The 230,686-nt window shown below is 51.2% G+C and carries 217 protein-coding genes, 4 tRNA genes, 1 other RNA gene, 4 pseudogenes and 1 riboswitch (2 of these 227 running past the window's edge); of the genes and pseudogenes, 122 read left to right on the top strand and 104 right to left on the bottom strand.

The window, feature by feature from the left end; all coding sequences use genetic code 11:
- The 6 genes from ftsH to QUF14_RS19875 form a co-directional block, all read left to right on the top strand.
- A protein-coding gene (gene ftsH, locus QUF14_RS19900; protein ID WP_001107467.1) for an ATP-dependent zinc metalloprotease FtsH crosses the window boundary here: on the top strand, positions 1-674 show its 3' portion. It extends 1,261 nt beyond the left edge of the window; the window shows 674 of its 1,935 coding nt (coding positions 1,262-1,935); the start codon falls outside the window, past its left edge; the stop codon is at positions 672-674.
- Positions 675-763: 89 nt separating this feature from the next.
- On the top strand, positions 764-1,612 hold the full coding sequence (folP, locus tag QUF14_RS19895) for a dihydropteroate synthase (protein ID WP_000764731.1): 849 nt from the start codon (positions 764-766) through the stop codon (positions 1,610-1,612).
- Complete coding sequence (gene glmM, locus QUF14_RS19890; RefSeq protein ID WP_000071137.1) at positions 1,605-2,942, top strand: phosphoglucosamine mutase; 1,338 nt, start codon at positions 1,605-1,607, stop codon at positions 2,940-2,942. Before folP ends, glmM begins: the two co-directional genes overlap by 8 nt.
- Positions 2,943-3,169: 227 nt before the next feature.
- Positions 3,170-3,502, top strand: coding sequence for a preprotein translocase subunit SecG (secG, locus tag QUF14_RS19885; protein ID WP_001295556.1), 333 nt, complete (start codon positions 3,170-3,172; stop codon positions 3,500-3,502).
- A gap of 14 nt (positions 3,503-3,516) precedes the next feature.
- Positions 3,517-3,603, top strand: a tRNA-Leu gene (locus tag QUF14_RS19880).
- 456 nt (positions 3,604-4,059) lie between these two features.
- Entirely contained in the window at positions 4,060-5,685 is a 1,626-nt protein-coding gene (locus QUF14_RS19875; RefSeq protein WP_100733915.1) for a phosphoethanolamine transferase family protein, read from the top strand.
- Positions 5,686-5,692: 7 nt separating this feature from the next.
- Here the strand turns inward: QUF14_RS19875 and argG are convergent, their stop codons facing one another.
- Entirely contained in the window at positions 5,693-7,036 is a 1,344-nt protein-coding gene (gene argG, locus QUF14_RS19870) for an argininosuccinate synthase (RefSeq protein ID WP_000207675.1), read from the bottom strand.
- A 347-nt stretch (positions 7,037-7,383) separates the two neighbouring features.
- Here argG and QUF14_RS19865 point away from each other — a divergent pair.
- The 12 genes from QUF14_RS19865 (at position 7,384) to mtr (ending at position 21,096) form a co-directional block, all read left to right on the top strand.
- Positions 7,384-7,460, top strand: a tRNA-Met gene (locus tag QUF14_RS19865).
- A 206-nt stretch (positions 7,461-7,666) separates the two neighbouring features.
- On the top strand, positions 7,667-8,119 hold the full coding sequence (gene rimP, locus QUF14_RS19860; RefSeq protein WP_001300397.1) for a ribosome maturation factor RimP: 453 nt from the start codon (positions 7,667-7,669) through the stop codon (positions 8,117-8,119).
- 27 nt (positions 8,120-8,146) lie between these two features.
- Positions 8,147-9,634 carry a transcription termination factor NusA gene (gene nusA / locus QUF14_RS19855; RefSeq protein ID WP_100733916.1) on the top strand — a complete coding sequence of 496 codons (1,488 nt, stop codon included), beginning with the start codon at positions 8,147-8,149 and terminating at the stop codon, positions 9,632-9,634.
- A gap of 24 nt (positions 9,635-9,658) precedes the next feature.
- Positions 9,659-12,331: a translation initiation factor IF-2 gene (gene infB / locus QUF14_RS19850; RefSeq protein ID WP_000133052.1), complete on the top strand. Its 2,673-nt coding sequence runs from the start codon at positions 9,659-9,661 to the stop codon at positions 12,329-12,331.
- 162 nt (positions 12,332-12,493) lie between these two features.
- A complete protein-coding gene (rbfA, locus tag QUF14_RS19845; RefSeq protein WP_001040205.1) occupies positions 12,494-12,895 on the top strand; it encodes a 30S ribosome-binding factor RbfA in 402 nt (133 codons plus the stop codon).
- Complete coding sequence (gene truB, locus QUF14_RS19840) at positions 12,895-13,839, top strand: tRNA pseudouridine(55) synthase TruB (RefSeq protein WP_000089701.1); 945 nt, start codon at positions 12,895-12,897, stop codon at positions 13,837-13,839. Before rbfA ends, truB begins: the two co-directional genes overlap by 1 nt.
- A gap of 148 nt (positions 13,840-13,987) precedes the next feature.
- Positions 13,988-14,257, top strand: coding sequence for a 30S ribosomal protein S15 (gene rpsO, locus QUF14_RS19835; protein WP_000059466.1), 270 nt, complete (start codon positions 13,988-13,990; stop codon positions 14,255-14,257).
- 245 nt (positions 14,258-14,502) lie between these two features.
- Positions 14,503-16,638 carry a polyribonucleotide nucleotidyltransferase gene (gene pnp, locus QUF14_RS19830; RefSeq protein WP_001298330.1) on the top strand — a complete coding sequence of 712 codons (2,136 nt, stop codon included), beginning with the start codon at positions 14,503-14,505 and terminating at the stop codon, positions 16,636-16,638.
- Positions 16,639-16,746: 108 nt separating this feature from the next.
- Positions 16,747-17,631, top strand: a complete 885-nt coding sequence (gene nlpI, locus QUF14_RS19825) for a lipoprotein NlpI (protein ID WP_000802080.1) — start codon at positions 16,747-16,749, stop codon at positions 17,629-17,631.
- Between the two features lie 106 nt (positions 17,632-17,737).
- Positions 17,738-17,818 carry a protein YrbN gene (gene yrbN / locus QUF14_RS19820; protein WP_010723222.1) on the top strand — a complete coding sequence of 27 codons (81 nt, stop codon included), beginning with the start codon at positions 17,738-17,740 and terminating at the stop codon, positions 17,816-17,818.
- Complete coding sequence (deaD, locus tag QUF14_RS19815) at positions 17,811-19,700, top strand: ATP-dependent RNA helicase DeaD (RefSeq protein WP_024212165.1); 1,890 nt, start codon at positions 17,811-17,813, stop codon at positions 19,698-19,700. Before yrbN ends, deaD begins: the two co-directional genes overlap by 8 nt.
- 151 nt (positions 19,701-19,851) lie before the next feature.
- A complete protein-coding gene (gene mtr, locus QUF14_RS19810) occupies positions 19,852-21,096 on the top strand; it encodes a tryptophan permease (RefSeq protein WP_000224337.1) in 1,245 nt (414 codons plus the stop codon).
- A gap of 117 nt (positions 21,097-21,213) precedes the next feature.
- Here the strand turns inward: mtr and QUF14_RS19805 are convergent, their stop codons facing one another.
- The 3 genes from QUF14_RS19805 to ubiU all read right to left on the bottom strand — a co-directional run bounded on the left by QUF14_RS19805 (position 21,214) and on the right by ubiU (position 24,184).
- Positions 21,214-22,221 (bottom strand): luciferase-like monooxygenase, encoded by a 1,008-nt coding sequence (locus QUF14_RS19805; protein ID WP_100733917.1) that lies wholly within the window; start codon positions 22,219-22,221, stop codon positions 21,214-21,216.
- A gap of 80 nt (positions 22,222-22,301) precedes the next feature.
- Positions 22,302-23,180 (bottom strand): U32 family peptidase, encoded by an 879-nt coding sequence (locus tag QUF14_RS19800; RefSeq protein WP_001296442.1) that lies wholly within the window; start codon positions 23,178-23,180, stop codon positions 22,302-22,304.
- A gap of 8 nt (positions 23,181-23,188) precedes the next feature.
- Positions 23,189-24,184 carry a ubiquinone anaerobic biosynthesis protein UbiU gene (gene ubiU, locus QUF14_RS19795; protein WP_001354986.1) on the bottom strand — a complete coding sequence of 332 codons (996 nt, stop codon included), beginning with the start codon at positions 24,182-24,184 and terminating at the stop codon, positions 23,189-23,191.
- A 208-nt stretch (positions 24,185-24,392) separates the two neighbouring features.
- Here ubiU and ubiT point away from each other — a divergent pair, with 208 nt between their 5' ends.
- Entirely contained in the window at positions 24,393-24,917 is a 525-nt protein-coding gene (gene ubiT, locus QUF14_RS19790; RefSeq protein ID WP_001295552.1) for a ubiquinone anaerobic biosynthesis accessory factor UbiT, read from the top strand.
- Complete coding sequence (locus QUF14_RS19785; RefSeq protein WP_000908554.1) at positions 24,911-25,414, top strand: GNAT family N-acetyltransferase; 504 nt, start codon at positions 24,911-24,913, stop codon at positions 25,412-25,414. The genes ubiT and QUF14_RS19785 overlap by 7 nt, the downstream gene beginning before the upstream one ends.
- Here the strand turns inward: QUF14_RS19785 and yhbQ are convergent.
- Positions 25,401-25,704: pseudogene (yhbQ, locus tag QUF14_RS19780) on the bottom strand (DNA damage response exodeoxyribonuclease YhbQ). The gene QUF14_RS19785 and the pseudogene yhbQ overlap by 14 nt on opposite strands.
- A 50-nt stretch (positions 25,705-25,754) precedes the next feature.
- Here yhbQ and QUF14_RS19775 point away from each other — a divergent pair.
- Positions 25,755-26,198 (top strand): YhbP family protein, encoded by a 444-nt coding sequence (locus QUF14_RS19775; protein ID WP_000449454.1) that lies wholly within the window; start codon positions 25,755-25,757, stop codon positions 26,196-26,198.
- On the opposite strand, the gene yhbO is transcribed toward QUF14_RS19775, so the two are convergent.
- Positions 26,178-26,696: a protein/nucleic acid deglycase gene (gene yhbO, locus QUF14_RS19770; protein ID WP_000037614.1), complete on the bottom strand. Its 519-nt coding sequence runs from the start codon at positions 26,694-26,696 to the stop codon at positions 26,178-26,180. The two genes, QUF14_RS19775 and yhbO, sit on opposite strands and share 21 nt — an antisense overlap.
- A gap of 127 nt (positions 26,697-26,823) precedes the next feature.
- On the opposite strand from yhbO, the gene QUF14_RS19765 reads away from it, so the two are divergent.
- Together QUF14_RS19765 and QUF14_RS19760 are read left to right on the top strand one after the other, a co-directional pair.
- Entirely contained in the window at positions 26,824-27,459 is a 636-nt protein-coding gene (locus QUF14_RS19765) for an NAD(P)H-binding protein (protein ID WP_001352912.1), read from the top strand.
- Between the two features lie 72 nt (positions 27,460-27,531).
- Positions 27,532-28,572, top strand: coding sequence for a permease (locus tag QUF14_RS19760; protein ID WP_000147589.1), 1,041 nt, complete (start codon positions 27,532-27,534; stop codon positions 28,570-28,572).
- 203 nt (positions 28,573-28,775) lie between these two features.
- Here the strand turns inward: QUF14_RS19760 and dolP are convergent, their stop codons facing one another.
- From dolP to lpoA, 4 genes are read right to left on the bottom strand one after another with little or no spacing between them, the layout of a single operon-like run.
- Entirely contained in the window at positions 28,776-29,351 is a 576-nt protein-coding gene (gene dolP, locus QUF14_RS19755) for a division/outer membrane stress-associated lipid-binding lipoprotein (RefSeq protein ID WP_000646033.1), read from the bottom strand.
- A gap of 9 nt (positions 29,352-29,360) precedes the next feature.
- Entirely contained in the window at positions 29,361-29,951 is a 591-nt protein-coding gene (gene diaA / locus QUF14_RS19750) for a DnaA initiator-associating protein DiaA (protein WP_001158035.1), read from the bottom strand.
- A 19-nt stretch (positions 29,952-29,970) separates the two neighbouring features.
- Positions 29,971-30,366: a YraN family protein gene (locus QUF14_RS19745; protein WP_000246843.1), complete on the bottom strand. Its 396-nt coding sequence runs from the start codon at positions 30,364-30,366 to the stop codon at positions 29,971-29,973.
- Positions 30,324-32,360 (bottom strand): penicillin-binding protein activator LpoA, encoded by a 2,037-nt coding sequence (gene lpoA, locus QUF14_RS19740; RefSeq protein WP_100733918.1) that lies wholly within the window; start codon positions 32,358-32,360, stop codon positions 30,324-30,326. Before lpoA ends, QUF14_RS19745 begins: the two co-directional genes overlap by 43 nt.
- Before the next feature lie 64 nt (positions 32,361-32,424).
- Here lpoA and rsmI point away from each other — a divergent pair, with 64 nt between their 5' ends.
- Positions 32,425-33,288 carry a 16S rRNA (cytidine(1402)-2'-O)-methyltransferase gene (rsmI, locus tag QUF14_RS19735; protein ID WP_000809263.1) on the top strand — a complete coding sequence of 288 codons (864 nt, stop codon included), beginning with the start codon at positions 32,425-32,427 and terminating at the stop codon, positions 33,286-33,288.
- A 109-nt stretch (positions 33,289-33,397) separates the two neighbouring features.
- On the opposite strand, the gene QUF14_RS19730 is transcribed toward rsmI, so the two are convergent.
- Positions 33,398-34,354, bottom strand: a complete 957-nt coding sequence (locus tag QUF14_RS19730; RefSeq protein ID WP_000771489.1) for an MBL fold metallo-hydrolase — start codon at positions 34,352-34,354, stop codon at positions 33,398-33,400.
- 81 nt (positions 34,355-34,435) lie between these two features.
- Between QUF14_RS19730 and QUF14_RS19725 the strand changes: the two genes are divergently transcribed.
- Complete coding sequence (locus QUF14_RS19725) at positions 34,436-35,380, top strand: LysR family transcriptional regulator (RefSeq protein WP_038813085.1); 945 nt, start codon at positions 34,436-34,438, stop codon at positions 35,378-35,380.
- Positions 35,381-35,423: 43 nt separating this feature from the next.
- On the opposite strand, the pseudogene QUF14_RS19720 reads toward QUF14_RS19725, so the two are convergent.
- The 11 genes and pseudogenes from QUF14_RS19720 to kbaZ all read right to left on the bottom strand — a co-directional run.
- A pseudogene (locus QUF14_RS19720) lies at positions 35,424-35,571 on the bottom strand (PTS sugar transporter subunit IIB); the annotation flags it as partial.
- A gap of 91 nt (positions 35,572-35,662) precedes the next feature.
- Positions 35,663-36,835 (bottom strand): MalY/PatB family protein, encoded by a 1,173-nt coding sequence (locus QUF14_RS19715; RefSeq protein ID WP_000459222.1) that lies wholly within the window; start codon positions 36,833-36,835, stop codon positions 35,663-35,665.
- Between the two features lie 12 nt (positions 36,836-36,847).
- Positions 36,848-38,419: a maltose/glucose-specific PTS transporter subunit IIBC gene (gene malX, locus QUF14_RS19710; protein ID WP_024212024.1), complete on the bottom strand. Its 1,572-nt coding sequence runs from the start codon at positions 38,417-38,419 to the stop codon at positions 36,848-36,850.
- Between the two features lie 137 nt (positions 38,420-38,556).
- Positions 38,557-39,414: a tagatose-bisphosphate aldolase subunit KbaY gene (gene kbaY, locus QUF14_RS19705; protein WP_000022768.1), complete on the bottom strand. Its 858-nt coding sequence runs from the start codon at positions 39,412-39,414 to the stop codon at positions 38,557-38,559.
- 12 nt (positions 39,415-39,426) lie between these two features.
- The gene (locus QUF14_RS19700) at positions 39,427-40,581 is read right to left on the bottom strand and encodes an AgaS family sugar isomerase (RefSeq protein ID WP_001114898.1); all 1,155 of its coding nucleotides are present in this window, start codon (positions 40,579-40,581) and stop codon (positions 39,427-39,429) included.
- 350 nt (positions 40,582-40,931) lie between these two features.
- The gene (nagA, locus tag QUF14_RS19695) at positions 40,932-42,065 is read right to left on the bottom strand and encodes an N-acetylglucosamine-6-phosphate deacetylase (RefSeq protein WP_001360988.1); all 1,134 of its coding nucleotides are present in this window, start codon (positions 42,063-42,065) and stop codon (positions 40,932-40,934) included.
- Complete coding sequence (agaF, locus tag QUF14_RS19690) at positions 42,062-42,496, bottom strand: PTS galactosamine/N-acetylgalactosamine transporter subunit IIA (protein ID WP_000948819.1); 435 nt, start codon at positions 42,494-42,496, stop codon at positions 42,062-42,064. The genes nagA and agaF overlap by 4 nt, the downstream gene beginning before the upstream one ends.
- A 17-nt stretch (positions 42,497-42,513) precedes the next feature.
- Positions 42,514-43,392, bottom strand: coding sequence for a PTS N-acetylgalactosamine transporter subunit IID (gene agaE / locus QUF14_RS19685; protein ID WP_001295548.1), 879 nt, complete (start codon positions 43,390-43,392; stop codon positions 42,514-42,516).
- Positions 43,382-44,161, bottom strand: coding sequence for a PTS N-acetylgalactosamine transporter subunit IIC (gene agaW, locus QUF14_RS19680; protein WP_000406214.1), 780 nt, complete (start codon positions 44,159-44,161; stop codon positions 43,382-43,384). Before agaW ends, agaE begins: the two co-directional genes overlap by 11 nt.
- 10 nt (positions 44,162-44,171) lie before the next feature.
- Positions 44,172-44,645 (bottom strand): PTS N-acetylgalactosamine transporter subunit IIB, encoded by a 474-nt coding sequence (gene agaV, locus QUF14_RS19675; protein ID WP_024212023.1) that lies wholly within the window; start codon positions 44,643-44,645, stop codon positions 44,172-44,174.
- A gap of 22 nt (positions 44,646-44,667) precedes the next feature.
- Entirely contained in the window at positions 44,668-45,948 is a 1,281-nt protein-coding gene (kbaZ, locus tag QUF14_RS19670) for a tagatose-bisphosphate aldolase subunit KbaZ (protein ID WP_024212022.1), read from the bottom strand.
- Positions 45,949-46,196: 248 nt separating this feature from the next.
- Between kbaZ and agaR the strand changes: the two genes are divergently transcribed.
- Positions 46,197-47,006, top strand: coding sequence for an aga operon transcriptional regulator AgaR (agaR, locus tag QUF14_RS19665; protein ID WP_000072187.1), 810 nt, complete (start codon positions 46,197-46,199; stop codon positions 47,004-47,006).
- A gap of 54 nt (positions 47,007-47,060) precedes the next feature.
- On the opposite strand, the gene yhaV is transcribed toward agaR, so the two are convergent.
- The 3 genes from yhaV to garD form a co-directional block, all read right to left on the bottom strand.
- Positions 47,061-47,525 (bottom strand): type II toxin-antitoxin system ribonuclease toxin YhaV, encoded by a 465-nt coding sequence (gene yhaV / locus QUF14_RS19660; RefSeq protein ID WP_000347256.1) that lies wholly within the window; start codon positions 47,523-47,525, stop codon positions 47,061-47,063.
- Positions 47,525-47,860 (bottom strand): type II toxin-antitoxin system antitoxin PrlF, encoded by a 336-nt coding sequence (prlF, locus tag QUF14_RS19655; RefSeq protein ID WP_001296435.1) that lies wholly within the window; start codon positions 47,858-47,860, stop codon positions 47,525-47,527. Before prlF ends, yhaV begins: the two co-directional genes overlap by 1 nt.
- Positions 47,861-48,008: 148 nt before the next feature.
- Positions 48,009-49,580, bottom strand: coding sequence for a galactarate dehydratase (garD, locus tag QUF14_RS19650; protein WP_001273739.1), 1,572 nt, complete (start codon positions 49,578-49,580; stop codon positions 48,009-48,011).
- A gap of 375 nt (positions 49,581-49,955) precedes the next feature.
- Between garD and garP the strand changes: the two genes are divergently transcribed.
- From garP to rnpB, 5 genes are all read left to right on the top strand, one after another.
- The gene (garP, locus tag QUF14_RS19645) at positions 49,956-51,290 is read left to right on the top strand and encodes a galactarate/glucarate/glycerate transporter GarP (RefSeq protein WP_000599650.1); all 1,335 of its coding nucleotides are present in this window, start codon (positions 49,956-49,958) and stop codon (positions 51,288-51,290) included.
- 15 nt (positions 51,291-51,305) lie between these two features.
- Positions 51,306-52,076 (top strand): 2-dehydro-3-deoxyglucarate aldolase, encoded by a 771-nt coding sequence (gene garL, locus QUF14_RS19640; protein ID WP_001058227.1) that lies wholly within the window; start codon positions 51,306-51,308, stop codon positions 52,074-52,076.
- A gap of 29 nt (positions 52,077-52,105) precedes the next feature.
- Positions 52,106-52,996 carry a 2-hydroxy-3-oxopropionate reductase gene (garR, locus tag QUF14_RS19635; RefSeq protein ID WP_001303675.1) on the top strand — a complete coding sequence of 297 codons (891 nt, stop codon included), beginning with the start codon at positions 52,106-52,108 and terminating at the stop codon, positions 52,994-52,996.
- Between the two features lie 96 nt (positions 52,997-53,092).
- A complete protein-coding gene (gene garK, locus QUF14_RS19630; protein ID WP_024212021.1) occupies positions 53,093-54,238 on the top strand; it encodes a glycerate 2-kinase in 1,146 nt (381 codons plus the stop codon).
- A gap of 32 nt (positions 54,239-54,270) precedes the next feature.
- An RNA gene (gene rnpB, locus QUF14_RS19625) (RNase P RNA component class A) lies at positions 54,271-54,647 on the top strand.
- Positions 54,648-54,919: 272 nt separating this feature from the next.
- Here the strand turns inward: rnpB and QUF14_RS19620 are convergent.
- The 3 genes from QUF14_RS19620 to tdcR form a co-directional block, all read right to left on the bottom strand.
- Positions 54,920-56,089, bottom strand: coding sequence for a hypothetical protein (locus QUF14_RS19620; RefSeq protein WP_286333076.1), 1,170 nt, complete (start codon positions 56,087-56,089; stop codon positions 54,920-54,922).
- Positions 56,090-56,110: 21 nt separating this feature from the next.
- Positions 56,111-56,650: a hypothetical protein gene (locus QUF14_RS19615; protein ID WP_024212005.1), complete on the bottom strand. Its 540-nt coding sequence runs from the start codon at positions 56,648-56,650 to the stop codon at positions 56,111-56,113.
- 238 nt (positions 56,651-56,888) lie between these two features.
- Positions 56,889-57,125: a transcriptional activator TdcR gene (gene tdcR / locus QUF14_RS19610; protein ID WP_286333540.1), complete on the bottom strand. Its 237-nt coding sequence runs from the start codon at positions 57,123-57,125 to the stop codon at positions 56,889-56,891.
- Between the two features lie 314 nt (positions 57,126-57,439).
- On the opposite strand from tdcR, the gene tdcA reads away from it, so the two are divergent.
- The 9 genes from tdcA (at position 57,440) to cyuA (ending at position 69,164) form a co-directional block, all read left to right on the top strand.
- The gene (gene tdcA / locus QUF14_RS19605; protein ID WP_104772188.1) at positions 57,440-58,378 is read left to right on the top strand and encodes a transcriptional regulator TdcA; all 939 of its coding nucleotides are present in this window, start codon (positions 57,440-57,442) and stop codon (positions 58,376-58,378) included.
- A gap of 98 nt (positions 58,379-58,476) precedes the next feature.
- Complete coding sequence (gene tdcB, locus QUF14_RS19600) at positions 58,477-59,466, top strand: bifunctional threonine ammonia-lyase/L-serine ammonia-lyase TdcB (protein WP_000548353.1); 990 nt, start codon at positions 58,477-58,479, stop codon at positions 59,464-59,466.
- 21 nt (positions 59,467-59,487) lie between these two features.
- Positions 59,488-60,819, top strand: coding sequence for a threonine/serine transporter TdcC (tdcC, locus tag QUF14_RS19595; RefSeq protein ID WP_000107721.1), 1,332 nt, complete (start codon positions 59,488-59,490; stop codon positions 60,817-60,819).
- Between the two features lie 25 nt (positions 60,820-60,844).
- On the top strand, positions 60,845-62,053 hold the full coding sequence (tdcD, locus tag QUF14_RS19590; RefSeq protein WP_001354981.1) for a propionate kinase: 1,209 nt from the start codon (positions 60,845-60,847) through the stop codon (positions 62,051-62,053).
- 33 nt (positions 62,054-62,086) lie between these two features.
- The gene (gene tdcE, locus QUF14_RS19585; protein WP_100733921.1) at positions 62,087-64,381 is read left to right on the top strand and encodes a 2-ketobutyrate formate-lyase/pyruvate formate-lyase; all 2,295 of its coding nucleotides are present in this window, start codon (positions 62,087-62,089) and stop codon (positions 64,379-64,381) included.
- Between the two features lie 13 nt (positions 64,382-64,394).
- Positions 64,395-64,784 (top strand): enamine/imine deaminase, encoded by a 390-nt coding sequence (locus QUF14_RS19580; protein WP_000719990.1) that lies wholly within the window; start codon positions 64,395-64,397, stop codon positions 64,782-64,784.
- A 71-nt stretch (positions 64,785-64,855) separates the two neighbouring features.
- Positions 64,856-66,220, top strand: coding sequence for an L-serine ammonia-lyase (gene tdcG / locus QUF14_RS19575; RefSeq protein WP_000622095.1), 1,365 nt, complete (start codon positions 64,856-64,858; stop codon positions 66,218-66,220).
- A gap of 274 nt (positions 66,221-66,494) precedes the next feature.
- Positions 66,495-67,826: an SLC5/6 family protein gene (locus QUF14_RS19570; RefSeq protein ID WP_000401598.1), complete on the top strand. Its 1,332-nt coding sequence runs from the start codon at positions 66,495-66,497 to the stop codon at positions 67,824-67,826.
- A gap of 27 nt (positions 67,827-67,853) precedes the next feature.
- Positions 67,854-69,164: a cysteine desulfidase gene (gene cyuA / locus QUF14_RS19565; RefSeq protein ID WP_100733922.1), complete on the top strand. Its 1,311-nt coding sequence runs from the start codon at positions 67,854-67,856 to the stop codon at positions 69,162-69,164.
- A gap of 132 nt (positions 69,165-69,296) precedes the next feature.
- Here the strand turns inward: cyuA and QUF14_RS19560 are convergent, their stop codons facing one another.
- Together QUF14_RS19560 and QUF14_RS19555 are read right to left on the bottom strand one after the other, a co-directional pair.
- The gene (locus QUF14_RS19560; protein WP_038813158.1) at positions 69,297-69,461 is read right to left on the bottom strand and encodes a protein YhaL; all 165 of its coding nucleotides are present in this window, start codon (positions 69,459-69,461) and stop codon (positions 69,297-69,299) included.
- A 22-nt stretch (positions 69,462-69,483) separates the two neighbouring features.
- Positions 69,484-70,185, bottom strand: coding sequence for a pirin family protein (locus QUF14_RS19555; protein WP_000633564.1), 702 nt, complete (start codon positions 70,183-70,185; stop codon positions 69,484-69,486).
- Positions 70,186-70,289: 104 nt separating this feature from the next.
- Between QUF14_RS19555 and yhaJ the strand changes: the two genes are divergently transcribed.
- A complete protein-coding gene (yhaJ, locus tag QUF14_RS19550) occupies positions 70,290-71,186 on the top strand; it encodes a DNA-binding transcriptional regulator YhaJ (RefSeq protein WP_001041010.1) in 897 nt (298 codons plus the stop codon).
- Between the two features lie 50 nt (positions 71,187-71,236).
- On the opposite strand, the gene QUF14_RS19545 is transcribed toward yhaJ, so the two are convergent.
- The 13 genes from QUF14_RS19545 to exuT form a co-directional block, all read right to left on the bottom strand.
- Positions 71,237-71,593 (bottom strand): DUF805 domain-containing protein, encoded by a 357-nt coding sequence (locus QUF14_RS19545; protein WP_001198783.1) that lies wholly within the window; start codon positions 71,591-71,593, stop codon positions 71,237-71,239.
- 241 nt (positions 71,594-71,834) lie between these two features.
- Positions 71,835-72,200, bottom strand: a complete 366-nt coding sequence (locus QUF14_RS19540; RefSeq protein ID WP_000384145.1) for a DUF805 domain-containing protein — start codon at positions 72,198-72,200, stop codon at positions 71,835-71,837.
- A gap of 292 nt (positions 72,201-72,492) precedes the next feature.
- Complete coding sequence (gene yqjG / locus QUF14_RS19535; RefSeq protein WP_000531185.1) at positions 72,493-73,479, bottom strand: glutathionyl-hydroquinone reductase YqjG; 987 nt, start codon at positions 73,477-73,479, stop codon at positions 72,493-72,495.
- 424 nt (positions 73,480-73,903) lie between these two features.
- On the bottom strand, positions 73,904-74,296 hold the full coding sequence (locus tag QUF14_RS19530; RefSeq protein ID WP_000732238.1) for a DoxX family protein: 393 nt from the start codon (positions 74,294-74,296) through the stop codon (positions 73,904-73,906).
- A gap of 186 nt (positions 74,297-74,482) precedes the next feature.
- Complete coding sequence (locus QUF14_RS19525; protein ID WP_000096086.1) at positions 74,483-74,782, bottom strand: YqjK-like family protein; 300 nt, start codon at positions 74,780-74,782, stop codon at positions 74,483-74,485.
- Complete coding sequence (locus QUF14_RS19520) at positions 74,772-75,176, bottom strand: phage holin family protein (RefSeq protein WP_000785722.1); 405 nt, start codon at positions 75,174-75,176, stop codon at positions 74,772-74,774. Before QUF14_RS19520 ends, QUF14_RS19525 begins: the two co-directional genes overlap by 11 nt.
- Positions 75,177-75,178: 2 nt before the next feature.
- Complete coding sequence (locus QUF14_RS19515) at positions 75,179-75,484, bottom strand: ElaB/YgaM/YqjD family protein (RefSeq protein ID WP_000031415.1); 306 nt, start codon at positions 75,482-75,484, stop codon at positions 75,179-75,181.
- Positions 75,485-75,521: 37 nt separating this feature from the next.
- Positions 75,522-75,890, bottom strand: a complete 369-nt coding sequence (yqjC, locus tag QUF14_RS19510) for a DUF1090 family protein YqjC (RefSeq protein WP_001352920.1) — start codon at positions 75,888-75,890, stop codon at positions 75,522-75,524.
- A 146-nt stretch (positions 75,891-76,036) separates the two neighbouring features.
- Positions 76,037-76,420: an EnvZ/OmpR regulon moderator MzrA gene (mzrA, locus tag QUF14_RS19505; protein WP_001166773.1), complete on the bottom strand. Its 384-nt coding sequence runs from the start codon at positions 76,418-76,420 to the stop codon at positions 76,037-76,039.
- 3 nt (positions 76,421-76,423) lie between these two features.
- Positions 76,424-77,086 carry a DedA family general envelope maintenance protein YqjA gene (gene yqjA / locus QUF14_RS19500; protein ID WP_000422149.1) on the bottom strand — a complete coding sequence of 221 codons (663 nt, stop codon included), beginning with the start codon at positions 77,084-77,086 and terminating at the stop codon, positions 76,424-76,426.
- A 21-nt stretch (positions 77,087-77,107) separates the two neighbouring features.
- On the bottom strand, positions 77,108-77,191 hold the full coding sequence (yqiM, locus tag QUF14_RS19495) for a protein YqiM (RefSeq protein WP_211180508.1): 84 nt from the start codon (positions 77,189-77,191) through the stop codon (positions 77,108-77,110).
- A gap of 239 nt (positions 77,192-77,430) precedes the next feature.
- Positions 77,431-78,207, bottom strand: coding sequence for a transcriptional regulator ExuR (gene exuR / locus QUF14_RS19490; RefSeq protein WP_000406496.1), 777 nt, complete (start codon positions 78,205-78,207; stop codon positions 77,431-77,433).
- A gap of 129 nt (positions 78,208-78,336) precedes the next feature.
- Positions 78,337-79,635 (bottom strand): hexuronate transporter ExuT, encoded by a 1,299-nt coding sequence (exuT, locus tag QUF14_RS19485; protein ID WP_001298326.1) that lies wholly within the window; start codon positions 79,633-79,635, stop codon positions 78,337-78,339.
- A gap of 482 nt (positions 79,636-80,117) precedes the next feature.
- Between exuT and uxaC the strand changes: the two genes are divergently transcribed.
- The 3 genes from uxaC to QUF14_RS19470 all read left to right on the top strand — a co-directional run bounded on the left by uxaC (position 80,118) and on the right by QUF14_RS19470 (position 83,666).
- The gene (uxaC, locus tag QUF14_RS19480; RefSeq protein ID WP_100733923.1) at positions 80,118-81,530 is read left to right on the top strand and encodes a glucuronate isomerase; all 1,413 of its coding nucleotides are present in this window, start codon (positions 80,118-80,120) and stop codon (positions 81,528-81,530) included.
- A 14-nt stretch (positions 81,531-81,544) separates the two neighbouring features.
- Positions 81,545-83,032, top strand: coding sequence for an altronate dehydratase (gene uxaA, locus QUF14_RS19475; RefSeq protein WP_001199369.1), 1,488 nt, complete (start codon positions 81,545-81,547; stop codon positions 83,030-83,032).
- 82 nt (positions 83,033-83,114) lie between these two features.
- On the top strand, positions 83,115-83,666 hold the full coding sequence (locus QUF14_RS19470) for a YgjV family protein (RefSeq protein ID WP_000128132.1): 552 nt from the start codon (positions 83,115-83,117) through the stop codon (positions 83,664-83,666).
- Between the two features lie 3 nt (positions 83,667-83,669).
- On the opposite strand, the gene sstT is transcribed toward QUF14_RS19470, so the two are convergent.
- The 5 genes from sstT to QUF14_RS19445 form a co-directional block, all read right to left on the bottom strand.
- Positions 83,670-84,914, bottom strand: coding sequence for a serine/threonine transporter SstT (gene sstT / locus QUF14_RS19465; protein WP_000211649.1), 1,245 nt, complete (start codon positions 84,912-84,914; stop codon positions 83,670-83,672).
- Positions 84,915-85,383: 469 nt separating this feature from the next.
- Positions 85,384-86,349 (bottom strand): TerC family membrane protein Alx, encoded by a 966-nt coding sequence (gene alx, locus QUF14_RS19460; protein WP_001098830.1) that lies wholly within the window; start codon positions 86,347-86,349, stop codon positions 85,384-85,386.
- Positions 86,350-86,631: 282 nt separating this feature from the next.
- Positions 86,632-87,618 (bottom strand): Gfo/Idh/MocA family protein, encoded by a 987-nt coding sequence (locus QUF14_RS19455; protein WP_100733925.1) that lies wholly within the window; start codon positions 87,616-87,618, stop codon positions 86,632-86,634.
- Between the two features lie 78 nt (positions 87,619-87,696).
- Positions 87,697-88,389, bottom strand: coding sequence for a SanA/YdcF family protein (locus tag QUF14_RS19450; RefSeq protein WP_000942563.1), 693 nt, complete (start codon positions 88,387-88,389; stop codon positions 87,697-87,699).
- A 76-nt stretch (positions 88,390-88,465) separates the two neighbouring features.
- On the bottom strand, positions 88,466-88,969 hold the full coding sequence (locus QUF14_RS19445; protein WP_024212170.1) for a M48 metallopeptidase family protein: 504 nt from the start codon (positions 88,967-88,969) through the stop codon (positions 88,466-88,468).
- A gap of 84 nt (positions 88,970-89,053) precedes the next feature.
- Between QUF14_RS19445 and rlmG the strand changes: the two genes are divergently transcribed.
- The 3 genes from rlmG to higA all read left to right on the top strand — a co-directional run bounded on the left by rlmG (position 89,054) and on the right by higA (position 91,145).
- Positions 89,054-90,190, top strand: a complete 1,137-nt coding sequence (rlmG, locus tag QUF14_RS19440) for a 23S rRNA (guanine(1835)-N(2))-methyltransferase RlmG (RefSeq protein WP_000018674.1) — start codon at positions 89,054-89,056, stop codon at positions 90,188-90,190.
- Positions 90,191-90,417: 227 nt separating this feature from the next.
- Positions 90,418-90,732 (top strand): type II toxin-antitoxin system toxin HigB, encoded by a 315-nt coding sequence (gene higB, locus QUF14_RS19435; protein ID WP_000550189.1) that lies wholly within the window; start codon positions 90,418-90,420, stop codon positions 90,730-90,732.
- Complete coding sequence (higA, locus tag QUF14_RS19430) at positions 90,729-91,145, top strand: type II toxin-antitoxin system antitoxin HigA (protein ID WP_000560267.1); 417 nt, start codon at positions 90,729-90,731, stop codon at positions 91,143-91,145. Before higB ends, higA begins: the two co-directional genes overlap by 4 nt.
- A 44-nt stretch (positions 91,146-91,189) precedes the next feature.
- On the opposite strand, the gene fadH is transcribed toward higA, so the two are convergent.
- The 7 genes from fadH to ebgR all read right to left on the bottom strand — a co-directional run bounded on the left by fadH (position 91,190) and on the right by ebgR (position 103,305).
- The gene (gene fadH / locus QUF14_RS19425; RefSeq protein WP_100733924.1) at positions 91,190-93,208 is read right to left on the bottom strand and encodes an NADPH-dependent 2,4-dienoyl-CoA reductase; all 2,019 of its coding nucleotides are present in this window, start codon (positions 93,206-93,208) and stop codon (positions 91,190-91,192) included.
- 323 nt (positions 93,209-93,531) lie between these two features.
- Positions 93,532-95,883 carry an alpha-glucosidase gene (gene ygjK, locus QUF14_RS19420; RefSeq protein WP_000695523.1) on the bottom strand — a complete coding sequence of 784 codons (2,352 nt, stop codon included), beginning with the start codon at positions 95,881-95,883 and terminating at the stop codon, positions 93,532-93,534.
- 16 nt (positions 95,884-95,899) lie between these two features.
- Positions 95,900-96,970: a protein YgjJ gene (gene ygjJ, locus QUF14_RS19415; RefSeq protein ID WP_000767639.1), complete on the bottom strand. Its 1,071-nt coding sequence runs from the start codon at positions 96,968-96,970 to the stop codon at positions 95,900-95,902.
- 133 nt (positions 96,971-97,103) lie between these two features.
- The gene (locus tag QUF14_RS19410) at positions 97,104-98,537 is read right to left on the bottom strand and encodes an amino acid permease (RefSeq protein ID WP_001285446.1); all 1,434 of its coding nucleotides are present in this window, start codon (positions 98,535-98,537) and stop codon (positions 97,104-97,106) included.
- A 62-nt stretch (positions 98,538-98,599) separates the two neighbouring features.
- Positions 98,600-99,049: a beta-galactosidase subunit beta gene (locus QUF14_RS19405; protein WP_001219950.1), complete on the bottom strand. Its 450-nt coding sequence runs from the start codon at positions 99,047-99,049 to the stop codon at positions 98,600-98,602.
- The gene (gene ebgA, locus QUF14_RS19400; protein WP_001082913.1) at positions 99,046-102,138 is read right to left on the bottom strand and encodes a beta-galactosidase subunit alpha; all 3,093 of its coding nucleotides are present in this window, start codon (positions 102,136-102,138) and stop codon (positions 99,046-99,048) included. Before ebgA ends, QUF14_RS19405 begins: the two co-directional genes overlap by 4 nt.
- 183 nt (positions 102,139-102,321) lie before the next feature.
- A complete protein-coding gene (ebgR, locus tag QUF14_RS19395) occupies positions 102,322-103,305 on the bottom strand; it encodes a transcriptional regulator EbgR (RefSeq protein ID WP_000212435.1) in 984 nt (327 codons plus the stop codon).
- A 218-nt stretch (positions 103,306-103,523) separates the two neighbouring features.
- On the opposite strand from ebgR, the gene QUF14_RS19390 reads away from it, so the two are divergent.
- Complete coding sequence (locus tag QUF14_RS19390; RefSeq protein WP_000450597.1) at positions 103,524-103,856, top strand: tRNA-binding protein; 333 nt, start codon at positions 103,524-103,526, stop codon at positions 103,854-103,856.
- A gap of 41 nt (positions 103,857-103,897) precedes the next feature.
- Here the strand turns inward: QUF14_RS19390 and ygjG are convergent, their stop codons facing one another.
- A complete protein-coding gene (gene ygjG, locus QUF14_RS19385) occupies positions 103,898-105,277 on the bottom strand; it encodes a putrescine aminotransferase (protein WP_001297164.1) in 1,380 nt (459 codons plus the stop codon).
- A 417-nt stretch (positions 105,278-105,694) separates the two neighbouring features.
- On the opposite strand from ygjG, the gene aer reads away from it, so the two are divergent.
- Positions 105,695-107,215: an aerotaxis sensor receptor Aer gene (aer, locus tag QUF14_RS19380; protein WP_000094709.1), complete on the top strand. Its 1,521-nt coding sequence runs from the start codon at positions 105,695-105,697 to the stop codon at positions 107,213-107,215.
- A gap of 105 nt (positions 107,216-107,320) precedes the next feature.
- On the opposite strand, the gene nfeR is transcribed toward aer, so the two are convergent.
- Positions 107,321-107,944: a DNA-binding transcriptional regulator NfeR gene (gene nfeR, locus QUF14_RS19375; protein ID WP_000018005.1), complete on the bottom strand. Its 624-nt coding sequence runs from the start codon at positions 107,942-107,944 to the stop codon at positions 107,321-107,323.
- A 287-nt stretch (positions 107,945-108,231) separates the two neighbouring features.
- On the opposite strand from nfeR, the gene nfeF reads away from it, so the two are divergent.
- Positions 108,232-108,996 carry an NADPH-dependent ferric chelate reductase NfeF gene (gene nfeF / locus QUF14_RS19370; RefSeq protein WP_001065913.1) on the top strand — a complete coding sequence of 255 codons (765 nt, stop codon included), beginning with the start codon at positions 108,232-108,234 and terminating at the stop codon, positions 108,994-108,996.
- A gap of 53 nt (positions 108,997-109,049) precedes the next feature.
- Here the strand turns inward: nfeF and QUF14_RS19365 are convergent.
- Positions 109,050-109,125, bottom strand: a tRNA-Ile gene (locus tag QUF14_RS19365).
- Positions 109,126-109,249: 124 nt separating this feature from the next.
- Here QUF14_RS19365 and mug point away from each other — a divergent pair.
- A complete protein-coding gene (mug, locus tag QUF14_RS19360) occupies positions 109,250-109,756 on the top strand; it encodes a G/U mismatch-specific DNA glycosylase (protein WP_000228932.1) in 507 nt (168 codons plus the stop codon).
- A gap of 78 nt (positions 109,757-109,834) precedes the next feature.
- Here mug and rpoD read toward each other — a convergent pair whose 3' ends face one another.
- The 3 genes from rpoD to rpsU form a co-directional block, all read right to left on the bottom strand.
- Positions 109,835-111,676, bottom strand: a complete 1,842-nt coding sequence (gene rpoD, locus QUF14_RS19355; protein WP_000437371.1) for an RNA polymerase sigma factor RpoD — start codon at positions 111,674-111,676, stop codon at positions 109,835-109,837.
- Positions 111,677-111,870: 194 nt separating this feature from the next.
- The gene (dnaG, locus tag QUF14_RS19350) at positions 111,871-113,616 is read right to left on the bottom strand and encodes a DNA primase (RefSeq protein WP_000918850.1); all 1,746 of its coding nucleotides are present in this window, start codon (positions 113,614-113,616) and stop codon (positions 111,871-111,873) included.
- 110 nt (positions 113,617-113,726) lie between these two features.
- A complete protein-coding gene (gene rpsU / locus QUF14_RS19345; protein WP_001144069.1) occupies positions 113,727-113,942 on the bottom strand; it encodes a 30S ribosomal protein S21 in 216 nt (71 codons plus the stop codon).
- A gap of 237 nt (positions 113,943-114,179) precedes the next feature.
- Here rpsU and tsaD point away from each other — a divergent pair, with 237 nt between their 5' ends.
- Positions 114,180-115,193, top strand: a complete 1,014-nt coding sequence (gene tsaD, locus QUF14_RS19340) for a tRNA (adenosine(37)-N6)-threonylcarbamoyltransferase complex transferase subunit TsaD (protein WP_001264365.1) — start codon at positions 114,180-114,182, stop codon at positions 115,191-115,193.
- Between the two features lie 42 nt (positions 115,194-115,235).
- Here tsaD and ttdT read toward each other — a convergent pair whose 3' ends face one another.
- Genes ttdT through ttdA form a run of 3 tightly spaced genes read right to left on the bottom strand, consistent with a single transcriptional unit; the run spans position 115,236 to position 118,261 of the window.
- Complete coding sequence (ttdT, locus tag QUF14_RS19335) at positions 115,236-116,699, bottom strand: L-tartrate/succinate antiporter (protein ID WP_000804924.1); 1,464 nt, start codon at positions 116,697-116,699, stop codon at positions 115,236-115,238.
- Positions 116,700-116,747: 48 nt separating this feature from the next.
- Positions 116,748-117,353 carry a L(+)-tartrate dehydratase subunit beta gene (gene ttdB / locus QUF14_RS19330; protein WP_000722957.1) on the bottom strand — a complete coding sequence of 202 codons (606 nt, stop codon included), beginning with the start codon at positions 117,351-117,353 and terminating at the stop codon, positions 116,748-116,750.
- Positions 117,350-118,261 carry a L(+)-tartrate dehydratase subunit alpha gene (gene ttdA / locus QUF14_RS19325; protein ID WP_000986806.1) on the bottom strand — a complete coding sequence of 304 codons (912 nt, stop codon included), beginning with the start codon at positions 118,259-118,261 and terminating at the stop codon, positions 117,350-117,352. Before ttdA ends, ttdB begins: the two co-directional genes overlap by 4 nt.
- A 206-nt stretch (positions 118,262-118,467) precedes the next feature.
- Here ttdA and ttdR point away from each other — a divergent pair, with 206 nt between their 5' ends.
- Complete coding sequence (ttdR, locus tag QUF14_RS19320) at positions 118,468-119,400, top strand: L-tartrate utilization transcriptional activator TtdR (RefSeq protein ID WP_000935203.1); 933 nt, start codon at positions 118,468-118,470, stop codon at positions 119,398-119,400.
- A 12-nt stretch (positions 119,401-119,412) separates the two neighbouring features.
- On the opposite strand, the gene plsY is transcribed toward ttdR, so the two are convergent.
- Positions 119,413-120,030, bottom strand: coding sequence for a glycerol-3-phosphate 1-O-acyltransferase PlsY (gene plsY, locus QUF14_RS19315; RefSeq protein WP_001272796.1), 618 nt, complete (start codon positions 120,028-120,030; stop codon positions 119,413-119,415).
- A gap of 104 nt (positions 120,031-120,134) precedes the next feature.
- On the opposite strand from plsY, the gene folB reads away from it, so the two are divergent.
- Both folB and bacA read left to right on the top strand, forming a co-directional pair.
- Positions 120,135-120,503: a bifunctional dihydroneopterin aldolase/7,8-dihydroneopterin epimerase gene (folB, locus tag QUF14_RS19310; protein WP_001295541.1), complete on the top strand. Its 369-nt coding sequence runs from the start codon at positions 120,135-120,137 to the stop codon at positions 120,501-120,503.
- 90 nt (positions 120,504-120,593) lie between these two features.
- Positions 120,594-121,415, top strand: a complete 822-nt coding sequence (gene bacA / locus QUF14_RS19305) for an undecaprenyl-diphosphate phosphatase (RefSeq protein ID WP_001305111.1) — start codon at positions 120,594-120,596, stop codon at positions 121,413-121,415.
- Between the two features lie 80 nt (positions 121,416-121,495).
- Here bacA and cca read toward each other — a convergent pair whose 3' ends face one another.
- The 3 genes from cca to QUF14_RS19290 form a co-directional block, all read right to left on the bottom strand.
- On the bottom strand, positions 121,496-122,734 hold the full coding sequence (gene cca, locus QUF14_RS19300) for a fused tRNA nucleotidyltransferase/2',3'-cyclic phosphodiesterase/2' nucleotidase/phosphatase Cca (RefSeq protein ID WP_000708518.1): 1,239 nt from the start codon (positions 122,732-122,734) through the stop codon (positions 121,496-121,498).
- Positions 122,735-122,797: 63 nt separating this feature from the next.
- The gene (locus QUF14_RS19295) at positions 122,798-123,418 is read right to left on the bottom strand and encodes a TIGR04211 family SH3 domain-containing protein (RefSeq protein WP_001125332.1); all 621 of its coding nucleotides are present in this window, start codon (positions 123,416-123,418) and stop codon (positions 122,798-122,800) included.
- A gap of 342 nt (positions 123,419-123,760) precedes the next feature.
- On the bottom strand, positions 123,761-124,966 hold the full coding sequence (locus QUF14_RS19290) for an RNA-guided endonuclease InsQ/TnpB family protein (protein ID WP_024212162.1): 1,206 nt from the start codon (positions 124,964-124,966) through the stop codon (positions 123,761-123,763).
- Between the two features lie 12 nt (positions 124,967-124,978).
- On the opposite strand from QUF14_RS19290, the gene tnpA reads away from it, so the two are divergent.
- The 4 genes from tnpA (at position 124,979) to hldE (ending at position 131,147) form a co-directional block, all read left to right on the top strand.
- On the top strand, positions 124,979-125,431 hold the full coding sequence (gene tnpA, locus QUF14_RS19285; RefSeq protein WP_000266196.1) for an IS200/IS605-like element ISEc41 family transposase: 453 nt from the start codon (positions 124,979-124,981) through the stop codon (positions 125,429-125,431).
- Between the two features lie 70 nt (positions 125,432-125,501).
- Entirely contained in the window at positions 125,502-126,803 is a 1,302-nt protein-coding gene (gene ygiF / locus QUF14_RS19280; protein ID WP_000046244.1) for an inorganic triphosphatase, read from the top strand.
- 22 nt (positions 126,804-126,825) lie between these two features.
- On the top strand, positions 126,826-129,666 hold the full coding sequence (gene glnE / locus QUF14_RS19275) for a bifunctional [glutamate--ammonia ligase]-adenylyl-L-tyrosine phosphorylase/[glutamate--ammonia-ligase] adenylyltransferase (protein ID WP_001354977.1): 2,841 nt from the start codon (positions 126,826-126,828) through the stop codon (positions 129,664-129,666).
- A gap of 47 nt (positions 129,667-129,713) precedes the next feature.
- Positions 129,714-131,147 carry a bifunctional D-glycero-beta-D-manno-heptose-7-phosphate kinase/D-glycero-beta-D-manno-heptose 1-phosphate adenylyltransferase HldE gene (gene hldE / locus QUF14_RS19270; RefSeq protein WP_000869186.1) on the top strand — a complete coding sequence of 478 codons (1,434 nt, stop codon included), beginning with the start codon at positions 129,714-129,716 and terminating at the stop codon, positions 131,145-131,147.
- 119 nt (positions 131,148-131,266) lie between these two features.
- Here the strand turns inward: hldE and ibsE are convergent, their stop codons facing one another.
- From ibsE to QUF14_RS19250, 4 genes are all read right to left on the bottom strand, one after another.
- Entirely contained in the window at positions 131,267-131,326 is a 60-nt protein-coding gene (gene ibsE, locus QUF14_RS19265; protein WP_001387082.1) for a type I toxin-antitoxin system Ibs family toxin, read from the bottom strand.
- Between the two features lie 316 nt (positions 131,327-131,642).
- On the bottom strand, positions 131,643-131,702 hold the full coding sequence (locus QUF14_RS19260) for a type I toxin-antitoxin system Ibs family toxin (RefSeq protein WP_100733770.1): 60 nt from the start codon (positions 131,700-131,702) through the stop codon (positions 131,643-131,645).
- Between the two features lie 238 nt (positions 131,703-131,940).
- The gene (locus tag QUF14_RS19255) at positions 131,941-133,602 is read right to left on the bottom strand and encodes a flotillin family protein (protein ID WP_100733765.1); all 1,662 of its coding nucleotides are present in this window, start codon (positions 133,600-133,602) and stop codon (positions 131,941-131,943) included.
- A 26-nt stretch (positions 133,603-133,628) separates the two neighbouring features.
- Positions 133,629-134,258: an OB-fold-containig protein gene (locus tag QUF14_RS19250; RefSeq protein ID WP_000051387.1), complete on the bottom strand. Its 630-nt coding sequence runs from the start codon at positions 134,256-134,258 to the stop codon at positions 133,629-133,631.
- 268 nt (positions 134,259-134,526) lie between these two features.
- Here QUF14_RS19250 and glgS point away from each other — a divergent pair, with 268 nt between their 5' ends.
- Positions 134,527-134,727 (top strand): cell surface composition regulator GlgS, encoded by a 201-nt coding sequence (gene glgS / locus QUF14_RS19245; protein WP_001296424.1) that lies wholly within the window; start codon positions 134,527-134,529, stop codon positions 134,725-134,727.
- 34 nt (positions 134,728-134,761) lie between these two features.
- On the opposite strand, the gene ubiK is transcribed toward glgS, so the two are convergent.
- Positions 134,762-135,061 carry a ubiquinone biosynthesis accessory factor UbiK gene (ubiK, locus tag QUF14_RS19240; protein ID WP_000566827.1) on the bottom strand — a complete coding sequence of 100 codons (300 nt, stop codon included), beginning with the start codon at positions 135,059-135,061 and terminating at the stop codon, positions 134,762-134,764.
- Positions 135,062-135,182: 121 nt separating this feature from the next.
- Positions 135,183-135,331, top strand: a riboswitch (FMN riboswitch).
- 103 nt (positions 135,332-135,434) lie between these two features.
- On the opposite strand from ubiK, the gene ribB reads away from it, so the two are divergent.
- A complete protein-coding gene (gene ribB, locus QUF14_RS19235; RefSeq protein WP_001076992.1) occupies positions 135,435-136,088 on the top strand; it encodes a 3,4-dihydroxy-2-butanone-4-phosphate synthase in 654 nt (217 codons plus the stop codon).
- 53 nt (positions 136,089-136,141) lie between these two features.
- On the opposite strand, the gene QUF14_RS19230 is transcribed toward ribB, so the two are convergent.
- The 4 genes from QUF14_RS19230 to QUF14_RS19215 form a co-directional block, all read right to left on the bottom strand.
- Positions 136,142-137,185 (bottom strand): hypothetical protein, encoded by a 1,044-nt coding sequence (locus QUF14_RS19230; RefSeq protein ID WP_000605601.1) that lies wholly within the window; start codon positions 137,183-137,185, stop codon positions 136,142-136,144.
- Entirely contained in the window at positions 137,182-137,922 is a 741-nt protein-coding gene (locus QUF14_RS19225) for a fimbrial biogenesis chaperone (protein ID WP_001360978.1), read from the bottom strand. Before QUF14_RS19225 ends, QUF14_RS19230 begins: the two co-directional genes overlap by 4 nt.
- A 15-nt stretch (positions 137,923-137,937) precedes the next feature.
- Positions 137,938-140,460 (bottom strand): fimbria/pilus outer membrane usher protein, encoded by a 2,523-nt coding sequence (locus QUF14_RS19220; protein ID WP_001060688.1) that lies wholly within the window; start codon positions 140,458-140,460, stop codon positions 137,938-137,940.
- A gap of 86 nt (positions 140,461-140,546) precedes the next feature.
- Positions 140,547-141,110 (bottom strand): fimbrial-like protein, encoded by a 564-nt coding sequence (locus tag QUF14_RS19215; RefSeq protein ID WP_000915005.1) that lies wholly within the window; start codon positions 141,108-141,110, stop codon positions 140,547-140,549.
- Positions 141,111-141,683: 573 nt separating this feature from the next.
- Between QUF14_RS19215 and QUF14_RS19210 the strand changes: the two genes are divergently transcribed.
- Complete coding sequence (locus QUF14_RS19210; protein WP_001354975.1) at positions 141,684-141,854, top strand: hypothetical protein; 171 nt, start codon at positions 141,684-141,686, stop codon at positions 141,852-141,854.
- A 61-nt stretch (positions 141,855-141,915) separates the two neighbouring features.
- Here QUF14_RS19210 and zupT read toward each other — a convergent pair.
- Positions 141,916-142,678: pseudogene (gene zupT, locus QUF14_RS19205) on the bottom strand (zinc transporter ZupT).
- A 142-nt stretch (positions 142,679-142,820) separates the two neighbouring features.
- Between zupT and ygiD the strand changes: the two are divergent.
- Entirely contained in the window at positions 142,821-143,609 is a 789-nt protein-coding gene (gene ygiD, locus QUF14_RS19200) for a 4,5-DOPA-extradiol-dioxygenase (RefSeq protein WP_001364330.1), read from the top strand.
- Positions 143,610-143,646: 37 nt separating this feature from the next.
- On the opposite strand, the gene QUF14_RS19195 is transcribed toward ygiD, so the two are convergent.
- The 3 genes from QUF14_RS19195 to tolC form a co-directional block, all read right to left on the bottom strand.
- Entirely contained in the window at positions 143,647-144,807 is a 1,161-nt protein-coding gene (locus QUF14_RS19195; protein ID WP_100733764.1) for a glutathionylspermidine synthase family protein, read from the bottom strand.
- 5 nt (positions 144,808-144,812) lie between these two features.
- Complete coding sequence (locus QUF14_RS19190) at positions 144,813-145,484, bottom strand: DUF1190 family protein (RefSeq protein WP_000831543.1); 672 nt, start codon at positions 145,482-145,484, stop codon at positions 144,813-144,815.
- 147 nt (positions 145,485-145,631) lie between these two features.
- Positions 145,632-147,113, bottom strand: coding sequence for an outer membrane channel protein TolC (gene tolC, locus QUF14_RS19185; RefSeq protein ID WP_000735299.1), 1,482 nt, complete (start codon positions 147,111-147,113; stop codon positions 145,632-145,634).
- A gap of 204 nt (positions 147,114-147,317) precedes the next feature.
- Between tolC and nudF the strand changes: the two genes are divergently transcribed.
- The 5 genes from nudF to parE are packed head-to-tail and all read left to right on the top strand — an operon-like array spanning position 147,318 to position 151,724.
- Complete coding sequence (gene nudF, locus QUF14_RS19180) at positions 147,318-147,947, top strand: ADP-ribose diphosphatase (RefSeq protein ID WP_100733763.1); 630 nt, start codon at positions 147,318-147,320, stop codon at positions 147,945-147,947.
- A complete protein-coding gene (locus tag QUF14_RS19175) occupies positions 147,948-148,370 on the top strand; it encodes a DUF1249 family protein (RefSeq protein ID WP_000833393.1) in 423 nt (140 codons plus the stop codon).
- Positions 148,371-148,394: 24 nt separating this feature from the next.
- Positions 148,395-149,222: a 3',5'-cyclic-AMP phosphodiesterase gene (gene cpdA, locus QUF14_RS19170; protein ID WP_000444741.1), complete on the top strand. Its 828-nt coding sequence runs from the start codon at positions 148,395-148,397 to the stop codon at positions 149,220-149,222.
- Entirely contained in the window at positions 149,222-149,803 is a 582-nt protein-coding gene (gene yqiA / locus QUF14_RS19165; protein WP_000105733.1) for an esterase YqiA, read from the top strand. The genes cpdA and yqiA overlap by 1 nt, the downstream gene beginning before the upstream one ends.
- A 28-nt stretch (positions 149,804-149,831) precedes the next feature.
- Positions 149,832-151,724, top strand: coding sequence for a DNA topoisomerase IV subunit B (parE, locus tag QUF14_RS19160; RefSeq protein WP_100733762.1), 1,893 nt, complete (start codon positions 149,832-149,834; stop codon positions 151,722-151,724).
- Positions 151,725-151,771: 47 nt separating this feature from the next.
- On the opposite strand, the gene QUF14_RS19155 is transcribed toward parE, so the two are convergent.
- Complete coding sequence (locus QUF14_RS19155; RefSeq protein WP_000633740.1) at positions 151,772-152,086, bottom strand: putative quinol monooxygenase; 315 nt, start codon at positions 152,084-152,086, stop codon at positions 151,772-151,774.
- Between the two features lie 30 nt (positions 152,087-152,116).
- On the bottom strand, positions 152,117-152,698 hold the full coding sequence (gene mdaB / locus QUF14_RS19150; RefSeq protein ID WP_000065430.1) for an NADPH:quinone oxidoreductase MdaB: 582 nt from the start codon (positions 152,696-152,698) through the stop codon (positions 152,117-152,119).
- A gap of 316 nt (positions 152,699-153,014) precedes the next feature.
- Between mdaB and QUF14_RS19145 the strand changes: the two genes are divergently transcribed.
- On the top strand, positions 153,015-153,347 hold the full coding sequence (locus QUF14_RS19145; RefSeq protein ID WP_000912125.1) for a DUF2645 family protein: 333 nt from the start codon (positions 153,015-153,017) through the stop codon (positions 153,345-153,347).
- 45 nt (positions 153,348-153,392) lie between these two features.
- On the opposite strand, the gene qseC is transcribed toward QUF14_RS19145, so the two are convergent.
- Both qseC and qseB read right to left on the bottom strand, forming a co-directional pair.
- On the bottom strand, positions 153,393-154,742 hold the full coding sequence (gene qseC, locus QUF14_RS19140; RefSeq protein ID WP_000673345.1) for a quorum sensing histidine kinase QseC: 1,350 nt from the start codon (positions 154,740-154,742) through the stop codon (positions 153,393-153,395).
- Positions 154,739-155,398, bottom strand: a complete 660-nt coding sequence (gene qseB / locus QUF14_RS19135) for a quorum sensing response regulator transcription factor QseB (RefSeq protein WP_001221493.1) — start codon at positions 155,396-155,398, stop codon at positions 154,739-154,741. The genes qseC and qseB overlap by 4 nt, the downstream gene beginning before the upstream one ends.
- Positions 155,399-155,549: 151 nt before the next feature.
- Here qseB and ygiW point away from each other — a divergent pair, with 151 nt between their 5' ends.
- The 7 genes and pseudogenes from ygiW to QUF14_RS19105 all read left to right on the top strand — a co-directional run bounded on the left by ygiW (position 155,550) and on the right by QUF14_RS19105 (position 163,860).
- Positions 155,550-155,942, top strand: a complete 393-nt coding sequence (ygiW, locus tag QUF14_RS19130; protein WP_000712658.1) for an OB fold stress tolerance protein YgiW — start codon at positions 155,550-155,552, stop codon at positions 155,940-155,942.
- Between the two features lie 52 nt (positions 155,943-155,994).
- Entirely contained in the window at positions 155,995-156,477 is a 483-nt protein-coding gene (locus QUF14_RS19125) for an AraC family transcriptional regulator (protein WP_000793821.1), read from the top strand.
- 128 nt (positions 156,478-156,605) lie between these two features.
- Positions 156,606-156,674, top strand: a pseudogene (locus tag QUF14_RS29085) (hypothetical protein); the annotation flags it as partial.
- A 140-nt stretch (positions 156,675-156,814) separates the two neighbouring features.
- Positions 156,815-159,073 (top strand): DNA topoisomerase IV subunit A, encoded by a 2,259-nt coding sequence (gene parC, locus QUF14_RS19120; protein ID WP_001281881.1) that lies wholly within the window; start codon positions 156,815-156,817, stop codon positions 159,071-159,073.
- A gap of 233 nt (positions 159,074-159,306) precedes the next feature.
- A complete protein-coding gene (plsC, locus tag QUF14_RS19115) occupies positions 159,307-160,044 on the top strand; it encodes a 1-acylglycerol-3-phosphate O-acyltransferase (protein WP_000965712.1) in 738 nt (245 codons plus the stop codon).
- 74 nt (positions 160,045-160,118) lie between these two features.
- Positions 160,119-161,531, top strand: coding sequence for a cell division protein FtsP (ftsP, locus tag QUF14_RS19110; protein ID WP_000059405.1), 1,413 nt, complete (start codon positions 160,119-160,121; stop codon positions 161,529-161,531).
- Positions 161,532-161,640: 109 nt separating this feature from the next.
- Positions 161,641-163,860, top strand: coding sequence for a YgiQ family radical SAM protein (locus tag QUF14_RS19105; protein WP_000095176.1), 2,220 nt, complete (start codon positions 161,641-161,643; stop codon positions 163,858-163,860).
- Positions 163,861-163,898: 38 nt separating this feature from the next.
- On the opposite strand, the gene QUF14_RS19100 is transcribed toward QUF14_RS19105, so the two are convergent.
- From QUF14_RS19100 to yqhD, 5 genes are all read right to left on the bottom strand, one after another.
- Positions 163,899-164,129: an LPP leucine zipper domain-containing protein gene (locus QUF14_RS19100; protein WP_001037461.1), complete on the bottom strand. Its 231-nt coding sequence runs from the start codon at positions 164,127-164,129 to the stop codon at positions 163,899-163,901.
- Between the two features lie 17 nt (positions 164,130-164,146).
- Positions 164,147-164,404, bottom strand: a complete 258-nt coding sequence (gene yqhH, locus QUF14_RS19095) for a lipoprotein YqhH (protein ID WP_000848528.1) — start codon at positions 164,402-164,404, stop codon at positions 164,147-164,149.
- 49 nt (positions 164,405-164,453) lie between these two features.
- The gene (locus tag QUF14_RS19090; protein ID WP_000691637.1) at positions 164,454-165,380 is read right to left on the bottom strand and encodes a YqhG/Tai3 family protein; all 927 of its coding nucleotides are present in this window, start codon (positions 165,378-165,380) and stop codon (positions 164,454-164,456) included.
- A 199-nt stretch (positions 165,381-165,579) separates the two neighbouring features.
- Complete coding sequence (dkgA, locus tag QUF14_RS19085; protein WP_000013132.1) at positions 165,580-166,407, bottom strand: 2,5-didehydrogluconate reductase DkgA; 828 nt, start codon at positions 166,405-166,407, stop codon at positions 165,580-165,582.
- A gap of 104 nt (positions 166,408-166,511) precedes the next feature.
- A complete protein-coding gene (gene yqhD, locus QUF14_RS19080) occupies positions 166,512-167,675 on the bottom strand; it encodes an alcohol dehydrogenase (protein ID WP_001058802.1) in 1,164 nt (387 codons plus the stop codon).
- Positions 167,676-167,868: 193 nt separating this feature from the next.
- On the opposite strand from yqhD, the gene yqhC reads away from it, so the two are divergent.
- Positions 167,869-168,768, top strand: a complete 900-nt coding sequence (yqhC, locus tag QUF14_RS19075) for a DNA-binding transcriptional regulator YqhC (RefSeq protein ID WP_001332907.1) — start codon at positions 167,869-167,871, stop codon at positions 168,766-168,768.
- 39 nt (positions 168,769-168,807) lie between these two features.
- Here the strand turns inward: yqhC and yghB are convergent, their stop codons facing one another.
- Both yghB and metC read right to left on the bottom strand, forming a co-directional pair.
- Positions 168,808-169,467 (bottom strand): DedA family general envelope maintenance protein YghB, encoded by a 660-nt coding sequence (gene yghB / locus QUF14_RS19070; protein ID WP_000268419.1) that lies wholly within the window; start codon positions 169,465-169,467, stop codon positions 168,808-168,810.
- Between the two features lie 138 nt (positions 169,468-169,605).
- Positions 169,606-170,793 (bottom strand): cystathionine beta-lyase, encoded by a 1,188-nt coding sequence (metC, locus tag QUF14_RS19065; RefSeq protein WP_001354971.1) that lies wholly within the window; start codon positions 170,791-170,793, stop codon positions 169,606-169,608.
- A 251-nt stretch (positions 170,794-171,044) separates the two neighbouring features.
- On the opposite strand from metC, the gene exbB reads away from it, so the two are divergent.
- The gene (gene exbB / locus QUF14_RS19060; RefSeq protein ID WP_000527851.1) at positions 171,045-171,779 is read left to right on the top strand and encodes a tol-pal system-associated acyl-CoA thioesterase; all 735 of its coding nucleotides are present in this window, start codon (positions 171,045-171,047) and stop codon (positions 171,777-171,779) included.
- A 6-nt stretch (positions 171,780-171,785) separates the two neighbouring features.
- Positions 171,786-172,211, top strand: a complete 426-nt coding sequence (gene exbD, locus QUF14_RS19055) for a TonB system transport protein ExbD (protein ID WP_001240716.1) — start codon at positions 171,786-171,788, stop codon at positions 172,209-172,211.
- A 271-nt stretch (positions 172,212-172,482) separates the two neighbouring features.
- Here exbD and yghA read toward each other — a convergent pair whose 3' ends face one another.
- The gene (gene yghA, locus QUF14_RS19050) at positions 172,483-173,367 is read right to left on the bottom strand and encodes an NADP(+)-dependent aldehyde reductase (RefSeq protein ID WP_100733761.1); all 885 of its coding nucleotides are present in this window, start codon (positions 173,365-173,367) and stop codon (positions 172,483-172,485) included.
- Positions 173,368-173,557: 190 nt separating this feature from the next.
- Between yghA and QUF14_RS19045 the strand changes: the two genes are divergently transcribed.
- Positions 173,558-174,052, top strand: a complete 495-nt coding sequence (locus QUF14_RS19045) for a TIGR00645 family protein (protein WP_001332910.1) — start codon at positions 173,558-173,560, stop codon at positions 174,050-174,052.
- A gap of 39 nt (positions 174,053-174,091) precedes the next feature.
- Here the strand turns inward: QUF14_RS19045 and gpr are convergent, their stop codons facing one another.
- Positions 174,092-175,132, bottom strand: a complete 1,041-nt coding sequence (gene gpr, locus QUF14_RS19040) for an L-glyceraldehyde 3-phosphate reductase (RefSeq protein WP_000262163.1) — start codon at positions 175,130-175,132, stop codon at positions 174,092-174,094.
- Positions 175,133-175,288: 156 nt separating this feature from the next.
- Between gpr and yghX the strand changes: the two genes are divergently transcribed.
- From yghX to hybG, 10 genes are all read left to right on the top strand, one after another.
- Positions 175,289-176,176 (top strand): YghX family hydrolase, encoded by an 888-nt coding sequence (gene yghX, locus QUF14_RS19035; protein ID WP_024212052.1) that lies wholly within the window; start codon positions 175,289-175,291, stop codon positions 176,174-176,176.
- Positions 176,177-176,294: 118 nt separating this feature from the next.
- Entirely contained in the window at positions 176,295-176,582 is a 288-nt protein-coding gene (gene yghW, locus QUF14_RS19030) for a DUF2623 family protein YghW (protein WP_001059139.1), read from the top strand.
- Between the two features lie 188 nt (positions 176,583-176,770).
- Complete coding sequence (hybO, locus tag QUF14_RS19025) at positions 176,771-177,889, top strand: hydrogenase 2 small subunit (protein ID WP_000145410.1); 1,119 nt, start codon at positions 176,771-176,773, stop codon at positions 177,887-177,889.
- A 2-nt stretch (positions 177,890-177,891) separates the two neighbouring features.
- Positions 177,892-178,878, top strand: coding sequence for a hydrogenase 2 operon protein HybA (gene hybA, locus QUF14_RS19020; protein WP_001081867.1), 987 nt, complete (start codon positions 177,892-177,894; stop codon positions 178,876-178,878).
- Positions 178,868-180,046 (top strand): Ni/Fe-hydrogenase cytochrome b subunit, encoded by a 1,179-nt coding sequence (gene hybB, locus QUF14_RS19015; protein WP_000017694.1) that lies wholly within the window; start codon positions 178,868-178,870, stop codon positions 180,044-180,046. The genes hybA and hybB overlap by 11 nt, the downstream gene beginning before the upstream one ends.
- Entirely contained in the window at positions 180,043-181,746 is a 1,704-nt protein-coding gene (gene hybC / locus QUF14_RS19010) for a hydrogenase 2 large subunit (RefSeq protein WP_000083074.1), read from the top strand. The genes hybB and hybC overlap by 4 nt, the downstream gene beginning before the upstream one ends.
- Positions 181,746-182,240, top strand: a complete 495-nt coding sequence (locus QUF14_RS19005; RefSeq protein WP_001221942.1) for a HyaD/HybD family hydrogenase maturation endopeptidase — start codon at positions 181,746-181,748, stop codon at positions 182,238-182,240. Before hybC ends, QUF14_RS19005 begins: the two co-directional genes overlap by 1 nt.
- Positions 182,233-182,721 carry a hydrogenase-2 assembly chaperone gene (gene hybE / locus QUF14_RS19000; RefSeq protein WP_001001337.1) on the top strand — a complete coding sequence of 163 codons (489 nt, stop codon included), beginning with the start codon at positions 182,233-182,235 and terminating at the stop codon, positions 182,719-182,721. Before QUF14_RS19005 ends, hybE begins: the two co-directional genes overlap by 8 nt.
- Complete coding sequence (gene hypA, locus QUF14_RS18995; RefSeq protein WP_000544953.1) at positions 182,714-183,055, top strand: hydrogenase maturation nickel metallochaperone HypA; 342 nt, start codon at positions 182,714-182,716, stop codon at positions 183,053-183,055. The genes hybE and hypA overlap by 8 nt, the downstream gene beginning before the upstream one ends.
- Before the next feature lie 12 nt (positions 183,056-183,067).
- Positions 183,068-183,316, top strand: coding sequence for a hydrogenase maturation factor HybG (hybG, locus tag QUF14_RS18990; protein WP_000334896.1), 249 nt, complete (start codon positions 183,068-183,070; stop codon positions 183,314-183,316).
- Between the two features lie 121 nt (positions 183,317-183,437).
- Here hybG and QUF14_RS18985 read toward each other — a convergent pair whose 3' ends face one another.
- Both QUF14_RS18985 and yghU read right to left on the bottom strand, forming a co-directional pair.
- Complete coding sequence (locus QUF14_RS18985; RefSeq protein WP_000399629.1) at positions 183,438-184,418, bottom strand: IS110-like element IS621 family transposase; 981 nt, start codon at positions 184,416-184,418, stop codon at positions 183,438-183,440.
- A gap of 300 nt (positions 184,419-184,718) precedes the next feature.
- Positions 184,719-185,585: a glutathione-dependent disulfide-bond oxidoreductase gene (gene yghU, locus QUF14_RS18980; RefSeq protein ID WP_024212306.1), complete on the bottom strand. Its 867-nt coding sequence runs from the start codon at positions 185,583-185,585 to the stop codon at positions 184,719-184,721.
- A gap of 204 nt (positions 185,586-185,789) precedes the next feature.
- On the opposite strand from yghU, the gene gss reads away from it, so the two are divergent.
- Together gss and pitB are read left to right on the top strand one after the other, a co-directional pair.
- Positions 185,790-187,649, top strand: a complete 1,860-nt coding sequence (gene gss / locus QUF14_RS18975) for a bifunctional glutathionylspermidine amidase/synthase (protein WP_001352937.1) — start codon at positions 185,790-185,792, stop codon at positions 187,647-187,649.
- A gap of 291 nt (positions 187,650-187,940) precedes the next feature.
- Positions 187,941-189,440, top strand: a complete 1,500-nt coding sequence (gene pitB, locus QUF14_RS18970; RefSeq protein WP_000933296.1) for an inorganic phosphate transporter PitB — start codon at positions 187,941-187,943, stop codon at positions 189,438-189,440.
- A gap of 48 nt (positions 189,441-189,488) precedes the next feature.
- Here pitB and QUF14_RS18965 read toward each other — a convergent pair whose 3' ends face one another.
- Entirely contained in the window at positions 189,489-190,181 is a 693-nt protein-coding gene (locus QUF14_RS18965) for a dTMP kinase (RefSeq protein ID WP_001190762.1), read from the bottom strand.
- 173 nt (positions 190,182-190,354) lie between these two features.
- Here QUF14_RS18965 and QUF14_RS18960 point away from each other — a divergent pair, with 173 nt between their 5' ends.
- From QUF14_RS18960 to lptG, 7 genes are read left to right on the top strand one after another with little or no spacing between them, the layout of a single operon-like run.
- Positions 190,355-191,068 (top strand): dTMP kinase, encoded by a 714-nt coding sequence (locus QUF14_RS18960; protein WP_001076267.1) that lies wholly within the window; start codon positions 190,355-190,357, stop codon positions 191,066-191,068.
- Between the two features lie 30 nt (positions 191,069-191,098).
- Positions 191,099-191,857 (top strand): nucleoside/nucleotide kinase family protein, encoded by a 759-nt coding sequence (locus tag QUF14_RS18955; RefSeq protein ID WP_000339526.1) that lies wholly within the window; start codon positions 191,099-191,101, stop codon positions 191,855-191,857.
- 45 nt (positions 191,858-191,902) lie between these two features.
- A complete protein-coding gene (locus QUF14_RS18950; protein WP_000896868.1) occupies positions 191,903-193,252 on the top strand; it encodes a lipopolysaccharide biosynthesis protein in 1,350 nt (449 codons plus the stop codon).
- Positions 193,252-194,076, top strand: a complete 825-nt coding sequence (locus QUF14_RS18945; RefSeq protein ID WP_000984955.1) for a hypothetical protein — start codon at positions 193,252-193,254, stop codon at positions 194,074-194,076. Before QUF14_RS18950 ends, QUF14_RS18945 begins: the two co-directional genes overlap by 1 nt.
- An 11-nt stretch (positions 194,077-194,087) precedes the next feature.
- Positions 194,088-194,648 (top strand): YtfJ family protein, encoded by a 561-nt coding sequence (locus tag QUF14_RS18940; RefSeq protein WP_024212140.1) that lies wholly within the window; start codon positions 194,088-194,090, stop codon positions 194,646-194,648.
- A 29-nt stretch (positions 194,649-194,677) separates the two neighbouring features.
- Positions 194,678-195,748 (top strand): LPS export ABC transporter permease LptF, encoded by a 1,071-nt coding sequence (gene lptF, locus QUF14_RS18935; RefSeq protein ID WP_000779655.1) that lies wholly within the window; start codon positions 194,678-194,680, stop codon positions 195,746-195,748.
- The gene (gene lptG, locus QUF14_RS18930; protein WP_100733939.1) at positions 195,745-196,824 is read left to right on the top strand and encodes an LPS export ABC transporter permease LptG; all 1,080 of its coding nucleotides are present in this window, start codon (positions 195,745-195,747) and stop codon (positions 196,822-196,824) included. The genes lptF and lptG overlap by 4 nt, the downstream gene beginning before the upstream one ends.
- 34 nt (positions 196,825-196,858) lie before the next feature.
- Here the strand turns inward: lptG and spt are convergent, their stop codons facing one another.
- From spt to QUF14_RS18910, 4 genes are read right to left on the bottom strand one after another with little or no spacing between them, the layout of a single operon-like run.
- Positions 196,859-198,031 (bottom strand): serine palmitoyltransferase, encoded by a 1,173-nt coding sequence (spt, locus tag QUF14_RS18925; RefSeq protein ID WP_000524931.1) that lies wholly within the window; start codon positions 198,029-198,031, stop codon positions 196,859-196,861.
- Positions 198,031-198,279: an acyl carrier protein gene (locus QUF14_RS18920; protein ID WP_000248100.1), complete on the bottom strand. Its 249-nt coding sequence runs from the start codon at positions 198,277-198,279 to the stop codon at positions 198,031-198,033. Before QUF14_RS18920 ends, spt begins: the two co-directional genes overlap by 1 nt.
- 31 nt (positions 198,280-198,310) lie before the next feature.
- Positions 198,311-199,225: an NAD-dependent epimerase/dehydratase family protein gene (locus QUF14_RS18915; RefSeq protein WP_001077116.1), complete on the bottom strand. Its 915-nt coding sequence runs from the start codon at positions 199,223-199,225 to the stop codon at positions 198,311-198,313.
- Complete coding sequence (locus tag QUF14_RS18910; protein WP_071533191.1) at positions 199,222-200,931, bottom strand: fatty acyl-AMP ligase; 1,710 nt, start codon at positions 200,929-200,931, stop codon at positions 199,222-199,224. The genes QUF14_RS18915 and QUF14_RS18910 overlap by 4 nt, the downstream gene beginning before the upstream one ends.
- A 371-nt stretch (positions 200,932-201,302) precedes the next feature.
- Between QUF14_RS18910 and yghO the strand changes: the two genes are divergently transcribed.
- Positions 201,303-202,445 (top strand): protein YghO, encoded by a 1,143-nt coding sequence (gene yghO, locus QUF14_RS18905; protein ID WP_024212138.1) that lies wholly within the window; start codon positions 201,303-201,305, stop codon positions 202,443-202,445.
- A gap of 6 nt (positions 202,446-202,451) precedes the next feature.
- Here yghO and glcC read toward each other — a convergent pair whose 3' ends face one another.
- Positions 202,452-203,216, bottom strand: coding sequence for a transcriptional regulator GlcC (gene glcC / locus QUF14_RS18900; RefSeq protein ID WP_001332920.1), 765 nt, complete (start codon positions 203,214-203,216; stop codon positions 202,452-202,454).
- 250 nt (positions 203,217-203,466) lie between these two features.
- On the opposite strand from glcC, the gene glcD reads away from it, so the two are divergent.
- The 20 genes from glcD (at position 203,467) to yghD (ending at position 228,849) form a co-directional block, all read left to right on the top strand.
- Positions 203,467-204,966, top strand: a complete 1,500-nt coding sequence (glcD, locus tag QUF14_RS18895) for a glycolate oxidase subunit GlcD (protein WP_000026096.1) — start codon at positions 203,467-203,469, stop codon at positions 204,964-204,966.
- The gene (gene glcE / locus QUF14_RS18890; RefSeq protein WP_000943109.1) at positions 204,966-206,018 is read left to right on the top strand and encodes a glycolate oxidase subunit GlcE; all 1,053 of its coding nucleotides are present in this window, start codon (positions 204,966-204,968) and stop codon (positions 206,016-206,018) included. The genes glcD and glcE overlap by 1 nt, the downstream gene beginning before the upstream one ends.
- A 10-nt stretch (positions 206,019-206,028) precedes the next feature.
- A complete protein-coding gene (gene glcF, locus QUF14_RS18885) occupies positions 206,029-207,252 on the top strand; it encodes a glycolate oxidase subunit GlcF (RefSeq protein WP_001194808.1) in 1,224 nt (407 codons plus the stop codon).
- A 4-nt stretch (positions 207,253-207,256) separates the two neighbouring features.
- Entirely contained in the window at positions 207,257-207,661 is a 405-nt protein-coding gene (locus QUF14_RS18880; RefSeq protein ID WP_001352944.1) for a GlcG family protein, read from the top strand.
- 21 nt (positions 207,662-207,682) lie between these two features.
- Positions 207,683-209,854: a malate synthase G gene (glcB, locus tag QUF14_RS18875; RefSeq protein WP_000084048.1), complete on the top strand. Its 2,172-nt coding sequence runs from the start codon at positions 207,683-207,685 to the stop codon at positions 209,852-209,854.
- Positions 209,855-210,209: 355 nt separating this feature from the next.
- Positions 210,210-211,892 (top strand): glycolate permease GlcA, encoded by a 1,683-nt coding sequence (gene glcA / locus QUF14_RS18870; RefSeq protein WP_000259279.1) that lies wholly within the window; start codon positions 210,210-210,212, stop codon positions 211,890-211,892.
- A gap of 494 nt (positions 211,893-212,386) precedes the next feature.
- Positions 212,387-216,946 carry a lipoprotein metalloprotease SslE gene (gene sslE / locus QUF14_RS18865; RefSeq protein WP_286333075.1) on the top strand — a complete coding sequence of 1,520 codons (4,560 nt, stop codon included), beginning with the start codon at positions 212,387-212,389 and terminating at the stop codon, positions 216,944-216,946.
- Positions 216,947-217,075: 129 nt separating this feature from the next.
- A complete protein-coding gene (gene pppA, locus QUF14_RS18860; protein ID WP_000464640.1) occupies positions 217,076-217,885 on the top strand; it encodes a prepilin peptidase PppA in 810 nt (269 codons plus the stop codon).
- A gap of 65 nt (positions 217,886-217,950) precedes the next feature.
- Positions 217,951-218,361, top strand: a complete 411-nt coding sequence (gene gspS2, locus QUF14_RS18855; RefSeq protein ID WP_024212136.1) for a type II secretion system pilot lipoprotein GspS-beta — start codon at positions 217,951-217,953, stop codon at positions 218,359-218,361.
- Between the two features lie 17 nt (positions 218,362-218,378).
- On the top strand, positions 218,379-219,332 hold the full coding sequence (gspC, locus tag QUF14_RS18850) for a type II secretion system protein GspC (RefSeq protein ID WP_000135095.1): 954 nt from the start codon (positions 218,379-218,381) through the stop codon (positions 219,330-219,332).
- 29 nt (positions 219,333-219,361) lie between these two features.
- The gene (gene gspD, locus QUF14_RS18845) at positions 219,362-221,422 is read left to right on the top strand and encodes a type II secretion system secretin GspD (RefSeq protein ID WP_100733888.1); all 2,061 of its coding nucleotides are present in this window, start codon (positions 219,362-219,364) and stop codon (positions 221,420-221,422) included.
- Positions 221,422-222,915 (top strand): type II secretion system ATPase GspE, encoded by a 1,494-nt coding sequence (gspE, locus tag QUF14_RS18840; RefSeq protein ID WP_000249352.1) that lies wholly within the window; start codon positions 221,422-221,424, stop codon positions 222,913-222,915. The genes gspD and gspE overlap by 1 nt, the downstream gene beginning before the upstream one ends.
- The gene (gene gspF, locus QUF14_RS18835) at positions 222,915-224,138 is read left to right on the top strand and encodes a type II secretion system inner membrane protein GspF (RefSeq protein WP_024212135.1); all 1,224 of its coding nucleotides are present in this window, start codon (positions 222,915-222,917) and stop codon (positions 224,136-224,138) included. The genes gspE and gspF overlap by 1 nt, the downstream gene beginning before the upstream one ends.
- 16 nt (positions 224,139-224,154) lie before the next feature.
- On the top strand, positions 224,155-224,610 hold the full coding sequence (gspG, locus tag QUF14_RS18830; RefSeq protein WP_145960287.1) for a type II secretion system major pseudopilin GspG: 456 nt from the start codon (positions 224,155-224,157) through the stop codon (positions 224,608-224,610).
- Positions 224,611-224,613: 3 nt separating this feature from the next.
- Positions 224,614-225,177: a type II secretion system minor pseudopilin GspH gene (gspH, locus tag QUF14_RS18825; RefSeq protein ID WP_001126081.1), complete on the top strand. Its 564-nt coding sequence runs from the start codon at positions 224,614-224,616 to the stop codon at positions 225,175-225,177.
- On the top strand, positions 225,174-225,545 hold the full coding sequence (gene gspI, locus QUF14_RS18820; RefSeq protein ID WP_000820097.1) for a type II secretion system minor pseudopilin GspI: 372 nt from the start codon (positions 225,174-225,176) through the stop codon (positions 225,543-225,545). The genes gspH and gspI overlap by 4 nt, the downstream gene beginning before the upstream one ends.
- Complete coding sequence (gene gspJ, locus QUF14_RS18815; protein ID WP_001255038.1) at positions 225,542-226,147, top strand: type II secretion system minor pseudopilin GspJ; 606 nt, start codon at positions 225,542-225,544, stop codon at positions 226,145-226,147. The genes gspI and gspJ overlap by 4 nt, the downstream gene beginning before the upstream one ends.
- Entirely contained in the window at positions 226,144-227,121 is a 978-nt protein-coding gene (gene gspK / locus QUF14_RS18810; RefSeq protein ID WP_000633229.1) for a type II secretion system minor pseudopilin GspK, read from the top strand. The genes gspJ and gspK overlap by 4 nt, the downstream gene beginning before the upstream one ends.
- Positions 227,118-228,296 carry a type II secretion system protein GspL gene (gene gspL / locus QUF14_RS18805; protein ID WP_000095008.1) on the top strand — a complete coding sequence of 393 codons (1,179 nt, stop codon included), beginning with the start codon at positions 227,118-227,120 and terminating at the stop codon, positions 228,294-228,296. The genes gspK and gspL overlap by 4 nt, the downstream gene beginning before the upstream one ends.
- A gap of 1 nt (position 228,297) precedes the next feature.
- Positions 228,298-228,849: a GspM family type II secretion system protein YghD gene (gene yghD / locus QUF14_RS18800; protein WP_000942820.1), complete on the top strand. Its 552-nt coding sequence runs from the start codon at positions 228,298-228,300 to the stop codon at positions 228,847-228,849.
- Between the two features lie 131 nt (positions 228,850-228,980).
- Here yghD and QUF14_RS18795 read toward each other — a convergent pair.
- Positions 228,981-229,056: transfer RNA gene (locus QUF14_RS18795), tRNA-Phe, on the bottom strand.
- A 105-nt stretch (positions 229,057-229,161) separates the two neighbouring features.
- On the bottom strand, positions 229,162-229,869 hold the full coding sequence (locus QUF14_RS18790) for a DUF554 domain-containing protein (RefSeq protein ID WP_000234499.1): 708 nt from the start codon (positions 229,867-229,869) through the stop codon (positions 229,162-229,164).
- A gap of 152 nt (positions 229,870-230,021) precedes the next feature.
- On the opposite strand from QUF14_RS18790, the gene QUF14_RS18785 reads away from it, so the two are divergent.
- Both QUF14_RS18785 and speC read left to right on the top strand, forming a co-directional pair.
- Positions 230,022-230,099 carry a hypothetical protein gene (locus tag QUF14_RS18785; RefSeq protein WP_212734103.1) on the top strand — a complete coding sequence of 26 codons (78 nt, stop codon included), beginning with the start codon at positions 230,022-230,024 and terminating at the stop codon, positions 230,097-230,099.
- A gap of 162 nt (positions 230,100-230,261) precedes the next feature.
- On the top strand, positions 230,262-230,686 hold the beginning of the coding sequence (gene speC, locus QUF14_RS18780) for an ornithine decarboxylase (RefSeq protein WP_024212221.1). 1,711 nt of this gene lie beyond the right edge of the window; 425 of the gene's 2,136 nt are visible here — the first part of the coding sequence; the start codon lies at positions 230,262-230,264; its stop codon lies off the right edge, out of view.

Below are 230,686 nucleotides of genomic sequence, written 5' to 3'. Positions count from 1 at the left end.
TCGGTCGCCTGGTGCCGGAACACGATCCGGTGCACAAAGTAACGATTATCCCGCGCGGTCGTGCGCTGGGTGTGACCTTCTTCTTGCCTGAGGGCGACGCAATCAGCGCCAGCCGTCAGAAACTGGAAAGCCAGATTTCTACGCTGTACGGCGGTCGTCTGGCTGAAGAGATCATCTACGGGCCGGAACATGTTTCTACCGGGGCGTCCAACGATATTAAAGTTGCGACCAACCTGGCGCGTAACATGGTTACCCAGTGGGGCTTCTCTGAGAAACTCGGTCCGCTGCTGTATGCGGAAGAAGAAGGTGAAGTGTTCCTCGGTCGTAGCGTAGCGAAAGCGAAACATATGTCCGATGAAACGGCACGCATCATCGACCAGGAAGTGAAAGCACTGATCGAGCGTAACTATAATCGTGCGCGTCAGCTTCTGACCGACAACATGGATATTCTGCATGCGATGAAAGATGCTCTCATGAAATATGAGACTATCGACGCACCGCAGATTGATGACCTGATGGCACGTCGCGATGTACGTCCGCCAGCGGGCTGGGAAGAACCAGGCGCTTCTAACAATTCTGGCGACAATGGTAGTCCAAAGGCTCCGCGTCCGGTTGATGAACCGCGTACGCCGAACCCGGGTAACACCATGTCAGAGCAGTTAGGCGACAAGTAAGTTCCCGCATTAGATGACTGTATTTGTACTGAAAACCCCGGGGCGTGCTCCGGGGTTTTTTCTTATCAATTCATACCAGGGATAACATCATGAAACTCTTTGCCCAGGGCACTTCACTGGACCTTAGCCATCCTCACGTAATGGGGATCCTCAACGTTACGCCTGATTCCTTTTCGGATGGCGGCACGCATAACTCGCTGATAGATGCGGTGAAACATGCGAATCTGATGATTAACGCTGGCGCGACGATCATTGACGTTGGTGGCGAGTCCACGCGCCCAGGGGCGGCGGAAGTTAGCGTTGAAGAAGAGTTGCAACGTGTTATTCCTGTGGTTGAGGCAATTGCTCAACGCTTCGAAGTCTGGATCTCGGTAGATACTTCCAAACCAGAAGTCATCCGTGAGTCAGCGAAAGTTGGTGCTCACATTATTAACGATATTCGCTCCCTTTCCGAACCTGGCGCTCTGGAAGCTGCTGCAGAAACCGGTTTGCCAGTTTGCCTGATGCATATGCAGGGAAATCCAAAAACCATGCAGGAAGCCCCGAAGTATGACGATGTCTTTGCGGAAGTGAATCGCTACTTTATTGAGCAAATAGCACGTTGCGAGCAGGCGGGTATCGCAAAAGAGAAATTGTTGCTCGACCCCGGATTCGGTTTCGGTAAAAATCTCTCCCATAACTATTCATTACTGGCGCGCCTGGCTGAATTTCACCATTTCAACCTGCCGCTGTTGGTGGGTATGTCACGAAAATCGATGATTGGGCAATTGCTGAACGTGGGGCCGTCCGAGCGCCTGAGCGGTAGTTTGGCCTGTGCGGTCATTGCCGCAATGCAAGGTGCGCACATCATTCGTGTTCATGACGTCAAAGAAACCGTAGAAGCGATGCGGGTGGTGGAAGCCACTCTGTCTGCAAAGGAAAACAAACGCTATGAGTAATCGTAAATATTTCGGTACCGATGGGATTCGTGGTCGTGTAGGGGATGCGCCGATCACCCCTGATTTTGTACTTAAGTTGGGTTGGGCCGCCGGTAAAGTGCTGGCGCGCCACGGCTCGCGTAAGATCATTATTGGTAAAGACACGCGTATTTCTGGCTATATGCTGGAGTCAGCACTGGAAGCGGGTCTGGCGGCTGCGGGCCTTTCCGCACTCTTTACAGGCCCGATGCCTACACCTGCCGTGGCTTATCTGACGCGTACCTTCCGCGCAGAGGCCGGGATTGTAATTTCTGCATCGCATAACCCATTCTACGATAACGGCATTAAATTCTTTTCTATTGACGGTACTAAGCTGCCGGATGCAGTTGAAGAAGCCATCGAAGCGGAAATGGAAAAAGAGATCAGCTGTGTTGATTCGGCAGAACTGGGTAAAGCCAGCCGTATCGTTGATGCTGCGGGTCGCTATATCGAGTTTTGCAAAGCCACGTTCCCGAACGAACTTAGCCTCAGTGAACTGAAGATTGTGGTGGATTGCGCAAATGGCGCGACTTATCACATCGCGCCGAACGTGCTGCGTGAACTGGGGGCGAACGTTATCGCTATCGGTTGTGAGCCGAACGGCGTAAACATCAATGCCGAAGTGGGGGCAACTGATGTTCGTGCGTTACAGGCGCGCGTACTGGCTGAAAAAGCAGATCTTGGTATCGCCTTTGACGGTGACGGCGACCGTGTGATTATGGTTGACCATGAAGGCAATAAAGTCGATGGCGACCAGATTATGTATATCATCGCGCGCGAAGGTCTGCGTCAGGGCCAACTGCGTGGTGGCGCGGTGGGTACATTGATGAGCAACATGGGGCTGGAACTGGCGCTGAAACAGTTAGGAATTCCATTTGCGCGCGCGAAAGTGGGTGACCGCTACGTACTGGAAAAAATGCAGGAGAAAGGCTGGCGTATCGGTGCAGAGAACTCTGGTCATGTGATCCTGCTGGATAAAACCACAACCGGTGACGGCATCGTTGCTGGTTTGCAGGTGCTGGCGGCGATGGCGCGTAACCATATGAGCCTGCACGATCTTTGCAGCGGCATGAAAATGTTCCCGCAGATTCTGGTTAACGTGCGTTACACCGCAGGTAGTGGCGATCCGCTGGAGCATGAATCAGTCAAAGCCGTGACCGCAGAAGTTGAAGCGGCGCTGGGCAGCCGCGGACGTGTGCTGTTGCGTAAATCCGGCACCGAGCCATTAATTCGCGTGATGGTGGAAGGCGAAGACGAAGCGCAGGTGACTGAATTTGCACACCGCATCGCTGATGCAGTAAAAGCCGTTTAAAACAGTAGAAGGCTGGCTAAAAAGGCGGCGATTGTCGCCTTTTTTCTCAGCGAACACATCGGTTTTGCTGTTTTTTTCCGCAGTTGATACAATGCGATAAAATTGCCCTTGCGAAGGTCATTCGCTTTGGTTAGTATTCACACCCGCTTCAGTGGGAAAGATTAAAAACTCCCGCTTTATTGGTTGAAGCATTGGTACGCGGCAACTCCGCAAGGAACAGGTTGATTATGTACGAAGCTCTTTTAGTAGTTTTCCTTATTGTGGCAATTGGCCTTGTTGGTCTGATCATGCTGCAGCAAGGTAAAGGCGCTGATATGGGAGCCTCCTTCGGAGCAGGCGCTTCCGCTACGCTGTTTGGTTCAAGTGGTTCTGGTAACTTCATGACCCGCATGACGGCGCTGCTGGCAACGTTATTCTTCATCATCAGTCTGGTGCTGGGTAACATCAATAGCAACAAAACCAATAAAGGTAGTGAATGGGAAAACCTGAGTGCGCCGGCCAAAACCGAACAAACTCAGCCAGCTGCTCCGGCTAAGCCGACCAGCGATATCCCGAACTAAAAAGTAGTATCCGTGCCGAGGTGGTGGAATTGGTAGACACGCTACCTTGAGGTGGTAGTGCCCAATAGGGCTTACGGGTTCAAGTCCCGTCCTCGGTACCAAATTCCAGAAAAGAGACGCTGAAAAGCGTCTTTTTTCGTTTTGGTCCTGGTCTGAGGAATGGTTGTCAGGTATCTGTATCTCGTCCAGTTGCTTTACTCGTAGCTGGTTCTTTGAAACGATGGTGCCGGTACGCCTTAGTTATAAACTTTTCCCTACTGCTGACATAATTGGCACTTTATTGTGTCAACTCCAGTTCCGGTACGAATACGGATATGTTTACTTCTCGATAAACCATCCTGCTCCTGTCAGTATAACTACTGATGGCTACGTTCTGCGTAATGTTTAGAGACGCATTGATAATGTTATTTAATTACTGAGAACAATGGCCGCATCATTTAAAAAGAAAAAACTAACAGTGTTTCGGTCTGATATGGATCAGCGTTGAAAAACATGTCTGATATAAAATTGAACATTGTTGATAATTGTTTATATTGGTTGTGAACTTGGATTTCTGGATGACAGTATTCAACAAATTTGTTAGAAGTTTTAAATCTCATTGGTTGTTGTATCTTTGTGTTATTGTTTTTGGTATTACGAACTTAGTCGCCTCTTCCGGAGCGCATATGGTTCAGCGATTGCTGTTCTTCGTTCTGACCATCCTGGTTGTTAAACGTATATCATCCCTTCCGCTTCGCCTGCTTGTTGCCGCACCATTTGTGTTACTGACAGCGGCAGACATGAGTATTAGCCTCTATTCATGGTGTACCTTTGGTACAACTTTCAATGATGGATTTGCGATTAGTGTGCTGCAGAGTGATCCGGATGAAGTTGTCAAAATGCTGGGGATGTATATCCCTTATCTATGTTCTTTTGCCTTTTTATCCCTTCTTTTTTTGGCAGTAATAATAAAATATGATGTTTCCTTGCCGACGAAAAAAGTGACAGGAATATTATTGCTGATTGTCATTTCGGGCAGTTTATTTTCCGCTTGTCAATTTGCTTATAAAGATGCAAAAAATAAAAAAGCGTTCAGTCCATATATACTAGCGTCGCGATTTGCTACCTATACACCGTTTTTCAATCTCAATTATTTTGCTTTAGCAGCGAAAGAGCATCAAAGATTACTCTCAATTGCAAACACGGTGCCGAATTTTCAATTATCAGTCAGGGATACAGGTATTGATACCTACGTGTTGATTGTGGGGGAGTCTGTACGTGTCGACAATATGTCTTTGTATGGATATACACGCTCTACGACACCGCAAGTCGAAGCACAAAGAAAACAGATCAAACTGTTTAATCAAGCAATAAGCGGTGCACCTTACACTGCGCTGTCGGTTCCCCTTTCTTTAACTGCTGATTCTGTTTTGAGTCATGACATTCATAATTACCCGGACAACATTATTAATATGGCTAATCAAGCAGGATTTCAGACTTTCTGGCTAAGCTCGCAATCCGCTTTTCGGCAGAATGGTACAGCAGTTACCAGTATCGCCATGCGCGCCATGGAAACAGTCTATGTCAGAGGATTTGATGAATTGTTGTTGCCGCATTTATCGCAAGCGTTACAGCAAAAGACGCAGCAAAAGAAACTGATTGTTCTTCATTTAAATGGAAGCCATGAACCGGCTTGTAGCGCCTATCCGCAATCCAGCGCCGTGTTTCAACCACAGGACGATCAGGATGCCTGCTATGACAACTCCATTCATTACACAGATAGTTTGCTAGGTCAGGTTTTTGAATTATTAAAAGATCGCCGAGCCTCGGTCATGTATTTTGCCGACCATGGCCTGGAACGCGACCCGACGAAGAAGAACATTTATTTTCATGGAGGCAGGGAGGCCAGCCAGCAGGCATATCATGTTCCGATGTTTATCTGGTATAGCCCCGTTCTTGGGGATGGCGTGGATCGCACAACGGAAAACGATATCTTTTCCACTGCTTACAATAATTACCTTATTAATGCGTGGATGGGGGTAACAAAGCCGGAACAGCCGCAAACGCTGGAGGAAGTGATTGCACACTATAAAGGAGACTCACGGGTTGTAGATGCAAACCATGATGTTTTCGATTTTGTGATGCTAAGAAAGGAGTTTACTGAGGATAAGCAAGGTAACCCCACCCCTGAAGGGCAGGGTTGATGTCGAATTACTGGCCTTTATTTTCCAGATTCTCCACCTGCGGCACGCCCGAAGCGGCAGAGGAGGAGAGCAGGCCAGTTTTGGCATAACCGAAAAGTTTCTCGCGGGTATCGGTGATATCCAGGTTGCGCATGGTCAGTTGACCGATACGATCATCTGGCGAGAACACCGAGTCGCCTTTTTCCATCGTCAGACGCTCTGGCTTGTAGGTCAGATTGTCAGAGACGGTATTAAGGATGGAGTAATCGTTCCCGCGGCGCAGTTCCAGGGTAACTTCACCAGTGATCTGGCTGGCAACCCAGCGTTGCAGGGAGTCACGCAGCATCAGCGCCTGGGAGTCAAACCAACGTCCCTGGTACAGCAGACGGCCCAACTGACGACCATGTGCATGATACTGCTCAATGGTGTCTTCGTTGTGAATACCAGTAAGCAGACGTTCATACGCAATGTGCAGCAGCGCCATCCCCGGAGCCTCGTAAATACCACGGCTTTTCGCTTCGATGATACGGTTTTCAATCTGGTCGCTCATGCCCAGGCCGTGACGACCGCCGATGCGGTTAGCTTCCAGCATCATTTCTACGTCGTCGCTAAAGGTTTTACCGTTCAGCGCCACTGGATGACCTTGCTCAAAGCGTACTGTGACTTCTTCTGCCGGGATCTTCACGCTCTCATCCCAGAACTTCACGCCCATAATCGGGTTGACGATTTTGACGCTGGAGTTGAGGTATTCCAGATCCTTCGCTTCATGCGTTGCACCAAGCATGTTGGAGTCCGTGGAGTAGGCTTTTTCGACAGACATTTTGTAGTCGAAACCGCAGGCAATCATAAATTCAGACATTTCATGACGGCCGCCCAGTTCATCAATAAAATCAGTATCAAGCCACGGTTTGTAAATCTGAAGTTCAGCATTGGTCAGCAGACCGTAACGATAGAAACGTTCGATATCGTTTCCTTTATAGGTACTGCCGTCCCCCCAGATATTCACGCCATCTTCTTTCATGGCGGCAACCAGCATGGTGCCGGTCACGGCGCGGCCCAGCGGCGTCGTGTTGAAATAGGTCAGGCCGCCGGTGGTGTTATGAAATGCGCCACACTGAATAGCGGCAATACCTTCGGCAACCAGTTGTTTGCGGCAGTCGATCAGACGTGCGTTCTCCGCGCCGTATTCCATGGCACGACGAGGGATTGCATCATAATCCTCTTCGTCTGGCTGGCCCAGGTTTGCAGTATATGCATAAGGAACCGCTCCCTTTTGTCGCATCCACAGCAGTGCGGCACTGGTGTCCAGACCGCCGGAAAAAGCGATACCAATACGTTGACCTACCGGGAGATGCTTGAGAATCGTCGTCATAAAATAACACCCTGCTTAATTAACTGATGATGAGCCTGGATTTCCGCTCTCACTGAATTTTTATGCAAAATAAATGAGTTTTCATTTAATCATCTTTTATCGGTGACAGGAAGAGTTTAGTGTGTTTTTTGTAAAATAATGCGCTTAAGGAGGAGCAGTAGAGGGCAAAAGTATTCGACAAACGAAAGTGAACTGGATATTCATTCACGCGATTAGCAATAAATGTTGACAAAATGTGGCGTGGATCACTATAATGCCTGCAGATTTTACGTCCCGTCTCGGTACACCAAATCCCAGCAGTGTTTGCATTTTTTACCCAAAACGAGTAGAATTTGCCACGTTTCAGGCGCGGGGTGGAGCAGCCTGGTAGCTCGTCGGGCTCATAACCCGAAGGTCGTCGGTTCAAATCCGGCCCCCGCAACCACTTTCCCTTAGAGTCCTTTTTCAAATATACTGTGAAGACTTCGGCCTTCGTAGTGGGATTTGAAAAAATCCTTCTGGAAAGTGCTCCAGACCGCAGTTGCGGTTATAGGGTTCAGTTATATAAAGCCCCGATTTATCGGGGTTTTTTGTTATCTGACTACAGAATAACTGGGCTTTAGGCCCTTTTTTTATGTCTTGGGGGTGGGCTTGTCCACATTAGAGCAAAAATTAACAGAGATGATTACTGCGCCAGTTGAGGCCCTGGGTTTTGAACTGGTTGGCATCGAGTTTATTCGCGGTCGCACATCCACACTGCGCATCTATATTGATAGTGAAGATGGCATCAATGTTGATGATTGTGCTGATGTGAGCCACCAGGTAAGTGCTGTGCTGGATGTCGAAGATCCCATCACCGTTGCTTATAACCTGGAAGTCTCCTCACCGGGTCTCGATCGCCCACTGTTCACGGCTGAACACTACGCCCGTTTCGTCGGAGAAGAGGTGACTCTGGTTCTCCGTATGGCGGTACAAAACCGTCGTAAATGGCAGGGCGTTATCAAAGCGGTAGACGGTGAAATGATCACAGTTACCGTCGAAGGTAAAGATGAAGTGTTCGCGCTGAGTAATATCCAGAAGGCGAACCTGGTTCCCCACTTTTAATAGTCTGGATGAGGTGAAAAGCCCGCGATGAACAAAGAAATTTTGGCTGTAGTTGAAGCCGTCTCCAATGAAAAGGCGCTGCCTCGCGAGAAAATTTTCGAAGCGTTGGAAAGCGCGCTGGCTACAGCAACCAAGAAAAAATACGAACAAGAGATCGACGTTCGCGTACAAATCGATCGCAAAAGCGGTGATTTTGACACCTTCCGTCGCTGGCTGGTAGTTGATGAAGTCACCCAGCCAACGAAAGAAATCACTCTTGAAGCTGCGCGCTTTGAAGATGAAAGCCTGAATCTGGGCGATTACGTTGAAGATCAGATTGAGTCTGTTACCTTTGACCGTATCACCACCCAGACGGCAAAACAGGTTATTGTGCAGAAAGTGCGTGAAGCCGAACGTGCGATGGTGGTTGATCAGTTCCGTGAACACGAAGGTGAAATCATCACCGGCGTGGTGAAAAAAGTAAACCGCGACAACATCTCTCTGGATCTGGGCAACAACGCTGAAGCCGTGATCCTGCGTGAAGATATGCTGCCGCGTGAAAACTTCCGCCCTGGCGACCGCGTTCGTGGTGTGCTCTATTCCGTTCGCCCGGAAGCGCGTGGCGCACAACTGTTCGTCACCCGTTCCAAGCCGGAAATGCTGATCGAACTGTTCCGCATTGAAGTGCCGGAAATCGGCGAAGAAGTGATTGAAATTAAAGCAGCGGCTCGCGACCCGGGTTCTCGTGCGAAAATCGCGGTGAAAACCAACGATAAACGTATCGATCCGGTAGGTGCTTGCGTAGGTATGCGTGGCGCGCGTGTTCAGGCAGTTTCTACTGAACTGGGCGGCGAACGTATCGATATCGTCCTGTGGGATGATAACCCGGCGCAGTTCGTGATTAACGCAATGGCACCGGCAGATGTTGCTTCTATCGTGGTGGATGAAGATAAACACACCATGGATATCGCCGTTGAAGCCGGTAATCTGGCGCAGGCGATTGGCCGTAACGGTCAGAACGTGCGTCTGGCTTCGCAACTGAGCGGTTGGGAACTCAACGTGATGACCGTTGACGACCTGCAGGCTAAGCATCAGGCAGAAGCGCACGCAGCGATCGACACCTTCACCAAATATCTCGACATCGACGAAGACTTTGCGACTGTCCTGGTAGAAGAAGGCTTCTCGACGCTGGAAGAACTGGCCTATGTGCCGATGAAAGAGCTGTTGGAAATCGAAGGCCTTGATGAGCCGACCGTTGAAGCACTGCGCGAGCGTGCTAAAAATGCACTGGCCACCATTGCACAGGTCCAGGAAGAAAGCCTCGGTGATAACAAACCGGCTGACGATCTGCTGAACCTTGAAGGGATAGATCGTGATTTGGCATTCAAACTGGCCGCCCGTGGCGTTTGTACGCTGGAAGATCTCGCCGAACAGGGCATTGATGATCTGGCTGATATCGAAGGGTTGACCGACGAAAAAGCCGGAGCACTGATTATGGCTGCCCGTAATATTTGCTGGTTCGGTGACGAAGCGTAATAAACTGTAGCAGGAAGGAACAGCATGACAGATGTAACGATTAAAACGCTGGCCGCAGAGCGACAGACCTCCGTGGAACGCCTGGTACAGCAATTTGCTGATGCAGGTATCCGGAAGTCTGCTGACGACTCTGTGTCCGCACAAGAGAAACAGACTTTAATTGACCACCTGAATCAGAAAAATTCAGGCCCGGACAAATTAACGCTGCAACGTAAAACCCGCAGCACCCTTAACATTCCTGGTACCGGTGGAAAAAGCAAATCGGTACAAATCGAAGTCCGCAAGAAACGCACCTTTGTGAAACGCGATCCGCAAGAGGCTGAACGCCTTGCTGCGGAAGAGCAGGCGCAGCGTGAAGCGGAAGAGCAAGCCCGTCGTGAGGCAGAAGAATCGGCCAAACGCGAGGCGCAACAAAAAGCTGAACGTGAGGCCGCAGAACAAGCTAAGCGTGAAGCCGCTGAACAAGCGAAACGTGAAGCTGCGGAAAAAGACAAAGTGAGCAATCAACAAGACGATATGACTAAAAACGCCCAGGCTGAAAAAGCCCGCCGTGAGCAGGAAGCTGCAGAGCTCAAGCGTAAAGCTGAAGAAGAAGCGCGTCGTAAACTCGAAGAAGAAGCACGTCGCGTTGCTGAAGAAGCACGTCGTATGGCGGAAGAAAACAAATGGACTGATAACGCGGAACCGACTGAAGATTCCAGCGATTATCACGTTACTACTTCTCAACATGCTCGCCAGGCAGAAGACGAAAGCGATCGTGAAGTCGAAGGCGGCCGTGGCCGTGGTCGTAACGCGAAAGCAGCGCGTCCGAAGAAAGGCAACAAACACTCTGAATCAAAAGCTGATCGTGAAGAAGCACGCGCAGCAGTACGTGGCGGTAAAGGCGGAAAACGTAAAGGTTCTTCGCTGCAGCAAGGCTTCCAGAAGCCAGCTCAGGCCGTTAACCGTGACGTTGTGATTGGCGAAACCATCACCGTTGGTGAACTGGCGAACAAGATGGCGGTTAAAGGTTCTCAGGTCATCAAAGCGATGATGAAACTGGGCGCAATGGCAACCATCAACCAGGTTATCGATCAGGAAACCGCACAGCTGGTTGCTGAAGAGATGGGCCACAAGGTTATCCTGCGTCGTGAAAACGAGCTGGAAGAAGCGGTAATGAGCGACCGTGACACAGGTGCTGCGGCTGAACCGCGCGCGCCGGTTGTGACCATCATGGGTCACGTTGACCACGGTAAAACCTCTTTGCTGGACTACATTCGTTCAACGAAAGTGGCCTCTGGCGAAGCGGGCGGCATTACCCAGCACATTGGTGCATACCACGTTGAAACTGAAAACGGCATGATCACCTTCCTGGACACCCCGGGGCACGCCGCGTTTACTTCAATGCGTGCACGTGGTGCGCAGGCAACGGACATCGTAGTCCTGGTTGTTGCTGCCGACGACGGCGTAATGCCGCAGACCATCGAAGCAATTCAGCACGCGAAAGCGGCAGGCGTGCCGGTTGTGGTTGCAGTGAACAAGATCGACAAACCAGAAGCCGATCCAGATCGCGTTAAGAACGAACTCTCCCAGTACGGCATCCTGCCGGAAGAGTGGGGCGGTGAAAGCCAGTTCGTACACGTGTCTGCGAAAGCAGGTACCGGTATCGATGAACTGCTGGACGCTATCCTGTTGCAGGCAGAAGTTCTGGAACTGAAAGCGGTACGTAAAGGTATGGCGAGCGGTGCGGTTATCGAATCCTTCCTCGATAAAGGTCGTGGTCCGGTTGCTACCGTTCTGGTACGTGAAGGTACTCTGCACAAGGGCGACATCGTTCTGTGTGGTTTCGAATACGGTCGTGTTCGCGCAATGCGTAACGAAATGGGTCAGGAAGTGCTGGAAGCAGGTCCGTCCATTCCAGTTGAAATCCTTGGCTTGTCCGGTGTTCCGGCAGCGGGTGACGAAGTTACCGTAGTGCGTGACGAGAAGAAAGCACGTGAAGTTGCACTGTATCGTCAGGGCAAATTCCGTGAAGTTAAACTGGCACGTCAGCAGAAATCGAAACTCGAGAACATGTTCGCTAACATGACCGAAGGCGAAGTTCACGAAGTGAACATCGTTCTGAAGGCAGACGTTCAGGGTTCCGTGGAAGCGATCTCCGACTCCTTGCTGAAACTGTCTACTGACGAAGTTAAAGTGAAGATCATCGGTTCTGGCGTAGGTGGTATCACCGAAACCGACGCTACCCTGGCTGCGGCGTCCAACGCCATCCTGGTTGGCTTCAACGTACGTGCTGATGCCTCTGCACGTAAAGTGATTGAAGCGGAAAGCCTGGATCTGCGTTACTACTCCGTCATCTATAACCTGATCGACGAAGTGAAAGCGGCGATGAGCGGTATGCTGTCTCCGGAACTGAAACAGCAGATTATCGGTCTGGCGGAAGTTCGTGATGTGTTCAAATCACCGAAATTTGGTGCCATCGCAGGTTGTATGGTTACTGAAGGTGTGGTTAAACGTCACAATCCGATCCGCGTTCTGCGCGACAACGTGGTTATCTACGAAGGCGAGCTGGAGTCCCTGCGCCGCTTCAAAGATGACGTTAACGAAGTCCGTAACGGTATGGAATGTGGTATCGGCGTTAAGAACTACAACGACGTCCGCACTGGCGATGTGATCGAAGTATTCGAAATCATCGAGATCCAACGTACCATCGCTTAAGGTTTTTAGGGTTCTATGCGGGATAAGGCGTTTACGCCGCATCCGGCATGGATTGCCTGATGCGACGCTGGCGCGTCTTATCAGGCTACGTGAACAGCCCTTCTAACTGAAATTAATTTTAAAAAGGGGCTAACAGCCCCTTTTTTGTCAGGAGAATTTATTATGGCGAAAGAATTTGGTCGCCCGCAGCGCGTAGCGCAGGAAATGCAAAAAGAGATCGCTCTCATCCTGCAACGCGAAATTAAAGATCCTCGTCTGGGCATGATGACCACCGTTTCCGGTGTCGAAATGTCTCGTGACCTGGCGTATGCAAAAGTATATGTGACGTTCCTTAACGACAAAGATGAAGACGCGGTTAAAGCGGGCATCAAAGCGTTGCAGGAAGCTTCTGGTTTCATCCGCAGCCTGCTGGGGAAAGCGATGCGCCTGCGTATCGTGCCGGAACTGACCTTCTTCTACGACAACTCTCTGGTTGAAGGGATGCGCATGTCAAACCTGGTGACCAGCGTGGTCAAACATGACGAAGAACGTCGTGTTAACCCGGACGACAGCAAGGAGGACTAATGAGTCGTCCTCGTCGTCGCGGTCGCGACATTAACGGCGTTTTGTTGCTGGATAAACCGCAGGGGATGTCCAGCAACGATGCGCTACAAAAAGTGAAACGGATTTATAACGCCAACCGTGCCGGGCATACCGGTGCGCTGGACCCGCTGGCGACCGGCATGCTGCCGATTTGCCTCGGGGAAGCCACCAAGTTTTCCCAGTATCTGCTGGACTCTGACAAACGCTATCGGGTGATTGCGCGTCTTGGACAGCGTACCGATACTTCTGATGCCGACGGACAAATCGTTGAAGAACGTCCGGTAACCTTTAGTGCAGAGCAACTGGCGGCGGCACTGGATACTTTCCGTGGTGATATCGAACAGATCCCATCGATGTATTCAGCACTGAAATACCAGGGCAAAAAACTGTACGAATATGCGCGTCAGGGAATTGAAGTCCCGCGTGAAGCACGCCCGATTACCGTTTATGAATTGCTGTTTATTCGCCACGAAGGCAATGAACTGGAGCTGGAAATTCACTGCTCAAAAGGCACCTATATCCGCACTATCATTGACGATCTCGGCGAAAAACTCGGCTGTGGCGCGCATGTTATTTACCTGCGTCGCCTGGCTGTAAGTAAATATCCGGTTGAACGGATGGTGACTCTGGAACATCTGCGTGAACTGGTTGAGCAAGCCGAGCAGCAGGATATTCCGGCAGCGAAGTTACTTGATCCATTACTGATGCCAATGGACAGTCCAGCTTCGGACTATCCGGTGGTGAATCTTCCGTTAACGTCTTCTGTTTACTTCAAAAATGGTAACCCGGTTCGTACATCCGGTGCGCCGCTGGAAGGACTGGTTCGCGTTACAGAAGGTGAGAATGGCAAGTTTATCGGTATGGGCGAAATTGACGATGAAGGCCGCGTTGCGCCTCGTCGCCTGGTGGTTGAATACCCGGCGTAATATTAACCGTCTTGCGATAACAAGTCGCTACGAGTAGAATACTGCCGCTTAACGTCGCGTAAATTGTTTAACACTTTGCGTAACGTACACTGGGATCGCTGAATTAGAGATCGGCGTCCTTTCATTCTATATACTTTGGAGTTTTAAAATGTCTCTAAGTACTGAAGCAACAGCTAAAATCGTTTCTGAGTTTGGTCGTGACGCAAACGACACCGGTTCTACTGAAGTTCAGGTAGCACTGCTGACTGCACAGATCAACCACCTGCAGGGCCACTTTGCAGAGCACAAAAAAGATCACCACAGCCGTCGTGGTCTGCTGCGCATGGTTTCTCAGCGTCGTAAACTGCTCGACTACCTGAAACGTAAAGACGTAGCACGTTACACCCAGCTCATCGAGCGCCTGGGTCTGCGTCGCTAATTCTTGCGAGTTTCAGAAAAGGGGCCTGAGTGGCCCCTTTTTTCAAACTGACGGCAGCAATTCACTGGAAACTAATGTATTGTTGCTATGAATGATCTTCCGTTGCAGAGGTTCGCGCGGCTAATGAGAGGCTTTACCCACATTGGGCTGGGTTAGGGTTGTCATTAGTCGCGAGGATGCGCAGAAGATCGGGTATTAACACCAGTGCCGTAAGGTGCTGTCTAAGAAAGAGAAAGGATATTACATTGCTTAATCCGATCGTTCGTAAATTCCAGTACGGCCAACACACCGTGACTCTGGAAACCGGCATGATGGCTCGTCAGGCTACTGCCGCTGTTATGGTTAGCATGGATGACACCGCGGTATTTGTTACCGTTGTCGGCCAGAAAAAAGCCAAACCAGGTCAGGACTTCTTCCCGCTGACCGTTAACTATCAGGAGCGTACCTACGCTGCTGGTCGTATCCCGGGTAGCTTCTTCCGTCGTGAAGGCCGCCCAAGCGAAGGCGAAACCTTGATTGCGCGTCTGATTGACCGCCCGATTCGCCCGCTGTTTCCGGAAGGTTTCGTCAACGAAGTTCAGGTTATCGCCACCGTGGTTTCTGTTAACCCGCAGGTTAACCCGGATATCGTCGCGATGATTGGTGCTTCTGCGGCGCTGTCTCTGTCTGGTATTCCGTTCAATGGTCCGATTGGTGCTGCCCGCGTAGGTTACATCAATGACCAGTACGTACTGAACCCGACTCAGGACGAGCTGAAAGAGAGCAAACTGGACCTGGTTGTTGCCGGTACGGAAGCTGCTGTGCTGATGGTTGAATCTGAAGCTGAACTGCTGAGCGAAGACCAGATGCTGGGCGCAGTGGTGTTCGGTCATGAACAACAGCAAGTTGTTATTCAGAACATCAATGAACTGGTGAAAGAAGCTGGTAAACCGCGTTGGGATTGGCAGCCTGAGCCGGTAAACGAAGCGCTGAACGCGCGCGTTGCTGCACTGGCTGAAGCTCGTCTGAGCGATGCTTATCGCATCACCGACAAACAAGAGCGTTATGCGCAGGTTGATGTCATCAAATCTGAAACCATCGCGACGCTGCTTGCTGAAGACGAAACCCTGGACGAAAACGAACTGGGTGAAATTCTGCACGCTATCGAGAAAAATGTTGTTCGTAGCCGCGTACTGGCAGGCGAACCGCGTATCGACGGTCGTGAAAAAGATATGATCCGTGGTCTGGATGTGCGTACTGGCGTGCTGCCGCGTACTCACGGTTCTGCGTTGTTCACCCGTGGTGAAACGCAGGCACTGGTTACCGCAACGCTGGGTACTGCACGTGACGCACAGGTTCTTGATGAACTGATGGGCGAACGTACTGACACCTTCCTGTTCCACTACAACTTCCCTCCGTATTCCGTAGGTGAAACTGGCATGGTCGGTTCTCCGAAGCGTCGTGAAATTGGTCACGGTCGTCTGGCGAAGCGCGGCGTGCTGGCAGTAATGCCGGATATGGACAAATTCCCGTACACCGTACGTGTAGTGTCTGAAATTACCGAATCCAACGGTTCTTCTTCTATGGCTTCCGTGTGCGGTGCGTCTCTGGCGCTGATGGACGCAGGTGTGCCAATCAAAGCTGCTGTTGCGGGTATCGCAATGGGTCTGGTGAAAGAAGGCGACAACTACGTTGTACTGTCTGACATTTTGGGCGACGAAGATCACCTGGGCGATATGGACTTCAAAGTTGCGGGTTCCCGCGACGGTATCTCTGCACTGCAGATGGATATCAAAATTGAAGGTATCACCAAAGAGATCATGCAGGTTGCGCTGAATCAAGCTAAAGGTGCGCGTCTGCATATCCTGGGCGTCATGGAGCAGGCGATCAACGCGCCGCGTGGTGATATCTCTGAGTTTGCACCGCGTATCCATACCATCAAGATCAATCCGGACAAGATCAAAGACGTTATCGGTAAAGGCGGTTCTGTTATCCGTGCCCTGACCGAAGAAACTGGCACCACCATCGAAATCGAAGATGACGGTACTGTGAAGATCGCAGCGACCGACGGCGAGAAAGCGAAACACGCTATTCGTCGTATCGAAGAAATCACCGCAGAAATCGAAGTGGGTCGCGTCTACAATGGTAAAGTGACCCGTATCGTTGACTTTGGCGCGTTTGTTGCCATCGGCGGCGGTAAAGAAGGTCTGGTCCACATCTCTCAAATCGCCGACAAGCGTGTTGAGAAAGTGACCGACTACCTGCAGATGGGTCAGGAAGTACCGGTGAAAGTTCTGGAAGTCGATCGCCAGGGCCGTATCCGTCTGAGCATTAAAGAAGCGACTGAGCAGTCTCAACCTGCTGCAGCACCGGAAGCTCCGGCTGCTGAACAGGGCGAGTAAGGTTGCCATTTGCCCTCCGCTGCGGCGGGGGGCTTTTAACCGGGCAGGACGCCTTGTTAGCAACCGGGAACAGGACGTTCATTCAACCGTGGTCTTCGGGAGTGGGAAATGAAGCCTTTTTTGCGCTGGTGTTTCGTTGCGACAGCACTTACGCTTGCAGGATGCAGTAATACTTCCTGGCGTAAAAGTGAAGTCCTCGCGGTACCATTGCAACCGACTTTGCAGCAGGAAGTGATTCTGGCACGTATGGAACAAATCCTTGCCAGTCGGGCTTTAACCGATGACGAACGCGCACAGCTTTTATATGAGCGCGGAGTGTTGTATGATAGTCTCGGTCTGAGGGCATTAGCGCGTAACGATTTTTCGCAAGCGCTGGCAATCCGACCGGATATGCCTGAAGTATTCAATTACTTAGGCATATATTTAACGCAGGCAGGCAATTTTGATGCTGCCTATGAAGCGTTTGATTCTGTACTTGAGCTTGATCCAACTTACAACTACGCGCACTTGAATCGCGGGATCGCATTATATTACGGCGGTCGTGACAAGTTAGCGCAAGATGATCTGCTGGCGTTTTATCAAGACGATCCCAATGATCCTTTCCGTAGTCTGTGGCTTTATCTCGCCGAGCAGAAGCTCGATGAGAAGCAGGCTAAAGAAGTGTTAAAACAGCACTTCGAAAAATCGGATAAGGAGCAGTGGGGATGGAACATTGTCGAGTTCTACCTGGGCAACATTAGCGAACAAACGTTAATGGAAAGGCTCAAGGCGGACGCAACGGATAACACCTCGCTCGCTGAGCATCTCAGTGAAACCAACTTCTATTTAGGTAAGTACTACCTAAGTCTGGGGGATTTGGACAGCGCCACGGCACTGTTCAAACTGGCGGTTGCCAACAACGTTCATAACTTTGTTGAGCACCGATACGCATTGTTGGAATTATCGCTCCTGGGCCAGGACCAAGATGACCTGGCAGAATCGGACCAGCAATAGCTGACGTACACATCAGCCCGTAATCTTTTTTGATTGCCATCACCTTAACGGGTGAGGGCGTTGTTGTTCGTTAATACACCTACTTTGAGCCGGTTCACACTTTTCAATGAAAATTGCTGATCAATTTCATGATGAGTTATGTAGACTGGCCGCCATTAATTTTGAGGCACACGTACTACATGGCTGAATTCGAAACCACTTTTGCAGATCTGGGCCTGAAGGCTCCTATCCTTGAAGCCCTTAACGATCTGGGTTACGAAAAACCATCTCCAATTCAGGCAGAGTGTATTCCACATCTGCTGAATGGCCGCGACGTTCTGGGTATGGCCCAGACGGGGAGCGGAAAAACTGCAGCATTCTCTTTACCTCTGCTGCAAAATCTTGATCCTGAGCTGAAAGCACCACAGATTCTGGTGCTGGCACCGACCCGCGAACTGGCGGTACAGGTTGCTGAGGCAATGACGGATTTCTCTAAACACATGCGCGGCGTAAACGTGGTTGCCCTGTACGGCGGCCAGCGTTATGACGTGCAATTACGCGCCCTGCGTCAGGGGCCGCAGATCGTTGTCGGTACTCCTGGCCGTCTGCTGGATCACCTGAAACGTGGCACTCTGGACCTCTCTAAACTGAGCGGTCTGGTTCTGGATGAAGCTGACGAAATGCTGCGCATGGGCTTCATCGAAGACGTTGAAACCATTATGGCGCAGATCCCGGAAGGTCATCAGACCGCTCTGTTCTCTGCAACTATGCCGGAAGCGATTCGTCGCATTACCCGCCGCTTTATGAAAGAGCCGCAGGAAGTACGCATTCAGTCCAGCGTGACTACCCGTCCTGACATCAGCCAGAGCTACTGGACTGTGTGGGGGATGCGTAAAAACGAAGCGCTGGTACGTTTCCTGGAAGCGGAAGATTTTGATGCGGCGATTATCTTCGTTCGTACTAAAAACGCGACTTTGGAAGTGGCAGAAGCTCTTGAGCGTAACGGCTACAACAGCGCTGCACTGAACGGTGACATGAACCAGGCGCTGCGTGAGCAGACTCTGGAACGCCTGAAAGATGGTCGTCTGGATATCCTGATTGCGACCGACGTTGCGGCCCGTGGCCTGGACGTTGAGCGTATCAGCCTGGTAGTTAACTACGATATCCCGATGGATTCTGAGTCTTACGTTCACCGTATTGGTCGTACCGGCCGTGCGGGGCGTGCTGGTCGCGCACTGCTGTTCGTTGAGAACCGCGAGCGTCGTCTGCTGCGCAACATTGAACGCACTATGAAGCTGACCATTCCGGAAGTAGAACTGCCGAACGCAGAGCTGCTGGGCAAACGCCGTCTGGAAAAATTCGCCGCTAAAGTACAGCAGCAGCTGGAAAGCAGCGATCTGGATCAATACCGTGCACTGCTGAACAAAATTCAGCCGACTGCAGAAGGTGAAGAGCTGGATCTCGAAACTCTGGCAGCCGCACTGCTGAAAATGGCACAGGGTGAACGTACTCTGATCGTGCCGCCAGATGCGCCGATGCGTCCGAAACGTGAATTCCGTGACCGTGATGACCGTGGTCCGCGCGATCGTAACGACCGTGGCCCGCGTGGCGACCGTGAAGATCGTCCGCGTCGTGAACGTCGTGATGTTGGCGATATGCAGCTGTACCGTATTGAAGTGGGCCGCGATGATGGTGTTGAAGTTCGTCATATCGTTGGCGCGATTGCTAACGAAGGCGACATCAGCAGCCGTTACATCGGTAACATCAAGCTGTTTGCTTCTCACTCCACCATCGAACTGCCGAAAGGTATGCCGGGTGAAGTGCTGCAACACTTTACGCGTACTCGCATTCTCAACAAGCCGATGAACATGCAGCTGCTGGGCGATGCACAGCCGCATACTGGTGGTGAGCGTCGTGGTGGTGGTCGTGGTTTCGGTGGCGAACGTCGTGAAGGCGGTCGTAACTTCAGCGGTGAGCGCCGTGAAGGTGGTCGTGGTGATGGTCGTCGTTTCAGCGGCGAACGTCGTGAAGGCCGCACGCCGCGTCGTGATGACTCTACTGGTCGTCGTCGTTTCGGTGGTGATGCGTAATTCGCTGACCCGCAGAACTCTGCCGTAAAGTAAAATATACAGCCCCGATTTTAACAATCGGGGCTTTTTTTCTGTCTTTTGTACTCGTGTACTGGTACAGTGCAATGCATAACAACGCAGTCGCACTATTTTTCACTGGAGAGAAGCCCTCATGGCAACACTAACCACCACCCAAACGTCACCGTCGCTGCTTGGCGGCGTGGTGATTATCGGCGGCACCATTATTGGCGCAGGGATGTTTTCTCTGCCTGTGGTCATGTCCGGGGCGTGGTTCTTCTGGTCAATGGCGGCGCTGATCTTTACCTGGTTCTGTATGCTGCATTCCGGCTTGATGATTCTGGAAGCTAACCTGAATTATCGAATCGGTTCGAGTTTTGACACCATAACCAAAGATTTGCTAGGCAAAGGCTGGAACGTGGTCAACGGCATTTCCATTGCCTTTGTGCTCTACATCCTGACTTACGCCTATATTTCTGCCAGCGGTTCGATTCTGCATCACACCTTCGCGGAGATGTCGCTGAATGTTCCGGCACGAGCTGCAGGTTTTGGTTTTGCGCTACTGGTGGCATTTGTGGTGTGGTTGAGCACCAAAGCCGTCAGCCGGATGACGGCGATTGTGCTGGGGGCGAAAGTTATTACCTTCTTCCTCACTTTCGGCAGTTTGCTGGGGCATGTGCAGCCTGCGACATTGTTTAACGTCGCGGAAAGCAATGCGTCTTATGCACCGTATCTGTTGATGACCCTGCCGTTCTGTCTGGCCTCATTTGGTTATCACGGTAACGTGCCGAGCCTGATGAAGTATTATGGCAAAGATCCGAAAACTATCGTGAAATGCCTGGTCTACGGTACGCTGATGGCGCTGGCGCTGTATACCATCTGGTTGCTGGCGACGATGGGCAACATCCCTCGTCCGGAGTTTATCGGCATCGCCGAGAAGGGCGGTAATATTGATGTGCTGGTACAGGCGTTAAGCGGCGTGCTGAACAGTCGTAGTCTGGATCTGCTACTGGTCGTGTTCTCAAACTTTGCGGTAGCGAGTTCGTTCCTCGGCGTAACGCTGGGTTTGTTTGACTATCTGGCAGATCTGTTTGGTTTTGACGACTCTGCCCTGGGCCGCTTTAAAACGGCGTTGCTGACCTTTGCACCGCCTGTCGTGGGTGGCCTGCTGTTCCCGAACGGATTCCTGTACGCTATTGGTTATGCTGGCTTAGCGGCTACCATCTGGGCGGCAATTGTTCCGGCGCTGTTGGCCCGCGCATCGCGTAAACGCTTTGGCAGCCCGAAATTCCGTGTCTGGGGCGGCAAGCCGATGATTGCACTGATTCTGGTGTTTGGCGTTGGCAACGCACTGGTGCATATTTTATCGAGCTTTAATTTGCTGCCGGTGTATCAGTAATCAGCGGTGCCTTATCCGACATTTCTGCTGCCTACACAATGCCTGATGTGCTTCGCTTATCAGGCCTAGGTAGGACAGCGTTGCCAGCTCGGATAAGGCTTCCCACGTTAAAACACACTATCCCAGTAACTCTTCCTTAACATCCATCGCCAGCTCAAACGAATGCAGGCGCGCCTGGTGATCGAAAATCTGCCCGTTAACCATAATCTCATCCGCGTCGGTTTCGCGCAGGATCGACTGCAAACCATGACGCACTTTCGCTTTATCACCCACCAGCGACATACTCAGCGCCTGCTGCACGCCATACTGCTCAGACGGTGACCAGAACTGATCCATATTTTGAATCGGTGGCGGCAGTTGCCCGGTTTCACCGCGGCGCAGCTTCACAAAGGCTTGCTGCATTGAGGTAAACAGAAATTCAGCGTCGCGGTTGCTGTCGGCGGCGATAATATTGATGCACACCATCGCATACGGTTTTTCCAGTCGTGCCGACGGTTTGAAGTTGCTGCGATAAAGATGCAGCGCCTGGAACAGCATATCCGGCGCGAAGTGTGAGGCAAACGCAAACGGCAGACCAAGCTGCGCCGCCAGTTGCGCACTGTAAAGGCTGGAGCCTAACAACCACACGGGGATTTTCTCGCCATAGCCCGGTACAGGGCGCACATGCGGATTGGGATCACGGGCGTCAAACCAGTCCACCAGCTCCGCGACATCGCGGAGGAAATTATCAATATCGCCGCTCATATGGCGACGTAGTGCCATCATGGTTCGCTGGTCACTACCCGGAGCACGGCCCAGCCCCAAATCGATTCGCCCCGGATAGAGAGTATTGAGCGTACCGAACTGTTCGGCAATGACCAACGGTGAGTGGTTAGGCAACATCACGCCGCCAGAACCCAGATGCAGCGTGGTGGTATTCGCCGCCAGATAGCCAATCAATACCGATGTTGCAGCACTGGCAATGCCGGTCATATTGTGGTGTTCTGCCAGCCAGTAGCGATGATAGCCGCGCTTTTCAGCCAGACGGGCGAGGTCGAGAGAGTGGTAGAACGCTTCTCGCGCTGAAGAACCTTCGGGGATGGGGGCCAGATCGAGTAGCGAAAACGCAATGGTTTTATCAGTCATAACAGCTCACTTTGTTACCGATTAATCTTTAATACTGCATTAAAGGGTAGTTAAAGTTGTTAACAAAGTGAGCTATTTGCTTAGGCTTGCAGTTCCAGCCCAGCCAGCCGTCTCCAGTAGCCGTTACAGTCGCTGTTTGCCGTCAACGGGAGTGGTGCAGCACCATTTTCATTAGCGCGGAAGGCGTCGAGCATAGCGAAAGTGTCAGTACCCTGCGGTGACAGGCGGACCACATCAACCAGCCCCTGCATGGATGCCAGCTCGTTACCGAGGTTGTACACGTAGCCGCTCATGGTCTGAATGCCATTGAGCACAAACACTTGTTGGTTTTCCTGCGACAGCACGTTGCGCCCGTTCGGATACTTAATGCAGCAGGTTTCACACTCATCTTTTGGGCGGTCTTCCGAACGCGCGGTAAAGCAGCGGGCGGAGTAGGCCAGCGGCAGATGACCGTAGCTCAAGACTTCCACTTCAAACTGGTTGCGAATGCCCAGCTCATCGCACTGATTAAGCAGATTCACCAGCCAGTCGCGGGAAAGTTCCACCGGCATACACCAGCGCATCATGCCCTGTTTGAGCAATATTTTCAGCGTCACCGCGTTGTAGCAGTTCAGCGCGTGTCCGGCGACGAACGGCAGTTTGCGCTCAGCGCACATATTCACCACGCCAAGATCGCTGGCTTCAATCAGAAACTCACCGTTCTCAACATAGCGTTTCAGTTCGCCCAGTTCGGAGGATGCCTGCACCAGCGCCAGCGTGGAGAGCACAATCTGCTTGCCACTTCCGGCGAGCGATTTTGCCATCTCCAGCCAGTCGCCAACTTTGGTTGCCCGGCGTTTGCTACAGACCGCTTCACCGAGATAAATCACGTCTGCGCTGCTGGCGGCGGCCTGCTGATAAAAATCTTCCAGCGTCTCTTTTGGCCAGTACCACAGCACCGGCCCTAAGGAATATTTCATTGCTTTTCTCACTGCCATTTACGGTGATACGCGCCAAGAGTGGTTTGTGTGCCTTCGGACATCGACCCGAGCGTCTCCATCCACGCGCTTTGCGGCACGAAGTTTTGCGGATCGGCCTTACAACGGTCGATAGCCTGACGCCAGACTTTCGCTACCTGGCTGACATACGCAGGGCTACGCTGGCGGCCTTCAATTTTCACCGAAGCGATATTCGCCGCCATTAACTCCGGCAGTAGCTCAAGGGTATTGAGACTGGTTGGTTCTTCCAGCGCATGATAGCGCTCGCCGTCCACCAGATAACGCCCTTTACACAGCGTCGGATAACCTGCGTTTTCGCCGTCCTGATAACGGTCGATCAGCACTTCGTTCAGGCGGGATTCCAGCCCCTGCGGCGTTTGCTGCCAGCGCACGAAACGGGCCGGAGAACATGCCCCCACGGTGTTGGGCGACTCACCCGTCAGATACGACGACAGATAGCAACGACCTTCCGACATAATGCACAGACTGCCGAAAGCGAACACTTCTAGTGGTACAGGCGTGACCCGCGCCAGTTGTTTCACCTGATGAATCGATAACACGCGCGGCAACACGACGCGGGCAACGTCAAAATGACGATGATAAAAGTGAATCGCCTCTTCATTGGTTGCTGAAGCCTGCACTGACACATGACGTTCAATATGCGGGTATCGCTGGGCGGCGTACTCCAGCATGGCGAGGTCGGCGAGGATCAGCGCGTCGGCACCCAGCTGCGCCGCCATATCCACGGCGCGCTGCCAGCGGGCGTAACCGTCCGGATGCGCAAAAGTGTTAATCGCGATGTGAAGTTTGCGGCGATGTTGATGGACAAAACTCACCGCTTCCTGCAATTTTTTCTCGGTAAAGTTAAGGCCGGCGAAGTGACGGGCATTGGTATCATCTTTTAGCCCGATATAAACAGCATCTGCGCCGTTTTCTATGGCCGCCTTAAGCGCCGGGAGATTTCCGGCAGGGCAGAGCAGCTCCATAATTTTTCCTGAAGGGTGCGCTATCAAAACGCAAAAATGTTAACGAACTGGGATTTTAGTTAACCTTGCAGCGACAATTTTTGATTTAAGGCAGTTAAAGTTGTATTGGTGGTAGCAGCAATTTCATATGGAATTGTTGATTTATACCGCTATGTTATTTTTCTGATATGGCAAAATAGGATGATTGTTGAAACAGGGAGTAAAACTCGTGTTGGATAAACTGCGTTCCCGTATTGTGCATTTGGGGCCATCTCTGTTGAGTGTACCGGTAAAACTGACGCCATTTGCGCTAAAACGCCAGGTTCTTGAGCAGGTCTTAAGCTGGCAATTCCGCCAGGCGCTGGATGATGGCGAGCTGGAGTTTCTTGAAGGCCGCTGGTTAAGTATTCATGTGCGTGATATTGACCTGCAATGGTTTACCTCGGTGGTGAATGGCAAACTGGTCGTTAGCCAGAACGCGCAAGCTGATGTGAGTTTTAGTGCCGACGCCAGCGATCTGCTGATGATTGCGGCGCGTAAACAAGATCCGGACACGCTCTTCTTCCAACGTCGGCTGGTGATTGAAGGCGATACGGAGCTGGGGTTATATGTGAAAAACCTGATGGACGCCATTGAATTGGAGCAAATGCCGAAAGCCTTACGCATGATGCTGCTGCAACTGGCGGATTTTGTTGAGGCGGGAATGAAAACCGCGCCTGAAACCAAACAGACATCGGTAGGTGAACCATGCTAATTCGAGTAGAAATTCCCATTGATGCGCCGGGTATTGATGCCCTGCTGCGTCGTTCATTCGAAAGCGATGCGGAAGCGAAGCTGGTTCACGATCTGCGTGAAGATGGCTTTCTGACGCTGGGGCTGGTGGCGACAGATGACGAAGGTCAGGTCATTGGCTATGTGGCATTTAGTCCGGTTGATGTGCAGGGCGAAGATCTACAATGGGTCGGCATGGCACCGCTGGCGGTAGATGAAAAATACCGTGGACAGGGGCTGGCACGCCAACTGGTCTATGAAGGACTCGATTCGCTTAATGAGTTCGGCTATGCCGCAGTGGTGACGCTGGGCGATCCGGCGCTGTACAGCCGTTTCGGCTTTGAACTGGCGGCGCATCACGATCTGCGTTGTCGCTGGCCGGGCACTGAAAGCGCCTTCCAGGTACATCGTTTAGCGGATGACGCGCTGAACGGCGTAACCGGTCTGGTTGAGTATCACGAGCACTTCAATCGCTTTTAATCTTTGGGGGGTTGCAGGCTGCTCAACAGTTCTGCAAACCCTGCGCCTTCCGCTACCAGACGTTCTTTTTGCCGTTTGGTCAGTTGTTTAACGCGATATTCCGCCCGTAGTGCCAGCGAACGGTCGCCCACTGGCGCGGAAAATGCCAGCGTCAGTTCACCTTTCCCACGCAGTGCTTTCGCCCCTTTTCCGCTTTGGTGCTGCTGATAGCGGCGTTCAACATCCGTAGTGATCCCGGTATAAAGCTTATTGTCGGCGGTACGGATCAAGTAAAGAAACCAGGGTGTCATCGTCTGCGTCACATGTTAAGGTCAGGCCCACAGTATAAAAGAGAACAGCTATGGAAACACTCACCGCCATCAGCCGTTGGCTGGCAAAACAACATGTTGTCACCTGGTGTGTGCAGCAGGAAGGGGAATTGTGGTGCGCCAATGCCTTTTATCTTTTTGATGCACAGAAAGTTGCCTTCTACATTTTGACGGAGGAAAAAACGCGTCACGCGCAGATGAGTGGGCCGCAGGCGGCAGTTGCTGGAACGGTAAACGGTCAGCCGAAAACGGTAGCGTTAATTCGCGGCGTGCAGTTTAAAGGTGAGATCCGCAGACTGGAAGGTGAGGAAAGCGACCTTGCGCGCAAGGCGTATAATCGTCGCTTTCCGGTTGCCAGAATGCTGTCGGCGCCGGTGTGGGAAATCCGGCTTGATGAAATCAAATTCACTGACAACACGCTGGGCTTTGGTAAAAAAATGATTTGGCTACGTAGCTCAGGCACCGAGCAGGCGTAACGCCTCGCGGTTAAACGCGGGCAAATCGTCCGGTGTCCGACTGGTAACCAGCTGATCTTTATCGACCACGACTTCCTGATCGTAAAATTCCGCGCCCGCGTTTTTAACATCAATCACAATCGGTTTAACCGCGGTCAGTTTGCGTCCCCGAATCACATCGGCGCTGATCAGCAGCTGCGGACCGTGGCAAATGGCAAACACCGGTTTGCCGCTATTCACAAAATCACGGGTAAAGGTGACAAAACGGTTGTCGCCACGCAGATAATCCGGTGAATGGCCGCCCGGTAGCAGCAGGGCATCAAACTCGGCTGGCGTCACTTCATCGATGGATTTATCGATGGTCACGCTGGCTTCTCCTTTTTTCCCTTTCACCGTTTTACCCGCTTGTTTTTCAATGGTAATCACTTCGTGTCCGGCTTTACGGAACTCGTCTGCGGGTGAAGTAAATTCTGAATCCTCAAATTCATCAGTGATTAAAACGGCAATTTTCTTACTCATGCTTCCTCCGCGTTGTTGCATTGGATGAGGCGAATTTCTCACAATCGGGGATAATTACCTCATGGTCTATTAAGCCTGGTGCATGAGCCGGGGAGCGCAAGGCAGACAATTCTGTAAAGGAGCGAAGATGAGTCAGGTACTGATTACAGGCGCAACGGGGCTGGTGGGCGGTCACCTGCTGCGGATGTTGATTAACGAACCGAAAGTTAACGCTATTGCTGCACCGACGCGACGTCCGTTGGGAGATATGCCAGGAGTGTTCAATCCCCATGATCCGCAACTGACCGACGCGCTGGCGCAGGTCACTGATCCCATCGACATTGTGTTTTGTTGTCTCGGCACCACGCGGCGGGAAGCAGGGAGCAAAGAAGCGTTTATTCATGCCGATTACACACTGGTAGTGGATACCGCATTAACCGGGCGGCGACTAGGTGCTCAGCATATGCTGGTAGTCAGTGCTATGGGTGCCAACCCCCACTCGCCGTTTTTCTATAACCGCGTCAAAGGGGAGATGGAAGAAGCGTTAATCGCCCAGAACTGGCCGAAACTGACCATTGCCCGTCCGTCGATGTTGCTGGGCGATCGCAGCAAGCAGCGGATGAACGAAACGCTTTTTGCACCGTTGTTTCGTCTGCTACCGGGTAACTGGAAATCCATTGATGCGCGAGACGTGGCGCGGGTCATGCTGGCAGAGGCGATGCGGCCTGAGCATGAAGGTGTGACTATTTTAAGCTCTTCAGAATTACGCAAAAGAGCTGAATAATTATTCCCAAGAATTGATAGTGAGCGTAATATTCACGCGCTCAATTATCATAACTAATTCCTGGGGAATGCTATGACTGGTCAGTCTTCATCTCAGGCGGCAACGCCCATTCAGTGGTGGAAACCCGCGCTTTTCTTTCTCGTTGTCATTGCTGGTCTCTGGTATGTGAAATGGCAACCTTACTACGGCAAAGCGTTTACCGCCGCCGAAACTCACAACATCGGTAAATCAATACTCTCACAGGCGGATGCTAATCCGTGGCAGGCGGCGTTGGATTACGCGATGGTCTATTTCCTCGCGGTATGGAAAGCGGCGGTGCTGGGAGTGCTCCTCGGGTCGTTGATTCAGGTGCTGATCCCTCGTGACTGGTTGCTGCGTACGCTTGGGCAATCGCGCTTTCGCGGCACGCTGCTGGGGACGCTGTTTTCGCTGCCGGGTATGATGTGTACCTGCTGTGCGGCACCGGTCGCGGCGGGGATGCGTCGCCAACAGGTATCGATGGGGGGCGCGCTGGCATTCTGGATGGGGAATCCGTTGTTAAACCCGGCGACGCTGGTATTCATGGGATTTGTCCTTGGCTGGGGCTTTGCCGCGATTCGTCTGGTGGCGGGGCTGGTGATGGTGTTGTTGATTGCGACACTGGTGCAAAAATGGGTACGTGAGACACCGCAAACGCAGGCGCCAGTCGAAATTGACATGCCGGAAGTGCAGGGCGGATTCTTTAGCCGCTGGGGTAGGGCGCTATGGACGCTTTTCTGGAGTACGATCCCGGTATATATCCTTGCCGTACTGGCGTTGGGGGCCGCTCGCGTCTGGTTATTCCCCCATGCCGATGGTGCTGTCGATAACAGCCTGATGTGGGTGATTGCGATGGCGGTAGCGGGATGCTTGTTTGTCATTCCCACGGCAGCAGAAATTCCGATTGTACAAACGATGATGCTGGCAGGTATGGGAACCGCTCCGGCGCTGGCATTGTTGATGACGCTTCCTGCTGTAAGTTTGCCGTCGCTGATAATGTTGCGTAAAGCGTTCCCGGCGAAAGCCTTATGGCTGACGGGTGCGATGGTGGCGGTGTCTGGTGTGATTGTCGGCGGGCTGGCGCTGTTGTTCTGATTTGAGGGAAAACATGTCGGATGCGGCGTAAACGCCTTATCCGACCTACGGTTTGCATCGTTGCAGGCCTGATAAGACGCGGCAAGCGTCGCATCAGGCAACGGCAGTCGGATGCGGCGCAGGCGCCTTATCCGACCTACGGTTTGTGTCGTGTAGGCCTGATAAGACGCGGCAAGCGTCGCATCAGGCATTACAAGGCGTTGTTATTTAATGAACGTAAACGCCGTGGTTACACGTTTTACGCCGCTCACCCGACTGGCAATATCTGCCGCCGCTTTCGCTTCACGTTCAGTCACCAGCCCCATCAGGAACACTTCACCGTTTTCGGTGGTCACTTTCACGTTGGACGATTTCACCAGGTCGCTGGTTAAGAGCTGCGAACGCACTTTGGTGGTGATCCACGTATCGTTAGACGCTTCGCCCAGACCAATCGGCTGGCCCTGACGAATCTCGTTATACACTTCGTTGGCACCGTCTACGCCCATAGCAATCTGTTTGGCGCGAGCCGAAAGTTCAGCATTTGGTGACTGCCCAACCAGCAGCACTTTGCCCTGATAGGCCGTTACATTAATGCGTGCTTCTTTCTTGATTTGTTCGTCTTTCGACAATGCGCTGTTCACGCGCACTTCCAGGGTTCCATCATCCACCTGGGTGCCGACACTGCGTGGGTCAGTTGCGGCTTTTGTACCCACAGCCGCGGTGCCCACTACGGCGGCAGCAACGCAACCTTGCAACAGCAGTGCGGAAATAAGGACTGCGATTGGCGATAATGCCTTCATGTATTCTCCTTAAACATCCTGGTGAGGGAAAAGCGTGTTATCGATCAGATCGCACAAGCAATTTACCGTCAGCATATGCATTTCCTGAATGCGAGCACTACGATGCGAAGGAATGCGGATCTCCACATCCTGTGGCCCTAACAACCCTGCAAGTTCACCGCCGTCATAGCCAGTCAATGCCACAATGGTCATATCACGCGTAACAGCAGCTTCTACTGCTTTTACGATATCGCGGCTGTTGCCACGGGTGGAAATGGCTAACAACACATCTCCCGCATGCCCCAGCGCCCGCACTTGTTTAGCATACACTTCATCATGTAAGCGATCGTTGGCAATCGCCGTTAAGACAACATTATCAGTATTTAGTGCAATGGCAGGTAAGCTGGGCCGCTCCGTTTCGAATCGGTTGATCATGCTGGCAGCAAAATGCTGTGCATTGGCAGCGGAAGTTCCATTACCACAACAGAGGATTTTGTTGCCATTGAGCAGAGACTGAACCAGCGTCATGGCTGCACGGGAGATGGCATCCGGAAGCGCCTCTGCTGCCGCAATTTGAGTTTGAATGCTTTCAGTGAAGCAAGCTTTAATTCGTTCTTGCACGCTAATCCTTAAACCTTAATTATGAGTGGTCATTAAAGGCATCCTTAATCCACTCAACTTCATTCCCGGTGAAGGCTACCACATCGAACCGGCAATCCACAGTATCAAAACTCCCATTATGACGCGCGAGCCACAAGCGGGCAGTCTGTAATAATTTGTGTTGTTTGCTGTGGGTCACACTGGCTGCCGCACCACCGTAAAGGGCTGAGCGGCGGTAACGCACCTCGACAAAAACAGTGGTCCTGCCTTCACGCATTATCAGATCGATCTCGCCGCCACGCTCGTTCACGTTAGCGGCGACAAACCGCAGTCCTTTGCTCTCCAGCCAGCGACGCGCTTGTGCTTCCCACGCATCGCCGGTCTGTTTAGTGGTTAACTGGCGGGGACTACCTGACCTTGTTGGTACTGTAGCCATGATAACTTCCTGTTAATTACGCAATCCGGGTTAGCCGTCAGACTTCCGGTATTACCGTTGATTTCGAAACCCTGAACCTGGCGCATTTGTGAGAAATGATTTGCCAACGACCAGGCATCAACGCCCATCGCATACATGCGAGCCAGCGAATAATCGTTATTCACCGCACTGAGCGCCTGCTGCATTAATGGCAGATTACCGCCTGCCAGCATCGGGATTTCGCTATATTGCAAACCTTCCATTTCCAGACGGAAATCCGGACCCGCGGTGCCTTGTGCGCTTCGGGAGCTTGCGTACAGCGTTGCACCACTCTGGCTACCGTTACGCATGGCGATCATCGGTTTGATAAAAGCGATTTCGCCCGGCGTTGCCACAATGTACACCGCATCGACACGGCCGCCATTATTGGTGAACTGGTCATCGGTTGGCGTGGTTTGCAGCGTTGGATTGTTGGTCGTCATGCCGGAGTCGGTTGTTTCTCTGGGAGTAATCGGGCTACCGGTTAAAGCGATACCAGAACCACCGTTAACTCCCGCGCGTAATTCGCTGGTGGAACCAAATTTTTGTTGCAGAACGGTGCCGCCGCCCAGCTTCTGCCACTCTTGCGCAAACGCATTGGCTACGCGATCGCCCAGCGAACTGCGAGGGATCAGCACCAGTGGCGCTTGTTTACCCTGGTTACGAATATGACGCGCTGCATCGCGCGCTTCGTCTTCCGGTGAAAGCGCGAAGTAACAAATATTGACGCGGTTTTCGATATTTTCTGGCTGGTTCAGTGCCAGCACGTTCAGCGGGGTGTTGCTTTTCAGTAACTCTTCAACGTTATTTTTCAGCAACGGACCGACCACAATACTCGCGCCATCCTGCTGAACCTGGTTGAGGATCTGGCTAAGCGGTTGTGATGAGGTATCATAAATTTTCAGCTCTGCGGATGGATTCGCGGGGGCGCTTACCGCCGCAGTGTTTGCCGCCGGGGCGCTTACAGGCACTGGTTGAGCCGCGGTTTCTTCGCCTGTCAGATCGCTAACCGAGGCTTGTGCCGGGCTGGCAACGCCGTCAACAGTTTGCTGCTGGGGTTGTTCTGCAACGTCTGCGATTGGTGCGGCAGTTGCCTGTGCCGCCACTGGCTGAGTGCCGATATTTTTCGCCGCTTCAAAGCCTTGCTGAATAGTGCGGCCAAATACTGCGGCCTGACCATTCAACGGCAATAACAGGGCTATTTTGTTGGTTGACGCTGGTTTAAATGCTTTTACGTTTACCAACTGCGTAGGCAGCATTTTCGCGCCCGGGTTGTTCGGATAACGTTTCTGCCAGTCGGCGATCCCAGCTTTCATCATGTCGGGATCGTTACGGTTATCAAACCAGACGCGCTGCAGATCAAGCCAGCCTTGCAGAATATTTTCGTCGGCGTTGATCACCAGCGTATTCGCCTGGTCCTGAGTCATGGAGGAGAGTGCCTGCCATGTAGCATCAATATTCTGTTGCTTTTCTTTCGCGCCGAGCAGGGGTTCCTGAGCAATTAAGGCGCGCAGTAAATCAATGGAAGGACGCCCCTGACTGGCATCGATTTTTGCCTGCCAGTAACGCGCCTGCTGGTTTTGATCTAAATCGGCAGGTGTGATTTTCGCCAGCAGGGTTTGTGCGCCAGCAAAATCTTTCTGCGCCAGCTTAATCTCTACTGCCAGAAGAGTTTTCTCGCGACGCTGGTAATCGTTCAGTTCCTGCGGCAGTTGGTTAAACAGCTCCACCGCCTGCCCGGTTTTACCTTCTTTCACCAGTGCACGAATGGCGAGTAATTGCCAGTTGATCCTGGTATCATCAGCGCTTTGCTGCATCTGCTGAAGATAAAAGGCAGAATCAGCCTGCGCCGTGCCCTGCATATAGGCAGTGGACTGATCGGGAGTATGGGTGCCACAACCGGCGAAAATCAGGGCTGCCAGAACAACAGGCAGACAACGCGCGGCTTTCAAACGAGAAAATGTTGAGGGTACCATAATGTATCCAGTGATATTTTTTTTACGCAATGCTCAATATTAAATCGGCAATACGGACGACACAATGAAACAACACCAATCGGCGGATAATTCTCAGGGCCAGCTTTACATTGTACCGACGCCAATCGGCAATCTGGCAGATATCACCCAGCGTGCGTTGGAGGTTTTACAGGCCGTTGATCTGATTGCCGCCGAGGATACTCGTCACACTGGTTTATTGCTGCAACATTTTGGGATTAATGCCCGGTTGTTTGCGCTGCACGACCATAACGAACAACAGAAAGCCGAAACGTTACTGGCGAAGCTGCAGGAAGGGCAAAACATTGCGCTGGTGTCCGATGCCGGAACGCCACTGATTAACGATCCCGGCTATCATCTGGTGCGTACCTGCCGAGAAGCGGGGATTCGCGTGGTGCCACTACCGGGGCCGTGTGCTGCTATCACTGCATTAAGTGCTGCGGGTTTACCATCCGATCGTTTTTGTTATGAAGGTTTCCTGCCTGCCAAATCAAAAGGCCGCCGTGATGCGCTAAAAGCCATTGAAGCGGAGCCGCGCACGCTGATTTTTTATGAATCCACCCACCGTCTGTTAGATAGCCTGGAAGATATCGTTGCGGTATTAGGCGAATCCCGCTACGTCGTTCTGGCGCGTGAGCTCACCAAAACCTGGGAAACCATTCACGGCGCGCCCGTTGGCGAGCTGCTGGCGTGGGTAAAAGAAGATGAAAACCGTCGCAAAGGCGAAATGGTGCTGATTGTTGAAGGCCATAAAGCGCAGGAAGAAGACTTACCCGCCGATGCCCTGCGCACGCTGGCGTTGTTACAGGCTGAGCTTCCGCTGAAGAAAGCGGCGGCGCTGGCGGCAGAGATTCACGGCGTGAAAAAAAACGCGCTGTATAAGTATGCGCTGGAACAGCAGGGGGAGTGATATCTCTCCCTGGCCCCGTTTGAAGAATCCAGGGGCCGCCTGCTAAACAATCAGTCTTTTTAGTGAATACCGCCGTAAATCCTCGCTCTGTGCGGACTGACCTCTTAAATCAGGGGGCTAGTTGCGTGGTATAGTTGGCAGCGACCCAACGATAACCCTTGCTGTCGCTTTTAACATGTCCCAGGCCAGGGAATGAGATATGGGCAGCTGCCACCCAGTAACCACCCTGAGCCGCATGTTTTAATACTCGCTCACGGGTTTTTACCGCTTGCTGTTGATCCACATCGAAATGTATCGCCACGTGAGGATCCGGCATCTGCACTGCTTTGGCATGAATAATATCGCCCCACAACACTAGCGTTTGGCCTTCACTCTCCACTGTGTACATCACGCTACCAGGTGTATGGCCGGCCGTTGAGGTGGCTGCAATGCCTGCAAATACCGTTGCCGGTGCGATAAAGGTCTTCAGCTGACCTGCGTTGATCACTGGGCGGATGGTCTGCTCCGATTCGACAAAGGTGTGCTTCTGACTATCTTCTACTTTCGAGGCATTCGCCGGATTAAGCCAGAAATCCGCATCTTTCTGCTCAACGAATACCTGGGCGTTAGGGAAAGCTGGTTTTCCCTGACGGGAGATGCCACCAGAGTGGTCGGCATGAATATGCGTCAGCAGCACGGCATCAATGGTTTCAGCCGGATAGCCAGCAGCTGCCAGGTTCTCAAGCAGTTGGCCTCCATTGTTGCCAAACAGATCGCCCGCACCGGCATCAACCAACACGCGTTGCTGGCCATTATCAATAACAAATGCATTGATTGAAGTCTCCGTATGGGGTGTCAGAGAATCCTTTGCCAGTTGCTGGCGCAGTTTATCGGCAGAAATGTGGGTGAGTAATTTATCTAGCGGAATTGTCACCGTGCCGTCGGAGACGGCGGTAATACGTAGTTTGCCCAATATCATGCGGTAATAGCCCGGTGCTTGTGTATCAGGAGGGGGCACAGGTATAGGCGTTGCTAACGCATTTACGGAGAGTACCAATGAGGTCATAAGAGTCAGCAAAAGTTTCATTCTATCCTCGATAAGTTCTGTTATTACAGTACGGGCACCAGTATCCTTTTGCGAATAACATCATTCAAATTGATTAATATAATGAACTCTATCAGAGAAAATGATTTAAACCGGGTCGACCTCAACCTGCTAATCGTGCTCCTGGTGCTACATCGAGAGGGGAGCGTTTCACGTGCAGCCAACAAGTTACACTTGGGGCAGCCAGCAGTCAGTGGCGCGCTGGCACGGCTGAGAGAAATGTTTAACGACCCGTTATTTGTGCGCACGGCAAAGGGGATGGCACCGACACCACGTGCACAAGATCTGGTTACGGCACTACTGCCGGTGATGGATCAAATGCAGCAGGTGATTTTTCAAAGGCCAGTTTTTACCCCAGAACAGGATCAGCATACGTTTCGCCTGGGGATGAGTGACTGGGTCGAACGCTGGCTGATGCCTGGAATGATGGCAGATATAGCCCAAATGGCACCCGGGATTCGCTTACAAGTCACGGCATCCGATCCTTTCCAGGATGGCGAAAAAGTGCAACAGGATAAGGTGGACGTAGCAATCTCCGTCGTGGAGCAGGTGCCCGCCGGAGTGGAACGAGAAGTGATCACTCAAATGGGGTTTTGCACGATGTGGCATCCGCTACAGTTATCCCTCACTTCACCGTTAAGCCTTGATGTATATACTGAAACCGATCATCTTTTGGTCTCTTATCGCGGTGTCAGTACTAGCTCTATCGATCTGATTTTGGCTGACTGCGGGCGTAAAAGGGAAGTGCGTTACGTCACGCCAAATTTCTCATCGTTACCGTTGATGTTGAGACAGATACCGGCTTTAGCGACCGTACCGCAGGGGCTGGCAGAAGGCTGGGTAGCCGATTATGGGTTGCAATTTGCCGATGTCCCACTCGAAGTTCCTGCTTTTACGCTCTCTCTACTCTGGAATAAGCGGCGTAATAATGATGAGGCGCTGCGCTGGTTACTGGAGAAATTACGCGCACGAATGCAGGGCTGGGAGATGTTTTCAGAATGCGTTTGAAAACGTAAAAATGTGAACAGGAAATAAGGGCTTTCTAAATTAAATAATTCCTGTTGAATATTATCGTCAGCGACAACATCATCCACGACTACCAGCAGATTCGCACCGATGGTGGAAGTTCAGCTCACACCAACCTGGTCATGAACCAGACGGTTATCAATACGGGTTAAGAGAATATTGAGTAATGTCATAGTATTATCTCCTGTTATCCTTGTCGCCTTTCATTTTTCGGTCCTTCGGCGGCAATAAAAAAGGCAGATAATTAATTATCTGCCCTGTGGTTTATGCGATTTTTTGCATCCTTTCTAATGCTTGTTCAAGCCAGTATCTTTGGGTGCCGAAGTTTAAACGTAAGTAGTTTTCACCGTTTTGCACATAATGGCTGCCATCTTCAATAATGACTCCAGCGTTGCGGGCAAAATGATTGACCCATTCGGTCGCGGAGCGTCCACTTTCACTGACATCAACCCATGCCAGATATGACGATTCTGGTGTCATCATTTTCCATTCAGGAAAATGCGTCTTGAGGGCATCATTAAGCCAGTGGGAGTTATTGCGTAAATAGATATTTAATGCATCCAGCCACGGTCTTGCATGCTGATAAGCCAGTGTAATTCCCCAAACGCCAAAAATATTCGGCGAAGTGATTGAGTTCATTTCCAGTCTCTGGCGAAAACGCTGCCTCAATCCTTTATTCGGAATGACTGAGTAAGATGTTTTCAGTCCCCCCAGGTTAAAGGCTTTATTTGGTGATGTTAGCAGGACCAGATTATCGTGATCGGCACATCCGGGAGCCAGGCAACTGGCAAACTCACCTTCGAGCAGATGCTCGGCATGGACTTCATCCACGACCAGAATGACGCCGTAACGTTTACATAAGTCCGAAACCTGGCGAATCTCGTCTGCCGTCCAGATTCGCCCGGAAGGGTTATGTGGAGAGCAGAAAAACCATAGTTTGGGTTTATGAAGTTTAAGCTGATCTTCAACTAGCGAAAAATCCAGTTGATAACGGTTATCCACAACGCTTAACGGATTTGCCAGCACTTTAACCCCCTGGCGCTCTGTTGCCATTGCAAAAGGGTCATAGACTGGCGTACTCATCATGACGCTATCGCCCGACTGGCAGAACGCCTGAACCATATAGTGCAGTGTGGAGACCGTACCATAGTTCAGAGTGATCCAATCCCGCTCGATACTTACGTGGTGACGATCGCGCTGGAAGCCTATCACGGCGTCATAAAACTCATTAAAGGCGTAGGTGTAGCCAAACGTTCCGTGCTCAACAATCCTTTGAAAACCGTCAATTACCGCTGGTGGCGAAGTAAAATCCATATCAGCAATCCAAAGAGGGATGAAATCTTCTGCAACCGCACCGAAGCGTGAGCAGACAAACTGATGATCCCATTTGCGGCATTTGTCGCTTTTACGCTCGATAATTTTATCGAAATCGAACATTTTCAACTCCTGTTAAATTAAAGCTTCAATGCCCGTTTTCACACTTTGAACTTGCGGGCCAATAATTACCTGCACACTGTGAGCATCCAGTACAACCACCGACAGGGCACCTGCATTCTTTAATGCGGCTTGATCCACTTTCGACATATCTTTCACCACCAAACGCAAACGAGTAATACAGTTATCAAGTGAATCAATATTTTCTTTTCCGCCAAGTGCACTCAAAATCACAGCATGATCGTATTTAGATTTACCTCGTGCTTTTGAATTTGCTGCAACAGCCTGCGCTGCATCATCAGATGAGTCTTCACGGCCCGGGGTTTTAATATCATGCTTAAGGATGTACCAACGGAAAACAAAGAAATAAACAGCAAACCAAACAATACCCACCGGAAGTATTAAATACCATTTAGTAGAAGTACCCTGCATAATACCAAATATTAATAGGTCCAAAATCCCGCCATCAGTATTACCGATAGTCACGCCCAGGATTGCCATAACCATTAAGGCCAGACCGGACATGATAATATGGAATATATATAACGCAGGAGCAATAAAGAGGAATAAAAACTCAATTGGTTCAGAAATGCCAGTAACAACAGATACTAATACGCCTGAAAGCAGTAAGCCTTTAATTACAGGACGATTTTCTGGTTTGGCTGTACGATAAATTGCGTAAGCCACAGCAGGCAAACCAAACATAAAGGTTGGCATAAAGCCTTGGGATAAAAACGCAGTAACATGTGGGCTAAAGGGAAGACCGGCTTTTAATTCTGCATAGAAAATATTGAGTGCTCCGGCGACTTCATGACCGTCGACAATTTCTGTACCACCCGCAGGTGTGAAGCGAACCATTGCCAGCAAGATATGATGTAGCCCGAAAGGCTTAAGCAAAAGCACACCAACGCCATAAAGGAACGGGCCGAATACGCTGGTACTTTGAATAATGTGGCCAATACCCGCAATACCCATTGCAACATAGGTCCAGAGCAAAGGAATGGCCAGGCCGACTAATGATAATGTTAGCGAAGTGATGATGGGTACGAAGCGGATACCGCTAAAGAAGGCAAAGGCATCATGTAATACAGTATCCTGAAAACGTTCGTGGAGAAAATAAGTTATTACCCCGGCGATGATGCCACCTAAAACGCCCATCTCTAAGGTTTGAATACCTAATACTACAGATTGACCAACCTGCTTCATCGTTGCGGCATCGGCAAGTTGATGGGTAACAGTGAGATAATAATTAATACTCATGTTCATTAGCATATAGCCAACAAAACCTGAATATGCGCCTACTGCTTTATTTCTCTTTGCCATTCCTAATGGAATTGCAATAGCAAACATAATAGGTAGATAAGTAAATGCAAAGCCACCTACCATTGCAATAAAGCCAAATGTAAGTTGGGTAAGCTCACCACCTAAAAAGGGGAAGTTATTAATTGTTGAGGGGCTGGTTACTGAACTACCTATACCTAACAGAAGACCCATAAAAGCGAGTAATGATACTGGGAACATAAATGTTTTCCCTAAACTTTGGAAAAACTCCCAGACCCGTGACTTTATAGACTTTTCCTGTGTCATTTAATAGACTCCTTGATTTTTATAAGCATAATTTCAAGGTCATGAAAAAGTAATCATGACCTTTGATATTTGTGAGGTAAGTTGTTTTTTATTGTCTGAATACAGCTGCTAAGAAACTGTTATTCACATATTTTTAATTACCGTAACCTTTTGTAGGAACCACAGACATTAATTTTATTTCTGACAACTTCTTTCATCGCATCCATACCGACGCGCATATAATAACGAGGATCATTACCCTGCGGATTTTCCGCAAACCAGGCTTTAACCGCGCCAGCGAAAGCTATTTTTAATTCTGTGGCAACGTTTACTTTTGTGACGCCAAGTTCAATAGTGCGGCGGACAAATTCATCTGGAACATCGCTGGCACCATGCAGCACCAGAGGAACATCCACCACTTCACGAATTTCCGCCAGCCGCTGGAAATCAATCTTCGGCGTTTTGCTGTATAAGCCGTGCGCCGTACCAATCGCTACCGCCAGGCTGTCGACGCCAGTCAGTTCGACAAAGCGTTTAGCTTCTTGTGGATCGGTCAGAAATGCACTTTCGGCGTCAACGCTCATGTCATCTTCAACACCGCCCAGGCGGCCCAGTTCTGCTTCCACGCTGCAATCCTGTGAGTGGCAGAAGTCGACAACCGATTTCACCAGCTTCACGTTCTCAGCAAACGGGAAGTGACTGCCGTCGATCATCGCACTGCGCACGCCTGCGTGGACTTTACGGCGAATATCATCGAGTGATTCGTGGTGGTCGAGATGCAGCGCCAGTGGCATGTTGTAGGTTGTGGAATAGGCGCTACACAGGGCGTAGATCTCTTCCAGCGCGATATGTTTAAAGGTCCCCGGCGTTCCGGCGAGGATCACCGGCGATCGCATTTCACTGCACACTTCGAGGATCGCCTGGATCGTCTCGGCGTTATGAATGTTAAAAGCAGGCACCGCGTAGCCATTGGCCTGGGCGTCCTGTAACAGATATTTGGTGGAGATAATACTCATAATGCGATCCTCTTATGCCTGCCACGGATGAATGATTACGCCTTGCACCACGCGGTTAACGGTGCCGCTGGCTGATGGGGTATCCGGCGTATTGCCCATGTGCAGCGACTGCATCAGTGCAAACGTCTGGGCGTACATCAGGAAGCAAAATGCCTGCTCAACGTCGATAAAGTGACGTGACGGCGGCAGGATGATATGTGGACCGGCGGTAATAACGTCGTTGCCTTCCGCGGCGATGGCGATTACGCGCATTGCCTGGTTGTCACGGCGGAGTTCTGCCAGCAGATCAAGATCATACTGACGCGTATAGGGGTGGCTGGAGACAAACACCACCACCAGCGTTTCGTCATCGACCAGTGATTTAGGCCCATGACGGAATCCGGTCGGGGAATCATAAAAGGCCGCCAGTTTACCCGCCGTTAGTTCAAGCACTTTCAGCGCTGACTCGCGTGCTGCACCCTGTAATCCACCACTGCCGAGATAAACGATCCGTTTCCACGGTGCGTAACCAAACACACCTTCGCTGAAATCGCCCAGTGAGGTCAGGATTGCCTGGCAACGATCCGCTACGTCGCGGAAGGTCTGGCTATTGATTGTCTCAGGTGCGAAAACCGCGAGGCAGCTGGCCATCATAGTGGTAATGCTGCTTGTCATTGCAAAGCCGCGATCGTGCGTTTCTGCGGGCATCAGCAGGGCAAACGCGTTGTCGCTGTTGATCGCGTTTTGGTAAAGAGCGCCCGCTTCGTTGCAGGTGATCGGCAGGTGATAGCATTCCGGTACAAACTGATTCGCCAGTTCCACGGCGGCGACGCTTTCCGGGCTGTTGCCAGATCGACCGAAGGAGATCAACAGCAGTGGATGCGCTGGGTTCAGGTATTCCATTGGATTGGTGACCAGATCGGTGGTCGGTACGGCGCTGACGTTTTTGCCGGTATGGCTGGCAAGCCACGGCGCGATGATGTCACCGATAAATGCCGAGGTTCCGGCTCCGGTCAGGATGATCCGCAGATTCTCTTTGCGCAGTAACGGTTCAAGGAAGTTATTGAGCGCTGTACGTAACGCGTCGATGTTGGTGAGTGAACGGATCCATGCGCGAGGCTGATGGCGGATCTCTTCTTCAGTCCATGTGCCGGTGGTGGCGGCCGCTGGGGTGTAATTTTCTGGCATAACTCAATCCTTAGTCTGATGAACTTGACTTCCGGCATTGCAGGCTTTGCTTGCCTTTCGTTTCATTTCACTTGGTGATTCGTTTCGTTGATTAAAATCTATAGAAAAGAAATCGAAAGTTCAATGGAGAAAAAAGAAATAAAACGAAATTTGTGATCATTGAAAGAAAAGACAAGGGAAGATTAAAGGATTGCATGATGACGTCGCTATGTGTACCGATTGCTGGAAGCGGCGTACCGTAGAGCGGATAAGACGCGCCAGCGTCGCATTCGACACCACTGCACAGATTAAAACGAAAGAAAAAGAAAGGCCTTACGGGGGAAGTGAAGGCCCAATAAAGGAGCAAACCATCAAAACGAAGCTAATTGACCCTGAATCCAGATTTGTTGCACATGCAGTCCGCTATCCAGCGCAACGACGCTGGCGCGTTTGCCCGGTTTAAGTGATCCCAAAACACCATCAACACCCAGCATTCGCGCCGGATGCAGCGACGCCATATGGATGGCTTCCGCTGGCGTTACGCCCGTCAGCTCGACCATATTGCGAACAGCCGCATCAACAGACAGCGTACTGCCCGCCAGTCCACCGGACGCGGTACGGACAACGCCGTCGTGCATCTGCACCTCTTCACCACATAACGTATAGCGACCATCCGGCATCCCGGCTGCCTGCATCGCGTCGGTGATGAGCACGATTCTCTCTTTCGCACAGCAACAACACAGCGACATCGCCGCCGGATGTACATGATGACCATCGGCTATCAGTTCCAGCCAGGCGCGCTTGTCCGTTAATCCTGCGCCAACCATTCCCGGTTCGCGGTGATGTAAACCTGTCATCCCGTTATAGCAATGCACCAGGCCGTCGGCACCAGCGTCAAACGCGGCGCGGGTTTGTTGCCAGGTTGCTGCGCTATGTCCCAGCATTACCCGCACGTTCTGCTGTTTAAGATGACGAATGGCTTGTAACGCGCCCGTTTTTTCCGGTGCCAGCGCCACCACGCGCAAGGTATGCCGTGAAACAGCAATCAATTGATCCAGCTCGGCAATTTCCAGCTCGCGAAACAGCTCCGGCGGATGTGCGCCTTTATTCTGCGGCGTGAAGTACGGTCCTTCGAGATAACTCCCCAGCACTTGCGCACCAGGTCCACCGCGCTGGCAGCGTAGAGCAATACGTTCCAGCGCCGCATGAATGGTATTAAGCGGCGCGGTTACGGTAGTCGGCAACCAACTGCCGACACCTTCCCGTGCCTTGTGCATTGCCAGCTTGTCGAGCACATCCGGCGCGTCATCCATAACATCAACGCCCGCACCACCGTGTACATGGGTATCGATATAAGCGGGGCAGAGCAGTTCCGCATCGCGTTCAGCCACGCCCACTGGAATCGGTTCGATTGCTGCAATTACACCGTCAGCAATATGCAACTGATGATCATCAAGCCAGCCCTCCTCAGTCAGCAGCCTTCTGGCGCGCAGAACGTGTGTCATATTCCTTCCTCGACCGGACATTCTTCATGGCAGCGGCCTAACTCGTCCACCAGACTGGTCAGCCCACGGTGTCCACACTCCAGCGCCTGTACACGGAATTCTTCACCGCTTAACCCTTCGCGCTCCAGCACCATTTCCAGTAACAGTTGCAAATTGGTGCCGGTGATCACTTCATAGCCCGGTTTTTGCATCGCCAGCGTTGAAGCCACGCGAAACGGTGTGCCGCCCAGCAAATCTGTCAGAAAAACAATGCCGTCTTCACAATCCAGTTTGGCAATGGCTTCTTCAAGCTGCGATGTAAGCAGCGCAGTGCTTGAGGTTTCCGGAAAATCAATGGCGATAAACTGCGACTGCTCGCCGAGGATTTGCTTCATTGCTTTTTCCATGCCGCTGGCAAATCCGCCATGCCCTGTCAAAATAATACTTAACATCTAATACCTCATTGTATTTAAAGGAAATGACAGAATTTACCGACGATGCCAAGAACCACGGTAACCGCAATCAGGCGCAGCGGACTCCAGCCGCGGCGTACCAGCCAGAACATGGTCAGGGTGTAGACCAGCGGTAAGAAGGCAGGCATCAGTTTGTCGATAACGTCAGCCTGCAGCTTAACCACTGCGTCGCCCGCCGTGATTTCCAGCGTGGTGCTTAAACGAACATAGGTTGCCACCAGCGCGCCGATCACCGTCATCCCAACGATAGACGCTGCATGGCCGACTTTTTTGGTATTCGCTTTAATGAGTGGGATCGCCGCCACGCCCATGCGGTAAGCATAATGCGCCAGACCAAAACGCAGCCCCAGGTGTACCACGTTGAACAGCACAATAAAGACGACTGCGCCAAGAATAGAGCCTTGCAATGCCAGACTGGCACCAATCCCGCCACAAATCGGCAGTAACGTTAGCCAGAACATGGCATCGCCAATCCCGCCGAGCGGCGCACCGACGGCAATTTTGGTGCTCTGAATACTGTTAACGTCCTGCTTAGAACGCTCCATCGCGAGGATAATGCCAATAACAAACGTCACCAGAAATGGATGGGTATTGAAGAAACCCATATGTCCCTTCATGGCGCGCGCCAGGTCGCGTTTATTAGTGTGGATCTTTTTCAGAGCAGGCAGCAGACCGTACAACCAGCCGGAAGCCTGCATACGCTCGTAGTTAAAAGACGCTTGTAACAGCATGGAACGCCAGGCGACGCGGTTGATATCTTTTTTTGTTAGCTCCGCGCCAATGCTCTGATCTTCGTATACGTTTTCATTGACGCCTGTCAGTAGTGTCTCTTCATTTTCGCTGACGTTCGGCAGGGTGGTTTGATTAGATGCCATCTTCAAATTCCTCTTTCTGTGCCGCAGGTTGAGTCGGTTCAGGAGATTTACGCAGCAGGTCGATCAGCGCCATCGCCAGCGCGGCGGCAGCAATAGCCAGCACCGGTAACTTGAGCCAGGCGGCGGCAACGAAGCCCAGGATGAAGTAGGGGATATAGACGTTTTTCATCATGATTTTCAGCAGCACGGCAAAACCGATTGCTGGCATGATGCCGCCCGCGACGCCAAGGCCGTCGATTAACCGTTGCGGCAGGACATCAATGATGGTTTTTGCATGCTCCGCGCCGAAGTAGATAGGCAGGAAAGCGCAGAGAAAATAGAACGTGCCGAGTGCCAGCAATGCCAGATAGTTCACGCGTTCAATGCCGCGAGTATCGGCGTTCTCCGCCATCCGGTCGCAGCGGGACATCACGCCAGACATCACCGAGAACAGGAAGGTAATCCCCATCTGTACTGCGACAGCGAAAGGTACGGCGACACCGACCGCGACATCCGGTTTCACGCCAGTAGTAATGGCAAACGCCGTGCCGACGATAGTTCCGATAATCACGTTAGGCGGCTGTGCGCCCGCCAGCGGTGCCAGCCCCATCCACACCAGTTCCAGCGTACCGCCGGTTAAAATACCGGTATGCAGATCGCCAAGCACCAACCCAACTAACGGGCCGAGGACCACCGGGCGGTGCATATGGGTCAAGCCGTTAAACATATCCAGGCCAGCGATAAAGGCGATAATGCCCAACGCAAATGCCTGCAACAGACTGATTTCCATAATGAATCCCTCAAAGTAATTTAAAGAGGTCCACAGCAGGTTCTGTCGGAACGCCCTGAACGAAGCATTCCACCCCAGCGGCTTTCAGGTCGTTAAATGCCGCGATATCGCTCGCATCCACAGAAACCGTTTTGGCAATTTGCTGCTTGCCATTGGCATAGTGCATGTTGCCAACGTTAATGCGACTCACCGGGACCCCACCTTTAACCAGCGTCAGGAAATCGGCAGGTGTTTTACAAACCAGCAGAATTTTCTGCCGATCGGCGGCGCGGTGGATGTTGTCGATCACTTTTTGCAGCGTCCAGAAACGTACGGCGATCCCTTCTGCCAGTACCATTTCCATCAGGTTTTGTTGTACCGGATCTTCGGCAACCTCGTCATTGGCTACCAGCACCAGATTTGCCCCCGCAAATCCGACCCACTGAACGCCGACCTGACCGTGAATCAAGCGTTCATCAATCCGGCATAAAACAATATTTGGCATAGCGTGTTCCTCTTTGTTTTGCTTATTGGCCTTCACAGGCTGTGTGGTACTGCGCCAGGATGTCCTGAATATGGTTGATAATGAGTTCCCGTGGCGTTGGCTGCAGCTCGCCGGAGCGAACTTTCACGTACTGCAGCGGCAGATACTGACTGATGAGCGGTAGCGGAATCGGTGAATCCGCCAGATTACGAACCAGATGGGCGAAAGCGTCATCAATCTGGCTGTCCGGCCAGTAATAGCGCACGCGATCCGAGTAGCTATAACCACGCGCCAGACGACGCGCGTTGCCATCACCGTGGTAGTGGCTTTGCCAGTATTCCGGGCGGTCGAGCATCACGTTTTCCAGCACCTGACGCAGACCGGAACAGGCTTTTGCTGGCACCAGTTCTTCTTCAATCGCCGCCAGAGAGAACAGAGCTTCACGCAGGGCGAAGGTGAGCGCCGGACCAACTTTCAGAATGGCAAAGTGGTCAATCACCAGCTGGCGCAGCGATTGCGGCGTTTGATAATCGGTAGAGTGCGCTTCGAAAATCAGCGTTTCGTAGTTTTCGACCATCTGGCTTAAGGCGGTCGCTTTAGCGGGCTGATAATCAATAACGTTGGTGTGATCGAATTCGACGCCTGGCTGAACTACCAGCGCAATGATGCGCGGCCAGATGGCGTTCAGACCTTGCTTTTCAAAGGCGTGACGATGGGCTTCCAGCGTGGCGCGGGCAGCATCCGGCGTAGTGACCGCCAGTTCGCTTAAGGTTTCATGTGCGCCGCCAGGCACCGGCACTTCGGTACCAATGACATAGACCAGATCGGCTTCGCCAAAGTGTTCACGACAGGTTTCTTCCGCGACTTTAGCCAGTCGGGCGGCGCGTTCAGCCACGATGTCATCGGTTAAGGGAACCGGATCGTCCTGACAGGACATGCTGCAATCAAGGTGAATTTTTTTGAATCCTGCCGCCACGTAGCTTTTAATCAAATCATCGGCATTGGCCATCGCCTGAGCTGCAGGCAGGTTTTGCCAGCGGTTTGGCCCCAGATGATCACCACCCAGAATCAACGCGTCTTGTGGGAAATTCAATGAGTCGGCGAGCTGACAAACAAAGCCGCGAAAATCGGCGGGTGTCATTCCGGTATAACCGCCGAACTGGTCCACCTGATTGGATGTCGCTTCAATCAGTAACGGTGTTTGGTTTGCACTGGCGTAGCGGATTGCAGCTTCCAGCACCAGCGGGTGTGCGGAACAAACGGCATAAATCCCATTTGTTTTGCCCTCTTTGTGCTGCCTCACCATTTCTGTCAGATGTTTCACTTTCCTCTCCAGTTCAGATTGCTGCGATATTAATCTTTCGTTTTGTTTCAGTTGATACTGCGTCATGGTGAGATAAAAATAAAACGAAAGATAATAGTTTTCTGATCTGATTCACAAAAGAAACATAATGAAAGTCACTGAAACGAGAGTAGCTTGCGTCAATGGGCAAGGTGGGCTTGCATTTGCTCAATAGAAAGGCGTTAATAGGCAAAACGAAATGAAACGAAAGTTTTACGAAAGGACTTACTATGAGTAATACCGACGCTTCAGGCGAGAAGCGAGTGACAGGCACCAGCGAGCGACGAGAACAAATCATTCAGCGCCTGCGACAGCAAGGGAGTGTGCAGGTTAACGATCTGTCGGCATTGTATGGCGTATCTACTGTGACGATCCGCAACGATCTGGCGTTTCTGGAAAAGCAGGGGATCGCTGTGCGGGCCTATGGCGGCGCGTTGATCTGCGATAGCACGACGCCGTCAGTCGAGCCATCAGTGGAAGATAAAAGCGCGCTGAACACTGCGATGAAACGCAGCGTTGCGAAAGCTGCCGTTGAGTTGATTCAGCCAGGTCATCGGGTGATCCTCGATTCCGGGACCACCACTTTTGAGATTGCTCGTCTGATGCGCAAGCACACTGACGTAATTGCGATGACCAATGGTATGAACGTAGCCAATGCACTGCTGGAAGCAGAAGGCGTTGAACTTCTTATGACCGGCGGGCATCTGCGGCGTCAGTCGCAATCTTTTTACGGCGATCAGGCTGAACAATCGCTACAAAATTACCACTTTGATATGCTTTTTCTCGGCGTAGATGCGATCGATCTGGAGCGCGGCGTCAGCACGCATAATGAAGATGAAGCCCGTTTAAACCGTCGGATGTGCGAAGTTGCGGAACGGATCATTGTGGTCACCGATTCCAGTAAGTTCAACCGTTCCAGTTTACATAAGATCATTGATACTCAACGTATCGACATGATCATTGTTGATGAAGGCATTCCTGCGGATAGTCTGGAAGGACTGCGAAAGGCTGGGGTTGAAGTGATTCTGGTCGGGGAGTGAGAAAGGGGGCCCGCTGGTCAACACCAATGTGTTCGGCGGGCATTGTGAACACCATCAATGGTTTTCTTCTGTCTCTTGGGTGAGGCTTTCCCAGCCGGCAGGAGGATGTCCTCTTTTTAACATTTTACTGAATACGGTATAGGCATCTGTTTTTTTACCGTAGGTGCGCAGCGTGTTTTCATCGTTCATCCATCCCAGAATGATGACTTTCTCTTTTTCACTGTAACGAAAGAAGAGACGATAGCGACCAGCACCAAATTTTACCCGTGACCAGTCTTTATTTTTCCCAGAGCCTAACGACTTGCCATGACGGAATGCCGGTGATGATGGATTGACCGTGATATGCTCCTCAATCACTTTATGGACCACCGCCAATAACTTTGTGGCAGCTTTTCTCTGATAATTTTCAGGATCTTTTCCCTTTAATGCCTCGACTTCGGCAACTAAAGCATCGTAGGTTTCCTGAAAACAGGGATGAGCATATAGCGCCCAACCATTAACCCTTTGTGGAAAATCCATTATTCGTCGTCGCCAATCTCATCGTCAATGTTGACGTCCATGCCAGCGACAAGTTTCTTTCCTTGTTGAATGTCGAATGGACGAGTTTTTTGCGGGTTGTTCTGGATATCTGCATCCAGAAAACGCAAAAATGCATTCATAGTATGATCCTCCTGTTCATCTCCCAGTCGGCACATAAATACTTGCCCACCAGGCAGAATTTCGTAATGAATGCTGTCCAGGCCTGGCTTCAGTTTTAAGGCCTCACGCACTGGCGCGGGGATAGTTGTTTGTCCGCGTATCGTGACCTTTGATTCAGTGGTCAGTACAGCGTTAGAGCGAGCATTAGCGGGCATTATTTACTGTCCTTTTACAGCCTGTTTTCTGCTCAAATTATAAGCTTGAACTAAGGTAATGCAAATGCATTATTAATGGATGTGTGGACTTTAAACAATAAAAACATGGCACTAAGGCCATGTTTTGCGAGGGACGTTCCAAAAGAAATCAAGTCACCGGTGCCGGGTTAAACACCGCCAGCTGGTTATGCAGTCCCCATTGATCTGAGAAGGTTTTCTTCTTCCCGCTGGCGACGTCGAGAATAAAATGGAACAATTTCCAGCCCACCTCTTCAATAGTTTCTTCGCCGGTAGCGATGGTGCCCGCATTAATATCCATTAAATCAAACCAGCGGTTCGCCAGCTCGGTGCGGGTCGCCATTTTAATGACGGGTACCGCCATCAGGCCGTACGGCGTACCACGGCCGGTCGTAAACACTTGCACGGTAATCCCCGAAGCCACCTGTTGCGTGCCACAGACAAAATCGCTGGCTGGCGTCGCAGCGTAAATTAATCCGCGTTTAGTCGGGCGTTGACCGGGCGACAGCACTTCAACAATTGCACTTTTACCCGATTTAGCAATGGAGCCGAGCGCTTTCTCCACCACATTTGCCAGACCGCCTTTCTTGTTGCCCGGCGAAGGGTTGGCGCTGCGGTCGGTTTTTCCCATATTGAGATAGTTATCGTACCACTCCATCTCCTCCAGCAGCCGTTTGCCGACCTCTTCGTTCACTGCGCGCGGCGTCAGCAGATGGATCGCGTCACGCACTTCTGTGACTTCCGAGAACATCACCGTTGCACCGCAGCGCACCAGTAGATCAGATGCATAACCCACGGCTGGATTTGCCGTTACGCCAGAAAACGCATCGCTGCCACCGCACTGCATGCCGACAACCAGTTCTGAAGCCGGACAGGTTTCTCGCTGACGTTGATTCAGTTTTTGTAGATGGCGTTCGGCGACCTGCAAAATATCCTCGACCATGGACTGAAAACCGACATGCTTTTCATCCTGCAAACTGACAATGCTGGCGCTTTCTACTGGAATAGCTTGCACATCATCCGTTCCAGTCAGCAGGCGTTCAGGCTGCAACTTTTCACAACCCAGACCAATCACCATTACTTCGCCGCCAAAGTTAGGGTTCAGCGAAATATTGTGAATGGTACGAATAGGCACAACTGCCGCCGGTGCGTTAATCGCCACGCCACAACCGTACAAATGATTCAGCCCCACCACGCCATCGACATTCGGGTATTTCGGTAGTAGATCGCGTTCAATGATTTTTACTACATAGTCCACCACGCCTGCCACACAGTGGACGCTGGTGGTGATGCCGAGCAGGTTTTTGGTGCCCACGCTGCCATCGGCATTGCGATAGCCCTCAAAGGTGTATCCTTCCAGTGGCGGTAAGGGGGCCGGGACTTTAGTTGCCAGTGGCAGCGTGTGTAACGGTGGCGCTTCCGGTAGTACAACCATTGATTCGTCGATCCAGCTTCCGCGTGGGATTGCGCGCACGGCGTAACCAATCACTTCGCCATAACGAATAATTTCACCATTAGCCGGAATGTCCAGCAATGCGACTTTATGCCCCTGGGGAATATGTTCAATTAATTCCAGCCCATCCGGAAAACGCGTTCCTGCTTTCAGGCCATTATCATTAACAATAATTGCCACATTATCTGTGTCGTGAACTTTTATATAAAACGCAGTTGGCGTTTCTTGTCTGATTTCGATGTTGGCCATTGTGCAATATTCTCCAGCCAGGGGTTATTAAAATGAGGACCTGGTCTCATTTAAAAAATAAATGACTTCATTCGGTGAAATAAGAATGTCAGGAGTTTAAACGCAGAAATGTGATCAATGTCAATCATTTCAGGGATTGCAGTGCCGCCCGGCGAGGTAAAGCGCAAATCTGTGCTTTAGCGCGCAACCTTATGTGCATATGCTCAAAATAATATTTAAATAGTAATAATTAAATTAGCATTTGCACAATGATTATTATTCTCTCGCTGCTTATACTAATTCCTGAGTTCATTGTCGTAACGGCATAAATAAAACTCATAAATAACACCTTCCCCATAATAATAAAAATCAGCATAAATACCCGAGGTAAATAAAATGATTCTGGACACCGTTGACGTAAAAAAGAAAGGCGTGCATACCCGCTATTTAATATTACTGATTATTTTTATTGTTACCGCCGTTAACTACGCCGATCGTGCAACGCTGTCTATTGCTGGTACCGAAGTGGCAAAAGAGTTGCAGTTAAGTGCGGTTTCGATGGGTTACATCTTTTCTGCTTTTGGCTGGGCCTACTTGCTGATGCAAATCCCCGGCGGCTGGCTGCTTGATAAGTTTGGCTCGAAAAAAGTTTACACCTACAGCCTCTTTTTCTGGTCGCTATTCACCTTCCTGCAAGGCTTTGTTGATATGTTCCCGCTGGCCTGGGCAGGGATCTCCATGTTCTTTATGCGCTTTATGCTCGGCTTCTCGGAAGCGCCATCATTCCCGGCGAACGCCCGTATTGTCGCCGCCTGGTTCCCGACGAAAGAACGTGGTACTGCCTCCGCCATCTTTAACTCGGCGCAATATTTCTCGCTGGCGCTCTTTTCGCCTCTGCTTGGCTGGCTGACTTTCGCCTGGGGATGGGAGCACGTCTTTACCGTTATGGGGGTGATTGGTTTTGTGCTGACGGCGCTGTGGATCAAGTTGATTCATAACCCGACAGATCACCCACGTATGTCTGCGGAAGAGCTGAAGTTTATATCTGAAAATGGCGCGGTGGTCGATATGGACCACAAAAAGCCGGGCAGCGCGGCAGCAAGCGGTCCCAAACTGCATTACATCAAGCAATTGCTCTCTAACCGCATGATGTTGGGCGTATTTTTCGGACAATATTTTATCAACACCATCACCTGGTTCTTCCTCACCTGGTTCCCGATTTATCTGGTGCAGGAAAAAGGCATGTCGATTCTGAAAGTGGGTCTGGTCGCCTCGATTCCGGCACTGTGTGGTTTTGCGGGCGGCGTGCTGGGAGGTATCTTCTCGGATTATCTGATCAAACGCGGTTTGTCCCTGACCCTGGCACGTAAGCTACCGATTGTGCTGGGAATGTTGCTGGCTTCCACCATCATCTTATGTAACTACACCAATAACACCACGCTGGTGGTCATGCTGATGGCGCTGGCCTTCTTTGGCAAAGGATTTGGCGCGCTGGGCTGGCCGGTGATTTCTGACACCGCGCCGAAAGAGATAGTTGGCCTCTGCGGCGGCGTCTTTAACGTCTTTGGAAATGTTGCCTCCATTGTCACTCCACTGGTGATTGGCTACCTGGTAAGTGAACTGAACTCCTTCAATGCAGCACTGGTTTTCGTGGGATGTTCAGCGCTGATGGCGATGGTCTGCTACCTCTTCGTAGTTGGCGACATTAAACGTATGGAATTGCAGAAATAAGCAAAGGTATAAGCGATGAATAACGATGTTTTCCCGAATAAATTCAAAGCCGCACTGGCTGCGAAACAGGTACAAATTGGTTGCTGGTCAGCACTCTCTAACCCGATTAGCACTGAAGTTCTTGGTTTGGCTGGGTTTGACTGGCTGGTGCTGGATGGCGAACATGCGCCAAACGATATCTCCACGTTTATTCCGCAGTTAATGGCCCTGAAAGGCAGCGCCAGCGCGCCAGTAGTGCGAGTGCCGACCAACGAGCCGGTAATTATAAAGCGTCTTCTGGATATCGGTTTCTATAACTTCCTGATTCCTTTTGTAGAAACAAAAGAGGAAGCAGAGCAGGCGGTGGCATCAACCCGTTATCCACCGGAAGGCATTCGCGGCGTCTCCGTTTCTCACCGCGCCAATATGTTTGGCACCGTGGCGGATTATTTCGCTCAGTCGAACAAGAACATCACCATTCTGGTCCAGATAGAAAGTCAGCAGGGCGTAGATAACGTCGATGCCATTGCCGCTACCGAAGGTGTAGACGGTATCTTCGTCGGCCCCAGCGATCTGGCTGCGGCATTAGGCCATCTCGGCAATGCCTCGCACCCGGATGTACAAAAAGCAATCCAGCATATTTTTAACCGTGCCAGTGCGCACGGCAAACCCAGCGGTATCCTCGCGCCGGTCGAAGCCGATGCGCGTCGTTATCTGGAATGGGGCGCGACGTTTGTGGCTGTCGGCAGCGATCTCGGCGTCTTCCGCTCTGCCACTCAGAAACTGGCTGATACCTTTAAAAAATAACCACCACCGCAACAAGAGAGATGATTGATATGACTATGAAAGTTGGTTTTATTGGCCTGGGGATTATGGGTAAACCAATGAGTAAAAACCTTCTGAAAGCAGGTTACTCGCTGGTGGTTGCTGACCGTAACCCAGAAGCTATTGCTGACGTGATTGCAGCAGGTGCAGAAACAGCTTCTACGGCTAAAGCGATCGCTGAACAGTGCGACGTCATCATAACCATGCTGCCAAACTCCCCTCATGTGAAAGAGGTGGCGCTGGGTGAGAATGGCATTATTGAAGGCGCGAAGCCAGGTACGGTATTGATCGATATGAGTTCTATTGCACCGCTGGCAAGCCGTGAAATAAGCGAAGCGCTGAAAGCGAAAGGCATTGATATGCTGGACGCCCCGGTGAGCGGCGGTGAACCGAAAGCCATCGACGGTACGCTGTCAGTGATGGTGGGCGGCGACAAGGCTATTTTCGACAAATACTATGATTTGATGAAAGCGATGGCGGGTTCCGTGGTGCATACCGGGGAAATCGGTGCAGGTAACGTCACCAAACTGGCAAATCAGGTCATTGTGGCGCTGAATATTGCCGCGATGTCAGAAGCGTTAACGCTGGCAACCAAAGCGGGCGTTAACCCGGATCTGGTGTATCAGGCAATTCGCGGTGGACTGGCGGGCAGTACCGTGCTGGATGCCAAAGCGCCGATGGTGATGGACCGCAACTTCAAGCCGGGCTTCCGTATTGATCTGCATATTAAGGATCTGGCAAATGCGCTGGATACTTCCCACGGCGTCGGCGCGCAACTGCCGCTCACAGCTGCGGTTATGGAGATGATGCAGGCACTGCGTGCCGATGGTTTAGGAACGGCGGATCATAGCGCCCTGGCGTGCTACTACGAAAAACTGGCGAAAGTCGAAGTTACTCGCTAATGACGTCGTGCCCGGATGGCGTATTGCAATCCGGGCCTGGAATCCAGGCCGAATAAGAGAAACGCCCTCCGGCGTCATGTGGTAACAGGCATAGGTATGAAAATCGTAATCGCCCCAGACTCTTATAAAGAAAGTTTATCTGCCAGCGAGGTTGCGCAGGCCATAGAAAAAGGATTTCGGGAAATTTTTCCTGATGCACAGTATGTTTCCGTTCCGGTTGCCGACGGTGGTGAAGGAACGGTGGAAGCCATGATTGCAGCCACCCAGGGGGCTGAACGTCACGCCTGGGTTACAGGGCCGCTGGGCGAGAAAGTGAATGCCAGTTGGGGGATCTCCGGCGATGGCAAAACCGCGTTTATCGAAATGGCGGCGGCCAGTGGGCTGGAACTGGTACCTGCGGAAAAACGCGATCCACTTGTGACTACTTCACGCGGTACTGGCGAGTTAATCCTGCAGGCGCTGGAGAGCGGCGCGACAAACATTATTATCGGCATTGGCGGCAGCGCCACCAACGACGGCGGCGCAGGCATGGTGCAGGCGCTGGGGGCGAAATTATGCGATGCCAACGGCAATGAAATTGGTTTTGGCGGCGGTAGCCTTAATACTCTGAATGATATTGATATTTCCGGCCTCGATCCGCGCTTAAAAGATTGTGCTATTCGCGTCGCTTGTGATGTCACCAATCCGCTGGTGGGCGATAACGGCGCATCGCGCATCTTTGGCCCACAAAAGGGAGCCAGTGAGGCGATGATTGTCGAGCTGGACAATAACCTCTCTCACTATGCCGATATCATTAAAAAAGCGCTGCATGTTGATGTGAAAGATGTCCCCGGCGCAGGAGCTGCGGGCGGTATGGGCGCGGCGCTGATGGCGTTTCTTGGTGCGGAACTGAAAAGTGGTATTGAAATCGTCACGACGGCGCTGAATCTGGAGGAACATATTCACGATTGTACGCTGGTGATCACCGGTGAAGGGCGTATTGACAGCCAGAGTATACACGGCAAGGTTCCGATTGGCGTCGCAAACGTGGCGAAAAAGTACCATAAACCGGTGATTGGCATTGCGGGTAGCCTGACCAATGATGTTGGCGTTGTACATCAGCATGGCATTGATGCGGTCTTCAGCGTATTGACCAGTATTGGTACGTTGGACGAAGCATTCCGCGGGGCTTATGACAATATTTACCGTGCTTCACGTAATATCGCCGCGACACTGGCGATTGGAATGCGCAACGCGGGGTGACAAGGGCACGCAAACCCTCTATACTGCGCGCCGAAGCTGACCAGACAGTCGCCGCTTCGTCGTCGTCCTCTTCGGGGGAGACGGGCGGAGGGGAGGAAAGTCCGGGCTCCATAGGGCAGGGTGCCAGGTAACGCCTGGGGGGGAAACCCACGACCAGTGCAACAGAGAGCAAACCGCCGATGGCCCGTGCAAGCGGGATCAGGTAAGGGTGAAAGGGTGCGGTAAGAGCGCACCGCGCGGCTGGTAACAGTCCGTGGCACGGTAAACTCCACCCGGAGCAAGGCCAAATAGGGGTTCATAAGGTACGGCCCGTACTGAACCCGGGTAGGCTGCTTGAGCCAGTGAGCGATTGCTGGCCTAGATGAATGACTGTCCACGACAGAACCCGGCTTATCGGTCAGTTTCACCTATTTTAACCAAAACCCGCCAGCGTAAACTGGCGGGTTTTTGCTTTTGAGGAGGGTGGTCGGAAAGATGAACGTCTTATCTGGCCTACAAAACAACGAAAATTCAATATATTGCACAGAGGCAATGTAGGCCTGATAAGCGTAGCGCCTCAGGCAATTTTGTGTTTATCATCAGTCTCGAACCTGCTTCGGCAAGCTTTTACTTTTGGTGCAGACGGAAAGATGAACGAATATCTAAGCTATTAATAATAGACTTTGTAAGAAATCATTACATTTATATTTCATTTAAAAGATCGTAATCATACGTATATTCTTTGCTAATAAAACGACACTCGTTGAAGCTAAATTCATCGTCCGAAAAGGAATTGTCAACAGAATCTCTCTCTTCCTCCAGGCTATTATCTGAAAGCAAGTCGTTTGAGTTAGTGTAATCTAGGTTGTAATCGACAGTATAATTAATTTCTGGATCGGTTTGGTAATCATTTTTTTTGACGCAATCATATTCTTCAATAATTTTGTCGATGTAATCATATGCTTTTTCTAAGGAGAAGTTTTTCATCTCTGGTAATTTAACTTTGCTCAAATAATTATTAATTTTTGAGGAGTTTTTATATATGCTTTTTGTTAATTCTTTTTCTAATTTGTCTGTTATATTTGCTGTTGGTATGGATTTTATAATAGCATATCTCATGATTTTTAATTGATCTTCGGTTAAATCTCCAAGCTCATTTAAACAACTTTCGACAAAGTCGATTTTTTCTCTGGAATAATCATCGCTGATACTTGTTAACGCTGGGGTGATTTTTAATAAAGAATTCCATGAGATAGTACCATTGTGTGTCGAACGCATAAAATTTATATTGTACATATTGGTTTTAGTAAACTTTGTTGCAAACAATGTAAAGGGATCTAAAGTCGCGTAAGCCATATGTTTATTTGAAAAATCATAACCAGTTAAATCGACGTTATGCAAGTCCAGATAGGATAAATCTATTACGTCGCCTGCTCCAGAGCTAAAGATTACATTTAATTTTCTGATTTCATTGTAAATTTCCTCTAATGAACAATTTGTGTTCATGATGTCTGCTGAAATTTTTATGTTATTTAACGGTTCACAAATTATAAGCTTGCAGGTATTGTCTGATCGTTGCGTTATTTGGGCATTATAACCTAAAAAGTCTATGCGAAGAGACGAGTTATTATAAAGTATTACATTTTTTAAGTATGCTAATTCTTGTTGAAAATCACCATCGATAATACATGTTCCACCAGGTTGCAACGCGCAGATTAACGTGAGCATTTGATTAGAAGTCTGTTTTAGTTTTACTACACCTGGTGCTAGTGCTTTGAGGTCATTTATTATGGGGGTTTCAGGAATGTCATTCATTTTTATACGTACTAAATCATTACCTAAGTCATTACCTATTGATGAAACCGGGAACATTATTTTATCCTTTTTAAATAATCAATGAGAATCATGATTAAAATGATCTGGTGAAAAAAAGAGAATTTGCCAACAATCTGAAACATTGTCAGTTTTATTAAAATGATTAAATTCCGTTAAGATAACTTCTTTTTGCGTGAACTTTGCGCAAAACTTAAAAATTGTCTCCTTGATACACTCCAGATCTTTTCTATTGATGGCTGAACAAGTACATTTTTCGCCAAAAGGTGAAAATGTGCCTACATCTAAAGTTTGTATTATATAATCATCATTTACTCCTGTAGAAATATCTATGATGAATGGACTTCTATTTTCCGGTTGGATTCGGATCATTACAGAAGAAACATCACCTTTATAGACATTCAATGCAGTAATCGCAGATAATATTCTCCGCAATTCATTGCTTATGCTGTAAATTTCATTAACGTCATTTGTCGATATAATCTCGGCAAATTTTATTTTTACCTTCCAATAATCAATGTTTCTATTATAAGTGTTAACAGTTTCGTACATTGGTGGTATCGAAGGGGGTAAAAAATGTGAAATCGAATAACCTTTCATTGATGCCTGCCTTGTCATCATGACAAACAATAATCAATGCTTATTTTCCTTGCACGGTTCGCTCACAACTATCAAAAAACGCTCAATTACCCGGCATTACAGTCAACGAAGCAAAATTCTGTGGTCTACAACGATGTAAAGCACAACGAAAATCCTCCTTGTTCTCTTATTCTGATCGTATAGCGATGAACATCAATTATTCGTTTTGTGATCCTCAACACAAAATGCTATTTAGTAACTATGGTGGCAGTAGAAACGATGGGAAACGATTGCATTCACAAAATGACGTCCTGTAAGAAGGGTGAAAGTTGATGTTAATCAATTGTTCGAGATGATCAATATCTGTATTCGAAATTTTAAAACATTGATAAAATAAATGTTTGCCCTCCAACAAATAGCGAGAAAAAATGTGACGTGCCGCATTATTTATCGCTGAAAATGATTTATTTATAATAAAATTTGATAACTTGCTCATAAAATTTAACTCAAAATTTGCCTGGTAATTATCCGCTAATTGCTTGAAATATGGTCGCGGCTGCTTTTTTTTATTAACCACATAACGAATGATGTTATCGCCATAAAATATGGTTATCCCTGTCATTTTTTTTGACAAAAATCAGGGTTTATGCTGATTTATATACTTTAACTTATTGATATATAAAAGAATTTAATTGATACAGTGATATCCAGAAAAGTATTGAAAGTTAATTTGTGAGTGGTCGCACATATCCTGTTCATTTCATTTTGATACACTTCATGCCGTCAATGAGGTTATTAACGTAGGTAGTTATGAGCACTATTCTTCTTCCGAAAACGCAGCATCTGGTAGTCTTTCAGGAAGTCATTAGAAGTGGCTCTATCGGCTCGGCTGCAAAAGAATTAGGGTTAACTCAACCCGCCGTCAGTAAAATCATTAACGATATTGAAGACTATTTTTGTGTGGAATTAGTGGTGCGGAAAAATACCGGTGTAACATTAACACCTGCCGGTCAATTGTTACTCTCCCGTTCCGAATCCATTACCCGTGAAATGAAAAATATGGTTAATGAGATAAGCGGTATGTCTTCTGAGGCGGTGGTGGAAGTCTCATTCGGTTTTCCTTCATTGATTGGTTTTACTTTTATGTCCGGGATGATCAACAAGTTCAAAGAGGTGTTTCCGAAAGCGCAGGTTTCTATGTATGAAGCGCAACTGTCTTCGTTCTTACCGGCAATCCGCGACGGTCGACTGGATTTTGCGATTGGTACGTTAAGCGCAGAAATGAAGCTTCAGGATTTACATGTTGAGCCGCTGTTCGAGTCCGAGTTTGTGTTGGTAGCCAGTAAGTCCCGAACATGCACCGGCACCACCACGCTGGAGTCGTTGAAGAACGAACAGTGGGTGTTGCCACAAACCAATATGGGGTACTACAGCGAGCTGCTCACCACGTTACAAAGAAATGGCATCAGTATTGAAAACATCGTTAAAACCGACTCAGTTGTGACAATTTATAATCTTGTTCTCAATGCTGATTTCTTAACTGTAATTCCTTGTGATATGACATCACCTTTTGGTTCAAATCAATTTATTACTATTCCGGTTGAAGAAACATTACCTGTGGCACAATATGCCGCGGTATGGTCGAAAAATTATCGTATTAAAAAAGCAGCATCGGTTTTGGTGGAATTAGCCAAAGAGTATTCATCTTATAATGGGTGTAGACGAAGGCAATTAATTGAAGTTGGTTAGTTATTTGTTTTTATTTAAACATAAATAATCCACCTGTCTGTTTTGCAGGTGTCGGTTACGGTTACCTACATATTTAATTCAGGCTAAGAGGTTTTATAATGCATATTACATACGATCTCCCGGTTGCTATTGATGACATCATTGAAGCAAAACAACGACTGGCTGGGCGAATTTATAAAACAGGCATGCCTCGCTCCAACTATTTTAGTGAACGTTGCAAAGGTGAAATATTCCTCAAATTCGAAAACATGCAGCGTACCGGTTCATTTAAAATTCGTGGCGCATTTAATAAATTAAGTTCACTGACCGATGCGGAAAAACGTAAAGGTGTAGTGGCCTGCTCTGCGGGCAACCATGCGCAAGGGGTCTCGCTCTCCTGCGCGATGCTGGGTATCGACGGTAAAGTGGTGATGCCAAAAGGCGCGCCGAAATCCAAAGTAGCGGCAACGTGCGACTACTCCGCTGAAGTTGTTCTGCACGGCGACAACTTTAACGACACTATCGCTAAAGTGAGCGAAATTGTCGAAACGGAAGGCCGTATTTTTATCCCACCTTATGATGATCCGAAAGTGATTGCCGGTCAGGGAACGATTGGCCTGGAAATTATGGAAGATCTCTATGATGTCGATAATGTGATTGTGCCAATTGGCGGTGGCGGTTTAATTGCTGGTATTGCGGTAGCGATTAAATCAATTAACCCGACTATTCGTGTTATTGGCGTACAGTCAGAAAACGTTCACGGCATGGCGGCTTCTTTCCACTCCGGAGAAATAACCACGCACCGAACTACCGGCACCCTGGCGGATGGTTGTGATGTCGCCCGCCCGGGTAATTTAACTTACGAAATCGTTCGTGAATTAGTCGATGACATCGTGCTGGTCAGCGAAGACGAAATCAGAAACAGTATGATTGCCTTAATTCAGCGCAATAAAGTCGTCACCGAAGGCGCAGGCGCTCTGGCATGTGCTGCATTATTAAGCGGTAAATTAGACCAATATATTCAAAACAGAAAAACCGTCAGTATTATTTCCGGCGGCAATATCGATCTTTCTCGCGTCTCTCAAATCACCGGTTTCGTTGACGCTTAATTAATTCGTTGAGGATAGGATATGAGTACTTCAGATAGCATTGTATCCAGCCAGACAAAACAATCGTCCTGGCGTAAATCAGATACCACATGGACGTTAGGCTTGTTTGGTACGGCAATCGGCGCCGGGGTGCTGTTCTTCCCTATCCGCGCAGGTTTTGGCGGACTGATCCCGATTCTTCTGATGTTGGTATTGGCATACCCCATCGCATTTTATTGCCACCGGGCGCTGGCGCGTCTGTGTCTTTCTGGCTCTAACCCTTCCGGCAACATTACGGAAACGGTGGAAGAGCATTTTGGTAAAACTGGCGGCGTGGTTATCACGTTCCTGTACTTCTTCGCGATTTGCCCACTGCTGTGGATTTATGGCGTTACTATTACCAATACCTTTATGACGTTCTGGGAAAACCAGCTCGGCTTTGCACCGCTGAATCGCGGCTTTGTGGCGCTGTTCCTGTTGCTGCTGATGGCTTTCGTCATCTGGTTTGGTAAGGATCTGATGGTTAAAGTGATGAGCTACCTGGTATGGCCGTTTATCGCCAGCCTGGTGCTGATTTCTCTATCGCTGATCCCTTACTGGAACTCTGCAGTTATCGACCAGGTTGACCTCGGTTCGCTGTCGTTAACCGGCCATGACGGTATCCTGATCACTGTCTGGCTGGGGATTTCCATCATGGTTTTCTCCTTTAACTTCTCGCCAATCGTCTCTTCCTTCGTGGTTTCTAAACGTGAAGAGTATGAGAAAGATTTTGGTCGCGATTTCACCGAGCGTAAATGTTCACAAATCATCTCTCGCGCCAGTATGCTGATGGTTGCAGTGGTGATGTTCTTTGCCTTTAGCTGCCTGTTTACGCTGTCTCCGGCGAATATGGCTGAAGCGAAAGCGCAGAATATTCCAGTGCTTTCTTATCTGGCTAACCACTTTGCGTCCATGACCGGTACCAAAACAACGTTTGCAATTACACTGGAATATGCAGCTTCCATTATCGCACTCGTGGCTATTTTCAAATCTTTCTTCGGTCACTATCTGGGGACGCTGGAAGGTCTGAATGGTTTGATTCTGAAGTTCGGTTATAAAGGTGACAAAACCAAAGTGTCGCTGGGTAAACTGAATACTCTCAGCATGATTTTCATCATGGGCTCCACCTGGGTTGTTGCCTACGCCAACCCGAACATCCTCGACCTGATTGAAGCTATGGGCGCGCCGATTATCGCATCCCTGTTGTGCCTGTTGCCGATGTATGCCATCCGTAAAGCGCCGTCTCTGGCGAAATACCGTGGTCGTCTGGATAACGTGTTTGTTACCGTGATTGGTCTGCTGACCATCCTGAACATCGTATACAAACTGTTTTAATCCGTAACTCAGGATGAGAAAAGAGATGAATGAATTTCCGGTTGTTTTGGTTATTAACTGTGGTTCGTCTTCGATTAAGTTTTCCGTGCTCGATGCCAGCGACTGTGAAGTATTAATGTCAGGTATTGCCGACGGTATTAACTCGGAAAATGCATTCTTATCCGTAAATGGGGGAGAGCCAGCACCGCTGGCTCACCACAGCTACGAAGGTGCATTGAAGGCAATTGCATTTGAACTGGAAAAACGGAATTTAAATGACAGTGTGGCCTTAATCGGCCACCGTATCGCCCACGGCGGCAGTATTTTTACCGAGTCTGCCATTATCACCGATGAAGTCATTAATAATATCCGTCGCGTTTCTCCACTGGCACCCCTGCATAATTACGCCAATTTAAGTGGTATTGAATCGGCGCAGCAATTATTCCCGGGCGTAACTCAGGTGGCGGTATTTGATACCAGTTTCCACCAGACGATGGCGCCGGAAGCTTATTTATACGGCCTGCCGTGGAAATATTATGAAGAGTTAGGTGTACGCCGTTATGGTTTCCACGGCACGTCGCACCGCTACGTTTCCCAGCGCGCGCATTCTTTGCTGAATCTGGCGGAAGATGACTCCGGCCTGGTCGTGGCGCATCTTGGCAATGGCGCGTCAATCTGCGCAGTTCGCAACGGTCAGAGTGTTGACACTTCAATGGGAATGACGCCGCTGGAAGGCTTGATGATGGGTACCCGCAGTGGTGATGTCGACTTCGGGGCGATGTCCTGGGTCGCCAGCCAAACCAACCAGAGCCTGGGTGACCTGGAACGCGTAGTGAATAAAGAGTCGGGATTATTAGGTATTTCCGGTCTTTCTTCGGATTTACGTGTTCTGGAAAAAGCCTGGCATGAAGGTCACGAACGCGCGCAACTGGCAATTAAAACCTTTGTTCACCGAATTGCCCGTCATATTGCCGGACACGCAGCCTCATTACGTCGCCTGGATGGAATTATATTCACCGGCGGAATAGGAGAAAATTCAAGTTTAATTCGTCGTTTGGTCATGGAGCATTTGGCTGTATTAGGCGTAGAGATTGATACAGAAATGAATAACCGCTCTAACTCCTTTGGAGAGCGAATTGTTTCCAGTGAAAATGCGCGTGTCATTTGCGCCGTTATTCCGACTAACGAAGAAAAAATGATTGCTTTGGATGCCATTCATTTAGGCAAAGTTAACGCGCCCGCAGAATTTGCATAATTTAGTTGAAGTATTGTAGAGAGATTATTTTTCATGAAGGTAGATATTGATACCAGCGATAAGCTGTACGCCGACGCATGGCTTGGCTTTAAAGGTACGGACTGGAAAAACGAAATTAATGTCCGCGATTTTATTCAACATAACTATACACCGTATGAAGGTGATGAATCTTTTCTCGCCGAAGCGACGCCAGCCACCACGGAATTGTGGGAAAAAGTAATGGAAGGCATCCGTATCGAAAACGCGACTCACGCGCCGGTTGATTTCGATACTAATATTGCCACCACCATTACCGCTCATGATGCGGGATATATTAACCAGCCGCTGGAAAAAATTGTTGGCCTGCAAACAGATGCACCATTAAAGCGCGCGCTGCATCCGTTCGGCGGTATTAATATGATTAAAAGCTCATTCCACGCATATGGCCGTGAAATGGACAGTGAATTTGAGTACATCTTTACCGATCTGCGTAAAACCCATAATCAGGGCGTATTTGATGCGTACTCACCGGATATGCTGCGCTGCCGTAAATCGGGTGTACTGACTGGTTTGCCAGACGGTTATGGTCGTGGGCGTATTATCGGTGACTACCGCCGCGTAGCGCTTTACGGCATCAGTTATCTGGTACGTGAACGCGAACTGCAATTTGCCTTTCTCCAGTCTCGCCTGGAGAAAGGCGAAGATCTCGAAGCCACTATCCGTCTGCGTGAGGAGCTGGCGGAACATCGTCGTGCGCTGTTGCAGATTCAGGAAATGGCGGCGAAATACGGTTTTGATATCTCCCGTCCGGCGCAGAATGCGCAGGAAGCGGTGCAGTGGCTCTACTTCGCTTACTTGGCGGCAGTGAAATCACAGAACGGCGGCGCAATGTCTCTTGGCCGTACGGCATCGTTCCTCGATATCTACATTGAGCGCGACTTTAAAGCTGGCGTGCTCAATGAGCAGCAGGCACAAGAACTGATCGACCACTTCATTATGAAGATCCGTATGGTGCGCTTCCTGCGTACGCCGGAATTTGATTCGCTGTTCTCTGGCGACCCGATCTGGGCGACGGAAGTGATCGGTGGGATGGGGCTGGACGGTCGTACGCTGGTGACCAAAAACTCTTTCCGTTATCTGCACACCCTGCACACTATGGGGCCAGCACCGGAACCAAACCTGACCATTCTGTGGTCGGAAGAATTACCGATCGCCTTCAAAAAATATGCCGCACAGGTGTCTATCGTCACCTCTTCCTTGCAGTATGAAAACGACGATCTGATGCGTACTGACTTCAACAGCGACGATTACGCGATTGCCTGCTGCGTTAGCCCGATGGTGATTGGTAAGCAAATGCAGTTCTTTGGTGCACGCGCTAACCTGGCGAAAACGCTGCTCTACGCAATTAACGGCGGGGTGGACGAGAAGCTGAAGATTCAGGTCGGCCCAAAAACAGCACCGCTGATGGACGACGTGTTGGACTACGACAAAGTGATGGACAGCCTCGACCACTTTATGGACTGGCTGGCGGTGCAGTACATCAGCGCGCTGAACATCATCCACTACATGCACGACAAGTACAGCTACGAAGCCTCGCTGATGGCGCTGCATGATCGTGATGTCTATCGCACTATGGCGTGTGGCATCGCGGGCCTGTCAGTGGCGACGGACTCCCTGTCTGCCATCAAATATGCCCGCGTGAAACCAATCCGTGACGAAAACGGCCTGGCGGTGGATTTCGAAATCGACGGTGAATATCCGCAGTACGGCAACAACGACGAGCGCGTAGACAGTATTGCCTGCGACCTGGTTGAACGCTTTATGAAGAAAATTAAAGCGCTGCCAACCTATCGCAACGCCGTCCCTACCCAGTCGATTCTGACTATCACTTCTAACGTGGTGTACGGGCAGAAAACCGGTAACACGCCGGACGGTCGTCGCGCCGGAACACCGTTCGCACCGGGCGCTAACCCGATGCACGGTCGTGACCGTAAAGGTGCCGTGGCCTCGCTGACGTCGGTGGCGAAACTGCCGTTCACTTACGCCAAAGACGGTATCTCGTACACCTTCTCAATTGTCCCGGCGGCGTTGGGCAAAGAAGATCCAGTACGTAAAACCAACCTTGTCGGCCTGCTGGATGGGTATTTCCACCACGAAGCGGATGTCGAAGGCGGTCAACACCTCAACGTCAACGTAATGAATCGGGAAATGCTGCTGGATGCCATCGAGCACCCGGAAAAATATCCTAACCTGACAATCCGTGTCTCTGGCTACGCCGTGCGCTTCAACGCACTGACCCGTGAACAGCAACAGGATGTTATTTCACGTACTTTTACCCAGGCGCTCTGACGCCGGAGGATGTATGAAAAAGATTATCGAAACGCAACGTGCCCCAGGCGCAATCGGCCCTTATGTTCAGGGTGTTGATTTAGGCAGCATGGTCTTCACCTCCGGGCAAATTCCGGTTTGCCCGCAGACAGGTGAGATCCCGGCAGATGTGCAAGATCAGGCGCGTTTAAGCCTCGAAAACGTCAAAGCGATCGTGGTTGCTGCCGGGCTGAGCGTGGGTGATATCATCAAGATGACCGTGTTCATCACCGATCTGAATGATTTTGCCACCATCAATGAAGTCTATAAGCAGTTCTTCGATGAGCATCAGGCGACCTACCCGACCCGGAGCTGTGTGCAGGTCGCGCGTTTGCCGAAAGATGTGAAGCTGGAAATTGAAGCCATCGCAGTACGTAGTGCGTAAAGCCTCGTGAGCGGGACGGTCGCAAGGTCGTTCCGCTCCACTTCACTGAACGGCAATCCGAGGGTGTGGATATGATTAGTGCATTCGATATTTTCAAAATTGGGATTGGACCCTCCAGTTCGCATACCGTGGGGCCGATGAATGCCGGGAAAAGTTTTATTGATCGGCTGGAAAATAGCGGCTTATTAACCGCGACGAGCCATATTATGGTCGATCTGTACGGGTCGTTGTCACTGACGGGCAAAGGCCATGCCACGGATGTCGCCATCATCATGGGACTAGCAGGAAACAGTCCGCAGGATGTTGTTATTGATGAGATCCCTGCATTTATTGAGTTAGTGACGCGCAGCGGGCGGTTGCCGGTGGCTTCTGGGGCGCATGTTGTTGATTTTCCTGTAGCAAAGAACATTGTTTTCCATCCTGAAATGTTGCCTCGTCATGAGAACGGGATGCGGATTACTGCCTGGAATGGGCAGAAAGAGCTATTAAGCAAAACTTACTACTCAGTCGGTGGCGGATTTATCGTTGAAGAAGAACACTTCGGTCTGTCGCACGATGTCGAAACCCTCGTACCTTACGATTTTCACTCAGCAGGTGAACTGCTGAAAATGTGTGATTACAACGGCCTGTCTATTTCTGGCCTAATGATGCACAACGAGCTGGCGCTGCGCAGCAAAGCGGAAATTGATGCCGGGTTTGCCCGTATCTGGCAAGTGATGCACGACGGCATTGAACGCGGGATGAATACCGAAGGCGTGCTGCCAGGACCGCTTAATGTGCCTCGTCGTGCCGTTGCGTTGCGTCGCCAGCTGGTTTCCAGCGATAACATCTCTAACGATCCGATGAACGTCATCGACTGGATCAACATGTACGCGCTGGCAGTGAGTGAAGAAAACGCAGCCGGTGGGCGCGTAGTAACAGCGCCGACCAATGGGGCGTGCGGCATTATTCCGGCTGTGCTGGCTTATTATGATAAGTTCCGTCGCCCAGTAAATGAGCGGTCGATTGCCCGCTATCTACTGGCAGCGGGGGCTATTGGCGCGCTGTATAAAATGAACGCTTCCATCTCTGGCGCGGAAGTCGGCTGTCAGGGGGAAATTGGCGTGGCCTGTTCAATGGCGGCGGCAGGGTTAACTGAACTACTGGGCGGCAGTCCTGCGCAGGTATGCAATGCGGCGGAAATTGCGATGGAGCATAACCTTGGGCTGACCTGCGATCCGGTTGCCGGACAGGTACAAATCCCGTGCATTGAACGTAATGCCATTAATGCCGTGAAAGCAGTAAACGCTGCGCGGATGGCGATGCGCCGCACCTCGGCACCGCGTGTTTCACTCGATAAAGTGATCGAGACGATGTATGAAACCGGCAAAGATATGAACGATAAATACCGCGAAACATCACGCGGAGGACTGGCCATTAAAGTGGTCTGCGGTTGACATTGCTGTCAGCTTTCATCCTTGGGTGCACAAATGTGCACCTTTTTTTTGTGATCTGCCGCAAATAGAGAATGAATATTCTCTTGCGGTTAATTTAGTAGAAAATTCTTATCCATCTCCGTTATTTCAAAGTCTTGATTGTGAAGATTTTCTCTGACCTCGCGCGTATCATTTCCTTATTCTAATAACTCGCCTGCAAAAATGTAGACCGCATATCGCCTTGATGCGGCTCGGAAAAAAATAATAAGCCCTACAAAATATTGAGCGAGAAATTATGGAAATTGCATCGAATAAAGGCGTCATTGCAGACGCTTCGACCCCGGCAGGTCGTGCTGGAATGAGTGAGAGCGAGTGGCGAGAAGCGATCAAATTCGACAGTACTGACACCGGCTGGGTGATTATGAGTATCGGGATGGCGATTGGCGCAGGGATTGTTTTTCTCCCGGTGCAGGTCGGTTTGATGGGATTGTGGGTATTTTTGCTCTCATCGGTGATTGGTTACCCGGCAATGTATCTGTTTCAGCGGTTGTTTATTAATACGCTGGCAGAATCACCAGAATGTAAAGATTACCCGAGCGTGATTAGCGGTTATTTAGGTAAAAACTGGGGCATCCTGTTAGGTGCACTCTATTTCGTAATGCTGGTGATTTGGATGTTCGTCTATTCCACTGCCATCACCAACGATAGTGCTTCCTACCTGCATACCTTCGGTGTGACGGAAGGGTTGCTGTCAGACAGTCCCTTTTATGGTCTGGTACTGATTTGCATTCTGGTGGCGATCTCCTCACGCGGCGAGAAATTGTTATTCAAAATTTCGACGGGGATGGTGCTGACCAAGCTGCTGGTGGTTGCGGCGCTGGGCGTGTCGATGGTCGGAATGTGGCATCTGTACAACGTCGGTTCGCTGCCGCCGCTGGGGCTGCTGGTGAAAAACGCCATTATTACGCTGCCGTTTACCCTGACGTCGATTCTGTTTATCCAGACGTTAAGCCCGATGGTGATCTCTTATCGCTCACGGGAAAAATCCATTGAAGTGGCGCGGCATAAAGCATTGCGGGCAATGAATATCGCGTTTGGCATTTTGTTTGTCACCGTCTTTTTCTACGCCGTGTCGTTCACGCTGGCGATGGGACATGACGAAGCGGTAAAAGCCTACGAGCAGAATATTTCCGCGCTGGCAATTGCCGCACAGTTTATTAGCGGTGACGGCGCAGCGTGGGTGAAAGTGGTCAGCGTCATTCTTAATATTTTTGCCGTAATGACTGCATTCTTTGGTGTCTATTTAGGTTTTCGCGAAGCAACGCAAGGGATCGTAATGAACATCCTGCGTCGTAAGATGCCCGCCGAGAAGATTAACGAAAATCTCGTTCAGCGCGGCATCATGATTTTCGCCATTTTGCTGGCCTGGAGCGCCATCGTACTGAACGCACCGGTGTTGAGCTTCACCTCTATCTGTAGCCCGATTTTCGGCATGGTAGGGTGCCTGATCCCGGCGTGGCTGGTTTACAAAGTACCGGCATTGCACAAATACAAAGGGATGTCTCTGTACCTGATTATCGTCACTGGTTTGTTGCTTTGTGTATCTCCGTTCCTGGCATTTTCTTGATTTACCTGAAATTTTAAGGTTTTTATTATGTTTGATTCGACTTTAAATCCGTTATGGCAGCGTTACATCCTCGCCGTTCAGGAGGAAGTAAAACCGGCGCTGGGATGTACTGAACCAATTTCACTGGCGCTGGCGGCGGCAGTTGCTGCAGCAGAACTGGAAGGTCCGGTTGAACGAGTAGAAGCCTGGGTTTCGCCAAATCTGATGAAGAACGGTCTGGGCGTCACCGTTCCTGGCACGGGAATGGTGGGACTGCCGATTGCGGCGGCGCTGGGCGCGTTAGGTGGGAATGCCAATGCCGGGCTGGAAGTGCTGAAAGACGCAACTGCGCAGGCAATTGCCGATGCCAAAGCACTGCTGGCGGCGGGGAAAGTCTCAGTTAAGATCCAGGAACCTTGCGATGAAATCCTCTTCTCACGCGCCAAAGTCTGGAACGGTGAGAAGTGGGCGTGTGTCACCATCGTCGGTGGGCATACCAACATTGTGCATATTGAGACGCACAATGGCGTGGTGTTTACCCAGCAGGCCAGTGTAGCAGAGGGCGAGCAAGAGTCGCCACTGACGGTGCTCTCCAGAACGACGCTGGCTGAGATCCTGAAGTTCGTCAATGAAGTGCCGTTTGCGGCGATCCGCTTTATTCTCGATTCTGCGAAGTTAAATTGTGCGTTATCGCAGGAAGGCTTGAGCGGTAACTGGGGGCTGCATATTGGCGCGACGCTGGAGAAACAGTGTGCACGCGGTTTGCTGGCGAAAGATCTCTCTTCATCCATTGTGATTCGTACCAGCGCGGCATCCGATGCGCGTATGGGCGGCGCTACGCTTCCGGCAATGAGTAACTCCGGCTCGGGTAACCAGGGGATCACTGCAACAATGCCTGTGGTGGTGGTAGCAGAACACTTCGGGGCCGATGATGAACGGCTGGCGCGTGCGCTGATGCTTTCGCATTTGAGCGCGATTTACATCCATAACCAGTTACCGCGTTTGTCTGCGCTTTGTGCCGCAACGACCGCAGCAATGGGGGCCGCCGCCGGGATGGCATGGCTGGTGGATGGGCGTTATGAAACCATCTCGATGGCGATCAGCAGTATGATCGGCGATGTCAGCGGCATGATTTGCGATGGTGCGTCCAACAGCTGCGCGATGAAGGTTTCGACCAGTGCTTCGGCTGCGTGGAAAGCAGTGTTAATGGCGCTGGATGATACCGCTGTGACCGGTAATGAAGGTATTGTGGCGCATGATGTTGAGCAGTCGATTGCCAACCTGTGTGCGCTGGCAAGCCATTCGATGCAGCAAACGGATCGGCAGATTATCGAGATTATAGCGAGCAAGGCCAGATAAACACCTGGTTTTGGGTATCGTGTCGGATGCGATGCTGGTGCATCTTATTTGGCCTACGAGTTGTGCAATTTGTTGATGTTGCTGGTTTTGTAGGCCGGATAAGGCGTTTACGCCGCATCCGGCAACCTGTCTTTACGCGGTAGCTTCATCCTCGGCTAAACGCGTTTCAGCATCCGCGACAATGGCTTCCAGTTCGCTCAACATCTCTTCATAGCCAAAATTATTGCCGGTGCGAGCCGGTTCCTTCGCCACCACGGGCTTCACCGGCTGACGCTTTTTGGCCGATTTTTTACTCATCTTCATCTCCCTGTAAAAACAACTAGACAGGCAAATCTATCAGCAAAGCGCGCAGTGGGGAATCGGCAACCAGCGTAATGTTAGCCTCGTCACGAATAAACGCCCCATCACCGCAGGTCAGCACCGCTTTCTCTTCATGATGCGTAAGCGCATGAAATTGCCCGTGAATCGATTGCAAATACGCGCGTGGCCCATGCAACTGGAAATTCGCACTTTCGCCTTTGTCTAGCACGATATGATGCAGCCACACTTGCTGGCGCAACTGCAGGCTTCCCATCGCCCCCTCTGGCGAGGCGATTAATTGCTGCTTGCCCATATCAAGCGCCAGTTTTTGAATCAGCGGATTCTCTCGCTGCGGGCAGGCATCCAGCCAAAGCTGCATCCGTGTTAACGGTTTGTCTTTGCTGAGATTGTGTTCGCTATAGCTGATACCCGGCTGGGTAGAGAGCAGCAACGCTTCACCTGCGTAGGCCTGAATATGATTGCCTTCGCTGTCGCGATACTCAGCTTCTCCATCCAGAATCACATTTAAAATATCGACTTTGGGATAGGTTCGTGGCTGAAAGGCGGCACCTGGGGCCAGAACTTCCTGGTTAAGCACACGCAGGGAGGCATAACCTAACAATTTCGGGTCGAAGTAGTGTCCAAAGGAAAAAGTATACCGGGCCTGCAACCATCCGTAGTCTGCTTGTCCACACTGCCTGGCAGTTCGGGTAGTAATCATAATTCTTGACCTCTCTTTACTTCCTTTTATGGTAAGGGGCTGGACGCTACATTGTTAGCCAGATATTCTGCCCGGTATGTTCAAATTTCCTGAATGAGAACGAAATGGCCAAAGAAAGGGCATTAACGCTGGAAGCACTACGGGTTATGGATGCGATCGATCGCCGGGGCAGTTTTGCGGCGGCGGCGGATGAGCTGGGACGCGTGCCTTCCGCACTTAGCTACACCATGCAAAAACTGGAAGAAGAGCTGGATGTGGTGTTGTTTGACCGCTCGGGCCATCGCACCAAATTCACCAATGTCGGGCGAATGTTGCTGGAGCGAGGGCGCGTTTTGCTGGAAGCCGCAGATAAACTGACTACCGATGCGGAAGCCCTCGCGCGCGGTTGGGAAACGCATCTCACCATTGTGACTGAGGCGCTGGTACCGACACCCGCCTTTTTCCCGTTAATCGACAAATTGGCGGCAAAAGCCAATACCCAACTGGCAATCATCACTGAAGTGCTGGCAGGGGCGTGGGAACGGCTGGAGCAGGGGCGGGCGGATATTGTTATCGCGCCGGATATGCATTTTCGCTCCTCGTCGGAGATCAACTCGCGCAAACTCTATACCTTAATGAACGTCTATGTTGCCGCGCCAGATCACCCGATTCATCAAGAGCCAGAACCGCTCTCTGAAGTGACGCGTGTGAAATATCGTGGTATTGCGGTGGCGGATACCGCTCGTGAGCGCCCGGTATTGACCGTACAGCTGCTGGACAAACAGCCGCGCTTAACGGTGAGTACAATTGAAGATAAACGTCAGGCGTTACTGGCGGGGCTTGGCGTGGCGACGATGCCGTATCCGATGGTTGAAAAAGATATTGCGGAAGGACGGTTGCGTGTCGTCAGCCCGGAATCGACCAGCGAGATCGATATTATTATGGCCTGGCGTCGTGACAGTATGGGGGAAGCGAAATCCTGGTGTCTGCGGGAAATACCCAAACTTTTTAGCGGAAAATAATATTTGTTATTTTTAATAAAAAGGGGCGAAATATCGCCCCAATTCTAAGATTAATTTGAACCAAACTTCGGATCGTTTCCGTAACGATTGCTGCCAGAATTGCCTTCTAAACAGGCAAATACAAACAGAACTAACCAGCCAATGACCGGTACCAGATAGAGAAGCGCCCACGCACCTGAACGGTCAGTATCGTGCAGACGACGAACGCACAGAGCAATGACCGGAATGATTGTTGCTGCCAGGTAAATGAGAGAAAGGAATGGAAACTCTAAACCTAAAATCAATTGAATGACATTGATAATAGCGCCGACGATGGCGTTAATCAGAGTAAACATCCAGTACTCTTTACGACGTGCACGACCAGAGAAACCAACATAATTTTTTAATACGGCTAAATACCACTGCATAAAAACATCCCTTTAATTAAAAGTTGCGAAAGTCTATTCCGGGGATGGAGTAAATGCTATTCGTATCTTTCTTTTTCGGATGTTATAAAGGTTTTGATATTTAAGATAAATACATGGTCGTTTTTTATATGTAATTTATATAACGACATTGAAATAATTTAAATAAACATTAGTAGATTATTTATTCATCAACATGATGATAAAAGCCGGATGAGTCAGACATCCGGCGAGGAGATTTGTTTTAAGGTTCCAGTTTCGGATCTGGTCCAAAGCGGTTTTCGCCTGGCGTACCTGCCTGGCAGTTAAAGACGATGATAATCAGCCAGCCGATAAACGGGATTAAGAACAACAGTGCCCACCACGCCGAGCGGTCGGTGTCGTGCAGGCGGCGGAACTGAACTGCCCACCATGGTAAAAACACCAGAATACCGTAGATTGTCGTCAGGATGCCTTCGCCACCGGCACGTTGCCAGCCTAACATTTTATCCAGTAGCCCCAGCACGAACGTAAAGATGATGTTGACCAGAATAAACATCCAGTACTCTTTGCGCCGCGCACGGCCCCGGAAACCGACATAATTTTTTAGTACTTTCAGATACCAGTCCATTTTTGCCTCAATTTTACTCAATCACTTGTTTTTAAAGCAGCAAATTAAGAATAGACGTGAATGAAATGGCAGTAAATATTCGTTTAATGAATTAATAAGGTACGCTGAAGGAGCGCTAAGACTGATGACAAGCGCAAAATTGCCAGATGCGCTACGCTTATCTGGCCTGCGCGGTCATTGCAACATATTGAATATAAATGTTTTGTAGGTTTGATAAGGCGTTTACGCCACATCCGACATGAACAACACGCACTTAGCTAATTATCAGAGGCACCTCGTAAGGTGCCTTTTTTTAACCGAAGCGAACATCTCGTCCATGCGGTTCATCGAGATCCTGCCACGGACCAATTGAAATAATCCCCGTAGGGTTGATGGTCTTATGGCTGCGGAAGTAATGATTACGGATGTGATCGAAATTGACTGTTTCGGCAATTCCCGGCATCTGGTAGATATCGCGCAGGAAGCCATACAGATTCAGGTAATCGCTGATGCGGTGCTTATCACACTTAAAGTGGGTCACATACACTGGATCAAAACGCACCAGCGTGGTCCACAGGCGAATATCGGCTTCGGTTAGCTGGTTGCCGGTCAGGTAACGATGCTGACCTAAAATCTGTTCCAGCCGCGCCAGCGATTCAAACACTTTCACCACTGCCTCGTCGTAGGCTTCCTGGCTGGTGGCAAAACCGGCTTTATACACGCCATTGTTAACGGTGTCGTAAATCCAGCCATTAAGTTCGTCAATTTTCGTTTGCAGGGCTGAAGGGTAGTAATCTCCAGCTTTCGCACCCAGCGCATCAAACGCGGTATTGAACATGCGGATGATTTCCGCTGATTCGTTGCTGACAATGGTGTGGTTCTTCTTGTCCCAGAGTACGGGAACAGTGACACGTCCGCTGTAGTGTGGATCGGCGTGGAGATAAAGCTGATACAGAAACTCATGTTGATAGAGTGTATCGCCGGTTGCTCCCGGAAAACTGTCATCAAAGGTCCAGCCGTTTTCCAGCATTAACGGGTTCACTACGGAAACGGAAATAAACGGTTCCAGTCCTTTGAGTTTACGCATGATCAGCGTGCGGTGCGCCCACGGGCAGGCGAGTGAAACATAGAGATGATAACGATCTTTCTCTGCGGCAAAACCGCCTTTGCCAGTGGGGCCTGGCGCGCCATCGGCAGTGAGCCAGTTACGAAATGCGGAAGCTGAACGTTGAAATTTACCGCCGGTGGATTTGGTGTCGTACCAGGTGTCATGCCAGACGCCGTCAATCAGTTGACCCATTTTTCTCTCCTCCAATAGCAAAAACGAGGAGCGTTTCTCCTCGTTTGAGACTGATGGCAAACGCAAAACTGCCTGATGCGCTATGCTTATCAGGCCTACGAGGTTTCTGCAATGTATTGAATTTGCATGTTTTTGTAGGCCGGATAAGGCGTTCACGCCGCATCCGGCATGAACAACGTGCACTTTGTCAACAATCTGAAACGAGGAGCGTTTCTCCTCGTTTGAGACTGATGGCAAACGCAAAACTGCCTGATGCGCTATGCTTATCAGGCCTACGAGGTTTCTGCAATGTATTGAATTTGCATGTTTTTGTAGGCCGGATAAGGCGTTCACGCCGCATCCGGCATGAACAACGCGCACTTTGTCAACAATCTGAAACGAGGAGTGTTCCCCCTCGTTTTTTATCGTTAAGTATAGCGCGTACTTACCACTTTTTATTCAACAGACGGTCGATGCTATACGCGCCCGGACCGGTAATCGCCAGCAGCAGGAATCCGCCAGAAATAGTCAGGTTTTTCATAAACATCAGCGAGTTCATGCCTTCTGCAAAATTGCTGTGAAATAAAAATGCCGTCAGCAGCGTAAAGCCCGCAGTAAACAGGGCAGTGGTACGTGTCAGGAAACCGAACAGGATTGCCAGACCACCACCAAACTCAAGCAGAATCACCAGTGGCAACATAAAGCCAGGGACACCCATCGCTTCCATATATTGTTGCGTACCCGCGTAGCCAGTAATTTTTCCCCAACCTGCCGTAATAAACAGAATCGGCATTAAAATGCGTGCGACCAGTACCCCAACATCTTCTAATTTTTTCATCTTACTCTCCACTGCGCCGCTCAGGCTGCTGATTGTTTTTTTGTGCAAGGGCGCGGTATTAGCGTCCTTGCTTTCGATGGAGAGAATCATAAACGTGGCGAAGCGTGATTGTTAGCAAGGAAAACTGTCAAAATTTTTCAAAAAATTTGAGGGATAAGGCCGGAATGTCTCCGGCCAGAGAGGAAGTTAACCGCGAAGCTGTTGTTGCTTGAGGGTTGTTTTCACCAGACGCCAGGCGCTCCATACACCAAAACCGCGTCTGGCCCAGCGGACCAGCATATTGGGATGACGAATCGTCCAGATAGCCATCACACTACTGCCAACCAGCGCCCAGGAGCGCAGACTCAGCAGCATATTCCAGCGACGATCATAAGCGCCTGTCGCCTCCAGCCATTCACGACGACTGGCGGAAAGATCCAGCCGTTGTTGCTGGATCTGGCTAAGCAGTTGCGCCTTACGTCGTTCACGTTCGACTTTACTGCTCACGGGACTCCTCCTCGAGCAGTTGCCGATCGTTTGCCAGCTCATGGCGCGTATGGCGCAGTAAGGTGGATTTACGCGATTTACGTAACGTCCAGATACCGCCAATGAGTGCCAGTAGCAGCAACACCACGGTGGTGGCAATCATCGCATTCAGGCGATATTGCGGATCAACCGCCCAGATAATCAGCACCATCAGGCTCATAAGACCAAATGCAGCGAAAAGCATCGTCAGGCCCAGCATCAGTAAAAGCTGAAAGAGATTGGCTTTTTCCTCTTCCAGCTCCACCACCGCCAGCCGCAGACGTGTCTCCACCATTTCAACCATGATGGAAACAATTCGCTGCCCGATGCCCAGAACGCTTTTACCGGGCCCTTGCGCGTGATGAGTGTCCGCCATAATTAACGACGCGACAGCAGAACGCCGAGCACTACACCGATTGCAGCGCCAATGCCCACGCCCGTCCATGGATTTTCACGCACATACTCATCGGCACGCGCCGCCGCGACACGGGTTTGTTTGGCAATGGCATCACCGGTTTCACCCAGGCGATAACGGCTCTGTTTCAGTGCCTGCTCCGCTTTGCTACGAATCTTACTCAACTCTTCTTTCGACTTCTCGCCAGATGAGCTAAGCACCTCTTCCAGCGTATCGGAAAGGGATTTCAACTCAGCACGCAGATGTTCCGTAGTGTGTTCTTTCGACATAGTTTTCTCCAGGTGAGTAAGTAGTGACTATTGTGAGTTAGTAGTCGCGCGCTTCCAGCTTTTTCAGCTCTTCCTGCGCTTCTGCCAGTTTCCGTTCGCGTTTGGCAATCTTATCGGCATCGCCTTTTTGCTTCGCCTCGGCTAAATCTTGCTGGCGTTCCGCCACCTCATCTTTCTGCTTTGCGATTTTCTTCTGATGATCGGCACGCAGCTGGCTATCTGAACAGTTGGCCCGGACTTCACTCAGGGCTTTATTCAGACCGTCAATACGATTCTGGTTTTGGTGTTTTTCGGCATAGCTGATCTCCTTAAGGATATTTTGCTCCTTTTCCTGACACAGGGTAGTGGCATAACTACCGGTACTAAGAGCAAAAAGAGAAACAGCTAAAGCGATGCGGTATTTCATTCTTGAACCTTCCATTGTGATTCGGACCTATTACAAAGGAACGATTGTCCAGACAACGAAGCGGTAGTGTTAACCACCGCCTCATTAATCATAGACAGTTACGGTGAAATCACCAAAGTGAGTGATCTGTTTCGGATAACAGGAAGTTATCCGAAGCGATGAGAGTTATCCCGCAATCGGGTTAGCCATTGCATAGCCTGACTATTATTGTCCTGCTGCGCAATGATGTAGCCATGGGGCAATGTTCTGTCGAGAACCGCTTTTGCTGCGGCACTCTGGTCGCTGGAGTCAAACGTAATTAACAGAGTGTCGTTTTTAGGGGTGATGCTTTTGAAGGGGATGCCGTGAGCGTCAAGGTGATGCCAGATTGAAAAACCGTCTGGCATCGTTGTGCCTTGATGAACGGCACGAATCGCCAGCGTAGACTCTTGCTGGCGAACCGCGGACCAGGCCAGCAACAGCGTGCCGACCAGAAGTAAAACAGCGCCGGACCAGGTTAGCTGGCGAAGCGACATGCGAGGTATTTGCATCCCTTACCCCCGATTTCCATATTTCTTTTTCCATAACACGACCAGAGAACCTGCCAGGCCAAACACCAGCAGCACCACCGGGAGCAGCATCAGGCATGACATCAGCTGGTCCTCGTACTTTAAAAATACCGGCGTTTTGCCGAGCATGTAACCCAGAGTTGTCAGGATTAATACCCACAGCAGACCGCTCATCCAGTTGAAGAACTGAAAGCGCGCGTTATTCAGCCCTGATAACCCGGCAATCGTCGGCAGCAGTGTTCTGACAAACGCAATAAAGCGACCAATTAACAGCGCCGATAAACCGTGTTTATGAAAAAGATGGTGTGCGCGTTGATGATAATGCGCGGGTAAATGAGATAGCCAGTTTTGTACGGTGCGGGTATTGCCCAGCCATCGCCCCTGAATATAGCTGACCCAGCAGCCGAGGCTGGCGGCAACGGTCAGTAGCAGAATCGTTTGCGGATAGCCCATCGCGCCTTTCGCAATCAATACGCCGACCAACACCAGTAAACTGTCGCCCGGTAAAAAGGCCGCCGGAAGCAAGCCGTTTTCAAGGAACAAAATTACAAATAAAACAAAATAGAGCATGCCAATCATCGACGGATTGGCCAGGGTTTCAAAATCCTGCGCCCACAGGGCTTGCAGCAATTGGGTCAAAAGTTCCATTCATTATTCCTGGTGAATCGGTTAACGCCACGCTGGTTTTAAAAGATGCACTACCGCAATGTTATTGCTGTTTTGGTATGTTCTGCGGGTTTGATACATCAACACAGCCTGAACTATTCCCTGTTAAATCGTGAGATAAGAAAGCATTCAAAAGCATAAATTCAAATTGAATCTAATTGTAACAAAGGTCAACGTTGTTCGTTATCAAAATTACATGTCCGTGGAGTCTGATTTTGCTGAATGCAGGGGAGGGTGGCGAGAGGATTTACACAGGCTGACACTTTATACTTTTCGCTTACCGACGAGGCAAACAGGCGCGTCGTTGCGCCTGCCGAATGGGGATTTCATTTGCTGCCGCTGGTGGCCGTATCAAGATGCACAACGGGATTTTCGGCGAACAGATAGCGGTCGGCATTGAACTCGAAATCGTCGCTGGTTTCGTTAAATAACATGATCTTGGTGTTTTCCAGATGCTGCCACATTGCCAGCTTCGCGGCATGGGGATCTTTACGAATTAACGCTTTGAGGATCTGATCGTGGTCATCGCACCAGTTATCGACAGTACGGGCATCAATATGCTCGTGCAGTTTTTTCCAGTATGGGTTATGGCTACGTTGGGTCCACATTTTTTCAACGATGGCTGCCAGGGCGGAGTTCTGCGTCGCCAGGGCAACCTGAATATGGAACTGCAAATCCCATTCGGAATCACGGAAGCATTGTTCGCCGCGCGCCTGCTCCTGGATGGCCATCAGTTTCATGATGTCCTGTTTAGTTACCTGGGTCGCTGCGAACTCGGCAATATTACTTTCGATGAGCTGACGTGCCTGAAGCAGCTCAAACGGACCGTAATTGGCGAATTCCATATTAGTGTCAGCTGACTGCTGATGGCGCGGCTGGTTGGAAACCACATGAATACCCGAGCCTTTACGCACCTCTACATAGCCTTCAACTTCAAGCATGATGATGGCTTCACGAACCACGGTGCGACTGACGTTTTTTTCATCGGCAATAAAGCGCTCAGCAGGCAGTTTATCACCCACCAGATAGACGCCCTGTTCGATGCGCTCTTTCAGATCAGCGGCAAGTTGTTGATACAAACGGCGTGGTTCAGTGATTTCCATATGCGCTCCAGGCATGATACGGCAGACTATATTTGTTATACCACTTTTGCGAGTTTAGCTCTACTCGCAGTGATGAAAAAGCCGCCTGAGAAGGCGGCTTTGAAGGGAAACTAAAACTTACACGAAGCCTTAATGTTGCGGTGCGGGATCGTTATGTGATTCCTGCGCCACCTCAATCGCCGGTTTGTTCTGCAACACAGTCCAGATAACCAGCGCACCCAGCAGGTCGAATACTGCCAGAACTGCGAACAGCGGGCTGAAGCCGATGGTGTCAGCCAGTGCACCGACTACCAGTGCAAACAGCGTACTTGCCAGCCATGCGGACATCCCGGTTAAACCGTTCGCCGTCGCCACTTCGTTACGACCGAACACGTCAGAAGAGAGCGTAATCAGTGCGCCAGACAGGGCCTGGTGAGCAAAACCACCGATACACAGCAGCATAATCGCGACATACGGGTTAGTGAACAGACCGATCATACCTGGGCCAATCATCAGCACCGCACCCAGCGTTACTACCATCTTACGGGAAACGATCAGGTTCACGCCAAACCAACGCTGGAACAGCGGCGGCAGGTAACCACCGAGGATACAACCAAGGTCAGCAAACAGCATCGGCATCCAGGCGAACATCGCGATCTCTTTCAGGTTAAAGCCGTAAACTTTAAACATGAACAGCGGGATCCACGCGTTAAAAGTACCCCAGGCCGGTTCAGCCAGGAAACGCGGTAGCGCGATACCCCAGAACTGACGGTTACGCAGGATCTGACCAACGGACATTTTCTTCGCTGTGTCAACCTGGTGCTGGGCTTCCTGACCATTAATAATGTAGTCACGTTCTTCATCGGTCAGATGTTTCTGGTCGCGCGGATGCTTGTAGAAAATCAGCCATGCCATCGCCCAGATAAAGCTCAACGCACCGGAGATGATAAATGCCATCTGCCAGCTGTGCATCACGATTGCCCATACCACCAGCGGCGGCGCAATCATGGCACCAATCGAAGAACCTACGTTAAAGTAGCCGACCGCGATGGAACGCTCTTTTGCCGGGAACCATTCGGAACTGGCTTTCAGACCCGCCGGGATCATCGCCGCCTCTGCAGCACCTACCGCACCACGAGCAACCGCCAGGCCACCCCAGCTACCTGCCAGCGCGGTTGCGCCACAGAACACAGCCCACAGTACAGCAAACATTGCGTAACCGATTTTCGTACCCAGCACATCCAGTACATAACCTGCTACCGGTTGCATGACCGTATAAGCAGCAGAATAGGCTGCGATGATATAGGAATACTGTTGGGTGGAGATGTTTAACTCTTCCATCAGAGTTGGCGCAGCTGCCGCCACAGTGTTACGCGTCAGGTAACCAAGCACGGTGCCGAGCGTCACCAGTGCGATCATATACCAACGTAACCCTTTAATTTTACGCATGTAAAACCTCATCGTTTTGTTATAGCCGCAGGAAGCGCGGCCATCATCCCGCCAGAGGCTGAAGATGTTAGTTACGACCGGGTAACCGAAAAAAAACCGGCACGCCCCGAACGTTGCCATGAAAGTTTCGTGCTAATTCGGCTTCCGTACCGGTTAACCCGATTCATCTAACAAATGAATGAATCGGCAATTTGCATTCCGTCGACTTATGATTTGCGACGGCAGAAAGATAACTTGTCATACAACTTTAAAAGGTGAGAGCCATCACAAATGTGGGAATATTTGTAGGGACATTACCTGATGACAGCGAGGCCAGTACTGGCGCGGCTTGCAGCGAGATTTACCACTTTGAGAGTAATTTTTTTAACTACGTTTATTGATCTATCTCACGAAAATATCTTCGGACTCTGGAAATTGGTGTGATAACTTTGTCAGCATCGCACCATAAGCAAGCTAGCTCACTCGTTGAGAGGAAGACGAAAATGACTCCGTTTATGACTGAAGATTTCCTGTTAGATACCGAATTTGCCCGCCGTCTGTATCACGACTACGCAAAAGACCAGCCGATTTTCGATTACCATTGCCATTTGCCGCCGCAGCAAATCGCAGAAGACTACCGCTTTAAAAATCTGTATGACATCTGGCTGAAAGGTGATCACTACAAATGGCGTGCTATGCGCACTAATGGCGTGGCTGAGCGTCTGTGTACCGGTGATGCATCTGACCGAGAAAAATTTGACGCCTGGGCGGCGACCGTTCCGCACACTATCGGCAACCCGTTATACCACTGGACGCACCTCGAACTGCGTCGTCCATTTGGTATTACCGGCAAATTGCTTTCCCCGTCTACCGCTGACGAAATCTGGAACGAATGTAACGAACTGCTGGCGCAGGATAATTTCTCTGCGCGCGGCATCATGCAGCAGATGAACGTGAAAATGGTCGGCACCACCGACGATCCGATCGATTCTCTGGAGCATCACGCAGAGATCGCCAAAGACGGCTCTTTCACCATTAGAGTGCTGCCGAGCTGGCGTCCTGATAAAGCCTTCAACATCGAACAGGCGACCTTTAACGACTACATGGCGAAGCTGGGCGAAGTTTCCGATACCGACATTCGCCGCTTTGCTGACCTGCAAACTGCCCTGACTAAACGTCTGGATCACTTCGCCGCTCACGGCTGTAAAGTGTCTGACCACGCGCTGGACGTGGTGATGTTTGCTGAAGCGAACGAAGCGGAACTGGACAGCATTCTGGAGCGCCGTCTGGCAGGCGAAACCCTGAGCGAGCACGAAGTGGCACAGTTCAAAACTGCGGTGCTGGTGTTCCTTGGTGCCGAATACGCACGTCGCGGCTGGGTACAGCAGTACCACATCGGCGCACTGCGTAATAACAACCTGCGTCAGTTCAAACTGCTGGGGCCGGATGTAGGTTTTGATTCCATCAACGACCGTCCGATGGCAGAAGAGCTGTCTAAGTTGCTGAGCAAGCAGAACGAAGAAAACCTGCTGCCGAAAACCATTCTCTACTGCCTGAACCCGCGCGATAACGAAGTGCTGGGCACCATGATCGGTAACTTCCAGGGCGAAGGTATGCCGGGCAAAATGCAGTTCGGTTCCGGCTGGTGGTTTAACGATCAGAAAGACGGTATGGAACGTCAGATGACCCAACTGGCGCAGCTCGGTCTGCTGAGCCGCTTTGTCGGTATGCTGACTGACAGCCGTAGCTTCCTGTCATACACCCGTCACGAATACTTCCGCCGCATTCTGTGCCAGATGATTGGCCGCTGGGTGGAAGCGGGCGAAGCACCGGCGGACATCAACCTGCTGGGCGAGATGGTGAAAAATATTTGCTTTAACAATGCGCGTGACTACTTCGCCATTGAACTGAACTAAGGTCTGGGGTTGATATGCAATACATCAAGATCCATGCGCTGGATAACGTCGCGGTTGCTTTAGCAGATTTGGCGGAAGGCACAGAAGTCAGTGTCGATAACCAAACTGTCACGCTGCGCCAGGATGTTGCTCGTGGACATAAATTTGCGTTAACGGATATCGCAAAAGGGGCCAACGTCATTAAATATGGCCTGCCGATTGGTTATGCATTGGCGGATATTGCGGCGGGGGAACACGTTCACGCCCACAATACGCGCACGAATCTCAGCGATCTGGATCAGTATCGCTATCAACCTGATTTTCAGGATCTGCCTGCGCAAGCGGCAGATCGTGAAGTGCAGATCTATCGTCGCGCTAACGGCGATGTCGGGGTGCGTAATGAGCTGTGGATCCTGCCAACCGTGGGTTGTGTTAACGGCATCGCGCGGCAGATCCAGAACCGTTTCCTGAAAGAGACCAACAACGCCGAAGGTACTGACGGCGTGTTCCTCTTCAGCCACACCTACGGCTGCTCGCAGCTGGGCGACGATCACATTAATACCCGTACCATGCTGCAAAACATGGTGCGCCACCCGAACGCAGGCGCCGTGTTGGTCATTGGTCTGGGATGTGAAAACAACCAGGTTGCCGCATTCCGTGAAACGCTGGGCGATATCGATCCTGAACGCGTTCATTTCATGATCTGCCAACAGCAGGATGATGAGATCGAAGCCGGGATCGCGCATTTGCATCAGTTGTATAACGTAATGCGCAACGACAAACGTGAGCCGGGCAAACTCAGCGAACTGAAGTTTGGTCTGGAATGCGGTGGTTCTGACGGTCTTTCTGGTATTACTGCTAACCCAATGCTGGGGCGTTTCTCTGATTACGTCATTGCTAACGGCGGCACTACCGTACTGACCGAAGTGCCGGAGATGTTCGGCGCAGAGCAGTTGCTGATGGACCATTGTCGTGACGAAGCAACGTTTGAAAAACTGGTCACTATGGTCAACGACTTCAAGCAGTACTTTATTGCCCATGACCAGCCTATCTACGAAAACCCATCGCCGGGGAACAAAGCGGGCGGTATCACCACGCTGGAAGATAAATCACTTGGTTGTACTCAGAAAGCGGGTTCCAGTGTCGTGGTTGACGTGCTGCGTTACGGCGAGCGTCTGAAAACGCCGGGGCTGAACTTGTTAAGTGCGCCGGGTAACGATGCCGTAGCGACCAGCGCCCTGGCGGGCGCGGGCTGCCATATGGTGCTGTTCAGTACGGGTCGTGGTACGCCATATGGTGGATTTGTGCCAACGGTGAAAATCGCCACCAACAGTGAACTGGCGGCGAAGAAAAAACACTGGATCGACTTTGACGCGGGTCAGCTGATCCACGGTAAAGCGATGCCGCAGTTGCTGGAGGAATTTATCGACACCATCGTTGAGTTTGCCAATGGTAAACAAACCTGCAACGAGCGTAACGACTTCCGCGAACTGGCGATCTTTAAAAGCGGCGTAACGCTATAAAGTCGAAATGAGTTGTTAATAAAAAACGGCGTTTCATAATGTGAAGCGCCGTTTGCTTTTCCATACCTGCTAAGGATTTATCATGACCGCGTATTGGCTGGCCCAGGGCGTGGGTGTCATCGCCTTTCTGATTGGTATCACAACATTTTTCAACCGTGACGAACGTCGCTTCAAAAAGCAGCTTTCGGTCTATAGCGCCGTTATTGGCGTACATTTTTTTCTTCTGGGCACCTATCCCGCTGGTGCCAGTGCCATCCTTAATGCCATTCGTACATTGATTACCTTACGCACGCGCAGCTTATGGATAATGGCGATCTTCATCGTGCTGACGGGAGGAGTTGGCCTGGCGAAGTTCCATCATCCCATGGAGCTGCTGCCGGTTATCGGCACGATTGTCAGTACCTGGGCGCTGTTCCGTTGTAAAGGGCTGACCATGCGCTGCGTGATGTGGTTTTCTACTTGTTGCTGGTTAACTCACAACATTTGGGCCGGGTCGATAGGCGGCACGATGATTGAGGGGAGTTTTCTGCTGATGAATGGCCTGAATATCATTCGTTTTTGGCGTATGCAGAGAAGGGGAATTGATCCGTTTAAAGTGGAGAAAACCCCTTCCGCCGTAGACGAAAGGGGCTAAGTATTAGTTACGCAGGGCGCTATTTGCCAGACGATCGTCTTCTGCCTGGCAAGCTGCCGCAGTGAACAGCACGTCAGTTGAAGAGTTCAGCGCGGTTTCGCAAGAGTCCTGCAATACGCCGATGATAAAGCCGACGGCAACCACCTGCATGGCGATATCGTTCGAAATACCGAACATATTACAGGCCAGTGGGATCAGCAGCAAAGACCCCCCCGCCACGCCGGATGCACCACAGGCACACAGAGAAGCCACTACGCTCAACAGCAGCGCTGTGGGCAGATCCACCGGAATACCCAGCGTATTAACCGCAGCCAGCGTCAACACGGTAATGGTGATTGCTGCGCCCGCCATATTGATCGTTGCACCCAGCGGAATAGAAACGGAATAGGTATCACGATCCAGATTCAGCTTTTCACACAGCGCCATATTCACCGGAATGTTCGCCGCAGAGCTGCGGGTGAAGAAGGCGTACACGCCGCTTTCGCGCAGGCACAGCAGCACCAGCGGGAACGGGTTACGACGAATTTTCCACCACACCAGCAATGGGTTAACCACCAGCGCCACCAGCAACATACAGCCAACCAGCACCACCAGCAGTTGCGCGTAGCCCCACAGGGTGGAGAAACCGGTGGTTGCCAGCGTTGAAGCTACCAGACCAAAAATACCGATTGGTGCGAAACGAATCACCAGTTTCACCATAAAGGTAACGGCGTTCGACATATCATTGACCAGGTTTTTAGTGGTTTCGTTACCGTGACGCAGTGCGAAACCGAGGCCAATTGCCCACACCAGAATCCCGATGTAGTTACCTTTCAGCAACGCGTCGATGGGGTTGGAAACCATGCTCATTACCAGCCCACGCATCACTTCTACAATGCCTGACGGTGGCGAAATATCACCCGCGCTACTGGACAAGTGCAGGGTAGAAGGGAAGGCAAAGCTGAAGACTACCGCGGCCAGAGCAGCAGAGAAGGTGCCCAGCAGATAGAGGAACAAAATAGGACGGATATTGGTTTTCTGCCCGTGCTGGTGGTTAGCAATAGATGCCATTACCAGCATCAGCACCAGAATCGGCGCTACAGCTTTCAGGGCACCAACGAACAAAGTACCTAACAGACCGACAGCTTCAGCAGCCGGTTTTGAGATCCATGCCAGAAGAATCCCCAGAACAAGGCCGACCAGGATTTGTTTTACCAGGCTGCCATGAGCCAGACGCCGGAATAGCCCCGGTGAACGTTGCGTAGTCATTTTTCGATCCTTTCATTGTGTTGTCGCACATCCCTGGTGCGTTCTGTCGACGCATCTTTCAGGATGTAACAAAGTGTTTGCAAGGTCGAGTATAAGGAAAGTTGCAGCTTCGGGAAGCGAAAAATGCTGGATTTTAAAGAGAGGTCATATTTTGCAACTTAATGGTTACATTTATTTGACATAAACAGAGGGAAGGACTGGCTACTAAGGCTGATTAGATAACATATGGGCAAAACTATTTGGCATATGAGAACTGTTGCGCTCCTGTGATGTACGATGCCACATAAAGTCACTGGCGCAGGGAGCGGCCAATCGCCGCTGCCCCGGCCTGCAGGGAACGCTTCGGTGATTTTGACGCCACTAACACCCAAGCGATCTTTTTGTAAAGAGCTATAAGTCGGTTACATACTTAATCGCTCATCTTTGTCTGGAATGAGTTATCACCCGTAGTGGCTTAATATACAGCGAATTATCCCACCCGCTGCTTATCATGCCGATAATTCACCCAGGCGTTGATAATAAACGTCATCACCAGAATGCCAAACACCACGCCCAGCGAAACGGCGATCGGAATATGGTAGAAATCGACAATCAGCATCTTGATACCGATAAACACCAGAATCACCGCCAGACCATATTTGAGCATCGAGAAACGTTCTGCTACGCCCGCCAGCAGGAAATACATCGCACGCAGGCCGAGGATCGCAAACAGGTTTGAGGTCAGCACAATAAACGGATCGGTGGTCACGGCGAAGATAGCCGGAATGCTATCCACGGCGAAAATCACGTCGCTCAACTCCACCAGAATCAGTACCAGCATCAGCGGCGTGGCATACAACAAACCATTCTTACGCACAAAGAAATGCTCGTTGTCGATGGTGTCGGTCATGCGCAAATGACCGCGCAGCCAGCGCACCAGCGGCTTGTCACCAATACCTGATTCATCTTCATGAGCCAGCGCCATCTTCACGCCAGTAAACAGCAGGAAGGCACCGAAGATATACAGGATCCAGTCGAACTGCGAAATCAGCCAGCTGCCAGTGAAGATCATGATGGTACGCAGAACAATCGCCCCGAGTACGCCATACACGAGCACGCGGCGTTGTAATGCCGCCGGAACAGAGAAATAGCTGAACAACATCAGCCAGACGAAGACGTTATCGACCGCCAGTGATTTCTCAATCAGATAACCCGTGAGGAAGGCCAATGCCTGAGGGTCCGCGACTTCGCGCCCCTGTGTCTGCGCCAGATACCACCAGAAAGCGGCATTAAACAATAACGACAGTGTCACCCAGACCAGCGACCAGGCCGCAGCCTGTTTCATGGTCATGGCATGTGCCCCGCGACGCCCCTGCAACAACAGGTCGATAGCCAGCATAATGACGACAACAACAGCGAATCCGCCCCATAGCAACGGCGTGCCGACAGTATTCATAGAAGTTCCTTACACATAAAAAAACGGCCAACGTCGGAAGACGTCAGCCGCTGCTTTTTATGCATAGACCTCGCCTTCCGGCAAGGTCTCACTTACAACAAAAAAGGAATACGTCTGCGTATTCCTTTCGGGTTGCCCGGTGACCGGATGTGGTTTTTCACACATCGTAATGACGATCGACCGGCAATGAAGTTACTCCCCTTTGCAGGTAACAAAGTATGACAGACCATTCGGTCAGTCAATGGTCTGTTACATCCCTTTTACACTGTTTTACTTTGGCTATTATAGTTTTACGCTATCTGCCGGAAAAATCACCCCGGTCTGGCGGCGGATCTCGGTCAGCAGCCTGGCGGTGATACGACTGACCGCCAGCCCTGGATGATCTACCAGATGTTCATCCACCAGGGTAGCGAACAGCTCTGCTTCGTACAGCATGGTATTAATATGCTGCGGTTGGGTAAGATCCTGCATCTGGCTGCCGCGCGGCACATAGCAAACTTTCTGGCATTCAGACAGTTTTTCAATCACCAGCGATCCCGCTTCGCCCTGAATCTCACTTGCCAGCACAGAATCACTGACCTTTGAGTGCTGCAAGGTAACGCTGAAATCACCGTAATCCATCACCACCACGCCGTGGGCATCCACACCACTTGCCAGCAAACTGGCGGTTGCCTGCACGCTTTTCGGTTCACCAAATAACGCCACCGCCGACGCCAGACAGTAAAAGCCGATATCCATAATTGAACCGTTGGAGAATGCCGGATTGAAGGTGTTGGGATTCTCGCCGTCCAGATAACGTTGATATCGCGAGGAATATTGGCAATAGTTGAAAAAGACTTTACGCAATTTGCCAACTTTCGGCAGTACCTGGCGTAACAAATGGAAATTCGGCAGGCTGGCGGTTTTAAATGCCTCAAACAGCACCACCTGATTTTCCCGCGCACAGGCAATGGCGGCATCCACTTCCGCCAGATTCGACGCCAGCGGTTTCTCGCAAATCACATGAATTTTATGGCTAAGGAAAAGTTGTGTCTGGGAAAAATGCAGGGCATTCGGGCTGGCAATATACACCGCGTCAATGGTATCGCTTTCTGCCATCGCTTCCAGCGATGTAAACAGATGCTCGACAGAAAAATCATTGGCGAAGTGCTGGGCCTGTTCAAGGCTGCGGGAATAGACAGCGGTTAACTTGTATTTACCGCTCTCATGGGCGGCCTCGACGAACTGGCGGGTGATCCAGTTCGTGCCAATCACAGCGAAACGTATCATAACGCGTGGATACTCCATAAAGGGATTCTGCCGTCAATGTAGCACGCCTTTTTCATCTTCGACGTGCGCAGATACGCATTATTCTTTCGCCGGACAGCCATGCTCGCTAAACGGCCCAATCATGACCGACGGCCCGAGATATTTCGGCTGTCGATGGAGGATTTTCGCGTCAATCACTGCGCTGACGCGAGCGAGTTTCTCCCGCAACTGAGTATAAAAACCATGTTTCATATTCAGGTCTGGTGCGTTAAACCCGATGGCATCGATGCCGTACTGTTTTGCCAGCCAGATGGCGCGTTGGTTATGAAATTCTTGCGAAATAATAGTGATATGGCTTTCACCAAACACCTTTTTGGCACGCACCACCGAATCAAGCGTTGAGAATCCGGCATAGTCGCAGAAGATGACTTTTGCGGGTACGCCTTTAGCGATCAAAGCCTGCTGCATGCCTGAGGCTTCATCGTAATTTTTACGTCCGTTATCGCCGCTCACTAGTAGCCATTTCACTTTTCCGGCGTGGTACAACTCTGCTGCGGTATCAATACGTCGGGTAAAGTAGCGATTACCCGGCCTCGCCCCCAGCAATAAACCCACGTTACGCGCCGGAACGGCGTTGACATCGCTCCAGGTCAGCTGCTTGCTGGCGTTGACCATAACGCGATCGGCAATAAAAATGGTCGCTCCTGCTATAAGCAACAATAAACAGCCAAGCTTTAGAGTCCGGCGAGAAAAACAAATACGGAGAAGAAGGCGGGCAAAGGCGCGCAGCATGGTCGTTATCCTTAACGAAAGGGGGGAGGTCGATTTTAGGCGCTAAAGGAAGAAAAGATAACGCCTGACATCATTTTCAGATTTTGTCCTGCCCAAGCGACAACTGCGTTAGCCACAGCCGGGTGTCGAACTCAAGCTGGTGGTACTGCGGTTCCATATGACAGCACAACTGGTAAAACGCTTTGTTGTGCTCTTTCTCCTTCAGGTGCGCCAACTCGTGCACCACGATCATGCGCAAAAACGGTTCCGGCGCGTTGCGAAACACGGTAGCGATGCGGATCTCTGCTTTTGCTTTCAGCTTGCCGCCCTGCACACGCGAAACAGCGGTATGTAACCCGAGCGCGTTTTTCAGCACATGGATCTTGTTGTCATACATCACTTTATTGATCGGCGGGGCATTGCGCAGAAACTGATTCTTCAGATCCTGAGTATATTGCCAGAGGGCTTTATCGGTGGCGTAGTCGTGCGTTCCTGGATAGCGTTTTGCCAGCACATCGCCCAGACGCTGTTCATTAATCAGCGTGCGCACCTGGGAAAGCAACTGTTCGGGATAACCCTGAAGATAAGTAAGATTGCTCATAACCGCCCACGAAAAAGAGAAAAAGGGTATACTCACGCACCCTTTTCAGGGGCAACGTCGAAATTTTATCATTCAGGAGGGCCGATGAGCCACTTAGACAACGGTTTCCGTTCACTGACACTACAACGTTTTCCGGCGACGGATGACGTTAACCCGCTACAGGCGTGGGAAGCGGCAGATGAATATTTGCTGCAACAGTTGGACGACACAGAAATCCGCGGCCCGGTGTTAATCCTGAATGATGCCTTTGGGGCGTTAAGTTGTGCGCTGGCGGAACATAAGCCGTACAGCATTGGCGACTCATACATCAGCGAACTGGCGACGCGCGAGAATTTACGCCTCAACGGGATTGATGAATCGAGCGTGAAGTTTCTCGACAGCACCGCTGACTACCCGCAACAGCCGGGCGTGGTGCTGATCAAAGTGCCGAAAACACTGGCATTGCTGGAACAGCAACTGCGCGCATTGCGCAAAGTAGTCACGCCGGATACACGTATTATTGCCGGTGCTAAAGCCCGTGACATTCACACCTCCACGCTGGAACTGTTCGAAAAAGTGCTCGGCCCGACCACCACCACGCTGGCATGGAAGAAAGCGCGCCTGATTAACTGCACTTTCAACGAGCCGCCGCTGGTTGATGCACCGCAGACCGTTAGCTGGAAGCTGGAGGGTACTGACTGGACTATCCACAACCATGCGAATGTCTTCTCACGCACCGGGCTTGATATTGGCGCGCGCTTCTTTATGCAGCATCTGCCAGAGAATCTCGAGGGTGAGGTTGTCGATCTCGGTTGTGGTAACGGCGTTATTGGCCTGACGCTGCTTGATAAAAACCCGCAGGCGAAAGTGGTGTTTGTCGATGAATCACCGATGGCGGTTGCTTCCAGCCATTTGAATGTTGAAACCAACATGCCAGAGGCGTTGGATCGCTGCGAGTTTATGATCAACAACGCGCTCTCCGGCGTGGAGCCGTTCCGCTTTAATGCTGTGCTCTGCAACCCGCCGTTTCACCAGCAACATGCACTGACCGATAACGTTGCCTGGGAAATGTTCCACCACGCGCGCCGCTGCCTGAAAATCAACGGCGAGCTGTATATCGTTGCCAACCGTCACCTGGATTACTTCCATAAACTGAAGAAAATTTTTGGCAACTGCACCACCATTGCCACCAATAATAAATTTGTGGTGCTGAAAGCGGTGAAGCTGGGGCGTCGTCGGTAAGATTGACAGCTACCTGCCGGATGCGGCGTAAACGCCTTATCCGGCAATGTCTGCCCAGTTCTGGAATCGCGCTTCCATAAAACAAAAAATCCCTGTCACCATCCTCTACATTCTCTTGTTTAGCGTTTTTCTACGTTTATTCTTCCGTCACACAGATAAATTCATCCGTTGCCAATCTGTCAACGGATGTTATCATGTTGCCAATTTGTCAACGGACGTGATGAAGAATGCACCTGATAACTCAAAAAGCATTGAAAGATGCTGCGGAAAAATACCCGCAACATAAAACGGAGTTGGTGGCTCTGGGGAACACGATTGCTAAGGGATATTTCAAAAAACCTGAGTCATTAAAAGCAGTATTCCCTTCTCTGGATAACTTCAAATATCTGGATAAGCATTATGTTTTCAATGTCGGGGGCAATGAATTACGTGTTGTAGCAATGGTCTTTTTTGAATCGCAAAAGTGCTACATACGTGAAGTTATGACGCATAAAGAATACGATTTCTTTACCGCCGTTCATCGTACTAAGGGGAAAAAATGATTGCGATTGCCGACATCTTGCAAGCAGGAGAAAAGCTAACTGCTGTGGCACCTTTTTTGGCGGGTATTCAGAACGAGGAACAATACACCCAGGCGCTGGAACTGGTAGATCATCTGCTGCTCAACGATCCTGAAAACCCCTTGCTGGATCTGGTGTGTGCCAAAATAACCGCGTGGGAAGAATCAGCGCCCGAATTTGCTGAATTTAATGCCATGGCTCAAGACATGCCTGGCGGTATAGCTGTGATTCGTACCCTTATGGATCAATATGGTTTAACCCTTTCCGATCTGCCGGAAATTGGCAGTAAATCGATGGTGTCACGCGTTTTGAGCGGGAAGAGGAAATTAACGCTGGAACACGCTAAAAAACTGGCAACGCGATTCGGCATTTCTCCCGCCTTGTTTATTGATTAACGCGACGTGCCGGATGCGTCACATCCGGCACTTCAAATAACGATTTAAATCTCCAGCGCCAACCGTGTTCCCTGGGCAATTGCCCGTTGTGCGTCCAGCTCCATAGCCACATCGCAGCCGCCAATTAAATGCACGGTTTTCCCGCTATCAATGAGCGGTTGTGCCAGCGTGCGGTTTGGCTCCTGCCCCGCGCAGATCACCACATGATCTACCGCCAAAATTTGCGGTTCGCCGTTGATCACCACATGCAGCCCTTCATCGTCGATCTTCTGGTAACTTACGCCTGGGATCATTTTCACGCCGCGCGCGAGCAGGGTGGTGCGATGGATCCAGCCGGTGGTTTTGCCTAACCCTTGTCCTGGTTTGCTGGCTTTGCGTTGAAGCATCACAATCTGTCGCGGGCTACGGGGGATCTGCATTCCCTGCGGGCTTAACCCACCACCCTGTTGCAGGCTACTGTCGATTCCCCACTCATTACAAAACTCGGTGATATTCTGGCTGGTGGACTCCCCTGGCTGACTCAAATACATCGCTGTATCAAAGCCAATCCCACCACAACCAATGATGGCGACGTTGTTGCCCACCGGCGCTTTGTCGCGCAGTACGTCGAGATAACTCAACACCTTCGGATGATCGATCCCGTCGATGGGCGGAATGCGCGGTACGATCCCACTGGCGAGGATCGTTTCATCGAACGCCTTTAACTGATCTGCGGTCACGGTGTGATTAAGTTTCAGTGTCACGCCAGTCACTTCGATCATCCGGCGGTAGTAGCGCAATGTTTCGTAAAATTCCTCTTTGCCGGGGATCTGTTTGGCGATATTAAACTGCCCGCCGATCTCGCTATGTGCATCAAACAACGTTACCTGATGACCACGCGCCGCCGCATTGATGGCAAACGCCAGCCCCGCCGGACCTGCGCCGACCACCGCCAGATTTTTTTTCTGCACGGCGGGAAGGATCGGCATTTTGGTTTCGTGGCAGGCGCGAGGATTCACCAGACACGAGGTGACCTTGCCGACAAAGATCTGATCGAGACAGGCCTGATTGCAGCCAATGCAGGTGTTGATCTCATCGGCTCGCCCCGATTGCGCTTTTGACAGCAGCTCCGCATCAGCAAGAAACGGTCGCGCCATCGATACCATATCGGCATCACCGCGCGAGAGAATATCGTCGGCAACCTGCGGATCGTTAATCCGGTTGGTGGTCACCAGCGGCAATGAGACGTGACCTTTCAGTTTGCGTGTGACCCAGCTAAATGCGCCGCGCGGCACTGGCGTGGCGATGGTCGGAATCCGCGCTTCATGCCAGCCTATTCCAGTGTTGATAATGGTTGCGCCCGCCGCTTCAATGGCCTGCGCCAGTTCTACCGTTTCGGTAAAAGTCCCGCCGCCTTCTACCAGGTCGAGCATCGACAGCCGATAGATAATAATGAAGTCGTTACCGACGCGCTCGCGCACCGCACGTACCACTTCAATAGCAAACCGCATCCGGTTGCGGTAATCGCCGCCCCACTGGTCGCTACGCTGGTTGGTGCGCAGAGTCAGAAATTCGTTGATCAAATACCCTTCAGAGCCCATCACTTCGACGCCATCGTATCCGGCCTCCCGCGCCAGTTGCGCGCAGCGGGCGAAATCGTCGATCAGTCGCAGGATCTCTTCATGGGTGAGTTCATGAGGAACGAAACGGTTGATGGGGGCCTGCAACGCGGAGGGCGCTACCAGATGCGGTTGGTAGCTGTAGCGTCCGGTATGCAAAATTTGCAGGGCGATTTTGCCGCCTTCCTGATGTACCGCTTCGGTAATGGTGCGATGGTGCGGGATCTGGCTGACGTCATTGAGCATTGCACCGCCTTCCATGCCAACGCCTGTTAAATCAGGTGCAATACCGCCGCTAACGATCAGCGCCACGCCGTGACGGGCGCGTTCAGCATAAAACGCCGCCAGCCGCTCGGCACCGTCCGGGTATTCCTCCAGCCCGGTGTGCATTGAACCCATCAACACGCGGTTTTTTAACGTGGTAAAACCTAAATCAAGCGGGGCAAACAGCGACGGGTAGCTCATAAATTATCCAGTATGTAAAATAATTGTTATGTGGTCGGATGAGTTCTAATTTAGCCGTCGCCGGGGAAAAGGGAAAAGGGGAATGCGGGGTTTGTGATGGGAATCAAAAAGAATACGCTGGTGGTAATGCCGGATGCGACGCTTGCCGCATCTTATCCGGCCTGGGGGAACGCACATGTAGTGCGGATAAGGCGTCCACGCCGCATCCGCCAGTGGCGCGGTGCAGATGTCGGATGCGATGCTTGCCGCGTCTTATCCGACCAGGGGGATTGCACATGTAGGGCGGATAAGGCGTTTACGCCGCATCCGCCAGCCGTTGCAAATTACTGCTTACGGAAAAAATCGTTATACAACATATACAAATGCGCGGCACTCCAGGAGAAATTTGGTGCGCCTTGCTGCGCGCCAGTCAGCGGGTTGTAATTCTCCTGAATCGGACCGTCGGCGGTTAATCCTTTGGCATGCTGGAAGAACGTATCCGCCAGTTTCAGGGCATCATCGCGATAACCGTAACGCTCCATTCCTTTCAGACCAAACCAGAACTGATCTACCCATACGCGCCCGCGCCAGTAGATATCCGCGCCAAAAGCCGGGTTGGTTAACGCCGCCGTTCCCAGCGGTACAAAGGTGTTGAACTCTTTGGTGTCCAGCATCACCTTCACCACCGCGTCGGCATTGGCCTGCGTTGCAGCACCGTTAAACAGCGGCGACCAGCCTTCAGGCCCTTTACCGCGCTCAACAATCGGTTTGCCCGCACAGCCGTTCGCCAGCGGTTTATCTTCAATGCGCACGTCATAGTAGAACTGCGTGGTCGGGTCGAACATACAGGTATTGATGTAGTCCGCGAGCTGCTGCGCCAACTGGCGATAGCGTTTGGCCTCTGCCGGCTTACCGAGGATAGTTGCCATCTCTGCCAAATAATGGTTATCGCTGTACATATAGCTGGCCTGATCCACCGACTCCTGCAATAGCGAGTAGCCCAGCAACGTTCCGTCCTGGCTGCGGTTCTCGGCGAATTTCACCGTCCAGTCGCTACGTTTGCCGCCGTTAGCGACATATTTATCCAGCTGTTCCTTGTCGATAAACCCAAAGACGGCGGCGTCATCACGGCCCGATTCCCACGACGCAGCAACTTGTGCCGGAATTTCCAGACTGTCGTACTGGCCTTTCTCCACCACGCGGGCGTAGTTGTTCAGCCCAGACAGCGTCTCTTCTTTATCGCCTTTTTTCACCGTAAACAGCATCTCGCCGCTCTCGGTGTTATGGGCTTTATCGCGGGTCGCGCCATATTCCGGCACGCCGTTGCCGTTATGATCGCGGTTACGTAACCACCAGTCGTGATAGGCCACCAGTTTCGGGTACATCTCTGCCAGCCAGGTTTTATCCTGGGTGACGTTGTACACTTCCATCACCGACCAGGCGGCAAGGCTGGGCTTGGTATTGCGTTCGTTCCAGTTGCCGCCATCGCCGCCACGCTCGGGGCTAAGGTTCCACGCAATCAGGTCGGGGACAAATCCCACATCCTGTGGACGCACGGTGTCGCCAGGTTGGATCTGCCAGGAGAAGACCGCGCGGATATTCTCTTTGGCGATGTCCGGATTGAAATGCGCCATCGCAAACGCCTGCTTCCAGGTATCCCACGGCCAGGTCTGATTGCCGGAGAACCAGCGCCCGGTCACCGACGGTGTGACGGTATTAAATTTCACCGCCCCGCCTGGCGAACGCCAGTTACCGTTGAGTGTTTCGATCGCTTTCACCGCGACGCGCGTCTGTTCCGGCGTCGCATCCGGATTGGTTAACCCTTTCTTCAGATACTCTTCCCAGCGTTGCTGCGAGGCGGTGAGATAAAACGCCGGACGCGCCAGAATATCGCGGATCTGCATTTCCTCTTTGCTAACTTCCTGAGCGGTCAGCAGATGGGAATAGGTGGTGTAGAGCGTCGTCGAACCGTTGATATGCGCCTTACTGGTAAAGCGATTACCGTTGATTTCAGTCTGCACCGGCAGGGATTTATGCACCTGATATTCTGATTCGCCGGAGGTCAGCAGATCCCAGGTGGCGCGCACTTTGCCAAAGGTGACTTTCAGGCCATCACGGGTGGCGCTGATTTTGCGCTGATAGTCAGGGTATTCGCCAGCAATGGTTTTATCGGAAAGTGGTTTCCCTTCTTTCGCTTCCAGTTTTTCCAGTAGTTCGCCGTCCCACACCAGATCCAGCGGTTTATTGCTGGTGATTTTGGTTTCCAGTAGTGACGTGCGCGGCGTGGCGAAGCGAAGAGTCATTTCAACCTGCACATCTTTTGCTGTCATTTTTTGTACCAGCGCGCCGGGAATACTGTATGCCTCCAGCGTGAAATTGACTTTCTTGCCGTCCTGCCAGACGGTCAGGCGGTCGAAATTGCTGGCCATAAAGTTGATGTATTCTTCTGTCAGCAGCGCAACGCCTGGAAAACCGCCCATGGTGTTCGGGCCGTCTGGCAACAGATGACCATGCCAGGATCCGAGATCGAAAAACGGATTAAAACGCTGGTGATCGTCGTAATCGTAATCCTTCATGTACTGCGGCGCGCCAGTACGGTTAATCACGTTTTTATAATTGTCGGCGTTAGCGGCATGGGCGGAAAAACTCATCAGCAGAGCGCAGGTTACTGGCGTTAAAATAGTTTTGATTTTCATGAAATTACAGTCCTTATTACCAGTAGAAATATTGCATCAGGAAGATTTGGTCGCTGGGATCGTGAGAGGCATTTTTCATGTAGAAGCGACTATCAAAAGCCGTTGCGAAACGTCCGCCGCCGTATTCGTACCAGATACCAAACTGCATGAAAGAGGTGGTTTCATCGTCAGCGTGGTCAGGGCGATGTTTGGCGTACGTGTAAGCGGTAGAGAGATAAATCCCCTTGAACGCTTCATACATGGCGCTCACCATCATCCCACTTTCACTTCCCGGTACGTCCAGCCCGTCGGCGCGTCCGGTATGGTGCCAGGCGCGAGCGGCAAAGTTAGGGGTAAGCAGGCCAGTGAGATAGAGTTGTCCGGTACCGTCGGTAATTTCCAGACCGTTCATCCAGGTGATGCCTTCGGCAAGGTCATACTGGATGTAACCGTTCATCATTGCCGGATAGGTGTATTCGTCGTCGTAGCGATCGTATTTGCCAAAATGTAGCCAGGCTTTGCTTTCATCATGATGTCCGGCAGGTGTGGCGGTGACGCTATAACGAAAGTTGCCGGTTAAGTTCTGTACCTTCAGCGCAGTCATAATGTCGCGGGTATTGGGAATGACGTAGCCCAGATCGGGCGTGAAATCGCCCCACCATTGCAGGTCATCCAGCGAGGAATCCTGACGCAGACTGAGCATGATTTCGGTGCCATCATTGGTACGATAACCGCCATAGAAACGGTTAATCCCACCTTCGAAACCACCCCAGCTATGGTCAGGCACCCAGGCATTACCGTCGTGGTCGGCCTGCACGGTCCAGCCTTCGCCGTAAATCAGGCCGAACCAGGAGCCGTACTTCATCTCCAGGCCACCTTCAATATAGGTGCCGTCGCTGTATTTATGTTTATTCTCACCCTCTAAATCCATATATCCACCAACCCCTAATTCGCCGTAAAAACGAAATGAAGGAGAAGATGTCGAGGTCATTGCGGGTGTTTTTGTGTCGTCATGTTCTGCCGGACGTGCTTCTTCAGCGGCCGCAGAAAAGGCGTAGCAAAACGGCAGAGCAAGTAATGCTCTGCATGGTGCAGTGATTAATTTCATTGTGTTAATCCATGAGCTAAAGAAAAAGTACAGCCTTTTATCGTTGTAATTATAAAAATATAAAGGCAGAAACTATTTTCCCTCTCCCCATCCAGGAAGAGGGAAAATGCCTGCTCATTTTTTATTATTCTGCTTAATCAACATTGCTGGCTGGCGTCGCTTCAATATGGCGCTCTTCAGCCGTTAATCCCTTTATATATTTACTGTATTTCCACCACGCAAAGCCGAGGAAGATAACAATACCGCCGACGTTATAAAAAATGATGGTCAGAATATTCGCGCCAGTCGGGAATGTCGAAGCGACAAACCCTACGGCAAATATCGCAATCAGCATTGAAACAACGATAATACCTGTGCGGCGGGAGCCCATACGGAAATCGCGTGGCAGGTGATCTAATTTGGCGCGTAAATTCAGGTAAGCCAACATGATGAATAACGGTGGAAGCATGGATGCTGCGGCGGTCATATTAATAATGGTATTCATCAGATCTTGCACGGTATTGGAACCGAGCATCGGGATAATCATCAGCGGGATGACAATCAGGAACTGGATCCATGCCGCGCGCGCCGGAACGCCGTTTTCGTTCAGTTCGACGGTTTTCTTACCAAAGATGCCTTCCGGGATTTCGGAGAAGAAAATTTTTACCGGCGTAGCGGTCCACATCAGCAGGGAGCCGAACATCGCGGTAAAGGACACCAGGCCAACAAAGCGATTCATCAACGCTTCCGGCAGACCAAAATACGCCGCCATGCCATGGAATACCTGCACCGATCCGCCGGTAAACTTCAACTCTTTGCTGCTAACGAAGACGTTAATCAGCACCGAGGAGACGGAATACAGTACACCGATAAAAATCCCGGCGAGAATGATCACTTTAACAAACGATTTTGAACCGCCTTTGACGTCGTTAACGTACACCGCGACAGATTCCGCGCCACCTGCGGCCATAAAGATCCAGGTAGTAACGCCGAGGAACGCCCAGTTAAAGTTAGGGATCATCGCGTCAACGGTGATCGGATCGGCAGGCTGTACGCCGCCAACCAGCGCCGTGCCTGCCAGTAAAATGTAGGAGAGCGTTAACAGCAGCATCAGCGTTGAAGTGACGGAGGTGATTGGCCCCAGCATTTTCGCCCCGTTGGTGGAAACCCAGGTGGAGAAGGCGAACAGCACCATACTGATAATGGTGGTGGCAACCGGTGTCATAATATATTCGTAGCCGAGGAAAGCATACGAGGCGTAAGCAATAACGCGCGGCAATAATGAGGTGAAAAAGAACAAGTTTACGAACCAGTAGGTATAGGCAGTAATAAATGCCCAACGTCCGCCCAGCGAACTTTTTACCCACGCGTAGACACCGGCTTCCGAGTTTTTATTTAACGAAACAAATTCTGCGATGATCAGACAGAAGGGAATAAAATAAAAAATCGTCGCGAGGAAAAACATCGGTGCCGAGGCCAGTCCAAGCTCAATATTATTATTGATAACGTTGTTAAAGCTGTAAACGGCGGCAAAAGTCAGCGAGAGCAAGCCGAATTTGCCGATTGTATTACGTTTGGTATCAGACATAACACATCTCCGAAAATGAGTAGGGTAGCGGTGGCGGCAAACTCCTTATGCCGCCGTAATTGTTATTTGTTATGGAAATAACCATCTTCGATGGTGACTTTGAGAACGACTTTTTTGACCGCGTTATTACAGATAAATCGATACGCTTCATGGATATCACAAATAACGATTTGCCCTTCGTGGACCTCAACGGCTTCTCCGCAGCCTTTTAGATATTCACGGTCAGTTTCATCACGATAATATTCCACTACCTGTAATGTCTCTTTCGGCGCATATTCAATTTTTTGTTGTCCTTGCAGGTAGTAATGTACTTCAAAATAGCGTCGATGCCCGGTAAATAGCGCATCGGTCGCGGAGTCTGTCTCCACGCGGTAAGTCAATGAGTCACCGATGGAGTGGGCGACGCCAGGCTGAATGTTGTCGATATTTTCAATCGCTTCAACGCAGCGTTGCCACTTTTTGCCAGAGGCGTAAATCTGGCGGAACTGTTCTAAGTTATCGATGATCCTCATTGCTTATTCTCGCTGTGCAAATTCGTGGAAAAGAACCCTGCGCCGAACTCATACGACGCCAGGCTTTGCGCGGTAGCTTCTCCGCCAGAAACTGGCAGCAACGTAAAGCCGTAGCTGAAGTCACGGAACCTGACGCGCCAGGTGTCCAGCACTTCGCTGCCCCAGGAGTTAGAGCCGAGGCCAAGCAGTTGGTGGTCAAGATTCAGGGTGATGTCATCACTGCGCTGCAGTTCGTTACAGTGCTGGGCAGCGTGGATGTTTTCCTGGGTGTAGTGCCAGGCGCTGAAGTTAATGGGGCGCTGCGGAACCACCAGCAGACCGTTGCCGTGGCGATTAGTGAGTGCCGTCCAGCGGACATGCTGACGGTTGCCGTTGTTCTGCGGGAAGGGATAGTTCTCGAACATGGCATCGACGGTACTGCGCCAGATATCAATGATGTTAGCCTGCTGGCTGTCGGCGTAGTTTTCGCCCGGTCCACGTCCGTAATATGCTACCTGGTCGTATTCGCCGTTAATCCCCATGGTGAAACCGATGCACGGAATGATGTGCGGATAGTCGCCGTAACGTTCGCCGGAAAGCGCCACATTAACCTGACCATCGGCAGCGATGCGCCAGATGTAGGTACAGCGCATCCCGAAGTCAAACACCGGTGGGGCAATAACCGTGCGGCTGATGATCAACACTTCATCATCACTTTGCTCAACGGCAAAGTCGCGCAGATGTTCCTGCATAATCTGCAAATGGTTCGGTTGCCACAGTCCTTCGTACTCCTGCTTGTGGTTGTCGATCATTGGCTTGAAGAAGTTGATCTTTGGCTCGCGGGTCAGCAGCGACTCGCCATTCACCTGCCAGGATGTCGGTTTGCCACTCATTTTTGAGAAGGTGATCGCGAAGTTGTAGCCGCGAATGGTGCAGCCCAAGCGATCGTCTTCCAGCGTCAGCGGACGCGCATTATTTGGCGCGAAAGATACAGGCTGCGCGGTATTTTCCTTCAGCGGGAACTGATAAGTGGCGATAGGGTGCCCGGCGTCGCTGTAGCGGGTGCGGGAATCCTTGGTCACTGTAATGTTGAGGAACGCTTCACGGGCATCCAGTTGCGGCAGCGTAATGTGCAAGGGCGCTTCGCTGTTCGGTGCAACGTCGCGCAGTTTAATCTGCTGCGTCGCGAGTGTTTCACCTTCGGCGCGCACTTCTGCGTGCAGAGTGTAGTCATCAAGCGTGGTAAACCACAGTTTATTTTCTACTTTCAGCTCGCCGCGAGTCAGATCCAGCGCGTGGATTTTTACCGGCGCGATAACCTGTTTGTACTCTTTCAGTCCCGGCCCCGGCGTCTGATCGGAATAGATCAAACCATCAAGACAGAAGTTATAGTTGTTGGGATAGTCGCCGTAGTCACCGCCGAATTTATACCAGACATTGCCGTTGTCATCCTGCGCCTGGATCCCGTGGTCGCACCATTCCCAAACATAATGTCCCTGAATGCAATCGTGCTTATAGAATACGTTCTGGTACTCCGTCAGCCCGCCCGGACCGTTCCCCATCGCATGGGCGTATTCACAGATGATGCGCGGCTTCGGATGCGGATATTCACCAAACTCATTCATCAGCGGCACGCGGGTGTACATGGTGGAAATAATATCGACCACTTCAGCATCGCGATCTTCTTCGTAGTGCACCAGTCGTGTGTTATCCAGCGCTTTCGCTGCGTGGTACATCGCGCGGATGTTACAGCCATAGCCGGATTCATTGCCCAGCGACCAGATGATGATCGACGGATGGTTTTTCTGCGCGTGGATATGGCGAACAATGCGCTCGACGTAGACTTTTTCCCACTGCGGATCGTCGGTAATACGGCTGATATCGCCGACATTAGCAAAGCCGTGCGATTCGACGTCGGTTTCCGCCATCACAAACAGGCCGTAGATGTCACACAGTTCGTAAAAACGCGGATCGTTCGGGTAGTGAGCGGTACGCACGGAGTTGATGTTGTGCTGCTTCATCAACTGGAGATCTTTCTCGACGCGATCCATTCCAACGGCGCGGCCTTTGCGATGATCGTTGTCGTGACGGTTGACGCCGTGCAGCATCACATAACGGTTATTGATCCAGAACAGACCGTCGCGCACTTTGATATCACGGAAGCCAACGCGTTGTGGCACCACTTCCAGAACGTTGCCGTCGGCGTCTTTCAGCGTCATGACCAGATGGTAAAGATAAGGGGATTCTGCTGACCATTGCTGGGGCTGTTCGACAGTAAAAGCAAAGCTGGCGCTGGTCAGTTTTTCAATTGCCAAATGATCAATGGTGCTGCTGTGCACCACGCGTTCGCCATCAAACAGGGTATATTCCAGCGTCGTTACGACAGGGGAGGCTGCGAGATTTTCCAGCACCACTTCGCAGGAAAGCGTGGCATCGCAATAGGCTTCGTCAAAGTCGGTACGCACGGTGAAATCGTTAATATGCGTGAGTTGTTTACCGACCAGATAAACATCGCGGAAGATCCCCGCCGACCACCACATATCCTGGTCTTCCACGTAGGTGGAGTCCGCCCACTGCATCACGCGCACACACAACAGGTTGTCGCCGGTTTTTACCATTGCGCTGATGTCAAACTCTGCGGTCAGGCGACTGCCCTTGCTGAAACCCACATACTGACCGTTAACGTAGACTTCAAAATAGGTTTCGACGCCGTCAAATTTAATCAGCGTCTGTTTACTCTGCCAGCCGTCACTGAGGGTGAAAATACGTTGATAGGCACCGGTTGGGTTATCGCTGGGAACAAACGGCACATCGATAGGGAACGGAAAACCTTCGTCGGTATATTGCAGTTTGCCGTGGCCTTCCATTTGCCACATGGCGGGGACGGTAATATGCCCCCAGTCAGCCATTAACTCAGAGGTGAAGGCTTCTGGCACTTGCAGCGGATGGTCAAAAAAGTGGAAATTCCACTGACCACTTAAGGGCAGAAACAGGCTGCTGGTTTCGCGGGCAAAGGTACGCGCTTGCGCAACAGAATCATATGAAAAAAAGTACGCACGCGGCGCAAGTCGGTTTTCGTGGGTGAGCTGAATGTTTTCCCAGCGATTCATAGGGCCTCCCGGTAGAGAGAAATCGGAACCATTCATGGTGATGGTAGTTTGTGTAATTGCTGGGGAGTTTAGTAAAATTTTTACTAAAATATAGCGAGTAAATGCATTTACTTTAACTGGATCACGAAAATAAACGGCAGCACTGTCCGGCAAAAACGATTGCCGGACAGTGTGTAAGGGGATTTAACGGGTCGTGCCGCGCAGTTTTAATTTGCTGGGAACGAAGACTAACAGCGGCAGCGCGCGACCATCGCGGGCTTTTTCATACACCAGGTTAACGCCCTGGCTTCCCATCATCTCGGAATGGATGCGCACGGTGGAGAGCGGCGGAAAGGTAAATCGTGCGGTGGGGATATCGTTAACGCTGATAAGCGAAATATCCTGTGGGATGTTCAGGCCACGTTCATGAATTGCCCGCAGTACGCCGATAGCAATGGAATCGGAAGCAACAAACAGTGCCTTCGGATAGTCTTCCTGCGCCAGCATCTGTTTTGCCAGTTCATAGCCCGACGAACTGGAAAAACCGCCGCGCCAGATATCCTCTTCGCGTACCACTTGTTTCAGTCGGCCATATTCCGCAAAGGCGACCTCACGAATATCCGCCTTGCCAGGCTCATCTTCACCGCCAATAAAACCAATACGATTAACGCCCTGGTTGATATAGAAGTCGATGATTTCTTTACTGATACGTGCCAGATCGATATCCACCGCATCGTAACCGCTGCCGGGTTCGTGAAAGTCGATAAAACAGATATTGTCGGTCAACGCGCAGGCGGCGGCGCGCAAGGCTGGCGTGGGTTTGCCGACAATCAAAATACCGGTGACGTTTTTAATGTCTGGCAAACCGTTGTGTTCATAACAGTTGGTCAGTTCGATCGCCAGTTTTTCGCACTGGGTTTCAATGCCGTGGCGGATCGCCAGATAGTAAGGATCGTTGATTTCCAGCTCTTGTTGGTAGCTGTAGATAGCCAAAATATGGTGCTGGTTGACTGCGCCTGTCTGTAGTTTACGGGCGCTACTGGTCTTGTACTCCAGCTTTTCGGCGATCTCGAGAATACGATGTTTCGTCTCTTCTTTCACATTCAATGTCGGATCGTCATTTAAGACCCTGGATACTGTCGCCAGGGATACGCCAGCTTCGATTGCGATGTCTTTTAGTGTTGCCATGTTTACCTTTTTTACTTTCCCTGATGTGCGCCCCCATTGTAGAGGAAGTGCTTATCGGGTCACCTGTTTTCAGTAAATAAAGCGCGGTTCTTTGACGCTGTAACGGTAACACAGCGGCTTACGAATGTGATCATGCCTGCATTCTCCATTTTTAGCCTACAGGATTGAGAAAATTTTTTGCTATAGTTTAGTAAAATTTTACTTGAAGGGGGATAACAATGGAAACCGTGGCTTATACCGATTTCGCGCGTCTGGAAATGCGCGTTGGAAAGATTGTGGAAGTTGAACGCCATGAAAACGCTGACAAGCTGTACATCGTACAGGTTGATGTTGGTGAAAAAACGCTGCAAACCGTGACCAGCCTGGTGCCGTACTACAGCGAAGAAGAGCTGATGGGGAAAACGGTGGTGGTCTTATGCAATCTGCAAAAAGCAAAAATGCGTGGTGAAACATCGGAATGCATGCTGTTGTGTGCGGAAACCGATGATGGCAGTGAAAGCGTGCTGTTAACGCCGGAGCGGATGATGCCTGCGGGCGTACGTATCGTATAAAACAATCGGATGGTGACGTCGTATCGCCATCCGATTTGATATTACGCTTCTTCGACACTTACTCGCATGGCCGCCAGCGCCTTACGCGCCGCTTTGATCACCAGTTCGCACTGTTCAATGGTCAGTGTCAGTGGCGGTTCAATGCGGATCGTTTTGGCGTTATTGAGCGTTCCGGCCACCAGGACGCGCTGGCGGAACATCTCGCTGGCAAAGTTATAGCCGATTTCGTTATCAACAAACTCAATCGCCATCAACATCCCTTTACCACGCGCTTCCTGTACCAGATCGGGATATTCCCGCGCCAGTTGACGGAAACCGTCCAGCAACATATCGCCTTTTTGCTCAGCCTGAGCCGGTAAGTTCTGCTCCAGCAACACATTGATGGTCGCCAGCGCCGCCGCACAGGCCAGCGGGTTGCCGCCAAAGGTGGTGGTATGCAGGAACGGGTTGTCGAACAGAACTGAGAACACCTCTTCAGTGGCGATGGTCGCGCCAATCGGCATCACGCCGCCGCCGAGGGCTTTTGCCAGACACAGAATGTCCGGCTGAACGTTCTCATGCTCGCAGGCGAACATCTTGCCCGTGCGCCCCATGCCCGTTTGTACTTCATCGAGGATCATCAGTGCGCCGAACTCATCGCACAGCTTACGCACGGCGGTGAGATAGCCCGGCGGCGGCAGAATTACGCCACCTTCGCCCTGAATCGGCTCAAGGATCACTGCGGCAACATCGTCACCGGTTTTTTTGCACTCGTTAAGAGCCGTGCGCATGGCTTCGATATTGCCAAACGGTACATGACGGAAGCCCGGCAGTAACGGCATAAACGGTTTGCGGAAGGTCGATTTCGCCGTGGCCGACAGCGCGCCAAGTGATTTACCGTGGAACGCGCCGCTGGTGGCAATAAAAGTAAACTTGCCGCGCGGCGACTGATAAGCCTTCGCCAGCTTCAGCGCTGCTTCAACGGACTCGGTGCCGCTATTACAGAAGAAGCTGTATTTCAGCTTACCGGGCGTTAGCGCAGCAAGGGTTTTCGCCAGCATCGCCCGTAACGGATCAAGCAGCTCCTGGCTGTGCAACGGTTGTTTCGCAAGTTGATTCTGTACGGCGGAAACCACAACTGGATTACGGTGCCCCACGTTGAAAATTCCAAAACCTCCAAGGCAGTCGATAAACTCCTGTCCCTGGGTGTCGACAAGCGTATTTAAACCTCCCGCTTGCCACTCTACGGCTCCGTAATCCCCGCCGGCGGTAACAGATTTGCGATACTCTAAAAACCCCGGATTGACATGCTCTTTGAAGTATTCAATGACCTCTCGGTTAAGTGCTTTCATCTCCTCATGATCCAGCGTTCGCTTCTCAATGAGATTCAGGGCGTGGGCGCTGCACGCTAAAGCCGATGCGCTCGAAGGTAACCTGTTCAAAATATGCTCCGGAGGCTCGCGTATCACATGATACCGATTTAAGTATTGCAGGTATTGCGCCACTCCGGCTGCAATCGCGAAAATCGGGATAAACACAAATGTGGTTATCATTTACGCAATATTTAATGCTATTTGTTAACATTTGCTGTTATTTTGCACGGTCTATATTGGGTATGAATGTGGTGATCGCTGCGCAAATGCACGCTTTTAGGGCAATAAATGCCTGATTTTTGGGCAAGATAATTAACGTTTTCGTATAGTAACAGAGTGAAAGTATTTTAAATCAAGGTATTAGATTTGTGCTTTAATCGCAAATTGCGATCTAAATCAAATTAATCGGTTAAAGATAACCGCAGCGGGGCCGACATAAACTCTGACAAGAAGTTAACAACCATATAACCTGCACAGGACGCGAACATGTCTTCTCATCCGTATGTCACCCAGCAAAATACCCCGCTGGCGGACGACACCACTCTGATGTCCACTACCGATCTGCAAAGCTATATCACTCATGCTAATGACACTTTTGTGCAGGTGAGCGGCTATACCTTGCAGGAGTTACAGGGGCAGCCGCACAATATGGTGCGTCATCCCGATATGCCAAAAGCGGCGTTTGCGGATATGTGGTTCACCCTGAAAAAAGGGGAGCCCTGGAGCGGCATCGTGAAAAATCGCCGCAAAAATGGCGACCATTATTGGGTGCGGGCCAATGCGGTACCGATGGTGCGCGAAGGAAAAATCAGTGGCTATATGTCGATTCGTACCCGGGCGACGGATGAAGAGATCGCAGCGGTGGAGCCGCTGTACAAAGCGCTGAAGGCCGGACGTACCAGTAAGCGTATTCATAAAGGCCTGGTGGTGCGTAAAGGCTGGCTGGGAAAACTGCCTTCATTGCCGCTTCGCTGGCGGGCGCGTGGAGTGATGACGCTGATGTTTATCTTGTTGGCGGCTATGCTTTGGTTTGTTGCTGCCCCGGTGGTGTCGTATTTCCTCTGTGCATTAGTGGTATTGTTAGTAAGCGCCTGTTTTGAATGGCAGATTGTGCGCCCGATAGAAAATGTCGCCCGTCAGGCACTGAAGGTGGCGACCGGAGAACGTAATAGTGTTGAGCATCTGAATCGCAGCGATGAGCTAGGGCTGACATTACGCGCGGTAGGGCAGCTTGGCCTGATGTGCCGTTGGCTAATTAACGATGTCTCGAGCCAGGTATCCAGTGTCAGAAACGGCAGCGAGACGCTGGCGAAAGGCACTGATGAACTGAACGAACATACCCAACAGACGGTTGATAATGTTCAGCAAACGGTGGCGACCATGAACCAGATGGCGGCGTCGGTGAAACAGAACTCTGCCACGGCGTCGGCTGCCGATAAACTTTCGATCACCGCCAGTAATGCGGCCGTGCAGGGCGGGGAGGCGATGTCCACGGTGATCAAAACGATGGACGATATTGCTGACAGTACCCAGCGCATTGGCACCATTACTTCGCTGATTAACGATATTGCGTTTCAGACCAATATTCTCGCCCTGAATGCGGCGGTGGAAGCGGCGCGTGCCGGAGAACAAGGCAAAGGTTTTGCAGTGGTGGCAGGGGAAGTGCGTCATTTAGCCAGCCGCAGTGCTAATGCCGCTAACGATATTCGCAAGCTGATTGATGCCAGTGCTGATAAGGTGCAATCCGGTTCGCAGCAGGTACACGCCGCCGGACGGACGATGGAAGATATTGTGGCGCAGGTAAAAAACGTCACCCAGTTGATAGCTCAGATTAGCCATTCAACGTTGGAACAGTCCGATGGGCTTTCCAGCCTGACCCGTGCAGTGGATGAGCTTAACCTGATCACCCAGAAAAACGCCGAGTTAGTGGAAGAGAGTGCGCAGGTGTCGGCGATGGTGAAACACCGCGCTAGCCGACTGGAAGACGCGGTGACGGTGCTGCATTAATCGATATGCCGCATCCGGCGGTTGGCGCACAATGCCTGATGCGATGCTGGCGCATCTTATCAGGCCTACGGGGGGGTAGGGCACGCCACATCCGGCAATCGGTGATTAATCCAGTTGGGTAATATCAAAAGCGGCGCGGTCGATCACCGCAATGATCTTTTTTATTTGTGCATCAGTGATATCGCTCTGGTTGACGCGTAAATCCAGCACCGCTTTAAAATTATCCAGTGCCCGCTTCATTTGCGGGTTCTGACGGAGTGCAGCACCAACGCAACGCGCTTTGATGCGTTCTTCGATCATCTCCACCTGTTCGCGGTTTTCTTCCAGCCACTGCGCGCCCTGTTCGGTCAGCGCAATCTGCTTCTTACCACCTTCCTCTTCGCGGATGGTAATTAGCGACTGCTCCTGAAGAAAATCCAGCGTCGGGTAGATGACGCCCGGGCTTGGGGTGTAATTTCCCTGGGTCAGATTTTCAATCGCTTTAATCAATTCGTAACCGTGGCTGTCATCGCGCGAGAGAATATCCAGAATCACCAGACGCAATTCGCCGTGACCAAAGAAACGTTGCCGTCGACCGCCGCCGCGACCGTGGCGACCACCACAGCATTGACCGTGTTCATGCTGGTGACCGTGTCCACAGTGTTCGTGTTCTGATTTCTCACCTTTGCAGCAGCCTTCATGACGTGGCTGGCCTTCATGTTTACAACACCCTTCGTGATGATGGCTCATATCAGCCTCCTTTTGCTTAATTAGATATATCTAATTTATATCTGATATGAGCGCTCTTGCAAGTGTAAAAATGATTTTTAAACGTGGACTCATCTCACACGTAGGCCGGATAAGGCGTTCACGCCGCATCCGGCGTTGAGTAATGATGCCTGAGAAGAGGCGGTTCGTCTTATCAGACTATAGACATATCAATTCTACAAATCGCTTGCATTTATCATGATTAACAATCATTATCATTTACGAAAATTATTTAGATATATCTGATTACCATCACGAAGGCGATAACAATGAATAACTCCCCCCGCTACCCGCAGCGCGTTCGCAATGATCTGCGCTTCCGTGAACTGACTGTGTTACGCGTTGAGCGTATCAGTGCCGGTTTTCAGCGCATTGTCCTCGGCGGCGAGGCGCTGGACGGTTTTACATCGCGCGGCTTTGACGATCACAGCAAACTCTTCTTTCCTCAATCTGACGTTCACTTTGTGCCGCCAGCGGTAACGGAAGAGGGGATCGTCTGGCCGGAAGGACCACGCCCACCGTCGCGTGACTATACGCCACTGTATGACGAACAACGTCATGAACTGGCGATCGATTTCTTTATTCACGACGGCGGAGTCGCCAGCAGCTGGGCGATGCAGGCGCAACCGGGCGATAAACTCACGGTGGCAGGGCCGCGCGGTTCGCTGGTGGTGCCGGAAGATTACGCGTATCAGGTGTATGTTTGCGATGAGTCCGGAATGCCGGCACTGCGCCGCCGCCTGGAAACGTTGAGTAAACTTGCCGTTAAACCGCAAGTTACCGCGCTGGTCAGCGTACAGGATAACGCCTGTCAGGATTATCTCGTGCACCTTGATGGTTTTAATATCGAATGGTTGGCGCATGATGAGCAGGCGGTAGACGCACGCCTGGCGCAGCTGCAAATCCCTGCCGATGATTACTTCATCTGGATAACCGGCGAAGGCAAAGTCGTTAAGAATTTAAGCAGCCGCTTTGAAGCGGAACAGTATGACCCACAGCGGGTACGCGCAGCGGCTTACTGGCACGAAAAGTAACTGATATATAAAAAGAAAAAGGCTGACGATTTCTCGTCAGCCTTTGCTATATCTGGTGGCCCCTGCTGGACTTGAACCAGCGACCAAGCGATTATGAGTCGCCTGCTCTAACCACTGAGCTAAGGGGCCATGGTAGCGGATTATAAAGTAACTCCGTGTCGCAATCCAGCCATTACCGCTCGCCTGCTGTTTTTATAAACAATGTATTTTCAATCCGTTATACTTTTCCTGGTGATGTTAGAAAGGAGTAAATATGGTTGAGGATATTTTGGCTCCAGGGTTACGGGTTGTGTTTTGCGGTATCAATCCTGGTCTTTCATCCGCCGGAACTGGTTTTCCCTTTGCTCATCCGGCAAATCGCTTCTGGAAGGTGATATATCAGGCTGGGTTTACCGACCGTCAGTTGAAGCCGCAGGAGGCACAGCATCTGCTGGATTATCGTTGTGGTGTCACCAAACTTGTAGACCGTCCAACAGTGCAAGCCAATGAAGTTTCAAAGCAGGAGCTGCACGCAGGCGGGCGTAAGCTGATTGAAAAAATTGAAGATTACCAACCACAAGCGTTGGCAATTCTGGGCAAACAGGCGTTTGAGCAAGGATTCAGCCAACGCGGTGCACAGTGGGGGAAGCAAACGCTCACTATTGGTTCGACGCAGATTTGGGTACTGCCAAATCCCAGCGGTTTAAGTCGCGTTTCACTGGAGAAACTGGTTGAGGCGTATCGGGAACTGGACCAGGCGCTGGTAGTGCGTGGGCGATAAAAAACGCCACCGAAAAGGTGGCGTTTGTGCAAAGGGAAAAGTGCCGGATGTGGTGTAACGCCTGATCCGGCCTACCGATTAATCGTCCAGGAAGCTACGCAGTACTTCAGAACGGCTCGGGTGACGCAGTTTACGCAGCGCCTTCGCTTCGATCTGACGGATACGTTCACGGGTAACGTCGAACTGTTTACCCACTTCTTCCAGCGTGTGGTCGGTGTTCATATCGATACCGAAGCGCATACGCAGAACTTTCGCTTCACGCGCGGTCAGGCCAGCCAGCACGTCGTGCGTTGCCGCACGCAGGCTTTCGGTAGTCGCAGAATCCAGCGGCAGCTCGAGGGTAGTGTCCTCGATGAAATCACCCAGATGCGAATCTTCATCATCACCGATCGGCGTTTCCATGGAGATTGGCTCTTTGGCGATCTTCAGCACTTTGCGGATCTTGTCTTCCGGCATCAGCATACGTTCAGCCAGTTCTTCCGGCGTCGGCTCGCGGCCCATCTCTTGCAGCATCTGGCGAGAAATACGGTTGAGCTTGTTGATAGTCTCAATCATATGCACCGGAATACGGATGGTGCGCGCCTGATCCGCGATAGAGCGGGTGATCGCCTGACGGATCCACCAGGTTGCGTAGGTGGAGAACTTGTAACCACGGCGATATTCGAACTTATCTACCGCTTTCATCAGGCCGATGTTACCTTCCTGAATCAGGTCAAGGAACTGCAAGCCACGGTTGGTGTATTTCTTGGCGATAGAAATAACCAGACGTAAGTTCGCTTCAACCATCTCTTTCTTCGCACGGCGGGCTTTCGCTTCACCGATGGACATACGACGGTTGATATCTTTAACCTGCTCGATGGTCAGGCCTGTTTCTTCTTCAATCTGCTGCAGTTTCTGCAGGGCGCGATGCACTTCTTCAGAGACATCGTGCAGTTTTTCCGACCACGGCTTGTTCATTGCAATTGCCGCGTTGAACCAGGTATCGCTGGTTTCGTTGCCGGTAAACAGGGTAATGAAGTTTTTCTTCGGCATTTTGCACTGCTCAACGCAGAGCTTCATGATCAGACGTTCTTGCGTACGAACGCGGTCCATCATGACGCGCATGCTGTTGACCAGGTAGTCAAACTGCTTCGGTACCAGGCGGAACTGTTTGAATACTTCAGACAGTTTCAGGATCTCTTCCTGAGCGGCTGCGTGACTGCGACCTTTCGCTTTGATGGTGTCACGCGTTACAACGTACTGAGCGCGCAGTTCCGCAAATTTTTCGCGAGCCAGTTCCGGGTCGATGCTGTTGTCATCATCGGCGCTGTCGTCATCGCCATCTTCTTCGTCTTCATCTTCGTCATCGTCCAGATCTTCCTGGGAAAGCTCAGAACCGACGTGAGTGGCGGTAGGTGCCAGATCTTCTTCTGCGTTCGGGTCAACAAAGCCGGTGATCAGATCGGACAGACGCGCTTCTTCTGCTTCAACACGATCGTACTGTTCCAGCAGATAGGTGATCGCTTCCGGATATTCAGCAACGGAGCATTGAACCTGGTTGATCCCGTCTTCAATACGCTTAGCGATGTCAATTTCGCCTTCGCGGGTCAACAGTTCAACGGTGCCCATTTCACGCATGTACATGCGTACCGGGTCAGTCGTGCGCCCGATTTCAGATTCCACGCTGGAAAGCACCTGCGCGGCGGCTTCGGCAGCATCTTCGTCCGCGGTGTTTTCAGCCAGCATCAGATCATCGGCATCCGGTGCTTCTTCCATCACCTGAATGCCCATGTCGTTGATCATTTGGATGATGTCTTCGATCTGATCTGAATCGACGATATCTTCCGGCAGATGGTCATTGACCTCGGCATAGGTCAGATAGCCTTGCTCCTTACCACGGGTGACAAGAAGTTTCAGCTGTGACTGCGGGTTTTGCTCCATAAGACGGTATCCACACTTATTTCATGAGGTTGGTGTTGGGCGATTGACCCGCTGTCCTTCAGCCGTTAACGCTGAAATCCAACGGTTATTTACCGCCAACGATAATTACGAGGGCGTACTTATATATTTGCCGCTGCCTCTCAGTGCGGCTGTCGGGGGCTTCCCGATCGCTCTTCGGCACTTAAGCCGTTAAATTACTTTTTCGCCAGCTCCTGGTTTAATGTCCAGAGCTCCAGGCGTTCTTCGTTGCTTAAACCATGCGTGCGCTCACGAGCGATTAACTCTTCCTGGCGCAGTTCAAGCAGCGAATCAAACATATGGTTGAGTGAGTCGGTGAAGGTTTGCTCAGCAATATTCCTATCTGCTATATCGTCCCACATCGACAGTTTTTCAAGGGTGGCAGCATTATTTGTACCACGATAGTGCTCTAAAAGTTGCCCGGTGGTCAGACCTGGCTGAGAGAGACAAGTGTTGACCAGTTCTCTGAATAAGCCAAGTCCAGGGAGCTTATTTTCATCCAGATTCTCAAGCGGCGGGACCAATGTCGCTAATTCTGGATTTTGCACCAGCAACCCTATAAGTATACGCATGGTCGTGCGTTTTAGCTGTGGAACAGGGCGAGAAACGCTGCTCTCCGTCGCTTTTGGCATTAATCGTTCAAGCTGGCTGTCATCAAGTATGCCTAATTTGTTGCCTAATTCCTGACGAAGATATATTCGCAGCGTTTCGCCCGGCACCTGCGATATCAATGGCAGTGCCAGCGTACTCAAACGTGCGCGCCCGTCAGGGGTACTCAGATCAACTTGCGGCATCAGACTGTTAAACAGAAATGCGGAGAGCGGCATCGCCTGCTCCATCCGCGCTTCAAACGCTTCTTTACCTTCTTTGCGCACCAGCGTGTCAGGGTCTTCGCCATCAGGCAAAAACATAAAACGTAGCTGCCGTCCGTCTGTCATGTAAGGCAACGCCGTTTCCAACGCTCGCCAGGCAGCATCGCGACCGGCACGGTCGCCGTCATAACAGCAAATGACATTGTTGGTCGCGCGGAACAACAACTGAATGTGATCGGCAGTGGTTGACGTGCCTAACGATGCGACGGCGTAATTAATGCCGTATTGCGCCAGCGCCACCACGTCCATATAGCCTTCGACCACAAGCAGACGATTGGGTTCAGCGTTATCCTGCTGCGCCTCATAAAGACCGTATAGCTGGCGGCCTTTATGGAAAATATCGGTTTCCGGCGAGTTCAGGTATTTGGGGGTATCGTTGCCCAGCACGCGCCCGCCAAAACCAATTACCCGACCGCGTTTATCGCGAATGGGGAACATCACCCGCTCGCGGAAACGATCGTAACTGCGCCCCTGATCGTTGGTGACCAACATGCCCGAATCAATCAATGACTGACGATTTTCTGGATTACCGCCAAACCGTTTCAGGACGTTGTCCCAGCCGGGGGGCGCAAAACCAATCGCAAAGCGGGCGATAACCTCGTGGCTTAGTCCGCGTTTTTCCAGATACTGGCGCGCAGACGTGGCTACAGGTTGCTGTAAAGATTGTTGGTAAAACGTATTCAGACCGTCCATCAACTGATAAAGCGTTTGCCGTTGATGGCGTTCGATCTGACTGGGGCCGCTGCCTGCTTCAAATGGCACTTCAAGATTGTGCATTGCCGCCAGCTCTTCGACCGTTTCGACGAACTCGAGCTTGTCATAGTTCATCAGGAAGTCGATCGCGTTGCCGTGCGCGCCACATCCAAAGCAGTGGTAAAACTGTTTCTCACCGTTAACGGTGAATGACGGGGTTTTCTCGTTGTGGAATGGACAACACGCGTGAAAATTCTTGCCCTGCTTTTTCAGCTTTACACGGGCATCGATCAGATCGACGATGTCAGTGCGTGCCAGCAGATCATTAATGAATACGCGTGGGATTCGTCCAGCCATAGGCCCCGATTTTTAGCAATTCATAAACGAAAATAAGCCGCGCATTCCTTTCGGAAGCACGGCCTTACAACTACAACTCGGTCTGATCGGAGAGCAACGCTCTCGGGGAATTAGTACAGACGAGTGCGGCGTGCGTTTTCGCGAGCCAGTTTCTTCGCGTGACGTTTCACTGCAGAAGCTTTAGCGCGCTTACGTTCGGTAGTCGGTTTTTCATAGAACTCACGACGACGAACTTCCGCCAGAACACCTGCTTTTTCGCAGGAACGCTTGAAGCGACGCAGAGCTACGTCGAACGGCTCGTTTTCACGTACTTTAATTACCGGCATGTGCCTCTCACCTTTGATTAATTCGGTTTGCCGCTGGCATCAACGCCAGCTTATTTCAAAATGGTGCGGAATTTTACTGCAATTGCTGCTGCTTTGTAAAGCACCGCGGCCTTTTTTGAAAGGGACTTTTATAAGGGTGAGGAGTATACACGAGGCTTTCTCCAGGGGCGAACAAAGTTTTACATCAACCCGCATTGGTCCTACACTGCGCGGTAATAAAGCGAGGTAAAACAAGTCATGCGTGTACTGGGTATTGAAACTTCCTGCGATGAAACCGGCATCGCCATTTACGACGATGAAAAAGGTTTGTTAGCCAACCAATTGTATAGTCAGGTGAAATTGCACGCTGACTACGGCGGCGTCGTGCCTGAACTGGCCTCCCGCGATCACGTGCGTAAAACCGTACCGTTGATCCAGGCGGCGCTGAAAGAGTCCGGTTTAACGGCAAAAGACATTGACGCCGTGGCCTATACTGCAGGCCCTGGATTAGTCGGTGCGCTGTTGGTTGGCGCAACGGTCGGGCGTTCGCTGGCGTTTGCCTGGAACGTTCCGGCGATCCCGGTACACCATATGGAAGGGCATCTGTTAGCGCCGATGCTGGAAGATAACCCACCGGAATTTCCGTTTGTGGCGCTGCTGGTTTCCGGCGGTCATACGCAGTTAATCAGTGTGACTGGCATTGGTCAGTACGAGCTGCTCGGAGAGTCTATCGATGATGCCGCCGGTGAAGCGTTTGATAAAACCGCGAAACTGTTAGGGCTGGATTATCCTGGCGGGCCATTACTGTCGAAAATGGCGGCTCAAGGTACTGCCGGGCGCTTTGTCTTCCCGCGCCCGATGACCGACCGTCCGGGGCTGGATTTCAGCTTTTCTGGTCTGAAAACCTTTGCGGCGAACACGATTCGTGACAACGGCACCGACGACCAGACGCGTGCTGATATCGCCCGCGCCTTTGAAGATGCGGTGGTCGATACGTTGATGATTAAGTGTAAGCGAGCGCTGGATCAGACGGGCTTTAAGCGACTGGTAATGGCAGGCGGCGTGAGTGCTAACCGCACGTTACGGGCGAAGCTGGCTGAAATGATGAAAAAACGCCGTGGCGAAGTGTTCTACGCGCGTCCGGAATTTTGTACTGATAACGGCGCGATGATCGCCTATGCCGGAATGGTGCGGTTTAAAGCAGGCGCGACGGCGGATCTCGGCGTTAGCGTGCGTCCGCGCTGGCCGCTGGCAGAGTTACCGGCCGCGTAAAACTATTAGGTGCCGGAGAGTCACTTCCGGCACCGTCCTCACTTAAAGCAACACCACGGGCATCCACAGTAAGCCGGTAATCACCAGCAACACGAGGAATATCAGCCCAAAAATTGCACCCAGTCGCCAGTAATCCACCGTTGGCAGATAACCACTACCGTAGTAAATCGGACTGGGTCCGGTGGCGTATGGTGTAAGAATGCTCCCCAGACCAATGGCCGCGCCAACCATCAGGCAGAACACGGGAAGCGGGATTTCCGGCATCGCCAGCGCGGCGGCAATCATCATCGGCGCGAGAGCGGAGGTATACGCCGTGGCGCTGGCAAAGAAGTAGCGTAGCAGATAAAAGACCACAATCAACGCCACCATCACCATCGTTGGCGAATAACCGCTTAAGCTGCCTGCTAACAGTTTGCCAAACCAGCTAATAAAACCGGTGTTGTTGAGTCCGGTAGCGAGGGTGATAAGCGAGGCCAGCCAGAAGAAAACGTTCCACGCCGCTTTATTACTGACAATATCGTCCCAGCAGATAATGCGCAGAAGCAGCATCAGTGCCACCACGCTGTAACCGACCATCGCGGCATCGATATAATCACCGCCGAAAATCCACAGCACCAGTGCGCCTACCATCAGCCCCAGCATCCGTTTTTCACGCGAACAGAGCGGGCCCATTGCCTGCAGTTCCGTCTCTGCCCAGCGTGGCACCTGATCACCAGACTTCAGTACCGGCGGGTACAGCACGTAAGCCAGCCAGGGAACCAGCAGAACCAGTAAAATGCTGAGCGGCAACATGCCGAGAAACCAGTCGCCCCAACTCAGTGTGGCGTGAGATGCGCTTTTCATCAGGCCAATTAACAGCAAGTTAGGTGCCATCGCCGTCAGGAAAATGGCGCTGGTCACACAGTCGGCAACAATCCCCATCCACATGATGTACGAGCCAATGCTGCGCGAACTGCTGTCGTTTGGTTGTGATTGATAGAGCGGTGGCAGGTTACGGATGATGGGATAGATAATCCCCGCACCGCGCGCTGAGTTGGACGGTGTTACAGGTGCCAGGATCAGCTCGGAGAACATCACCGCATAGCCGAGAAACAGCGTACGATGCCCCATCTTTTTCACCAGAATCAGCGCGATACGTCGCCCCAGCCCGGTTTTTTCATAGCCTGTGCCAAACATAAAGGCGGCGAAAATCAGCCAGATAACCGAATTAGAAAAACCAGAAACCGCCCAGGAGAGGGATTTGGCGGTGAACTTAAAACCTGGCTGGGCGAGCTGCTCCGGGCTAAACAGCAGCCACGGCGAGAGAATGGCGATAATGGAGATACCCACCATCGCCACCACGGCACCCGGCACGGGTTCGAGGATCAGTCCAACGATCACGCCAGTAAAAACGGCAAAGTAGAGCCAGGTATGACTCTCCAGCCCTGCGGGAACCGGAATTAGAGCAATAATGGCGATGACCGCCAGCGGCGCAAGGTATCGCCACCATTCAGTGGAAGGTTTCATCGTGTTATGCCTGCGAAAAAGGAGAGGGGGTGAGCCTCTCCGGGAGGGTTATTTGATGTAGTGGACGTGCTCGCAAATCTCTTCCACGATGGGATCGCGGCGTTCGGCGAACAGCTTTTTGTTTTCGGCTATCAGGTTGTTGCCGTGGGTATCAATAGAGACAATCAGCGGACCGAACTCTTTGACCCGGCAGACCCACAGCGACTCCGGCATCCCGAGTTCTGTCCAGTGCACCTCTTCAATCTCTTCCACCTGGGTTGCCGCCAGTACTGCGCAGCCTGCCGGGAAAATCACATGCAGCGCCTTGAATTTCTGGCAGCCTTCTTCGGTCAGCGGCCCCATTCCGCCTTTGCCGACCACCAGTTTCACGCCGGTCTGTTCGATAAATTCACGTTCAAAACTTTCCATACGCATACTGGTTGTCGGGCCGACGGATACCATCTCCCATTTGTCGCCGTTTTTGCGCACGATGGGGCCAGCGTGGAAAATCGCTTTGCCGTTGAGATCGTAAGGGATCGGACGTTTGAGTTCGATCAAGCGACGGTGACAAACGTCACGGCAGGTTACCAGCGTACCGGTCAGGTAGATCACATCGCCGACGCGAATATCTTGCAGATCTTCAGCTTTGATCGGGGTTGTCAGGATCTTTTTCATAACGCGCTCCGGGTGTGAGACAGATTTTCAAAGGTGAGATCGGCATGAACCAGCAGTGTGCCGCGACGATGCGCCCAGCAGCCGGTAGAAACAGCAACGCCGATGGTTGACGGATGGCGGGCGGCAGATTCGATATGTACGCCCATCACTGAACTGTTGCCAGTCAGCCCCTGTGGACCAATCCCCAGACGGTTGAGTCCTTCTTCCAGGCGTAGTTCCAGCTCTGCCGCTTTTGGATTGGGATGGCGGCTGCCAATCGGGCGCAAAATGGCTTTACGTGAGAGCACAGCGGCGGTTTCCACCGAGGTGGCGATGCCCACGCCTACCAGTACCGGTGGACAGGCGTTTACGGCGAGGGTGGAGATATTTTCGAAGACGAATTTCACTACGCCTTCGTAGCCTTCCGACGGCATTAACACTTTCGAACGACCAGGCAACGTGCAGCCGCCGCCTGCCATGTAAACTTCGATTTCCGCATCGTCACCGTCGGGGACGATATCCCAGGTGACCCACGGTACGCCGCTGCCGGTATTTTTGCCGGTGTTCACTTCGTCAAAAATTTCTACCGCATTGTGACGCAGTGGCGCTTTGACGGTTGCCTCTTCCACGGCTTGCTTAAGAATGCTTTGCAGCTCGCCAAGCAGTGGGAAACGGGAACCGACCTTAACAAAAAACATGATTTCGCCGGTGTCCTGACAGGCAGGACGATTCAGGTCGATTGCTTTTTGCATGTTGTCGAACATCGTGTGGTAGATGATTTTCCCCATCGACGACGTTTCGGCATCCTTTAGCTGTTTTAGTTTGTCCACCACGTCATCGGGCATTCGGGTAGAAATCATGGCGGTAAAGTTAGCGACAATCTCCGTCAACTTATTCACTGCCTGTTGCTTATTACTTTCGCTCATCATGGCAACTCCAGTTTATGTATTTGTCTGGAAAAATTCACCGCCACAAACTACCACTAAAAATGTGGTTTTATATTTTTTGCCGCCGTGAATATGTAATTCACAGTTCGTGAATCAACGCGAAAATAAGAATGAATATTGCGCCAGAGCAGGGAATGGCAATGTTTTGCGAAATACACTGCGCTTATCACAACTGCGGATAATTAACGATGCTGAATAGCTGGCCTTTAGCCAAAGATTTGCAGGTACTGGTAGAAATCGTCCACAGCGGGAGTTTTAGTGCTGCAGCGGCGACGCTTGGGCAAACGCCTGCATTTGTCACCAAGCGGATCCAAATCCTTGAAAATACGCTGGCAACAACGCTGCTGAACCGCTCCGCCCGCGGCGTGGCGCTGACTGAAAGTGGCCAACGTTGTTACGAGCATGCGCTGGAAATCCTCACCCAATATCAGCGACTGGTCGATGACGTCACGCAAATCAAAACGCGCCCGGAGGGGATGATTCGTATTGGCTGTAGTTTTGGTTTTGGGCGCAGCCATATTGCGCCAGCTATTACCGAACTGATGCGCAATTATCCTGAGTTACAGGTGCATTTTGAATTGTTCGATCGGCAAATTGATTTAGTGCAGGATAATATTGATCTGGATATTCGTATTAATGACGAAATTCCTGATTATTATATTGCGCATCTTTTGACAAAAAATAAACGAATATTATGTGCAGCACCTGAGTATCTGCAAAAATATCCGCAGCCACTATCCTTGCAGGAATTAAGTCGTCATGACTGTCTGGTGACCAAAGAGCGTGATATGACCCACGGAATATGGGAGTTGGGGAACGGTCAGGAGAAAAAATCGGTGAAGGTAAGCGGGCACCTTTCCTCCAATAGCGGCGAGATTGTGCTGCAATGGGCGCTGGAAGGAAAAGGAATTATGCTGCGTTCTGAGTGGGATGTTTTACCGTTTCTGGAGAGTGGCAAACTGGTGCGAGTATTGCCGGAGTATGCACAAAGCGCCAATATCTGGGCTGTTTACCGGGAGCCGCTCTATCGCAGCATGAAATTACGTGTCTGCGTGGAATTTCTGGCGGCATGGTGCCAGCAGCGGCTGGGCAAGCCCGACGAAGGCTATCAGGTTATGTAGACTCGCGAAAAATCACTCAGGATCCTTTTCGCGCTTTCTTTTGAATTTCGTCCAGATTTTTGTCTCCTGACGACGCCACAGACGCTGGATGTTGTCATGATGGCGCAGCAGGATCAGGCATGAGAGCATCGAAACCGGGAAGGTGAATTGTGGCTTAAACCACCAGACGTAAAATGGAGCAATCAGTGCGCTGACAATCGCTCCCAGCGACGAGTATCCGCTCAATAGCACGGTCAGTAACCAGGTTCCCGCCATTACTCCGGTGAGATCCCAGCCAATTGGTGCGATGGCACCAAAAGCGGTAGCAACGCCTTTTCCTCCTTTAAAACCGAAGAAAACGGGCCAGATGTGTCCAAGGCAGGCGGCGATGGCAATTAAGCCTAGCCAGAAGGGGCTGACACCTAATTCATACGCGCCCCAGACGGGCAACATTCCTTTCAGAACGTCGAAAATCAGTACTGCTACGGCTGCTCCCTTGCCACCGATACGTAACACATTGGTTGCGCCAGGATTACCGGAGCCGCTGGTTCGCGGATCGGGCAGCCCACACAAGCGGCAAACCAGAATGGCACTGGAAATGGAGCCGCAGAGGTACGCGATGAGGATCATTCCAGGCGCGATTGCACTCATAAGCTGTTCCGTTTTGAAAATTCGTGTTCAACGATGAATCTGTGGATAATACGCACATTTCGCCGGAAGTGGTATCCGGTTAGCCAAAAAGCAGGCAGGACGTGATGGATATTGTATTTATAGAGCAACTTTCGGTAATCACCACTATTGGTGTTTACGACTGGGAACAGACCATCGAACAGAAGTTAGTGTTCGATATCGAAATGGCGTGGGATAACCGTAAAGCGGCGAAAAGTGATGATGTGGCGGATTGCCTCAGTTACGCTGACATTGCAGAAACGGTAGTCAGCCACGTCGAGGGCGCGCGTTTTGCGCTGGTGGAACGTGTGGCGGAAGAGGTGGCGGAGCTGCTGTTAGCACGCTTCAACTCGCCGTGGGTGCGTATCAAACTCAGCAAGCCAGGCGCAGTGGCGCGGGCGGCGAATGTTGGCGTCATCATTGAGCGTGGCAATAATCTGAAAGAAAATAATTAATTTTACAGCTGTTAAACCAAACGGTTATAACCTGGTCATACTGCAGTAGTTTGGACAAGCGTTACATTTTTATAATTTAGGGGTTTATTGATGAGCGATATGCACTCGCTGCTGATAGCGGCAATATTGGGTGTGGTCGAAGGATTGACAGAATTTCTGCCGGTATCCAGCACGGGCCATATGATTATTGTCGGTCACTTGTTGGGATTTGAGGGCGACACGGCGAAAACCTTTGAAGTCGTGATCCAGTTAGGATCAATTCTGGCGGTAGTAGTGATGTTCTGGCGGCGTCTGTTTGGCCTGATTGGCATTCACTTTGGTCGTCCGCTGCAACACGAAGGAGAAAGCAAAGGCCGTTTAACGCTGATCCACATTCTGCTTGGCATGATCCCAGCGGTAGTACTGGGGCTGTTGTTCCACGACACGATTAAGTCGTTGTTTAATCCAATAAATGTGATGTATGCGCTGGTCGTTGGCGGTCTGTTGCTGATTGCCGCCGAATGCCTGAAACCAAAAGAACCGCGTGCGCCGGGTCTCGATGATATGACCTATCGTCAGGCGTTTATGATTGGCTGCTTCCAGTGTCTGGCGCTGTGGCCGGGTTTTTCACGCTCCGGGGCGACCATATCTGGCGGGATGCTGATGGGCGTGAGCCGTTACGCGGCTTCCGAGTTCTCGTTCCTGCTGGCGGTGCCGATGATGATGGGCGCAACGGCGCTCGATCTCTACAAAAGCTGGGGCTTCCTGACAACTGGCGATATCCCGATGTTTGCCGTTGGGTTTATCACTGCCTTCGTAGTGGCGCTGATAGCGATTAAAACCTTCCTGCAATTGATTAAGCGCATTTCGTTTATACCGTTCGCCATTTATCGCTTTATTGTGGCGGCTGCGGTGTATGTTGTGTTCTTTTGATTGAGGAATAGTGTCGGATATGACGCTTGTGCGTCTTATCCGACCTGGCCGGTGTTTGCAATAAATTGAAATTCAAGTGCTTAATCAGGCTTTGGACAACGTTGTTCCTTCCAGCTGGCTACCGCCGCAATCCGCCGTCGGGTCAGCTCCTCGCGAATCTCCACACCTTTAAATCCCGCTTCAACGACGTCTTTTGTCGGCACTGACTGCGCCACTTCCCAGGCTTCGCGCAACCAGCGGCCTTGCGGGTAGTCCGCTGATTCAAAACCGGTTCTGCCGCGCACATCAGCCTCGCTGGTCAGCGCCAGTTGCTCGACACGCTGCGGTTTACGCCAGGCGTCGATGGAATCAAATAGTTTGACGATGGTTTTTGGGTTCAGCATTGGGAAGGTGTGGATGAGATCATGAAACTCAGCCACCAGTCTGGCTAAATCGCGAATTTCATTTGGCACGCGCAGACGCTGGCATAGTTGTTCCACTAACTTCACACCCGCCGGGCCATGACCATGATGACGCGGCCAAAGTTCTGGCGGCGTCAGTCCTTTACCGAGATCGTGGCATAGCGTTGCGAAACGGACATCGACCTGCGGACTTAGCATCGCCGCCATTGAGAGCGTCATTAAGGTGTGAATACCTGTGTCGATTTCCGGATGCCACTTGGCAGGGGCCGGAACGCCAAACAGGGCGTCAATTTCCGGGAATAAAACGCGCAGTGCGCCGCAATCGCGCAGTACCAGGAAGAACACCTGGGGATTGCGGGTAGTGAGGGCGCTTTCCGTCTCTTTCCACACCCGTTCAGGCGTCAGGTGTTCCAGTTCACCCGCGTGGGTCATCTCGCGCATCAGCGCCAGCGTTTCATCAGCAATACGAAAACTGAGGTGGGCATAACGCGCAGCAAAACGCGCCACGCGCAGTACACGTAACGGATCTTCGCCAAAAGCGGGGGAAACATGGCGCAACAGACGATTTTGCAGATCGCCCAGACCATTGTACGGGTCGATAATCTCGCCGTCATCGTTCTGGGCTAGTGCATTAATGGTCAGATCACGACGCTTAAGATCATCTTCCAGCGTGACATCTGGTGCGGCATAGCAGGTAAATCCGGTGTAACCGGAACCGGATTTCCGTTCGGTACGTGCCAGCGCATACTCTTCATGCGTTTGCGGATGCAGAAAAACAGGAAAATCGCGGCCTACCTGCTGGTAGCCCGCGTCGAGCATCTCCTGTGGCGTACTACCGACTACCACCCAATCTCTGTCTTTGACCGGTAGCCCTAACAATGCATCCCGAACAGCACCACCGACCAGATAAATCTTCACGCCATCATCCCTTCGTCAAATACACAATTCCTAATAATAAGACAGTGCAACGAAGAAGGCGATTTAGTTCATCCAGCGATCTTTACGTTTGCGCGTTGGGATCAGGTGCGGCAGTACCAGACCGAGCAGCAAGCCAAGCCCCAGCACGCCGCCACCATACATAAACCACTGCATGATGATGGTGCGCTGTTTGTCATCCAGCTGTACGCTGGCGGCATCGACCTTTTTCTGCGCGACAATCAGCTCGTTTTTCAGTTTCTGATTTTCTTCTTTTAACCCGTTGATCACACTGTCGCTTTGCGCCACTTTTTGCTGCATTTCTGCCGTGCGCTGATTCCAGGTGTTATCGATATTGGTGAGCTTATCGGTCAGGGTTTTGACCTGATTTTCCAGATCTGGCACACGGGAGCGCAGGCTTGGCTCTGTGCTAAGTTGTTTCAACGGGATCCAGGCGGTACGGCCAGAGCTGTCTTTCACCTGGGCATAATTGGTGTTGGCGTCAGTTTGTAATAAGGTCACTTCCTCGCCGGCGTTAACCGTGCCCACGAGGCGATAATGGTCTCCCGGACCGCTACGGACCCAGGTATTCAGTTCGTCGGAAACATAGCGCGTTTCTTCAGCGTGTGAGACGGCAGTCGCGCTAAGTGCGAGTAAAGTTAATCCGATCAGGCGTAATTTTGGCATCAGGCTGTCGTTATTGTCATGGAAAGTGGAACGATAGTAGTGGCATCAGTGTCGCTACGCAAAGCATTCGACATCAATCGGAATCCTCTGTGTCAGGTCTTGCCACTGCTTCAAACTTTTACGCCCGTCAAATTGCCCGTTGCATGGCAATTTGGCGCAAAATACTATCTACTGACAAAAAAGATCGCATTAAGTTCGCCGTTCATCGTCACTTATGTGACATAACCGATAAGTAAAGGCCTTGACATCCTCCCCCACCTTCGCGCAAAGCGACTCAGGAGGGGGATTCCCTTGTCAGGGTAGCAATACGTTGCCGCATTGCCCGGTTCCTCGCTCGACGGCTTACGCCGCCTTACGGGCGCGTCCTTTACGGACTGACGGCAATATTTGTCCTGCCGCCATGACTTCAAAACCTGCTGTTAATATATTTCGAGCGCCGTTTACATCGGCGTTTGCCGTATAGCCGCACGCGGTACAGATAAAGCTCGCCTGCGCCCTGCGGTTATTTTTCGATGTATGCCCACAACATGCGCATTTCTGACTGGTGTACGCCGGATTAATCGCCAGCACATCACCGCCGCGCCATGCCTGCTTATATTCGAGCTGGCGGCGCATTTCTGCCCAGCCCTGATCCAGTATCGCCCGGTTAAGACCTGATTTTGCCGCGACGTTGCGCCCCGGCTGGTCTACCGTACCCGCTGCTGATTTTGACATGTTCGAAACCTTTAAATCCTCAATGACTATCATCGCGTGGTTTTTGCTGATCGTCGTCGTGGTTTTATGAAGGTAATCGCGGCGGATGTTTGCGATATGAGAGTGGAAACGGGAAATCTTCGCTTTCTGCTTTTTCCAGTTGGCGGAGAATTTAACCTTCCGGGCCAGATGGCGCTGTAAGCGAGCCAGCTTATCCTGATTTTTTTTAAAGCTGTTTACCGGTTTAAAGACCGTGCCGTCTGAAAGTGTTGCCAGCTTCGTTATACCTGCATCCAGGCCTATTGCGCTGGTCGATGCGTGAATCGGATCGGTAACAGCTAATTCGACCTGAAAAGACACATACCAGTGTCCGGCATGCTGGCTGATGGTGCAATTTTTAATGACGCCTTCAATCTTCCGGGACTGACGAAATTTAACCCAGCCCAGTCCTGACGGGAGTTTCACACGGCCATAATCCAGCCCACAATATTTGCTGAAATTGACGAACCGAATAGAGTCGCAGCCTTTGGTTTTCTTTTTGAAAACGGGCTTTTCAGCCGTCAGGGATTTATCAAAACAGCGATCCCATGCGCTCCGCAGGTCTTTCAGTTTCTGCTGGAGGTTGTCAGTGTAACCCTCAGCAAGAAAGGCCAGCTCAGGGAGTTTTTTCCAGCCCGTAAGTCGTTTATTCAGGTCGAAAGCTGACGGAATTTTTCCGCCCGCGTCATGAATGCTCAGTGTTTCATTCAGTGCATAGTTCCAGACAAAGCGAGCGCAACCGCACAACTGACGCAACCTTTGCGCCTGCTGGTCAGTGGGGTAGAGCCTGTATTTATATGCTTTCTGGATTAACATTTTGCATTCAGTATGTGGTTATTTAGAATGTACAATATATCCACATTTTTTTGGGAGGATCAATACGTGTGCGAAATCAATCGTTCACGCTATTCAGCTTACCTGTTGCATGTTCACGTTGTTTTTATGACAAAATACCGCCGTCCAGTTTTTGGTGAATTGCATCATGCAAACATGCGTCAGTATGTAGCGGAGGTATGCGCGGACTTTGGCGCCGAGTTAAAGGAATGTGACGGCGAGGCAGATCATGTTCACATGCTGATTGAATACCCACCGTTGGTGCAACTCACAAAGCTGGTAAACAGCCTTAAGTCCGTTACCAGTAGGCGGCTGCGGAATGATTTTATTGATTTGCGCGCCGCGTATTCAAAGCCCGTACTCTGGTCACGCTCTTATTTCATCGGTTCATGTGGTGGAGCACCGCTGGAAGTTGTGAAAAAGTATATTCAGAATCAGCGTGGCTGATAAACTGCGGGCTTAACAGCCCAAATTCCCCTCCCGCCTACGTTGGGGGGGAGTACCCAGTGGAGGAAGGATGGCTCAGGAAATCGAATTAAAGTTTATTGTTAATCACAGTGCCGTTGAGGCGTTGCGTGACCATCTCAATACGCTGGGCGGCGAGCACCATGACCCCGTGCAGTTGCTGAATATTTACTACGAAACGCTGGATAACTGGCTGCGTGGGCACGACATGGGCTTACGTATCCGTGGCGAAAACGGTCGCTATGAGATGACCATGAAAGTTGCAGGAAGAGTGACAGGCGGCTTACACCAGCGCCCGGAATATAACGTGGCGTTGAGCGAACCGACGCTCGACCTGGCGCAGTTACCGACGGAAGTCTGGCCGAACGGTGAGTTACCAGCCGATCTCGCGTCCCGCGTGAAGCCACTGTTCAGCACCGATTTTTATCGCGAAAAATGGTTGGTGGAGGTCGATGGCAGCAGCATTGAAATCGCTCTCGATCAGGGCGAGGTGAAAGCGGGTGAATTTGCTGAGCCTATCTGCGAGCTGGAACTGGAGTTGCTTAGCGGCGATACGCGCGCGGTACTGAAACTGGCGAACCAACTGGTATCGCAAACCGGATTACGTCAGGGCAGCCTGAGCAAAGCCGCGCGCGGCTATAATCTGGCGCAGGGCAATCCCGCGCGTGAAATCAAACCGACCACCATTTTGCATGTTGCGGCAAAAGCTGATGTGGAACAGGGGCTGGAAGCGGCGCTCGAGCTGGCGTTAGCGCAATGGCAGTATCATGAAGAACTGTGGGTACGTGGCAACGATACGGCGAAAGAGCAGGTGCTGGCAGCCATCGGTCTGGTCCGTCATACGCTGATGCTGTTCGGCGGTATTGTGCCGCGTAAAGCGAGCACTCACTTACGTGATTTGCTGACTCAATGCGAAGCGACCATCGCTTCAGCGGTGTCTGCCGTAACGGCGGTCTACTCTACCGAAACGGCGATGGCGAAGCTGGCGTTGACCGAATGGCTGGTAAGCAAAGCCTGGCAGCCGTTTTTAGATGCCAAAGCGCAGGGCAAAATCAGCGATTCTTTCAAACGCTTTGCCGATATCCATCTTTCCCGCCATGCCGCTGAACTGAAAAGCGTTTTCTGCCAGCCATTAGGCGATCGCTACCGTGACCAATTGCCGCGCCTGACGCGTGACATTGACTCAATATTGTTGCTGGCGGGTTACTACGATCCTCTCGTCGCGCAAGCCTGGCTGGAGAACTGGCAGGGACTGCGTCATGCCATTGCGACCGGGCAACGCATTGAAATTGAACATTTCCGTAATGAGGCAAACAATCAGGAACCGTTCTGGTTGCACAGCGGAAAACGTTAATCAGGCAAGGATAAAATCGCTTATGAAGCCGCTCTCTTCACCGTTACAGCAGTACTGGCAGACCGTTGTTGAGCGGCTGCCAGCGCCTTTAGCCGAGGAATCACTTAGTGCACAGGCGAAGTCAGTACTTACTTTTAGTGATTTTCTGCAGGACAGCATAATTGCGCATCCAGAGTGGCTGACGGAACTGGAAAGCCAACCGCCGCAGGCCGACGAATGGCAGCATTACACTGCATGGTTGCAGGAGGCGCTCAGTAATGTGAGTGACGAAGCCGGGTTAATGCGCGAGCTGCGGCTATTCCGGCGGCGCATTATGGTGCGCATCGCCTGGGCGCAAACGCTGGCACTGGTTACTGAAGAGAGCATTTTGCAGCAGCTCAGTCATCTGGCGGAGACGCTGATTGTTGCGGCGCGTGACTGGCTGTATGACGCTTGCTGCCGCGAGTGGGGAACGCCGTGCAATGCGCAGGGCGAAGCGCAACCGCTGCTGATTTTAGGCATGGGTAAGCTGGGCGGTGGGGAGCTGAATTTCTCCTCAGATATCGATCTGATTTTTGCCTGGCCGGAACATGGTTGCACGCAGGGCGGACGCAGGGAACTGGATAACGCTCAGTTCTTTACCCGCATGGGTCAGCGGCTGATTAAAGTGCTGGATCAACCAACGCAGGATGGCTTCGTCTATCGCGTGGATATGCGACTGCGTCCGTTTGGCGAAAGTGGCCCGCTGGTGCTGAGCTTTGCGGCACTGGAAGACTATTACCAGGAGCAGGGGCGCGACTGGGAGCGATACGCCATGGTCAAGGCGCGGATTATGGGCGATAGCGACGGCGTCTATGCTAACGAGTTGCGTGCGATGCTGCGCCCGTTTGTTTTCCGCCGTTACATCGATTTCAGCGTGATCCAGTCGCTGCGCAACATGAAAGGAATGATTGCCCGTGAAGTGCGCCGACGCGGTTTGACCGACAACATCAAACTTGGCGCGGGTGGCATTCGCGAAATTGAATTTATCGTCCAGGTATTCCAGCTCATTCGCGGCGGGCGCGAACCGTCGCTGCAATCGCGCTCTTTACTGCCAACGCTCAGCGCCATTGCCGCGCTGCATCTGCTTTCTGAAAACGATGCTGAACAATTGCGAGTGGCGTATCTGTTCCTGCGGCGCCTGGAAAACCTGCTGCAAAGCATTAACGACGAACAAACCCAGACACTTCCTTCTGATGAGCTTAACCGTGCGCGGCTGGCGTGGGCGATGGACTTTGCTGACTGGCCGCAACTGACCGGGGCGCTGACCGGACATATGACCAATGTGCGCCGGGTGTTTAACGAATTGATTGGCGATGACGAAAGCGAAACTCAGGAAGAGTCGCTGTCGGAACAGTGGCGTGAGCTGTGGCAGGATGCGTTGCAGGAAGATGACACTACGCCAGTACTGGCGCATCTTAGCGAAGATGATCGCAAACAGGTGCTAACACTGATTGCCGATTTCCGCAAAGAGCTGGATAAGCGCACAATCGGGCCGCGAGGACGTCAGGTGCTCGACCATCTGATGCCGCATCTGCTAAGTGATGTCTGTGCGCGTGAAGACGCTGCTGTCACGCTGTCGCGCATTACCGCCTTGCTGGTGGGGATTGTTACCCGCACTACCTATTTAGAATTGCTTAGTGAATTCCCCGCGGCGCTTAAGCATTTGATTTCTCTGTGTGCCGCATCGCCGATGATTGCCAGCCAACTGGCGCGTTATCCATTATTGCTGGACGAACTGCTCGATCCAAACACTCTCTACCAGCCGACGGCGACGGATGCCTACCGTGATGAACTGCGCCAGTATTTGCTGCGCGTGCCGGAAGATGACGAAGAGCAACAGCTTGAGGCGCTGCGTCAGTTCAAACAGGCGCAACTTTTACGCATCGCGGCGGCGGATATCGCCGGTACGCTACCGGTCATGAAAGTGAGCGATCACTTAACCTGGCTGGCAGAAGCCATGATAGATGCTGTCGTACAACAGGCATGGGTTCAAATGGTTGCCCGCTACGGTAAGCCAAATCACCTGAACGAACGCGAAGGGCGTGGTTTTGCGGTGGTCGGCTACGGCAAGCTGGGCGGCTGGGAGTTAGGCTACAGTTCCGATCTTGACCTGATCTTCCTCCATGATTGCCCAATGGATGCAATGACTGACGGCGAGCGGGAAATCGACGGACGACAGTTTTATCTGCGTCTGGCGCAACGCATTATGCATCTGTTCAGTACGCGCACCTCTTCCGGCATTTTGTATGAAGTGGATGCTCGACTGCGTCCGTCCGGGGCGGCGGGAATGCTGGTCACCTCTGCAGAAGCGTTTGCCGATTATCAGAAAAACGAGGCCTGGACGTGGGAACATCAGGCGCTGGTGCGTGCGCGTGTAGTGTACGGCGATCCGCAGCTCACCGCGCACTTTGACGCGGTGCGTCGCGAGATTATGACGCTGCCGCGTGAAGGTAAAACTCTGCAAACGGAAGTGCGGGAAATGCGCGAGAAAATGCGCGCTCATCTCGGCAATAAACATCGCGATCGCTTTGATATCAAAGCCGATGAAGGCGGAATTACCGATATCGAATTTATTACCCAATATCTGGTGTTGCGCTACGCTCATGAAAAACCGAAGTTAACGCGCTGGTCAGACAACGTGCGTATTCTGGAGCTGCTGGCGCAAAACGACATTATGGAAGAGCAGGAAGCGATGGTGCTGACCCGTGCTTACACTACGCTGCGCGATGAACTTCATCATCTGGCATTACAGGAATTGCCGGGCCATGTGTCGGAGGATTGCTTCACCGCAGAGCGTGATCTGGTGCGGGCAAGCTGGCAGAAGTGGCTGGTGGAAGAATGAAGTATGGTATTATCGCGCGCAAATTTTGAATCTCTCAGGAGACAGGAATGAAAGTAACGCTGCCAGAGTTTGAACGTGCAGGAGTGATGGTGGTTGGTGATGTGATGCTGGATCGTTACTGGTACGGTCCCACCAGCCGTATCTCGCCGGAAGCGCCGGTGCCCGTGGTTAAAGTGAATACCATCGAAGAACGTCCGGGCGGCGCGGCTAACGTGGCGATGAATATCGCTTCTCTCGGTGCTAATGCACGCCTGGTCGGGTTGACGGGCATTGACGATGCGGCGCGCGCGCTGAGTAAATCTCTGGCCGACGTCAACGTCAAATGCGACTTCGTTTCTGTACCGACGCATCCGACCATCACCAAATTACGGGTACTTTCCCGCAACCAACAGCTGATCCGTCTGGATTTTGAAGAAGGTTTCGAAGGGGTTGATCCGCAGCCGCTGCACGAGCGGATTAATCAGGCGCTGAGTTCGATTGGCGCGCTGGTGCTCTCTGACTACGCGAAAGGTGCGCTGGCAAGCGTGCAGCAGATGATCCAACTGGCGCGTAAAGCGGGCGTTCCGGTGCTGATTGATCCAAAAGGCACCGATTTTGAGCGCTACCGCGGCGCTACGCTGTTAACGCCGAATCTCTCGGAATTTGAAGCTGTTGTTGGTAAATGTAAAACAGAAGAAGAGATTGTTGAACGCGGCATGAAACTGATTGCCGACTACGAACTCTCTGCGCTGCTGGTAACCCGTTCCGAGCAGGGGATGTCGCTGCTGCAACCGGGTAAAGAGCCGCTGCATATGCCAACCCAGGCGCAAGAAGTGTATGACGTCACCGGTGCGGGCGATACGGTGATTGGTGTGCTGGCAGCAACGCTGGCGGCGGGTAATTCGCTGGAAGAAGCCTGCTTCTTTGCCAACGCGGCGGCCGGTGTGGTGGTTGGCAAACTGGGAACATCCACGGTTTCGCCGATCGAGCTGGAAAACGCAGTACGTGGACGTGCAGATACCGGCTTTGGTGTGATGACCGAAGAGGAGCTGAAGCTGGCGGTAGCGGCGGCGCGTAAACGCGGTGAAAAAGTGGTGATGACTAACGGCGTCTTCGACATTCTCCACGCCGGGCATGTCTCCTATCTGGCAAACGCCCGCAAGTTGGGTGACCGCCTGATTGTCGCCGTCAACAGCGATGCCTCCACCAAACGGCTGAAAGGGGATTCTCGCCCGGTTAACCCACTCGAACAGCGTATGATTGTGCTGGGCGCACTGGAAGCGGTTGACTGGGTGGTGTCGTTTGAAGAAGACACGCCGCAGCGCTTGATTGCCGGGATCCTGCCAGATCTGCTGGTGAAAGGCGGCGACTATAAACCAGAAGAGATTGCCGGGAGTAAAGAAGTCTGGGCCAATGGTGGCGAAGTGCTGGTGCTCAACTTCGAAGACGGTTGCTCGACCACTAACATTATCAAGAAGATCCAACAGGATAAAAAAGGCTAACCGGAAAGCGGTTCACAGTTCTCGCGTTGTGCCGGATAGACCTATTGACGCTGTTGTTTTTTCAACCTAAAGTAAAGGAACAAGGGTAAGGGAGGATTTCTCCCCCCTCTGATGAGTTGTTAGTAAGTCGGGAAACTTAACAGTAACAACACAACCAGTATGATGACGAACTTCATCATAACCCTTTCCTTCTATAAGGCCCCTTCCTCGGGAGGGGCTTTCCCGTTTCAGCCCCTTGCTGGCTCCCCGATTGTTGATGAGCGCCAGACCCCGCGCAACGCTTTCTCTGTGGCAGTTCTCCCTTCCCCGAGCGGTCACGCAAAACGCTGCAACAACCTGATCATTTGCAGTTTTTTGTGGAACACAGATATAAAAAATCCCCGGTTTTTTGGGCCAGGGATATGTGTTAATGAAACCTTCTTGACGCTGATCTTTTTTCAACCTAAAGTAAAGGAACAAGGGTAAGGGAGGATTTCTCCCCCCTCTGAATGGCCGTTAATAAGCGTGGAAACTTATCAGTAACAGCACAATCAGTATGATGACGAACTTCATCATAACCCTTTCCTTATGCAAGGCCCCTTCCTCGGGAGGGGCTTTCCCGTTTCAGCCCCTTGCTGGCTCCCCGATTGTTGATGAGCGCCGGACCCCGCGCAATGCTTTCCCTGATGCAGTTTTCTCTTCCCCGAGTCGGCTCGCAAAACGCTGTAACAACCTGATCATTTGTACTTTTTAGCGGAACGCAGATATAAAAAATCCCCGGCTTTTTGGGCCAGGGATGTTCATAGTTGAAAATTTATTCTATGTTTTCTGCGACGGGAGTTGTTGAGGTTAAGGGTGAAGTCAATGCCGCCAGTGAGCCGCCTGAAACACCGATTTCATTGAGTAAGGAGTCAATCAGCGGTGCCTGTGTGCGATAAGAAAGCGCGGCTGATAACGCTTGTTCCGCCAGATTTCCTCCACCAACGCTACCTGATATTGCATCCCCTGCGGTACCACCACGGTTCAGACCATCGACCTGAATAATCTTAATACCGTCGATAGACTTCATTGGTTCCACAGATTTCTCAATTACCGCAGGGAGCGCCTGCAACAATGCCAGTTTGAATTTAAGGCTGGTTTGCTCGTCAGAAAGTACGTTGATAGCATCGTTCAGCGCACGTTGCGCTTCTGCTTCCGCCAGGCCTTTTTTACGCGTAGCTTCGGCTAACTCAACGATCACCGCCGCCTGCATCTCTGCGGCTTCTTTCTCTGCTTTCGCCCGCACGGTCAGTTCAACCGCTTTGGTTTCTGCATCCTGCGCGGCAGCGATTAGGGCAACTTGTTTAGCACGATCGGCTTCTGCGGTCTGGCGAGTGGTTTCTACATTTTGCTGGGCGCTTACCGCTTCTGCAAGTGCAAGGTTGGCACGCGCTTCCGCTTGTGACTGCTGTTCCGATTTGGCGGCAATAGCGATCGATTTCGTCTGGTTGGCGATTTCGGTGACCTGCTGCTGTTCGATCTCTTTAATGCGAACTTCACGTTCAGCTTCAACTTTTCTGGAACGGACGGCCTGTTCGCGGTCGATTTCCGTTTCCTGAATCTGTCGTTCAGCCAGAATTCGCGTCTGCTCTGCTTCCCGACGACGCTCGGCCTCAAAAGCCGCAATTTTCGCATTCTGCTCAGCGGTACGGGTTTTAACCTGCTGCTCCTGCTCAAGCGTCATAAACGCTTCTTGCTGTTCAATCTCCAGCTTCCGCGAAAGCGCATCACGGTTTTTCTCACGCACCGCAACTTCTACATCCTGTTCGACTTCGTTACGTTCGCGACGACGGCGCTCCGTCTCCTGCGTCAGCTTGGTTAAACCTTCGGCGTCAAAGGCGTTGTTAGGATTGAAATGTTCTTTCGACGTCTGGTTAAAGTTGGTAAGTGAAACGCTTTCCAGTTCCAGGCCGTTTTTCGACAGATCTTCAGCAACGGTATTTTGTACGCCCTGCACGAAGTTCTCGCGGGTATCCTGTAACTCATGCATGGTCATTTGTGCAGCTGTTGCACGGAGGGCATCGACAAATTTATCTTCAACCAACATACGTAAGTCTTCAGGCGACAGGGTGCGTTGCCCCAGCGTCTGGGCGGCGGTGGCAATACCTTCCACTGACGGTTTTACCCGCACAAAGAAAGCGACAACGACATCGACGCGCATACGATCTTTCGTAATCAGGCTATCAATGGTTGAGCGGCTGACTTCCAGCTTCAGAGTATTCATATTGATGGGGATTATTTCATGAAAGATCGGCATCACGATTGCGCCACCGCTCATTACCACTTTTTGCCCACCTAAACCAGTACGAACAAAAGCTTGCTCTGCCGAAGCGCGACGATAGAGCCTGGCGAAAATAATTCCAATAATTAACAGAATGCATACGGCAATAATTGCGGTAAACATCCAGGAGGGCACAGAATTAACAATATCATCCATTATTAAATTTCCTTTTGATTAATAAATTACAGTATTTGGGGCCAGGGATTTTTTTTCGCCAAATATCGCGTTGCAGAAAGTCGGCAAATAATTAATACTTTGTCTCCTTTAGTGAAAGTTTTTTCTTCTTCAGGTTCCAGTAGTAAATAATGTATTTGGCCAAATTGATCGGTGAGTTTTCCTTCACAGGGGTTACCTGAAGTGGCCTGATGTCCGGTAATTAATGCCATGCAGCCAATATAATCGTCTTCTGTAATAGCAGTGCTATGATCTCGTGGTAACCAGGGCGCAATTACTTTACCGGTATAATGCACTGCAATAATCGTTAGCAGTAAACTGACAGGAACCACAAACAGATTTGTGAGTGGTGATTGCCAGACCATGATGCAGACCTGCTGTAGCAGGATGCCAATAAGGCCAAAAAAACCAGCATGTAAGCAGAGAACGACGAGAGCTGGCAATCTTCCAAAATTGAGATAATGAAGTGCCTGGCTAATATGACCTGTGGTTATGGAATCATAATGGTCAAGATGTGCATCAAGAGCACCGGAAAGCATGTGACCGCAGATAAGCGCAAAAATTTCTAAAAGGCCGATCAAAAGTACAAAAGAAATAGCGAAAAGATAAGGGGTGTTATAGTCAGCGAATAAACTCATATGTCACTCTAATGTCCATTTAGTGACGCAATATTTATTTTGCGATAATTTCCTTGCTTACATTTATCTTTGTTAATAATAACACATGTTAGAGATGTTCTGAAAGAGAAAGTCTTTTAATGTTGTTTTTTATTTTTCACTAAAAAGTGTGATCGGGAACAATATATTTACGCACGTTATGTTTAAAGGCACTACACTGATTGGGGAATACTGAAACCAGAAAAAGCATATGGCCTTAAAAGGTATGCGATAACCGGAGGATGTGCTTATGGATCATAGTCTTAATTCTTTAAATAACTTCGATTTCCTGGCGCGTAGTTTTGCCAGAATGCACGCAGAAGGTCGCCCGGTCGATATTTTGGCCGTTACTGGTAACATGGATGAAGAACATAGAACCTGGTTTTGCGCACGTTATGCCTGGTATTGCCAACAGATGATGCAAACCAGAGAACTGGAATTAGAACATTGATATTACGGGCCGTCTGGCCCGTTTTTGTGGTGCTTTATTCTGCTTTATCAACCGGAGGGATAGCTGGAGGAGATTGAAGTTCTGCTACCGGATTATTGCGCGCTTCCAGTTCGCTGATGCGTTGTTCCAGTAACGCCAGTTTTTCACGAGTCCGTAACAGGACTTGCGTCTGAACGTCGAATTCTTCGCGGCTTACCAGATCGAGACGCGTCAACTGCGCTTGTAGGGTTTGGCGGATTTTTTTCTCCACATCTTCCCCGAACTCCCTGATTCCTTTAGGCATTGATTCGTGAACCTGGCGAGCGATTTGCTCAATTTTTTTCGGGTCAATCATTGTAGTTTCCCTGTACTGATAGGTGTTGAGTGCCATTGTAGTGCGATAAGGGTAAGTCATAAACCAGAATTATGTGAAGCTATGCGTTGCTGCCGCTAATCATTAGCGTTATAGTGAATCCGCTTATTCTCAGGGCGGGGCGAAATTCCCCACCGGCGGTAAATCAACTCAGTTGAAAGCCCGCGAGCGCTTTGGGTGCGAACTCAAAGGACAGCAGATCCGGTGTAATTCCGGGGCCGACGGTTAGAGTCCGGATGGGAGAGAGTAACGATTCTGTCGGGCATGGGCCCGCTCACGTTATTTTGGCTATATGCCGCCACTCCTAAGACTGCCCTGATTCTGGTAACCATAATTTTAGTGAGGTTTTTTTACCATGAATCAGACGCTACTTTCCTCTTTTGGTACGCCTTTCGAACGTGTTGAAAATGCACTGGCAGCGCTGCGTGAAGGACGCGGTGTAATGGTGCTTGATGATGAAGACCGTGAAAACGAAGGCGATATGATCTTCCCGGCAGAAACCATGACCGTTGAGCAGATGGCACTGACCATTCGCCACGGTAGCGGTATTGTTTGCCTGTGCATCACTGAAGATCGCCGTAAACAGCTCGATCTGCCAATGATGGTAGAAAAAAACACCAGCGCCTATGGCACCGGTTTTACCGTGACCATTGAAGCGGCTGAAGGGGTGACTACCGGTGTTTCTGCCGCTGACCGTATTACGACCGTTCGTGCTGCGATTGCTGATGGTGCTAAACCTTCAGACTTGAATCGTCCTGGCCACGTATTCCCACTGCGCGCGCAGGCGGGTGGTGTGCTGACGCGTGGCGGCCATACCGAAGCGACTATTGATCTGATGACGCTGGCAGGCTTTAAACCAGCTGGTGTGTTGTGTGAGCTGACTAATGACGATGGCACGATGGCGCGTGCACCAGAGTGCATTGAGTTTGCCAATAAACACAATATGGCGCTCGTGACTATTGAAGACCTGGTGGCATACCGTCAGGCACATGAGCGTAAAGCTAGTTAATAACTCAAAATATTGAAGATGAAAACGCCGGGATATTCCCGGCGTTTTTATGGCTAGTTGTAGTTGATTTTAACAATCAGGTCCTTTTGAAATGGGCCATAAACCAGTGTTGCACCTGGTTCTGTCGTTAGCTTCGCCTGGTAACTTCGTGTTATTACTGCTGGGGTTTCATTAGGTTTATAAGTAGTAAATAGTTTATACTGATTAAATTTCATATCTGTCTTATCAACTTGATCTGTAATGTGCATTATAAGACCGTTTCCCATTTCTAAGTGTGTATTATCATATAATGTATCATCAGTGTAGAAACTGGTTGCGACATCAAATTGTTCGCTACAATTAGCAGTAGCATCCCGAATTGTTGAAACATCAAATGTAGCTGTTGGTGGTATAGTCACGATTGTACTCGGGTCAATACGTCCGAAATTAACGATTTGACTTTCAGGGAAAATGCGAATGTCTATGCTACAATCAAGAAAAGAAATATTGTCGAGTCCAGTAATATTAGCGTGTAAATTTTTGGCTCTATTATCGGTGTTCGCTCCTTGTGAACCATCGAATTGCAATATATTGACCGTACTGAAGTCAATTTTCGTGTCCTTTGGGGGGTGTTGTTTAAGTTTTACATACAAGCGAAATCGAGCATTGAAGGTGACCTCTGTTTGGAGGACACCAGTATTAGTGCATGTGTCAGTCACAATCTGAAATGGGTTTGCTCTATCCAGACAATATCCTGTATCAATGCCCTGATTGTTTCCTTCGTAATCCTGTCCATTATAAGTTACACCAAATGTTAAGTATGGGTTGTTTATCACAGAGGGATCATTGAACTCTGCTATTTTTATCCAGGCATGAACATTTTCATATGGATTGCTTTCTGACCAATTGACGGCCCTGTTGCAAAAAACTTTTGTATTAATATCATCGCTTTCCCAAATTTTCTGACCAATCTCAGCATCCTGTGGTACTTTGAACGCAGGCATAGGTTTATTTATTTCTGTATTACCAAAACGTTTATTCTGATAGCAATCGACTGCATAAGAAGAAACATTAACAAACAAGCACAATATTGCCAGGAGACGAAAAAGCATGATCATAATTTTCCCTTCTTCGCAGGTGTAGCTTGGCAGAGTGACTGAACGGAATTACAGTCAATTTTGAACATTTCCAGCCCACCGTAATCACCAACAAAACCCAGTAGGAAGGTCGTCGGAAGGTTTTTAATTTGCTGAGTTGCAGTCCCAAAAGGGGTAACCATAATGCTGTCTGTTCCGGGCATTAATGTCTTGCCGTTAGTTCCGATATAACCGACGGTAATGTGATAAGGCGTCGGGTTATTCAGGGTCAACCCGGCGGCGCTGTGGGTAATCGTCAATTTTTGCAGGGGTACCATCTCTCCCTCTTTTAATTCAATCGATTTGGGTCGCCAGAACAGTTTCAGACGACTTTGCATGGCGATTTGCATTACATTCTGTTCTTTGGCGCGCGGCGGAATTTCCCGCACGTTATAGTAAAACAGCGTTTCTCTGTCCTGTGGCAAGTTGTTTAATGCGGACAGCGCCATCAGGCGAATTTGCACTTGCTCATTGGCCTCGATACGTTCCATTGGGGGGAGCGTTGATATGTAATCGCGCGTTTTTTTACCGCTGGCGTCCTCAATCCACGATTGAGCTAAATAAGGATCGATTTTACTTTGGTTGGTCAGGCGAACAGTTGCGCTTTTATTTGAAGCATTAAAAATTATGCGCGTTCTGTCGGGGGAGACAGTCGCTTGGGCGAAGTTACAGAACCCCAGTAAACAAATCATTCCTGTTACGGTTAATAGCGATTTCATTTTTTTCATCCTGAATTAGTTGACTGTTTTACAAGGCAAAATAATGGCACTTTCGTTGATGTTACTTTGGTTCGGGGGGGTAATTTCACAGGAGTTATTACCCCAAGTTAAACGTAGGGTACTGTTTTCTTGAATCCCGCTGAGATAAACAAAGCCATCTTCCGCCACCAGGCCCACATCTTTACCTGTCGATTTATCCGTGACATTCACCCCCAGTGGTGGGAAGCGCCCATTTTCTTGACGAATAACGCCGACGATTTGGTATCCGGTGGTGGCATTCAGTTTTGCGTAGCCGATGGCACCCTGGGTGAGCGTAGTACGAATGACCGAGTTTTCGACATCGACACCTTCTGGCAGAACGTTATTATTCACCCGCAACATGGAGGTGGTGTAGTTCGATAATGAAGGTATCACGGCGATGCCCAGCCCATTGGTAACAGTACGGTTAGAGTTGATTTCAACGCCAGGAATACCATCGGTATCGACCATCATGCGGGCGTTATCGCCGTAGCTATAATCGTGAAGAGCGACACCATGACGCGTAGCTGTAATTGAACCGTACCAGCCTGCGGTAACAGAATTGTACTGATTCGGTTGCACACTACCGGTAAAGTTCAGACGTCCCCACGGTGAATTGTGCTGATAGCTGCCACGCAGCGTTGGTTCGCCATCGCGAATATTATCGTCCGTTGCTGACGCCGAAATATTCCAGATATTGTTGCGGTCTGACGAGTCATACCAGGAAACCATTTGCGAAGTATTACTACCACCCGTGCGCTGCATGCTGTAGGAAAGGTTGCGACTTTGCTGTAACGGCAGAGAGAATGAGAAGTAATACTGATTTTCTTCGTCATCATCCCAGCGAATGCGACTCACTGCCAGCGATGCGGAAATGCCCTTGAAATCACCAATATCAAAGTTTTTGCTTACTGATATCGAGTAATTAGTATTGGCAGGGCTGTCCCAATAAGTATTGCGTGTAACGTTGACATAAGAGTTTAATTCCAGCGATTCAAAGTACTGGTTCAGGGAAATAACATAACTTTCTTTTTCGTTATCGATTGACTCATCACCATTACGTGAGTTGAGGTACTCATTCATTGACACGTAATCTTTATCAGAGAAGCGATAACCCGCGAAGGTAATCTGGCTGCCCGTTGATTCGAAATGTTTTGCATAGTTAAACCGATAGCTGTAACCACGCAAATTGTCGCTATTTTGTTGCTGTAAAGAGGCATCAGCTCCGGTGACATCGAAAGAAAGCGAACCAAATTGATTGAGGTTAAAACCGATGCCAGTGGTGATCGCCTGGTAATCATCTGCAGTGAACATGCCGCCGCCATAGAGCGACACATTATTCAGCCAGCCCCAGGAGGCTTCAGCCGTCCAGAAAAAGGGGTTATTAATATCGTTATGTCCGACTGATGTTGGTTTTCCCAGCGATGTTTTGTAGCGTACTTGCCCTTTACGGGTTAAATAGGGGATAGAAGCGGAACCGACCTGAAAGGTATTGGTACGGCCATCTTCTTCTTCAACAGTGACATCCAGTTGACCCTGAAACGATTGACCCAAATCAGTAATAGTAAAAGGGCCTGGCGCGACTGTGGTTTGATAAAGTACACGACCATTTTGCGCTACTGTCACTTTGGCGTTGGTCTGCGCGATGCCGGTAATTTGTGGCGCATAACCCTGTAAATCTGGCGGCAACATGCTTTCATCACTTTCCAGTGATGCGCCAGTAAAATGGAAGGTATCGTAAAGATTGGAACTCAGGTCGTATTGTCCCATGGTGAACTTAGATGACCATGAGGGAATAGGGCGAAAGAGATAAGTTCGCGCAAATTCACCGCTATGGCTGACGGAACGACCATCAGCAAAATTCTGATTATATTGGTAATCGCTACGTAAGCGCCATGCGCCGAGGTTAAAGCCTAACGTACCATAGGAGCTGACATTTTGGGTACTGTCTCCCTGCTGTGGAGAATACTGGCTAGCGTATATGTTGTAATCAAGGATAAATCCGGCGATACCGTCATCCCAAAATTCGGGGGGCGTCCAGTTTGTTGCCTGGTATTTTAACCATGCTTGGGGAATGCTAAGCGATAATATCATTGTGGCTTTATCAAGCCGTATCGTTAATTCCTGACGTTGACTTAAATCTAAACATTCGCTGCCAGCTATGGTTTGCAATGATTCAATAAAGTCCGTATTAAGGCCGAAATTAGTCAGGTTTTCTTTGGTTAAGCAGAGTAACGAACCACTTTCATTATCGGCTTTTGCCCACTCCAGCATTAACGCTTGTGGTAACATGTTTTTGTTTATTTGCACACGAACGAGGTATTTTGCAGGGGTGATATAGCCTTTTTTTTCAAATCGCGAGAGATCAATGTTCGCACGATCTTCAACGTCAATCATATCAGCATTGAATTCTACGGCGCGGACTGGTAAAACGAAGAGTAGCGAAAACACAACACCAGACAGGGCATTTTTAATTGCGTAGGATAATTTATCCCCGGTAAACGTGTTTTTATTGTTCATAAAAATCCATTTCAAAAAAGACCCCAAGGTGCTGATGAAATTTCATCAGTTTTACCGCCTGGTGTTGTGTAGGTATTAATTGCCGATTACTTGTAGTCGAGTACGTAATTAGCCTGTGCCTGCACATTACCCGGGGTCGCGGTGCGTCCCAGAGATTCCATACGGGCTTTAAAGTTCAACTCCTGGTAGGAATTAGTTGTCGGGAAGTCGATGGTGATGGGGGTACCAAGAGTCACGTTGGTATTGTCTGATTTCACCAGACGTACTCCTACATCAGTTGCGCCGCCGATGTTACCTTCCTGTGTGTTTTTAAGCAGGTTGGAGTCGGTAGTGTCAACGCTGGCAGAGCTAAAGGTGATTTTGACTTTATCAACAGTGTTAGTGCCGTCAGATAAAATACAATCCTGCAAATGAATGGTGACATCTACAGGCAGAGATTTCTGTCCGCTTTTTAATACAGTATCAGCAACCTCACCGAGATTTATTGTTTGATCTTCATCACCAGGAGCAATAGAGCAAGGTGCATCGATAACTTCACCCTTAAACGTTATTTTACCGGAACCCTGATTAGGGTCATCAGCAAGCGCGTTAAATGCAACGCCAGATAATAGTGTGGTTGCGAATATAGATAATAATGTTTTTTTTAACATGACTTAATCCTTTATAAATAGGAAGAGCTATGGATGAGGAAAATATAGGTTTGAATCTAATATTAATTCCGCTATGGACATTACCATAATCAAAGATAATTTGGCTTGTTATTAATATTTAATACTGATTAAGTAAAACTTAAAATATACATTTTAGTTATATATTTTGATGCATATATCTAGATATTTGTTGAATTTCGTTATGTATGATACATTTTTTGTATGGGTCACGGTGAAAGAATGACCACTTATTGACAAAAGTTTACTTCTGATATTGTAAGGTGGTAGAGTATAATTATTATAAAGAGTAGGAACGTAATAATCACGAAGATATAATATATATCTGGTGGTGCTTATTAATATTAATTAGTGATGTTCCATCCGGGAATAGGATGCATTAATAGTCTTGGTTGTTTCTTTTTTAATCGAGTATGGTGTATAATACAACACTTACTATGATCGAAATCATATACTTGATCCACAATTATGCGAGTATATGAATATATTCAACGATGGATATGTGAAATTTTAATGCTAAATGTTTAGTAATGTTAAATTATGAAGGTGAAAAGGATGTTTATTGCCTGGTACTGGATTGTATTAATTGTTCTACTAGCTGGTGGCTATTTTCTTCATCTTAAACGTTACTGTAAAGCTTTTCGTCATGACAGAGATGCGCTGTTAGCTGCTCAAAGTAAATTAGATAAACGCTTCGATAAAGACGTATTTGAAAAGCATCAATAATACCTTTAATAACGATACAGATGTTGCCTTTAGCAATGGGCAACATCTGTCATAATCGTCTTTAACCAATTCCCGCCGTTTGTAACAGCACTAAACTGAATCCCATCACTGACATTCCACATAGCACGCCATAGCTGGGGTTATTATTGGGGTCAATCTCTTTAGCTAGCGGCATTAATTCATCAACCGAGAGCGCCACCATAATTCCTGCAACCGCCGCCATGATTGCCGCCATGACCACCGGAGAAATCATGCTACCGAGGATTAACCACGCCAGCACACCACCAAGAATTTCTGCCAGCCCAGAAATGCCCGCCCACAAAATTGCGGTGCGTTTTGACCCCGTTGCCGCGTAAACCGGCCCCGCAACTGCCAGACCTTCAGGAATATTATGCAATGCAACAGCCAGCGCGATGCCAAAGCCCAGCTCCAGGTTACTGCTCGCCGTGACAAAGGTGGCAATGCCTTCCGGGAAGTTATGCAGACTGATGCCGAGAGTGAGCAGAATGGCTGTGCGCTTGATCGATTTTGGCAACGGCTGCACCGATTTTTGCATTAAATCCTGCGGATGCGCATGTGGCAACATGCGGTCCAGGCCAAAATAGCCAAGCAGACCGAAGATAAACATTCCATAACCCAGCACAGGCGACATTCCTTCGGCGGCTAATGCGGCAGGAAGCATTTCCATTAATGAGATGAGCAACATAATCCCCGCCGCAAATCCTAGCGAAAACGCCAGTAAGCTTTTGTCCGAGAACGCCGAGAAACGCGCCAATAAACGTGGCTGCCCCCGCCAGTATGGTCAGAATGAGAGGTACTGACATCGACAACTCCTTATAAATCTTTACCTTCAGGCAGATCGTCAAAATAACTGATGATCATCATCATTGTTATCCGGGTTCTTACTCCGCCGAACAAGCGTATTGTGAGGATATCAAAATGACACCTTTAGTTAAGGATATCATCATGTCTTCAACACGTATGCCAGCATTGTTTTTAGGTCACGGTAGTCCGATGAACGTGCTGGAAGATAATTTGTATACCCGCAGCTGGCAGAAGTTGGGGATGACATTGCCACGCCCGCAAGCGATTGTGGTGGTTTCGGCTCACTGGTTTACCCGTGGAACAGGAGTGACCGCGATGGAGACGCCGCCCACGATTCATGATTTTGGCGGTTTTCCGCAGGCGCTGTACGACACCCATTATCCTGCTCCGGGTTCGCCTGCGCTGGCACAGCGTCTGGTTGAGCTGTTAGCGCCGGTCCCTGTGACGCTGGATAAAGAAGCCTGGGGCTTTGACCACGGTTCCTGGGGCGTGCTGATTAAGATGTATCCTGACGCCGATATCCCAATGGTGCAGTTGAGTATCGACAGTACCAAACCTGCCGCCTGGCACTTTGAGATGGGGCGTAAACTGGCGGCTCTGCGAGACGAAGGAATAATGTTGGTCGCCAGCGGTAACGTGGTGCACAACCTGCGTACGGTGAAGTGGCACGGTGATAGTTCACCGTATCCTTGGGCGATGTCGTTTAATGAGTATGTGAAAGCGAATCTGACGTGGCAAGGGCCGGTAGAGCAGCATCCTCTGGTGAATTATCTCGACCATGAAGGTGGCGCGTTATCGAACCCAACGCCAGAGCACTATCTGCCGTTGTTGTATGTCTTAGGTGCGTGGGATGGGCAGGAGCCAATTACCATTCCGGTCGATGGTATAGAAATGGGCAGTTTAAGTATGTTGTCGGTGCAGATAGGCTAATAATTACCGGATGGCGAGTGCCATCCGGTATCATGGCTTATTCAACAAAAATATGTGGATAAAACCGAGACATATCCTGGGTGATCAATGCACGGTCTTCACGAATGCCAATTCCGGCAGGTTGATCGTTCACCAGCCAGCTACCAATCAGCATATAGCTATCGCCGAATTTCGGTAACGGGTGGAATTGCTGAACAATCATCCCTTCTTCGCCATACGGACCTTCTGCTGCTTCAATGGTTTTGCCGTTCTCAATGATCGACACGTTTGCGCCTTCACGGGAGAAGATCGGTTTAACCACATATTTTTCCATTTGCGGATGATCATCTTCCGCAAAATAAGCGGGCAACAGGTTTGGGTGATTCGGGAACATCTCCCACAGCAGCGGTAGAAGCGCCTTGTTGGAGATAATGCTCTTCCACGCCGGTTCCAGCCAGCGTACGCCTGCATCCTCCAGCTTGGTTGAGAACATCTCACGCAGCATAAATTCCCACGGATACAGCTTGAACAGGTTGGAAATCACCTGATCCTGTAAATCCGTGAACTGACCTTTTTCGCCTAAACCGATATCGTCGATGTAGAGGAATTCGGTAGCGATTTCAGCTTCGGTTGCGCAGTCCTGCAAATATTGAATGGTGCCGCGATCTTCCACTGTATCGCGACAGCAGGTGAGATGTAGCAATTGGAAGCCGAACTGCTCACGCAGCTCGACAAAGCGATCAATAAGCTTTTCTTGCAGACTGTTAAACTGGTCGCTGCCTTCCGGCAGGTTACCGGCGTTAAGCTGATCTTCCAGCCAGATCCACTGAAAGAATGCGGCTTCATACAGTGACGTTGGCGTATCGGCGTTATTTTCCAGAAGTTTAGGTTCGCCAGTACCATCCCACGCCAGATCAAGACGCGAATAAAGCGATGGCTGGTGAGTCAGCCATGACTGGCGCACAAAACTCCAGGTGTGTTTTGGAATGCGGAATTTGGTCATCAGCTCATCGCTGGCGATCACTTTTTCAACCACTTTCAGGCACATCTGGTGCAGTTCGGCGGTGACTTCTTCCAGCTTTTCAACCTGGGCGAGGGTCAACTTGTAGTAAGCATCTTCACACCAGTACGGTTCGCCGTACATGGTGTGAAAATTGAAACCGTATTCGTGGGCTTTTTCGCGCCAGTCCGGGCGCTCGGTAATACTGACTCTTTCCATCGGTATCAGCCACCCATTGAACGAGAAGAGGTGCCAGTTGCGCTACGCTGCATGGTGCTTTGTTTGGCAACAGATTCACCAAAGCCACCGCGGGTAACGGTAGTGGTGGTCGCCGGTTTTGGTGCCATGGCTGTCTTCGGTACGGTCATGGTGCGGCCTGGCTGAGCTGCGCCATAGTTTTTACCGGTGGCATCAGTATATTTACCGTAAGCCGGGCTGGCTGGGTTTTTCGAGGAGAACAGCGGTTGTTGTGCAAAGCCCGCGCCGCCGCCCATCAAACGTCCCATCATGTAACCTGCCATCAGCGGCATCCAGAAACTCCCGCTGGATTGCTGGGCCTGCGCCTGATTTTCAGGTGCCATGCCAGCCTGGGCTGGTGCCTGCTGGCACTGACCTTCACCAAATTCGGCAACACAGTCTTCACGTGTGGCGTATTTCGGCGCAGTACGTTCGGCTTCTTTCAGCGCATTGTTATACGCAGTGGTACATTCTGCGCTTTTGCCTGGGTTTGCGGCTGAGCAGTCATCAGCATTTTGGTACAGAGACACTGTCTCATCACTCTTTTCACAGCCTGCCAGCATAAAAACAGTGGCAACAGCAAGAGCGACAGGTGTCAGATGGCGTGCGCTCCAGTTTTTGCGGAACGATGCGTGGCGTATGGATTTTGTCCGTTTCATTTTTGTCTTCCGGGACCAGTGGTAAATACCCATCAGAATAGAGGATGGCTGGTCGAAATTGAAGCGGGAAGGGGGAAGAATGCGGCAGATAACCCGTATCTTTACGTTGCCTTACGTTCAGACGGGGCCGAAGCCCCGTCGTCAGCATCAGTTACGGAAAGGGTTATGACCGTTACTGGTAGTCGTGCGTGCGGATGCTTGCTGAACGGCTGGGGCTGGGCTATCTGGTGCATAACCATCAGCAATAGCATTTTGTTCTGGCGTTTGCGGCGCAACGTTTTCTGGATTAGTGGAAACCGGTTTGCTCAGCGCATTGTTCAGTGCCAGCAGATCCTGCTCGTTCAACGTACCCAGAGCTGATTTAATATTCAACTGGTTAATCAGGTAGTTATAACGCGCATTCGCCAGCTCTTGCTTGGCGTTGTACAGCGTGGTGGTGGCATCCAGCACATCAACAATGGTACGCGTACCGACCGAGTAGCCCGCTTCCATCGCGTCTAATGAGCTTTGAGCGGAAACTACGGCTTGTTTGTAGGCGTTAATGCTGCTGATAGAAGCATTAATGTTGTTGAAGGAGGAACGCACGGTTTGCACGACGCTACGATGCGCGCTTTCCAGTTGTTCGCTGGCACCAACAAAGTTGTACTGTGCCTGTTTCACCTGCGAGTTAACCATTCCGCCCTGATAAATCGGCAGCGAGAAGCTCAGGCCAACTTTGTTCTGGCCCATATTGCTATCGTCATACTGGGTACCAGCGGCACCACGGGTTTTCGAACCGCTATATGAGGTGTCAGAAATCCCGGTAGAAGCCGTTAAATCCAGAGTCGGTAAGTGACCATCCTGCGCCTGGCGAATTTGCTCGCGCGCCAGGTCCTGGCTCAAGCGTGCCTGTAACAGCGACAGGTTGCGTTTTTCGGCTTCTTTCAGCAGCGCGTTAACCGGCTGCGGTTTGTCGGTTTTAAAGTTTTCGACATTCAGCGCCGCCAGTTCCGGATAATAGTTACCGGTGATCTGGCGCAGCTGCTCTACCGCGTTATCAAGGTTATTACGTGCGGTCACTTCATTCGCCAGCACGGTATCGTACTGTGCACGGGCGTTCTGCACGTCGGTGATCGCCACCAGGCCCACGTTAAAACGTTGAGTGGTTTGATCTAACTGACGGTAGATCGCTTCTTTTTGCGCCTGCGTATAGGAAAGAACATCAATGGCATTCAACACGTTGAAATAAGCAGTCGCGGTGTTGAGGATCAAGGTTTGTTGATCGGTCTGATACGTGACGTCCTGAATACCCGCTGCTTTTTCCTGTAGCGTTAACGCACGCCATTTCGACATATCAAAAATGGATTGAGTTAACTGCAGGGACGCACTGGTCGCGTTAGAGTTGATGCCGTTCGCGTCGCGGTAGCCGTTGCTATAGGTGTAATCTGCACCTAAACCTAGCTGTGGCAGTAATGGACTGCGTGCTTCATTAATTTTTTCAAAGGCAGCATCACGATCGGCGGCAGACTTACGCAATTCCGGGTTACTAAGGCGTGCTTGCTGATAAACTTGCATCAGGTTCTCGGCCTGGCTCAACGTACTGAACCCAGAAAGGCTCAGGCCGATAAGAATGGGGAGCAATTTCTTCATTTGCATTCCTTGTGGTGAAGCAGTATTTAGCGCGATCAAACTGTAAAATTATTGCGGATTCTAGCAGAAGCCGCTACCGCAAAAGGTTGGCGTTACGTGCCATAGGGCGTTAATGTGCCTCAATTTAACACATGACTGCTCAAACGGCAGTCAAACGTCGCTGAAATTCACATTTAATTCACTATTAGTGCCAGGACATTAACAATGCTTAAGCCAGACAACCTGCCCGTTACTTTTGGCAAAAACGATGTTGAAATTATTGCACGAGAAACACTTTATCGCGGCTTTTTTTCATTAGATCTTTATAGATTTCGTCATCGTCTATTCAACGGGCAAATGAGTCGTGAGGTACGGCGGGAAATTTTTGAGCGCGGTCACGCCGCAGTCTTGCTACCCTTTGACCCAGTGCGCGATGAAGTTGTGCTGATTGAGCAGATTCGGATTGCCGCGTATGACACCAGCGAAACCCCCTGGCTACTGGAGATGGTGGCCGGGATGATTGAAGAGGGTGAAAGTGTGGAAGATGTCGCCTGTCGCGAAGCGATTGAAGAGGCGGGACTGATAGTCAAACGGACCAAACCGGTGTTAAGTTTCCTGGCAAGCCCTGGGGGCACCAGTGAGCGTTCGTCAATTATGGTGGGCGAAGTGGACGCCACGACCGCAAGCGGTATTCACGGTCTGGCTGATGAAAACGAAGATATTCGCGTTCATGTGGTAAGCCGGGAACAGGCATACCAATGGGTAGAAGAGGGGAAAATCGACAACGCAGCGTCGGTCATCGCTTTGCAATGGCTGCAGCTGCATCATCAAGCGTTAAAAAATGAGTGGGCATAAATGAAGCGTTACACACCTGACTTTCCTGAAATGATGCGCCTGTGCGAGATGAACTTTTCACAATTGCGGCGTTTGTTACCGCGCAATGACGCACCCGGCGAAACTGTAAGCTATCAGGTGGCAAACGCACAATATCGGCTAACGATTGTGGAATCGACCCGATACACTACCCTGGTGACAATCGAACAGACTGCGCCCGCGATCAGTTACTGGAGCCTTCCGTCAATGACGGTGCGTCTGTATCATGACGCGATGGTGGCTGAAGTGTGTTCAAGTCAGCAGATTTTTCGCTTCAAAGCGCGGTATGATTATCCTAATAAAAAGTTGCATCAACGCGACGAAAAGCATCAAATTAACCAGTTTTTAGCGGACTGGTTGCGATACTGTTTAGCACATGGAGCGATGGCGATTCCGGTTTATTAGCGTCGTGAAACCTAAGGACACCATTTGGAAAGCCTGTTAACCCTTCCTCTGGCTGGTGAGGCCAGAGTCAGGATTTTACAAATTACCGACACTCACCTGTTTGCGCAAAAGCACGAAGCCCTGTTGGGGGTAAATACCTGGGAAAGCTACCAGGCGGTGCTGGAGGCGATTCGTCCACACCAGCACGAATTCGACCTGATTGTCGCGACCGGTGATTTAGCGCAGGATCAATCCTCTGCGGCCTATCAGCATTTCGCTGAAGGCATCGCAAGTTTTCGTGCGCCCTGCGTCTGGCTGCCGGGCAACCACGATTTTCAGCCTGCGATGTACAGCGCGCTACAGGATGCGGGGATCTCCCCGGCGAAGCGGGTGTTTATTGGTGAGCAATGGCAAATCCTGTTGCTGGATAGCCAGGTGTTTGGCGTGCCGCACGGTGAGCTGAGCGAGTTTCAGCTTGAGTGGCTGGAACGTAAACTGGCTGATGCGCCAGAACGCCATACGTTGCTGCTGCTGCACCATCATCCGTTGCCTGCGGGCTGTAGCTGGCTTGACCAACACAGTCTGCGTAACGCGGGCGAACTGGATAACGTGCTGGCGAAGTTTCCGAACGTTAAATACTTGCTGTGTGGACATATCCATCAGGAGCTGGATCTCGACTGGAATGGTCGCCGCCTGCTGGCAACGCCATCGACCTGTGTACAGTTTAAGCCGCATTGTTCCAACTTTACGCTGGACACCATCGCGCCTGGCTGGCGTACGCTCGAGTTACATGCTGATGGTACGCTGACCACCGAGGTGCACCGCCTGGCGGACACACGTTTCCAACCTGATACCGCTTCAGAAGGCTACTGATGTCTACGCTTCTTTATTTACACGGTTTCAACAGTTCGCCGCGCTCTGCAAAAGCGAGTTTGTTGAAAAACTGGCTGGCGGAACATCACCCTGACGTTGAGATGATCATTCCGCAGTTACCGCCGTACCCTTCCGATGCGGCAGAACTGCTGGAATCCATTGTCCTGGAACATGGCGGCGATTCACTGGGGATCGTCGGTTCATCACTGGGGGGATATTACGCCACCTGGTTGTCGCAATGTTTTATGCTGCCCGCCGTGGTGGTAAACCCAGCGGTGCGCCCGTTTGAACTGCTGACGGACTATCTCGGTCAGAACGAGAACCCCTACACCGGGCAGCAATATGTGCTAGAGTCACGCCATATTTACGATCTCAAAGTCATGCAGATTGACCCGCTGGAAGCGCCGGATTTGATCTGGCTGCTGCAACAGACGGGAGATGAAGTGCTGGATTACCGCCAGGCGGTGGCGTACTACGCTTCCTGCCGCCAGACTGTTATAGAAGGCGGCAACCATGCATTCACAGGCTTCGAAGATTATTTCAACCCGATCGTCGATTTTCTTGGTCTGCACCATCTCTGACGATCAACTCGAATTGCTAACTTAAACCATGACGCAAACTTATAACGCTGATGCCATTGAGGTACTCACCGGGCTTGAGCCGGTTCGCCGCCGCCCGGGGATGTATACTGATACCACGCGCCCTAACCATTTGGGGCAAGAAGTCATTGATAACAGTGTCGATGAAGCACTGGCGGGTCACGCAAAACGCGTGGACGTTATTTTACATGCTGACCAGTCGTTAGAAGTGATTGATGATGGTCGCGGGATGCCGGTGGATATTCACCCTGAAGAAGGCGTTCCGGCGGTCGAACTGATTCTTTGCCGTCTGCACGCGGGCGGTAAGTTTTCTAACAAAAACTACCAGTTCTCCGGTGGTCTTCACGGCGTGGGGATCTCGGTGGTTAACGCCCTGTCGAAGCGCGTAGAAGTCAACGTGCGCCGCGATGGTCAGGTCTACAACATCGCGTTTGAGAACGGCGAAAAGGTGCAGGATCTGCAAGTTGTTGGCACCTGTGGTAAACGCAATACCGGCACCAGCGTGCACTTCTGGCCGGATGAAACCTTCTTTGACAGCCCACGCTTTTCTGTTTCGCGCCTGACACATGTCCTGAAAGCCAAAGCGGTACTGTGCCCTGGTGTTGAGATCACCTTTAAAGATGAAATCAACAACACCGAACAACGCTGGTGCTATCAGGACGGCCTGAATGACTACCTGGCGGAAGCGGTAAATGGCTTGCCGACACTGCCGGAAAAACCGTTTATTGGTAATTTTTCGGGTGAAACGGAAGCCGTGGACTGGGCATTGTTATGGTTGCCGGAAGGCGGAGAACTGCTGACCGAAAGCTACGTCAACCTGATCCCCACCATGCAGGGCGGTACCCATGTTAATGGTTTGCGTCAGGGCCTTCTGGATGCGATGCGTGAGTTTTGTGAATACCGCAATATCCTGCCGCGTGGTGTGAAGTTGTCGGCGGAAGACATCTGGGATCGCTGCGCTTATGTGCTATCAGTGAAAATGCAGGATCCGCAGTTTGCCGGGCAGACCAAAGAGCGTCTCTCTTCGCGTCAGTGCGCGGCATTCGTTTCTGGCGTGGTGAAAGATGCCTTCACCTTGTGGCTGAACCAGAACGTTCAGGCGGCTGAACTGCTGGCGGAGATGGCGATTTCCAGCGCCCAGCGCCGTATGCGTGCGGCCAAGAAAGTGGTGCGTAAAAAGCTGACCAGCGGTCCGGCACTGCCCGGAAAACTGGCTGACTGTACCGCGCAGGATCTTAACCGCACCGAACTGTTTCTCGTGGAAGGTGACTCCGCAGGCGGCTCTGCCAAGCAGGCGCGCGATCGTGAATATCAGGCGATCATGCCGCTGAAAGGTAAGATCCTTAACACCTGGGAAGTCTCTTCTGATGAAGTGCTTGCTTCGCAGGAAGTGCACGATATTTCGGTAGCGATCGGTATCGATCCTGACAGCGACGATCTTAGCCAACTGCGTTATGGCAAGATCTGTATTCTGGCGGATGCGGACTCCGATGGTCTACACATTGCCACGCTGCTTTGCGCTTTGTTTGTAAAACACTTCCGCGCGTTGGTGAAACACGGTCACGTTTACGTTGCTCTGCCACCGCTCTACCGTATTGACCTTGGAAAAGAGGTTTATTACGCACTGACAGAAGAAGAAAAAGAGGGCGTGCTCGAGCAATTAAAACGCAAGAAAGGCAAGCCGAACGTTCAGCGTTTTAAAGGTCTGGGGGAAATGAACCCGATGCAATTGCGCGAAACCACGCTTGATCCGAATACTCGCCGTCTGGTGCAGTTGACCATCGATGATGAAGACGATCAGCGTACTGACGCGATGATGGACATGCTACTGGCGAAGAAACGCTCGGAAGATCGCCGTAACTGGTTGCAAGAGAAAGGCGACATGGCGGAGATTGAGGTTTAAAGGAAAGAACATTGCCCGGTCAGGATGGCCGGGCAAACAAGGCAGGATTAAATCCCTGGCTGCAGAATACGAATATTCATCTCCAGCACGTCGCCTTTTACGGCTTCGCTGTACGCCTTCATGTGCGGGGTTTGCAGGTGCGCTTCAAGGTGCGTGATGCTTTCCCACTGCTCAATCATCACGATAGAATCCGGTGCCATAGACTGGAAACTCACGCCAGCAGCACAATCCACCATTGGCGCATAGCCGTGGCAACCTTCTTCTTTCAGTACGGTTGGAACGATTTTAGCAAACTGATCCAACACTGCCTGACGGTGATGTTGACCAGGACGAGTACGGATTTCTGCGATTACTGTAATCATGGTTAACTCCTTCTAAAGCCAGAGCTCTAGTTAACCAAAAATTTCCACAAGATGCTTGCGATATTCTTCAGTATAGCGGGGAACATCAGGCATTTTTATCACGTCATTAGCGATAAATGTCGGCAGCGGTTCCATACCAAGGAATTGGTTTGCTTTATGGAATGGTAGATACACACCGTCAACGCCAACCCCGTGGAAGAACTGATCTTTTTCGGTGAAAGCTTCCATTGGTGCGTTCCAGGTCAGGGAAAGCATATATTTTTTACCTTGTACCAGGCCGCCGGAACCGTATTTTTTTGATGGATCTTTGCGGGTACGACCATCGCTGGCATACAGAGTCCCGTGACCTTCGGTGAATACATCATCAATGTATTTTTTCACTGTCCACGGCGCGCCCATCCACCAGCCTGGCATCTGCCAGATCACCACATCAGCCCAGAGAAAGTTTTGTACTTCCGCTTTGACATCGTAGTCGCTGTCGGCGCGAACGATGCGGACATCATGCCCGAGGTCGCGCAGTGTGCCATCCGCGACTTCGGTCAGGGTGTCGTTCAGTTGACCATTGGAGTGGGCGAATTTTTTCGCGCCGTTGATAATCAGGATGTTGCTCATTTTTTAACCTCAAGGTGAGACGTTTGCCGACTATAGTACGTCACAGAGCGGTACGGTGAAATTAGCAAAATGTGCAAAGTCTTTTGCGAATTTAGCAAAAGTCTGATCTTGCTCCGATTCACCGATGCAGGATAAATATTTTCTGAAAATGACAATACTGATAGCCATTCCTCATAATTCCTACTCGCACCGGATTAATTTACAGGTTTGGTTCGGTTTTTTGGAGATTAAAAATATGGCGTTGGATAAGTAAAAATGAAAATATCAACGCGTCACGTTGATAATTATAAATGGATTTTTATGAGCGTGCTAACATATGTTAAAGCATAAAATTCAAACAATATTTGAAGCTCTGTTATATATAGTGCTTACTTATTGGTTAATAGATGCTTTTTTTGCATTCAATAAGTATGACTGGATGCTTGAGTCGGGAGACAATATTTGCAGTATACCTTCCGTTTCAGGCGAAGATCGTATATTGCAAACAATGATTGCAGCATTTTTTCTTCTGACGCCACTTATTATTATTATCTTAAGAAAACTCTTTGTGCGAGAAATGTTTGAGTTTTGGTTATATGTAATCTCGCTCGTTATTTGTTTGGTTTGTGGTTGGTGGCTTTTTTGGGGACGGTTTATATTTTGCTATTAATAAAATCTATGAGAGTCGTTTTAACGGCTCTCATAGACAGAGAAGTTACCAGCTTACTTTCGCCTCAAATCCACCTTGTTCCGCATTCCCAAACTCAACATTCATGCCATGCAGCTTGGCGATTCGCTGGACAATTGAAAGCCCAAGTCCACTGCCGGTAGCGGTTTGTCCGGGTGGGCGATAGAAGCGTTCGCCAATTCTCGCCAGTGCCTCTGGTGTCACACCGGGGCCGTTATCCCTCACGATGAAATTATCGGCATTCAGCGTGACGTCCACCACGCTACCTTGTGGACTGTAGCGCACGGCGTTATCCAGCAAATTTCGCACCAACAAACTTAGCAATAGCGGTTGTCCGGTGCGTTTGATGCCGTGGGCATTGAGTGTCAGTCGCACGTCAATTTTCGCTTGCTGCGCCGTGTGGTAAATATCCATCACCGACGATTGCAGGAGATCTTCAAGCGGGATCTCCGCGACGTCCTGAAGGTTATCCAGTGAGTCCAGCCGCGATAGCGTGAGCAGTTGATCAACCAGACGAGTAGCACGATCGATCCCGGAATGTAATTGGAGCAGCGCTTTTTTCCGCGCCTGCGGATCATCGTCAGAGAGCTGCGCAACTTCGGTTTGCACTTTCAGCGCCGTTAACGGGCTACGAAGTTCGTGAGCTGCGTCGGAGGTAAAGCGTCGTTCACGAACCATCATCGCATGTGTGCGGGCGAACAGTTGATTCAACGACTCAACCAGTGGACGCACTTCGCTGGGTACGCCCGTCGCGTTTAGTGGTTTTTCCGAGTCAGGGTCACGCATACGTAGTGCCAGCGCCAGTTTGTTCAGCGGCGCGAGTTCACGACCCAGTAGTACCATCATGATGATTAACATAATCGGCAGTGCGACAAGCCACGGGATCAATTGCCCGGCAACAATCGCCAGCGCCATGTCTTCACGGTATTCCCATTCCTGACCAACAACGATGCGATATTTGCCATCTGGTGAGGTCATCCAGACAAAACGCCAGGGATCTTTATCGCCCACCAGTTGCCCGTCAGCAAAACCTTCCCGTTGATAGCTATAAGGAATATCTTCTCCATTATCGCCATCGTTAAGGACCATTCTGCCGTCGTGGGTAAAGATGGCAAAGGTCAGCGCATCGTCATCAACATGACCGTGTTTTAATTTATTTGGCGTCTGTGCCATGCGATCCGCCGCGTTGATTTCGTTGAGATCGAGCGTACTTAACCGTTTGGCAAACAGCATCAGTTGGGTGTCGAACAACTCATCGACGTTATCCGTTGTTTGTTTCCAGGCGACAAAGCTGGAAAGCAGCCAGGTCACCGAGGCCAGAATTAAAAAGATTAGCGTCAGCCTGACTCGCAGACTAAGACGTTGGGTAAATTTCATTTCTCACCTAATGTGTAGCCAATACCATGCACGGTACGAATAAAATCACTACCGAGTTTGCGTCGCAGATGATGCACATGCACTTCAACGGCATTACTGGTGACCTCTTCGTCCCAGGTATACAGTTTCTCTTCAATAAGTTTGCGCGGCAGTACCCGACCAGCGTTACGCATCAGTAATTCCAGCAGGGCAAATTCTTTTGGTTTCAGCGTTAAGGGTTCGCCAGCCAGCGTGGCGATACGTTTGCCGGGGTCGAGCATGACGTTGCCGTGGCGCAGCTCGTTGCTGGCCTGGCCGTTGGTTCGGCGCATCAGAGCTTCCAGCCTGGCGGCGACTTCTATCAACGCAAAAGGTTTACACAGATAATCGTCAGCTCCCAGACGCAGCCCTTCTACACGTTCCGCCAGCGCATCGCGCGCAGTCAGGATTAATACCGGCTCACGCTGACCTTTTTCTCGCCATTCGCGCAAAATATCGCGACCATCCATGCCCGGTAAGGTTAAATCCAGGATCACCGCATCATAAGGTGCGCTATATAGCGCCTCTTTTCCCTGACGACCTTGTGTAAACCAGTCGACGCTAAAACCCATTTTACTAAGGCCCGTTTTGATGCCGTCGCCAATCAGCATGTCATCTTCTATCAGTAAAATTCGCATTTTTTCATCCCTGCGATAACCATATTTGCTGCCAGTAAACCGTGTTGTAACGCGCTCTGTACAGCACTAAATTTTATTTTTTTCCCTTAAGAAGTTGTTAAGGACTATCTTGTTAAATGCTCGAAAACAGACATTAAAGGGAGTAATAAACATGAAAAAATTCGCAGCAGTAATCGCAGTAATGGCCCTGTGCAGTGCACCGGTGATGGCAGCAGAGCAGGGCGGTTTTTCTGGTCCATCGGCAACACAAAGTCAGGCCGGAGGATTCCAGGGGCCGAATGGCAGCGTAACGACCGTAGAAAGCGCAAAATCCCTGCGTGATGACACTTGGGTCACCCTGCGCGGCAATATCGTTGAACGTATCTCTGACGATCTCTACGTGTTCAAAGATGCCAGCGGTACTATCAATGTTGATATCGACCACAAACGCTGGAACGGCGTGACGGTGACCCCGAAAGATACCGTTGAGATTCAGGGTGAAGTCGATAAAGACTGGAACTCTGTTGAAATTGACGTCAAACAGATCCGCAAAGTAAATCCGTAATTGTTAGCGCTCCCGGGACACGTTCCCGGGAATAATTTCGCAGGGAGGCAAAATGAAAAACCTGACACTGGATGTAAATATTATCGATTTCCCATCAATCCCTGTGGCGATGTTGCCACATCGCTGTAGCCCTGAATTGCTCAACTACAGCGTGGCGAAATTTATCATGTGGCGTAAAGAAACGGGGCTTTCTCCTGTTAACCAAAGCCAGACTTTTGGTGTCGCCTGGGATGACCCTGCCACCACCGTACCGGAAGCGTTTCGCTTTGATATCTGCGGCAGCGTTAACGAACCGATTCCCGATAATCGTTATGGCGTGAGTAATGGTGAACTTACCGGTGGACGTTATGCCGTGGCCCGCCACGTTGGCGAGCTGGACGATATTTCACATACGGTATGGGGCATCATTCGCCACTGGCTGCCTGCAAGCGGCGAGAAAATGCGTAAAGCACCGATTCTGTTTCACTACACCAATCTTGCCGAAGGGGTAACAGAGCAGCGACTGGAAACGGATGTTTATGTGCCGTTGGCGTGATGAAGAATCTTTACCGGAGTGTGAGTCAAATCACTCGCTATCAGTTTAAGTTAACGATGCCACAGGCGTAATGTTGTCCGCTCAGACTCTGACGGCACAGGATTTTGTCCTTCCACACAGAAACCGCCATTGGCGGTTTTCCGCTGCATAATCCTCAGGATTATGTCTACAGCAAAGAGTTGTATATAAAGGCACATTGGTGCCTTTATCGCCGTCGGAGCACGTCCGGCGGCGCTATTCACGCTGATCTCCTGTGACTCGACGCGGCAGATAATGTAGTATCTCCGGCAATATTGCCCCTTTGAAGGCTGGCGAATAAGTTGAGGAATCAGAATTAATGAGCGATATGGCAGAGCGCCTTGCGCTACATGAATTTACGGAAAACGCCTACTTAAATTACTCCATGTACGTAATCATGGACCGTGCGTTGCCGTTTATTGGTGATGGTCTGAAACCTGTTCAGCGCCGCATTGTGTATGCGATGTCTGAACTGGGACTAAATGCCAGCGCCAAATTTAAAAAATCGGCCCGTACCGTCGGTGACGTACTGGGTAAATACCATCCGCACGGTGATAGCGCCTGTTATGAAGCCATGGTCCTGATGGCACAGCCGTTCTCTTACCGTTATCCGCTGGTTGATGGTCAGGGGAACTGGGGCGCGCCGGACGATCCGAAATCGTTCGCAGCAATGCGTTACACCGAATCCCGGTTGTCGAAATATTCCGAGCTGCTATTGAGCGAGCTGGGGCAGGGGACGGCTGACTGGGTGCCAAACTTCGACGGCACTTTGCAGGAGCCGAAAATGCTGCCTGCCCGTCTGCCAAACATTTTGCTTAACGGCACCACCGGTATTGCAGTCGGTATGGCGACCGATATTCCACCGCATAACCTGCGTGAAGTGGCTCAGGCAGCAATCGCGTTAATCGACCAGCCGAAAACCACGCTCGACCAGCTGCTGGATATCGTGCAGGGGCCGGATTATCCGACTGAAGCGGAAATCATCACCTCGCGTGCCGAGATCCGTAAAATCTACGAAAATGGTCGCGGTTCTGTGCGTATGCGCGCGGTGTGGAAGAAAGAAGACGGTGCGGTGGTTATCAGCGCATTGCCGCATCAGGTTTCAGGTGCGCGTGTACTGGAGCAAATTGCTGCGCAAATGCGCAACAAAAAGCTGCCGATGGTTGACGATCTGCGCGATGAATCTGACCACGAGAATCCGACCCGTCTGGTGATTGTGCCGCGTTCCAACCGTGTGGATATGGATCAGGTGATGAACCACCTCTTCGCAACCACCGATCTGGAAAAGAGCTATCGTATTAACCTCAATATGATCGGTCTGGATGGGCGTCCGGCGGTGAAAAACCTGCTGGAAATCCTTTCCGAATGGCTGGTGTTCCGCCGCGATACCGTGCGCCGCCGACTGAACTATCGTCTGGAGAAAGTCCTCAAGCGCCTGCATATTCTGGAAGGTTTGCTGGTGGCGTTTCTCAATATCGACGAAGTGATTGAGATCATTCGCAATGAAGATGAACCGAAACCGGCGCTGATGTCGCGCTTTGGCCTCACGGAAACTCAGGCGGAAGCGATCCTCGAACTGAAACTGCGTCATCTCGCCAAACTGGAAGAGATGAAGATTCGCGGTGAGCAGAGTGAGCTGGAAAAAGAGCGCGACCAGTTGCAAGGCATTCTGGCGTCCGAGCGTAAAATGAATAACCTGCTGAAGAAAGAACTGCAGGCAGACGCGCAAGCTTATGGTGACGATCGTCGTTCGCCGTTGCAGGAACGCGAAGAAGCGAAAGCGATGAGCGAGCACGACATGTTGCCGTCTGAACCTGTCACCATTGTGCTGTCGCAGATGGGCTGGGTACGCAGCGCTAAAGGCCATGACATCGACGCGCCGGGCCTGAATTATAAAGCGGGTGATAGTTTCAAAGCAGCGGTGAAAGGTAAGAGCAACCAACCGGTAGTGTTTGTTGACTCCACCGGTCGTAGCTATGCTATCGACCCGATTACGCTGCCGTCGGCACGTGGTCAGGGCGAGCCGCTCACCGGCAAATTGACGTTGCCGCCTGGGGCGACCGTTGACCATATGCTGATGGAAAGCGACGATCAGAAACTGTTGATGGCTTCCGATGCGGGTTACGGTTTCGTCTGCACCTTTAACGATCTGGTGGCGCGTAACCGTGCAGGTAAGGCCTTAATCACTTTACCGGAAAATGCCCATGTTATGCCGCCTGTGGTGATTGAGGACGCTTCTGATATGCTGCTGGCAATCACTCAGGCAGGCCGTATGTTGATGTTCCCGGTAAGCGATCTGCCGCAGCTGTCGAAGGGCAAAGGCAACAAGATTATCAACATTCCATCGGCAGAAGCCGCGCGTGGAGAAGATGGTCTGGCGCAACTGTACGTTCTGCCGCCGCAAAGCACGCTGACCATTCATGTTGGGAAACGCAAAATTAAACTGCGTCCGGAAGAGCTACAGAAAGTCACTGGCGAACGTGGACGCCGCGGTACGTTGATGCGCGGTTTGCAGCGTATCGATCGTGTCGAGATCGACTCTCCTCGCCGCGCCAGCAGCGGCGATAGCGAAGAGTAGTATGCCGGGGAGGGTATTGCTTCCTCCCGCTTGCAAGGAACGCCGGATGAAACGTTAAGTCGTCATCCGGCAGCATATTCCACCCCCGGAAACGATAAAAATTCCCTTGAAACCGTTGTTTATTCATGCGTTGCGATTAACAATACGCTTTTCCAGAGAGCGGCTTTTAACAATGCCCTAACCTGATTTCAGGTGACGTACAATGCCAGTCTCTCAGACCTTCAGAGGGTGTTATGCTATATATCTTTCGTCTTATTATTACCGTGATTTACAGCATCTTAGTCTGTGTATTCGGCTCCATTTACTGCCTTTTCAGCCCGCGTAACCCGAAACATGTAGCCACCTTTGGGCATATGTTTGGTCGTCTTGCGCCGCTGTTCGGCCTGAAAGTTGAGTGTCGCAAACCTGCAGATGCTGAAAGCTACGGCAATGCTATTTATATTGCTAACCACCAGAACAACTATGACATGGTGACAGCATCGAACATCGTGCAACCGCCGACGGTGACGGTAGGTAAAAAGAGTTTGCTGTGGATCCCCTTCTTTGGTCAGTTGTACTGGCTAACCGGCAACTTATTGATCGACAGAAATAACCGCACTAAAGCTCACGGCACCATTGCAGAAGTAGTGAATCACTTCAAAAAACGCCGTATTTCCATCTGGATGTTCCCGGAAGGTACCCGCAGCCGTGGTCGCGGCCTGCTGCCGTTCAAGACCGGAGCATTTCACGCGGCAATTGCGGCAGGCGTCCCGATTATTCCCGTGTGCGTCTCTACAACTTCGAATAAGATTAATCTTAATCGGCTACACAACGGTCTGGTGATTGTCGAAATGCTGCCGCCAATTGACGTCAGTCAGTATGGCAAAGATCAGGTTCGCGAGTTGGCTGCCCATTGTCGTTCGATAATGGAACAAAAAATCGCTGAGCTCGATAAAGAAGTCGCAGAGCGCGAAGCCGCCGGAAAAGTTTAAGTCGGCAATCTGTATTTTTGCGGGGAACACTTTCCTGCACGGTATTACTTTAGCCAGTTTTACATGGAGCAAATATGTCACTCAGTCGGCGTCAGTTCATTCAGGCATCGGGGATTGCACTTTGTGCAGGCGCTGTTCCCCTGAAGGCCAGCGCAGCCGGGCAACAGCAACCGCTACCCGTTCCGCCGCTGCTTGAATCTCGCCGTGGGCAACCGCTGTTTATGACTGTACAACGTGCGCACTGGTCATTTACGCCAGGGACACGCGCATCGGTCTGGGGAATCAATGGTCGTTACCTGGGGCCGACTATCCGCGTCTGGAAGGGCGATGATGTTAAGCTGATCTACAGTAACCGCCTGACAGAAAATGTCTCAATGACGGTGTCTGGTTTACAGGTGCCTGGCCCGCTGATGGGCGGTCCGGCACGGATGATGTCGCCAAACGCTGACTGGGCACCCGTATTACCCATTCGCCAGAACGCAGCGACATTGTGGTATCACGCTAATACCCCCAATCGCACGGCTCAGCAGGTCTATAATGGCCTTGCCGGAATGTGGCTGGTGGAAGATGAAGTCAGCAAGTCGCTGCCTATCCCCAACCATTATGGTGTGGATGATTTTCCGGTCATTATCCAGGATAAACGGCTGGATAACTTTGGTACGCCAGAATACAACGAACCGGGAAGCGGCGGCTTTGTTGGAGATACGCTGCTGGTCAACGGTGTACAAAGCCCGTACGTTGAAGTCTCGCGTGGCTGGGTGCGCTTGCGTCTGTTGAACGCGTCGAACTCTCGTCGCTATCAACTACAGATGAGCGATGGTCGCCCGTTACATGTGATTTCTGGCGATCAGGGATTCTTGCCTGCTCCTGTATCGGTGAAGCAACTTTCGCTGGCACCGGGCGAGCGCCGCGAGATTCTGGTGGATATGAGCAACGGTGATGAAGTGTCGATCACCTGTGGCGAAGCGGCGAGCATTGTTGATCGTATTCGTGGCTTCTTTGAGCCATCCAGCATTCTGGTTTCTACGCTGGTGCTCACGTTGCGCCCGACCGGGCTACTGCCGCTGGTTACTGACAGCCTGCCGATGCGCCTGCTGCCAACTGAAATTATGGCCGGTTCGCCGATTCGCAGTCGCGATATCAGTCTGGGTGATGACCCGGGTATCAATGGGCAGCTGTGGGACGTCAACCGTATTGATGTCACCGCGCAGCAAGGAACGTGGGAACGCTGGACGGTACGCGCGGACGAGCCGCAAGCGTTCCATATTGAAGGCGTGATGTTCCAGATCCGTAACGTGAATGGCGCGATGCCGTTCCCGGAAGACAGAGGCTGGAAAGATACCGTTTGGGTTGACGGACAAGTGGAGCTGCTTGTTTATTTCGGTCAGCCTTCCTGGGCGCACTTCCCGTTCTACTTCAACAGTCAGACGCTGGAAATGGCGGACCGTGGCTCGATTGGGCAACTGTTGGTCAATCCGGTACCGTAATCGCCATATTCGCCCGAGAGGGCGAGTATGGAATACTTTTCGATTTCTCTTTCGTTCCGGCTTATAATCCCCGGCCTTTGATTATTTTTTTACCATTTCTGGAAGCAAAATGAGCTCTATCTCCCTGATCCAACCGGATCGCGACCTGTTCTCCTGGCCGCAGTACTGGGCCGCCTGTTTTGGACCGGCACCGTTTTTGCCGATGTCTCGTGAAGAGATGGATCAACTTGGCTGGGATAGCTGCGACATCATTTTGGTTACTGGCGACGCGTATGTCGATCACCCAAGCTTCGGGATGGCGATTTGCGGTCGTATGCTGGAAGCGCAGGGCTTCCGTGTCGGGATCATCGCCCAGCCAGACTGGAGCAGCAAAGACGACTTTATGCGTCTGGGTAAACCGAATCTGTTTTTCGGTGTTACTGCTGGCAACATGGACTCGATGATCAACCGCTATACTGCCGATCGCCGTTTACGTCATGACGATGCCTACACGCCGGATAACGTTGCGGGTAAGCGCCCGGATCGCGCCACACTGGTTTACACCCAACGTTGTAAAGAGGCGTGGAAAGATGTGCCGGTGATCCTCGGCGGTATTGAGGCTAGTTTGCGTCGTACCGCGCATTATGATTACTGGTCTGATACCGTGCGCCGTTCCGTGCTGGTGGATTCCAAAGCCGACATGCTGATGTTCGGTAACGGTGAGCGTCCGCTGGTGGAAGTGGCGCATCGTCTGGCGATGGGTGAGCCGATTAGTGAAATCCGCGATGTGCGTAATACTGCGATTATCGTAAAAGAGGCGTTGCCAGGCTGGAGCGGCGTGGATTCCACCCGTCTCGATACCCCAGGGAAAATCGACCCGATCCCGCATCCGTATGGCGAAGATCTGCCGTGCGCGGATAACAAACCTGTTGCGCCGAAAAAGCAGGAAGCGAAAGCCGTAACCGTGCAGCCGCCGCGCCCGAAACCGTGGGAAAAAACCTACGTATTGCTGCCTTCTTTCGAGAAAGTGAAGGGCGATAAAGTGCTGTACGCCCATGCTTCGCGCATTCTGCACCACGAAACCAACCCTGGCTGCGCCCGCGCATTGATGCAAAAACACGGCGACCGCTATGTGTGGATCAACCCGCCTGCTATCCCGCTTTCTACCGAAGAGATGGACAGCGTTTTTGCGCTGCCGTACAAGCGCGTGCCGCATCCGGCCTATGGCAATGCCCGTATTCCGGCTTACGAAATGATCCGTTTCTCGGTCAACATTATGCGTGGCTGCTTTGGCGGCTGCTCTTTCTGCTCTATTACCGAGCACGAAGGGCGCATTATTCAGAGCCGTTCGGAAGATTCGATCATTAATGAGATCGAAGCGATCCGCGACACCGTTCCAGGTTTTACGGGCGTAATTTCCGATCTCGGTGGGCCAACTGCCAACATGTATATGTTGCGCTGCAAATCGCCACGCGCTGAGCAAACCTGCCGTCGTTTGTCGTGCGTTTATCCGGATATTTGTCCGCACATGGACACTAACCACGAACCGACGATCAACCTCTATCGCCGTGCGCGTGATCTGAAAGGCATTAAAAAAATCCTCATCGCCTCAGGCGTACGTTATGACATCGCCGTGGAAGATCCGCGCTATATCAAAGAGTTGGCGACCCATCACGTCGGCGGTTATCTGAAGATTGCTCCGGAACATACCGAAGAAGGGCCGTTGTCGAAGATGATGAAGCCGGGCATGGGCAGCTATGACCGCTTTAAAGAGCTGTTCGATACTTACTCGAAACAGGCAGGTAAAGAGCAGTATCTGATCCCCTATTTCATCTCCGCGCACCCCGGTACGCGTGATGAAGATATGGTGAATCTGGCGCTGTGGCTGAAAAAGCATCGCTTCCGTCTCGATCAGGTACAGAACTTCTACCCGTCGCCGTTGGCTAACTCAACCACCATGTATTACACCGGGAAAAACCCGCTGGCGAAGATCGGTTATAAGAGTGAAGACGTCTTCGTGCCGAAGGGTGACAAGCAGCGTCGTTTGCATAAAGCGTTGCTGCGTTACCACGATCCGGCAAACTGGCCGTTAATCCGTCAGGCGCTGGAAGCGATGGGTAAAAAGCATCTGATTGGCAGCCGTCGTGATTGCTTAGTGCCTGCGCCAACCATTGAAGAGATGCGCGAAGCCCGCCGTCAGAACCGCAATACCCGTCCGGCGTTGACTAAACATACGCCGATGGCGACCCTGCGTCAGACACCTGCTACGGCAAAAAAAGCGTCGTCTACGCCATCTCGCCCGGTGAATGCTGGCGCGAAGAAACGCCCTAAAGCGGTGGCAGGTCGTTAAGTGAAATGTGCCCGGCAGCAATGATGCTGCCGGGAAATTTATAACCTTGGTTTATAAGGACTGTTACGAACGTCTAAGCGGTAATGCGCTCTTGCTGTTTCGTCTTTAACTTGCTGAATTTCCGGACGCAGGGCGTCAATATCCTGTTGCAGTTGATTAATTTTGTTATTCAATGCCTGAATATCATGTTCCAGGTGTTCAATTTTGGCATTGCTGGTACAGCCAGCAAGACACAGCGCCAGCGGAATGGATAAGATAAGTTTGTTCATTATGAATTCCAGAACCGTCATTCCGCATACATACGTAAGCAGCGCAGGCAATCGAAATAGTCCTGGGCGTCAAGGCGCGTATTGGCTCTGTTAGCTTCGGATTTTGCCGCATAGATTTGCGGGCGTAATGCTTTCATATCCTGCTCAAGTCGGGCAATTTTGGCATTTAACGTCTGTACGTTGCTCGCCAGCTGATTGACCTTTTGCTCATTGACGCAGCCGCTGAGCAAGCAGGTTGCCAGAACAACAGCCCCCACGGTGAAAATCGTTTTCATATAGTATTCCCTTTTATTTATTGTTCCGACTAATTGTTATTTAATTCAGCTATTGCTTTAATCTGGCGGCGGTTTTTGCCTCAATTTGCTTAAGTAGGCTGCCGCTGTTCGGGCGGATAAAATCAGCGATTTCCCACTTACCTTCGCGCCGCTGTAAAACCAGTTCTTGCTCTTCGTTGTTGCCATTGGTCAGCGTAAAACGAACATGAATGCGGGCGGAATCGGTGGTTTTCTCCAGGACACGGATTTCATCAACGCGTGAAAATAGCGACTCTTCGCCAAAACAGATCGGATTGTCGTAAATAAATTGCCGTTCTATTTGCATATCTTCATCGGGATTGTTGGCAGTCTTGAAGGTGGTTTTATAGAAGGCATTGACCGCCTGGCGGTAAGAGTCGGAAACCACCCACGTCCACGGCCAGCTATAATCAGCAATATGTTCAAAGAGTTCGGCAACAAAGGCTTCCGGCTGTTCTTTTTGCAACGAAGCTATAGCTACCAGCGTTTTTTCATTCTCGCTATTAACTGCTTGTAAGACGCTGCCATGATTGCTGACAATATCGTCAATGACCCAACGACCATTTTCCGCCACCATTTTCAGTGTCTGCGTGGTCTTTTCTTTATCGTCTTTAAAGATACGAAAGCGCACAACGGCATCGGCATGATCGGCGTCAGGTTGGGTTATCGCTACGCTTTCTAACACCAGATCGCCAAAATCCTGACAATCACAAACTGGATCATAATCCAGCCAGCCAATATTGCCCGGCAGCGTAAGATTGTCGTTCAGGGTAAGCGCCTGTTGAATACGCGCAGAAGTTATCGCTCGCTCTCCGGTTTCACCAAAATAAGGCGTACTGGCATCTGATTTATAGTTCTGATAAATCTGCCGGACTGTTTGTTCTACGGTCTGTGAAGGAGGCTGCGCGTGTACGGTAAAACTTGCCAGGGCTGCTAAAAACAGAAGTATTATTTTCATCTGTTTTTCACCTCTCCGTTGCGTTCATCCCGGATGTAAATGAGTTGTTCCTTTAAGAGCTTCCGGCTCTGCATGATGATGCCCTTATATTTGGCGTTCCTGAACAAGGAAGAGTAACAATGGGCGTGACGCGAGGGGAATAAATGATTTCTGAAAAGTCCGGTAGCGGAACATTACCGCCACCGGAAGAATTTGCGCGTTAGCCGCCGAACTGGTCGGGATCGGGGCCGAGGCGTTTGCCCTGGTCGAGTTTGGCAATTTCACCTAGCTCGTCTTTGTCGAGACGGAAATCCCAGACATCAAAGTTTTCGGCAATACGTGAAGGTGTGACCGATTTCGGGATCACCACCAGGCCGTTATCCAGATGCCAGCGGATAACAATCTGCGCCGGGGTTTTGCCGTATTTATCTGCCAGATCGCGAATGACTTTCTGATCGAAAACGCCTTTCCCTCCTTGCGCTAATGGGCTCCAGGATTCGGTCTGGATTTTGTGTGTCGCGTTCCAGGCGTGAAGCTGGCGTTGCTGCATCAGCGGGTGGAGTTCAATCTGGTTTATCACCGGCGTCACGCCAGTTTCATCAATCAGGCGTTGCAGGTGGTGGATCTGGAAGTTGCACACGCCGATGCTTTTGATTAAGCCCTCTTTTTGCAATTCGATCATGCCCTTCCATGCTTCGACATAATGGTCGATAGCAGGAACGGGCCAGTGCATTAAGTAAAGGTCGACATAATCAAGCTGGAGTTTTTTCAGGCTGTCGAGCAGGGCTTCGCGGGGGCTCTTGTGGTCGTCGTTCCACAGTTTAGTGGTGATGAACAGTTCTTCTCTGTTAACTGAGGCATTTTTCAGGGCTTTGCCGACACCTTCTTCGTTCTTATAGGCCGCGGCGGTATCAATCGAGCGATAACCCACGTCTAACGCTTTTTGAATGGCAGTGATTACTTCCTCATTACTTGCTTGCCAGACGCCCAGTCCCAACTGGGGCATGACATTGCCATCCTGTAGCTTAATAACGGTTGGATTAGCCATACGTTCCTCCTTTATATGAACTCACCGGAGCAGGCTCCGGTGAGGTGTTGTGAACTTAAGTCTGGACGAAATGCCCGAAAACGAAAGTTTGAGGCGTAAAAAGCTTAGCGGGCGGCTTCGTATATGCGGCGGCTGACATCCAGCGTAATGTCATGATTTTCGCCCAGTTGGGTCATACCGTGCTCTTCCAGTTTTTTCAACAAAGCCGGGATGGAGCTGCCGTCCAGACCGTAGTCGGAGAGGTGGGTCGGCACGCCTAATTGCTCAAAGAAATTGCGGGTTGCGGCAATCGCGGCGTCAATACGCTCATCGTCAGAACCTTCTGTGATGTTCCAGACGCGTTCAGCATATTGCAGCAGTTTAGCGCGTTTAGTGTCGCGTTTCTCATTCCACAGTGCAGGCAGGACGATAGCCAGCGTTTGCGCGTGATCCAGACCGTGCATCGCAGTCAGTTCGTGGCCCAGCATATGCGTTGCCCAATCCTGGGGTACACCTGCGCCAATTAAACCGTTCAGCGCCTGAGTCGCCGCCCACATAACGTTGGCGCGTACATCGTAGTTTTCTGGCTCTTTCAGGGCTTTCGGACCATCTTCGATCAGCGTCAGCAAAATGCCTTCTGCGAAACGGTCCTGAATTTTGGCATCAACCGGTTTGGTAACATACTGTTCCACGGTGTGCACAAAGGCATCCACTACACCGTTAGCCACCTGACGCGGCGGCAGAGTGTAGGTATAAACCGGATCGAGCACGGCAAATACCGGCTGAACATGGGCAGAATGGAACGCCTGCTTGTCGCCTGTAGTTTTACGGGAGATGACCGCACCTGCGTTGGATTCTGAACCGGTCGCTGGCAGCGTCAGCACACAGCCCATCGGGATAGCGCTTTTAATCTCTTTACCGCCCGTTTGCAGAATGTGCCACGGATCGATATTTTCTGGATAGTTAGCCGCCGCAGCGATAAATTTGGTGCCGTCCAGTACAGAACCGCCGCCAACCGCCAGCAGGAAGGTTACTTTCTGTTCGCGAACCAGTTTCACGGCGTTCATCAGCGTTTCATAAGCCGGGTTTGGCTCAATACCGCCAAATTCCAGCACGTCCATGCCTTTCAGGGCATCCAGAACTTGATCGAGAACGCCGGTTTTTTTCACGCTGCCGCCGCCGTAGGTAATCAATACGCGAGCATCGTGAGGAATTTGTTCGCGTAAACCAGCGATTGCGCCTTTACCAAAAAGAATGCGGGTTGGGGTGTGCAGATTAAAGTTGTTCATTACTTGCTCCCTTTGCTGGGTCAATATGAGGGCAGAGATCGGTCTGCCTGATGTTTTTCATTGTGGTCGCCAGCGCCGTACCTCTCAATGCTCATTTCTGCCAATGTCTTGCCTATTTCTCCAGAGTGCTGGAGAAATGCGACAAAATTGCGCACAATCAAATTGCCGCATTATTCCTAAGAAATTACGCGATATGAAACGTGAAGAGATTTGCCGCTTGCTGGCGGGTAAAGTTAATAAACTGAAAAATAAAGAAAATAGTTTGTCAGAGCTATTGCCCGATGTGCGTTTGTTGTATGGCGAGACGCCTTTCGCACGTACGCCGGTAATGTACGAGCCTGGCATCATAATTCTCTTTTCCGGGCATAAAATCGGTTATATCAATGAACGCGTGTTTCGTTATGATGCCAATGAATATCTGCTGCTGACGGTGCCGTTGCCGTTTGAGTGCGAAACTTATGCCACGTCAGAGGTACCGCTGGCAGGGTTGCGTCTCAATGTCGATGTTTTGCAGTTACAAGAGCTGTTGATGGACATTGGCGAAGATGAGCATTTTCGGCCGTCGATGGCAGCCAGCGGGATTAACTCTGCCACGTTATCAGAAGAGATTTTATGCGCGGCGGAGCGGTTACTCGACGTGATGGAGCGACCGCTGGATGCGCGTATTCTCGGCAAACAGATCATTCGCGAAATTCTTTACTACGTGCTGACCGGACCTTGCGGCGGCGCGTTACTGGCGCTGGTGAGTCGCCAGACTCACTTCAGCCTGATTAGTCGAGTGCTGAAACGAATTGAGAATAAATACACCGAAAACCTGAGCGTCGAGCAACTGGCGGCAGAAGCCAACATGAGCGTATCGGCGTTCCACCATAATTTTAAGTCTGTCACTAGCACCTCGCCGTTGCAGTATTTGAAGAATTACCGTCTGCATAAGGCGCGGATGATGATTATCCACGACGGCATGAAGGCCAGTGCAGCAGCGATGCGCGTCGGCTACGAAAGCGCGTCGCAATTTAGCCGTGAGTTTAAACGTTACTTTGGTGTGACACCGGGGGAGGATGCGGCAAGAATGCGGGCGATGCAGGGGAGTTAAATGCGTTCCCGGTACCGCAACCGGGAACGGGGGAAATTGTCAGGCGTTACAGTATTTCTTTTTAATCACCACAAACAGCGTGCCTAACAAGCCTGCAGTTAACAAGGCAATCGGCAGGATCATCAGGAATGTCATTACCTGATCTTCATGCCGTTTAACGAACGGAATCATGCTTAAGGCATAGCCGAAACTAGTTACTACGCTGACCCACAGCAATCCGCTTAGCCAGTTGAAAAACTGGAAGCGGCGGTTTGGCAGACCGGAAATACCCGCCATGGTTGGCAACAGCGTACGGACAAATGCGAGAAAACGTCCAGCCAGCAGCGCCAGCAGACCGTGACGGTCAAACATACAGGTAGCACGCTGGTGATATTTGGCAGGAAGCTGTGCCAGCCAGCCTTTCACCGTTTTAGTATTCCCTAACCAGCGCCCCTGAATATAACTTAACCAGCAGCCCAAACTTGCTGCGGCGGTCAGAATCGCAATCGTTGGCAGAAAATCCATAACCCCCTGAGCAATCAATGCGCCTGCCAGTATCAACAAGCTGTCGCCTGGCAAAAATGAGGCGGGCAGCAGGCCGTTTTCTAAAAACAGCGTGGCAAACATGACAAAGTAAACAACGCTAACAATATGAGGATCCGCCAGCGCGGCAAAGTCGTGTTGCCAGAGCGCAGCGATGATATCTTGAATAACAGCCATGGACTTTCCTGTGGAACAGCGTTTAAGCCTTTATCTGCCTATTGTACTCCTGAATCACCCGGGACGCCTTGATCCCGGACGCAACAATTTAAGACTTTTCACAATTAAATGTCTGCAAATTTGTCCAAACTGGCAACATTACACAATTCGCGCAAAACCGGCGTCCAGATCGGCAATCAAATCATCGACATCTTCCAGACCAATATGCAGGCGAATCAAGGTCCCGCTAAAATCGATCTCGCCTTGCGGGCGAATGGCGGCGATATGTTCTGGTTGATTTGCCAGGATCAACGATTCATACCCGCCCCACGAGTAGGCCATGCTGAATAAACTGAAGTTATCCAGATAGTTCGCCAGCTCTTCATCATTGAGTTTTTTCTTAAGCACAAAGGAAAATAGCCCGCTGCTACCTGTAAAGTCTCGTTGCCAGAATTCGTGACCTTTACTGCCAGGCAGAGCAGGGTGGTTAACTCGCGCTACTTGCGGATGTTCCGCCAGCCATTCAGCTACTTTCAGGCTACTTTCGTGATGTTGACGCAGGCGAACACCCAAAGTGCGCAGGCCACGACTGGTTATATAGGCGGTATCGGCATCGACCATCTGCCCCATCAGATAGGCATTCTCCCGTAGCTGCTCCCAGCAACGGGCATTGCATACGGCAGTACCAATCATCGCATCTGAATGCCCAACCAGATATTTGGTAGCGGCCTGAATGGAAACATCAATGCCAAAATCCAGCGCCTTAAACAGCACGCCGGCCGCCCAGGTGTTATCGATCATAATGATGGCATCTGGCACTACACTGCGCACGGCGGCAACAATCGCCGGAACGTCGTGGACTTCCATGGTGATGGAGCCCGGCGATTCCAGAAATACAATTTTAGTGTTTGGCTGCAGATGTTTAACAATATTCGCGCCAATCAGCGGATCAAACCACGATGTCGTTACGCCCAGTTTGCTGAGGATTTTGCTACAGAAATCCTGACTCGGTTCATAGGCGGTGTTGGTCATCAACACATGATCGCCCTGTTCGACAAAAGCAAGAATGGAATTAGCAACCGCTGCTGCTCCGCAGGGGAACAGCACGCAGCCTGCGCCACCTTCCAGTTCGCACATCGCTTCTTGTAAGGAGAAATGGGTTAACGTTCCGCGCCGTCCATAAAACAACTCGCCATTGGCGCGATTGCGCGTCGCGTGTTTTTTGGCTTCCACACTGTCAAAGACCAGCGAAGAAGCGCGCTGAATCACGCTATTTACCGCGCCGAGAGTGTATTTTTTGCTGCGTCCTGCGTTGACCAGTTGAGTATCAAGCTTTTTGTCCGCCATCTCGGGATTCCTGTTTTTATACGTCTGGATGTCTAAACTAGCATGAATATTCGCGGGCGCATCCTGAAGAATTAGCATAAAGCAGAAAATTTTCGCAAATGGCGTGCTGGTGACTTTTTTACTGCGTAAACGCAAGGAAAAGAAAACAAAGGTACGGCAGTATGCAAATAGTAATGAGAACGACTATCAATTCGACGTCGTTTTGATATTATTATGCGCAGATTTTGTGATTTGCGTCCTGGAGATACACAGTGGGTAATAATTTAATGCAGACGGATCTTTCCGTCTGGGGTATGTATCAGCACGCCGATATTGTCGTTAAGTGCGTGATGATTGGGCTTATTTTGGCCTCCGTAGTCACCTGGGCAATCTTCTTCAGTAAGAGCGTTGAGTTCTTCAATCAGAAGCGTCGCCTGAAACGCGAACAGCAACTGCTGGCCCAAGCGCGTTCCTTGAACCAGGCCAACGATATCGCCGCTGATTTTGGTAGCAAAAGCTTAAGCCTGCATTTGCTCAATGAAGCGCAGGATGAGCTGGAACTGTCAGAAGGCAGCGACGATAACGAAGGTATTAAAGAACGTACCAGCTTCCGTCTGGAGCGTCGGGTCGCCGCCGTGGGGCGTCAAATGGGCCGCGGTAACGGCTACCTTGCAACCATCGGCGCGATTTCGCCGTTTGTGGGCCTCTTTGGTACGGTCTGGGGCATCATGAACAGCTTTATCGGTATTGCGCAAACGCAGACCACTAATCTGGCTGTCGTTGCGCCGGGTATCGCAGAAGCTCTGTTAGCAACGGCAATCGGCCTCGTGGCAGCGATTCCGGCGGTCGTTATCTATAACGTATTTGCACGTCAGATTGGCGGCTTTAAAGCGATGCTGGGTGATGTCGCAGCGCAGGTATTATTGCTGCAAAGTCGTGACCTGGATCTGGAAGCCAGCGCCGCTGCGCATCCGGTTCGTGTCGCCCAAAAATTACGCGCAGGATAATGTTCGATGGCAATGCATCTTAACGAAAACCTCGACGATAACGGCGAAATGCATGATATCAACGTGACGCCGTTTATCGACGTGATGTTGGTTCTGCTGATTATCTTTATGGTGGCAGCGCCGTTAGCGACGGTAGATGTGAAGGTGAACTTGCCTGCTTCTACCAGCACGCCGCAGCCTCGTCCGGAAAAACCGGTTTATCTGTCGGTGACGGCGGACAACTCGATGTTTATCGGTAACGATCCGGTCACCGATGAAACAATGGTTACAGCGCTGAATGCGTTAACCGAAGGTAAGAAAGATACCACTATCTTCTTCCGTGCGGATAAAACTGTCGATTACGAGACGTTGATGAAGGTAATGGATATGCTGCACCAGGCGGGTTATCTAAAGATAGGTCTGGTTGGCGAAGAAACTGCCAAAGCGAAGTAAAGACAATTGCCTGATGCGCTACGCTTATCAGGCCTACAAAATATATTGCAACATATTGAATTTGCATGAATTTGTAGGCCGAATAAGGCGTTCACGCCGCATCCGGCATTCGGTGCTCAATGCCTGATGCGCTACGCTTATCAGGCCTACAAAGTCTATCGCAACATATTGAATTTGCATGACATGTAGGCCGGAGAAGGCGTTTAGACCGCATCCGGCAAGAGTTAAATGCATAATGATGCCCGGTTGCTTTTCGCAACCGGGCATTTTTTTAGCCTAAATGTTCGCCGCCGCACACGCCGTGTACTTCTGCGGTGACATAGCTCGACTCCTGACTCGCCAGATAAACATACACTGGGGCCAGCTCCGCCGGTTGCCCTGCACGTTTCATTGGTGTTTGCTGACCAAACTGCGGGATCTTATCCTGCGTTTGTCCACCGGAAATTTGCAGTGCTGTCCAGATAGGGCCTGGTGCGACAATGTTCACTCGAATGCCTTTTTCTGCGACCTGTTTTGCCAGGCCACGGCTGTAGTTCAGAATCGCCGCCTTCGTAGCCGCATAGTCCAGCAAATGTGGGCTTGGCTGGTACGCCTGGATTGACGAAGTGGTGATGATACTGGCACTTTTCGGTAGCAGGGGGATCGCTTCCTGGGTTAGCCAGAACAGCGCGAAAACGTTAATGGCAAAGGTCTTTTGAAACTGTTCGCTGGTGAGGTCTGCAATATCAGGAATGGCAACCTGTTTCCCGGCGACCAGCGCCATAATATCCAGCCCGCCTAACGCCTTGTGCGCTTCGTGAACCAGCGAACGTGCGAATTTCTCATCGCTTAAATCGCCTGGCAGCAGGACGGCTTTGCGTCCGCATTCTTCAATGATCTTTTTCACATCCTGAGCGTCTTCTTCTTCCACAGGAAGATAACTGATCGCCACGTCAGCGCCTTCACGCGCGTAAGCAATGGCGGCAGCGCGACCGATTCCGGAATCGCCCCCTGTCACCAGTGCTTTACGATCTTTCAGGCGACCGCTACCAACATAGGTTTTCTCGCCGCAATCCGGCACTGGTGTCATCTTCGCCTGGATGCCTGGCGTCGGTTGTTTCTGTTTGGGATATTCACCAGTGTAATACTGCGTGGTCGGGTCTTTTAAATGAGACATCGCTTTTCTCCCTTCAGGTTCAACGTCCTTTAAGAGTAGACGCTCTCGATGCGTTGATAAGGGAACCAGGAAAATCCCTAAACCTCAGAATTATGCGACAAAGGTTTAACGGATATGTTTATTTGCTGTTGCGTGCTGTTTACTCAATTGCGATATACTGTTGCCCGTTTTAACTACACGACAGGAATGTATGGAACGTTTTCTTGAAAATGCAATGTATGCTTCTCGCTGGCTGCTTGCCCCCGTGTACTTTGGCCTTTCGCTGGCGTTGATTGCCCTGGCGCTGAAGTTCTTCCAGGAGATTATTCACGTACTGCCGAATATCTTCTCGATGGCGGAATCAGATTTGATCCTCGTGTTGCTGTCGCTGGTGGATATGACGCTGGTTGGCGGTTTGCTGGTGATGGTGATGTTTTCCGGTTATGAGAATTTCGTCTCGCAGTTGGATATCTCCGAGAACAAAGAGAAGCTGAACTGGCTGGGGAAAATGGACGCAACGTCGCTGAAAAACAAAGTAGCAGCGTCGATTGTGGCAATTTCTTCCATTCACTTACTGCGCGTCTTTATGGATGCGAAAAATGTCCCTGATAACAAACTGATGTGGTACGTCATTATCCATCTGACGTTTGTGCTCTCTGCATTTGTGATGGGCTATCTTGACCGACTGACTCGTCATAATCACTGATCTGATTCGGGCGCGGTTCTCGCGCCCGTTATTAACAGGTCATTTATCGGAAGACGCCTGCCACAGATTCAGCTCGCCATCGGCGATATGCTGATCAATCTGCGCCAGCTCCTCGGTGCTAAATGTCAGATTATTCAGCGCCTGCACGTTCTCCTCAAGTTGCTCCGCGCGGCTGGCACCAATCAATACCGACGTCACTCGCTCATCTTTCAGCAACCAGCTTAACGCCATTTGCGCCATTGATTGTCCACGCTGCTGTGCCATTTCATTCAATAACCGCAGGCTGTTGAGGTTGGCTTCGGTGAGCATTTTCGGCGTCAGACCACGAACTTTATTCCCTTCACGATGCATCCGTGAATCTTGCGGAATACCGTTGAGATATTTTCCGGTCAGCAATCCCTGAGCCAGAGGAGTAAAGGCAATGCAGCCCACGCCGTTATGTTGCAGGGTATCCAGCAGGCCGCTTTTATCCACCCAGCGGTTCAGCAAATTGTACGAAGGTTGATGAATTAACAGCGGAATTTTCCACTCGCGCAGCAACTCGACCATTTTTTGCGTCCGCTCTGGCGAGTAAGAGGAGATCCCGACATAAAGCGCCTTACCGCTTTGTACCGCATGAGCCAGCGCAGAGGCGGTTTCTTCCATCGGCGTATTTTCATCGACGCGATGAGAGTAAAAGATATCGACATACTCAAGCCCCATCCGCTTCAGGCTTTGGTCGAGGCTGGCGAGCAGGTATTTACGTGAGCCGCCAGAGCCGTACGGGCCGGGCCACATATCGTATCCGGCTTTGGTAGAGATAATCAGTTCATCGCGATAAGCGGCAAAATCCTCCCGCAGCAGGCGCCCAAAGTTCTCTTCTGCGCTTCCTGGAGGCGGCCCGTAATTGTTGGCTAAATCAAAGTGCGTAATGCCCAAATCAAACGCTTTGCGCAGGATCGCACGCTGTGATTCCAGTGCGTTAACGTGACCGAAATTGTGCCATAAACCGAGCGATAACGCGGGCAGGCGTAAACCGCTTTTTCCGCAATAGCGGTATTGCATCTGCCCGTAACGTTCGGGATTCGCTAACCAGACCATGACCTCTCCTTTCCACCATTCAATTTCGAAACAATGTTTCCAGTTTAGCGATTTACCAGGGGGGATCCCGTAGCATCGCTCACAGTGTGACGAAAAATTGGGCAAAAACACGTGGTTATGCTTTGCTTAAAAAAACACCAATTGAGGAGTGCAATGATGCCGCGTCTGACCGCTAAAGATTTCCCACAAGAGTTGCTGGATTACTACGACTATTACTCTCACGGGAAAATTTCGAAACGTGAGTTCCTCAACCTTGCGGCGAAGTATGCGGTGGGCGGGATGACGGCATTAGCGTTGTTTGATTTGCTCAAGCCAAATTATGCGCTGGCGACTCAGGTAGAGTTTACCGACCCGGAAATTGTTGCTGAGTACATCACGTATTCTTCGCCAAATGGTCACGGCGAGGTACGGGGTTATCTGGTGAAGCCCGCAAAGATGAGCGGCAAAACGCCAGCCGTGGTGGTGGCGCATGAGAATCGTGGACTGAATCCGTATATCGAAGATGTGGCACGGCGAGTAGCGAAGGCGGGGTATATCGCCCTGGCACCTGACGGCTTAAGTTCCGTTGGAGGTTATCCGGGTAATGATGATAAAGGTCGTGAGCTGCAACAGCAGGTTGATCCAACCAAACTGATGAATGATTTCTTTGCCGCAATTGAGTTTATGCAACGCTATCCGCAAGCGACAGGCAAAGTGGGTATTACCGGATTTTGCTATGGCGGTGGTGTATCGAACACGGCGGCTGTCGCGTATCCGGAACTGGCCTGCGCGGTGCCGTTTTATGGTCGTCAGGCACCCACTGCCGATGTGGCGAAGATTGAAGCGCCTTTACTGCTCCACTACGCGGAACTGGATACCCGAATCAACGAGGGCTGGCCCGCTTACGAGGCGGCGTTGAAAGCCAATAATAAGGTCTATGAGGCGTATATCTATCCGGGGGTTAATCACGGATTCCATAATGATTCCACGCCCCGTTATGGCAAATCTGCCGCCGATCTTGCCTGGCAAAGGACGCTGAAATGGTTCGATAAATATCTCTCCTGATAGGTTTATCTCTTACGGGATTACGTCTTAAACAAGCATGAAAAAATAGCGTGCGCCAAAGTCGTTCTTTGCCTAAAATATCGCTATATATGACAATATATAGCGAATGGGGTGAACGATGAATAACCATTTTGGTAAAGGCTTAATGGCGGGATTAAAAGCAACGCATGCCGACAGTGCGGTTAATGTGACAAAATACTGTGCCGATTATAAACGCGGTTTTGTATTAGGCTACTCACACCGGATGTACGAAAAGACCGGAGATCGCCAGCTTAGCGCCTGGGAAGCGGGGATTCTGACGCGCCGCTATGGACTGGATAAAGAGATGGTAATGGATTTCTTTCGTGAGAATAATTCCTGTTCTACGTTGCGCTTTTTTATGGCCGGTTATCGCCTCGAAAATTGATCAAACATACGTATTATCTTGCTTTAATTAATTACACTAATGCTTATTCCCTTCGTTTTAGTGCCCCGCCGCAGTATCATGATATCTATAACCATAATAAATGTGTGGTAAATGGCGCATCGATCGCATTATTGATTTTGCGATTGAGGCAAAATATATGCCAGGTCTTCGCAACGGAATAACTATAAATGACTGGAGATAACACCCTCATCCATTCTCACGGCATTAACCGTCGTGATTTCATGAAGCTTTGTGCAGCATTAGCCGCCACCATGGGGTTAAGTAGCAAAGCCGCTGCAGAAATGGCCGAATCGGTTACTAACCCGCAGCGTCCGCCAGTTATCTGGATTGGCGCGCAGGAGTGCACCGGTTGTACGGAATCTCTGCTTCGTGCAACGCATCCAACGGTAGAAAACCTCGTGCTGGAGACGATCTCTCTGGAGTATCACGAAGTGCTTTCCGCCGCCTTCGGTCATCAGGTCGAAGAGAACAAACATAACGCTCTCGAGAAGTACAAAGGGCAGTATGTGTTAGTGGTGGATGGTTCCATCCCATTAAAAGATAATGGTATTTATTGCATGGTTGCCGGTGAGCCGATTGTGGATCACATCCGCAAAGCGGCGGAAGGCGCAGCAGCCATTATCGCTATCGGTTCCTGCTCTGCGTGGGGCGGTGTTGCCGCAGCTGGAGTTAACCCAACTGGCGCTGTCAGCCTGCAAGAAGTTCTGCCGGGCAAAACCGTTATCAACATTCCGGGCTGCCCACCGAACCCGCACAACTTCCTCGCGACCGTTGCGCACATCATCACTTACGGCAAACCGCCGAAACTGGATGACAAAAACCGTCCGACTTTCGCCTATGGCCGTCTGATTCACGAACACTGCGAACGCCGCCCGCACTTCGATGCTGGTCGTTTTGCCAAAGAGTTCGGTGATGAAGGCCACCGCGAAGGCTGGTGCCTGTACCACCTCGGCTGTAAAGGGCCAGAAACTTACGGCAACTGCTCAACGCTGCAATTCTGCGATGTTGGTGGTGTGTGGCCGGTGGCGATTGGTCACCCGTGCTATGGCTGTAACGAAGAAGGTATCGGCTTCCATAAAGGCATCCATCAGCTTGCCAACGTCGAAAACCAGACTCCGCGTTCGCAGAAACCGGATGTTAACGCTAAAGAGGGCGGCAACGTCTCTGCGGGCGCTATCGGTTTGCTCGGCGGTGTGGTTGGGCTGGTTGCCGGTGTCAGCGTGATGGCGGTGCGTGAACTGGGTCGTCAGCAAAAGAAAGATAACGCTGACTCACGGGGAGAATAACCGTGAACAGACGTAATTTTATTAAAGCAGCCTCCTGCGGGGCATTGCTGACGGGCGCGTTGCCGTCTGTCAGTCATGCGGCTGCTGAAAACCGCCCGCCAATTCCGGGATCGCTGGGGATGTTGTACGACTCGACGCTGTGCGTAGGCTGCCAGGCTTGCGTCACTAAGTGTCAGGATATCAACTTCCCTGAACGTAACCCACAAGGGGAACAGACCTGGTCGAATAACGACAAACTGTCGCCGTACACCAATAACATTATCCAGGTGTGGACCAGCGGCACGGGAGTCAACAAAGACCAGGAAGAGAACGGCTATGCGTACATTAAGAAACAGTGTATGCACTGCGTCGATCCGAACTGTGTCTCAGTGTGCCCGGTTTCTGCGCTGAAAAAAGATCCGAAAACCGGCATTGTCCATTACGACAAAGATGTGTGCACCGGCTGCCGTTACTGCATGGTTGCCTGTCCGTACAACGTGCCGAAGTACGACTACAACAACCCGTTTGGTGCGCTGCATAAGTGTGAGCTTTGCAACCAGAAAGGTGTGGAACGTCTTGATAAAGGCGGTCTGCCTGGCTGCGTAGAAGTGTGCCCGGCGGGCGCGGTGATTTTTGGTACGCGTGAAGAGCTGATGGCGGAGGCGAAAAAACGTCTGGCGCTGAAGCCTGGCAGCGAATACCACTTTCCACGTCAGACGCTGAAATCTGGCGACACTTACCTGCACACAGTGCCGAAATATTATCCGCATCTGTACGGCGAGAAAGAGGGCGGTGGTACTCAGGTTCTGGTGCTGACGGGTGTGCCTTATGAAAATCTCGACCTGCCGAAACTGGACGATCTTTCTACTGGTGCGCGTTCCGAACATGTTCAACACACCCTGTATAAAGGCATGATGCTACCACTGGCTGTGCTGGCGGGCTTAACCGTGCTGGTTCGTCGCAACACCAAAAACGACCATCACGACGGAGGAGACGATCATGAGTCATGATCCACAACCGCTGGGCGGCAAAATCATCAGTAAACCGGTCATGATTTTTGGACCGTTAATCGTCATCTGTATGCTCCTGATTGTGAAGCGTCTGGTGTTCGGTCTGGGCTCTGTCTCTGACCTGAACGGCGGCTTCCCGTGGGGCGTGTGGATCGCGTTTGACCTGCTGATCGGCACCGGCTTTGCCTGTGGCGGCTGGGCGCTGGCGTGGGCGGTATACGTCTTTAATCGTGGGCAATACCATCCGCTGGTGCGTCCGGCACTGTTGGCAAGTCTGTTTGGTTACTCACTGGGTGGCTTGTCGATCACTATCGACGTGGGTCGCTACTGGAACCTGCCGTACTTCTACATTCCGGGTCACTTCAACGTGAACTCGGTACTGTTCGAGACGGCGGTCTGTATGACCATCTACATCGGCGTGATGGCACTGGAGTTTGCTCCGGCACTGTTTGAACGTCTGGGCTGGAAAGTGTCGCTCAAGCGTCTGAACAAGGTGATGTTCTTCATCATCGCGCTCGGCGCGCTGCTGCCAACTATGCACCAGTCTTCAATGGGGTCGCTGATGATCTCGGCGGGCTACAAGGTGCATCCGCTGTGGCAAAGCTATGAAATGTTGCCGCTGTTCTCGCTGTTGACGGCGTTCATCATGGGCTTCTCGATTGTCATCTTTGAAGGTTCGCTGGTGCAGGCGGGTCTGCGTGGCAACGGTCCGGATGAAAAGAGCCTGTTCGTCAAACTGACTAACACCATCAGTGTGTTGCTGGCGATTTTCATCGTGTTGCGCTTTGGCGAGCTGATCTATCGCGACAAGCTGTCGTTAGCGTTTGCCGGTGACTTCTACTCCGTGATGTTCTGGATTGAAGTCCTGCTGATGCTCTTCCCGCTGGTTGTTCTGCGTGTGGCGAAGCTGCGTAATGATTCCCGCATGCTGTTCCTGTCAGCACTGAGCGCACTGTTAGGTTGTGCAACCTGGCGTCTGACCTATTCGCTGGTGGCATTCAACCCGGGCGGCGGTTACGCCTACTTCCCGACCTGGGAAGAACTGTTGATTTCTATTGGTTTTGTGGCTATTGAGATTTGCGCTTACATCGTACTCATTCGTCTACTGCCGATACTTCCTCCTTTAAAACAAAACGATCATAATCGTCATGAGGCGAGCAAAGCATGAGCCAGAGAATTACTATTGATCCGGTAACCCGAATTGAAGGGCATTTACGCATCGATTGCGAAATCGAAAATGGCGTCGTTTCGAAAGCATGGGCTTCCGGTACCATGTGGCGCGGCATGGAAGAGATCGTGAAAAACCGCGATCCGCGCGATGCATGGATGATTGTGCAACGTATCTGTGGCGTATGTACTACCACTCACGCGCTGTCTTCTGTCCGTGCGGCAGAGAGTGCGCTGAATATCGACGTTCCGGTTAACGCGCAATACATCCGTAACATCATTCTGGCTGCGCACACCACGCATGACCATATCGTTCATTTCTATCAGCTTTCGGCGCTGGACTGGGTGGACATCACTTCTGCACTGCAAGCTGATCCAACCAAAGCCTCCGAAATGCTGAAAGGCGTTTCGACCTGGCATCTGAACAGCCCGGAAGAGTTCACTAAAGTTCAGAACAAGATCAAAGATCTGGTTGCCAGCGGTCAGTTGGGTATTTTCGCTAATGGCTACTGGGGGCACCCGGCAATGAAACTGCCGCCGGAAGTGAACCTGATTGCGGTAGCGCACTACCTGCAGGCGCTGGAGTGCCAGCGTGACGCTAACCGCGTCGTGGCGCTGCTGGGCGGTAAAACGCCGCACATTCAGAACCTGGCGGTAGGCGGTGTCGCGAACCCAATCAACCTCGACGGTTTGGGCGTGCTGAACCTTGAGCGCCTGATGTACATCAAGTCTTTCATCGACAAACTGAGCGACTTTGTTGAGCAGGTTTACAAGGTTGATACCGCAGTTATCGCCGCGTTCTACCCGGAATGGCTGACGCGCGGTAAAGGTGCGGTGAACTACCTGAGCGTGCCGGAATTCCCGACCGACAGCAAAAATGGTAGCTTCCTGTTCCCGGGCGGCTACATCCAGAATGCCGATCTGTCGACTTACCGTCCGATCACTTCTCATTCCGATGAATACCTGATCAAAGGGATTCAGGAAAGCGCGAAGCACTCCTGGTATAAAGACGAAGCGCCGCAGGCACCGTGGGAAGGTACCACCATTCCGGCTTACGACGGTTGGTCTGACGACGGTAAATATTCCTGGGTGAAATCACCGACTTTCTACGGCAAAACGGTAGAAGTGGGTCCGCTGGCTAACATGCTGGTGAAACTGGCGGCAGGTCGCGAATCTACCCAAAACAAACTGAATGAAATCGTTGCGATTTATCAGAAACTGACTGGCAACACGCTGGAAGTGGCGCAGCTGCACTCCACGCTGGGCCGTATCATTGGTCGTACCGTTCACTGCTGCGAATTGCAGGATATCCTGCAAAATCAATACAGTGCACTGATCACCAATATCGGCAAAGGCGATCACACCACCTTTGTTAAGCCGAACATTCCGGCAACGGGTGAGTTCAAAGGCGTTGGCTTCCTTGAAGCACCGCGCGGTATGCTCTCTCACTGGATGGTGATCAAAGACGGTATTATCAGTAACTACCAGGCAGTTGTTCCATCAACCTGGAACTCTGGCCCGCGTAACTTCAATGACGACGTTGGTCCTTACGAACAGTCGCTGGTGGGCACGCCGGTTGCTGATCCGAATAAACCGCTGGAAGTCGTGCGAACCATTCACTCCTTTGACCCGTGCATGGCCTGTGCGGTACACGTAGTGGATGCCGACGGCAACGAAGTGGTTTCAGTGAAGGTACTGTAATGCGTATTTTAGTCTTAGGGGTTGGCAATATTTTGCTGACCGATGAAGCCATCGGTGTGCGGATTGTCGAAGCGTTAGAGCAACGATACATTCTGCCGGATTATGTTGAGATCCTCGATGGCGGCACGGCGGGAATGGAGCTGCTTGGCGACATGGCAAATCGCGATCATCTGATTATCGCCGATGCCATTGTGTCGAAAAAGAACGCGCCGGGAACGATGATGATCCTGCGGGATGAAGAAGTTCCGGCGTTGTTTACCAACAAAATCTCTCCGCATCAGCTTGGCCTGGCTGACGTATTGTCGGCCCTGCGCTTCACCGGCGAGTTTCCGAAAAAGCTGACCCTGGTCGGCGTGATCCCGGAATCGCTGGAGCCGCACATCGGCTTGACGCCGACGGTCGAAGCGATGATTGAACCTGCGCTTGAGCAGGTTCTGGTTGCGCTGCGCGAATCAGGCGTGGAAGCCATCCCACGGGAGGCGACTCATGAATGAAGAGATAGCAGGTTTTCAGACCTCCCCGAAGGCGCAAGTACAGGCAGCGTTTGAAGAAATTGCCCGGCGTTCGATGCACGATCTCTCTTTTCTGCATCCTTCAATGCCGGTGTATGTTTCTGACTTTACGCTGTTCGAAGGTCAGTGGACGGGGTGTGTGATCACCCCGTGGATGCTGAGTGCAGTTATCTTCCCCGGCCCGGATCAACTCTGGCCGCTGCGCAAAGTGAGTGAAAAAATCGGTCTGCAACTGCCGTATGGCACCATGACCTTTACCGTTGGCGAACTGGACGGTGTTTCGCAATATCTCTCCTGCTCGCTGATGTCGCCGCTTTCGCACAGCATGTCGATTGAAGAGGGCCAACGGCTGACGGATGACTGCGCGCGGATGATCCTTTCGCTGCCGGTCACCAATCCGGATGTACCACACGCAGGGCGTCGTGCCCTGCTATTTGGCCGCAGGAGTGGCGAAAATGCATGAGTTGTCGCTTTGCCAAAGCGCCGTTGAAATTATCCAACGGCAGGCGGAGCAGCATGATGTTAAGCGCGTCACCGCCGTGTGGCTGGAAATTGGCGCGCTATCCTGCGTTGAGGAGAGCGCCGTCCGTTTTAGTTTTGAAATTGTCTGCCACGGAACGGTGGCGCAAGGGTGCGATTTACATATCGTCTATAAACCCGCCCAGGCCTGGTGCTGGGATTGTAGCCAGGTAGTGGAGATTCATCAGCACGATGCGCAATGCCCGCTCTGTCACGGTGAGCGGTTGCGCGTCGATACCGGCGATTCGCTAATCGTCAAAAGTATTGAAGTTGAATAACCGGAGTTAACAATGTGTATTGGCGTTCCAGGCCAGGTGCTGGCTGTCGGTGAAGATATTCACCAGCTTGCGCAGGTTGAAGTATGTGGTATCAAGCGCGACGTGAATATCGCCCTGATTTGTGAAGGTAATCCTGCCGATCTGCTGGGCCAGTGGGTACTGGTACACGTCGGATTTGCCATGAGCATCATCGACGAAGATGAAGCCAAAGCCACATTAGACGCGCTGCGCCAAATGGATTACGACATTACCAGCGCGTGATGATTAGCTTTCGTAGATACTGTTATGGCCTGCAAGTTTTTTTCTACCCTGGTTTCCCAGATTGCAGGCATGCCAGACACAGCGCCGTCAGGCGCTGTTTTTTTCATCCCTTCCGCGATTTTTACGCAGCTACCGGATTATGCCGTGACGCATCGAACGGTACGCCTGACTTCAGCACTCCATACGCCACCTGTGCCAGCTTGCGCATCATCGCGCCGAGAATCACTTTTCCTTTCTTGCCATTAGCCGCCAGACGGTCGCGGAACGCCCGTCCCCACTCAGTCTTACTGGTGGCTACCATTGCAGGCATATACAACGCCCTGCGAAGCGACACATGTCCGGCTTTACTCAACCGGCTTGCCCCTCTCACACTACTGCCTGATTCATAACGCCGTGGTGTCAGACCCGCAAAAGCGGCGAACTGTCTGGCATGGGCGAAGCGGTCCTTCAGACCGATATAAGCCAGTAATACCGCAGATGTTTTCTCTCCGATACCCGGGATACTTTCCAGCAGTTTCCTGCGGTGTTTCATATCCGGATCATCGTCTGTCAGGTCTTTTATCTGCTTCTCAAGACGCTTCAGCTCTGCTTCAAGCCACAGAAGGTGAGCATCAATGCTCGGTCTCTGGACTTCCCGCGCCGTTTCAGTGCGGTTCAGTTCCTGCGTGTGCATATCTGTCAGCGCCTGGTGGCGTACTACCAGGGCACGCAACGCGCGTTCAAGCGGGTGAGGCGCTTCCCAGGCTGCAGGGCGCTTCTGACGACAGAACTCTGCCAGCATGCGCGCATCCACGGTATCAGTCTTGTTACGCAGTCCTTCACTCTGAGCGAAAGCTTTACCCAACGCAGGATTAATGACTGACACTATGTAGCCTGCATCGTAAAGGCACTCTGCGACAGGTTCCATATAGGTGCCGGTCGCTTCGATGCAGATATGCGCATGGTCAATCTTGTGACCCTTCAGCCAGCTCACCAGCTCATCGTGCCCTTTAGTGGTGTTAGCGAATTTTTTGGTGCGATGACGACCATCAGGACGCAACACATCGACATCCAGTTTCTCTTTAGCGGTGTCGATACCGATATAATGAAGTTCATGTTCCATCGTGAAACCAACCTTGCAAATACGGATTACCGGGAAAACCGGTCCATGATACTGTCCGGTTTATCACTTTGGGAGAAAGGCAGTCCGCTGCATAAATCTACGCAACAGGTTGAAAACCTAAGGCCCGATACGGCATGCGGACTGCAGGCAGAGAAAACTGGCCGATTTTCTCTGCACAGGAGGGATAATACAAGGCCTGATAAGACGCGGCTGCATCGCATCAGGCATTGTGCACGATTGCCGGATGCGGCGTGAACGCCTTATCCGGCCTGGATGGCTTGCTGCGACGAACACCAACCCTTACCCCTGACGCTTATCTTCCGTATTCGTCTCGAAATCACTGGCGTCATGGCGCTCATGCAACTGCTCATTCAGCGGTCCGTTGGTGCGGTTAACAATACGCCCACGCTTCACCGCCGGACGTTCGCCTACTTCTTTCGCCCAGCGTTGTACATGCTTATAACTGCCCGCATCAAGAAACTCAGCGGCATCATACACACCACCTAACACCACGTTGCCAAACCACGGCCAGATTGCCATATCTGCAATGGTGTACTCATCGCCCGCAACAAACTTATGCTGTGCCAGTTGCTTATCCAGCACGTCGAGCAGGCGCTTGGCTTCCATGGTAAAGCGGTTGATGGCGTATTCAATTTTCACCGGCGCGTAATGGTAAAAGTGACCAAAACCACCGCCGAGGAACGGCGCGGCACCCTGTAACCAGAACAGCCAGTTCAGCGTTTCGGTCCGTTTTGCCAGATCCTGCGGCAGGAAGTAGCCAAATTTCTCCGCCAGATAAAGCAGAATCGAGCCTGACTCAAACACGCGGAGTGGCGGATTATGAGTATGATCGCGCAGCGCCGGAATCTTCGAATTCGGGTTCACTTCGACAAAGCCGCTGGAGAATTGATCGCCATCGCCAATACGAATCAGCCAGGCGTCGTACTCTGCACCAGTAACGCCCAGCGCCAGCAGCTCTTCAAGCATAATCGTTACTTTCTGACCGTTTGGCGTACCCAGTGAATAGAGTTGCAGCGGATGTTTGCCCACCGGCAGCGTTTTTTCATGCGTCGGACCAGAAACCGGGCGATTGATATTGGCGAACGCGCCGCCAGCGGATTTATCCCACGTCCAGACTTTCGCGGGCTGATAAGTATTGTCTGTCATAGTGAGTTGCCTTCTGAGTGGTAGTGTTGAAGCAGTGTAGCAGGTCACTTGCTGTACAGAATGTGAATTTTTTAACCCTTTGCGCCAGCCGCTGCGATGAGGTGTATGATTAGTCTGACCTCTGTCCGGTTAATGTCGCTGAGCAGGTAATCAGAGCACAACAATTACGCCAACTGCTTAGGTTGTATTGTTAAAGGTAAAGTGATGAGCAAAGGAACGACCAGCCAGGATGCCCCGTTCGGGACATTATTGGGCTACGCCCCAGGTGGGGTAGCAATCTACTCTTCAGATTACAGTTCTCTCGATCCGCAGGAATACGAAGATGACGCCGTATTCCGTAGCTATATCGACGACGAATATATGGGCCACAAATGGCAATGCGTTGAATTTGCTCGCCGTTTTCTCTTTCTGAATTACGGTGTGGTCTTCACTGACGTGGGTATGGCGTGGGAGATTTTCTCGCTGCGCTTCCTGCGTGAAGTGGTTAATGACAACATCCTGCCATTGCAGGCATTTCCTAACGGCTCGCCGCGTGCGCCGGTCGCGGGTGCGCTTCTTATCTGGGATAAAGGCGGTGAATTTAAAGACACTGGCCATGTCGCCATCATTACTCAATTGCATGGCAACAAAGTCCGTATTGCGGAACAGAACGTGATTCATTCCCCGTTACCGCAAGGGCAACAGTGGACACGCGAGCTGGAGATGGTGGTCGAAAACGGCTGCTATACCCTTAAAGACACGTTTGATGACACCACCATTCTGGGCTGGATGATCCAGACGGAAGATACCGACTACAGCTTACCGCAGCCGGAAATTGCAGGCGAGCTGCTGAAAATCAGCGGAGCGCGTCTGGAAAACAAAGGTCAGTTTGACGGTAAATGGCTGGATGAAAAAGATCCGCTACAAAATGCCTACGTGCAGGCCAACGGTCAGGTGATCAATCAGGATCCGTATCATTACTACACCATTACCGAGAGCGCAGAGCAGGAGCTGATTAAAGCCACCAACGAGCTGCACCTGATGTATCTTCACGCAACCGACAAGGTGCTAAAAGATGACAACCTGCTGGCGCTGTTCGACATTCCGAAAATCCTCTGGCCACGTTTGCGTCTCTCCTGGCAGCGTCGCCGTCACCATATGATCACCGGTCGTATGGATTTCTGCATGGACGAACGTGGCCTGAAGGTCTACGAATACAACGCCGATTCCGCCTCCTGTCATACCGAAGCGGGCTTGATCCTCGAACGTTGGGCGGAGCAGGGCTATAAAGGCAATGGCTTCAATCCTGCGGAAGGGCTGATTAACGAACTGGCTGGTGCCTGGAAACACAGTCGTGCACGTCCGTTTGTCCATATCATGCAGGACAAAGATATCGAGGAAAACTATCACGCGCAGTTTATGGAGCAGGCGCTGCACCAGGCGGGCTTTGAAACGCGTATCTTGCGTGGGTTGGATGAACTGGGCTGGGATGCTGCCGGGCAACTGATTGATGGGGAAGGGCGACTGGTTAACTGCGTGTGGAAAACCTGGGCGTGGGAAACCGCGTTTGATCAGATTCGTGAAGTTAGCGACCGTGAGTTTGCTGCGGTGCCGATCCGTACCGGTCATCCGCAAAATGAAGTGCGTTTAATTGACGTATTGCTGCGCCCGGAAGTGCTGGTCTTTGAGCCGCTGTGGACGGTGATCCCCGGCAACAAAGCGATTCTGCCGATCCTCTGGTCGCTGTTCCCGCACCATCGTTACCTACTGGATACCGATTTCACTGTTAATGATGAACTGGTAAAAACAGGTTACGCAGTGAAACCGATCGCCGGTCGCTGTGGCAGTAACATCGACCTCGTCAGCCATCATGAAGAGGTGCTGGATAAAACCAGCGGTAAATTTGCCGAGCAGAAAAACATCTATCAGCAACTGTGGTGTTTGCCGAAAGTGGACGGTAAATATATTCAGGTATGTACCTTCACCGTTGGCGGCAACTACGGTGGGACGTGTTTGCGCGGTGATGAATCACTGGTCATTAAAAAAGAGAGTGATATTGAACCGTTAATTGTGGTGAAAGAGTAATACATGTTGTAGCAACCCCGTACTGATTATGAAGAATAGTCAGTACGGGGATTAATCAAAATATTCAATATTTATATATTTCAATGTCTATTCATTTTATATGTGAATATATTAACCAGCAGAATACCTGTGTTCTAATTATTTTTAAATATTTTGAATGAATGCTTATTGTCTGATACACAAGAAATAACACTCTTTTTATCGTTAAAAGATGATATTTCACTTTGCCCACGCCGTTAAAGTCACTGATAATGCGTCCGTTCGTAAATTCAAAATGGCGTAATCTAATATATGCTAAATTTATTTGTTGGCCTTGATATATACACAGGGCTTTTGTTATTACTTGCTCTGGCATTTGTGTTGTTCTACGAAGCAATCAATGGTTTTCATGACACGGCGAATGCGGTGGCAACCGTTATTTATACTCGTGCCATGCAGCCACAGCTTGCCGTGGTGATGGCGGCATTTTTTAACTTTTTTGGCGTATTGCTAGGCGGACTTAGCGTTGCCTATGCCATTGTCCATATGTTGCCAACCGATTTGTTGCTGAATATGGGGTCAACTCACGGCCTGGCGATGGTCTTTTCCATGCTGCTGGCGGCGATTATCTGGAACCTGGGAACGTGGTTCTTTGGTTTACCGGCCTCCAGTTCGCATACCTTGATTGGTGCGATTATCGGCATCGGTTTAACCAACGCGCTGTTAACCGGCTCATCGGTGATGGATGCGTTAAACCTGCGTGAAGTGACCAAAATTTTCTCCTCGCTGATTGTTTCCCCTATCGTCGGCCTGGTCATTGCGGGAGGCCTGATATTCCTGCTGCGCCGCTACTGGAGCGGGACGAAAAAGCGTGACCGTATTCACCGCATTCCGGAAGATCGCAAAAAGAAAAAAGGCAAACGTAAGCCACCATTCTGGACGCGTATTGCGCTGATTGTTTCCGCTGCGGGCGTGGCGTTTTCGCACGGCGCGAACGACGGGCAGAAAGGGATCGGCCTGGTGATGCTGGTACTGGTGGGGATTGCTCCTGCTGGTTTCGTCGTCAATATGAATGCGTCCGGCTATGAAATTACCCGTACCCGCGATGCCGTCACCAACTTTGAACACTATCTGCAACAGCATCCTGAACTGCCGCAGAAGTTGATTGCGATGGAACCTCCATTGCCTGCGGCATCGACTGATGGCACGCAAGTAACGGAGTTTCATTGTCATCCGGCAAATACCTTTGATGCGATTGCGCGCGTTAAAACGATGTTGCCAGGTAATATGGAAAGCTACGAGCCGTTAAGCGTGAGTCAGCGCAGCCAGCTGCGCCGCATTATGCTGTGCATCTCTGATACCTCTGCGAAGCTGGCGAAACTGCCAGGCGTCAGTAAAGAAGATCAGAACCTGCTGAAAAAACTGCGCAGTGATATGTTAAGCACCATTGAGTACGCTCCGGTGTGGATCATCATGGCGGTAGCACTGGCGCTCGGCATTGGCACCATGATTGGCTGGCGTCGTGTAGCGATGACCATCGGTGAGAAGATTGGTAAGCGCGGCATGACGTATGCGCAAGGCATGGCGGCACAAATGACGGCGGCAGTGTCTATCGGCCTTGCCAGTTATATTGGGATGCCCGTCTCCACAACGCACGTCCTCTCGTCTGCGGTAGCAGGGACGATGGTGGTGGACGGCGGTGGGTTACAGCGTAAAACGGTAACCAGCATCCTGATGGCGTGGGTGTTTACTTTACCGGCGGCGATTTTTCTGTCTGGTGGGTTGTACTGGATAGCATTGCAGTTGATTTAACCTTCCTGAAAATGCCCGGTCCTGACGATCGGGCATTTCCATTTTTGACTAGTGATAACCACACGCGGTCATAAAATCCGTAATCGCTTTTTCTGCATCAACCAGCACCTTTTCCAGTGGCTGATTGGCGTCGATATCAACCAGTTGTGCACCACCAAAGGTTAACTGTGGCGTTATGGCAATCTTTCTCGCCAGCGATTCCCGTTTATGGTCGGGTTTACGCGCGCAGGCAACTTCAAGGTCAACATTGAGTTTGATGACCAGATCAGGCTTATGGCTCGCCATCCAGTGAAATGCTTTACGTTCCTGGCTTGCCAGCCATGAGACAAACCGGCCGCCTTCAACGTTAGGTGGGAACACCGTACCATCGTAAGCGCCAGGAATTTGGTCCTGAGGATAACGATCGGTTAAGACAATCAGCCCGCGACGACGGCAGGCGAGCATATGACGAAAGCGTAACAGTCGGCGGGCGACGAAAGCGGTGATCACCAGGGCCGGAACCGGACCCGGCAATTTTTTTGCCGTTTTCACTTCATTTTTTTCAATAGTCTTGTGCAGAGACTTTCCCATCAACGGTAATTTTGTCACTGCACGACCGACATTTCCGGCCTGTTTTCCTAAATGAACTCTTTCGGCAGCACCATATTTTTCGACAACGGTAATAAGATGTTCACACACCGTTGACTTGCCTGAACCATCGCTACCAATAACGGCAATTAATGGAGGTGTTATTGACTGCATGAATATATCCTTAAATTTAAATATCCATCCAAAATATTTATTTGGTTAATATGTTTTTATGAAAGCGTAATTCAGGTCAATGTCACAATTAACCATTGTCACAATAAGGTTGAACGGATATTCTGAGCACGGACCACGTAATATTCAATACATTATTTGCTGCCGGGTTTTTCGTGAATCAACGTAATATGTCAATAATTAATTCCACGCCAGTGCGTGTTATTGCCATTGTAGGATGTGATGGTTCAGGGAAATCGACCCTCACGGCAAGCCTGGTAAATGAACTGGCAGCAACAATGCCAACAGAACACATTTATCTCGGGCAATCGTCCGGGCGAATTGGCGAATGGATTTCACAGCTCCCTGTTATTGGCGCACCTTTTGGGCGTTATCTGCGAAGTAAAGCGGCACATGTGCACGAAAAGCCCTCCACACCGCCTGGCAATATTACTGCGCTTGTTATCTATCTGCTTTCCTGCTGGCGGGCGTATAAGTTTCGCAAAATGTTGTGTAAAAGCCAGCAAGGCTATCTGCTCATCACCGACCGCTACCCGCAGGTTGAAGTGCCGGGTTTTCGCTTTGATGGCCCGCAATTGGCAAAAACCACGGGCGGTAACGGTTGGATAAAAATGTTAAGGCAGCGCGAGCTCAAACTTTACCAATGGATGGCGTCTTATTTGCCCGTATTGTTGATTCGTCTTGGCATTGATGAACAAACCGCGTTTGCGCGTAAACCTGACCACCAACTGGCGGCGTTACAGGAAAAAATCGCTGTTACGCCGCAACTGACATTCAATGGCGCAAAGATCCTTGAACTGGATGGTCGGCAACCAGCCGATGAAATTCTGCAAGCGTCACTACGCGCAATTCACGCCGCGCTTTCCTGATCACCAAATGGATAGGGGATGATTTAACGAATGGATGCACTACAAACACAAACTGTTAATAGTACAACCGCGCCGCAGCCCAACTACATTCCGGGGCTGATTGCGGTGGTCGGGTGTGATGGCACCGGTAAATCCACACTGACCACTGACCTGGTGAAATCGCTGCAACAACACTGGCAAACCGAGCGCCGCTATCTGGGGCTGCTCTCCGGCGAAGACGGCGACAAAATCAAACGGTTGCCGCTCGTTGGCGTCTGGCTGGAACGGCGACTGGCGGCCAAATCCTCGAAAACCCAAAGCATGAAAACCAAATCTCCGGCGCTATGGGCGGCGGTGATTATGTACTGCTTCTCGCTGCGAAGAATGGCGAATCTACGCAAGGTTCAGCGACTGGCGCAAAGTGGCGTTCTGGTGGTCAGCGATCGCTTCCCGCAGGCTGAAATTTCGGGCTTTTATTATGACGGACCGGGGATTGGCGTCGAGCGTGCGACCGGGAAAATCAGCATGTTTCTGGCACAGCGCGAACGGCGTTTATACCAAAAAATGGCGCAATACCGTCCTGAATTAATTATTCGTTTGGGGATTGATATTGATACTGCCATCTCCCGCAAGCCTGACCATGACTATGCCGAGCTGCAGGACAAAATCGGTGTCATGTCGACGATTGGCTATAACGGCACAAAAATTCTTGAGATTGATTCCAGAGCGCCCTACAGCGAAGTGCTGGAACAGGCACAGAAGGCGGTTTCTCTGGTTGCAATCGTTTCTGACCGCCGAAGTTTAACTTAAGGTTGGCGGGATACTTTTTACTATCAACGATAAGGTCAGGCTGAATTGGCGGGGTTTAACATCAAACATTGGTTTGCAGATGGCGCGTTTCGCACCATTATTCGCAATAGCGCCTGGTTAGGCTCCAGTAATGTCGTGAGCGCTTTGCTGGGTCTGTTGGCGCTCTCGTGTGCCGGTAAAGGGATGACGCCCGCCATGTTTGGCGTACTGGTGATTGTGCAATCGTACGCCAAGTCGATCAGCGATTTTATTAAGTTTCAGACATGGCAGCTGGTGGTTCAGTACGGAACGCCAGCCTTGACCAATAATAATCCGCAGCAATTTCGCAATGTCGTCTCATTTTCCTTCTCGTTGGATATCGTCAGCGGCGCGGTGGCGATTGTCGGCGGCATTGCCTTACTCCCTTTTCTTTCCCATTCATTAGGTCTGGATGACCAAAGCTTTTGGCTGGCAGCGCTGTATTGCACGCTCATTCCTTCAATGGCTTCCTCCACACCGACCGGCATTCTGCGTGCGGTAGATCGCTTCGATTTGATTGCTGTACAGCAGGCGACGAAACCTTTTCTGCGCGCAGCGGGGAGCGTCGTAGCCTGGTCTTTTGATTTTGGTTTTGCGGGTTTTGTTATTGCCTGGTACGCATCGAATCTGGTTGGCGGCACCATGTACTGGTGGTTTGCCGCGCGCGAATTACGCCGCAGAAATATCCATAACGCCTTCAAATTGAATTTGTTTGAGTCTGCCCGACACATTAAAGGCGCGTGGAGTTTTGTCTGGTCAACCAACATTGCCCACTCCATCTGGTCGGCACGTAACTCGTGCAGCACAGTGTTGGTGGGGATCGTGTTAGGACCCGCTGCCGCCGGGTTATTTAAAATCGCCATGACATTCTTCGATGCCGCCGGAACGCCAGCGGGTTTACTGGGCAAAAGTTTTTACCCAGAGGTGATGCGTTTAGATCCGCGCACCACCAGACCGTGGTTGTTAGGCGTGAAGTCCGGTTTACTGGCGGGCGGAATCGGTATTCTGGTGGCGCTCGCGGTGTTGATCGTCGGCAAGCCGCTCATTTCGCTGGTGTTTGGCGTTAAGTATCTCGAAGCGTATGACCTGATTCAGGTGATGCTTGGCGCAATTGTGATTTCGATGCTGGGCTTCCCACAGGAGTCATTGCTATTGATGGCGGGAAAACAGCGCGCTTTTCTCGTGGCGCAAACCATCGCCTCAATCGGCTACATCGTATTGCTGTTCATGTTCTGTCATCTGTTTGGCGTGCTGGGGGCTGCATTTGCTTACTTCGGTGGGCAATGTCTGGATGTGGTGCTCTCGTTAATTCCAACCTTAAAGGCATTTTTTCAGCGCCATTCCTTGCTTTATAACGCAGCCGGAGAGAAATCCTGATGATGAGAAAATATTTCCCGCTTGAGGCGAGCGAGCGTCTATTTATTGCAGTTGAAGAAGATGATGTCGTTGATGCGCAGGTCAGTTTACCGCCGACTATCGCAACAGGTTGTACCACCGAAATCATTCATGATAATTACGCGTTATGCCTGCAATTCTGGCTGAATGGCGTTGATCGTCAGGAATTACTGCGTTTAATCCACAAACAAGCCAAAGGCGAGGGGCTTACGGCTGACGAGCGTAAACAGTTTAAATATATGCGGGCGCGCTATAAGCATCTGCGTTTCGCTCAGCGACTGTATCTGAAAAAACACCAGGCAGGATTTTTATTCGGCAAAACGACGGTATGTCTGGGCCATTTTCAGGATGGTTTCCGTAACGGTAAAAAAAATATTGTGTCGTATTACGGCAACCTGTTACGGATTTATTTAAGCTCTCCGGTCTGGTCGTTGGTGAACTATTCATTACGCCATAGCCAGTTAGAAAGCGTAAGCGGTTTTATTGCCTATCGGCAAAAGCAAATGCATATTCTGAAAGAGATAATTGCCAAACCGCGACTAACTGGCAGGGAATTTCATAATGTACGAAAAATAATCAGCCAGCAGGTTTCTTATTACGACACCCTAAGATCGCTTGATCCTGAAAATAAAGAAGCGTTACAGATTTCCCGCTTCCTCGCCGCCATTAATGGCCTGATGGGTGATAAACACGACGACATGGTGGCGGATGATATGGAAAACCGCCAGTCGTATGATGCACCGATGGCGCTGGATAGCGATATTCGTCAGCGCTTAGAACTTCTGATTTCGCGTTTTCCGCTATAACCGGAGCAATGATGTCATCTCGTTTGATTATTGCGCTGATTATCATGCTCTTAGCCCCGGGTGTGCAGGCACACAATTTCGTCACGGGCAAAACGGTTACCCCTGTTTATATCCAGGAAGGCGGCGAGCTGCTTCTGAATAGTGACGACGAAATTTACTACCAAAAGTGGAACAGCACACAATTGGCGGGAAAAGTCCGCATTATCCAGTATATCGCCGGGCGTAAGTCGGCGAAGAAAAAGAACTCACTGTTAATTAAAGCGGTTGAAGCGGCAAACTTTCCGCAGGATAGTTTTCAGCCCACCACCATTGTGAACACCGATGATGCCATCTTTGGTACTGGCTATTTTGTCGTTGGCAAAATCGAAAAAAATAAACGCCGCTATCCGTGGGCGCAATTCGTTATTGACGGCAATGGACAGGGACGCGTTGCCTGGCGGTTGCCGGAGCAGAGTTCAACCATTCTGGTGCTGAATAAAGCCGGGCAAATTCAGTGGGCAAAGGACGGCAGCCTGACGCCGGAAGAGGTAGATCATGTCATTGCGCTGGCGCAGAAGCTGATCAATGAATAAAAATTCAAAGGATTGAGGGCGTTAGTGAGATGAAGCTGGTTGAACACTACATCATGCGTGGTACGCGCCGTCTGGTGCTGATTATCGTCGGTTTTCTGATCTTTATTTTCGCCAGCTACTCCGCACAGCGTTATCTGACCGAAGCGGCAAATGGGACATTAGCTCTTGATGTTGTGCTGGATATTGTTTTCTACAAGGTGCTGATTGCACTGGAGATGTTGTTACCTGTTGGACTGTATGTGTCAGTTGGCGTGACGCTAGGGCAGATGTATACCGACTCGGAAATTACCGCTATTTCTGCGGCGGGGGGGAGTCCGGGACGCTTGTACAAAGCCGTTCTTTATCTGGCGATACCGCTAAGTATTTTTGTCACCCTTCTGTCGATGTATGGTCGTCCGTGGGCTTATGCGCAGATTTATCAACTGGAGCAACAGTCGCAGTCGGAGCTGGATGTTCGCCAGTTGCGGGCAAAGAAATTTAACACTAACGATAACGGACGAATGATCCTTTCGCAGACGGTTGATCAGGATAATAATCGCCTGACTGACGTGCTGATTTATACTTCTACTGCCAATCGAACCCGTATTTTCCGCGCCCGTTCGGTTGATTTAGTTGACCCATCACCCGAGAAACCGACCGTTATGTTGCATAACGGGACCGCCTATCTTCTCGATCATCAGGGGCGTGACGACAACGAACAGATCTACCGTAATCTGCAATTGCATCTGAATCCGCTGGATCAAAGCCCTAACGTCAAACGCAAAGCAAAATCGGTCACGGAGCTGGCGCGCTCCGCCTTTCCTGCCGATCATGCCGAACTGCAATGGCGACAAAGCCGTGGCCTGACAGCATTGTTGATGGCGCTGCTGGCCATTTCATTAAGTCGGGTAAAACCGCGGCAAGGGCGATTTTCAACGTTATTGCCACTGACGTTGCTGTTTGTTGCCATTTTTTATGGCGGCGACGTCTGCCGTACGCTGGTGGCTAACGGCGCGATTCCCCTCATTCCTGGTTTGTGGTTAGTACCCGGACTCATGCTAATGGGCCTGCTGATGCTGGTCGCACGCGACTTCTCTTTGCTGCAGAAATTTTCCCGATGAATGTTTTCAGTCGCTATTTAATCCGTCATCTCTTTCTCGGTTTTGCCGCCGCCGCAGGGCTATTGCTGCCGCTTTTTACTACCTTCAACCTGATTAACGAACTGGATAATGTCAGCCCGGGTGGTTATCGCTGGACTCAGGCGGTGCTGGTGGTGCTGATGACCTTACCGCGCACACTGGTCGAACTTTCGCCGTTTATCGCCTTATTGGGGGGGATTGTCGGCCTGGGGCAGTTATCGAAAAACAGTGAGCTTACCGCCATTCGCAGCACGGGGTTTTCTATCTTCCGTATTGCACTGGTGGCGCTGGTTGCCGGGATATTGTGGACTGTTTCATTAGGCGCGATAGATGAGTGGGTGGCGTCGCCATTGCAGCAACAGGCGCTGCAAATCAAATCGACTGCCACTGCGTTGGGGGAGGACGATGACATTACCGGCAATATGCTGTGGGCCAGGCGTGGTAATGAATTTGTGACGGTGAAATCGCTGAACGAGCAGGGCCAGCCGGTGGGCGTGGAGATATTTCATTACCGCGACGATCTCTCGCTCGAATCCTACATTTATGCACGCAGTGCCACCATTGAAGACGACAAAACGTGGATCCTGCATGGTGTGAATCATAAAAAATGGCTGAATGGCAAAGAAACGCTGGAAACATCTGATAATCTTGCCTGGCAATCGGCCTTCACCAGTATGAATCTTGAAGAGTTATCGATGCCGGGAAATACTTTTTCTGGCCGTCAACTTAATCATTACATCCATTATTTGCAGGAAACCGGGCAACCCAGCAGCGAATACCGCCTTGCACTGTGGGAAAAACTGGGACAACCCATCTTGACCCTGGCGATGATTTTGCTGGCTGTGCCGTTTACCTTTAGTGCCCCGCGTTCGCCTGGGATGGGTAGCCGTCTCGCTGTAGGCGTCATCGTGGGCTTACTCACCTGGATCAGCTATCAAATCATGGTCAATCTGGGATTGCTATTTGCGTTGAGCGCACCTGTTACCGCGCTCGGTTTACCGATAGCGTTTATGCTGGTGGCGTTGAGCCTGGTGTATTGGTATGACAGTCAACATTAAACCCGCCGTGGCGCAGCACCACAGCGGGCTCACATTACTGCTTCAGAGTAGCAAATGCCTGAATGATGGCATCGATTTGCTCACGAGTGTGGGCAGCGTTTACGCTACAGCGCAGCAGCGTGATGCCTGCAGGCGCGGCAGGTGGCAGGATAAGATTCACATAAACGCCCAGCGAAATAAGCTCGCGCCAGATGCGTAAACCTTCCTCTTTCGAACCGATTATTACTGGCACTACCGGGCTAATATGTGAACTTAACTCGTAACCCAGTTTTTGCAGACCGTCATACAGATGGTTGGCGTTATCCATCAGCTTTTGCCGCAACTCTGGTTGTGAGGCAATGGTTCTTAACGACGAGCGCACGGTCGCAATGCAGGACGGAGAAGGAGAGGCGGTAAAAATATACGGGCGGCTGCCGTAGCGCAGCACTTCCATCGCTTCCGAACCGACAGCAAAACCGCCAATCGAGGCCAGACTTTTACTGAAAGTACCAACGATAATATCCACATCATCTTCAACGCCAACGGCTTCAGCCAGTCCGCGCCCCGTTGCGCCTAACACGCCAAACGAATGCGCTTCATCAACAATCAAATAACCACCGAGACGACGTTTGATATCAACAATTTCCGCCAGCGGCGCAACGTCACCGAGCATACTGTAGATGCCTTCAACGATGATAATCGCCTCTTTTGCCCGTTCACCGAGGCGAACCATGCGCCGTTCCAGATCTTTAGCATCGTTATGGCGGAAACGAATAATTTCCGCTCCACCGAGAGAACAGGCGTCATAAATACTGGCGTGGCTGTCGGCATCCAGTAACACTACGGCGTTATGGTCGGCAAGCGCGCTGATGACGCCTAAATTCGCGGTATAACCGGTTGAAAAAACGATAGCGGAAGGGCGCTTGAAAAACTCGGCAATCTCTTTCTCTAACGCCAGATGCGGCGCATAACTGCCGTTTGCCATACGAGAACCGGTGGTGCCGGTGCCTTGGGCCGCTAACGCTGCCTGACCTTCGGCGATGGCATCATGATTGAAGGTTAAACCGAGATAATTATTGGTCCCGGCCAGGATCACGTTTTTATCGCCGATCCGGCCTTCGGTGGCGGAATACACTTCATCAATACAGGTACCAAACGGCGTTAACCCGTTGTCACTAAATTGCAGTCGCTCGCCAGCAAGGCGCGCATATTTATCGTATAGCCCCATTATTTATTCTCCAGCCATGGAAGTAGAGTTTCCATTAATTGCGCAGGGGTTTTGACATCCAGCAGAATATTAATAGGAATGGAAATATCGAATCTGTCTTCCAGCATCATTAAGAGATCCATCACTTTGATCGACTCCAGGCTAAGATCGTTGACGAGATCGCTGTCGGGCTTAATTTCCACACCGTTTTCGACCAAATCCTGTAAACAGGAAAGGATGTAATCCATTACTATTTCACGATTTACCATAGAAACGTTAACACACCTTTAAACAAGACAATCAAAATAGCCCGTTGCGTAATGCGTGTTCCAGGCTAATCCCGGGAAACCAATTAATATCTTCAGAAATACGGTTATTACTTGCTGACCAGTCGGTGTGGGTTAATTCACGGATTTTCGAGCGGGTCAGCATAGGTTCTTTACCTGCCAGGCGACTCAACGCGGTACTGATATCCGCAAGGCAGGTGAGTACCGACAGAGGAATACCAACCATTCGAACGGAACCGCAACGGGCGTCGGCGGCAAGTTGCTGTACGCGTTGCCAGTCATAGCCGCCGGCGACGCCATCGCATAATTCATAGGTTTGTGTCTGTACAGTTTCGGCGCTTAACCACTGCCCCACGGCTTGCGCGAAATCGGTGACGTGCAGGAAAGAGAGCTGTGTATCTGGCGCACCAAGTCGTGGCAGCAGGCCGCGCAGCATCCAGCCAAACAGCGGTTTTAACTCTTTATCGCCGGGACCATACACGGCTGTCGGGCGAAAAATGCCCAGCGTAATTTCGTCAGCCATTGCGGTCAGTCGTTGTTCGGCGACGTGTTTGGAATTTGCGTACCAGGAGAGTTCGGGATGGCGCGCCGCCAGCGAAGAGATAAACAGAAAACGTTGGCAAAAGCCGCTCTCTTTTGCCGCTTGCATCAGGCGCAGGCTGCCGTCAACGTTACAGCGGGTAAAAATCTCTTCTTTGTGTCCGCGCACTTGCCCGGCGCAATGGACCACCGCGCTGGCTCCGGCAACCAGTTCCCTAAGCGAATGTGTATCTTCCAGCGAACCGCGCACCCAGATGAGATTATCATTGACGTGAGCGCGGGCAGTACGCGTCAATGCGCGAACGTGAAAGCCGCGGGCGAGCAGGTTATCGATAATATATTTACCGATAAACCCGGTAGCGCCCGTCACCGCGACAGTTTGATTCATGCCATGGATTCCTGCACATGAAGGCTTGCAGCATAACGTTTTTTCGCTTCCGCACGGGCAGGCTTGCCGGAGGACGTTCGGGGAATACTGTGGGGCGGCAACAGATCGATAGCCGCTGTTACGCCAAATTCGCTTTGGATCCGTGCTGCCAGTGCGTGGATAAGCTGCCCACGACGTTCTTCGTCGCTGATCCTACACTGGATCTGCAAAATGATTTTTTCCTGGGCGGTAACAAAAGCAATCGCATCGCCAGAATGAATTTCCGGTTCCTGTTCCGCAATATATTCAATATCCTGCGGCCAGATATTACGGCCACGAATAATAATCAGATCTTTAATGCGCCCGGTGACATACAGATAACCGTCCAGCAGATAACCGAGGTCGCCGGTATCTAACCAGCCCGTCGCGGCAATCTCGTCTTGCGAAACCTGGTCGCCAAAGTAACCGCTCATCAGGCTGGGGCCGGAGATGCAAATATGGCCTACCACACGTTCCGCGACCGGCATACCTGCTTCATTGCGGATTTCAATGCCATGTTCCGGCAACGCTTTACCGCAGTTGACGAAAGTCGATACGGCGCGTGTTTCAGCACCCGGCGCGACGGCTTTGCCCTGATATTCAAGGATGTCGCGATCCACTTCGTTAACCACAACCCCGGAGGCTTCATCAGAGAAGCTGACAGCCAGCGCATTTTCTGCCAGTCCGTAGCACGGCATGAAAGTTTTATCGTCAAAGTTAACCTGACGGAAACATTCAGCGAATTGATGGAGTTGTTCTGCGGAGATCGGCTCAGCACCAATACCAGCAACGCGCCAGCAGGAAAGATCCAGTTCAGCGAGATCTTTTTCATTCACGCGGCGCTGGCACAATTCATAGCCAAACGGCGGCGCAACGGAAACGGTGCCGCGATTTTTACTGATCAATTTAAGCCATTGCAGAGGACGCATGGCAAAATCCTGAGTGCGCAAATAATCTACTGAGAGCTGCGTGGCGACGGGGGTCAGGAGAAAGCCGACCAGTCCCATATCATGGTAGAAAGGCAGCCAGGAGACGCAGCGGTCGCCAGGGCGTAATTTAATGCCATCGTGGCTTATAGCACGTAGATTAGCCATCACTTCGCGATGGGTGATAATGACGCCACGGGGAAAACGGGTGCTGCCGGAGGTGTACTGGAGGTAGGCGATATCGTTCGGAACTGGACGCTGGAGTACAACATCGGCTTCCGGTAATGCCTTAAACCAGGCGTGGCTTAAAACATGTAATTCGGGGTTGTTATGCGTAGCAGCATTGACCAGTGGCAACCACTCATCACCAGTGATAATGGCTGCGGGCTGGCAACTAGCCAGTAAACCTTGCAGTTTAGCGCTCCAGGAATCCCGCTGACCGACGCCCATTGGAATCGCTAACGGGACGGCGACTAAGCCGGCATACTGGCAGGCAAAAAAAGCCTCTACAAACCCGCTACTCGTTTCGGCAATCAGCGCCACGCGATCGCCTTTTTTCAGATTTAGTGATAACAACCGCTTCGCACCAGCTTCGGCACACGCTTTTAACGTCTGATATTCCAGTTGATCTTCAAGTTGGCAACGTCTGTCATAAAAATTCATTCCGGCGCTACTCAGAGCGGCGTAGTCCAAAGCATCAACCAGCGTTGGAAAATCGGCATAGCGCATAGGTAGGGAATGCGTAAAGATGTTATTAGACATATACACCACGAAAAAAATTGGATATCAGAAATAAAATGACAATAATGCGGTGGATTATATAGGCATAAAAGATAAATGAGATAGTATTTTCATCGGTGCGATATTGAACATTGATTTAAATAATAGGTTTGGCTTTGTTGTTTTTATTGTGAATTATATTTAATTTATGAATATATTAAGAAGAAGCCTTGTTTGGTTGCCTTAAATCGACAAAAGGCATTGAGGCGCTTCTGTGTAGTCTCTGACCTTATCTTAATTATTAATAAATACTATTTATTCTTTGTTTGTATTCTTTGGGTTGATTATTAAGATGCCGTTCGTTGCTGTTGCAATCTGTTTGTCACCGTTAATTATTTGTTATCCACAGAGATATGGAATGCGATCTGCTGATGATTAAAATTGAAAAAGTAATTAATAAAAATGACCTTAAGGCATTTATCGCTTTTCCGTCATCACTTTATCCCGATGATCCAAACTGGATACCCCCTTTGTTCATTGAACGCAGCGAGCATTTGTCGGCGAAGAATCCGGGGACGGACCATATTATCTGGCAGGCGTGGGTAGCAAAAAAAGCGGGGCAGATAGTCGGGCGGATTACCGCGCAAATCGATACCTTGCACCGCGAGCGTTACGGTGACGATACCGGTCATTTCGGCATGATTGACGCCATTGATGATCCGCAGGTTTTTGCCGCGTTGTTTGGCGCAGCGGAAGCGTGGTTGAAGTCACAAGGTGCAAGTAAGATCAGCGGGCCTTTCAGCCTGAATATCAATCAGGAAAGCGGATTACTGATTGAAGGTTTCGACACTCCGCCCTGTGCGATGATGCCGCACGGTAAACCGTGGTATGCCGCGCATATTGAACAATTGGGTTATCACAAAGGTATTGATTTACTGGCGTGGTGGATGCAACGAACCGATCTAACTTTCTCTCCGGCGCTAAAAAAACTGATGGATCAGGTACGCAAAAAGGTGACCATTCGTTGCATCAATCGTCAGCGGTTTGCTGAAGAGATGCAGATCCTGCGTGAGATTTTCAACTCTGGCTGGCAGCACAACTGGGGATTTGTGCCGTTTACCGAACATGAATTCGCTACCATGGGCGATCAACTAAAGTATCTGGTACCGGACGATATGATCTACGTCGCCGAGATTGATTCTGCTCCCTGCGCGTTTATAGTCGGCTTGCCGAACATCAACGAGGCGATTGCCGATCTGAACGGAGCGCTCTTTCCCTTCGGCTGGGCAAAATTGCTGTGGCGCTTAAAAGTCAGCGGTGTGCGAACTGCGCGAGTGCCGCTGATGGGCGTGCGTGACGAGTATCAGTTCAGCCGCATCGGCCCGGTGATTGCGCTGTTATTGATTGAAGCCTTACGCGATCCGTTTGCTCGCCGGAAGATCGATGCGCTGGAAATGTCATGGATCCTCGAAACCAATACAGGCATGAATAACATGCTGGAACGCATTGGAGCGGAGCCGTACAAGCGTTACCGATTGTATGAAAAGCAGATTTGATGGCAGTCACCCCTGCTTCATCTCCAGTGGCACCGCCGAGCGAATCAAATGGTGGCCTTCCAGTTCGATATCGTGGAGATTCTTTTTCACGGTCCGCACATGATCACGTGCGGCGCGCTGGGCGACGTGCGGCAGTCGCTGCAACACCGCGTTGTAGATCCGCGCATGTTGGCGATCGATCTGCTTTTTTTGCTGTGGTCGATGGTAGAGATTATTTACGCTGGCAAACACTGAATTAAACATCAGGTCGGTCAATGATTGCAGCGTAAAAACTAGCACCTGATTGTGGGAAGCCTGACAAATGGCAAGATGGAAAGCATGATCCAGCTGCGCGTGTTCGATCAGCGAAATTTCTTTGTTGTTTTCACTGGCGGCGAGCATTTTTTCATAACAGCGGGTTATCAAAACAAAATCCGCCTGGGTTCCCAGCGTAGCTGCCAACCTTGCCGATTCGCCTTCCAGCAATGCGCGAACGTCGAGTAGATCGTATAGCGTTCGCGGCTGTGTACTGAACAGATGGATCAGCGGGCTGGTGTCCTGCACGCGATTAAGGCGTGCTACACGAGAATCGCGCCCCTGTGCTGTTTCAATAATCCCGCGTCCGCGCAGCACGGTCAGCCCTTCACGCAGTGCGGAACGCGAGAAGCCGAGCTTTTCACACAGTCGACGCTCCGAAGGAAGCGGCTGACCGACCTTCAGCACGCCGTCGATAATTAACCGTTCGATACTCTCTGCAACCACTTCGCAAATAGGGCGACGTTCATCTTTCATTCCCGGACCTCGTGCACAGGTAGGACCAATTTTTCTGTTCTTGATTCGCAAAACACGCACATCACGTAAGTGATTATGTTACATCAATTTAACATTAGTTTAACCAAAGAAAGGTCACAGAGCTGGAAAAAAAATGGTCTGACCGGTAGCTAAAGAGATAGACGAAAACGAAAAGCCCGCTTAATAACTGTTCACAGAAGCAGCGCGCAAAAATCAGCTGCCACACAACACAACAAAGCGAAGCCTACTCATGAGCATCTTGTACGAAGAGCGTCTTGATGGCGCTTTACCCGATGTCGACCGCACATCGGTACTGATGGCACTGCGTGAGCATGTCCCTGGACTGGAGATCCTGCATACCGATGAGGAGATCATTCCTTACGAGTGTGACGGGTTGAGCGCGTATCGTACGCGTCCATTACTGGTTGTTCTGCCTAAGCAGATGGAACAGGTGACGGCGATTCTCGCTGTCTGCCACCGTTTGCATGTACCGGTAGTGACCCGTGGCGCAGGCACCGGACTTTCTGGCGGTGCGCTGCCGCTGGAAAAAGGTGTGTTGTTGGTGATGGCGCGCTTTAAAGAAATCCTCGACATTAACCCCGTTGGTCGCCGTGCGCGTGTGCAGCCGGGCGTGCGTAACCTGGCGATCTCCCAGGCTGTTGCGTCGCATAATCTCTATTACGCGCCGGATCCTTCCTCACAAATCGCCTGTTCCATTGGCGGCAACGTGGCGGAAAACGCCGGGGGCGTCCACTGTCTGAAATATGGTCTGACCGTACATAACCTGCTGAAAATTGAAGTGCAAACGCTGGATGGCGAGGCACTAACGCTGGGATCGGACGCGCTGGATTCACCCGGTTTTGACCTACTGGCGCTGTTCACCGGATCGGAAGGCATGCTCGGCGTGACCACCGAAGTGACGGTAAAACTGCTGCCGAAGCCCCCTGTGGCACGAGTTCTGTTAGCCAGCTTTGACTCGGTAGAAAAAGCCGGACTTGCAGTTGGTGACATCATCGCTAATGGCATTATCCCCGGCGGGCTGGAGATGATGGATAACCTGTCGATCCGCGCGGCGGAAGATTTTATTCATGCCGGTTATCCCGTCGATGCCGAAGCAATTTTATTGTGTGAGTTGGACGGCGTGGAATCTGATGTACAGGAAGACTGCGAGCGAGTTAACGACATCTTACTGAAAGCGGGCGCGACTGACGTCCGTCTGGCGCAGGATGAAGCGGAGCGCGTGCGTTTCTGGGCCGGCCGCAAAAATGCTTTTCCGGCGGTAGGACGTATCTCCCCGGATTACTACTGCATGGACGGCACCATCCCGCGCCGCGCGTTGCCTGGCGTACTGGAAGGCATTGCCCGTTTATCGCAGCAATATGATTTACGCGTTGCCAACGTCTTTCATGCCGGAGACGGCAATATGCACCCGTTAATCCTTTTCGATGCCAACGAACCCGGTGAATTCGCCCGTGCGGAAGAATTGGGTGGGAAGATCCTTGAACTCTGTGTTGAAGTAGGCGGCAGTATCAGTGGGGAACATGGCATCGGGCGCGAAAAAATCAATCAGATGTGCGCCCAGTTCAACAGTGATGAAATTACTACCTTTCATGCAGTCAAGGCGGCGTTTGATCCTGATGGTTTGCTGAACCCTGGGAAAAACATCCCCACACTGCACCGCTGCGCTGAATTTGGTGCCATGCACGTGCATCACGGTCATTTACCTTTCCCTGAACTGGAGCGTTTCTGATGCTACGCGAGTGTGATTACAGCCAGGTACTGCTGGAGCAGGTGAATCAGGCAATTAGCGATAAAACGCCGCTGGCGATTCAGGGAAGCAATAGCAAAGCCTTTTTAGGTCGTCCTGTCATCGGGCAAACGCTGGATGTGCGTTGCCATCGCGGCATTGTTAATTACGACCCGACCGAGCTGGTGATTACCGCGCGTGCCGGAACGCCGCTGGTGGCGATTGAAGCGGCGCTGGAGAGCGCGGGGCAAATGCTCCCCTGCGAGCCACCGCATTATGGTGACGAAGCCACCTGGGGCGGTATGGTCGCCTGCGGGCTGGCAGGGCCGCGTCGCCCGTGGAGTGGTTCGGTACGCGATTTTGTCCTCGGTACGCGCATTATTACCGGCACTGGAAAACATCTGCGCTTTGGTGGCGAAGTGATGAAAAACGTTGCCGGATACGATCTCTCGCGGTTAATGGCCGGAAGCTACGGCTGTCTTGGCGTGCTCACTGAAATCTCGATGAAAGTGTTGCCGCGACCGCGCGCCACACTGAGCTTGCGTCGGGAAATAAGCCTGCAAGAAGCCATGAGTGAAATCGCCCAGTGGCAACTCCAGCCATTACCCATTAGTGGCTTATGTTACTTCGACAATGCGTTGTGGATCCGCCTTGAAGGCGGTGAAGGATCGGTAAAAGCAGCACGTGAACTGCTGGGTGGCGAAGAGGTTGCGGGTCAGTTCTGGCAGCAATTGCGTGAACAACAACTGCCGTTCTTCTTATTACCGGGCACTTTATGGCGTATTTCCTTACCCACCGATGCGCCGATGATGGATTTACCCGGCGAGCAACTGATCGACTGGGGCGGCGCGTTACGTTGGCTGAAATCGACAGCCGATGACAATCAAATCCATCGCATTGCCCGCAACGCAGGCGGTCATGCGACCCGCTTTAGTGCCGGAGATGGTGGCTTTGCCCCGCTACCGGCTCCTTTATTCCGCTATCACCAGCAGCTTAAACAGCAGCTCGACCCTTGCGGCGTGTTTAACCCCGGTCGCATGTACGCGGAACTTTAAGGAGCAGACTATGCAAACCCGGTTAACTGAAGAGATGCTTCAGAACGCACGTGCGCTGGAAGCCGACAGCATCCTGCGCGCCTGTGTTCACTGTGGGTTTTGTACTGCAACCTGCCCAACTTATCAGCTTTTGGGCGATGAACTGGACGGGCCGCGCGGGCGCATCTATCTGATTAAACAGGTGCTGGAGGGCAACGAAGTCACGCTTAAAACGCAGGAGCATCTCGATCGCTGCCTCACTTGCCGCAATTGTGAAACCACCTGTCCTTCTGGTGTGCGCTATCACAATTTGCTGGATATCGGGCGTGATATTGTCGAGCAGAAAGTGAAACGTCCATTGCCGGAGCGAATGCTGCGCGAAGGATTGCGCCAGGTTGTGCCGCGTCCGGCGGTCTTCCGTGCGCTGACGCAGGTAGGGCTGGTGCTGCGACCGTTGTTACCAGAGCAAGTCAGAGCAAAATTGCCCGCTGGAACCGTGAAAGCCAAACCGCGTCCGCCGCTGCGCCATAAGCGCCGGGTTTTAATGCTGGAAGGCTGCGCCCAGCCTACGCTTTCGCCCAATACCAACGCGGCAACTGCCCGTGTGTTGGATCGTCTGGGGATCAGCGTCATGCCAGCTAACGAAGCAGGCTGTTGTGGCGCGGTGGACTATCATCTTAATGCGCAAGAGAAAGGGTTAGCGCGGGCGCGCAATAATATTGATGCCTGGTGGCCCGCGATTGAAGCAGGTGCCGAGGCAATTTTGCAGACTGCCAGCGGCTGCGGCGCGTTTGTCAAAGAGTATGGGCAGATGCTGAAAAACGATGCGTTGTATGCCGATAAAGCGCGTCAGGTCAGTGAGCTGGCGGTCGATTTAGTCGAACTTCTGCGCGAGGAATCGCTGGAAAAACTGGCAATTCGCGGCGATAAAAAACTGGCCTTCCACTGCCCGTGTACCCTACAACATGCGCAAAAGCTGAACGGCGAAGTGGAAAAAGTGTTGCTTCGTCTTGGATTTACCTTAACGGACGTTCCCGACAGCCATCTGTGCTGCGGTTCAGCGGGAACATATGCGTTAACGCATCCCGATCTGGCACGCCAGCTGCGGGATAACAAAATGAATGCGCTGGAAAGCGGCAAACCGGAAATGATCGTCACCGCCAACATTGGTTGCCAGACGCATCTGGCGAGCGCCGGTCGTACCTCTGTGCGTCACTGGATTGAAATTGTAGAACAAGCCCTTGAAAAGGAATAACAAAATGAAAACTAAAGTCATTCTTAGCCAGCAAATGGCGAGTGCAATTATTGCCGCAGGTCAGGAAGAGGCGCAGAAAAATAACTGGTCTGTTTCCATTGCTGTTGCCGATGACGGCGGTCATCTGCTGGCGTTAAGTCGCATGGACGATTGCGCGCCGATTGCGGCTTACATCTCCCAGGAGAAAGCGCGTACCGCCGCGCTGGGGCGTCGTGAAACTAAGGGCTATGAAGAGATGGTGAACAACGGACGTACCGCGTTCGTGACTGCGCCGTTACTGACGTCGCTGGAAGGTGGCGTACCGGTTATTGTGGATGGGCAAATTATTGGTGCCGTGGGCGTTTCTGGTTTAACCGGAGCACAGGATGCGCAGGTCGCGAAAGCGGCAGCAGCGGTGTTGGCGAAATAAGCGAAAACGAGGAGATAAACAATGAGTCAAACCATAACCCAGGGCCGTTTACGCATTGACGCCGACTTTAAACGTTTTGTGGATGAAGAAGTTTTGCCTGGCGTGGAACTGGATGCTGCCGCGTTCTGGCGCAATGTTGATGAGATTGTTCACGATCTGGCGCCAGAAAATCGTCAGTTGCTGGCAGACCGCGATCGCATTCAGGCGGCGCTTGATGAGTGGCATCGCAGCAATCCGGGGCCGGTAAAAGATAAAGCGGCCTATAAATCTTTCCTGCGTGAACTGGGCTACCTGGTGCCACAGCCTGACCACGTTACGGTGGAAACCACGGGCATCGACAGCGAAATCACCAGTCAGGCGGGGCCACAGCTGGTGGTTCCGGCAATGAATGCTCGCTACGCGCTGAACGCGGCGAACGCTCGCTGGGGCTCACTGTACGATGCGTTATACGGCAGTGACATCATCCCGCAGGAAGGGGCGATGGTCAGCGGCTACGATCCGCAGCGCGGTGAGCAGGTTATCGCCTGGGTTCGGCGTTTCCTCGATGAATCTCTACCGCTGGAAAACGGCAGCTATCAGGATGTGGTGGCGTTTAAGGTGGTCGATAAACAATTACGCATCCAGTTGAAAAATGGTCAAGAAACCACGTTACGTACTCCAGCACAGTTTGTCGGTTACCGTGGCGATACTGCTGCGCCGACCTGCATTTTGCTGAAAAATAACGGCCTGCATATTGAGCTACAAATCGATGCCAACGGGCGGATTGGCAAAGACGATCCGGCGCACATCAACGATGTTATCGTCGAAGCGGCCATCAGTACCATTCTCGATTGCGAAGATTCGGTCGCGGCGGTTGATGCGGAAGATAAAATCCTGCTGTATCGCAACCTGCTGGGCCTGATGCAGGGGACTCTGCAAGAGAAAATGGAGAAGAACGGTCGGCAAATCGTGCGTAAACTGAATGACGATCGTCAGTATACCGCCGCCGATGGCTCTGAAATTTCTCTGCACGGACGTTCGCTGCTGTTTATCCGCAACGTAGGTCATTTGATGACCATTCCTGTGATTTGGGACAGCGAAGGTAATGAAATTCCGGAAGGTATTCTTGATGGCGTCATGACTGGCGCGATTGCCCTCTATGATTTAAAAGTGCAGAAAAACTCGCGTACCGGCAGCGTTTATATTGTGAAACCGAAAATGCACGGTCCACAGGAAGTGGCTTTTGCCAACAAACTGTTTACCCGCATTGAGACAATGCTTGGTATGAAACCGAATACCCTGAAAATGGGCATTATGGATGAAGAACGCCGGACCTCGCTGAACTTGCGTAGTTGTATCGCTCAGGCGAGCAACCGCGTGGCGTTTATCAATACCGGTTTCCTTGACCGTACTGGCGATGAGATGCATTCGGTGATGGAAGCGGGCCCAATGTTGCGTAAAAACCAGATGAAATCGACGCCGTGGATCAAAGCCTACGAGCGCAACAACGTGCTTTCCGGCCTGTTCTGCGGGCTGCGCGGTAAAGCGCAAATCGGTAAAGGGATGTGGGCAATGCCGGACCTGATGGCAGACATGTACAGCCAGAAGGGCGATCAGTTACGTGCCGGGGCGAACACGGCCTGGGTTCCGTCGCCAACTGCCGCTACACTCCATGCGCTGCACTACCATCAAACCAACGTACAGAGTGTGCAAGCCAACATTGCCCAGACCGAGTTCAATGCTGAATTTGAACCGCTGCTGGACGATCTGCTGACCATTCCGGTTGCTGAAAACGCTAACTGGTCGGCACAAGAGATCCAACAAGAGCTGGATAACAACGTGCAGGGGATTTTGGGTTACGTGGTGCGCTGGGTGGAGCAGGGGATTGGTTGTTCAAAAGTACCCGATATTCACAACGTGGCGCTGATGGAAGACCGTGCAACGTTGCGTATCTCCAGCCAGCATATCGCCAACTGGTTACGTCACGGTATTCTGACCAAAGATCAGGTGCATGCGTCGCTGGAGAACATGGCGAAAGTGGTGGATCAGCAAAATGCTGGCGATCCGGCATATCGTCCGATGGTCGGGAATTTCGCTAACTCGTGTGCCTTTAAAGCTGCCAGCGATTTGATCTTCCTCGGCGTGAAACAGCCAAACGGTTATACCGAACCGTTATTACACGCCTGGCGTTTACGTGAAAAAGAAAGTCATTAATAGCATCAAAAAAGCCCCGGCAAGTTTTATTGTCGGGGCTATGATAGTAACTGCGGTAGTATATTTATCCCGGAAATAACCGGAGCGATTATCAGGGTTTAACAATATTAAATACCCGTAGCGCATCACTAGCGGGACTAAAACAACATTATGGACATCTTTACGATACTCTGCGCCTGTGTGTGCGGAACAGAAACCCTTACCCGATATACTTGTTATGCCAGAGGTAGCAATTGCGTTAGCGGCGTGCTGTTGCTGTAAAGTATAACGCCTATATTTTACAGTTCAGTCCTCTTTTGCTTATTACAAACCTTAAATATATCAAGTATATAAAGATAATAAGAGACTGAACAATATGGTTACCTGGACCCAAATGTATATGCCGATGGGAGGACTGGGGCTATCCGCTCTGGTCGCCCTGATCCCGATAATATTCTTCTTCGTTGCACTCGCGGTATTACGTCTGAAAGGGCATGTTGCTGGAGCAATAACCCTTATATTATCTATCCTGATTGCGATATTCGCCTTTAAAATGCCAATTGATATGGCATTTGCTGCTGCGGGCTATGGCTTTATTTATGGATTATGGCCTATTGCGTGGATTATTGTCGCGGCGGTATTCCTGTATAAATTAACCGTTGCCAGCGGGCAGTTTGATATTATCCGCAGTTCGGTTATCTCCATCACCGACGATCAGCGTTTGCAGGTGTTACTGATTGGTTTCTCCTTTGGCGCACTGCTGGAAGGAGCGGCTGGCTTTGGCGCGCCGGTGGCGATTACAGGCGCTCTGCTGGTGGGGCTGGGCTTCAAACCGTTATATGCGGCGGGGTTGTGTCTGATTGCCAACACTGCGCCGGTGGCGTTTGGTGCCTTGGGCGTGCCGATTCTGGTCGCTGGTCAGGTAACGGGAATCGATCCGTTTGATATTGGCGCAATGGCGGGACGTCAGTTACCGTTCCTGTCGGTTCTTGTGCCATTCTGGCTGGTGGCAATGATGGACGGTTGGAAAGGGGTGAAAGAGACCTGGCCAGCGGCGCTGGTTGCAGGGGGAAGCTTCGCTGTCACGCAGTTCTTTACCTCTAACTACATTGGTCCGGAACTGCCGGATATTACTTCGGCGCTGGTGAGTATTGTCTCACTCGCTTTATTCCTTAAAGTCTGGCGGCCGAAAAATACCGAAACGGCAATCAGCATGGGGCAATCCGCAGGTGCGATGGTGGTAAATAAGCCATCTTCTGGCGGTCCCGTGCCTTCAGAATATAGTCTGGGGCAAATCATTCGTGCATGGTCACCGTTTTTAATCTTAACGGTACTGGTTACCATCTGGACGATGAAACCATTTAAAGCGTTATTTGCTCCGGGCGGTGCGTTTTATTCGCTGGTGATTAATTTCCAGATCCCTCATTTGCATCAACAAGTCTTGAAAGCGGCACCCATTGTCGCTCAGCCAACGCCAATGGATGCGGTGTTTAAATTCGACCCCCTCTCCGCTGGTGGCACCGCTATTTTTATTGCGGCGATTATCTCGATCTTCATCCTCGGCGTGGGGATCAAGAAAGGTATTGGTGTCTTTGCCGAAACGCTAATTAGTCTGAAGTGGCCGATACTGTCGATTGGCATGGTGCTGGCGTTCGCCTTCGTCACCAACTATTCCGGTATGTCCACCACGCTGGCGCTGGTGCTGGCGGGCACAGGCGTGATGTTCCCGTTCTTCTCACCGTTCCTTGGCTGGTTGGGTGTATTTCTCACGGGTTCGGATACGTCTTCTAACGCCCTGTTTGGTTCACTGCAATCAACGACGGCGCAGCAAATCAACGTCTCTGACACTCTGCTGGTGGCAGCAAACACCAGCGGTGGCGTGACCGGCAAGATGATCTCCCCGCAATCTATCGCCGTGGCCTGTGCCGCGACAGGTATGGTGGGCCGAGAATCTGAACTGTTCCGCTACACCGTGAAGCACAGTCTGATTTTTGCCAGCGTTATCGGCATTATCACCCTGCTGCAGGCGTATGTGTTTACCGGAATGTTAGTCTCGTAAATCAATAAAGCCGGATGATCGTTAATATCATCCGGCTTCATTCTTTGTTCATTACATTATTCTGTCTTATTAATTTAAAATCATTTCCTGCTTTATTATCTATACAGTAATAATGTATTGCATTCAGATAACATACTAAATAATTAAGGGTGTGAGAATATCTGTTTTTTTATCACGCAAAACAAGTCTGTATTAATTATGTTCGCTTGATGAGCAAACACCGTTCTATCTGTTGCTTTTGCAATCTAAATCGTTAAAGCTATCAACGAATTTATATGGTTACGCTGTGAAAAGTTGTTGATTTTTTGTTTGTTGAAATTTCGTAAAAATAACCTGACAGATATCGTATAGGGGATATTCTTATAGATTTCACCTGTTTTTCTATAAATGATGCCGTTTTCTTAAGAATGGAGGAAGTTATTAGAGAAAATAAAGCATAAAACTATTTTTCCAGTTACAAATTCTTTAATTTTATTTTGTCACTTGCGTTATTAATGAATAAGAAATTTAAATATAAGAAATCGCTTTTAGCGGCTATTTTAAGCGCAACCTTATTAACCGGTTGTGATGGCGGTGGTTCAGGATCGTCCTCCGATACGCCGTCTGTAGATTCTGGAGCAGGGACTTTGCCGGAAGTGAAACCCGATCCAATACCAACCCCGGAACCGACACCTGAGCCGACGCCGGACCCAGAACCTACACCAGACCCGACACCCGATCCAGAGCCGACACCAGAACCGGAGCCAGAACCTGTTCCTACGAAAACGGGGTATCTGACCCTGGGCGGAAGCCAGCGGGTAACTGGTGCTACCTGTAATGGTGAATCCAGCGACGGCTTTACCTTTACGCCAGGCAATACCGTGAGTTGTGTGGTGGGCAGTACGACCATTGCAACTTTCAACACCCAGTCAGAGACTGCGCGTAGCCTGCGTGCGGTTGACAAAGTGTCGTTTAGCCTTGAGGACGCGCAGGAGCTGGCGGATTCTGCAAATAAGAAAACCAACGCCATCTCTCTGGTGACGTCCAGCGACAGTTGCCCCGCAGATGCAGAACAGCTTTGTCTTACTTTCTCGTCAGTGGTTGATCGCGCGCGTTTTGAAAAACTGTATAAGCAAATTGATCTGGCAACAAACGATTTCAGCAAGCTGGTCAATGAAGAGGTGGAAAACAATGCTGCGACTGATAAAGCGCCGTCCACCCATACCTCAACGGTAGTGCCAGTCACGACAGAGGGAACAAAACCGGATCTGAACGCGTCCTTCGTGTCGGCTAACGCGGAACAGTTTTATCAGTATCAACCAACTGAAATCATTCTTTCCGAAGGCCATCTGGTGGATAGCCTGGGGAACGGTGTTGCTGGCGTAGACTACTACACCAATTCAGGCCGTGGCGTAACTGACGAAAACGGTAAATTCTCCTTTAGCTGGGGCGAAACCATCTCCTTTGGTATCGATACCTTTGAACTGGGCTCAGTACGCGGCAATAAGTCGACTATTGCGCTGACTGAATTGGGTGATGAAGTTCACGGCGCGAATGTTGATCAGCTGATTCATCGCTATTCGACAACCGGGCAAAATAATACCCGTGTTGTTCCGGACGATGTACGCAAGATCTTTGCCGAATATCCCAACGTGATCAACGAGATTATCAATCTCTCGTTATCCAATGGCGCGACGCTGGATGAAGGCGATCAAAACGTTGTGCTGCCTAACGAATTTATCGAGCAGTTTAAGACGGGTCAGGCCAAAGAGATCGATACCGCGATTTGTGCGAAAACCGACGGTTGTAACGAGGCTCGCTGGTTCTCGCTGACGACGCGCAATGTTAATGACGGCCAGATTCAGGGCGTTATCAACAAGCTGTGGGGCGTGGATACGAACTACCAGTCTGTCAGCAAGTTCCATGTATTCCATGACTCTACCAACTTCTATGGCAGCACGGGAAATGCGCGCGGTCAGGCGGTGGTGAATATCTCCAACGCGGCATTCCCGATTCTGATGGCGCGTAATGATAAAAACTACTGGCTGGCGTTTGGCGAAAAACGCGCCTGGGATAAAAACGAGCTGGCGTACATTACGGAAGCGCCTTCCATTGTGCAGCCAGAGAACGTTACGCGCGATACCGCCACCTTCAATCTGCCGTTTATTTCGCTGGGGCAAGTCGGTGAGGGCAAACTGATGGTTATCGGTAACCCGCACTACAACAGCATTTTGCGTTGCCCGAATGGTTACAGCTGGGCCGGTGGTGTTAATGATAAAGGTGAGTGTACGCTCAGCGGTGATTCAGATGACATGAAGCACTTCATGCAGAACGTACTGCGCTATCTGTCAAACGACATCTGGCAGCCAAATACCAAGAGCACAATGACCGTGGGTACGAACCTGGAAAACGTTTATTTCAAAAATCATGGCCAGGTTACGGGGAGCCGTGCTGCGTTTGGCTTCCATCCGGATTTCGCAGGTATTTCTGTTAAATATTTGACCAGCTATGGCGATCTGAATCCGGAAGAAGTTCCGTTGCTGATCCTCAACGGCTTTGAATATGTGACTCAGTGGTCTGGTGATCCCTATGCAGTGCCTCTACGTGCAGATACCAGCAAACCGAAGCTGAGCCAGCAGGATGTGACCGATCTGATAGCCTATCTGGACAAAGGCGGTTCGGTGCTGATCATGGAAAACGTGATGAGCAATCTTAAGGAAGAGAGCGCGTCTGGCTTTGTGCGCCTGCTTGATGCCGCAGGCCTGTCAATGGCACTGAACAAGTCGGTGGTGAATAATGATCCTCAAGGGTATCCGAACCGCGTTCGTCAGCAGCGCGCAACGGGCATTTGGGTCTATGAACGTTATCCTGCCGTAGACGGTGCGTTGCCATACTTCATCGATAGCGAGACAGGGGAAGTTAAGTGGAAATATCAGGTAGATAACAAACCTGATGACAAACCGAAGCTGGAAGTTGCCAGCTGGCTGGAAGATGTAGATGGCAAACAGGAAACGCGCTATGCCTTTATTGATGAGGCGGAGTTTAAAACCAAAGAGTCTCTGGAGGCTGCAAAGGCAAAAATCTTTGAGAAGTTTCCTGGATTACAGGAGTGTAAGGACTCGGCATACCACTATGAGGTCAACTGCCTGGAATATCGTCCTGGCACGGGGGTTCCGGTTACTGGTGGCATGTATGTTCCGCGCTATACGCAACTGAATCTTGACGCCAACACGGCGAAAGCGATGGTGCAGGCTGCGGATTTAGGCACCAACATTCAGCGCCTGTATCAGCATGAGCTTTATTTCCGTACTAAAGGCAGTAAAGGTGAGCGTCTGAACAGCGTCGATCTGGAACGTTTGTACCAGAACATGTCGGTCTGGTTGTGGAACGATACGGCTTATCGTTATGAAGAAGGCAAAAATGACGAGCTGGGCTTTAAAACGTTCACTGAGTTCCTGAACTGCTACACCAACAATGCATACGTTGGTACGCAGTGTTCTGCTGAGCTGAAAAAATCGCTGATTGATAACAACATGATCTACGGTGACGGTAGCAGCAAAGCAGGCATGATGAACCCGAGCTACCCGCTCAACTATATGGAAAAACCGCTGACGCGCCTGATGCTGGGCCGTTCCTGGTGGGATCTGAACATTAAAGTTGATGTCGAGAAGTACCCGGGAGCCGTATCGGAAGAGGGGCAGAACGTTACTGAAACCATCAGCCTGTACTCGAACCCGACCAAATGGTTTGCGGGTAACATGCAGTCTACTGGTCTGTGGGCTCCGGCTCAGAAAGAGGTCACCATTAAGTCTTCGGCGTCAGTCCCAGTGACTGTTACCGTGGCACTGGCTGACGACCTGACCGGACGTGAGAAGCATGAAGTTGCGCTGAACCGTCCGCCAAGAGTCACTAAAACCTATTCTCTGGCGGCTAACGGTGAATTGACGTTCAAGGTGCCTTACGGTGGCCTGATTTATATCAAAGGCGACAGCAACGACAATGAATCTGCCACCTTCACCTTTACTGGTGTAGTAAAAGCGCCGTTCTATAAAGACGGTAAGTGGCAACACGATCTGAACTCCCCTGCGCCGCTGGGCGAGCTGGAGTCAGACGCTTTCATCTACACTACGCCGAAGAAGAACCTGAATGCCAGTAATTACACGGGCGGTCTGGAGCAATTCGCTAAAGATCTGGATACCTTTGCCAGTTCGATGAATGACTTTTACGGTCGTAATGATGAAGACGGTAAGCACCGGATGTTTACCTATAAAGCATTGACGGGGCATAAACATCGTTTCGCCAACGATGTGCAGATCTCCATTGGTGACGCGCACTCGGGTTATCCGGTGATGAACAGCAGCTTCTCGCCGAACAGCACCACGCTGCCGACGACGCCGCTGAACGATTGGCTGATCTGGCACGAAGTGGGGCACAACGCCGCCGAAACGCCGCTGACTGTTCCTGGCGCGACCGAAGTGGCGAACAACGTGCTGGCGCTGTACATGCAGGATCGCTATCTCGGCAAGATGAACCGTGTCGCTGACGATATTACCGTCGCACCGGAATATCTGGAGGAGAGCAACAACCAGGCATGGGCACGCGGCGGTGCGGGTGACCGTCTGCTGATGTACGCGCAGCTGAAGGAATGGGCAGAGAAAAACTTTGATATCAAGAAATGGTATCCAGATGGCACTCCTCTGCCAGAGTTTTACAGCGAGCGTGAAGGGATGAAAGGCTGGAATCTGTTCCAGTTGATGCATCGCAAAGCGCGCGGCGATGAGGTTGGCAATGACAAGTTTGGCGGCAGAAATTACTGTGCTGAATCCAACGGTAACGCAGCCGACATGCTGATGCTGTGTGCATCCTGGGTCGCCCAGACGGATCTTTCGGAGTTCTTTAAGAAGTGGAATCCGGGCGCGAATGCTTACCAGTTGCCGGGAGCGAGCGAGATGAGCTTCGAGGGCGGTGTGAGCCAGTCGGCTAACGAGACGCTGGCGGCGCTTAATCTGCCGAAACCGCAGCAAGGGCCGGAAACCATTAATCAGGTTACCGAGCATAAGATGTCAGCTGAGTAAGCCTGTATGCCGGATAAGGCGCTCGCGCCGCATCCGGCATGAAATAAGGCGCATCGGGCCTGGAGGAAAGCCGTATGGCATACACCTGCAGGCCCGCATCCGGCAAGTTACAACAAATAACCTTTAACCATGTTTTTTGATGTTTTTCAGCAATACCCCGCGGCGATGCCCGTCCTGGCTACCGTCGGAGGATTGATTATCGGCAGTTTTTTGAATGTGGTGATTTGGCGTTACCCCATCATGCTGCGCCAACAAATGGCGGAGTTTCACGGTGAAATGCCGAGTACGCAGTCAAAAATAAGCCTTGCGCTACCGCGTTCGCACTGCCCACATTGTCAGCAGACCATCCGGATACGTGACAATATTCCGCTGCTCTCCTGGCTGATGCTCAAAGGGCGCTGCCGTGATTGTCAGGCGAAAATCAGCAAGCGTTATCCGCTGGTGGAGTTATTGACGGCACTCGCTTTTTTGCTGGCGAGCCAGGTCTGGCCAGAAAGTGGATGGGCGCTGGCGGTGATGATATTATCCGCCTGGCTGATTGCCGCGAGCGTCATCGACCTTGATAACCAATGGCTGCCCGATGTTTTTACTCAGGGCGTATTGTGGACAGGACTGATTGCGGCATGGGCGCAGCAGAGTCCGTTAACACTACAAGACGCAGTCACCGGCGTCCTGGTGGGATTTATCACTTTTTACTCCTTGCGCTGGATAGCCGGAATAGTTCTGCGTAAAGAAGCATTAGGCATGGGCGATGTATTACTCTTCGCCGCGTTAGGTGGCTGGGTGGGCGCGTTGTCGCTGCCCAATGTGGCTTTAATCGCCTCATGCTGCGGCCTGATATATGCCGTTATTACAAAAAGAGGATCAACCACACTGCCTTTTGGACCGTGTTTAAGTCTGGGCGGTATAGCAACACTTTATCTACAGGCATTGTTTTAATGATAACCCCGTCATTATCAAAGTGACATTTTAACTCTTATTAATAACCTTAGAGATTATTTACCATGTCGATAAAACAGATGCCAGGGAGGGTATTAATATCGCTATTATTGAGCGCTACAGGATTATTAAGTGGCTGTGCCAGCCATAATGAAAATGCCAGTTTACTGGCGAAAAAACAGGCGCAAAATATCAGCCAAAACCTGCCGATTAAATCTGCGGGATATACCTTAGTGCTGGCGCAAAGTAGCGGCACGACGGTAAAAATGACCATTATCAGCGAAGCGGGTGCTCAGACCACGCAGATGCCTGACGCCTTTTTAACCAGCTACCAACGACAAATGTGCGCTGACCCGACGGTGAAATTAATGCTCACTGAGGGAATTAATTACAGCATAACGATTAATGATACACGTACAGGTAACCAGTATCAGCGGAAACTGGATCGCACCACCTGTGGAATAGTCAAAGCATAACGTCGGGTAGATATAAATTGGCGCGGGTTGTTTTTCGTGACGCACGAATTTATCTCATTCAATGGCTGACTAAAATTCGTCACACTCTTAACCAGAGACAATCTCTTAATACAAACAAAGAGCATCTTCGCAAAATTGTACGCGCGATGTTCTGGCTGATGCTGCTTATTATTTCTGCAAAAATGGCGTATTCACTCTGGCGCTATTTCTCCTTTTCTGCGGAATATACGGCGGTTTCTCAATCGGTGAATAAACAGCCCCATGCGGATGTAAAAACGTTCGATAAAAAAGATGTGCAATTAATCAGCCAGCAAAACTGGTTTGGTAAATATCAGCGCGTCGCCACACCGGTAAAGCAACCTGAACCTGTAGCAGAAACGCGTCTTAATGTGGTGCTGCGCGGGATCGCCTTTGGTGCCAGACCCGGCGCGGTTATTGAAGAAGGTGGCAAACAGCAGGTCTATTTGCAGGGTGAACGGCTTGGCTCTCACAACGCAGTGATTGAGGAAATCAATCGCGACCATGTGATGCTGCGCTATCAGGGAAAAATAGAGCGGCTCAGTCTGGCAGAAGAGGAGCGTTCCACCGTAGCCGTGACCAACAAAAAAGCCGTCAGTGACGAAGCAAAGCAAGCTGTTGCTGAGCCTGCGGCCAGTGCGCCCGTTGAGATCCCGGCTGCCGTGCGTCAGGCACTGGCGAAAGATCCGCAGAAAATTTTTAACTATATCCAGCTTACGCCTGTGCGTAAGGAGGGGATTGTCGGTTATGCAGTGAAACCGGGGGCAGATCGTTCTCTGTTCGATGCCAGCGGTTTCAAGGAAGGCGATATCGCCATTGCGCTAAATCAGCAGGATTTCACTGATCCACGAGCAATGATTGCTCTGATGCGGCAGTTACCTTCAATGGATTCCATTCAACTTACGGTTTTACGCAAGGGTGCGCGCTACGACATTTCCATCGCGCTGCGCTAACCGCATTTAATCCAGGAGAATCATTCATCGTGTTTTGGCGTGATATTACGTTGTCAGTCTGGCGTAAGAAGACAACTGGCCTCAAAACAAAAAAGCGTTTACTGCCGCTGGTGCTGGCAGCGGTATTATGCAGTTCACCGGTCTGGGCGGAAGAAGCCACTTTCACCGCTAATTTTAAAGATACCGACCTGAAATCGTTCATCGAAACCGTCGGCGCTAACCTTAATAAAACCATCATTATGGGGCCGGGCGTACAGGGGAAAGTGAGTATTCGCACCATGACCCCACTCAATGAACGCCAGTATTACCAGCTATTCCTTAACCTGCTGGAAGCACAGGGGTATGCCGTCGTACCGATGGAAAACGACGTGCTGAAGGTGGTGAAATCCAGCGCCGCAAAAGTTGAGCCGCTGCCGCTGGTCGGTGAAGGCAGCGACAACTACGCGGGCGATGAAATGGTCACCAAAGTAGTGCCGGTACGTAATGTTTCGGTACGCGAGCTGGCGCCGATCCTGCGCCAGATGATCGACAGCGCAGGCTCAGGCAACGTTGTTAATTACGATCCCTCCAACGTAATTATGCTCACCGGACGCGCCTCCGTCGTAGAGCGCCTGACGGAAGTGATCCAGCGTGTGGATCATGCGGGAAACCGCACCGAAGAGGTGATTCCGCTGGATAACGCCTCAGCCTCGGAAATTGCCCGGGTGCTGGAAAGCCTGACCAAAAACAGCGGCGAGAACCAGCCAGCAACGCTGAAATCTCAAATTGTCGCTGATGAACGCACCAACAGCGTGATTGTCAGTGGTGACCCTGCCACGCGAGACAAAATGCGCCGCCTGATCCGTCGTCTGGACTCAGAAATGGAGCGCAGCGGCAACAGCCAGGTGTTCTATCTCAAATACAGCAAAGCCGAAGATCTGGTCGATGTGTTGAAACAGGTCAGCGGCACGCTCACAGCGGCTAAAGAAGAGGCGGAAGGCACAGTTGGTAGCGGGCGTGAGGTTGTCTCCATTGCCGCCAGTAAACACAGTAATGCCCTGATTGTCACCGCGCCGCAGGACATTATGCAGTCGCTGCAAAGCGTGATTGAACAACTGGATATTCGCCGTGCTCAGGTGCATGTCGAGGCGTTGATCGTGGAAGTTGCCGAAGGCAGCAATATCAACTTCGGCGTGCAGTGGGCGTCGAAAGATGCCGGATTAATGCAGTTTGCTAACGGTACGCAGATCCCTATCGGTACGCTGGGCGCAGCCATTTCTCAGGCGAAACCGCAGAAAGGTTCAACGGTGATCAGCGAAAACGGTGCCACCACCATTAACCCGGATACTAACGGCGATCTCTCCACGCTCGCCCAGCTTCTTTCTGGCTTTAGCGGTACGGCGGTTGGCGTGGTGAAAGGCGACTGGATGGCGCTGGTACAGGCGGTTAAAAACGACTCCAGCTCGAACGTTCTCTCCACGCCGAGCATCACTACGCTGGACAACCAGGAAGCCTTCTTCATGGTGGGTCAGGATGTTCCGGTATTAACCGGCTCTACCGTTGGCTCCAATAACAGCAATCCTTTCAATACAGTAGAAAGGAAAAAAGTCGGCATCATGCTGAAAGTCACGCCGCAGATTAACGAAGGAAACGCGGTACAGATGGTGATTGAGCAGGAAGTGTCGAAGGTGGAAGGACAGACCAGCCTCGACGTCGTGTTTGGCGAGCGCAAACTGAAAACCACCGTGCTGGCAAACGATGGTGAGCTGATCGTGCTTGGCGGTCTGATGGACGATCAGGCGGGAGAAAGCGTGGCGAAAGTGCCGCTGCTTGGCGATATCCCATTGATTGGTAACCTGTTTAAATCGACGGCGGATAAAAAAGAAAAACGTAACCTGATGGTGTTTATCCGCCCGACCATTCTGCGTGATGGTATGGCGGCAGACGGCGTGTCGCAGCGCAAATATAACTATATGCGCGCCGAACAGATCTATCGCGATGAGCAAGGCTTAAGCCCGATGCCGCACACCGCGCAGCCGGTACTGCCAGCGCAAAATCAGGCTCTACCGCCGGAAGTTCGTGCGTTCCTTAATGCCGGGAGAACGCGTTAATGGTGCCTGTAGCACAGGAAACCACTGCTAACACCGTGCGTCTGCCCTACAGTTTCAGCCGTCGGTTTAGCCTGGTGGCATGGTGCGAAGCGTCGCTGGAGATCCTCCATGTGCATCCGTTGTCGCTCTCTGTTTTGCAGGAGCTGCAACGGGGGCTGAACGCGCCCTTTACGCTGCGGCAAATCGACGAAGCCGAATTTGAACAGCGGCTGAATGCGGTCTGGCAGCGGGACTCTTCCGAAGCTCGCCAGCTGATGGAAGATCTCGGTTCCGCCGAGGACTTTTTTACCCTCGCTGAAGAACTGCCGGAAACGGAAGATCTGCTGGAAAGTGACGACGATGCGCCAATCATCAAACTGATCAACGCCATGTTGGCAGAGGCGATTAAAGAAGGCGCTTCGGATATCCACATCGAGACATTTGAAAAGAGTCTGGTGATCCGTTTTCGTGTTGACGGCACATTACATGAAATGCTGCGCCCGGGGCGCAAACTGGCCTCGCTGCTGGTATCACGTATTAAGGTGATGGCGCGGCTGGATATCGCCGAAAAGCGCGTACCGCAGGATGGCCGTATTGCGCTGCTGCTGGGTGGTCGGGCGATTGACGTGCGTGTCTCCACTATGCCTTCCGCCTGGGGCGAGCGCGTGGTGCTGCGACTGCTGGACAAAAACCAGGCCCGCCTGACGCTGGAGCGTCTGGGTTTAAGTCAGCAACTGACCGCGCAGCTGCGCCAGTTACTGCACAAACCGCACGGCATCTTTCTGGTGACGGGGCCGACAGGTTCCGGCAAAAGCACCACGCTGTACGCCGGATTGCAGGAGCTGAACAACCACTCGCGCAACATTCTCACGGTTGAAGACCCCATCGAATACATGATTGAAGGGATCGGTCAGACACAGGTTAACACCCGCGTCGGCATGACCTTCGCCCGTGGCCTGCGCGCGATTTTGCGTCAGGACCCGGATGTGGTGATGGTCGGTGAAATCCGCGATACCGAAACCGCAGAAATCGCCGTCCAGGCGTCATTGACCGGACACCTGGTACTTTCCACGCTGCATACCAACACGGCGGTGGGGGCGATCACGCGTTTGCAGGATATGGGCGTTGAGCCTTTCCTGCTCTCTTCCAGCCTGACGGGCGTGATGGCGCAGCGACTTGTTCGCACACTGTGCACCGACTGCCGCCAGCCCGCGCCTGCCACTGATGAAGAAAAACGCCTGCTGGGAATTACCGATGTGCGTACCGTCACGCTGTACCATCCGCAGGGCTGCCCCGCCTGTAATCACAAAGGTTTTCGCGGGCGTACTGCCATCCATGAGCTGATCGTGGTAGACGCCACATTGCGTGATTTGATCCACCGTCAGGCCGGGGAACTGGAGCTGGAACGTTATGTCCGGCAACACTCTGCGGGTATCCGCAGCAACGGCATTGAGAAAGTGCTTGCCGGAGAAACCTCTCTCGATGAAGTGCTGCGGGTAACGATGGAGGCGTAATGGCACTGTTTTACTATCAGGCGTTACAGCGTAATGGTCGCAAAACCAAAGGTATGATTGAGGCGGATTCCGCGCGTCATGCCCGCCAGTTGTTGCGCGGTAAAGAGCTTATCCCCGTACACATTGAAGCCCGGATGAATGCTTCGTCAGGGGGAATGTTGCAGCGTCGGCGACACGCACATCGTCGTGTGGCGGCGGCAGATCTGGCGCTGTTCACTCGCCAACTGGCAACGCTGGTGCAGGCAGCAATGCCGCTGGAAACCTGCTTACAGGCGGTCAGTGAGCAAAGTGAAAAACTGCATGTAAAAAGCCTCGGAATGGCGCTACGCAGCCGGATTCAGGAAGGTTACACCCTGTCGGACAGCCTGCGCGAACATCCCCGCGTCTTTGACTCCCTGTTTTGTTCGATGGTGGCTGCCGGAGAAAAATCCGGGCATCTCGACGAGGTGCTCAATCGCCTGGCGGATTACACCGAACAGCGACAGCGCCTGAAATCACGCCTGCTGCAGGCCATGCTCTATCCGCTGGTACTGCTGGTGGTGGCAACGGGCGTAGTCACTATTTTGCTGACGGCAGTGGTGCCGAAAATTATCGAACAGTTTGATCATCTCGGACACGCGCTACCCGCCTCTACCCGAATGCTCATCGCCATGAGCGACGCGTTACAGGCCAGCGGCGTGTACTGGCTGGCGGGTTTGCTGGGGCTTCTGGTGCTGGGGCAACGACTACTCAAAAATCCTGCTATGCGCCTGTGCTGGGATAAAACCTTGCTGCGTCTTCCCGTGACGGGGCGTGTTGCGCGCGGACTGAATACGGCGCGCTTTTCCCGCACCTTAAGCATCCTCACCGCCAGCAGTGTTCCGTTGCTGGAAGGCATTCAGACCGCCGCTGCCGTGTCGGCAAATCGCTATGTCGAGCAACAACTGCTGTTGGCGGCAGATCGCGTCCGCGAAGGAAGCAGTCTACGCGCTGCGCTGGCGGAGTTGCGCCTGTTCCCGCCGATGATGCTGTACATGATCGCCTCCGGCGAACAGAGCGGTGAACTGGAAACCATGCTTGAACAGGCCGCAGTCAACCAGGAACGGGAATTTGATACCCAGGTGGGGCTGGCGTTGGGGCTGTTTGAGCCTGCTCTGGTGGTGATGATGGCGGGTGTGGTGCTGTTTATCGTCATCGCCATCCTCGAGCCGATGCTGCAACTGAACAATATGGTTGGAATGTAATTTACGGAGTTATCACATGAATTCGTTATCCCGCACACAAAGACCACGGGCAGGTTTTACCCTGCTGGAAGTGATGGTGGTGATTGTTATTCTTGGCGTCCTGGCAAGTCTGGTGGTGCCTAATCTTTTGGGCAACAAAGAGAAAGCCGATCGGCAAAAAGCCATCAGCGATATCGTGGCGCTGGAGAACGCGCTGGATATGTATCGACTGGATAACGGGCGTTATCCGACCACCGAACAGGGGCTTGAGGCGCTGATCCAGCAACCGGCCAATATGGCGGACTCCCGCAACTACCGTCCTGGTGGATACATCAAACGGCTGCCAAAGGATCCGTGGGGCAATGATTATCAGTATCTCAGCCCGGTTGAAAAAGGACTGTTTGATGTTTACACCTTAGGGGCGGATGGTCAGGAAAACGGGGAAGGTGCTGGCGCAGATATCGGTAACTGGAATTTGCAGGAGTTTCAGTAATCAGTGCCCAAACGCGGATTCACACTTCTGGAAATTATGCTGGTGATTTTCCTTATCGGCCTTGCCAGTGCGGGCGTGGTACAGACGTTTGCGACCGCTTCAGAGCCGCCTGCGAAAAAAGCGGCGCAGGATTTTCTGACTCGCTTTGCGCAGTTTAAGGACAGGGCAGTGATCGAAGGGCAAACACTCGGTGTGCTAATCGACCCGCCTGGCTATCAGTTTATGCAGCGTCGTCAGGGGCAGTGGTTGCCCGTTTCTGCGACCCGGTTATCGGCACAGGTTACGGTGGCGAAACAGGTGCAGATGCTGTTACAACCCGACAGTGATATCTGGCAGAAGGAATATGCGCTGGAGCTGCAGCGTCGCCGCCTGACGCTGCACGATATTGAACTGGAGCTGCAAAAAGAGGCGAAAAAGAAGACGCCGCAGATCCGTTTTTCGCCTTTTGAACCCGCCACGCCGTTTACGCTGCGCTTCTACTCGGCGGCGCAAAACGCGTGTTGGGCGGTAAAGCTGGCGCACGATGGCGCGTTATCCCTCAATCAATGTGATGAGAGGATGCCATGAAGCGCGGATTTACCTTGCTGGAAGTGATGCTCGCGCTGGCGATTTTTGCGCTGGCCGCCATGGCGGTGTTACAGATCTCCAGCGGTGCGCTGAGTAATCAGCAAATCCTTGAGGAAAAAACGGTGGCAGGCTGGGTAGCTGAAAACCAGACCGCACTGCTCTACCTGATGACCCGTGAACAACGAGCGGTCAGGCACCAGGGCGAGAGTGATATGGCTGGAAGCCGCTGGTACTGGCGAACCACACCGCTGAATACCGGTAACGCGCTGCTCCAGGCGGTGGATATTGAAGTCAGTCTTCATGAAGACTTTTCGTCGGTGATTCAGTCACGACGCGCCTGGTTTAGCGCCGTGGGAGGCCAACAGTGAGAAGGACTCGCGCTGGTTTCACGTTACTGGAAATGCTGGTGGCAATCGCCATTTTTGCCTCGCTGGCACTGATGGCACAGCAGGTGACAAACGGCGTCACACGCGTGAATAGCGCCGTCGCCGGACACGATCAAAAACTGAACCTCATGCAGCAAACGATGAGTTTTCTGACCCACGATCTGACACAAATGATGCCGCGTCCGGTAAGAGGCGATCAGGGTCAGCGAGAACCTGCGTTACTGGCGGGCGCTGGCGTGCTGGCCTCTGAGAGTGAAGGAATACGCTTTGTGCGCGGCGGTGTGGTTAATCCATTGATGCGTCTGCCGCGCAGTAATCTGCTCACCGTCGGTTACCGCATTCATGACGGTTATCTCGAACGGTTAGCCTGGCCGCTGACCGATGCCGCAGGCAGCGTGAAGCCAACAACGCAAAAGTTGATTCCGGCGGATTCACTTCGTTTGCAGTTTTACGACGGCACTCGCTGGCAGGAAACCTGGTCATCAGTGCAGGCGATCCCTGTGGCAGTGCGCATGACTCTGCATTCGCCGCAATGGGGCGAGATTGAACGCATCTGGTTGTTACGCGGGCCGCAATTATCATGATCACCTCACCACCAAAACGCGGAATGGCACTGGTCGTGGTGCTGGTATTGCTGGCGGTCATGATGCTGGTAACCATCACGCTTTCCGGGCGGATGCAGCAACAACTTGGGCGAACGCGCAGCCAGCAGGAGTACCAGCAGGCGCTGTGGTATAGCGCCAGTGCAGAAAGCCTCGCGCTGAGCGCACTCAGTCTGAGCCTGAAAAATGAAAAGCGCGTGCATCTGGCGCAGCCGTGGGCTTCCGGCCCTCGTTTGTTGCCACTGCCGCAGGGGCAAATTGCCGTCACTCTGCGTGACGCTCAGGCCTGCTTTAACCTGAATGCCCTTGCTCAACCAACAACGGCGTCGCGTCCGCTCGCGGTACAACAACTGATTGCCCTGATCTCGCGCCTGGATGTGCCTGCTTATCGGGCCGAACTGATAGCCGAAAGCCTGTGGGAATTTATTGACGAGGACCGCAGCGTGCAGACGCGTCTGGGCCGTGAAGACAGCGAGTATCTCGCCCGTTCGGTACCGTTCTACGCCGCGAATCAACCGCTGACCGATATCAGCGAAATGCGCGTGGTACAGGGAATGGACGCCGGCCTTTATCAAAAACTCAAACCGCTGGTCTGTGCGCTGCCGATGACCCACCAGCAAATCAACATCAATACCTTAGACGTCACGCAAAGTGTGATTCTTGAGGCGCTGTTTGACCCGTGGTTAAGCCCTGTTCAGGCGCGGGCGTTATTACAACAACGTCCTGCGAAGGGCTGGGAAGATGTCGATCAGTTTCTCGCACAGCCGCTACTCGTTGACGTCGATGAGCGTACTAAAAAAAAGCTAAAAACCGTCCTGAGCGTGGACAGCAATTACTTCTGGCTGCGTTCAGATATCACCGTGAATGAGATTGAACTGACGATGAATTCGTTAATTGTCCGCATGGGCCCACAACATTTTTCGGTTCTCTGGCATCAGACAGGAGAAAGTGAGTGAGTTCCATCCTTGAGATTTATTTCCCGCTTTGCGCCGCTGATCCCCTCCGTTGGCAACGCCGTACACACGACGTGGTGCACGGTATCTGGCCTGACGTTGCTGACGAACGTCTCCAGCAATGGCTGCAAACTGATGCGATTCGACTCTACATTCCCGGCGAATGGATCAGCATCTGGCAGGTTGAACTGCCTGATGTCGCACGTAAGCAGATACCGACTATTCTGCCCGCCTTACTGGAAGAAGAACTGAACCAGGATATCGACGAACTGCATTTTGCGCCGTTGAAAATCGACCAGCAACTGGCAACCGTGGCAGTGATTCACCAGCAGCATATGCGCAACATTGCGCAGTGGTTGCAGACAAACGGCATTACCCGCGCCACCGTTGCACCGGACTGGATGTCCATTCCTTGTGGATTTATGGCTGGCGATGCACAGCGAATTATTTGCCGCATCGATGAATGCCGGGGATGGAGCGCCGGGCGGGCGCTGGCTCCGCTCATGTTCCGCGCACAGCTCAATGAGCAGGCGTCTCCGCTTTCGCTGACCGTAGTCGGAATCGCGCCGGAAGAGCTATCTGCATGGGCTGGCCCAGACGCTGAACGTCTGACAGTGACGGCCCTGCCAGCCGTTACCACTTATGGCGAACCGGAAGGGAACCTGCTAACAGGGCCGTGGCAGCCTCGCGTCAGCTACCGAAAACAGTGGGCGCGCTGGCGGGTGATGATTCTGCCGATATTGCTGATTCTGGTTGCGCTGGCAGTGGAACGGGGCGTGACGTTATGGAGCGTCAGCGAACAGGTGGCGCAAAGCCGCACCCAGGCGGAGAAACAGTTCTTAACGCTATTCCCGGAGCAGAAGCGGATTGTGAATTTACGCTCTCAGGTGACGATGGCGCTGAAAAAATATCGCCCACAGACCGACGAAACCGATCTGCTCGCTGAGTTGTCAGCGATTGCCAGCACGCTGAAATCAGCGTCACTTTCCGACATTGAGATGCGTGGTTTCACCTTTGATCAAAAACGCCAGACGCTTCATCTCCAGTTGCGGGCCGCAAACTTTGCCAGCTTCGACAAACTGCGTAGCGCACTGGCGGCAGATTATGTTGTGCAACAGGACGCGTTACAGAAAGAGGGTGATGCGGTTTCCGGCGGCGTAACGTTGCGGAGGAAATAACATGTTACGCGATAAATTTATTCACTATTTTCAGCAATGGCGTGAACGCCAGTTAAGCCGTGGCGAACACTGGCTGACACAACACCTGGCGGGGCGTTCTCCGCGTGAAAAAGGCATGTTACTGGCAGCGGTAGTGTTCCTGTTTAGCGCCGGATATTACGTTCTCATCTGGCAGCCGTTGAGCGAACGGATTGAGCAACAGGAGACGATGTTGCAGCAGCTGGTGGCGATGAACGCGCGACTGAAGAGCTCCGCGCCGGATATTATTGCGGCGCGAAAATCCGGCACGACAACGCAAGCACAGGTATCGCGGGTCATCAGCGACAGTGCTTCGGCGCATTCAGTGGTCATTAAGCGGATAGCCGAGCGCGGGGAGAATATCCAGGTCTGGATAGATCCTGTGGTATTTAATGATCTGCTGAACTGGTTAAACGCGCTGGATGAAAAGTATGCGCTGCGGGTGACACAAATTGATGTCAGCGCAGGTGAGAAGCCGGGGATGGTGAACGTGCAGCGACTGGAATTTGGACGGGGTAAAGTATCAGGAGATTAATATCAATAAAATTACTCTCGTTAACGTGGCGAGAGTAATCCCCCCAGACCTTATAAGCTAAGTTTTTTCGTGAAGGTTATTGCCAGATCCAAAAGCAAAAACCCGCCTTGTGGGCGGGTTCTTAAGAATAGTGGTGCCCGGACTCGGAATCGAACCAAGGACACGGGGATTTTCAATCCCCTGCTCTACCGACTGAGCTATCCGGGCAACGGGGCGCATTAAACCTGATTCGCCTCGTCTCGTCAATCAAATTTCTTCAATTTAGTGCAGACTGTACAATCTATCATCACTTTGCCGCTATTGCACGCATTGTCAGGCAAACCAGGCGGTCCAGGCTGCGGAAAGCGGCATTGCCAGAAGGAGTGCTGGAAGCATGTTGACCACCGGGAACATTTTAATGCCACAGATGCGTAAGCCGGTTGCCAGCAGCAATAAACCGCCCACGGCGCTGAAGTCTGCCATCATCGACGGTGTGGTCAGCGGTAATATCAGTGCGGCAGCCCACGCCAGCGTTAACTGGATGATCAGTAATGGAATGCTAATCACCGATACCGCGATGCCCAGTGAGCAGGCGAAGATCATTGCCGTAAAAAAATCAAGAAATGACTTGGCGATTAAAATACTCGGATCGCCGGTCATACCTTCGTTCATCGCACCGAAGATCCCGGTGCCGCTGGCGCAAAACAGGACAATAATCGCGACAAAATTCTGAATAAAAGATTCATGCGCTGGCTTCTTACGCGAGTGGCGAAACAGATTTTGCGCTTTGGCGACCGCGGTATTGACACCTTTTTCCAGCAGACAAATTTCGCCAATTAGAGCGCCAAGTAGCGTAGCTAAAACCATCGCTGGAAGGTTGGCGCATTTCACCACCAGTAAAATACCAATCCCCAGCGATGCCAGACCAAAAATTGATGTCATGGAGACGCGGATACGTTCCGGTAAACGTTGGCTGAGCAGTGCGCCGATAACGCCACCCAGTAAGACTGCACTCGCGTTGATAAAAGGGCCGATGACCACAAGAGTTCCTGTTAACTGTATTGTTTGATTTTCTTATTATGAACGTTTGGCTCCTTCGATGGCTTGTTTGTTCGCAAAGTCCTGGCTTGCGCGCTTTAGCGAAAGGTGCCATGATTGCGCGAATTTTCTCCTCTCTGTACGGAGTTTGCCCGATGCACGCCACCTCCTTACATTCTCTTGCTTATCGCCGTTTCGCGCGAAACTCCTCCCTTTTTCTGCTCATGCGGTGAAGTTAACGCACGCTCACTGCAGGACAACAGTAAAATCAGAGCGTTTCTGCTTTTACTGATGTCTGGCGGTCGGAGCTGGTGACCAGTTTGACCCATATCTCGTGGGGCAGGGTTTTTCACCTTGTCCGGTATTCTTACTTCCCCGAAATGGGTTTTGCGCTTATGAAATCAATGAGTATTGCCGCCAGTGGTGAACTGGTTTCCCGAATTTCCACCCATCGCTGCGTGGTGGCGCTGGAACATACTGATTTTACGGACGTCGCGGCAGTCGTCATTACCGCTGCGGATAGTCGCAGTGGCATTCTTGCGTTGCTTAAGCGCACCGGTTTTCATCTACCGGTGTTTTTGTATTCCGAACATGTTGTTGAATTACCTGCGGGCGTTATGGCGGTAATCAACGGCAACGAGCAGCAGTGGCTGGAGCTGGAATCCGCAGCCTGTCAGTATGAAGAGAATTTGCTGCCACCGTTTTATGACACGCTGACGCAGTACGTTGAGATGGGCAACAGTACCTTTGCTTGCCCTGGGCATCAACATGGTGCGTTCTTTAAAAAGCATCCTGCCGGACGCCATTTTTACGATTTCTT

Origin of the sequence: Escherichia sp. HH091_1A, from assembly GCF_030295175.1 — a bacterium.
Classification (GTDB): domain Bacteria; phylum Pseudomonadota; class Gammaproteobacteria; order Enterobacterales; family Enterobacteriaceae; genus Escherichia; species Escherichia coli_F.
This window is presented reverse-complemented; position numbering and strand designations above follow the sequence as displayed.

What these genes read in the sequence shown, in the direction of transcription:
- folP (WP_000764731.1), top strand. Translation starts at nt 764, where the DNA reads ATGAAACTCTTTGCCCAGGGCACTTCACTGGACCTTAGCCATCCTCAC.
- glmM (WP_000071137.1), top strand. Translation starts at nt 1,605, where the DNA reads ATGAGTAATCGTAAATATTTCGGTACCGATGGGATTCGTGGTCGTGTA.
- secG (WP_001295556.1), top strand. Translation starts at nt 3,170, where the DNA reads ATGTACGAAGCTCTTTTAGTAGTTTTCCTTATTGTGGCAATTGGCCTT.
- QUF14_RS19875 (WP_100733915.1), top strand. Translation starts at nt 4,060, where the DNA reads ATGACAGTATTCAACAAATTTGTTAGAAGTTTTAAATCTCATTGGTTG.
- argG (WP_000207675.1), bottom strand. Translation starts at nt 7,036, where the DNA reads ATGACGACGATTCTCAAGCATCTCCCGGTAGGTCAACGTATTGGTATC.
- nusA (WP_100733916.1), top strand. Translation starts at nt 8,147, where the DNA reads ATGAACAAAGAAATTTTGGCTGTAGTTGAAGCCGTCTCCAATGAAAAG.
- infB (WP_000133052.1), top strand. Translation starts at nt 9,659, where the DNA reads ATGACAGATGTAACGATTAAAACGCTGGCCGCAGAGCGACAGACCTCC.
- rbfA (WP_001040205.1), top strand. Translation starts at nt 12,494, where the DNA reads ATGGCGAAAGAATTTGGTCGCCCGCAGCGCGTAGCGCAGGAAATGCAA.
- truB (WP_000089701.1), top strand. Translation starts at nt 12,895, where the DNA reads ATGAGTCGTCCTCGTCGTCGCGGTCGCGACATTAACGGCGTTTTGTTG.
- rpsO (WP_000059466.1), top strand. Translation starts at nt 13,988, where the DNA reads ATGTCTCTAAGTACTGAAGCAACAGCTAAAATCGTTTCTGAGTTTGGT.
- nlpI (WP_000802080.1), top strand. Translation starts at nt 16,747, where the DNA reads ATGAAGCCTTTTTTGCGCTGGTGTTTCGTTGCGACAGCACTTACGCTT.
- yrbN (WP_010723222.1), top strand. Translation starts at nt 17,738, where the DNA reads ATGAAAATTGCTGATCAATTTCATGATGAGTTATGTAGACTGGCCGCC.
- deaD (WP_024212165.1), top strand. Translation starts at nt 17,811, where the DNA reads ATGGCTGAATTCGAAACCACTTTTGCAGATCTGGGCCTGAAGGCTCCT.
- mtr (WP_000224337.1), top strand. Translation starts at nt 19,852, where the DNA reads ATGGCAACACTAACCACCACCCAAACGTCACCGTCGCTGCTTGGCGGC.
- QUF14_RS19805 (WP_100733917.1), bottom strand. Translation starts at nt 22,221, where the DNA reads ATGACTGATAAAACCATTGCGTTTTCGCTACTCGATCTGGCCCCCATC.
- QUF14_RS19800 (WP_001296442.1), bottom strand. Translation starts at nt 23,180, where the DNA reads ATGAAATATTCCTTAGGGCCGGTGCTGTGGTACTGGCCAAAAGAGACG.
- ubiU (WP_001354986.1), bottom strand. Translation starts at nt 24,184, where the DNA reads ATGGAGCTGCTCTGCCCTGCCGGAAATCTCCCGGCGCTTAAGGCGGCC.
- QUF14_RS19785 (WP_000908554.1), top strand. Translation starts at nt 24,911, where the DNA reads ATGCTAATTCGAGTAGAAATTCCCATTGATGCGCCGGGTATTGATGCC.
- QUF14_RS19775 (WP_000449454.1), top strand. Translation starts at nt 25,755, where the DNA reads ATGGAAACACTCACCGCCATCAGCCGTTGGCTGGCAAAACAACATGTT.
- yhbO (WP_000037614.1), bottom strand. Translation starts at nt 26,696, where the DNA reads ATGAGTAAGAAAATTGCCGTTTTAATCACTGATGAATTTGAGGATTCA.
- QUF14_RS19765 (WP_001352912.1), top strand. Translation starts at nt 26,824, where the DNA reads ATGAGTCAGGTACTGATTACAGGCGCAACGGGGCTGGTGGGCGGTCAC.
- QUF14_RS19760 (WP_000147589.1), top strand. Translation starts at nt 27,532, where the DNA reads ATGACTGGTCAGTCTTCATCTCAGGCGGCAACGCCCATTCAGTGGTGG.
- dolP (WP_000646033.1), bottom strand. Translation starts at nt 29,351, where the DNA reads ATGAAGGCATTATCGCCAATCGCAGTCCTTATTTCCGCACTGCTGTTG.
- QUF14_RS19745 (WP_000246843.1), bottom strand. Translation starts at nt 30,366, where the DNA reads ATGGCTACAGTACCAACAAGGTCAGGTAGTCCCCGCCAGTTAACCACT.
- lpoA (WP_100733918.1), bottom strand. Translation starts at nt 32,360, where the DNA reads ATGGTACCCTCAACATTTTCTCGTTTGAAAGCCGCGCGTTGTCTGCCT.
- rsmI (WP_000809263.1), top strand. Translation starts at nt 32,425, where the DNA reads ATGAAACAACACCAATCGGCGGATAATTCTCAGGGCCAGCTTTACATT.
- QUF14_RS19730 (WP_000771489.1), bottom strand. Translation starts at nt 34,354, where the DNA reads ATGAAACTTTTGCTGACTCTTATGACCTCATTGGTACTCTCCGTAAAT.
- QUF14_RS19725 (WP_038813085.1), top strand. Translation starts at nt 34,436, where the DNA reads ATGAACTCTATCAGAGAAAATGATTTAAACCGGGTCGACCTCAACCTG.
- QUF14_RS19715 (WP_000459222.1), bottom strand. Translation starts at nt 36,835, where the DNA reads ATGTTCGATTTCGATAAAATTATCGAGCGTAAAAGCGACAAATGCCGC.
- malX (WP_024212024.1), bottom strand. Translation starts at nt 38,419, where the DNA reads ATGACACAGGAAAAGTCTATAAAGTCACGGGTCTGGGAGTTTTTCCAA.
- kbaY (WP_000022768.1), bottom strand. Translation starts at nt 39,414, where the DNA reads ATGAGTATTATCTCCACCAAATATCTGTTACAGGACGCCCAGGCCAAT.
- QUF14_RS19700 (WP_001114898.1), bottom strand. Translation starts at nt 40,581, where the DNA reads ATGCCAGAAAATTACACCCCAGCGGCCGCCACCACCGGCACATGGACT.
- nagA (WP_001360988.1), bottom strand. Translation starts at nt 42,065, where the DNA reads ATGACACACGTTCTGCGCGCCAGAAGGCTGCTGACTGAGGAGGGCTGG.
- agaF (WP_000948819.1), bottom strand. Translation starts at nt 42,496, where the DNA reads ATGTTAAGTATTATTTTGACAGGGCATGGCGGATTTGCCAGCGGCATG.
- agaE (WP_001295548.1), bottom strand. Translation starts at nt 43,392, where the DNA reads ATGGCATCTAATCAAACCACCCTGCCGAACGTCAGCGAAAATGAAGAG.
- agaW (WP_000406214.1), bottom strand. Translation starts at nt 44,161, where the DNA reads ATGGAAATCAGTCTGTTGCAGGCATTTGCGTTGGGCATTATCGCCTTT.
- agaV (WP_024212023.1), bottom strand. Translation starts at nt 44,645, where the DNA reads ATGCCAAATATTGTTTTATGCCGGATTGATGAACGCTTGATTCACGGT.
- agaR (WP_000072187.1), top strand. Translation starts at nt 46,197, where the DNA reads ATGAGTAATACCGACGCTTCAGGCGAGAAGCGAGTGACAGGCACCAGC.
- yhaV (WP_000347256.1), bottom strand. Translation starts at nt 47,525, where the DNA reads ATGGATTTTCCACAAAGGGTTAATGGTTGGGCGCTATATGCTCATCCC.
- prlF (WP_001296435.1), bottom strand. Translation starts at nt 47,860, where the DNA reads ATGCCCGCTAATGCTCGCTCTAACGCTGTACTGACCACTGAATCAAAG.
- garD (WP_001273739.1), bottom strand. Translation starts at nt 49,580, where the DNA reads ATGGCCAACATCGAAATCAGACAAGAAACGCCAACTGCGTTTTATATA.
- garP (WP_000599650.1), top strand. Translation starts at nt 49,956, where the DNA reads ATGATTCTGGACACCGTTGACGTAAAAAAGAAAGGCGTGCATACCCGC.
- garL (WP_001058227.1), top strand. Translation starts at nt 51,306, where the DNA reads ATGAATAACGATGTTTTCCCGAATAAATTCAAAGCCGCACTGGCTGCG.
- garR (WP_001303675.1), top strand. Translation starts at nt 52,106, where the DNA reads ATGACTATGAAAGTTGGTTTTATTGGCCTGGGGATTATGGGTAAACCA.
- garK (WP_024212021.1), top strand. Translation starts at nt 53,093, where the DNA reads ATGAAAATCGTAATCGCCCCAGACTCTTATAAAGAAAGTTTATCTGCC.
- QUF14_RS19620 (WP_286333076.1), bottom strand. Translation starts at nt 56,089, where the DNA reads ATGTTCCCGGTTTCATCAATAGGTAATGACTTAGGTAATGATTTAGTA.
- QUF14_RS19615 (WP_024212005.1), bottom strand. Translation starts at nt 56,650, where the DNA reads ATGAAAGGTTATTCGATTTCACATTTTTTACCCCCTTCGATACCACCA.
- tdcR (WP_286333540.1), bottom strand. Translation starts at nt 57,125, where the DNA reads ATGAGCAAGTTATCAAATTTTATTATAAATAAATCATTTTCAGCGATA.
- tdcA (WP_104772188.1), top strand. Translation starts at nt 57,440, where the DNA reads ATGAGCACTATTCTTCTTCCGAAAACGCAGCATCTGGTAGTCTTTCAG.
- tdcB (WP_000548353.1), top strand. Translation starts at nt 58,477, where the DNA reads ATGCATATTACATACGATCTCCCGGTTGCTATTGATGACATCATTGAA.
- tdcC (WP_000107721.1), top strand. Translation starts at nt 59,488, where the DNA reads ATGAGTACTTCAGATAGCATTGTATCCAGCCAGACAAAACAATCGTCC.
- tdcD (WP_001354981.1), top strand. Translation starts at nt 60,845, where the DNA reads ATGAATGAATTTCCGGTTGTTTTGGTTATTAACTGTGGTTCGTCTTCG.
- tdcE (WP_100733921.1), top strand. Translation starts at nt 62,087, where the DNA reads ATGAAGGTAGATATTGATACCAGCGATAAGCTGTACGCCGACGCATGG.
- QUF14_RS19580 (WP_000719990.1), top strand. Translation starts at nt 64,395, where the DNA reads ATGAAAAAGATTATCGAAACGCAACGTGCCCCAGGCGCAATCGGCCCT.
- tdcG (WP_000622095.1), top strand. Translation starts at nt 64,856, where the DNA reads ATGATTAGTGCATTCGATATTTTCAAAATTGGGATTGGACCCTCCAGT.
- QUF14_RS19570 (WP_000401598.1), top strand. Translation starts at nt 66,495, where the DNA reads ATGGAAATTGCATCGAATAAAGGCGTCATTGCAGACGCTTCGACCCCG.
- cyuA (WP_100733922.1), top strand. Translation starts at nt 67,854, where the DNA reads ATGTTTGATTCGACTTTAAATCCGTTATGGCAGCGTTACATCCTCGCC.
- QUF14_RS19560 (WP_038813158.1), bottom strand. Translation starts at nt 69,461, where the DNA reads ATGAGTAAAAAATCGGCCAAAAAGCGTCAGCCGGTGAAGCCCGTGGTG.
- QUF14_RS19555 (WP_000633564.1), bottom strand. Translation starts at nt 70,185, where the DNA reads ATGATTACTACCCGAACTGCCAGGCAGTGTGGACAAGCAGACTACGGA.
- yhaJ (WP_001041010.1), top strand. Translation starts at nt 70,290, where the DNA reads ATGGCCAAAGAAAGGGCATTAACGCTGGAAGCACTACGGGTTATGGAT.
- QUF14_RS19545 (WP_001198783.1), bottom strand. Translation starts at nt 71,593, where the DNA reads ATGCAGTGGTATTTAGCCGTATTAAAAAATTATGTTGGTTTCTCTGGT.
- QUF14_RS19540 (WP_000384145.1), bottom strand. Translation starts at nt 72,200, where the DNA reads ATGGACTGGTATCTGAAAGTACTAAAAAATTATGTCGGTTTCCGGGGC.
- yqjG (WP_000531185.1), bottom strand. Translation starts at nt 73,479, where the DNA reads ATGGGTCAACTGATTGACGGCGTCTGGCATGACACCTGGTACGACACC.
- QUF14_RS19530 (WP_000732238.1), bottom strand. Translation starts at nt 74,296, where the DNA reads ATGAAAAAATTAGAAGATGTTGGGGTACTGGTCGCACGCATTTTAATG.
- QUF14_RS19520 (WP_000785722.1), bottom strand. Translation starts at nt 75,176, where the DNA reads ATGGCGGACACTCATCACGCGCAAGGGCCCGGTAAAAGCGTTCTGGGC.
- QUF14_RS19515 (WP_000031415.1), bottom strand. Translation starts at nt 75,484, where the DNA reads ATGTCGAAAGAACACACTACGGAACATCTGCGTGCTGAGTTGAAATCC.
- yqjC (WP_001352920.1), bottom strand. Translation starts at nt 75,890, where the DNA reads ATGAAATACCGCATCGCTTTAGCTGTTTCTCTTTTTGCTCTTAGTACC.
- mzrA (WP_001166773.1), bottom strand. Translation starts at nt 76,420, where the DNA reads ATGCAAATACCTCGCATGTCGCTTCGCCAGCTAACCTGGTCCGGCGCT.
- yqjA (WP_000422149.1), bottom strand. Translation starts at nt 77,086, where the DNA reads ATGGAACTTTTGACCCAATTGCTGCAAGCCCTGTGGGCGCAGGATTTT.
- exuR (WP_000406496.1), bottom strand. Translation starts at nt 78,207, where the DNA reads ATGGAAATCACTGAACCACGCCGTTTGTATCAACAACTTGCCGCTGAT.
- exuT (WP_001298326.1), bottom strand. Translation starts at nt 79,635, where the DNA reads ATGCGTAAAATTAAAGGGTTACGTTGGTATATGATCGCACTGGTGACG.
- uxaC (WP_100733923.1), top strand. Translation starts at nt 80,118, where the DNA reads ATGACTCCGTTTATGACTGAAGATTTCCTGTTAGATACCGAATTTGCC.
- uxaA (WP_001199369.1), top strand. Translation starts at nt 81,545, where the DNA reads ATGCAATACATCAAGATCCATGCGCTGGATAACGTCGCGGTTGCTTTA.
- QUF14_RS19470 (WP_000128132.1), top strand. Translation starts at nt 83,115, where the DNA reads ATGACCGCGTATTGGCTGGCCCAGGGCGTGGGTGTCATCGCCTTTCTG.
- sstT (WP_000211649.1), bottom strand. Translation starts at nt 84,914, where the DNA reads ATGACTACGCAACGTTCACCGGGGCTATTCCGGCGTCTGGCTCATGGC.
- alx (WP_001098830.1), bottom strand. Translation starts at nt 86,349, where the DNA reads ATGAATACTGTCGGCACGCCGTTGCTATGGGGCGGATTCGCTGTTGTT.
- QUF14_RS19455 (WP_100733925.1), bottom strand. Translation starts at nt 87,618, where the DNA reads ATGATACGTTTCGCTGTGATTGGCACGAACTGGATCACCCGCCAGTTC.
- QUF14_RS19450 (WP_000942563.1), bottom strand. Translation starts at nt 88,389, where the DNA reads ATGCTGCGCGCCTTTGCCCGCCTTCTTCTCCGTATTTGTTTTTCTCGC.
- QUF14_RS19445 (WP_024212170.1), bottom strand. Translation starts at nt 88,969, where the DNA reads ATGAGCAATCTTACTTATCTTCAGGGTTATCCCGAACAGTTGCTTTCC.
- rlmG (WP_000018674.1), top strand. Translation starts at nt 89,054, where the DNA reads ATGAGCCACTTAGACAACGGTTTCCGTTCACTGACACTACAACGTTTT.
- higB (WP_000550189.1), top strand. Translation starts at nt 90,418, where the DNA reads ATGCACCTGATAACTCAAAAAGCATTGAAAGATGCTGCGGAAAAATAC.
- higA (WP_000560267.1), top strand. Translation starts at nt 90,729, where the DNA reads ATGATTGCGATTGCCGACATCTTGCAAGCAGGAGAAAAGCTAACTGCT.
- fadH (WP_100733924.1), bottom strand. Translation starts at nt 93,208, where the DNA reads ATGAGCTACCCGTCGCTGTTTGCCCCGCTTGATTTAGGTTTTACCACG.
- ygjK (WP_000695523.1), bottom strand. Translation starts at nt 95,883, where the DNA reads ATGAAAATCAAAACTATTTTAACGCCAGTAACCTGCGCTCTGCTGATG.
- ygjJ (WP_000767639.1), bottom strand. Translation starts at nt 96,970, where the DNA reads ATGAAATTAATCACTGCACCATGCAGAGCATTACTTGCTCTGCCGTTT.
- QUF14_RS19410 (WP_001285446.1), bottom strand. Translation starts at nt 98,537, where the DNA reads ATGTCTGATACCAAACGTAATACAATCGGCAAATTCGGCTTGCTCTCG.
- QUF14_RS19405 (WP_001219950.1), bottom strand. Translation starts at nt 99,049, where the DNA reads ATGAGGATCATCGATAACTTAGAACAGTTCCGCCAGATTTACGCCTCT.
- ebgA (WP_001082913.1), bottom strand. Translation starts at nt 102,138, where the DNA reads ATGAATCGCTGGGAAAACATTCAGCTCACCCACGAAAACCGACTTGCG.
- ebgR (WP_000212435.1), bottom strand. Translation starts at nt 103,305, where the DNA reads ATGGCAACACTAAAAGACATCGCAATCGAAGCTGGCGTATCCCTGGCG.
- QUF14_RS19390 (WP_000450597.1), top strand. Translation starts at nt 103,524, where the DNA reads ATGGAAACCGTGGCTTATACCGATTTCGCGCGTCTGGAAATGCGCGTT.
- aer (WP_000094709.1), top strand. Translation starts at nt 105,695, where the DNA reads ATGTCTTCTCATCCGTATGTCACCCAGCAAAATACCCCGCTGGCGGAC.
- nfeR (WP_000018005.1), bottom strand. Translation starts at nt 107,944, where the DNA reads ATGAGCCATCATCACGAAGGGTGTTGTAAACATGAAGGCCAGCCACGT.
- nfeF (WP_001065913.1), top strand. Translation starts at nt 108,232, where the DNA reads ATGAATAACTCCCCCCGCTACCCGCAGCGCGTTCGCAATGATCTGCGC.
- mug (WP_000228932.1), top strand. Translation starts at nt 109,250, where the DNA reads ATGGTTGAGGATATTTTGGCTCCAGGGTTACGGGTTGTGTTTTGCGGT.
- rpoD (WP_000437371.1), bottom strand. Translation starts at nt 111,676, where the DNA reads ATGGAGCAAAACCCGCAGTCACAGCTGAAACTTCTTGTCACCCGTGGT.
- dnaG (WP_000918850.1), bottom strand. Translation starts at nt 113,616, where the DNA reads ATGGCTGGACGAATCCCACGCGTATTCATTAATGATCTGCTGGCACGC.
- rpsU (WP_001144069.1), bottom strand. Translation starts at nt 113,942, where the DNA reads ATGCCGGTAATTAAAGTACGTGAAAACGAGCCGTTCGACGTAGCTCTG.
- tsaD (WP_001264365.1), top strand. Translation starts at nt 114,180, where the DNA reads ATGCGTGTACTGGGTATTGAAACTTCCTGCGATGAAACCGGCATCGCC.
- ttdT (WP_000804924.1), bottom strand. Translation starts at nt 116,699, where the DNA reads ATGAAACCTTCCACTGAATGGTGGCGATACCTTGCGCCGCTGGCGGTC.
- ttdB (WP_000722957.1), bottom strand. Translation starts at nt 117,353, where the DNA reads ATGAAAAAGATCCTGACAACCCCGATCAAAGCTGAAGATCTGCAAGAT.
- ttdA (WP_000986806.1), bottom strand. Translation starts at nt 118,261, where the DNA reads ATGATGAGCGAAAGTAATAAGCAACAGGCAGTGAATAAGTTGACGGAG.
- ttdR (WP_000935203.1), top strand. Translation starts at nt 118,468, where the DNA reads ATGCTGAATAGCTGGCCTTTAGCCAAAGATTTGCAGGTACTGGTAGAA.
- plsY (WP_001272796.1), bottom strand. Translation starts at nt 120,030, where the DNA reads ATGAGTGCAATCGCGCCTGGAATGATCCTCATCGCGTACCTCTGCGGC.
- folB (WP_001295541.1), top strand. Translation starts at nt 120,135, where the DNA reads ATGGATATTGTATTTATAGAGCAACTTTCGGTAATCACCACTATTGGT.
- bacA (WP_001305111.1), top strand. Translation starts at nt 120,594, where the DNA reads ATGAGCGATATGCACTCGCTGCTGATAGCGGCAATATTGGGTGTGGTC.
- QUF14_RS19295 (WP_001125332.1), bottom strand. Translation starts at nt 123,418, where the DNA reads ATGCCAAAATTACGCCTGATCGGATTAACTTTACTCGCACTTAGCGCG.
- QUF14_RS19290 (WP_024212162.1), bottom strand. Translation starts at nt 124,966, where the DNA reads ATGTTAATCCAGAAAGCATATAAATACAGGCTCTACCCCACTGACCAG.
- tnpA (WP_000266196.1), top strand. Translation starts at nt 124,979, where the DNA reads ATGTGGTTATTTAGAATGTACAATATATCCACATTTTTTTGGGAGGAT.
- ygiF (WP_000046244.1), top strand. Translation starts at nt 125,502, where the DNA reads ATGGCTCAGGAAATCGAATTAAAGTTTATTGTTAATCACAGTGCCGTT.
- glnE (WP_001354977.1), top strand. Translation starts at nt 126,826, where the DNA reads ATGAAGCCGCTCTCTTCACCGTTACAGCAGTACTGGCAGACCGTTGTT.
- hldE (WP_000869186.1), top strand. Translation starts at nt 129,714, where the DNA reads ATGAAAGTAACGCTGCCAGAGTTTGAACGTGCAGGAGTGATGGTGGTT.
- QUF14_RS19255 (WP_100733765.1), bottom strand. Translation starts at nt 133,602, where the DNA reads ATGGATGATATTGTTAATTCTGTGCCCTCCTGGATGTTTACCGCAATT.
- QUF14_RS19250 (WP_000051387.1), bottom strand. Translation starts at nt 134,258, where the DNA reads ATGAGTTTATTCGCTGACTATAACACCCCTTATCTTTTCGCTATTTCT.
- glgS (WP_001296424.1), top strand. Translation starts at nt 134,527, where the DNA reads ATGGATCATAGTCTTAATTCTTTAAATAACTTCGATTTCCTGGCGCGT.
- ubiK (WP_000566827.1), bottom strand. Translation starts at nt 135,061, where the DNA reads ATGATTGACCCGAAAAAAATTGAGCAAATCGCTCGCCAGGTTCACGAA.
- ribB (WP_001076992.1), top strand. Translation starts at nt 135,435, where the DNA reads ATGAATCAGACGCTACTTTCCTCTTTTGGTACGCCTTTCGAACGTGTT.
- QUF14_RS19230 (WP_000605601.1), bottom strand. Translation starts at nt 137,185, where the DNA reads ATGATCATGCTTTTTCGTCTCCTGGCAATATTGTGCTTGTTTGTTAAT.
- QUF14_RS19225 (WP_001360978.1), bottom strand. Translation starts at nt 137,922, where the DNA reads ATGAAATCGCTATTAACCGTAACAGGAATGATTTGTTTACTGGGGTTC.
- QUF14_RS19220 (WP_001060688.1), bottom strand. Translation starts at nt 140,460, where the DNA reads ATGAACAATAAAAACACGTTTACCGGGGATAAATTATCCTACGCAATT.
- QUF14_RS19215 (WP_000915005.1), bottom strand. Translation starts at nt 141,110, where the DNA reads ATGTTAAAAAAAACATTATTATCTATATTCGCAACCACACTATTATCT.
- QUF14_RS19210 (WP_001354975.1), top strand. Translation starts at nt 141,684, where the DNA reads ATGTTTATTGCCTGGTACTGGATTGTATTAATTGTTCTACTAGCTGGT.
- ygiD (WP_001364330.1), top strand. Translation starts at nt 142,821, where the DNA reads ATGTCTTCAACACGTATGCCAGCATTGTTTTTAGGTCACGGTAGTCCG.
- QUF14_RS19195 (WP_100733764.1), bottom strand. Translation starts at nt 144,807, where the DNA reads ATGGAAAGAGTCAGTATTACCGAGCGCCCGGACTGGCGCGAAAAAGCC.
- QUF14_RS19190 (WP_000831543.1), bottom strand. Translation starts at nt 145,484, where the DNA reads ATGAAACGGACAAAATCCATACGCCACGCATCGTTCCGCAAAAACTGG.
- tolC (WP_000735299.1), bottom strand. Translation starts at nt 147,113, where the DNA reads ATGAAGAAATTGCTCCCCATTCTTATCGGCCTGAGCCTTTCTGGGTTC.
- nudF (WP_100733763.1), top strand. Translation starts at nt 147,318, where the DNA reads ATGCTTAAGCCAGACAACCTGCCCGTTACTTTTGGCAAAAACGATGTT.
- QUF14_RS19175 (WP_000833393.1), top strand. Translation starts at nt 147,948, where the DNA reads ATGAAGCGTTACACACCTGACTTTCCTGAAATGATGCGCCTGTGCGAG.
- yqiA (WP_000105733.1), top strand. Translation starts at nt 149,222, where the DNA reads ATGTCTACGCTTCTTTATTTACACGGTTTCAACAGTTCGCCGCGCTCT.
- parE (WP_100733762.1), top strand. Translation starts at nt 149,832, where the DNA reads ATGACGCAAACTTATAACGCTGATGCCATTGAGGTACTCACCGGGCTT.
- QUF14_RS19155 (WP_000633740.1), bottom strand. Translation starts at nt 152,086, where the DNA reads ATGATTACAGTAATCGCAGAAATCCGTACTCGTCCTGGTCAACATCAC.
- mdaB (WP_000065430.1), bottom strand. Translation starts at nt 152,698, where the DNA reads ATGAGCAACATCCTGATTATCAACGGCGCGAAAAAATTCGCCCACTCC.
- QUF14_RS19145 (WP_000912125.1), top strand. Translation starts at nt 153,015, where the DNA reads ATGTTAAAGCATAAAATTCAAACAATATTTGAAGCTCTGTTATATATA.
- qseC (WP_000673345.1), bottom strand. Translation starts at nt 154,742, where the DNA reads ATGAAATTTACCCAACGTCTTAGTCTGCGAGTCAGGCTGACGCTAATC.
- qseB (WP_001221493.1), bottom strand. Translation starts at nt 155,398, where the DNA reads ATGCGAATTTTACTGATAGAAGATGACATGCTGATTGGCGACGGCATC.
- ygiW (WP_000712658.1), top strand. Translation starts at nt 155,550, where the DNA reads ATGAAAAAATTCGCAGCAGTAATCGCAGTAATGGCCCTGTGCAGTGCA.
- QUF14_RS19125 (WP_000793821.1), top strand. Translation starts at nt 155,995, where the DNA reads ATGAAAAACCTGACACTGGATGTAAATATTATCGATTTCCCATCAATC.
- parC (WP_001281881.1), top strand. Translation starts at nt 156,815, where the DNA reads ATGAGCGATATGGCAGAGCGCCTTGCGCTACATGAATTTACGGAAAAC.
- plsC (WP_000965712.1), top strand. Translation starts at nt 159,307, where the DNA reads ATGCTATATATCTTTCGTCTTATTATTACCGTGATTTACAGCATCTTA.
- ftsP (WP_000059405.1), top strand. Translation starts at nt 160,119, where the DNA reads ATGTCACTCAGTCGGCGTCAGTTCATTCAGGCATCGGGGATTGCACTT.
- QUF14_RS19105 (WP_000095176.1), top strand. Translation starts at nt 161,641, where the DNA reads ATGAGCTCTATCTCCCTGATCCAACCGGATCGCGACCTGTTCTCCTGG.
- QUF14_RS19100 (WP_001037461.1), bottom strand. Translation starts at nt 164,129, where the DNA reads ATGAACAAACTTATCTTATCCATTCCGCTGGCGCTGTGTCTTGCTGGC.
- yqhH (WP_000848528.1), bottom strand. Translation starts at nt 164,404, where the DNA reads ATGAAAACGATTTTCACCGTGGGGGCTGTTGTTCTGGCAACCTGCTTG.
- QUF14_RS19090 (WP_000691637.1), bottom strand. Translation starts at nt 165,380, where the DNA reads ATGAAAATAATACTTCTGTTTTTAGCAGCCCTGGCAAGTTTTACCGTA.
- dkgA (WP_000013132.1), bottom strand. Translation starts at nt 166,407, where the DNA reads ATGGCTAATCCAACCGTTATTAAGCTACAGGATGGCAATGTCATGCCC.
- yqhD (WP_001058802.1), bottom strand. Translation starts at nt 167,675, where the DNA reads ATGAACAACTTTAATCTGCACACCCCAACCCGCATTCTTTTTGGTAAA.
- yqhC (WP_001332907.1), top strand. Translation starts at nt 167,869, where the DNA reads ATGAAACGTGAAGAGATTTGCCGCTTGCTGGCGGGTAAAGTTAATAAA.
- yghB (WP_000268419.1), bottom strand. Translation starts at nt 169,467, where the DNA reads ATGGCTGTTATTCAAGATATCATCGCTGCGCTCTGGCAACACGACTTT.
- metC (WP_001354971.1), bottom strand. Translation starts at nt 170,793, where the DNA reads ATGGCGGACAAAAAGCTTGATACTCAACTGGTCAACGCAGGACGCAGC.
- exbD (WP_001240716.1), top strand. Translation starts at nt 171,786, where the DNA reads ATGGCAATGCATCTTAACGAAAACCTCGACGATAACGGCGAAATGCAT.
- yghA (WP_100733761.1), bottom strand. Translation starts at nt 173,367, where the DNA reads ATGTCTCATTTAAAAGACCCGACCACGCAGTATTACACTGGTGAATAT.
- QUF14_RS19045 (WP_001332910.1), top strand. Translation starts at nt 173,558, where the DNA reads ATGGAACGTTTTCTTGAAAATGCAATGTATGCTTCTCGCTGGCTGCTT.
- gpr (WP_000262163.1), bottom strand. Translation starts at nt 175,132, where the DNA reads ATGGTCTGGTTAGCGAATCCCGAACGTTACGGGCAGATGCAATACCGC.
- yghX (WP_024212052.1), top strand. Translation starts at nt 175,289, where the DNA reads ATGCCGCGTCTGACCGCTAAAGATTTCCCACAAGAGTTGCTGGATTAC.
- yghW (WP_001059139.1), top strand. Translation starts at nt 176,295, where the DNA reads ATGAATAACCATTTTGGTAAAGGCTTAATGGCGGGATTAAAAGCAACG.
- hybO (WP_000145410.1), top strand. Translation starts at nt 176,771, where the DNA reads ATGACTGGAGATAACACCCTCATCCATTCTCACGGCATTAACCGTCGT.
- hybB (WP_000017694.1), top strand. Translation starts at nt 178,868, where the DNA reads ATGAGTCATGATCCACAACCGCTGGGCGGCAAAATCATCAGTAAACCG.
- hybC (WP_000083074.1), top strand. Translation starts at nt 180,043, where the DNA reads ATGAGCCAGAGAATTACTATTGATCCGGTAACCCGAATTGAAGGGCAT.
- QUF14_RS19005 (WP_001221942.1), top strand. Translation starts at nt 181,746, where the DNA reads ATGCGTATTTTAGTCTTAGGGGTTGGCAATATTTTGCTGACCGATGAA.
- hybE (WP_001001337.1), top strand. Translation starts at nt 182,233, where the DNA reads ATGAATGAAGAGATAGCAGGTTTTCAGACCTCCCCGAAGGCGCAAGTA.
- hypA (WP_000544953.1), top strand. Translation starts at nt 182,714, where the DNA reads ATGCATGAGTTGTCGCTTTGCCAAAGCGCCGTTGAAATTATCCAACGG.
- hybG (WP_000334896.1), top strand. Translation starts at nt 183,068, where the DNA reads ATGTGTATTGGCGTTCCAGGCCAGGTGCTGGCTGTCGGTGAAGATATT.
- QUF14_RS18985 (WP_000399629.1), bottom strand. Translation starts at nt 184,418, where the DNA reads ATGGAACATGAACTTCATTATATCGGTATCGACACCGCTAAAGAGAAA.
- yghU (WP_024212306.1), bottom strand. Translation starts at nt 185,585, where the DNA reads ATGACAGACAATACTTATCAGCCCGCGAAAGTCTGGACGTGGGATAAA.
- gss (WP_001352937.1), top strand. Translation starts at nt 185,790, where the DNA reads ATGAGCAAAGGAACGACCAGCCAGGATGCCCCGTTCGGGACATTATTG.
- pitB (WP_000933296.1), top strand. Translation starts at nt 187,941, where the DNA reads ATGCTAAATTTATTTGTTGGCCTTGATATATACACAGGGCTTTTGTTA.
- QUF14_RS18965 (WP_001190762.1), bottom strand. Translation starts at nt 190,181, where the DNA reads ATGCAGTCAATAACACCTCCATTAATTGCCGTTATTGGTAGCGATGGT.
- QUF14_RS18955 (WP_000339526.1), top strand. Translation starts at nt 191,099, where the DNA reads ATGGATGCACTACAAACACAAACTGTTAATAGTACAACCGCGCCGCAG.
- QUF14_RS18945 (WP_000984955.1), top strand. Translation starts at nt 193,252, where the DNA reads ATGATGAGAAAATATTTCCCGCTTGAGGCGAGCGAGCGTCTATTTATT.
- QUF14_RS18940 (WP_024212140.1), top strand. Translation starts at nt 194,088, where the DNA reads ATGTCATCTCGTTTGATTATTGCGCTGATTATCATGCTCTTAGCCCCG.
- lptF (WP_000779655.1), top strand. Translation starts at nt 194,678, where the DNA reads ATGAAGCTGGTTGAACACTACATCATGCGTGGTACGCGCCGTCTGGTG.
- lptG (WP_100733939.1), top strand. Translation starts at nt 195,745, where the DNA reads ATGAATGTTTTCAGTCGCTATTTAATCCGTCATCTCTTTCTCGGTTTT.
- spt (WP_000524931.1), bottom strand. Translation starts at nt 198,031, where the DNA reads ATGGGGCTATACGATAAATATGCGCGCCTTGCTGGCGAGCGACTGCAA.
- QUF14_RS18920 (WP_000248100.1), bottom strand. Translation starts at nt 198,279, where the DNA reads ATGGTAAATCGTGAAATAGTAATGGATTACATCCTTTCCTGTTTACAG.
- QUF14_RS18915 (WP_001077116.1), bottom strand. Translation starts at nt 199,225, where the DNA reads ATGAATCAAACTGTCGCGGTGACGGGCGCTACCGGGTTTATCGGTAAA.
- QUF14_RS18910 (WP_071533191.1), bottom strand. Translation starts at nt 200,931, where the DNA reads ATGTCTAATAACATCTTTACGCATTCCCTACCTATGCGCTATGCCGAT.
- yghO (WP_024212138.1), top strand. Translation starts at nt 201,303, where the DNA reads ATGGAATGCGATCTGCTGATGATTAAAATTGAAAAAGTAATTAATAAA.
- glcC (WP_001332920.1), bottom strand. Translation starts at nt 203,216, where the DNA reads ATGAAAGATGAACGTCGCCCTATTTGCGAAGTGGTTGCAGAGAGTATC.
- glcD (WP_000026096.1), top strand. Translation starts at nt 203,467, where the DNA reads ATGAGCATCTTGTACGAAGAGCGTCTTGATGGCGCTTTACCCGATGTC.
- glcE (WP_000943109.1), top strand. Translation starts at nt 204,966, where the DNA reads ATGCTACGCGAGTGTGATTACAGCCAGGTACTGCTGGAGCAGGTGAAT.
- glcF (WP_001194808.1), top strand. Translation starts at nt 206,029, where the DNA reads ATGCAAACCCGGTTAACTGAAGAGATGCTTCAGAACGCACGTGCGCTG.
- QUF14_RS18880 (WP_001352944.1), top strand. Translation starts at nt 207,257, where the DNA reads ATGAAAACTAAAGTCATTCTTAGCCAGCAAATGGCGAGTGCAATTATT.
- glcB (WP_000084048.1), top strand. Translation starts at nt 207,683, where the DNA reads ATGAGTCAAACCATAACCCAGGGCCGTTTACGCATTGACGCCGACTTT.
- glcA (WP_000259279.1), top strand. Translation starts at nt 210,210, where the DNA reads ATGGTTACCTGGACCCAAATGTATATGCCGATGGGAGGACTGGGGCTA.
- sslE (WP_286333075.1), top strand. Translation starts at nt 212,387, where the DNA reads ATGAATAAGAAATTTAAATATAAGAAATCGCTTTTAGCGGCTATTTTA.
- pppA (WP_000464640.1), top strand. Translation starts at nt 217,076, where the DNA reads ATGTTTTTTGATGTTTTTCAGCAATACCCCGCGGCGATGCCCGTCCTG.
- gspS2 (WP_024212136.1), top strand. Translation starts at nt 217,951, where the DNA reads ATGTCGATAAAACAGATGCCAGGGAGGGTATTAATATCGCTATTATTG.
- gspE (WP_000249352.1), top strand. Translation starts at nt 221,422, where the DNA reads ATGGTGCCTGTAGCACAGGAAACCACTGCTAACACCGTGCGTCTGCCC.
- gspF (WP_024212135.1), top strand. Translation starts at nt 222,915, where the DNA reads ATGGCACTGTTTTACTATCAGGCGTTACAGCGTAATGGTCGCAAAACC.
- gspG (WP_145960287.1), top strand. Translation starts at nt 224,155, where the DNA reads ATGAATTCGTTATCCCGCACACAAAGACCACGGGCAGGTTTTACCCTG.
- gspI (WP_000820097.1), top strand. Translation starts at nt 225,174, where the DNA reads ATGAAGCGCGGATTTACCTTGCTGGAAGTGATGCTCGCGCTGGCGATT.
- gspK (WP_000633229.1), top strand. Translation starts at nt 226,144, where the DNA reads ATGATCACCTCACCACCAAAACGCGGAATGGCACTGGTCGTGGTGCTG.
- yghD (WP_000942820.1), top strand. Translation starts at nt 228,298, where the DNA reads ATGTTACGCGATAAATTTATTCACTATTTTCAGCAATGGCGTGAACGC.
- QUF14_RS18785 (WP_212734103.1), top strand. Translation starts at nt 230,022, where the DNA reads ATGCACGCCACCTCCTTACATTCTCTTGCTTATCGCCGTTTCGCGCGA.